Origin of the sequence: Promicromonospora sp. MEB111, from assembly GCF_030209445.1 — a bacterium.
Lineage (GTDB): Bacteria > Actinomycetota > Actinomycetes > Actinomycetales > Cellulomonadaceae > Promicromonospora.
Genome location: NZ_JARVSD010000007.1, coordinates 115344 through 346029, shown reverse-complemented (window position 1 = coordinate 346029; position 230686 = coordinate 115344). Strand labels below are relative to the sequence as shown.

196 protein-coding genes and 1 tRNA gene (1 of these 197 running past the window's edge) are annotated in these 230686 nt (G+C 73.2%); 124 read left to right on the top strand and 73 right to left on the bottom strand.

What is annotated here, in order from left to right:
- Window positions 1-155 precede the first annotated feature (155 nt).
- The 8 genes from trpC (at window position 156) to QRN56_RS08300 (ending at window position 13807) form a co-directional block, all read left to right on the top strand.
- The gene (gene trpC, locus QRN56_RS08335; RefSeq protein WP_285102350.1) at window positions 156-971 is read left to right on the top strand and encodes an indole-3-glycerol phosphate synthase TrpC; all 816 of its coding nucleotides are present in this window, start codon (window positions 156-158) and stop codon (window positions 969-971) included.
- Window positions 972-982: 11 nt separating this feature from the next.
- Window positions 983-2278 (top strand): tryptophan synthase subunit beta, encoded by a 1296-nt coding sequence (gene trpB / locus QRN56_RS08330; protein ID WP_285102349.1) that lies wholly within the window; start codon window positions 983-985, stop codon window positions 2276-2278.
- Window positions 2275-3204, top strand: coding sequence for a tryptophan synthase subunit alpha (gene trpA / locus QRN56_RS08325; protein ID WP_285102348.1), 930 nt, complete (start codon window positions 2275-2277; stop codon window positions 3202-3204). Before trpB ends, trpA begins: the two co-directional genes overlap by 4 nt.
- Entirely contained in the window at window positions 3201-4280 is a 1080-nt protein-coding gene (gene lgt, locus QRN56_RS08320) for a prolipoprotein diacylglyceryl transferase (RefSeq protein ID WP_502928769.1), read from the top strand. The genes trpA and lgt (QRN56_RS08320) overlap by 4 nt, the downstream gene beginning before the upstream one ends.
- Before the next feature lie 115 nt (window positions 4281-4395).
- Window positions 4396-8979, top strand: coding sequence for a glutamate synthase large subunit (gene gltB / locus QRN56_RS08315; RefSeq protein ID WP_285102347.1), 4584 nt, complete (start codon window positions 4396-4398; stop codon window positions 8977-8979).
- The gene (locus QRN56_RS08310) at window positions 8972-10462 is read left to right on the top strand and encodes a glutamate synthase subunit beta (protein WP_285102346.1); all 1491 of its coding nucleotides are present in this window, start codon (window positions 8972-8974) and stop codon (window positions 10460-10462) included. The genes gltB and QRN56_RS08310 overlap by 8 nt, the downstream gene beginning before the upstream one ends.
- A gap of 71 nt (window positions 10463-10533) precedes the next feature.
- Complete coding sequence (gene pyk, locus QRN56_RS08305; protein ID WP_285102345.1) at window positions 10534-11970, top strand: pyruvate kinase; 1437 nt, start codon at window positions 10534-10536, stop codon at window positions 11968-11970.
- 160 nt (window positions 11971-12130) lie between these two features.
- Window positions 12131-13807 (top strand): RyR domain-containing protein, encoded by a 1677-nt coding sequence (locus QRN56_RS08300; RefSeq protein ID WP_285102344.1) that lies wholly within the window; start codon window positions 12131-12133, stop codon window positions 13805-13807.
- A gap of 6 nt (window positions 13808-13813) precedes the next feature.
- Here the strand turns inward: QRN56_RS08300 and QRN56_RS08295 are convergent.
- A tRNA-Leu gene (locus QRN56_RS08295) sits at window positions 13814-13900 on the bottom strand.
- A gap of 81 nt (window positions 13901-13981) precedes the next feature.
- Here QRN56_RS08295 and QRN56_RS08290 point away from each other — a divergent pair.
- Window positions 13982-14644 carry an ANTAR domain-containing response regulator gene (locus QRN56_RS08290; RefSeq protein WP_285102343.1) on the top strand — a complete coding sequence of 221 codons (663 nt, stop codon included), beginning with the start codon at window positions 13982-13984 and terminating at the stop codon, window positions 14642-14644.
- A 147-nt stretch (window positions 14645-14791) separates the two neighbouring features.
- A complete protein-coding gene (locus QRN56_RS08285) occupies window positions 14792-15448 on the top strand; it encodes a GNAT family N-acetyltransferase (RefSeq protein ID WP_285102342.1) in 657 nt (218 codons plus the stop codon).
- Between the two features lie 21 nt (window positions 15449-15469).
- On the opposite strand, the gene QRN56_RS08280 is transcribed toward QRN56_RS08285, so the two are convergent.
- Window positions 15470-15853 carry a PaaI family thioesterase gene (locus QRN56_RS08280; protein ID WP_285102482.1) on the bottom strand — a complete coding sequence of 128 codons (384 nt, stop codon included), beginning with the start codon at window positions 15851-15853 and terminating at the stop codon, window positions 15470-15472.
- Between the two features lie 100 nt (window positions 15854-15953).
- On the opposite strand from QRN56_RS08280, the gene polA reads away from it, so the two are divergent.
- A complete protein-coding gene (gene polA / locus QRN56_RS08275; RefSeq protein WP_502928768.1) occupies window positions 15954-18683 on the top strand; it encodes a DNA polymerase I in 2730 nt (909 codons plus the stop codon).
- 6 nt (window positions 18684-18689) lie between these two features.
- On the opposite strand, the gene QRN56_RS08270 is transcribed toward polA, so the two are convergent.
- Window positions 18690-19490, bottom strand: a complete 801-nt coding sequence (locus QRN56_RS08270) for a class I SAM-dependent methyltransferase (RefSeq protein ID WP_285102340.1) — start codon at window positions 19488-19490, stop codon at window positions 18690-18692.
- A 216-nt stretch (window positions 19491-19706) separates the two neighbouring features.
- On the opposite strand from QRN56_RS08270, the gene QRN56_RS08265 reads away from it, so the two are divergent.
- The 6 genes from QRN56_RS08265 to QRN56_RS08240 all read left to right on the top strand — a co-directional run bounded on the left by QRN56_RS08265 (window position 19707) and on the right by QRN56_RS08240 (window position 29902).
- Complete coding sequence (locus QRN56_RS08265; protein ID WP_285102339.1) at window positions 19707-21353, top strand: ABC transporter substrate-binding protein; 1647 nt, start codon at window positions 19707-19709, stop codon at window positions 21351-21353.
- A gap of 123 nt (window positions 21354-21476) precedes the next feature.
- Window positions 21477-22484 carry an ABC transporter permease gene (locus QRN56_RS08260; RefSeq protein ID WP_285102338.1) on the top strand — a complete coding sequence of 336 codons (1008 nt, stop codon included), beginning with the start codon at window positions 21477-21479 and terminating at the stop codon, window positions 22482-22484.
- Window positions 22481-23443, top strand: coding sequence for an ABC transporter permease (locus tag QRN56_RS08255; protein ID WP_502928767.1), 963 nt, complete (start codon window positions 22481-22483; stop codon window positions 23441-23443). Before QRN56_RS08260 ends, QRN56_RS08255 begins: the two co-directional genes overlap by 4 nt.
- The gene (locus tag QRN56_RS08250) at window positions 23440-25206 is read left to right on the top strand and encodes a dipeptide ABC transporter ATP-binding protein (RefSeq protein WP_285102337.1); all 1767 of its coding nucleotides are present in this window, start codon (window positions 23440-23442) and stop codon (window positions 25204-25206) included. Before QRN56_RS08255 ends, QRN56_RS08250 begins: the two co-directional genes overlap by 4 nt.
- 193 nt (window positions 25207-25399) lie before the next feature.
- Window positions 25400-26875, top strand: a complete 1476-nt coding sequence (rpsA, locus tag QRN56_RS08245) for a 30S ribosomal protein S1 (RefSeq protein WP_285102336.1) — start codon at window positions 25400-25402, stop codon at window positions 26873-26875.
- A 237-nt stretch (window positions 26876-27112) separates the two neighbouring features.
- Window positions 27113-29902, top strand: coding sequence for a tetratricopeptide repeat protein (locus QRN56_RS08240; protein WP_285102335.1), 2790 nt, complete (start codon window positions 27113-27115; stop codon window positions 29900-29902).
- A gap of 46 nt (window positions 29903-29948) precedes the next feature.
- Here the strand turns inward: QRN56_RS08240 and QRN56_RS08235 are convergent, their stop codons facing one another.
- Window positions 29949-30872 carry a cation diffusion facilitator family transporter gene (locus QRN56_RS08235; protein WP_285102334.1) on the bottom strand — a complete coding sequence of 308 codons (924 nt, stop codon included), beginning with the start codon at window positions 30870-30872 and terminating at the stop codon, window positions 29949-29951.
- Window positions 30873-30921: 49 nt separating this feature from the next.
- On the bottom strand, window positions 30922-32811 hold the full coding sequence (locus QRN56_RS08230; protein WP_285102478.1) for an ABC transporter ATP-binding protein: 1890 nt from the start codon (window positions 32809-32811) through the stop codon (window positions 30922-30924).
- A 245-nt stretch (window positions 32812-33056) separates the two neighbouring features.
- On the opposite strand from QRN56_RS08230, the gene QRN56_RS08225 reads away from it, so the two are divergent.
- Entirely contained in the window at window positions 33057-34289 is a 1233-nt protein-coding gene (locus QRN56_RS08225; protein ID WP_285102333.1) for a cytochrome P450 family protein, read from the top strand.
- A gap of 67 nt (window positions 34290-34356) precedes the next feature.
- On the opposite strand, the gene QRN56_RS08220 is transcribed toward QRN56_RS08225, so the two are convergent.
- Window positions 34357-35289 (bottom strand): alpha/beta fold hydrolase, encoded by a 933-nt coding sequence (locus QRN56_RS08220; RefSeq protein WP_285102332.1) that lies wholly within the window; start codon window positions 35287-35289, stop codon window positions 34357-34359.
- 128 nt (window positions 35290-35417) lie between these two features.
- Window positions 35418-36410 carry an alpha/beta hydrolase gene (locus tag QRN56_RS08215; protein WP_285102331.1) on the bottom strand — a complete coding sequence of 331 codons (993 nt, stop codon included), beginning with the start codon at window positions 36408-36410 and terminating at the stop codon, window positions 35418-35420.
- 123 nt (window positions 36411-36533) lie between these two features.
- Between QRN56_RS08215 and coaE the strand changes: the two genes are divergently transcribed.
- From coaE to QRN56_RS08185, 6 genes are all read left to right on the top strand, one after another.
- The gene (gene coaE / locus QRN56_RS08210) at window positions 36534-37163 is read left to right on the top strand and encodes a dephospho-CoA kinase (RefSeq protein WP_285102330.1); all 630 of its coding nucleotides are present in this window, start codon (window positions 36534-36536) and stop codon (window positions 37161-37163) included.
- 30 nt (window positions 37164-37193) lie between these two features.
- Complete coding sequence (locus QRN56_RS08205) at window positions 37194-37880, top strand: pyroglutamyl-peptidase I (protein WP_285102329.1); 687 nt, start codon at window positions 37194-37196, stop codon at window positions 37878-37880.
- 91 nt (window positions 37881-37971) lie between these two features.
- A complete protein-coding gene (gene uvrB / locus QRN56_RS08200; protein ID WP_285102328.1) occupies window positions 37972-40083 on the top strand; it encodes an excinuclease ABC subunit UvrB in 2112 nt (703 codons plus the stop codon).
- Between the two features lie 134 nt (window positions 40084-40217).
- Entirely contained in the window at window positions 40218-40646 is a 429-nt protein-coding gene (locus tag QRN56_RS08195) for a VOC family protein (protein WP_285102327.1), read from the top strand.
- A 92-nt stretch (window positions 40647-40738) separates the two neighbouring features.
- Window positions 40739-41710: an NAD(P)-dependent alcohol dehydrogenase gene (locus QRN56_RS08190; protein ID WP_285102326.1), complete on the top strand. Its 972-nt coding sequence runs from the start codon at window positions 40739-40741 to the stop codon at window positions 41708-41710.
- Between the two features lie 257 nt (window positions 41711-41967).
- Window positions 41968-42996, top strand: a complete 1029-nt coding sequence (locus QRN56_RS08185; RefSeq protein ID WP_285102325.1) for a TerC family protein — start codon at window positions 41968-41970, stop codon at window positions 42994-42996.
- A gap of 90 nt (window positions 42997-43086) precedes the next feature.
- On the opposite strand, the gene QRN56_RS08180 is transcribed toward QRN56_RS08185, so the two are convergent.
- Window positions 43087-43953, bottom strand: coding sequence for a hypothetical protein (locus tag QRN56_RS08180; RefSeq protein WP_285102324.1), 867 nt, complete (start codon window positions 43951-43953; stop codon window positions 43087-43089).
- A 137-nt stretch (window positions 43954-44090) separates the two neighbouring features.
- Window positions 44091-44372: a YciI family protein gene (locus tag QRN56_RS08175; protein WP_285102323.1), complete on the bottom strand. Its 282-nt coding sequence runs from the start codon at window positions 44370-44372 to the stop codon at window positions 44091-44093.
- A gap of 89 nt (window positions 44373-44461) precedes the next feature.
- On the opposite strand from QRN56_RS08175, the gene sthA reads away from it, so the two are divergent.
- Window positions 44462-45880: a Si-specific NAD(P)(+) transhydrogenase gene (gene sthA, locus QRN56_RS08170; RefSeq protein ID WP_285102322.1), complete on the top strand. Its 1419-nt coding sequence runs from the start codon at window positions 44462-44464 to the stop codon at window positions 45878-45880.
- Window positions 45881-46002: 122 nt separating this feature from the next.
- Here sthA and QRN56_RS08165 read toward each other — a convergent pair whose 3' ends face one another.
- Window positions 46003-46239 carry a hypothetical protein gene (locus QRN56_RS08165; protein WP_020014780.1) on the bottom strand — a complete coding sequence of 79 codons (237 nt, stop codon included), beginning with the start codon at window positions 46237-46239 and terminating at the stop codon, window positions 46003-46005.
- A 219-nt stretch (window positions 46240-46458) separates the two neighbouring features.
- Here QRN56_RS08165 and QRN56_RS08160 point away from each other — a divergent pair, with 219 nt between their 5' ends.
- The 28 genes from QRN56_RS08160 to QRN56_RS08025 all read left to right on the top strand — a co-directional run bounded on the left by QRN56_RS08160 (window position 46459) and on the right by QRN56_RS08025 (window position 80008).
- Window positions 46459-49239, top strand: a complete 2781-nt coding sequence (locus tag QRN56_RS08160) for a tetratricopeptide repeat protein (RefSeq protein ID WP_285102321.1) — start codon at window positions 46459-46461, stop codon at window positions 49237-49239.
- An 81-nt stretch (window positions 49240-49320) separates the two neighbouring features.
- Entirely contained in the window at window positions 49321-52278 is a 2958-nt protein-coding gene (gene uvrA, locus QRN56_RS08155) for an excinuclease ABC subunit UvrA (protein ID WP_285102320.1), read from the top strand.
- 253 nt (window positions 52279-52531) lie between these two features.
- Window positions 52532-53572 (top strand): C2 family cysteine protease, encoded by a 1041-nt coding sequence (locus QRN56_RS08150; protein ID WP_285102319.1) that lies wholly within the window; start codon window positions 52532-52534, stop codon window positions 53570-53572.
- Between the two features lie 29 nt (window positions 53573-53601).
- A complete protein-coding gene (locus QRN56_RS08145; protein ID WP_285102318.1) occupies window positions 53602-53901 on the top strand; it encodes a hypothetical protein in 300 nt (99 codons plus the stop codon).
- 63 nt (window positions 53902-53964) lie between these two features.
- On the top strand, window positions 53965-54450 hold the full coding sequence (locus tag QRN56_RS08140; protein WP_285102317.1) for an OsmC family protein: 486 nt from the start codon (window positions 53965-53967) through the stop codon (window positions 54448-54450).
- A 96-nt stretch (window positions 54451-54546) separates the two neighbouring features.
- Window positions 54547-56538, top strand: coding sequence for an excinuclease ABC subunit UvrC (gene uvrC, locus QRN56_RS08135; protein WP_285102316.1), 1992 nt, complete (start codon window positions 54547-54549; stop codon window positions 56536-56538).
- A gap of 19 nt (window positions 56539-56557) precedes the next feature.
- Entirely contained in the window at window positions 56558-57496 is a 939-nt protein-coding gene (rapZ, locus tag QRN56_RS08130; protein WP_285102315.1) for an RNase adapter RapZ, read from the top strand.
- Window positions 57493-58503, top strand: coding sequence for a gluconeogenesis factor YvcK family protein (locus QRN56_RS08125; RefSeq protein WP_502928766.1), 1011 nt, complete (start codon window positions 57493-57495; stop codon window positions 58501-58503). The genes rapZ and QRN56_RS08125 overlap by 4 nt, the downstream gene beginning before the upstream one ends.
- Window positions 58504-59022: 519 nt before the next feature.
- Window positions 59023-60666: an ABC transporter substrate-binding protein gene (locus tag QRN56_RS08120; protein WP_285102313.1), complete on the top strand. Its 1644-nt coding sequence runs from the start codon at window positions 59023-59025 to the stop codon at window positions 60664-60666.
- The gene (locus QRN56_RS08115) at window positions 60666-61631 is read left to right on the top strand and encodes an ABC transporter permease (protein WP_285102312.1); all 966 of its coding nucleotides are present in this window, start codon (window positions 60666-60668) and stop codon (window positions 61629-61631) included. Before QRN56_RS08120 ends, QRN56_RS08115 begins: the two co-directional genes overlap by 1 nt.
- Window positions 61628-62452 carry an ABC transporter permease gene (locus QRN56_RS08110; RefSeq protein ID WP_285102311.1) on the top strand — a complete coding sequence of 275 codons (825 nt, stop codon included), beginning with the start codon at window positions 61628-61630 and terminating at the stop codon, window positions 62450-62452. The genes QRN56_RS08115 and QRN56_RS08110 overlap by 4 nt, the downstream gene beginning before the upstream one ends.
- A complete protein-coding gene (locus QRN56_RS08105; RefSeq protein ID WP_285102310.1) occupies window positions 62449-64230 on the top strand; it encodes a dipeptide ABC transporter ATP-binding protein in 1782 nt (593 codons plus the stop codon). Before QRN56_RS08110 ends, QRN56_RS08105 begins: the two co-directional genes overlap by 4 nt.
- Window positions 64227-65084, top strand: coding sequence for a DUF1684 domain-containing protein (locus QRN56_RS08100; RefSeq protein ID WP_285102309.1), 858 nt, complete (start codon window positions 64227-64229; stop codon window positions 65082-65084). The genes QRN56_RS08105 and QRN56_RS08100 overlap by 4 nt, the downstream gene beginning before the upstream one ends.
- On the top strand, window positions 65081-65710 hold the full coding sequence (locus QRN56_RS08095; RefSeq protein WP_285102308.1) for a GNAT family N-acetyltransferase: 630 nt from the start codon (window positions 65081-65083) through the stop codon (window positions 65708-65710). The genes QRN56_RS08100 and QRN56_RS08095 overlap by 4 nt, the downstream gene beginning before the upstream one ends.
- On the top strand, window positions 65707-66783 hold the full coding sequence (locus QRN56_RS08090) for an amino acid ABC transporter permease (protein WP_285102307.1): 1077 nt from the start codon (window positions 65707-65709) through the stop codon (window positions 66781-66783). The genes QRN56_RS08095 and QRN56_RS08090 overlap by 4 nt, the downstream gene beginning before the upstream one ends.
- A complete protein-coding gene (locus QRN56_RS08085) occupies window positions 66780-67544 on the top strand; it encodes an amino acid ABC transporter ATP-binding protein (RefSeq protein WP_285102306.1) in 765 nt (254 codons plus the stop codon). The genes QRN56_RS08090 and QRN56_RS08085 overlap by 4 nt, the downstream gene beginning before the upstream one ends.
- 98 nt (window positions 67545-67642) lie before the next feature.
- Window positions 67643-68656 carry an ABC transporter substrate-binding protein gene (locus QRN56_RS08080; RefSeq protein ID WP_285102305.1) on the top strand — a complete coding sequence of 338 codons (1014 nt, stop codon included), beginning with the start codon at window positions 67643-67645 and terminating at the stop codon, window positions 68654-68656.
- A 5-nt stretch (window positions 68657-68661) separates the two neighbouring features.
- The gene (locus QRN56_RS08075; protein ID WP_285102304.1) at window positions 68662-69936 is read left to right on the top strand and encodes an LLM class flavin-dependent oxidoreductase; all 1275 of its coding nucleotides are present in this window, start codon (window positions 68662-68664) and stop codon (window positions 69934-69936) included.
- A 32-nt stretch (window positions 69937-69968) separates the two neighbouring features.
- Complete coding sequence (locus QRN56_RS08070) at window positions 69969-71084, top strand: LLM class flavin-dependent oxidoreductase (protein WP_285102303.1); 1116 nt, start codon at window positions 69969-69971, stop codon at window positions 71082-71084.
- On the top strand, window positions 71084-72202 hold the full coding sequence (locus QRN56_RS08065; protein ID WP_285102302.1) for an LLM class flavin-dependent oxidoreductase: 1119 nt from the start codon (window positions 71084-71086) through the stop codon (window positions 72200-72202). Before QRN56_RS08070 ends, QRN56_RS08065 begins: the two co-directional genes overlap by 1 nt.
- A complete protein-coding gene (locus QRN56_RS08060; protein ID WP_285102301.1) occupies window positions 72199-73392 on the top strand; it encodes an LLM class flavin-dependent oxidoreductase in 1194 nt (397 codons plus the stop codon). Before QRN56_RS08065 ends, QRN56_RS08060 begins: the two co-directional genes overlap by 4 nt.
- A gap of 189 nt (window positions 73393-73581) precedes the next feature.
- A complete protein-coding gene (locus tag QRN56_RS08055; RefSeq protein WP_285102299.1) occupies window positions 73582-74481 on the top strand; it encodes a DUF1684 domain-containing protein in 900 nt (299 codons plus the stop codon).
- 112 nt (window positions 74482-74593) lie between these two features.
- Window positions 74594-75574 carry a DNA-binding protein WhiA gene (gene whiA / locus QRN56_RS08050; protein ID WP_285102297.1) on the top strand — a complete coding sequence of 327 codons (981 nt, stop codon included), beginning with the start codon at window positions 74594-74596 and terminating at the stop codon, window positions 75572-75574.
- A gap of 257 nt (window positions 75575-75831) precedes the next feature.
- Window positions 75832-76836, top strand: coding sequence for a type I glyceraldehyde-3-phosphate dehydrogenase (gene gap, locus QRN56_RS08045; protein ID WP_285102295.1), 1005 nt, complete (start codon window positions 75832-75834; stop codon window positions 76834-76836).
- Between the two features lie 126 nt (window positions 76837-76962).
- Window positions 76963-78162: a phosphoglycerate kinase gene (locus tag QRN56_RS08040; RefSeq protein ID WP_285102293.1), complete on the top strand. Its 1200-nt coding sequence runs from the start codon at window positions 76963-76965 to the stop codon at window positions 78160-78162.
- 57 nt (window positions 78163-78219) lie between these two features.
- Window positions 78220-78990: a triose-phosphate isomerase gene (tpiA, locus tag QRN56_RS08035; RefSeq protein ID WP_285102476.1), complete on the top strand. Its 771-nt coding sequence runs from the start codon at window positions 78220-78222 to the stop codon at window positions 78988-78990.
- Between the two features lie 358 nt (window positions 78991-79348).
- The gene (gene secG / locus QRN56_RS08030; RefSeq protein WP_020014806.1) at window positions 79349-79591 is read left to right on the top strand and encodes a preprotein translocase subunit SecG; all 243 of its coding nucleotides are present in this window, start codon (window positions 79349-79351) and stop codon (window positions 79589-79591) included.
- A gap of 54 nt (window positions 79592-79645) precedes the next feature.
- A complete protein-coding gene (locus QRN56_RS08025; RefSeq protein WP_285102292.1) occupies window positions 79646-80008 on the top strand; it encodes an RNA polymerase-binding protein RbpA in 363 nt (120 codons plus the stop codon).
- Window positions 80009-80100: 92 nt separating this feature from the next.
- Here QRN56_RS08025 and pgl read toward each other — a convergent pair whose 3' ends face one another.
- Genes pgl through tkt form a run of 5 tightly spaced genes read right to left on the bottom strand, consistent with a single transcriptional unit; the run spans window position 80101 to window position 86656 of the window.
- Complete coding sequence (gene pgl / locus QRN56_RS08020) at window positions 80101-80874, bottom strand: 6-phosphogluconolactonase (RefSeq protein WP_285102291.1); 774 nt, start codon at window positions 80872-80874, stop codon at window positions 80101-80103.
- A complete protein-coding gene (opcA, locus tag QRN56_RS08015; RefSeq protein WP_285102289.1) occupies window positions 80874-81803 on the bottom strand; it encodes a glucose-6-phosphate dehydrogenase assembly protein OpcA in 930 nt (309 codons plus the stop codon). The genes pgl and opcA overlap by 1 nt, the downstream gene beginning before the upstream one ends.
- Entirely contained in the window at window positions 81803-83365 is a 1563-nt protein-coding gene (gene zwf, locus QRN56_RS08010; RefSeq protein WP_285102288.1) for a glucose-6-phosphate dehydrogenase, read from the bottom strand. Before zwf ends, opcA begins: the two co-directional genes overlap by 1 nt.
- A complete protein-coding gene (gene tal / locus QRN56_RS08005) occupies window positions 83362-84510 on the bottom strand; it encodes a transaldolase (protein ID WP_285102286.1) in 1149 nt (382 codons plus the stop codon). Before tal ends, zwf begins: the two co-directional genes overlap by 4 nt.
- 40 nt (window positions 84511-84550) lie before the next feature.
- Window positions 84551-86656, bottom strand: a complete 2106-nt coding sequence (gene tkt / locus QRN56_RS08000) for a transketolase (protein WP_285102285.1) — start codon at window positions 86654-86656, stop codon at window positions 84551-84553.
- A gap of 333 nt (window positions 86657-86989) precedes the next feature.
- On the opposite strand from tkt, the gene QRN56_RS07995 reads away from it, so the two are divergent.
- The 11 genes from QRN56_RS07995 to QRN56_RS07945 all read left to right on the top strand — a co-directional run bounded on the left by QRN56_RS07995 (window position 86990) and on the right by QRN56_RS07945 (window position 98734).
- Window positions 86990-87967 carry a heme o synthase gene (locus QRN56_RS07995; RefSeq protein WP_502928765.1) on the top strand — a complete coding sequence of 326 codons (978 nt, stop codon included), beginning with the start codon at window positions 86990-86992 and terminating at the stop codon, window positions 87965-87967.
- A 187-nt stretch (window positions 87968-88154) separates the two neighbouring features.
- Window positions 88155-89006, top strand: coding sequence for an HpcH/HpaI aldolase/citrate lyase family protein (locus QRN56_RS07990; protein WP_285102475.1), 852 nt, complete (start codon window positions 88155-88157; stop codon window positions 89004-89006).
- Between the two features lie 131 nt (window positions 89007-89137).
- A complete protein-coding gene (xerD, locus tag QRN56_RS07985) occupies window positions 89138-90103 on the top strand; it encodes a site-specific tyrosine recombinase XerD (protein ID WP_502928771.1) in 966 nt (321 codons plus the stop codon).
- Between the two features lie 111 nt (window positions 90104-90214).
- Complete coding sequence (locus tag QRN56_RS07980; RefSeq protein ID WP_285102473.1) at window positions 90215-91114, top strand: ParA family protein; 900 nt, start codon at window positions 90215-90217, stop codon at window positions 91112-91114.
- Window positions 91098-92108, top strand: a complete 1011-nt coding sequence (locus QRN56_RS07975) for a segregation and condensation protein A (protein WP_502928764.1) — start codon at window positions 91098-91100, stop codon at window positions 92106-92108. The genes QRN56_RS07980 and QRN56_RS07975 overlap by 17 nt, the downstream gene beginning before the upstream one ends.
- Entirely contained in the window at window positions 92105-92764 is a 660-nt protein-coding gene (gene scpB, locus QRN56_RS07970; protein ID WP_285102283.1) for an SMC-Scp complex subunit ScpB, read from the top strand. The genes QRN56_RS07975 and scpB overlap by 4 nt, the downstream gene beginning before the upstream one ends.
- A 75-nt stretch (window positions 92765-92839) precedes the next feature.
- Window positions 92840-93802 carry a pseudouridine synthase gene (locus QRN56_RS07965; RefSeq protein ID WP_285102282.1) on the top strand — a complete coding sequence of 321 codons (963 nt, stop codon included), beginning with the start codon at window positions 92840-92842 and terminating at the stop codon, window positions 93800-93802.
- 73 nt (window positions 93803-93875) lie between these two features.
- On the top strand, window positions 93876-94613 hold the full coding sequence (gene cmk, locus QRN56_RS07960) for a (d)CMP kinase (protein WP_285102281.1): 738 nt from the start codon (window positions 93876-93878) through the stop codon (window positions 94611-94613).
- A gap of 64 nt (window positions 94614-94677) precedes the next feature.
- Window positions 94678-96222: a ribosome biogenesis GTPase Der gene (der, locus tag QRN56_RS07955; protein WP_285102280.1), complete on the top strand. Its 1545-nt coding sequence runs from the start codon at window positions 94678-94680 to the stop codon at window positions 96220-96222.
- Between the two features lie 93 nt (window positions 96223-96315).
- The gene (gene lgt / locus QRN56_RS07950) at window positions 96316-97308 is read left to right on the top strand and encodes a prolipoprotein diacylglyceryl transferase (protein ID WP_285102279.1); all 993 of its coding nucleotides are present in this window, start codon (window positions 96316-96318) and stop codon (window positions 97306-97308) included.
- A 169-nt stretch (window positions 97309-97477) separates the two neighbouring features.
- The gene (locus QRN56_RS07945) at window positions 97478-98734 is read left to right on the top strand and encodes an MFS transporter (RefSeq protein ID WP_285102278.1); all 1257 of its coding nucleotides are present in this window, start codon (window positions 97478-97480) and stop codon (window positions 98732-98734) included.
- Between the two features lie 30 nt (window positions 98735-98764).
- Here the strand turns inward: QRN56_RS07945 and QRN56_RS07940 are convergent, their stop codons facing one another.
- On the bottom strand, window positions 98765-99463 hold the full coding sequence (locus tag QRN56_RS07940; RefSeq protein WP_285102276.1) for a DUF4232 domain-containing protein: 699 nt from the start codon (window positions 99461-99463) through the stop codon (window positions 98765-98767).
- Between the two features lie 269 nt (window positions 99464-99732).
- Between QRN56_RS07940 and QRN56_RS07935 the strand changes: the two genes are divergently transcribed.
- Window positions 99733-100647 carry a glycoside hydrolase family 43 protein gene (locus tag QRN56_RS07935; RefSeq protein WP_285102275.1) on the top strand — a complete coding sequence of 305 codons (915 nt, stop codon included), beginning with the start codon at window positions 99733-99735 and terminating at the stop codon, window positions 100645-100647.
- Window positions 100648-100704: 57 nt separating this feature from the next.
- On the opposite strand, the gene QRN56_RS07930 is transcribed toward QRN56_RS07935, so the two are convergent.
- From QRN56_RS07930 to QRN56_RS07920, 3 genes are read right to left on the bottom strand one after another with little or no spacing between them, the layout of a single operon-like run.
- On the bottom strand, window positions 100705-104079 hold the full coding sequence (locus tag QRN56_RS07930; RefSeq protein WP_285102273.1) for an ATP-binding protein: 3375 nt from the start codon (window positions 104077-104079) through the stop codon (window positions 100705-100707).
- Window positions 104076-104738 (bottom strand): DUF4194 domain-containing protein, encoded by a 663-nt coding sequence (locus tag QRN56_RS07925; protein ID WP_285102272.1) that lies wholly within the window; start codon window positions 104736-104738, stop codon window positions 104076-104078. The genes QRN56_RS07930 and QRN56_RS07925 overlap by 4 nt, the downstream gene beginning before the upstream one ends.
- Window positions 104731-106221 (bottom strand): DUF3375 domain-containing protein, encoded by a 1491-nt coding sequence (locus QRN56_RS07920; RefSeq protein WP_285102270.1) that lies wholly within the window; start codon window positions 106219-106221, stop codon window positions 104731-104733. The genes QRN56_RS07925 and QRN56_RS07920 overlap by 8 nt, the downstream gene beginning before the upstream one ends.
- 115 nt (window positions 106222-106336) lie before the next feature.
- Between QRN56_RS07920 and QRN56_RS07915 the strand changes: the two genes are divergently transcribed.
- The 3 genes from QRN56_RS07915 (at window position 106337) to QRN56_RS07905 (ending at window position 110446) form a co-directional block, all read left to right on the top strand.
- The gene (locus QRN56_RS07915) at window positions 106337-107158 is read left to right on the top strand and encodes an ABC transporter ATP-binding protein (RefSeq protein ID WP_285102268.1); all 822 of its coding nucleotides are present in this window, start codon (window positions 106337-106339) and stop codon (window positions 107156-107158) included.
- 131 nt (window positions 107159-107289) lie between these two features.
- Window positions 107290-108315 carry an ABC transporter substrate-binding protein gene (locus QRN56_RS07910; RefSeq protein ID WP_285102267.1) on the top strand — a complete coding sequence of 342 codons (1026 nt, stop codon included), beginning with the start codon at window positions 107290-107292 and terminating at the stop codon, window positions 108313-108315.
- Window positions 108316-108319: 4 nt separating this feature from the next.
- Window positions 108320-110446: an iron ABC transporter permease gene (locus tag QRN56_RS07905; protein ID WP_285102266.1), complete on the top strand. Its 2127-nt coding sequence runs from the start codon at window positions 108320-108322 to the stop codon at window positions 110444-110446.
- A 10-nt stretch (window positions 110447-110456) separates the two neighbouring features.
- Here the strand turns inward: QRN56_RS07905 and QRN56_RS07900 are convergent, their stop codons facing one another.
- The gene (locus tag QRN56_RS07900) at window positions 110457-111290 is read right to left on the bottom strand and encodes a class I SAM-dependent methyltransferase (RefSeq protein WP_285102265.1); all 834 of its coding nucleotides are present in this window, start codon (window positions 111288-111290) and stop codon (window positions 110457-110459) included.
- Window positions 111291-111457: 167 nt separating this feature from the next.
- On the opposite strand from QRN56_RS07900, the gene QRN56_RS07895 reads away from it, so the two are divergent.
- Window positions 111458-112339, top strand: coding sequence for an LLM class F420-dependent oxidoreductase (locus QRN56_RS07895; RefSeq protein WP_285102263.1), 882 nt, complete (start codon window positions 111458-111460; stop codon window positions 112337-112339).
- A 35-nt stretch (window positions 112340-112374) separates the two neighbouring features.
- On the opposite strand, the gene QRN56_RS07890 is transcribed toward QRN56_RS07895, so the two are convergent.
- On the bottom strand, window positions 112375-113046 hold the full coding sequence (locus QRN56_RS07890; RefSeq protein WP_285102261.1) for a GAF and ANTAR domain-containing protein: 672 nt from the start codon (window positions 113044-113046) through the stop codon (window positions 112375-112377).
- 79 nt (window positions 113047-113125) lie between these two features.
- Window positions 113126-113983 carry a UbiA family prenyltransferase gene (locus tag QRN56_RS07885; protein ID WP_285102260.1) on the bottom strand — a complete coding sequence of 286 codons (858 nt, stop codon included), beginning with the start codon at window positions 113981-113983 and terminating at the stop codon, window positions 113126-113128.
- A gap of 67 nt (window positions 113984-114050) precedes the next feature.
- On the opposite strand from QRN56_RS07885, the gene QRN56_RS07880 reads away from it, so the two are divergent.
- From QRN56_RS07880 to QRN56_RS07840, 9 genes are all read left to right on the top strand, one after another.
- Complete coding sequence (locus QRN56_RS07880) at window positions 114051-115136, top strand: type III polyketide synthase (protein WP_285102259.1); 1086 nt, start codon at window positions 114051-114053, stop codon at window positions 115134-115136.
- 1 nt (window position 115137) lies between these two features.
- Window positions 115138-115665 (top strand): isoprenylcysteine carboxyl methyltransferase family protein, encoded by a 528-nt coding sequence (locus QRN56_RS07875; protein ID WP_285102258.1) that lies wholly within the window; start codon window positions 115138-115140, stop codon window positions 115663-115665.
- A 5-nt stretch (window positions 115666-115670) separates the two neighbouring features.
- Window positions 115671-116822, top strand: coding sequence for an NAD(P)/FAD-dependent oxidoreductase (locus tag QRN56_RS07870; RefSeq protein ID WP_285102257.1), 1152 nt, complete (start codon window positions 115671-115673; stop codon window positions 116820-116822).
- Between the two features lie 118 nt (window positions 116823-116940).
- Complete coding sequence (locus QRN56_RS07865) at window positions 116941-117966, top strand: fatty acid desaturase family protein (RefSeq protein ID WP_285102256.1); 1026 nt, start codon at window positions 116941-116943, stop codon at window positions 117964-117966.
- Window positions 117967-118069: 103 nt separating this feature from the next.
- Window positions 118070-118438, top strand: coding sequence for a LapA family protein (locus tag QRN56_RS07860; protein WP_285102255.1), 369 nt, complete (start codon window positions 118070-118072; stop codon window positions 118436-118438).
- A 130-nt stretch (window positions 118439-118568) separates the two neighbouring features.
- A complete protein-coding gene (locus tag QRN56_RS07855; RefSeq protein ID WP_285102254.1) occupies window positions 118569-119102 on the top strand; it encodes a toxin-antitoxin system HicB family antitoxin in 534 nt (177 codons plus the stop codon).
- 105 nt (window positions 119103-119207) lie between these two features.
- Window positions 119208-120047 (top strand): DUF4097 family beta strand repeat-containing protein, encoded by an 840-nt coding sequence (locus tag QRN56_RS07850; RefSeq protein WP_285102253.1) that lies wholly within the window; start codon window positions 119208-119210, stop codon window positions 120045-120047.
- A gap of 35 nt (window positions 120048-120082) precedes the next feature.
- Window positions 120083-120925 carry an ABC transporter ATP-binding protein gene (locus QRN56_RS07845; RefSeq protein WP_285102252.1) on the top strand — a complete coding sequence of 281 codons (843 nt, stop codon included), beginning with the start codon at window positions 120083-120085 and terminating at the stop codon, window positions 120923-120925.
- Window positions 120922-121686 (top strand): ABC transporter permease, encoded by a 765-nt coding sequence (locus QRN56_RS07840; protein ID WP_285102250.1) that lies wholly within the window; start codon window positions 120922-120924, stop codon window positions 121684-121686. The genes QRN56_RS07845 and QRN56_RS07840 overlap by 4 nt, the downstream gene beginning before the upstream one ends.
- A gap of 100 nt (window positions 121687-121786) precedes the next feature.
- On the opposite strand, the gene QRN56_RS07835 is transcribed toward QRN56_RS07840, so the two are convergent.
- Window positions 121787-122506, bottom strand: coding sequence for an ABC transporter permease (locus tag QRN56_RS07835; RefSeq protein ID WP_285102249.1), 720 nt, complete (start codon window positions 122504-122506; stop codon window positions 121787-121789).
- 35 nt (window positions 122507-122541) lie between these two features.
- The gene (locus QRN56_RS07830; RefSeq protein WP_285102247.1) at window positions 122542-123438 is read right to left on the bottom strand and encodes an ABC transporter ATP-binding protein; all 897 of its coding nucleotides are present in this window, start codon (window positions 123436-123438) and stop codon (window positions 122542-122544) included.
- Window positions 123439-123600: 162 nt separating this feature from the next.
- On the opposite strand from QRN56_RS07830, the gene QRN56_RS07825 reads away from it, so the two are divergent.
- A complete protein-coding gene (locus tag QRN56_RS07825) occupies window positions 123601-124779 on the top strand; it encodes a sensor histidine kinase (RefSeq protein ID WP_285102245.1) in 1179 nt (392 codons plus the stop codon).
- Here QRN56_RS07825 and QRN56_RS07820 read toward each other — a convergent pair.
- From QRN56_RS07820 to QRN56_RS07810, 3 genes are read right to left on the bottom strand one after another with little or no spacing between them, the layout of a single operon-like run.
- Entirely contained in the window at window positions 124763-125935 is a 1173-nt protein-coding gene (locus QRN56_RS07820) for an SGNH/GDSL hydrolase family protein (protein ID WP_285102243.1), read from the bottom strand. The genes QRN56_RS07825 and QRN56_RS07820 overlap by 17 nt on opposite strands.
- Window positions 125936-125949: 14 nt before the next feature.
- Entirely contained in the window at window positions 125950-126519 is a 570-nt protein-coding gene (locus tag QRN56_RS07815) for a TetR/AcrR family transcriptional regulator (protein ID WP_285102242.1), read from the bottom strand.
- A 30-nt stretch (window positions 126520-126549) separates the two neighbouring features.
- Window positions 126550-127593 (bottom strand): DUF418 domain-containing protein, encoded by a 1044-nt coding sequence (locus QRN56_RS07810; RefSeq protein ID WP_285102241.1) that lies wholly within the window; start codon window positions 127591-127593, stop codon window positions 126550-126552.
- A gap of 304 nt (window positions 127594-127897) precedes the next feature.
- Here QRN56_RS07810 and QRN56_RS07805 point away from each other — a divergent pair, with 304 nt between their 5' ends.
- The 3 genes from QRN56_RS07805 to QRN56_RS07795 all read left to right on the top strand — a co-directional run bounded on the left by QRN56_RS07805 (window position 127898) and on the right by QRN56_RS07795 (window position 132650).
- Window positions 127898-129085: a hypothetical protein gene (locus QRN56_RS07805; RefSeq protein ID WP_285102240.1), complete on the top strand. Its 1188-nt coding sequence runs from the start codon at window positions 127898-127900 to the stop codon at window positions 129083-129085.
- 645 nt (window positions 129086-129730) lie between these two features.
- Window positions 129731-131140, top strand: a complete 1410-nt coding sequence (locus QRN56_RS07800) for an RNA/DNA-binding domain-containing protein (protein ID WP_285102239.1) — start codon at window positions 129731-129733, stop codon at window positions 131138-131140.
- Window positions 131141-131441: 301 nt separating this feature from the next.
- Window positions 131442-132650 (top strand): TerC family protein, encoded by a 1209-nt coding sequence (locus tag QRN56_RS07795; RefSeq protein ID WP_285102238.1) that lies wholly within the window; start codon window positions 131442-131444, stop codon window positions 132648-132650.
- Here QRN56_RS07795 and QRN56_RS07790 read toward each other — a convergent pair.
- Genes QRN56_RS07790 through QRN56_RS07755 form a run of 8 tightly spaced genes read right to left on the bottom strand, consistent with a single transcriptional unit; the run spans window position 132647 to window position 144225 of the window.
- Window positions 132647-134692, bottom strand: a complete 2046-nt coding sequence (locus QRN56_RS07790; RefSeq protein ID WP_285102237.1) for an FAD/NAD(P)-binding protein — start codon at window positions 134690-134692, stop codon at window positions 132647-132649. The genes QRN56_RS07795 and QRN56_RS07790 overlap by 4 nt on opposite strands.
- Window positions 134689-136722, bottom strand: a complete 2034-nt coding sequence (locus tag QRN56_RS07785) for a hydantoinase B/oxoprolinase family protein (RefSeq protein ID WP_285102236.1) — start codon at window positions 136720-136722, stop codon at window positions 134689-134691. The genes QRN56_RS07790 and QRN56_RS07785 overlap by 4 nt, the downstream gene beginning before the upstream one ends.
- Window positions 136723-136725: 3 nt before the next feature.
- The gene (locus QRN56_RS07780; RefSeq protein WP_285102235.1) at window positions 136726-138924 is read right to left on the bottom strand and encodes a hydantoinase/oxoprolinase family protein; all 2199 of its coding nucleotides are present in this window, start codon (window positions 138922-138924) and stop codon (window positions 136726-136728) included.
- 3 nt (window positions 138925-138927) lie between these two features.
- Window positions 138928-139761, bottom strand: coding sequence for an ABC transporter permease (locus QRN56_RS07775; protein WP_285102234.1), 834 nt, complete (start codon window positions 139759-139761; stop codon window positions 138928-138930).
- Complete coding sequence (locus tag QRN56_RS07770) at window positions 139754-140623, bottom strand: ABC transporter permease (protein WP_285102233.1); 870 nt, start codon at window positions 140621-140623, stop codon at window positions 139754-139756. Before QRN56_RS07770 ends, QRN56_RS07775 begins: the two co-directional genes overlap by 8 nt.
- A 1-nt stretch (window position 140624) precedes the next feature.
- The gene (locus QRN56_RS07765) at window positions 140625-141692 is read right to left on the bottom strand and encodes an ABC transporter ATP-binding protein (protein ID WP_285102232.1); all 1068 of its coding nucleotides are present in this window, start codon (window positions 141690-141692) and stop codon (window positions 140625-140627) included.
- Entirely contained in the window at window positions 141692-142816 is a 1125-nt protein-coding gene (locus tag QRN56_RS07760; protein WP_285102231.1) for an ABC transporter substrate-binding protein, read from the bottom strand. Before QRN56_RS07760 ends, QRN56_RS07765 begins: the two co-directional genes overlap by 1 nt.
- Complete coding sequence (locus QRN56_RS07755; protein WP_285102230.1) at window positions 142813-144225, bottom strand: amidase; 1413 nt, start codon at window positions 144223-144225, stop codon at window positions 142813-142815. The genes QRN56_RS07760 and QRN56_RS07755 overlap by 4 nt, the downstream gene beginning before the upstream one ends.
- Before the next feature lie 211 nt (window positions 144226-144436).
- Between QRN56_RS07755 and QRN56_RS07750 the strand changes: the two genes are divergently transcribed.
- The 7 genes from QRN56_RS07750 to QRN56_RS07720 all read left to right on the top strand — a co-directional run bounded on the left by QRN56_RS07750 (window position 144437) and on the right by QRN56_RS07720 (window position 152431).
- Window positions 144437-145831, top strand: coding sequence for an aminotransferase class I/II-fold pyridoxal phosphate-dependent enzyme (locus QRN56_RS07750; RefSeq protein ID WP_285102229.1), 1395 nt, complete (start codon window positions 144437-144439; stop codon window positions 145829-145831).
- A gap of 78 nt (window positions 145832-145909) precedes the next feature.
- A complete protein-coding gene (locus tag QRN56_RS07745; RefSeq protein WP_285102228.1) occupies window positions 145910-146740 on the top strand; it encodes a DeoR/GlpR family DNA-binding transcription regulator in 831 nt (276 codons plus the stop codon).
- A gap of 368 nt (window positions 146741-147108) precedes the next feature.
- Complete coding sequence (locus tag QRN56_RS07740; protein ID WP_285102227.1) at window positions 147109-148485, top strand: ABC transporter substrate-binding protein; 1377 nt, start codon at window positions 147109-147111, stop codon at window positions 148483-148485.
- Between the two features lie 79 nt (window positions 148486-148564).
- Complete coding sequence (locus QRN56_RS07735; RefSeq protein WP_285102226.1) at window positions 148565-149509, top strand: carbohydrate ABC transporter permease; 945 nt, start codon at window positions 148565-148567, stop codon at window positions 149507-149509.
- Window positions 149506-150324: a carbohydrate ABC transporter permease gene (locus QRN56_RS07730; RefSeq protein WP_285102225.1), complete on the top strand. Its 819-nt coding sequence runs from the start codon at window positions 149506-149508 to the stop codon at window positions 150322-150324. The genes QRN56_RS07735 and QRN56_RS07730 overlap by 4 nt, the downstream gene beginning before the upstream one ends.
- A gap of 71 nt (window positions 150325-150395) precedes the next feature.
- Window positions 150396-151874 carry a mannitol dehydrogenase family protein gene (locus QRN56_RS07725; protein ID WP_285102470.1) on the top strand — a complete coding sequence of 493 codons (1479 nt, stop codon included), beginning with the start codon at window positions 150396-150398 and terminating at the stop codon, window positions 151872-151874.
- 125 nt (window positions 151875-151999) lie between these two features.
- Window positions 152000-152431, top strand: coding sequence for a DUF4383 domain-containing protein (locus tag QRN56_RS07720; protein WP_285102224.1), 432 nt, complete (start codon window positions 152000-152002; stop codon window positions 152429-152431).
- Between the two features lie 79 nt (window positions 152432-152510).
- Here QRN56_RS07720 and QRN56_RS07715 read toward each other — a convergent pair whose 3' ends face one another.
- Window positions 152511-153110 (bottom strand): TetR/AcrR family transcriptional regulator, encoded by a 600-nt coding sequence (locus QRN56_RS07715; protein ID WP_285102223.1) that lies wholly within the window; start codon window positions 153108-153110, stop codon window positions 152511-152513.
- 126 nt (window positions 153111-153236) lie between these two features.
- Between QRN56_RS07715 and QRN56_RS07710 the strand changes: the two genes are divergently transcribed.
- Complete coding sequence (locus QRN56_RS07710) at window positions 153237-155081, top strand: flavin-containing monooxygenase (RefSeq protein WP_285102222.1); 1845 nt, start codon at window positions 153237-153239, stop codon at window positions 155079-155081.
- Between the two features lie 180 nt (window positions 155082-155261).
- Entirely contained in the window at window positions 155262-158090 is a 2829-nt protein-coding gene (locus QRN56_RS07705; RefSeq protein ID WP_285102469.1) for a cation-translocating P-type ATPase, read from the top strand.
- 7 nt (window positions 158091-158097) lie between these two features.
- Here the strand turns inward: QRN56_RS07705 and QRN56_RS07700 are convergent, their stop codons facing one another.
- A complete protein-coding gene (locus tag QRN56_RS07700; protein WP_285102221.1) occupies window positions 158098-158424 on the bottom strand; it encodes a hypothetical protein in 327 nt (108 codons plus the stop codon).
- A gap of 469 nt (window positions 158425-158893) precedes the next feature.
- On the opposite strand from QRN56_RS07700, the gene QRN56_RS07695 reads away from it, so the two are divergent.
- Entirely contained in the window at window positions 158894-160846 is a 1953-nt protein-coding gene (locus tag QRN56_RS07695) for an HNH endonuclease signature motif containing protein (protein WP_502928762.1), read from the top strand.
- Window positions 160847-160967: 121 nt separating this feature from the next.
- Here QRN56_RS07695 and QRN56_RS07690 read toward each other — a convergent pair whose 3' ends face one another.
- Window positions 160968-161708 carry a MerR family transcriptional regulator gene (locus QRN56_RS07690; protein ID WP_285102220.1) on the bottom strand — a complete coding sequence of 247 codons (741 nt, stop codon included), beginning with the start codon at window positions 161706-161708 and terminating at the stop codon, window positions 160968-160970.
- 167 nt (window positions 161709-161875) lie between these two features.
- A complete protein-coding gene (locus QRN56_RS07685; RefSeq protein ID WP_285102219.1) occupies window positions 161876-164113 on the bottom strand; it encodes an ATP-binding protein in 2238 nt (745 codons plus the stop codon).
- Between the two features lie 115 nt (window positions 164114-164228).
- Here QRN56_RS07685 and QRN56_RS07680 point away from each other — a divergent pair, with 115 nt between their 5' ends.
- From QRN56_RS07680 to QRN56_RS07670, 3 genes are all read left to right on the top strand, one after another.
- Window positions 164229-164945, top strand: coding sequence for an alpha/beta fold hydrolase (locus QRN56_RS07680; protein WP_285102218.1), 717 nt, complete (start codon window positions 164229-164231; stop codon window positions 164943-164945).
- Between the two features lie 111 nt (window positions 164946-165056).
- Complete coding sequence (locus tag QRN56_RS07675; RefSeq protein ID WP_285102217.1) at window positions 165057-166019, top strand: alpha/beta hydrolase; 963 nt, start codon at window positions 165057-165059, stop codon at window positions 166017-166019.
- A gap of 137 nt (window positions 166020-166156) precedes the next feature.
- A complete protein-coding gene (locus tag QRN56_RS07670; protein WP_285102216.1) occupies window positions 166157-168184 on the top strand; it encodes an MDR family MFS transporter in 2028 nt (675 codons plus the stop codon).
- Window positions 168185-168194: 10 nt separating this feature from the next.
- Here the strand turns inward: QRN56_RS07670 and QRN56_RS07665 are convergent, their stop codons facing one another.
- Both QRN56_RS07665 and QRN56_RS07660 read right to left on the bottom strand, forming a co-directional pair.
- On the bottom strand, window positions 168195-169808 hold the full coding sequence (locus QRN56_RS07665) for a sensor histidine kinase (protein ID WP_285102215.1): 1614 nt from the start codon (window positions 169806-169808) through the stop codon (window positions 168195-168197).
- Entirely contained in the window at window positions 169801-170565 is a 765-nt protein-coding gene (locus QRN56_RS07660; RefSeq protein ID WP_285102214.1) for a response regulator transcription factor, read from the bottom strand. The genes QRN56_RS07665 and QRN56_RS07660 overlap by 8 nt, the downstream gene beginning before the upstream one ends.
- Between QRN56_RS07660 and QRN56_RS07655 the strand changes: the two genes are divergently transcribed.
- From QRN56_RS07655 to QRN56_RS07640, 4 genes are read left to right on the top strand one after another with little or no spacing between them, the layout of a single operon-like run.
- Window positions 170553-171773 (top strand): polyphosphate polymerase domain-containing protein, encoded by a 1221-nt coding sequence (locus QRN56_RS07655; RefSeq protein ID WP_350224559.1) that lies wholly within the window; start codon window positions 170553-170555, stop codon window positions 171771-171773. The two genes, QRN56_RS07660 and QRN56_RS07655, sit on opposite strands and share 13 nt — an antisense overlap.
- Window positions 171770-172441 carry a DUF4956 domain-containing protein gene (locus tag QRN56_RS07650; RefSeq protein WP_285102212.1) on the top strand — a complete coding sequence of 224 codons (672 nt, stop codon included), beginning with the start codon at window positions 171770-171772 and terminating at the stop codon, window positions 172439-172441. Before QRN56_RS07655 ends, QRN56_RS07650 begins: the two co-directional genes overlap by 4 nt.
- An 11-nt stretch (window positions 172442-172452) precedes the next feature.
- Complete coding sequence (locus QRN56_RS07645) at window positions 172453-174099, top strand: CotH kinase family protein (protein ID WP_285102211.1); 1647 nt, start codon at window positions 172453-172455, stop codon at window positions 174097-174099.
- Entirely contained in the window at window positions 174096-174758 is a 663-nt protein-coding gene (locus QRN56_RS07640) for a TetR/AcrR family transcriptional regulator (protein WP_285102210.1), read from the top strand. The genes QRN56_RS07645 and QRN56_RS07640 overlap by 4 nt, the downstream gene beginning before the upstream one ends.
- 9 nt (window positions 174759-174767) lie before the next feature.
- Here the strand turns inward: QRN56_RS07640 and QRN56_RS07635 are convergent, their stop codons facing one another.
- The 3 genes from QRN56_RS07635 to QRN56_RS07625 form a co-directional block, all read right to left on the bottom strand.
- A complete protein-coding gene (locus tag QRN56_RS07635; RefSeq protein WP_285102209.1) occupies window positions 174768-175073 on the bottom strand; it encodes a hypothetical protein in 306 nt (101 codons plus the stop codon).
- Window positions 175073-176353, bottom strand: coding sequence for an inorganic phosphate transporter (locus QRN56_RS07630; RefSeq protein WP_285102208.1), 1281 nt, complete (start codon window positions 176351-176353; stop codon window positions 175073-175075). The genes QRN56_RS07635 and QRN56_RS07630 overlap by 1 nt, the downstream gene beginning before the upstream one ends.
- Before the next feature lie 175 nt (window positions 176354-176528).
- On the bottom strand, window positions 176529-176993 hold the full coding sequence (locus QRN56_RS07625) for a VOC family protein (protein WP_285102207.1): 465 nt from the start codon (window positions 176991-176993) through the stop codon (window positions 176529-176531).
- Window positions 176994-177105: 112 nt separating this feature from the next.
- Between QRN56_RS07625 and QRN56_RS07620 the strand changes: the two genes are divergently transcribed.
- Complete coding sequence (locus QRN56_RS07620) at window positions 177106-178134, top strand: helix-turn-helix transcriptional regulator (protein WP_285102206.1); 1029 nt, start codon at window positions 177106-177108, stop codon at window positions 178132-178134.
- On the opposite strand, the gene QRN56_RS07615 is transcribed toward QRN56_RS07620, so the two are convergent.
- Window positions 178127-178348, bottom strand: coding sequence for a zf-HC2 domain-containing protein (locus QRN56_RS07615; RefSeq protein ID WP_285102205.1), 222 nt, complete (start codon window positions 178346-178348; stop codon window positions 178127-178129). The two genes, QRN56_RS07620 and QRN56_RS07615, sit on opposite strands and share 8 nt — an antisense overlap.
- Before the next feature lie 193 nt (window positions 178349-178541).
- Here QRN56_RS07615 and QRN56_RS07610 point away from each other — a divergent pair, with 193 nt between their 5' ends.
- Window positions 178542-179507 (top strand): endonuclease/exonuclease/phosphatase family protein, encoded by a 966-nt coding sequence (locus QRN56_RS07610; RefSeq protein ID WP_285102204.1) that lies wholly within the window; start codon window positions 178542-178544, stop codon window positions 179505-179507.
- On the opposite strand, the gene QRN56_RS07605 is transcribed toward QRN56_RS07610, so the two are convergent.
- From QRN56_RS07605 to QRN56_RS07555, 11 genes are all read right to left on the bottom strand, one after another.
- Complete coding sequence (locus tag QRN56_RS07605; RefSeq protein ID WP_285102203.1) at window positions 179477-180955, bottom strand: hypothetical protein; 1479 nt, start codon at window positions 180953-180955, stop codon at window positions 179477-179479. The genes QRN56_RS07610 and QRN56_RS07605 overlap by 31 nt on opposite strands.
- Window positions 180952-182355 carry a CHAT domain-containing protein gene (locus QRN56_RS07600; RefSeq protein ID WP_285102202.1) on the bottom strand — a complete coding sequence of 468 codons (1404 nt, stop codon included), beginning with the start codon at window positions 182353-182355 and terminating at the stop codon, window positions 180952-180954. Before QRN56_RS07600 ends, QRN56_RS07605 begins: the two co-directional genes overlap by 4 nt.
- Window positions 182352-183773 (bottom strand): hypothetical protein, encoded by a 1422-nt coding sequence (locus QRN56_RS07595; protein WP_285102201.1) that lies wholly within the window; start codon window positions 183771-183773, stop codon window positions 182352-182354. Before QRN56_RS07595 ends, QRN56_RS07600 begins: the two co-directional genes overlap by 4 nt.
- Window positions 183774-183784: 11 nt before the next feature.
- Complete coding sequence (locus tag QRN56_RS07590; RefSeq protein WP_285102200.1) at window positions 183785-185167, bottom strand: hypothetical protein; 1383 nt, start codon at window positions 185165-185167, stop codon at window positions 183785-183787.
- A 93-nt stretch (window positions 185168-185260) separates the two neighbouring features.
- On the bottom strand, window positions 185261-186724 hold the full coding sequence (locus QRN56_RS07585; RefSeq protein ID WP_285102199.1) for a copper resistance CopC/CopD family protein: 1464 nt from the start codon (window positions 186722-186724) through the stop codon (window positions 185261-185263).
- A gap of 59 nt (window positions 186725-186783) precedes the next feature.
- On the bottom strand, window positions 186784-187347 hold the full coding sequence (locus QRN56_RS07580; RefSeq protein WP_285102198.1) for a DUF305 domain-containing protein: 564 nt from the start codon (window positions 187345-187347) through the stop codon (window positions 186784-186786).
- 102 nt (window positions 187348-187449) lie between these two features.
- Window positions 187450-187938 carry a DUF6153 family protein gene (locus QRN56_RS07575; protein ID WP_285102197.1) on the bottom strand — a complete coding sequence of 163 codons (489 nt, stop codon included), beginning with the start codon at window positions 187936-187938 and terminating at the stop codon, window positions 187450-187452.
- Window positions 187939-187986: 48 nt separating this feature from the next.
- A complete protein-coding gene (locus tag QRN56_RS07570; protein ID WP_285102196.1) occupies window positions 187987-188919 on the bottom strand; it encodes a hypothetical protein in 933 nt (310 codons plus the stop codon).
- Between the two features lie 27 nt (window positions 188920-188946).
- On the bottom strand, window positions 188947-189507 hold the full coding sequence (locus QRN56_RS07565) for a hypothetical protein (RefSeq protein WP_285102195.1): 561 nt from the start codon (window positions 189505-189507) through the stop codon (window positions 188947-188949).
- Window positions 189508-189613: 106 nt separating this feature from the next.
- Window positions 189614-191332 (bottom strand): SulP family inorganic anion transporter, encoded by a 1719-nt coding sequence (locus tag QRN56_RS07560; protein WP_285102194.1) that lies wholly within the window; start codon window positions 191330-191332, stop codon window positions 189614-189616.
- Window positions 191329-191784, bottom strand: coding sequence for an ArsR/SmtB family transcription factor (locus QRN56_RS07555; protein ID WP_357478468.1), 456 nt, complete (start codon window positions 191782-191784; stop codon window positions 191329-191331). Before QRN56_RS07555 ends, QRN56_RS07560 begins: the two co-directional genes overlap by 4 nt.
- 111 nt (window positions 191785-191895) lie before the next feature.
- Between QRN56_RS07555 and QRN56_RS07550 the strand changes: the two genes are divergently transcribed.
- The gene (locus tag QRN56_RS07550) at window positions 191896-192282 is read left to right on the top strand and encodes a VOC family protein (protein WP_285102192.1); all 387 of its coding nucleotides are present in this window, start codon (window positions 191896-191898) and stop codon (window positions 192280-192282) included.
- Between the two features lie 175 nt (window positions 192283-192457).
- Entirely contained in the window at window positions 192458-193282 is an 825-nt protein-coding gene (locus QRN56_RS07545) for an alpha/beta fold hydrolase (RefSeq protein ID WP_285102191.1), read from the top strand.
- Here QRN56_RS07545 and QRN56_RS07540 read toward each other — a convergent pair.
- A complete protein-coding gene (locus QRN56_RS07540; protein WP_285102190.1) occupies window positions 193269-194243 on the bottom strand; it encodes an Acg family FMN-binding oxidoreductase in 975 nt (324 codons plus the stop codon). The two genes, QRN56_RS07545 and QRN56_RS07540, sit on opposite strands and share 14 nt — an antisense overlap.
- A gap of 130 nt (window positions 194244-194373) precedes the next feature.
- Here QRN56_RS07540 and QRN56_RS07535 point away from each other — a divergent pair, with 130 nt between their 5' ends.
- The 4 genes from QRN56_RS07535 to QRN56_RS07520 all read left to right on the top strand — a co-directional run bounded on the left by QRN56_RS07535 (window position 194374) and on the right by QRN56_RS07520 (window position 197213).
- Window positions 194374-194967, top strand: coding sequence for a flavodoxin family protein (locus QRN56_RS07535; RefSeq protein WP_285102189.1), 594 nt, complete (start codon window positions 194374-194376; stop codon window positions 194965-194967).
- 2 nt (window positions 194968-194969) lie between these two features.
- Window positions 194970-195905 carry a universal stress protein gene (locus QRN56_RS07530; protein ID WP_285102188.1) on the top strand — a complete coding sequence of 312 codons (936 nt, stop codon included), beginning with the start codon at window positions 194970-194972 and terminating at the stop codon, window positions 195903-195905.
- A 67-nt stretch (window positions 195906-195972) separates the two neighbouring features.
- Window positions 195973-196470 carry a hypothetical protein gene (locus QRN56_RS07525; RefSeq protein WP_285102187.1) on the top strand — a complete coding sequence of 166 codons (498 nt, stop codon included), beginning with the start codon at window positions 195973-195975 and terminating at the stop codon, window positions 196468-196470.
- Between the two features lie 143 nt (window positions 196471-196613).
- Entirely contained in the window at window positions 196614-197213 is a 600-nt protein-coding gene (locus tag QRN56_RS07520) for an NADPH-dependent FMN reductase (RefSeq protein ID WP_285102186.1), read from the top strand.
- Between the two features lie 51 nt (window positions 197214-197264).
- Here the strand turns inward: QRN56_RS07520 and QRN56_RS07515 are convergent, their stop codons facing one another.
- Both QRN56_RS07515 and QRN56_RS07510 read right to left on the bottom strand, forming a co-directional pair.
- Entirely contained in the window at window positions 197265-197666 is a 402-nt protein-coding gene (locus QRN56_RS07515; protein ID WP_285102185.1) for a (R)-mandelonitrile lyase, read from the bottom strand.
- Between the two features lie 83 nt (window positions 197667-197749).
- Entirely contained in the window at window positions 197750-198460 is a 711-nt protein-coding gene (locus tag QRN56_RS07510) for a FadR/GntR family transcriptional regulator (RefSeq protein WP_285102184.1), read from the bottom strand.
- Window positions 198461-198608: 148 nt separating this feature from the next.
- Between QRN56_RS07510 and QRN56_RS07505 the strand changes: the two genes are divergently transcribed.
- Genes QRN56_RS07505 through QRN56_RS07485 form a run of 5 tightly spaced genes read left to right on the top strand, consistent with a single transcriptional unit; the run spans window position 198609 to window position 204067 of the window.
- Window positions 198609-199838 (top strand): aminotransferase class V-fold PLP-dependent enzyme, encoded by a 1230-nt coding sequence (locus QRN56_RS07505; RefSeq protein WP_285102183.1) that lies wholly within the window; start codon window positions 198609-198611, stop codon window positions 199836-199838.
- A gap of 56 nt (window positions 199839-199894) precedes the next feature.
- Window positions 199895-201199: an ABC transporter substrate-binding protein gene (locus QRN56_RS07500; RefSeq protein WP_285102182.1), complete on the top strand. Its 1305-nt coding sequence runs from the start codon at window positions 199895-199897 to the stop codon at window positions 201197-201199.
- A 1-nt stretch (window position 201200) separates the two neighbouring features.
- Entirely contained in the window at window positions 201201-202142 is a 942-nt protein-coding gene (locus tag QRN56_RS07495; protein ID WP_285102181.1) for a carbohydrate ABC transporter permease, read from the top strand.
- A complete protein-coding gene (locus QRN56_RS07490) occupies window positions 202139-202990 on the top strand; it encodes a carbohydrate ABC transporter permease (RefSeq protein WP_285102180.1) in 852 nt (283 codons plus the stop codon). Before QRN56_RS07495 ends, QRN56_RS07490 begins: the two co-directional genes overlap by 4 nt.
- A 51-nt stretch (window positions 202991-203041) precedes the next feature.
- Window positions 203042-204067, top strand: coding sequence for an LLM class flavin-dependent oxidoreductase (locus QRN56_RS07485; RefSeq protein WP_285102179.1), 1026 nt, complete (start codon window positions 203042-203044; stop codon window positions 204065-204067).
- Between the two features lie 23 nt (window positions 204068-204090).
- Here QRN56_RS07485 and rraA read toward each other — a convergent pair whose 3' ends face one another.
- Together rraA and QRN56_RS07475 are read right to left on the bottom strand one after the other, a co-directional pair.
- A complete protein-coding gene (rraA, locus tag QRN56_RS07480; protein WP_400541456.1) occupies window positions 204091-204555 on the bottom strand; it encodes a ribonuclease E activity regulator RraA in 465 nt (154 codons plus the stop codon).
- A gap of 63 nt (window positions 204556-204618) precedes the next feature.
- The gene (locus QRN56_RS07475; RefSeq protein ID WP_285102177.1) at window positions 204619-205215 is read right to left on the bottom strand and encodes a TetR/AcrR family transcriptional regulator; all 597 of its coding nucleotides are present in this window, start codon (window positions 205213-205215) and stop codon (window positions 204619-204621) included.
- A gap of 74 nt (window positions 205216-205289) precedes the next feature.
- Here QRN56_RS07475 and QRN56_RS07470 point away from each other — a divergent pair, with 74 nt between their 5' ends.
- A complete protein-coding gene (locus QRN56_RS07470) occupies window positions 205290-206168 on the top strand; it encodes an SDR family oxidoreductase (RefSeq protein WP_285102176.1) in 879 nt (292 codons plus the stop codon).
- Between the two features lie 51 nt (window positions 206169-206219).
- Here QRN56_RS07470 and QRN56_RS07465 read toward each other — a convergent pair whose 3' ends face one another.
- Both QRN56_RS07465 and QRN56_RS07460 read right to left on the bottom strand, forming a co-directional pair.
- Window positions 206220-207059, bottom strand: coding sequence for an alpha/beta fold hydrolase (locus tag QRN56_RS07465; RefSeq protein WP_285102175.1), 840 nt, complete (start codon window positions 207057-207059; stop codon window positions 206220-206222).
- Window positions 207060-207189: 130 nt separating this feature from the next.
- Window positions 207190-207993 (bottom strand): MBL fold metallo-hydrolase, encoded by an 804-nt coding sequence (locus QRN56_RS07460; protein ID WP_285102174.1) that lies wholly within the window; start codon window positions 207991-207993, stop codon window positions 207190-207192.
- Between the two features lie 65 nt (window positions 207994-208058).
- Between QRN56_RS07460 and QRN56_RS07455 the strand changes: the two genes are divergently transcribed.
- Complete coding sequence (locus QRN56_RS07455) at window positions 208059-208718, top strand: TetR/AcrR family transcriptional regulator (protein WP_285102173.1); 660 nt, start codon at window positions 208059-208061, stop codon at window positions 208716-208718.
- A 51-nt stretch (window positions 208719-208769) separates the two neighbouring features.
- Here QRN56_RS07455 and QRN56_RS07450 read toward each other — a convergent pair whose 3' ends face one another.
- From QRN56_RS07450 to QRN56_RS07440, 3 genes are all read right to left on the bottom strand, one after another.
- Window positions 208770-209843 (bottom strand): S1C family serine protease, encoded by a 1074-nt coding sequence (locus tag QRN56_RS07450; RefSeq protein WP_285102172.1) that lies wholly within the window; start codon window positions 209841-209843, stop codon window positions 208770-208772.
- A 138-nt stretch (window positions 209844-209981) separates the two neighbouring features.
- The gene (gene cuyB / locus QRN56_RS07445) at window positions 209982-210743 is read right to left on the bottom strand and encodes a cysteate racemase (protein ID WP_285102171.1); all 762 of its coding nucleotides are present in this window, start codon (window positions 210741-210743) and stop codon (window positions 209982-209984) included.
- Window positions 210736-211974: a carboxylate--amine ligase gene (locus QRN56_RS07440; RefSeq protein WP_285102170.1), complete on the bottom strand. Its 1239-nt coding sequence runs from the start codon at window positions 211972-211974 to the stop codon at window positions 210736-210738. Before QRN56_RS07440 ends, cuyB begins: the two co-directional genes overlap by 8 nt.
- Window positions 211975-212238: 264 nt before the next feature.
- Here QRN56_RS07440 and QRN56_RS07435 point away from each other — a divergent pair, with 264 nt between their 5' ends.
- Together QRN56_RS07435 and QRN56_RS07430 are read left to right on the top strand one after the other, a co-directional pair.
- Entirely contained in the window at window positions 212239-212808 is a 570-nt protein-coding gene (locus QRN56_RS07435) for a SigE family RNA polymerase sigma factor (protein ID WP_285102169.1), read from the top strand.
- Complete coding sequence (locus tag QRN56_RS07430; protein ID WP_285102168.1) at window positions 212808-213698, top strand: hypothetical protein; 891 nt, start codon at window positions 212808-212810, stop codon at window positions 213696-213698. The genes QRN56_RS07435 and QRN56_RS07430 overlap by 1 nt, the downstream gene beginning before the upstream one ends.
- A 6-nt stretch (window positions 213699-213704) precedes the next feature.
- Here QRN56_RS07430 and QRN56_RS07425 read toward each other — a convergent pair whose 3' ends face one another.
- Together QRN56_RS07425 and QRN56_RS07420 are read right to left on the bottom strand one after the other, a co-directional pair.
- A complete protein-coding gene (locus QRN56_RS07425) occupies window positions 213705-214115 on the bottom strand; it encodes a barstar family protein (RefSeq protein WP_285102167.1) in 411 nt (136 codons plus the stop codon).
- Window positions 214116-214198: 83 nt separating this feature from the next.
- Window positions 214199-214615 (bottom strand): ribonuclease domain-containing protein, encoded by a 417-nt coding sequence (locus tag QRN56_RS07420; RefSeq protein ID WP_285102166.1) that lies wholly within the window; start codon window positions 214613-214615, stop codon window positions 214199-214201.
- 228 nt (window positions 214616-214843) lie between these two features.
- Here QRN56_RS07420 and ppdK point away from each other — a divergent pair, with 228 nt between their 5' ends.
- On the top strand, window positions 214844-217555 hold the full coding sequence (ppdK, locus tag QRN56_RS07415; RefSeq protein WP_285102165.1) for a pyruvate, phosphate dikinase: 2712 nt from the start codon (window positions 214844-214846) through the stop codon (window positions 217553-217555).
- Between the two features lie 73 nt (window positions 217556-217628).
- On the opposite strand, the gene QRN56_RS07410 is transcribed toward ppdK, so the two are convergent.
- A complete protein-coding gene (locus QRN56_RS07410) occupies window positions 217629-218294 on the bottom strand; it encodes a PIG-L deacetylase family protein (RefSeq protein ID WP_285102164.1) in 666 nt (221 codons plus the stop codon).
- 27 nt (window positions 218295-218321) lie between these two features.
- Window positions 218322-218603, bottom strand: a complete 282-nt coding sequence (locus QRN56_RS07405; protein WP_285102163.1) for a dsRBD fold-containing protein — start codon at window positions 218601-218603, stop codon at window positions 218322-218324.
- A 250-nt stretch (window positions 218604-218853) separates the two neighbouring features.
- On the opposite strand from QRN56_RS07405, the gene QRN56_RS07400 reads away from it, so the two are divergent.
- A complete protein-coding gene (locus QRN56_RS07400; RefSeq protein ID WP_285102162.1) occupies window positions 218854-219780 on the top strand; it encodes an ATP-binding protein in 927 nt (308 codons plus the stop codon).
- Window positions 219781-219817: 37 nt separating this feature from the next.
- On the opposite strand, the gene QRN56_RS07395 is transcribed toward QRN56_RS07400, so the two are convergent.
- Both QRN56_RS07395 and QRN56_RS07390 read right to left on the bottom strand, forming a co-directional pair.
- Complete coding sequence (locus QRN56_RS07395) at window positions 219818-221998, bottom strand: DEAD/DEAH box helicase (RefSeq protein WP_502928761.1); 2181 nt, start codon at window positions 221996-221998, stop codon at window positions 219818-219820.
- Between the two features lie 317 nt (window positions 221999-222315).
- A complete protein-coding gene (locus QRN56_RS07390) occupies window positions 222316-222717 on the bottom strand; it encodes a winged helix-turn-helix transcriptional regulator (protein WP_285102161.1) in 402 nt (133 codons plus the stop codon).
- A gap of 78 nt (window positions 222718-222795) precedes the next feature.
- On the opposite strand from QRN56_RS07390, the gene QRN56_RS07385 reads away from it, so the two are divergent.
- The 4 genes from QRN56_RS07385 (at window position 222796) to QRN56_RS07370 (ending at window position 227208) form a co-directional block, all read left to right on the top strand.
- Window positions 222796-223359, top strand: a complete 564-nt coding sequence (locus QRN56_RS07385; protein WP_285102160.1) for a hypothetical protein — start codon at window positions 222796-222798, stop codon at window positions 223357-223359.
- A 102-nt stretch (window positions 223360-223461) separates the two neighbouring features.
- On the top strand, window positions 223462-224226 hold the full coding sequence (locus tag QRN56_RS07380) for a DUF4118 domain-containing protein (protein ID WP_285102159.1): 765 nt from the start codon (window positions 223462-223464) through the stop codon (window positions 224224-224226).
- Between the two features lie 85 nt (window positions 224227-224311).
- Window positions 224312-225901, top strand: coding sequence for a GH39 family glycosyl hydrolase (locus QRN56_RS07375; protein ID WP_285102158.1), 1590 nt, complete (start codon window positions 224312-224314; stop codon window positions 225899-225901).
- Window positions 225902-226002: 101 nt separating this feature from the next.
- Window positions 226003-227208 (top strand): ROK family transcriptional regulator, encoded by a 1206-nt coding sequence (locus QRN56_RS07370; protein WP_350224558.1) that lies wholly within the window; start codon window positions 226003-226005, stop codon window positions 227206-227208.
- 38 nt (window positions 227209-227246) lie between these two features.
- Here QRN56_RS07370 and QRN56_RS07365 read toward each other — a convergent pair whose 3' ends face one another.
- Window positions 227247-228566, bottom strand: coding sequence for an enolase C-terminal domain-like protein (locus QRN56_RS07365; protein ID WP_285102157.1), 1320 nt, complete (start codon window positions 228564-228566; stop codon window positions 227247-227249).
- A gap of 160 nt (window positions 228567-228726) precedes the next feature.
- On the opposite strand from QRN56_RS07365, the gene QRN56_RS07360 reads away from it, so the two are divergent.
- Together QRN56_RS07360 and QRN56_RS07355 are read left to right on the top strand one after the other, a co-directional pair.
- Window positions 228727-230130, top strand: coding sequence for an ABC transporter substrate-binding protein (locus QRN56_RS07360; RefSeq protein ID WP_285102156.1), 1404 nt, complete (start codon window positions 228727-228729; stop codon window positions 230128-230130).
- On the top strand, window positions 230127-230686 hold the 5' portion of the coding sequence (locus tag QRN56_RS07355; protein WP_285102155.1) for a carbohydrate ABC transporter permease. 424 nt of this gene lie beyond the right edge of the window; only the first 560 of its 984 coding nucleotides appear in the window; its start codon is at window positions 230127-230129; the stop codon falls past the right edge of the window. Before QRN56_RS07360 ends, QRN56_RS07355 begins: the two co-directional genes overlap by 4 nt.

Here is a 230686-nt window from a genome sequence, read left to right as displayed (position 1 = left end):
CGGGCCGTCGTCTCACGGTCCGGGAGTGGTCAGGACCACACCCTGGATCCGCCTACCATGGCCATGGGGCACACGTCCCGGCAGTGGTAGGGGCGTGATCAGGCGCACGAGGCCGCATGCCAAGGGCAGAGCGAGGGCACGGGGAGGCTCATTACATGTCGGTCCTGGAGGACATCGTCGCGGGGGTACGTGAGGACCTCGCGGAGCGTGAGGCACGCGTGCCTCTCGACGCGCTCAAGGAGCGCGCCAACGCGGTGCCCGGGGCCCTCGAGTGCCTCGGCCGCCTCAAGCAGGCGGACGCCGTCTCGGTGATCGCCGAGGTGAAGCGCTCGAGCCCCAGCAAGGGCTCGCTGGCCCCGATCGCCGACCCGGCGGCGCTCGCGGTCGAGTACGAGACCGGCGGGGCCTCGGCGATCTCGGTGCTCACCGAGCAGCGCCGGTTCCACGGTTCGCTGGCGGACCTGGACGCGGTGCGCGGCCGGGTGGACGTCCCGGTGCTGCGCAAGGACTTCGTCGTCACGCCCTACCAGGTCTGGGAGGCCCGCGCGCACGGGGCGGACCTGGTCCTGATCATCGTGGCGGCCCTGGAGCAGACGGTGCTCGAGTCGCTCGTCGAGCGGGTGCACTCCCTGGGCATGACCGCCCTGGTGGAGACGCACAACCTCGAGGAGGTGCGCCGGGCGGTCGACGCCGGGGCGCGCGTCGTGGGCGTCAACGCCCGCAACCTGAAGACCCTCGAGCTGGACCGCGGCCTGTTCCGCAGCCTCGCCGAGTACATCCCGGACGACGTGGTCAAGATCGCGGAGTCCGGCATCCGTGGCCCGCACGACGTGATGGAGATGGCCCGGGCCGGGGCGGACGGCGTCCTGGTGGGCGAGGCGCTCGTGACCGACGGCGCCCCGCGTGCCTCGGTGGCCGACCTCGTCGCCGCGGGCTCGCACCCGTCGCTGCGCTCCGTCCGTCCGGCCTGAAGGGATCCGAGGTGACCGATGTGAAGCTTGCCGACGTCTCCGGCCCGTACTTCGGCCAGTACGGCGGGCGCTTCGTGCCCGAGGCGCTGATCGCCGCGCTCGAGGAGCTCGACACGGAGTTCCGCAAGGCGGCCGACGACCCCGCGTTCGCGGCCGAGCTGCAGCGCCTGCACCGGGAGTACACCGGCCGGCCCAGCCCGCTGACCGAGGTGCCGCGGTTCGCCGCGCACGCGGGCGGCGAGTCGGGTGGGGTGCGGGTGTTCCTGAAGCGCGAGGACCTCAACCACACCGGTTCGCACAAGATCAACAACGTGCTGGGCCAGGCCCTGCTCGTCAAGCGCATGGGCAAGAAGCGCCTCATCGCCGAGACGGGGGCGGGCCAGCACGGTGTCGCCACCGCCACCGCGGCGGCCCTGATGGACCTCGAGTGCGTGGTCTACATGGGCGAGGAGGACACCCGGCGGCAGGCGCTGAACGTGGCGCGGATGCGCCTGCTCGGCGCCGAGGTCGTGCCGGTGAAGATCGGTTCGCGCACGCTCAAGGACGCGATCAACGAGGCGCTGCGCGACTGGGTCGCCAACGTCGAGACCACGCACTACCTGCTGGGCACCGTCACGGGCCCGCACCCGTTCCCCGAGATGGTGCGCCAGTTCCACCGCATCATCGGCGAGGAGGCGCGCGAGCAGATCCTGGAGCGCACCGGCCGCCTGCCCGACGTCGTCGCGGCGTGCGTGGGCGGCGGGTCCAACGCGCTCGGCATCTTCAACGCGTTCCTCGACGACAAGGACGTGGAGCTGCGCGGCTTCGAGGCCGGCGGCGAGGGCATCGAGTCGGGCCGGCACGCGGCCCGCTTCAGCGGCGGCGCGCTGGGCGTGCTGCACGGCGCGCGCTCGTACCTGCTGCAGGACGACGACGGCCAGACCCTGCCCAGCCACTCGGTCTCCGCGGGTCTGGACTACCCGAGCGTCGGCCCGGCGCACGCGTGGCTGCACGACCTGGGCCGGGCCACCTACGAGCCCGTGACCGACGACGAGGCCATGGAGGCGTTCCGCCTGCTGTGCCGCACCGAGGGCATCATCCCGGCCATCGAGTCGGCGCACGCCCTCGCGGGCGCGCTGCGCGTGGGCCAGGCCGCGGCGGCCGAGGGCCGCACCGGCCCCGACGGCGAGCCGCTCGTGCTGCTGGTGAACCTGTCCGGTCGCGGTGACAAGGACGTGGCGACGGCGGCCCGCTGGTTCGGGCTGCTGGACGGCGCGGACAACAACGTCGCGGCGGAGGAGCTGGAACGACAGGAGGGCCGGGGATGAGCACGGTGACGCAGCAGGCCACGGGGCCGGACACGCACTCCGGCACCGCCGACCTGATCGCCCGCCTGCGCGAGCAGGAGAACCGGCCCGCCCTGGTGGGCTACCTGCCGGTGGGCTACCCGACGGTCGACCGGTCGATCGAGGCCCTGAAGACCCTCGTGGACCACGGCGTCGACATCATCGAGCTCGGCATCCCCTACACCGACCCCGTCCTCGACGGCCCGGTGATCCAGGCGGCCGCACAGGGCGCGCTCGACGCGGGCGCGCGGGTGCGGGACGTGTTCCGCGTGGTGCGGGAGCTGACCGAGTACGCGCCGCACGTGCCCGTGCTGGTCATGACCTACTGGAACCCGGTGCTCAAGTACGGCCCGGACGCGTTCGCGCGCGACCTGGCCGCCGCGGGCGGCGCCGGGCTCATCACCCCCGACCTCATCCCGGACGAGGGCGCCGACTGGATCGCGGCGAGCGAGGCGCACGGCCTGGACCGTGTGTTCCTCGTGGCCCCCAGCTCGACGCCGGAGCGGCTGCGGCTGACCGTGGGCCAGTCCCGCGGCTTCGTGTACGCCGCGTCGCTCATGGGTGTCACGGGGGAGCGGAACCAGGTGGGCTCGCGCGCCGAGCAGCTCGTGGCCGACACGCGCGCCGCCGGCGCGCCGAACGTCTGCGTGGGCCTGGGTGTCTCCACGGGGGCGCAGGCCGCCGAGGTCGGCCGCTTCGCCGACGGCGTCATCGTGGGCTCGGCGCTGGTCCGCCCGCTCCTGTCGGACGGCCCGCTGCCGGACGACGAGTGGGCGGTCCGTCTCACGAATCTGGCCGGGGTCACGGAGGACCTCGCCGCCGGGGTACGGTCGGCTCGCGCTCCCGCGCCCACCGACCCACCTGCCGCCACGCCTGGCGGTGCGACCACCTCCGGAGAGGCCCTGTGACGCTGCTGACCGCACTGCCGGCCGCTCTGACCGTCGAGCTGCCTGCCGCGTTGTCCGCCGCGCTCCCCGGAGCTCCCGCCGCCACCCAGATTCCCAGCCCGTCCCAGCACACCTGGTACCTCGGGATCTTCCCGCTGCGCGCCTACGCGCTGGCGATCCTCGCGGGCATCGTGCTCGCCGTCTGGCTGACCGCCCGGCGGTGGAAGGCACGCGGGGGCAGCCCGGACGACGTCCTGGAGATCACCTTCTGGGCGGTGCCGTTCGGCATCGTCGGGGGCCGGATCTACCACGTGCTCTCGTCGCCCGACCGGTACTTCGGCGAGAACTTCGCGGGCGGGGGCGACCCCGTCAAGGCGCTCTACGTCTGGGAGGGCGGCCTCGGCATCTGGGGCGCTGTGGCGCTCGGCGCCGTGGGTGCCTGGATCGGCTGCCGCAGGCAGGGTGTGCGGCTGTCGTCGTTCGCCGACGCCGTGGCGCCGGGCCTGCTGATCGCGCAGGCCGTCGGCCGCCTCGGCAACTGGTTCAACCAGGAGCTGTACGGACGGCCCACGGAGCTGCCCTGGGGCCTGCACATCGACGCCGAGTACCTGGTGTCCAACCCGGCCACGGGCGTGGCGTACCCCGAGGGCACGCTCTTCCACCCGACCTTCCTGTACGAACTCCTGTGGAATCTCCTGATGGCCGGAGTTCTGCTGTTTCTCGACCGTCGGTTCAGGTTGGGTCATGGGCGGGTATTCTGGGCGTACGTCCTGCTCTACACTCTCGGACGGGTCTGGATCGAGATGCTCCGCATCGACGATGCGGAGCAGGTGCTGGGGCTCCGCCTCAACGTCTGGACCTCGATCCTGCTGGGCCTTGCGGCCCTGGTGGTCTCGATCGTGCTGGCTCGAAGGTTCCCCACCAGGGAAGAGTCGGTGCGGCTGCGACCAGAGGACGACGAACCGCCGGCGGGCCCACGGGCCGAGCCGGAGCCTGACCCAGGAGTCGAAGGGACCGGCGAGGCCGCGGCCGAGCCGGAGGAAGTAAAGACAGCTGCACAGGAGGAGTCCGACGCGGACGCCTCCGTGCGCACCTGAGGGGCACGACCGCCGGGACCACCGGACGACGAGCCCCCTGACCGACCGGGCCGCCGTCGTCCCGGACCACCGCAAGGAACTGCGCCCGGCTACGGCCGGGTGCCTGTGAGGACCCATGACCAAGCCGTTGCCGACACAGAGGGTTGGGCTGCCCACGCAGACGTTTGAAGGCGGCCTGTACGACCCCGCAGCCGAGCATGACGCGTGCGGCGTCGCCTTCGTGGCGACCCTGCGTGGCACGCCCGGGCGCGACATCGTCGATGCCGGGCTGACCGCCCTGCTGAACCTCGACCACCGCGGCGCGGTGGGAGCGGAGGAGGACAGCGGCGACGGCGCCGGCATCCTCACCCAGATCCCCGACGCGTTCGTCCGTGACGTCGTGGGGGTCGACCTGCCGCCCGCCGGGATGTACGCGATCGGTACGGCGTTCCTGCCGACCGACGAGGCCGAGCGCGACGCCATGGTGCGCCGCGTCGAGTCCCTGGCCGCCGAGGAGAAGCTCGACGTGCTCGCGTGGCGCGACGTCCCGGTCGACGCCGGGATCGTGGGCCCGACGGCGCGCGCCTCGATGCCGGTGTTCCGTCAGATCGTGGTGGCCGACCCCTCGCGGAGCCTGTCCGGGATCGACCTGGACCGCCGCTGCTACCGCCTGCGCAAGCGGGCGGAGAACGAGGTCGGGCTGTACTTCGCCTCGCTCAGCGCCCGCACCCTGACGTACAAGGGCATGCTGACGACGGCGCAGCTCGAGCCGTTCTTCCCCGACCTGTCGGACCCGCGGTACGCCACCGAGCTCGCACTGGTCCACTCGCGGTTCTCCACCAACACGTTCCCGTCGTGGCCGCTGGCCCAGCCGTTCCGGCTGCTGGCCCACAACGGCGAGATCAACACCGTGCGCGGCAACCGCAACTGGGTCGCGGCGCGCGAGGGCACCATGGAGTCCGACCTGCTCGGCGACCTCGCGCCGCTCCAGCCCGTCTGCTCGCCCGGTGCGAGCGACTCGGCGAGCTTCGACGAGGTGCTCGAGCTGCTGCACCTGTCGGGGCGGTCCCTGCCGCACTCCGTGCTGATGATGGTGCCGGAGGCCTGGGAGAACAACGCGGGCATGGACCCCGCGCTGCGCTCCTTCTACCAGTACAACGCGAACCTCATCGAGCCGTGGGACGGCCCCGCCTCCCTCACGTTCACCGACGGCACCCTGATCGGCGCCGTGCTCGACCGCAACGGCCTGCGCCCCGGGCGCTGGTGGGTCACCGAGGACGGCCTGGTCGTGCTGGCCTCCGAGGCCGGCGTGCTCGACATCGACCCCGCCACCGTGGTCCGCAAGGGCCGCCTGGAGCCCGGCAAGATGTTCCTCGTGGACACCGGCTCCGGCCGGATCGTCGAGGACGAGGAGATCAAGTCCGGCCTCGCGTCGATGCACCCCTACGGGGACTGGATCCGCGAGCACTCGGTCTACCTCGACGAGCTGCCCGACCGCGAGCACGTGGCGCACAGCCCGGCCTCGGTGCGTCGTCGCCAGCGGGCCTTCGGGTATACCGAGGAAGAGCTCAAGATCATCCTGTCGCCGATGGCGACCACCGGCGGTGAGCCGCTCGGCGCCATGGGCTCCGACACGCCCGTCGCGGTGCTCTCGCAGCGGCCGCGGCTGCTGTTCGACTACTTCACGCAGATGTTCGCGCAGGTGACCAACCCGCCGCTGGACGCGATCCGCGAGGAGCTGGTCACGGCCATCGGCAGCGCCATCGGGCCGGAGCCCAACCTCCTGGAGGACCTGCCGGAGCACGCGCGCAAGCTCGTGCTGGGCTTCCCGGTGCTGGACAACGACCAGCTCGCCAAGGTCGTGCACGTCGAGCGCGACCGCGAGCTGGAGGGCCTGTTCCAGGCCGAGACGATCCAGGGCCTGTACGACGTCTCGGGCGGCGGCGGCGCGCTGCTGGCCCGGCTGGAGGCGATCTTCGCCGACGTCGACCGGTACGTGGAGGAGGGCGCGAGCTTCCTCGTGCTCTCGGACCGCGACGCCAACTCCGAGCTCGCCCCGATCCCGTCGCTGCTCCTGACCAGCGCCGTGCACCACCACCTGGTGCGCAAGCACACCCGCAACCGGGTCTCCCTCGTGGTCGAGGCCGGCGACGTGCGCGAGGTGCACCACGTCGCGCTGCTCATCGGCTACGGCGCGGCCGCCGTGAACCCCTACCTCGCGATGGAGACGGTCGAGGACCTCGCCCGCCGCGGGTACCTGGACGTCACGCCGGAGCAGGCGGTCGCCAACCTCATCAAGGCCCTCGGCAAGGGCGTGCTCAAGGTGATGTCCAAGATGGGCATCTCCACGATCATGTCCTATCGCGGCGCCCAGATCTTCGAGGCCGTGGGTCTGTCCCACGACCTGGTCGAGGACTACTTCACCGGCACCACCTCGCGGCTCGGCGGCATCGGCCTGGACGTCATCGCGGCCGAGGTCGCGGCGCGGCACGCCGAGGCCTACCCGCCGTCGGGCAACAAGAAGCCGGGCGAGCGCCTCACCACGGGCGGCGAGTACCAGTGGCGCCGCGACGGCGAGGACCACCTGTTCGACCCCGAGACGGTGTTCCGCCTGCAGCACGCCACGCGGTCCGGCCGGATGGACATCTTCCGGCAGTACACGCGGCGCGTCGACGAGCAGTCGAACCGCCTCATGACCCTGCGCGGCCTGCTGCGCTTCAGCCCCGACCGCGAGCCGGTGCCGATCGACGAGGTCCAGCCGGTCAGCGAGATCGTCAAGCTGTTCAACACGGGCGCCATGTCCTACGGCTCGATCTCGGCCGAGGCGCACGAGACCCTGGCGATCGCGATGAACCGCCTCGGCGGCCGCTCCAACACGGGCGAGGGCGGCGAGGACCCGGAGCGCCTGTACGACGACGAGCGCCGCTCGCGCGTCAAGCAGATCGCGTCGGGCCGGTTCGGCGTGACGTCGGAGTACCTCACGCAGGCCACCGACATCCAGCTCAAGCTCGCCCAGGGCGCCAAGCCCGGCGAGGGTGGCCAGCTGCCCGGGAACAAGGTGTACCCGTGGGTCGCCGCCACCCGGCACTCGACCCCCGGCGTCGGCCTCATCTCGCCGCCGCCGCACCACGACATCTACTCGATCGAGGACCTGGCCCAGCTCATCCACGACGCGAAGAACGCCAACCCGTCGGCGCGCGTGCACGTGAAGCTGGTCAGCGAGTTCGGCGTGGGCACCGTGGCCACGGGTGTGTCCAAGGCGCACGCGGACGTCGTCCTCATCTCGGGGCACGACGGCGGTACGGGCGCCTCGCCGCTCACGTCGCTCAAGCACGCCGGCACGCCCTGGGAGATCGGCCTGGCCGAGACCCAGCAGACGCTCGTGCTCAACGACCTGCGCGACCGCATCGTGGTGCAGGTCGACGGTCAGATGAAGACGGGTCGCGACGTCATCGTCGCGGCGCTGCTCGGTGCCGAGGAGTTCGGCTTCGCGACGGCGCCGATGGTGGTCTCGGGCTGCGTCATGATGCGCGTCTGTCACCTGGACACGTGTCCCGTCGGCGTCGCCACGCAGAACCCCGAGCTGCGCAGCCGGTTCACCGGCAAGCCGGAGTTCGTCGTGAACTTCTTCGAGTTCATCGCCCAGGAGGTGCGCGAGCACCTCGCGGCGCTCGGGTTCCGCAGCCTCGAGGAGGCCGTGGGCCAGGTGCAGGTGCTCGACACCCGCAAGGCGGTCGACCACTGGAAGGCGCAGGGCCTCGACCTGACGCCGGTGCTCGCCCGGCCGCAGCTCAAGGAGGGCTCGTCGCTGCGCCACACCCGGGTGCAGGACCACGGCCTCGCCCGGGCGCTGGACAACCAGCTCATCGCGGCCGCCGCCCCGGCGCTGGAGCGCGGGGACGCCGTCAAGATCGAGCTGCCGGTGCGCAACGTCAACCGCACGGTCGGCACCATGCTCGGCCACGAGGTGACCAAGCGGTACCGGGGCGCGGGCCTGCCCGACGACACGATCGAGGTGACGCTGACCGGGTCCGCCGGCCAGTCGCTCGGCGCCTTCCTGCCGCGCGGCATCACGCTGCGCCTGTTCGGCGACGCCAACGACTACGTCGGCAAGGGCCTGTCGGGCGGCCGCGTGGCGGTGCGGCCCGACCGCGCCTCGGTGCTCGACGGCGCCAACGTCATCGCGGGCAACGTCATCGGCTACGGCGCCACCTCCGGCGAGGTGTACCTGCGCGGACGCGTGGGGGAGCGGTTCGGGGTGCGCAACTCCGGCGCGACGCTGATCGCCGAGGGCGTGGGCGACCACGCCTGCGAGTACATGACCGGCGGCACCGTGCTGGTGCTCGGCCCCACGGGCCGCAACGTCGGCGCCGGCATGTCCGGCGGCACCGCGTTCTTCCTGGACCTGCGGGTCTCCCGCGTCAACCAGGCGGCGCTGGAGGCGGGCGAGCTCGCCGTCGGCGTCCTGGACGACGCCGACTGGGAGACTGTGCAGGGGCTCCTGGAGCGGCACCTGGCCGAGACCGGCTCGACCATCGCGGCCGAGCTGCTGGCGGACCCCGCCGCCGCGCGGGGCCGGTTCAGCCGGCTGCTGCCCCCGGGCTGGGCGCGCGTGCGCCTCGCCCTCGCCGAGGCCGAGGCCGACGGCACCGACATCTCGGGCAAGACCCAGTGGGACCCGTCCGTGTGGAACCAGATCATGGAGGTGGCACGTGGCTGACCCCCGAGGATTTCTGAAGGTCCGGGAGCGGGAGCTCCCGCCGAACCGGCCCGTCGAGGTGCGGCTGCGTGACTGGAAGGACACGCACGCGCACCGCGAGGAGGGGCAGGCGTTCCTGAAGGAGCAGGCCGGCCGCTGCATGGACTGCGGCGTGCCGTTCTGCCACCAGGGCTGCCCGCTGGGCAACCTGATCCCCGACTGGAACGACCTGGTCTGGCGCGGCCAGTGGGCCGACGCGATCGACCGCCTGCACGCCACGAACAACTTCCCGGAGTTCACCGGGCGGGTGTGCCCGGCGCCGTGCGAGTCGTCCTGCGTGCTGAGCATCAACCAGCCCGCGGTGACGATCAAGAACGTCGAGGTCTCGATCATCGACGAGGCGTTCGCGCGCGGCCTGGTCACGCCGCACGTCCCGGAGCGGCTCACCGGTTCCACGGTGGCCGTCGTCGGCTCGGGCCCCGCGGGCCTGGCCGCCGCGCAGCAGCTCACGCGCGCCGGCCACACCGTGGTCGTCTACGAGCGGGACGACGCCATCGGCGGCCTGCTGCGCTACGGCATCCCGGACTTCAAGCTCGAGAAGCTGCACATCGACCGCCGTCTGGCGCAGATGGAGGCCGAGGGCACCCGCTTCCGCGCCGGCGTGACGATCGGCGAGGACATCAGCTGGGACGCCCTGCGCCGCCGGTTCGACGCCGTCGTGGTCGCCACGGGCGCCACCGTGCCGCGCGAGCTGCCCCTGCCGGGGCGGGACCTGGCCGGCATCCACTACGCGATGGACTACCTGACGCCCGCCAACAAGGCGGTCGCGGCCGGTACGCCCGACGACCTGCCCGAGGGCGCGCCGACGGCGGCCGGCAAGCACGTCGTCATCATCGGCGGCGGCGACACCGGGTCGGACTGCCTCGGCACCGCGCTGCGCCAGGGCGCCGCCAGCGTCACCACGCTCGCCATCGGCAAGAAGCCGCCGGTCGAGCGCCCGGCGCACCAGCCGTGGCCCACCGACCCGATCCTGTTCGAGGTCTCGACCTCGCACGAGGAGGGCGGCGAGCGCACCTACCTGGCCTCCACGGTCGAGTTCGTGGCGCACGAGTCCGGGGCCGCCGCCGGGTCCGTCAGGGCCCTCAAGGTCGCGGAGACCCAGTACCTGCCCGACGGCCGCCGCGCGGCCACGCCGGGCACCGAGCGCGAGATCCCCGCGGACCTGGTGCTCGTCGCCATGGGCTTCACCGGCCCCGAGACCGGTGTGCTCGAGGAGCAGACCGGCATCGAGGTCACCGAGCGCGGCCTGGTGGCGCGTGGCGACGACTACGCCGCGAGCCTGCCGGGCGTGTTCGTCGCCGGCGACGCCGGCCGTGGACAGTCCCTCATCGTGTGGGCGATCGCCGAGGGCCGCGCCGCGGCCGCCGCGGCCGACACCTACCTCCAGGGCAGCACCGAGCTGCCCGCCCCGGTGCGCCCGCGCACGCTCGCTCTGCGATCGTGACCCGAGAACCCGTCCGGGAGTTGTACACCCCCACAGGGCGCCGAGGCGCCCACCATGCCTAGGCTGGAGACATGCGCAGAGCCAAGATCGTGTGCACCATCGGACCCGCCACGGAGAGCCCGGAAAAACTCCGGGAGCTCGTTGACGCCGGCATGAACGTGGCGCGGATCAACCGCAGCCACGGCGAGCAGGAGGCTCATGCGGCGGTTTACCGCAACGTGCGAGAGGCCGCGAAGGCGGCAGGAAAGTCGGTCGCCGTACTGGTCGACCTGCAGGGACCCAAGATCCGGCTCGGCCGGTTCGCGGGAGACGAAAAGCATTTCTTGAACAAGGGCGACACGTTCACCATCACGACCGAGGACATCCTCGGCAACCGTGAGATCGTCTCGACCACCCACAAGGGTCTGGCCCAGGACGCCCAGGTGGGCGACCCGCTGCTGATCGACGACGGCAAGGTGCGCGTGCGCGTCACCGCCGTCGACGGCCCGCGCGTCGTCACCGAGGTCGAGGTCCCCGGACCGGTCTCGAACAACAAGGGCATCAACCTGCCCGGCGTCGCCGTGTCCGTGCCGGCCCTGTCCGACAAGGACGAGTCGGACCTGCGCTGGGCGCTCCAGCTCGGTGCCGACTTCATCGCGCTGTCGTTCGTGCGGTCCGCCAAGGACTACGAGGACGTCCGCCGCGTGATGGAGGAGGAGGGCCGCACGGTCCCCGTCATCGCCAAGATCGAGAAGCCGCAGGCCGTGGAGAACCTCGCCGAGGTCATCGCGGCGTTCGACGGCGTCATGGTGGCGCGTGGTGACCTCGCGGTCGAGATGCCGCTGGAGCAGGTGCCGCTCGTGCAGAAGCGCATCGTCGAGATGGCGCGGCGCAACGCCAAGCCGGTCATCGTCGCCACGCAGGTGCTCGAGTCGATGACCACCTCGCCCACGCCGACCCGCGCCGAGGCGTCCGACTGCGCCAACGCGGTGCTCGACGGCGCCGACGCGGTCATGCTCTCGGGCGAGACCTCGGTGGGCGACTACCCGATCATCACGGTGCAGACCATGGCCCGGATCATCGAGGCCACGGAGGAGGCGGGCCGGGAGCGCATCGCGCCGCTCGGCTCCACGCCGCACACCCGCGGTGGCGCCATCACGCGCGCCGCCGCCGAGATCGGCGAGACGCTCGGGGTCAAGTACCTCGTCACGTTCACGCAGTCGGGCGACTCCGCGCGCCGGATGTCCCGCCTGCGCTCGTCCATCCCGCTGCTCGCGTTCACCCCGGAGCAGGACGTCGCGAACACCCTCGCCCTGACGTGGGGTACCTCCGAGTACCTCGTGCCCAAGGTCGACACGGTCGACGCCATGGTCGCCCAGGTGGACCTGACCCTGCAGGACCAGGGCCTGGCCGAGAAGGGCGACACGGTCGTGGTGGTCTCGGGTGCGCCGGTCGGCGTGCCGGGTACGACCAACTCGATCCTGGTGCACCGCATCGGCTCGCACACGGACGGCCGCAGCAAGGGCTGACGTCACACGTAGAACGACGAGAACCACGACGCCGAGTCAGCGTCCTGGTCCGACCGCTCCCGGGTGTCACCCGGCAAGAGGCGGACCAGGACGCTGACTCGGCGTCGTCGTTCTCACTCCCGCGGTTCAAGTTGGGGGAGATGTCGCTATTGTTCCGGGCGTGAACCGCGCCTCCTTCCCCTGGTCCCGCATCGGCTTCGCCGCCCTCGTCGTGGTCTCGCTCGGCCTCGGCTGCTGGGGCCTGATCCTCGACACCACGCACGTGCCGGGCCGCACCTGGTACGACGTCGTCTACCACGACCTGCAGCTCTTCGTGATGGGCGCCGACCCCGCGAGCGACGGCGGCCCGCTGTCCTGGCAGCTCCAGGTCGCGCGGTTCCTCGCCCCCGGCACCGCCGTCTACGCCCTGTTCGAGGCGGCGCGCGCCCTGTTCACCGGCGAGATCCGCCGGTTCAGGGAGCGGCGCGCCCGCGGCCACGCGATCGTCGTCGGGGAGACCGACGCCGCCGACACCGTCACCGCCGCGCTGGAGGCGGCCGGGCACCGGGTGCTGCGCACCCCGGACGCCGCGGGCCTGCCCGGCGTCGGCCTGACCGGCGCGACCGTCCTGTACGCCTGCGGCGACGACACCACCGACGCGACCGCGAACGTGCTCACCGTTGCCGAGGCGGAGGCAGCGGTCCGCCGCGCCGGCGGCGGCCCCGAGCGGCTGTATGCCCACGTCAGCGACCCCGACCTCGGTGTGGCGCTGCAGGCGCGGCACCTGAGCTGCGCCGAGCCCGGCGTGGACTTCTTCACGCTGGACGTGATCGCCGCGCAGGCCCTCGCCGTCCGCGAGGTGCGGCGCATCCTGGACGCCCCGGGCGGTCCGGCTCTCGTGACCCACCTGGTGGTGGTCGGCTCGGGCGAGTTCGCCAAGGCCCTCGTGGTGGGGCTGGCCCGGGAGTGGGAGCTCGCGGGGGACGGGCTGCGGCTGGTCGTGGACCTGACGGCGGACGACGCCGACCACGTGGCCGGCGAGCTGCGGGCGCGCTGGTCGCCCGTGGCCCAGCGGATCGAGCTGCGGGCGGTGCCGGTGCTCGGCACGGGCGGCGCCGCCCCGGACACCGTGTACGTGTGCCACGCGTCGGACGGGGTGTCCCTGCGGGTCGCGCTGACGGCGACCCGGCTGTGGCACGGCGGCCCCGGGTCGCTCGTGCTCCTGCTCGACGGCCTGGCGGGCCTGACGGGTGCGTTCGGCACCGAGGCGTCGCGCGTGCTCGACAACCTGGACGGCCGGCTGCGGACCGTGACCACGCGCGACCTGCTCGCCGACGTCGAGCGCGCCGAGGCCCGGGCGCACGCCGACATGTACGAGCGCATCGCGCGCTCCGTGCACCACGTGTACCTGCGCAACCAGCTCGAGCGCGGCGTCGGCTGGGGCGAGGTCCCCGCGATGGTGCGCTGGGAGGACCTGCCGGACGACCTGCGGGCGTCCAACCGCGGCTGGGTGGTCGGGCTGCCCGCGCGCCTGTCGCGGATGGGCGCGACGATCGCGCCGCGCGACGGCGCCCCGGACGTCGTGTTCGACGGCGCCGAGCTCGACCGGCTCGCCGAGGCCGAGCACGAGCTGTGGGAGTCCGTGCGGGTCGCCCAGGGCTGGCGCAGCGGCCCGGTGCGGGACGACGCCGCCCGGGTGCACCCGATGATCGGCGTGCCGTGGTCGGAGCTGCCCGAGTCGAACCGGGAGAAGGATCGCGACGTGGTGCGGCTGCTGCCCGAGATCCTGGCGGAGTTCGGGCTGGAGGTCGTGCGGTACGAGGTGGCCCGGACGCCGGAGCTCGTCCACGGGCACTGAGCCTGCTGGTGCCGGGTGTGGGACTCGAACCCACACGCCCTCGCGGGCAGCGCTTTTTGAGAGCGCCGCGTCTGCCTGTTCCGCCAACCCGGCCTGCCAGGACACGAACTATGTCCCGGCGCACATCGAACCACACCGCCGGGCTGGGTCCCAAGCCCAGGTGCGCAACGTAGGATGTCCTTCGTGACCGACGAGAACACCGAGAAGCTTTCCCTGGATCTGCCCCCGCTGGTCGACGCCGAGCCCGAGGCAGCTCCCGCCAACCCCTCCCGTCGCGCCGTCGTGGCGGAGGACGAGGCACTCATCCGCATGGACGTGGTGGAGACCCTGCGCGAGGCGGGTTTCGACGTCGTGGGTGAGGCGGGTGACGGCGAGACGGCCGTCAACCTGGCCATCGAGCTCAAGCCCGACGTCGTCGTGATGGACGTCAAGATGCCCGAGCTGGACGGCATCTCCGCCGCCGAGCGCATCGGCAAGGCCCACGCCGCACCCGTGGTGCTGCTCACGGCGTTCTCGCAGACGGAGCTCGTCGAGCGCGCGCGCGACGCCGGCGCCATGGCCTACGTGGTCAAGCCGTTCACCCCGGCCGACCTGTTGCCCGCCGTGGAGATCGCGATCTCGCGGTACTCGCAGATCGGCGCGCTGGAGGCCGAGGTCGCCGACCTGACCGAGCGCTTCGAGACCCGCAAGCGGGTGGACCGCGCCAAGGGCCTGCTCATGACCAAGATGGGCCTGTCGGAGCCGGAGTCGTTCCGCTGGATCCAGAAGACGTCGATGGACCGCCGCCTCACGATGCGCGAGGTCGCCGACGCCGTCATCGAGCAGGTCGGGGCCTGAGCGAGCGGTGGAACGCACGATCCGGACCCGTCGTCCCGGAGCGGGTGAAATTCAGGACTGCCTGTTTTCTGCCCGCCCGGTCGGGACTAGTGTCTGCGCGGAGCCGGACGTGACGTCCGGGCCTCGGACACCCGGGAGGAGATGAGCGTGCGCACCGTGCTGGACATCCACCTCGCGCGCGAGGCCGACCTGCCCGCCGTGGCGGCGCTGGCCGCCACCGCGCGCGACGACTCGCCCACCGGGGCCCAGCTCGGCGCCCAGGAGGCCGACCGGCTGCTGGAGCATCTCAGCGTGCTGCTGGCGGCGGGCGGCCACGTGCTGGTCGCGGAGCAGGACGGCCAGGTCGTCGGTGTCGTCCTCGGCCGGGTCGTGGCGGCGTACCTCTTCGCGGAGAGCGCCAGCCTCTACCTGGACATGCTGTTCGTCGCGCCGCAGGCCCGCCGCCACGGTGTGGGGCACGCGCTGCTGCGCGCCGCCGCCGACCTCGCGGCCGAGCACGAGTGCCACGACATCTACTCCGCGCCCGTGCCCGGCAACCGGGGCGTCCAGCGCTTCCTCGCCCGGCTCGGGTTCGCCCCGGCCGCGGGGCACCGCGTGGCGTCCGTCGCCGCGCTGCAGCGCCGTCTCGCCGCCGAGGCCACGGCTCGCGACGGCGCGCACGGCCGGCGGTTCGCCCGCGGCGGCATCGAGGACCTCATCGCCCGCCGCCGTCGTGCCCGCTCCGTCATGGAGTCCGGGCCGATCGACATGCGCGCGGTGGGTGGCGGCGCACCGTCGCGCCGCCACCCGGCGAAGGCCGGCTGAGCCAGCCCGGCCCGGGCGCACTCACCCGAGGATCATGCAGGTGAGGCGTGCCGTGCACACCCGCTTGCCGGCGTCGTCGGTGATCACGATCTCGTAGGACGCCGTCGACCGGCCCAGGTGGATCGCCGTCGCCGTCCCCGTGACGTAGCCCTCGCGCGCGCCCCGGTGGTGCGTGGCGCTCACCTCGATGCCCACCGTCTTCTTGCCCGGTCCGGCGTGCGCCTGCGCGGCGAGCGAGCCGAGGGTCTCGGCGAGCACCACGGAGGCACCCCCGTGCAGCAGGCCCGCGGGCTGGGTGTTGCCCTTCACCGGGATGCGCCCGACGGCGCGGTCCGGGGCGAGCTCCAGGAGCTCCATCTCCATGCGCTCGAACAGCGTGCCCGCGGTGTCCGCACCGGCGTACATGCCCTTCCAGTCGATCTCGGTGCCGGAGCCGGTGCCGGAACCGGCGTCGGAACCCGCGTCGGAGGGCGTCGCGGAAGCGCTCGTGTCAGTCATGCGAGCTATGTTGTCAGGCGTGACCTCCACCGCGCCAAGCCGTACTCCGGGTACGCCGTCCTCAGGCCGCCCCCGTCTCCTGCTGATCGACGGCCACTCCATGGCCTATCGGGCGTTCTACGCGCTGCCCGACACCCTCGCGACCAGCTCAGGACAGATCACCAACGCCGTCTACGGCTTCACGTCGATGCTGACGAACCTGCTCCGCGACGAGCAGCCCACCCACATGGCGGTGGCGTTCGACGCGGGCCGGGTCACGTTCCGCACGGAGCGCTTCCCCGACTACAAGGGCACACGCGACGCCACGCCGGACGCGTTCAAGGGACAGGTGCCCCTGATCAAGGAGGTGCTCGACACCCTCCGGATCAGCTCGATCGAGCTCGCCGGCATCGAGGCCGACGACATCCTGGCGACCCTGTCCACGCAGGCCAGGGCCGCGGGCATGGAGGTGCTGGTCTGCTCGGGCGACCGCGACACGCTGCAGCTCGTCAACGGCGACGTCACCGTCCTGTACCCCAAGAAGGGCGTGTCCGAGCTGGCCCGGATGGACCCCGAGGCGGTCGAGGCGAAGTACGGCGTGCCGCCCGAGCGCTACCCGGACCTCGCGGCGCTCGTGGGCGAGACCAGCGACAACCTGCCGGGCGTACCCGGCGTCGGGCCCAAGACCGCCGCCAAGTGGATCACCGCGCACGGCGGCCTCGCCGCGCTGCTGGACGCCGCCGACGAGGTCAAGGGCAAGGCGGGGGAGAACCTGCGCGCGCACCTCGACCAGGTGCGGGTCAACCGCGAGCTGAACGCCCTCCTGACCGACGTCGAGCTGCCGCTCGCCGTGACCGACCTCGCCCTGGAGGGCTTCGACCGCGAGGCCGTGCACCTCGTCTCCGACACGCTGCAGTTCGGCCAGCTCCGCGACCGCCTGCTCGCCGTCGACCCCGCGGGCGCGGCCGAGGAGGAGGCGCCCGCCGGCGCGTCCGTCGAGCTCGACCTGGCCGACGTCGACCCGGGCGCCCTCGGCGCCTGGCTCGCCGCCCGCACCGGGCGCGTGGGCGTCGAGGTGTCCGGCAAGACCACGCCCGGCGGCGGCGACGCCTGGGCCGTCGCCGTGGCGCAGCCCGGCGGCGAGGCCGCCTACCTCGACCTCACGCAGCTCGGGCCCGACGACGAGAAGGCGCTCGCGGCCTGGCTCGCCGACGCCGACGCGCCCAAGGTGCTGCACGGGGCGAAGGCCGCGGCGCACATGCTCGCGGCGCGCGGCATGGAGCTCGACGGCGTCGTGTTCGACACCGAGCTCGCGGCCTACCTCTGCTATCCCGACCAGCGTGGCTACGACCTGGGTGACCTCGCCGTACGGCACCTGGGCCGGGAGCTCAAGGTCGTCGAGCCCGAGGGCGCGCAGGGCGCGCTGGACCTGTCGCTGGAGGGCGACACCGAGGGCCAGGCGGAGGCGGTGCGCGCCCAGGGCGTCGCCGACCTCGCGACCGCCCTGGAGGGCGAGCTCGCCGACCGCGGGGCCACGCACCTGCTGGACGACGTCGAGCTGCCGCTGTCGGGGGTGCTCGCCCGGATGGAGCGCATCGGCATCGCGGCGGACACCGAGTACCTGACGGGCCTGGAGAAGCAGTTCGCCCAGGGGGTGGCCGACGCCGCGGCCGACGCCTACGCCGTGATCGACCGCGAGGTGAACCTCGGCAGCCCCAAGCAGCTGCAGGAGGTCCTGTTCGACCAGCTCGGCATGCCCAAGACCAAGAAGATCAAGACCGGCTACACCACCGACGCGGCGAGCCTGCAGGACCTGTTCGTCAAGACGGAGCACCCGTTCCTGGCGCACCTGCTGGCGCACCGCGATGTCTCCCGCCTCCGGGTCACGGTCGAGGGGCTGCTCAAGTCCGTGGCCCCGGACGGGCGGATCCACACGACGTTCCAGCAGACGATCGCCGCCACGGGCCGCCTGAGCTCGACGGACCCGAACCTGCAGAACATCCCGATCCGCACCGAGGCGGGCCGGCAGATCCGCCGGGCGTTCCGGGTGGGCGAGGGCTACGAGTCCCTGCTGACGGCCGACTACAGCCAGATCGAGATGCGGATCATGGCGCACCTGTCGGGCGACGAGGGCCTGATCGCGGCGTTCAACTCGGGGGAGGACCTGCACCGCTACGTGGGCTCGCGCGTGTTCGAGGTCGACCCCGGCGCCGTGACCCCCGAGATGCGCTCCAAGATCAAGGCCATGTCGTACGGCCTGGCCTACGGCCTGAGCGCGTTCGGCCTGTCGCAGCAGCTGAACATCGCCACGAGCGAGGCGCAGACGCTGATGGACGACTACTTCGAGCGGTTCGGCGGCGTGCGGGACTACCTGTCCGGCGTGGTCGAGGAGGCCCGCGCGACGGGCTACACCGCCACGATCCTCGGCCGGCGCCGCTACCTGCCCGACCTGACGAGCGACAACCGGCAGCGCCGGCAGATGGCGGAGCGCATGGCGCTCAACGCGCCCATCCAGGGCAGCGCGGCCGACATCATCAAGCTCGCGATGCTCCGCGTGCAGCGCGCGCTCGACGAGCGCGGTCTCGCCTCACGCCTGCTGCTGCAGGTGCACGACGAGCTCGTGCTCGAGGTGTCGCCCGGGGAGCGGGACGTGGCCGAGGAGGTGCTGCGTACCGAGATGGGCGCGGCGTTCGAGCTCAACGTGCCGCTGGACGTCTCGGTCGGCACGGGCGCCACCTGGCACGAGGCGGGCCACTAGCGGGCTCTACGGGCGGGTCGTCACGAAGACCGCCGTGCCCGGGAGGTAGCGGCCGCGCTCCGGGCCCCAGCCGCCCCAGACCTGGTCGTTCCAGTCCGGCCACTCCGGCTCGACCAGGTCGACCAGGCGCAGCCCGGCGGCGACCACGTCACGCACGTGGTCGCCGACGGTGCGGTGGTACTCCGCGTACACGACCCGCCCGGCGGCGTCGGCCTCCACGTAGGGGCGGCGGTCGAAGTACGACCGGTTCGCCGTGAGGCCGTGCAGGCTCGGGTCGTCCGGGAACGCCCAGCGCAGGGGGTGGGTCACCGAGAACACCCAGCGGCCACCGGGGCGCAGCACGCGGGCCGCCTCGCGGTGCACCCGGACGGGGTCGGGCACGAAGGGCAGAGCGCCGAACGACGTGAAGACGACGTCGAACGAGCCGTCCGCGAACGGCAGCGCCCGCGCGTCGGCCTGCACCCGCGGCACGACGACGCCGGTCGCGGCGTCAAGCCGCACCGCCCCCGCGAGCATCCCCGCCGAGAAGTCGGTGGCGACCGCCCGCGCGCCGCGGGACGCGAGCCAGCGCGAGCAGTGCGCGGCCCCGGCCCCGACCTCCAGCACGTCCCGCCCGGCGACGTCGCCCAGCAGGCCCGCCTCCGCCTCGGTCAGGCCCTCCGGGCCCCAGCGGAACCCGGCGTCGCCGAGGAAGTCGCGGTGCTCGTCGAGGTACTCACCCGCGTTGGCGTCCCACCAGCTCCGGGCGACGCCGCGGTCGTCGGGCAGGTCGCGGTAGCCGAAGGACACCGGCTCGTCAGAGGTCACGGTGCCATCATCCCCGTTCGGCGCGCGCCCGCACGCACCGGTGAAGCCCGGGCCAACTACCACATTCATAGCGGTAACAAAAGGGTCACGATTGGATTGCGAGTGCCGTAGCGAAATACGGAAGCAACGAAAGGGCTCCTAAGGTCAGGCGCAAACGTCTGCGCGTCGTCGTGCCCGAACCCGGGCCTGCCGATGCGCTCGAGGAAGGAGAGTGCCATGCGTCGACGCGCTACGCGCCTTGCGGGCGGCGTCACCCTGGTGACCGCGGCCGCAGTCGCGCTGAGTGGTTGTGTCGCGAGCGAGCGGGATGGCGAGGGCAGCGGCGAGGCCAGCGGCAAGGATACGTTCGTGTTCGCCGCCTCTGCCGACCCGGGCTCGCTCGACCCGGCCTTCGCCAGTGACGGCGAGTCGTTCCGGGTCGCGCGCCAGATCTTCGAGGGCCTCGTCGGGGTCGAGCCGGGTACGGCCGACCCCGCACCGCTGCTGGCCGAGAGCTGGGACATCAGCGAGGACGGCCTCGAGTACACCTTCCACCTGAAGGAAGGTGTCAAGTTCCACGACGACACGGACTTCGACGCCGAGGCCGTGTGCTTCAACTTCGACCGGTGGGCCAACTGGACCGGCCTGGCCGCGTCCGAGTCGCTGTCCTACTACTACACGCACGTGTTCGGCGGGCAGGGCGAGAACGGCAAGTACGACTCGTGCGAGGCGTCCGACGCCGCGACCGCTGTCGTGACGCTGAAGAGCCCGCTGCCCGAGCTGATCCCGGCACTGTCGCTGCCGTCGTTCTCCATGCAGTCGCCCACGGCGCTGGAGGAGTTCGGTGCCGACGAGGTCGGTGGCGCCGAGGACGCACCCGAGCTCTCCGAGTACGCGACCGGTCACCCGGTGGGCACCGGCCCGTACACGTTCGGTGAGTGGAAGGCCGGCGAGTCGATCACGCTCAGCGCGTTCGACGACTACTGGGGCGAGTTCGGTGACGTCAAGAACATCGTCTTCACCGTGATCGCCGAGGGCACCGCGCGCCGCCAGGCGCTCGAGGCCGGCGACATCGACGGCTACGACCTGGTCGCCCCGGCCGACGTCGACGCCCTCAAGGGTGCCGGTTACCAGGTCCTGAACCGTGACCCGTTCAACATCCTGTACCTGGGCATGAACCAGAAGCAGAAGCCGCTGGACGACCCGCTGGTGCGCCAGGCGATCGCCCACGCGATCGACAAGGAGGCGCTGGTCGCCGCCGCGCTCCCCGAGGGCACCGAGGTCGCCACGCAGTTCGTCCCCTCGATCGTCTCGGGCTACAGCGACGACGTCGCCACGTACGAGTTCGACCAGGAGAAGGCCAAGGAGCTCCTCAAGGAGGCCGGGCAGGAGAACCTCGAGATCGAGTTCAACTACCCGACCGACGTCTCGCGCCCGTACATGCCGGACGCCGCGGCGATCTACGAGGCCATCTCGGCCGACCTCGAGGAGGTCGGCATCACGGTGACGGCGACCCCGGAGCCGTGGAGCCCCACCTACCTCGACACCATCCAGGGCAGCGACAAGCACGGGCTGCACCTGCTGGGCTGGACGGGTGACTACAACGACACCTACAACTTCATCGGCACCTTCTTCGGCGCCGAGTCGGCGGAGTGGGGCTTCAACGACGAGGCGCTCTTCAAGAGCCTCGGCGACGCCCGCTACGCCCCGATCGACGAGCAGGAGGACCTCTACAAGGCCGCGAACGAGGCCGTGATGGAGTTCCTGCCCGGCGTGCCGCTGGCCAGCCCCGTGCCCTCGCTCGCGTTCACCGAGCAGGTCCAGGGCTACCCGGTCTCGCCGGTGCAGGACGAGGTCTACAACGTCATCACGTTCACGGAGTGACCAGAACCTGATGACATACCTAGGGCGCATCACGCCTTAGGGTGAATTGCTCAGGTCGGGGCGCGGCGCCTGCCGCGCCCCGACCGCTGTCCGTGCCATTCGAGGAACTTCACGAGGATAGGTATGCTCCGCCTCATCGTGCAGCGGCTGCTGCTCCTGATACCGCTGCTGCTAGGGCTGTCGGTGCTGTTGTTCGCGTGGGTCCGGGCGCTGCCCGGCGGCCCCGCCACCGCCCTGCTGGGAGAGCGGGCCACGCCCGAGGCCGTCGCTCGGATCAACACCCTGTACGGGTTCGACCAGCCGGTACACGTCCAGTACTTCAAGTACCTGTCCCGGCTGCTGCAGGGAGATTTCGGCGTCTCCACCCGGACCGGCCGTCCGGTGCTCGACGAGTTCCTGACGCGGTTCCCGGCGACGATCGAGCTGACGGTCGTGGCCCTGATCATCGCGATCGGCATCGGCATACCGCTGGGCTACGTCGCGGCCCGTCGCGCCGGCTCGTTCCTCGACCACTCGTCGGTGGTCGTGTCGCTGATCGGCGTCACGGTGCCGGTGTTCTTCCTCGCCTTCATCCTGAAGTACGTCTTCGCCGTGGAGCTGGGCTGGTTCCCCTCCACGGGCAGGCAGGACCCCACGATGATCGCGACGCACCCGACGAACTTCTACGTGCTGGACGGCCTGCTCACGGGTGAGTGGGACGCGGCGTGGGACGCGCTGGTGCACCTGATCCTGCCGGGCATCGCGCTCGGCACCATCCCGCTCGCGATCGTGGCCCGCATGACGCGCGCCGCCGTGTCCGAGGTGCAGAACGCCGACTACGTCCGCACCGCCCGCGCCAAGGGGATCAAGTCCGCCCGGCTGCGCGGGGACCACATCGTGCGCAACTCGATGCTGCCGGTCCTGACGACCATCGGCCTGCAGGTCGGCCTGCTGCTCTCGGGTGCGGTGCTGACCGAGACGGTGTTCGCGTTCAGCGGCATCGGCTCGTTCCTCGCCGAGGCCGTCTTCAACGCCGACTACCCGGTCATGCAGGGCTTCGTCCTGATGATCGCGATCGTGTACGCCCTCGTGAACCTGCTCGTCGACGTGTCGTACGGGCTGATCGACCCCCGGCTGAGGAGGCAGCAGTGAGCGCCAACGAGCTTCCTGTGACCGACGGCGCGGCCGCCGCGCCGCTCCACCAGAGCATCCACGGCGACGGCCCCGGCGGCGCCGACCACGCCGGCGAGGGCGTCTGGGCGCGTGCCTGGCGCACGCTGCGCAAGAACCCCGTCGCGATCGCGGGCTTCGTCATCGTCGCGATCTTCGTCCTGGTGGCGATCCTCGCGCCGGTGCTCGCCCCGTACGGACCCGACGAGCTGCCGGGCCGCGCCGAGGTGCGGCCCACCATGATTCCCGGGCCGTCGGCCGAGTACCCGCTCGGCCTGGACCGCTACGGCGGTGACGTGCTGAGCAAGCTGATCTGGGGCGCGCAGGCCTCGCTCCTGGTCGGCGTGCTGTCCACGCTGTTCGGCCTCGTCGGCGGCATGCTCCTGGGCCTGCTCGCCGGCTGGTTCGGCAAGTGGGTCGACTTCGGCGCGATGCGCCTGGTGGACCTCATGCTGTCGGTGCCCTCCCTGCTCCTGGCGGTGTCGATCGCGGCGATCGCCGGCCAGTCCTCGATGTCGGTGATCATCGCCATCGGTGTGGTGCAGATCCCGATCTTCGCCCGCCTGCTGCGCGGCTCGATGCTCGCGCAGCGTGGTCAGGACTATGTGCTGGCCGCCTCCGCGCTGGGCCTCAGCAGGCGTTCGGTGACCATGAGCCACGTGCTGCCCAACAGCGTCGGCCCGGTCATCGTGCAGGCGACGCTGACCCTGGCCACGGCAGTGATCGAGGCCGCGGCGCTCTCCTTCCTGGGGCTGGGCGGCGGCGAGCCGTCCACCGCGGAGTGGGGACGCATGCTGACGGCCGCGCAGCAGGAGCTCGCGGTCGCCCCGCGCCTGGCGATCCTGCCCGGTATCTGCATCGCCATCACGGCCCTCGGCTTCACCCTCGTGGGCGAGAGCCTGCGCGAGGCCCTCGACCCCCGGAACAGGACCCGACGATGACCGACATCGCTGACAACACGGCCGACGCCCCGGTGGACGCCCCGGCGGACGCTCCCGTGGACGCCCCCGCCGAGGACGTCGTGCTGCGGGTCGAGAACCTGAGCGTCGACTTCCGGACCGAGGGCGGCCCCGCCCGCGCCGTGGCGAACGCCAACCTGACCGTCCGGCGCGGCCAGACCGTCGCGATCGTGGGGGAGTCCGGCTCGGGCAAGACCACGCTCGCCATGGCGGTACTGGGCCTGCTGGCCAGCAACGGCTCCGTCGCCGAGGGCCACATCTGGTTCAAGGACGAGGACCTGGGCCACATCAGCGCGCAGCGCATGGCGCAGCTGCGGGGCACCGAGCTCGGCCTGGTGCCGCAGGACCCGATGACCAACCTCAACCCGATCCTGCGGATCGGGCAGCAGATCGACGAGGGCCTGATCGACAACGGCCTGCGGACGCGCCGCGACGCGCGCGCCCGCACCGTCGAGCTGCTCGACGAGGTGGGCCTGCCCGACGCCGCCCGCCGCGCGGGCCAGTACCCGCACGAGTTCTCCGGCGGCATGCGCCAGCGGGCGCTCATCGCCATGGGCCTGTCGGGCCGTCCGGCCCTGCTCGTCGCCGACGAGCCGACATCGGCCCTCGACGTGACCGTGCAGCGCGGCATCCTGGACCAGCTCTCCGGCCTGACCGAGGAGCTCGGCACCGCGGTGCTGCTCATCACGCACGACCTCGGCCTCGCGGCCGAGCGTGCCGACATCGTGGTGGTCATGTACCACGGCGAGATCGTGGAGCAGGGCCCGGCCCGCCAGGTCCTCACGTCGCCGCAGCACGACTACACCAAGCGCCTCATGGCGGCGGCCCCGTCGCTCGCCTCGCGCCGCATCGAGATCGCGCGGGAGCGCGGCCTGGAGGACGTGCTGGACGACGCGCTCCTCGCCCCCGGCGAGGAGGCGGTCGCCGACGGCGCGGCCGAGGCTGACGTGCTCGTCTCCGTCAAGGACGTGAGCAAGGTCTTCACGATCCGCGGCGGCGGCCTGCTGTCCCGCAGCAAGGACTTCACCGCCGTCGACGGCGTGAGCTTCGACATCCCGCGCGGCTCCACCGTGGCCGTGGTGGGGGAGTCCGGCTCGGGCAAGTCGACCCTGGCCCGGATGATCCTCGACATCGAGAAGCCCACCACGGGTTCCATCACGTTCGACGGCGGGCTCGTGGGCGCCGGGAAGCACAAGGAGCAGATCGCCTACCGGCGCCGGGTGCAGCCCGTGTTCCAGGACCCGTACTCCTCGCTGGACCCGCTCTACTCGGTGTTCCGGGCGATCGAGGAGCCGCTGCGCGCGCACGACTACGGCGACGCCGCGGCTCGTCGCGCCCGCGTGGAGGAGCTCGCCGAGCAGGTGGCGCTCAGCAAGGGCCAGCTGCGGCGGTTCCCCTCCGAGCTGTCCGGTGGCCAGCGGCAGCGAGTGGCGATCGCCCGCGCGCTGGCGCTGTCGCCCGAGCTCGTGGTGTGCGACGAGGCGGTCTCGGCGCTCGACGTCGTGGTCCAGGCCCAGATCCTGCAGCTGCTCGCCGGCCTGCAGGAGGAGCTGGGGCTGACCTACCTCTTCATCACGCACGACCTCGCCGTCGTGCGGCAGATCGCGGACCGCGTGCTTGTCATGCAGCAGGGTCGCGTGGTCGAGGAGGGCACCGTCGACGCGGTCTTCGACTCGCCGGCCACCGACTACACCCGGGCGCTGCTGGACGCCATCCCGGGCAAGGATCTGGAGCTCGCGCTCTGAGCGTCGGGGACCGGATCCGTGCGGCTCGCGCCACCCTGGCTCGCGTTGACCAGGGTGCTGCCGCGCCACTAGGATGACTGGCGGTGCCGTGCGCCTTCCGGCGACCTACCGGCACCTCACGAGCACCGCACAAGCAGAGCTCAAACAGACCCTGTCCGTACTACGCCATGTCCGCATCGGAGCATCGAACTCAATGACCATCTCCACCCCTGCGAAGTCCGCACCCCAGGTTGCCGTCAACGACATCGGCACCGAGGAGGACTTCCTTGCTGCCATCGACGCCACCATCAAGTACTTCAACGATGGTGACATCGTCGAAGGCACGATCGTCAAGGTGGACCGTGACGAGGTCCTTCTCGACATCGGCTACAAGACCGAGGGTGTCATCCCGTCCCGGGAGCTCTCGATCAAGCACGACGTCGACCCTGGCGAGGTTGTCGCCGTCGGCGACGCCGTCGAGGCCCTGGTCCTCCAGAAGGAGGACAAGGAAGGCCGTCTGATCCTGTCCAAGAAGCGCGCACAGTACGAGCGCGCCTGGGGCACGATCGAGAAGATCAAGGAGGAGGACGGCGTCGTCACCGGCACCGTCATCGAGGTCGTCAAGGGTGGCCTCATCCTCGACATCGGCCTGCGCGGCTTCCTCCCCGCCTCCCTCGTGGAGATGCGTCGTGTCCGCGACCTCCAGCCGTACGTCGGCAAGGAGATCGAGGCCAAGATCATCGAGCTCGACAAGAACCGCAACAACGTCGTGCTCTCGCGCCGTGCCTGGCTCGAGCAGACGCAGTCCGAGGTTCGCTCGACCTTCCTGCAGACCCTGCAGAAGGGCCAGGTGCGCCCGGGTGTCGTCTCCTCGATCGTCAACTTCGGTGCGTTCGTGGACCTCGGCGGCGTCGACGGTCTGGTGCACGTCTCCGAGCTGTCCTGGAAGCACATCGACCACCCGTCGGAGGTCGTCGAGGTGGGCCAGGAGGTCACCGTCGAGGTGCTCGACGTCGACTTCGACCGCGAGCGTGTCTCCCTGTCGCTGAAGGCGACGCAGGAGGACCCGTGGCAGACCTTCGCCCGTACGCACGCCATCGGTCAGGTCGTGCCGGGTAAGGTCACCAAGCTGGTTCCGTTCGGTGCGTTCGTGCGCGTCGAGGACGGCATCGAGGGCCTGGTCCACATCTCGGAGCTGGCCGTGCGCCACGTCGAGCTGCCGGAGCAGGTCGTCACCGTCGGTGCCGAGGTGTTCGTCAAGGTCATCGACATCGACCTGGAGCGTCGCCGCATCTCGCTGTCGCTCAAGCAGGCCAACGAGGGCGTGGACCCGGAGTCCGAGGACTTCGACCCCGCGCTGTACGGCATGGCCGCCGAGTACGACGAGGCCGGGAACTACAAGTACCCGGAGGGCTTCGACCCGGAGACCAACGAGTGGCTCGAGGGCTTCGAGACCCAGCGCGAGTCGTGGGAGGCGGAGTACGCCAAGGCGCACGAGCGCTGGACCGCGCACCGCAAGCAGGTCGCCGAGGCGCTCACCGCGGACACCGAGGCGTCGTCCGAGGCCCCGGCCGCTCCGGCCGGTGGCGGCAGCACCAGCTACTCCTCGGCTCCGGTCGAGGAGGCCGGTGGCACGCTGGCTTCGGACGAGGCGCTCGCCGCGCTTCGCGAGAAGCTCACGGGCAACTGACCTGAGCTGATCACCGACGGCCCGTCGCCCCTCCGGGGGCGGCGGGCCGTCGCTGTGTCCCGGGGGCACACGTTTCGGGGGCACAGGAGGGGCACGCTCTTTTCGGGATGCGGTGGACCGGACCGATGCGGACTCCTGCCCAACGCTGTGACCTGCGACGCCGCCGCCTGAGGCAGCGCCGCGGCGTATCACAGGTGCGCTGGTCAGGAACGCGGGAGTGCTGTTGGATGGCTGCTCATGAGCCGACCCGGACCCGACGAGGTGCGGAGCCCGGTGGTGCGCGAGACGAGCGCGGCGGCCCTCCTCGCTCCCGAGCGGGAGGTCGTGCCGTTCACGGGCCGCGGGCGGGAGCTCGCCGACCTGCGCGCCTGGGTGCGGTCCCGGGAACCCGTCGCGCTCCGCCTGATGTGCGGGCTCGGCGGCGTCGGCAAGACCCGCCTGGCGCTCGAGCTCGGCCGGCGGATGCGCCGCACGGGCTGGACCGTGGTCCACGTACCGCCCGGCGAGGAGGTGGCGGCGGTGGCCGCGGTCGCCGCGGCGCGCCGGGTCCTGCTGGTGGTGGACGACGCCGGGCACCGCCTCGACCTGCCCGCGATGCTCGACGCCGTCGCGGAGAATCGGACCCGCGGCCGGCTGCGCATCCTGTGCACTGCCCGCACCGGCGGCCAGTGGTGGCGGCGGCAGCGGTGGACCAGCACGCTGTGGGCGGGGCGCACGCCGTCGGTCACGCAGATGGCGCTGGCGCCGGCGCTCGACCGGACGGTGGAGGTGGGGCCGGATCCCGCGCTCGGCCTGGAGGTGGACCGCTCGGAGGACGACCGCGTGCTGCTGGGCACGGCGGTGACGCGCTTCGCGCGGGCGCTGGACCGGCCGGTGCCCGAGGTCTCGTTCGAGCTCACGCCGGACCACCGGCCGCGCGCCCTCGACCTGCAGGCGGCCGCGCTGGCGGCGGTGCTGGCGCCACAGGATCCGGACGCCGGCGAGCAACCGCCGGTGGTCGTCGACCCGGCCCGCGGGCTCGAGGCCGTGCTGGAGCACGAGCGGGCCGGATGGGCGGCGTCGGCCGCGGCGGCCGGGCTCGTCGCGGGACCGGGCGGGACGGCCGAGGCGGCCCTGGCCACCACCCTGCTGGTGGGGGACACCTCGGAAGCAGGCGTGCGCGCCGCCCTGCGGCGCGCGAACGTGGAGCCGGACGACGGGCGGACGGCGGAGGCCGTCGCCTGGGTCCGCGCGCACGTCCCCGCGGTCCCGCGCCTGGCGGAGCTGCTCGTCTCCCGCGTGCTGGCGGAGCAGGAGCGGCTGATCGAGGCGTGCACGCGCGACCTCGAGCGGCAGGAGGCCTTCGGCGTGCTGGCGTTCGCCACGGCGATGAGCCTGGACCGGCCGGCGACGGGCCGGGACGTCCCCGGGGAGCTGATCGCGGCGGCGGCGTCCGCCCTGCCGGACGAGGGGCCGGCGGACCTGGCCGGCCTCATGCGGGTGACGCGCCGGCTGCCGCGCTCGTCGGGCCCGCTGGCGGTGCCCGTGCTGGACCGCCTCACGCACCGCGTCGCCGAGCTCGCGCGGGTGGTGGGCGACGATGCCACGCAGGGCGAGGCTCTGACCGACCTCGGCGTGGTGCTCGTCGCCGAGGGCGAGCCGGCCGCCGCGGTGCCCGTGCTGCAGGAGGCGGTGGGGCTGTGGCGCGGCCTCGCCCGGACGGACGAGCAGCGCTACCGCCCGCCGCTGTGCACCGCGCTGAACAACCTCGGCATGGGCTATTGGGCGGTGGGCCGGCACGCCGACGCGCTCACCGCCCAGGAGGAGGTCATCACCCTGTGCGCCGGGCTCGGGCCGGGGGACGCCCCGTGGGCCGATGCGGAGCACGCGCGGGCCCTGCAGAACGCCGGCGTGTCCTACACGGAGCTGGGCCGGACCGGCGAGATCGAGGCCACGCAGCGCGCGTCGCTGGACATCTACCGTCGGCTCGCCGAGGGCGACCCCGTGCAGTACGAGCCCCGTGTCGCCGCCGTGCTGGGCAACTTCGAGGCCCTCACGGAGAGCGGCCGTCCCGAGGACGCCTTGCCCGCGAACGCGGAGGCCGTGGCGATCCGGCGGCGGCTGGCCGCGGCCCGGCCCGAGCACCTGGGGGAGCTGGCGTGGTCGCTCGGCCAGCTCGGCACCACCCTGGAGGCGCTCGGGCGATACGAGGAGGCGGGCTCCGTGCTGGTCGAGGCGCTCCAGATCCAGCGGCGCCTCGCCGAGGAGAACGCGCGGGGCACGCGCGCGGACCTGTCCGGCGCGCTGTCCGCGCTCGGCGCCCTGTACTCGACCACGGGCCGCGCCGACGAGTCGCTCCGGCTGGAGCGGGAGGCGCTGGAGATCCGGCGCGAGCTCGCCCGTGAGCACCCCGCGCGGTACCTGCACTACCTGGCGCACTCGCTGTCCAACCTGGGCGTCACCTACGCCCGGCGCGGCCGGTACGACGAGGCCGTGCTGCTCGAGGAGGAGGCCGTGGGCATCCGCCGGGGTCTCGCGCGCCGGAACGCCCGGTCGCTGAAGTACCTCGCGCAGTCGCTGTCCAACCTGGGTGTGCGGTACGCCGACCTGGGCCGGTTCGAGGAGGCGCTGCGGCCCACGCAGGAGGCGGTGGACATGCTGCGCCGGCTCGTGCTGGACGAGCCGGAGAAGTACCGCACCGGCCTCGCGGAGGCGCTGGCGAACCTGGGGGCCACGCTGCTCGACCTGGACAAGCCGACCGAGGCGCTGCGGCCCATGCGCGAGGCGGTCGCGATGCGGCGCCAGCTCGCCGTGGAGAACCCCGACAAGCACCGGCCGGACCTGGCGCTCACGCTCTCCAACCTCGCCAGTGCGCTGAGCGCCGCGGGGGACAACGTGGCGGCCCTCGGCCTCGCGCGGGAGGCGGTGGAGATGCGCCGTCGGCTCGCCGCCGACCTGCCGGAGCGCTACCGGGCCGAGCTGGACCGGTCCCGTGCCGTCCTCGCGCGGGTCGAGGCGGCGATCCGGAACCCGACGACGGTCCGGTAGGCGGGTCCGTCCCGTGCCGCCCGTCGGGTGCGGGCCCGGCGGCCGCTCAGGCGTGCTGCGGGTGCTCGTGGGCGACGTGCGTGTGCGGCTCGACCTGGAACGTGGAGTGCTCCACCGCGATGTCGAAGTGCTGCGCCACGCACTCCTGGAGCTGGTCCAGGATGCGGGCCGCGTGCCCGTCGGTGAAGCAGTCGGTGCGGACCACCACGTGGGCGCTGAGCACGGGCAGGCCGGTGGCGATCAGCGACGCGTGCATGTCGTGCACGTCCTCCACGTGGTCGAGCTCCAGCAGGTGGGCGCGCACCTCGTCGAGGTCCAGCCCGGGCGGGGAGGACTCCAGGAGCACCGAGACGGTCTCGCGCAGCAGCCGCAGGGCCCGCGGGAGGATCAGCGCGCCGATCAGCAGCCCCGCCACGACGTCGGCCCGCTGCCAGCCCGTGAACGTGATGACCAGGGCCGCGACGACGACCGCGAGCGAGCCCAGCGCGTCGTTCACGACCTCCAGGAACGCGGCGCGCAGGTTCAGGTTCGCCGTCCGGCGCCCGGCCAGGACGGCCATCGCCGCGACGTTCCCGGCCAGGCCGACCAGACCGAAGACGACGAGCTCGGGGCCGGGCACCTCGGGTGGCGACACGAGCCGCAGCACGCCCTCCACGAGGACGTACACGCCCACGACCAGCAGCACGCCCGCCTGGGCGAGCGCGGCGATCACCTCCGCCCGCCGGTAGCCCCAGGTACGGCGGGCCGACGGCGGACGCTGCGCCAGGCGGGCCGCGAACAGGGCCATCGCGAGACCGGCGGCGTCGGTCAGCAGGTGCACCGTGTCCACGAGCAGCGCGAGGCTGCCCGTCAGCAGCGCGCCGACGACCTGCGCGACCAGGACCGCGGCCGTGATGCCGAACGCGGCGGTCAGCCGGCCGCGGCCGCCGTCGGGCAGGTGCTGGTGGTCGTGCGTGTCCACACGGTCCATCCTCCCAGCCGCCGGTGCCGTCCGCCCGGCCCGGCAGTGGCCCGGAAGCTCAGGATGCCTCGGCGAACTGCGTCCGGTAGAGGTCGGCGTACAGGCCGCCCGTGGCGAGGAGCTCTGCGTGCGTCCCGGACTGGACCACCCGACCGTCGTCGAGCACCACGATGCGGTCGGCGGCGCGCACCGTGGACAGCCGGTGCGCGATGACCAGCGACGTCCGCCCGGCCAGGGCCTGGTCGAGCGCGACCTGCACGGCCGCCTCGGACTCGGAGTCGAGGTGCGCCGTGGCCTCGTCGAGCACCACGATGTCCGGCGCCCGCAGCAGCAGCCGCGCGATCGCCAGGCGCTGCCGCTCGCCGCCCGACAGCCGGTACCCGCGGTCGCCCACGACGGTCTCCAGGCCCTCCGGCAGCCGGTCGACCAGGTCCCAGATGCGCGCCTGGCGCAGCACCCGCTCCAGGTCGGCGTCGGTGGCCTCCGCGCGGACGAACCGCAGGTTCGCCGCGACGGTGTCGTGGAACAGGTGCGCGTCCTGCGAGACGACGCCGACCGTGGCCCGCAGCGACGCGAACGTCACGTCCCGCAGGTCGTGGCCGGCGATGCGGACGGTCCCGGCGGTCGGGTCGTACATGCGGCTGACGAGCTGCGAGACCGTCGTCTTGCCCGCGCCCGACGGGCCCACCAGCGCGACCATCGAGCCGGCGGGGACCTCGAAGGAGACGTCGCGCAGCGTGTCCGTCGTCGGGTCCTTGCGGGGCCCGGCCACCGACTCCAGGGACGCCAGCGACACGTCCTCGGCCCGCGGGTAGCGGAACGTCACGCCCGTCAGCGACAGCGAGGCGCCCCGGGCGGCGACGGCGGCCCGCAGGTCGGCGGCGTCCTCCCGCTCGGCGACCGAGGGCTCCAGGTCCAGCACCTCCAGCACACGCTCGAACGAGACGAGCGCCGTCATCACGTCCACCTGGACGTTCGCCATCGCCGTGAGCGGCCCGTACAGCCGTGTCAGGTACGTGGCCAGCGCCACGACGGTACCCACGGTGAGCTCGCCCGCGATCGCCTGCAGGCCGCCGAACCCGTAGACGCCCGCCACCGCCAGGGACGCGACGGTGGACAGGCCCACCCGGAACCACGTGCCGAACAGCGCGGTCCGCACACCGAGGTCGCGGCGCTCGCGGGCGGGCCCGGCGAACCGCTCGGACTCGGCGTCCGGGTCGCCGAACACCTTGACGAGGTGGGCGCCGGCCACGTTGAACCGCTCGTTCATGACCTGGCCCAGGTCGGCGTCGACCTCCATGCCGCGGCGGGTCAGGCCGGCGAGCCGGCGGCCGAACCAGCGGGCCGGGAACACGAACAGCGGGACCAGCACGAGCGCGCCGAGGGTGAGTTCCCAGGACATGGTGAACATCGCCGCGAGCGTGAACGTGATGGTCAGCGTGTTGGACACGACGGTCTGCAGGGTCGAGGTGAAGGCGCGCTGCGCGCCCAGCACGTCGCCGTTGAGGCGCTGGACGAGCGCCCCGGTGCGGGCCCGGGAGAAGAACGCGAGCGGCATGCGCTGGACGTGGTCGAACACCGCGACCCGCAGGTCGAGGATGAGACCCTCGCCCACCTGGGACGAGACGAGCCGGTCCGCGACGGACAGCCCGGCGGCCAGGATCGCGAGCAGGCCGGCGGCAGCCGCCAGCAGCACGACCAGGCGGGTGTCGCCGTCGACGATCCCGCGGTCGATGATCCGCTGGAACAGCAGCGGCGTGGCCGCCCCGGCCGCGGCCTCCAGGGCCAGGATCAGCACGAACGCGATGAGCCGGCCCCGGTACGGCCGCGCGAACGAGACGATGCGGCGCAGGGTGGCCCAGCCGAGGCGCTGCCGGGTGACGGAACCGTCCTGCGTGAAGGAGCGCAGGGTGCGGCCCCCGCCCATGCTCCCGCCGCCTCCGTGCATGCTCACCGTCGGATCGTCCTCACCGTCGAATCGTCCCACGGGGACGGGCCGGCGGCGGCCACGGAGCCTCGCGGACACCTCGCGCGGACACCTGATCCGGCCGTAGCGGGCACCCGGGGGTGATCCGGACCACACGGGTGTTACGCGTTCCTGGTCGGCCGTGATAGAAACCCTCGATCGGGCGTCTACGCAGGTCGCCCCATGAATCGATGGATGAGTCCATGAATAACGACGGGTGGAGTGCCATGCCTGACCTGGAGCCGCAACGCAGCGGGGGCCGGATGGCGCTGGTGGAGCTGACCGGCGCCGAGGACATGACGGCGGCGCTGCGCGAGCTGCAGGACCAGTGGGGCCCCGTGGCCCCCGTGGACCTGGAGCCGGGTGTCCCCGGCTGGCTCGTGCTCGGGCACGCCGAGGTCATGGAGGTGATGCGGACGGAGAGCGTCTTCGCCAGGGACCCGCGGCACTGGACCGAGCGGCTGCCGATGGACTCGTCGCTGCACGCGATCCTCTCCCCGGCCGGGCGGCGCGCCCTGTACTACGCCGACGGCGCGGAGCACCGGCGCCTGCGGCTGCCGGTGGACGAGGCGTTCGCCGCCATCGACGAGGCGCAGACGGCGGCCATGGTGCGCGGCGTCTGCGGCCGGCTCATCGACTCGTTCGCGGAGCGGGGCGACGCGGACCTGATCGGCGAGTACGCGGCCGCGGTGTCGTTCCTGGCCGTCTCGGGCATGTTCGGCTTCAGCGAGCCGCAGGGGATCGCCCTGCTGCGCTGCGCCCACGGCGTGTTCGGGCACGGCGGCGACGCGGTGGCGGCGCTGACCACGATGGACCAGATCGTGCTGGACCACGTGCAGGCCACCCGGCAGAACCCGGGGCCCAACCTGACCGCCAAGTTCGTCGCGCACCCCAACTTCGAGGACGACACGGAGATCGTGCACTCGATGGTGGTGGCGATCTGCGCCGCCAACGAGATGCTCGTGACCTGGATCGCGGCCACGCTGCGCCGCATGCTCACCGACCCGCGGTACACGGGTCGCGTCACGGGCGTGCGCCGCGGGCTGGACGACGCGATGGACGAGACGCTGTGGGGCGAGCCGCCCGTCGCCAACCTGCCGGCCCGGTACGCCGTCACGGACTGCACGCTGGGCCGGGCGCAGATCCGGGCCGGCGACGCGATCGTGATGGGCCTGGCCGCGGCGAACAACGACCCGCGGGTGCGCACCGAGGACGACCTGTTCGAGGCCGGCAACCGGTCGCACCTGTCGTTCGGCGTCGGGCCGCACGCGTGCCCCGCCCGCCGGCCGGGGCGGCTCGTGGTGAAGATCGCCGTGGAGAGCCTGATGGAGCGCCTGGACCTGCGGCTGACCGACCCGCAGGTCACGTGGGCGCCGTCGCCGTGGTCGCGCTACCCGGCCGTGCTGCCGGTGGCGTTCACGCCCGAGCGCAAGGTCGCGCGGACGCCGGCCCGGGTCTGAGCCCGGCGGCGCGCTCCGGCGGCTGCCCCCCACTCCGGCCACCTCCCGTCGACCGGCACGTCGCGCATCAGCGCGGCGATGCCGGTCGACGGGAGGTACGGCCGGCCGCCAGCCGGGTCACGTCGAGCACCGCCTGGACGAACGCGTCCGGTGCCTCCTGGGGGAGGTTGTGCCCGGCGTCCGGCACCCGACGGTGCAGGCGGGGGCCCGTGAAGCGGCTGGTGTCGGGGACCCCGTCGATCACGGGGAAGTTGCCGTCGGCGAGGCCGGCCAGGGTCACCGTCGGGACCCCGACCGGGGGCAACGGTGCGAGGGCGTGCTCGAAGGCGTCGTACTCCGGTGCGCCGGGTGCCGCGCCCAGCCTGTGCCGGTAGGAGTGCAGCACGACGTCGACGTAGTCGGGGTTGTCGAACGCGGCCGCCGCTCGGTCGAGCGTCGCCTGGTCGAAGTCCCACGCCGGCGAGTTACGGCGCCAGATCACCTCGGCGATCTCACGGCGGTTGGCCGTCAGGCCGGCCCGTCCGCGCTCGGTGAGGAAGTAGTAGAAGTACCAGAAGCCGGCCTCGAGGTCAGGACGGATGGGTCGCGCCGACGCGGCGACGTCCTGGATCAGGTAGCCGTTGACGCTGACGAGTCCCGTGACCCGCTCGGGCCGCAGTGCCGCCACCACGCACGCGGCGCGGCCGCCCCAGTCGTAGCCGGCGAGCACGGCCTCGGGGATCTCGAGGGCGTCGAGCAGGCCGAGGACGTCCGCGCCGAGCGCCGCCTGCTGGCCGGAGCGCGGCGTCCGGTCGTCGCGGAACCGGGTCGGACCGTGGCCGCGGAGGTAGGGCACGACGACCCGGTAGCCGAGCGCCGCCAGCCGGGGTGCGACGTCCACGTAGCTGTGGACGTCGTAGGGATATCCGTGGAGCAGGACCACTGCCGGACCGCCGACCGGCCCGTCCTCGACGTACGCGATGTCGAGGACGTCGGTGAGGGCATGCTGGATGGGGGTCATCGAGGTTCCTCTCGTCTCGCGCGCCGCGGCACGGCACGCTCACAACCGACCGACCGGGCAGGGGTCGGGTTCTGTGACACGACAGCCCGGTGACCCGGCCCGGGTCTGCGGACCCGGGACGCCCGGCCCTACCGGCCCAGCGAGTCGACGAACGTCCTGCTCACCTCGGAGATCCGGGACCGGGCCTCGTCGTGGGTGATCGTCGCGGTGCCGTCGCCGGGCTGCGGCCCGTAGTCGCCGAAGAAGGCGTGGACCGCGCCGCCCACCACGGTGTACGTGGTGGACGGCGGCAGGTTCGCCCGCGAGGCCTCGATCGTGGCGGGCGTGGCGAGGCCGTCCCGCGAGGCGGAGACGGACTCGACCGCCGGCGTCAGCGAGCTCAGGTCCTCGGCCGGGTAGGACGCGTACAGGAGCAGGCCGACGGCGGGCGCGTCGGCGTCGTCCGCCGCGCCGGCGGCGTCCGTGGACGCGACGACGCCGCCCAGCGAGTGCCCGCCCACGACCCAGCGCTCGGCTGCGGGCACCTCGGCCCGCGCGGCGTCGAACGCCCCGCCGGCGAGGAACGCGACGGCGAGCGGCTGCTTGGCGATCACCACCGTGTGCCCCGCCTCGGCCAGCGGGCGCAGGACCGCGGCGTACGCCCGTGCCTCGACCTTGGCCCCGGGGCGGAAGAAGACGGCGGTCCCGGCTGCGTCCCCGTCGGAGGCCGTGTCCTCCGCAGCGTCCCCGTCCGTCTCCCCGGCGGGCGCGAGCACGACGCGCGTCGCGGACTCGGTGACGGTCACGGACTCGTCCGAGTACATCGCGGTCAGCGCCGGCTCCACGGCCGTGAACAGGCGCAGCCAGGCCATGGCGGCGATCCAGACGAGCCCCGCGACGACCAGTGCCACGTCGAGGACCCGGCGTCCGGCCGGCCGGGCCGGACGCGGCCGGCGGCCCGGCCACAGCGCCCACCCGCAGCCCAGGACGGTCAGGCCCAGCAGCACCGCGTAGGCGGGATGCCCGTGCACCACCGCGCCCCACGCGGTCAGGCAGGCCCACAGCACGACGAGCAGCCCGGCGGCCGCGACCGCCCGGACGGTCCAGGTGAGCCATGCCGGCCGGCCCCTGTCGACGATCATCGTGCTCCTTCTGCCTGGCGTACTGTGGTCCCGTGCCCGTCCGGGTCGCGGGACGTGCGGTCACACCGTACGTGCGGACCGGGACCGCGGCAGAAATCCAACGATCCCGGCACTGAGGACCACATGTTCCGCATCGGACTGACCGGAGGGATCGCGGCCGGCAAGTCGGTCGCGACCGTGCGCCTGGCCGAGCTCGGCGCCGTCGTCGTCGACCACGACCTGCTGGCCCGGGAGGCCGTCGCGCCCGGCTCGGTCGGCCTGGCCGAGATCGTCGAGGCGTTCGGCCCGGGGGTCCTGACGCCGGACGGCGGCCTCGACCGGCCGGCCCTCGGGGCCCTCGTGTTCGCCGACGCCGCCGCGCGCAGCCGCCTGAACGAGATCGTCCACCCCGAGGTGCGTCGGCTCTCGGCGGAGCGCGAGGCCATGGCGGGCGCCGCCGACCCCGCCGCCGTCGTGGTGCACGACATCCCCCTGCTGGTCGAGACCGGGCAGGCCGAGCACTTCCACCTCGTCGTCGTGGTGCACACCCCCGCGGAGCTGCGCGTGCGCCGCCTCGTGGAGGGCCGGGGCCTGACCGAGGACGCCGCCCGCGCCCGCATCGCGGCACAGGCGGGCGACGACGAGCGGCTCGCCGCCGCGGACGTCACCCTCGACGGCTCGGGCAGCGAGGACGACCTGCGCTCCCAGGTCGATACGCTGTGGCAGCGCGTGGCCGGCGAGGTCGCGCAGGAGGCGGAGGCGGACACCGTGTGAACCGGGCCGCCCCGGGGAGGAGCAGCCACGATGAAGGTTCTGGTCACGGGGTTCGAGCCGTTCGGCGGTGACGCGGTCAACGCCTCCGCGGAGGCGGTCGCGGCGCTCGCGGAGCGCTGGGCGGGACCCGAGGAGCTGGTCACCGCCGTCCTCCCGGTCGAGTTCGACCAGGTCCGCGGCGCGGACGGCTCGCTGCTGAGCCTGCTGGACGAGCACGTGCCCGACGTCGTCGTGGCCGTGGGCCTGGCCGCCGGCGTCACCCAGGTGCGGGTCGAGCGGGTGGCGATCAACCTGATGGACGCGCGCATCCCCGACAACGGCGGCGCCCAGCCCGTCGACGCCCCGGTGGTCGAGGGCGGCCCCGCCGCCCGGTTCGCCACGCTCCCCGTCAAGGCGGCGGCCGACGCCGTCCGGGCGGCGGGCATCCCCGCCGGCGTCACGTACAGCGCCGGCACGTACGTCTGCAACGCCACCTTCTACGCCCTCCAGCACGCGCTGGCCGGGCGGCCCGGCGTGCTCTCGGGCTTCGTCCACGTGCCGCGCACCACGGAGGAGGTCGGCGCGGAGGCGTCGGCGTCCGCCCTCGTGGACGGCGGCGAGGCGCACCTCCCGGTCGGCGAGCTCGCCCGGGCCCTGGAGATCGTGGTGCGCACGGCGCTCGCGGCGGCCCGCGGCGAGGTCACGGAGCCGGCCGTGGCGGCGGGGACGCTGCACTGAGCGGGCGCTGAGCGGGCGCTGAGCGGGCCCGGACGGGGCCCGGACGGGCCCCGCGCACCGGAGTGTCAGTGGTCCGCCGTACGGTAGTGACATGCGACCCGTGACCGATCTGCAGCGCACGGTGGCCCCGTTCGAGGTCATCTCCGAGTACCAGCCCGCCGGCGACCAGCCGACGGCCATCGCCGAGCTGACCGAACGTGTCCAGGCGGGCGAGAAGGACGTGGTGCTGCTCGGCGCCACGGGTACGGGCAAGTCCGCGACCACGGCCTGGCTCGTCGAGAAGCTCCAGCGGCCCACCCTGGTCATGGCGCCCAACAAGACGCTCGCCGCGCAGCTCGCCACGGAGTTCCGCGAGCTGCTGCCCAACAACGCGGTCGAGTACTTCGTCTCGTACTACGACTACTACCAGCCCGAGGCGTACATCGCGCAGACGGACACCTATATCGAGAAGGACTCGTCGATCAACGACGAGGTGGAGCGCCTGCGGCACTCGGCCACCTCGTCGCTGCTGACCCGACGGGACGTCGTCGTGGTGGCCTCGGTGTCCTGCATCTACGGCCTGGGCACCCCGCAGGAGTACGTGGACCGCATGGTCCGGCTCGACGTCGGGGACGTCGTGGACCGCGACGACCTGCTGCGCCAGTTCGTCACCATGCAGTACACGCGCAACGACATGTCGTTCACGCGCGGCACGTTCCGGGTGCGCGGCGACACCGTGGAGATCATCCCGGTGTACGAGGAGCTCGCGATCCGGATCGAGATGTTCGGCGACGAGATCGAGTCGATCCAGACGCTGCACCCGCTCACGGGCGACGTGGTGCGCAGCGAGGAGTCGATCTACGTGTTCCCGGCCACGCACTACGTCGCGGGCCCGGAGCGCATGGAGCGCGCCATCGCCGGCATCGAGAAGGAGCTCGAGGAGCGGCTCGCCGAGCTGGAGAAGCAGGGCAAGCTGCTGGAGGCGCAGCGGCTGCGCATGCGCACCACCTACGACATCGAGATGATGCGCTCGATCGGCACCTGCGCCGGCATCGAGAACTACTCGATGCACATCGACGGCCGCGAGCCGGGCACCGCACCCAACACGCTGCTCGACTACTTCCCCGAGGACTTCCTGCTCGTCATCGACGAGTCGCACCAGACGGTGCCGCAGATCGGGGCGATGTTCGAGGGCGACGCGTCCCGCAAGCGCGCGCTCGTCGACCACGGCTTCCGCCTGCCGAGCGCGATGGACAACCGCCCCCTGAAGTGGGAGGAGTTCACCGAGCGCATCGGGCAGACCGTGTACCTCTCGGCCACGCCCGGCGACTACGAGCGCTCGCTGTCCGACGGTGTCGTCGAGCAGGTCATCCGCCCCACCGGGCTGATCGACCCCGAGGTGGTCGTCAAGCCGACGACCGGCCAGATCGACGACCTGCTGGGCGAGATCCGCGACCGGGTGGACCGCAACGAGCGCGTCCTGGTGACCACGCTGACGAAGAAGATGGCCGAGGACCTCACGGACTACTTCCTGGAGCGGAACGTCCGGGTGCGCTACCTGCACTCCGACGTGGACACGCTGCGCCGCGTCGAGCTGCTGCGCGAGCTGCGGCTCGGCGAGTACGACGTGCTCGTGGGCATCAACCTGCTGCGCGAGGGTCTCGACCTGCCCGAGGTGTCGCTGGTCGCGATCCTCGACGCCGACAAGGAGGGCTTCCTGCGGTCCGGGCGGTCGCTGATCCAGACGATCGGCCGCGCGGCACGTAACGTGTCGGGTCAGGTGCACATGTACGCGGACAAGATCACGCCGGCCATGCAGATGGCCCTCGACGAGACGAACCGGCGCCGCGAGAAGCAGATCGCCTACAACACCGAGCGCGGCCTGGACCCGCAGCCGCTGCGCAAGAAGATCGCCGACGTCACGGACATGCTCGCGCGCGAGGACCTCGACACCGCCGAGCTGCTGGCCGGCGGGTACCGCAACAGCCGCAGGTCGAAGGGCGAGGGCCGGGCCCCGGTGCCGGGCACGCCCAAGGAGGCCGCGACGTCGGGCAACCGGCTGGCGGGTGCCGCCGCGAGCGAGCTGGCCGAGCTCATCCAGGAGCTCGCCGACCAGATGCACGCCGCGGCCGCGGAGCTGCAGTTCGAGGTCGCCGCGCGCCTGCGCGACGAGATCTCGGGGCTCAAGAAGGAGCTGCGGCAGATGCAGGCGGCGACGGCCTGAGGCCGTCGCGGGCCGCGAGCGGGACAGGCAGACGGCACGGCAAGGACGGCAAGGCGGGCGGCACAGCAAGGACGACACGGACCCACGACACGGACCCACGACTCGGACCCACGACTCGGACGGAGTGCAGCGCCATGGCCCTGACGTTCCAGGTGACCTTCGACGCGGCCGACCCCCGCGCGCTCGGCGACTTCTGGTGCGAGGTGCTCGGCTACGTGCGCGACGCACCTCCCGCTGGCTTCGGCTCGTGGGAGGAGGCCCTGACCGCCTGGGGCCTGCCCGAGGAGCGGTGGAACGACAAGAACGCCGTCAGCGATCCGGACGGCGTGGGCCCGCGCATCTTCATCCAGAAGGTGCCCGAGCCCAGGACGGCCAAGAACCGTGTGCACCTCGACGTCGACGTGGCCGCCGGCCTGACCGGCGACGAACGGGTCGCGAAGATCCGCGCCGAGGCGGAGCGGGTCACGGCGCTCGGGGCCGGCGTCGTCAACGAGGCCACCGAGCTCGGTGAGTTCTGGATCGTGCTGCGCGACCCCGAGGGCAACGAGTTCTGCCTGCAGTGAGGCGCCGAGTTCATCCTTGACCCGCTCCCGGGGCCCGGTGGACCCTGATCGCGCAGGGTGGCAGCGCACGTCGGGAGAAGTGGCGGGGCCGGATGCGGGCACTCACGCAGGACAAGTACGGCTGGGACGCTCTCGCGGTGCGCGACGTCCCCGACCCGGTGCCCGGCGAGGGCCAGGTGCTGGTCCAGGTGCACGCGGCCGGCGTCAACCCCTACGACTGGCACTACGCCGCCGGGCAGCCGCTGATCGCCCGTCCGGCGCTCGGCGGTCTGGGCGGGCCGCGGCCCGCGGTGCGAGGCGCGGACCTCTCGGGCGTCGTGGTGGAGGCCGGACCTGGCGTCACGGCTTTCGCGCCGGGCGACGAGGTGTTCGGCTTCGGGACGGGCGGCACGTTCGCGGAGCTGGCGCTCGCGGACGTCGACAGCATCTCCCGCCGGCCGGTCGACCTCGCCCACGTCGAGGCGGCGGCGATGCCCATGGCCGCCGTCACGGCCCTGCAGTTCCTGCGCGCCGCCGAGCTCACGGCCGGGCAGCGCATCGCGATCACGGGCGCGGGCGGCGGGATCGGGCACTTCGCGGTGCAGATCGCGGCTGCCTGGGGCGCCCACGTGACCGGGGTGTGCGGCCCGCGCAACGCCGCGATGGTGCGCGAGCTGGGTGCGTCCGAGGTCGTCGACTACACGCAGGACGACGTCACGGCGGGCGAGCCCCGCTTCGACGTCGTCTTCACCAACGCCGGCCGGTACCCGCTGCGGGCGCTCGGCCGCGTGCTCGTGCCGGGCGGGCTGCTGCTCGCCAACGACGGGAGCCGGGAGGGGCTGCTCGGTCCGATGCCCGGGCTGGTGGTGGCGCCGCTGCTGTCGCGGCTGCGTCCGTACCGGATCGTGAACGTCACGGCGACCACGAGCGGCGAGGACCTGGCCGTGCTGGACGGCATGGTCGCCGACGGCGTGCTGCTGCCCATCGTGAGCGCCACCTACCCGCTCGAGCGCGCGGTGGACGCGATCCGGCAGGTGGCAGGGCACGGCCACGCGCGCGGCAAGCTCGTGGTCACGCTCGTCTGAACGTGCCGCAGATCACGTACGGGAACAAACCTGACGTCCCGTATGCTTTCCCTCCGTTGGAGGGGAGTACCTCGGAACGGCCCGGTCGTCATCACAGCTGCCGATGACGCCAGCTCGGCCTGGCCGGCTCGTGGTGCACCGGTGCGTGGTCTCGGCCAGGCTGGTGCACGGGCGGGCGAGGAAGACCTCCGGTGCCCTGCTGTGCTCACCGGAGGCTCGATGCGATCGCGCGTTCCTCCCTGTTCCGGAAGGAAACAATGGTCCACGAACTGCCCGTGACCTTCGAACTGATCTCGCTCGGCGCGATGGTCCTGCTGCTGGTCGCCGACCTCCTCATCGTCGGACGGCGACCGCACGTGCCGACCATGAAGGAGAGCGCCGTCTGGGTGAGCTTCTACGTGGGCCTCGCCCTGGTCTACGGCGTCATCGTCTGGGCCGTCGGCGGCGTGACCCCGGCGGCGGAGTTCTACGCAGGCTGGCTCATGGAGTACTCCCTGAGCGTCGACAACCTCTTCGTGTTCGTCATCATCATGGCCCGGTTCGCGGTGCCGCGTGACCAGCAGCAGAAGGTGCTCATGGTGGGCATCATCATGGCGCTGATCTTCCGTGCCGCGTTCATCCTCGCCGGTGCCGCCCTGATCGAGCAGTTCACCTGGCTGTTCTACCTCTTCGGCGCGTTCCTCATCTACACGGCGATCCAGCAGGCGATCCCGGAGAAGGAGGACGAGCACGACGACTACAAGGAGAACGCGCTCATCCGGGTGATGCGCAGGGTCCTGCCGCTGCACCACCAGTACAACGAGGGCAGGCTGACCACCACGGTCGACGGCCGTCGTCTGTTCACGCCGCTGATCATCGTCTTCCTGGCGATCGGCTCGACGGACGTGCTGTTCGCGGTCGACTCGATCCCGGCGATCTTCGGGATCACCAAGGACCCGTTCATCGTTTTCGCCACCAACCTGTTCGCGCTGATGGGCCTGCGCCAGCTCTACTTCCTGCTGGGCGGCCTGCTCGACCGGCTGGTGTACCTGCCCTACGCGCTCTCGGCCGTCCTCGGCTTCATCGGCGTCAAGCTGATCCTCGAGGCGCTGCACACCAACTCGCTGTCCTGGATCAACGGCGGCGAGGGTTTCCACTGGGCGCCCGAGATCCCGATCTGGCTCTCGCTCACGGTGATCGTGGTCTCCCTCGCGGTCGGCACGGTCGCGAGCCTGATCAAGTCCGCGCACGACGCGCGGATCGAGGCGGCCCAGCCGGCGCCCGAGCCGGAGGACGCGACGAAGTGACCGCCTGAGCGACTCCGGGCAGCAGCACGGCAGGCCGGCGGCCGCGTCCCTGAGGGGGCGCGGCCGCCGGCCGTTCGCTCTCGGTGCTGGTCAGACCACCGTGTAGTCGACCTCGATCGAGAAGATCTCCCGGTCCCCGGACCGGATGGTCCCGGTGAACGCCCGGCCGTGGACGGCGGGCTCGGCCGGGGCAGAGGGCTCGACGTCCACCGTGCAGAGCTCGCCGGCCGCGGCCAGGTTGTCCGCCCGCAGCCGGAAGAGCCCCGGCAGCCAGCGGGAGTCGGGGCCGGCGGCCGCCTCCAGCACGTGGTCGAAGAGCGCGAACGCGGCGTAGCCGGCCACGGACACGGGCAGCGCCGGATAGCTGTCGAAGTGTCCCCGGCACATCGACGCCTCGACCGCCAGCTTGGCCGTTGCGCTCCGGGTGTCGGTGGCGACGTCGACGAGCGGGGCGGGCAGGCCGTAGGGGTTGGCCGGCTCCGCCGCGTCGGGTGCCCGGGGCGGGCCCATCATGCGGCGGAAGACGGGCACGGACATGACGAGGTACTCGACGTCCATCTGTGCCACGAGGTTGCCGTGGGCGTCGCGCAGCTCGGTCCGGGCCTCGGCACGGTGCCGGCCCGTCATCTGCGCGCTCGCCGTCCCGGTGAGCGCGGTCAGGGGTCCGGTGGCCGGAAACATCCGGCCGACGCCGCGGTGCGCGAGGTAGTAGTGCCGCCTGGAGCTCGGGTTGGTCGTGGCCGCCGCGCACAGGCCGAGGATGGCGAGGTGCCGGCCGGCCTCCGCGATGTTGACCGGCGTGGCCTGCCGTCCCGTCGGCGACTGGACCGGGACCCGTGCGCTGGTGAGCCCGGGTTCCGGGCTGGTCAGCTCGCTGAGTGCGTAGTAGGGCGGCGTCACGCAGATGCGCGGGCCGATCTGGTCGTATCCCACCGATGTACCGTCGACAGAGGTCATGCAGTGCCTCCCCGAACCTAGTCAGCAGTGTTCGAACAGGCATCATGTGCACCATGGAGCGCGCCACGCCATGCTCGAAACGTGACTATTAAGTAAAAACCTCTGTATGGATGGGTATAGGGTGAATTTGGCGGGTGCTACTCGCCGAGGCCACCGATCACCACGTCCCACTGCCGCACGCCCCGCTCGGCGACCAGCCCGCGGAGCGCGAACGGGTCCTCGTCCAGGATCGCCAGCGCCGCGTCGGCCGACTCCGCCTCGAGGATCAGCAGGGCGCCGACCCCGCCGTCGACCGGGCCCGAGGCGCGCACGACGCCGTCCGTGTTGAGGGCGCGCAGGAAGGCGCGGTGGCTGGGGCGGACCTCGTCGCGGGTCGCGACGTCGTCGGAGTAGGTGTAGCTGACGGCGAAGATGCTCATGGGCGCAGCCTGCCATCCGCGCGGGGCAGCCGGTTAATTCTTGATGAAGACGCTCGTCACGGGCCGCCGTCGGCCGCCACACTCGGAGCATGGACGCACGTGAGAACCACTTCGACCTCGTCGTGATCGGCTCCGGCCCCGGCGGTCAGAAGGCCGCGATCGGCGCCGCCAAGCTCGGCAGGCGCGTGGCGGTGGTGGAACGGCGCGACCAGGTCGGCGGGGTGAGCCTGCACACCGGCACCATCCCGTCCAAGACCCTGCGCGAGGCGGTGCTGTACCTGACCGGCCTGCAGATGCGCGACGTCTACGGCTCCAGCTACCGGCTCAAGGAGCACATCACCGTCCCCGACCTGCTCGCCCGGCTGCAGCACGTCATCGGGCGGGAGATCGAGGTGGTGCGCAACCAGCTCGCCCGCAACCACGTCGAGACCGTCGTGGGCAGCGCCCGGTTCACCGGCCCGCACGACATCGAGGTGACCGACGCCGAGGGCGACGTCGTGCGCCGGCTGACCGCCGACAAGGTGGTCATCGCGGTCGGCACCGCGCCCGCCCGGCCCGCCAACATCGCGTTCGACGGCGTCCGCGTGGTCGACTCCGACGGCATCCTCGACGTCAGCCAGGTGCCCCGGACCATGGTCGTGGTCGGAGCCGGCGTGATCGGCATCGAGTACGCCTCCCTCTTCGCCGCGCTCGGCACGCGGGTCACCGTCGTCGAGGCGCGCGACCGGATCCTCGACTTCTGCGACTCCGAGGTGGTCGAGGCCCTCAAGTTCCAGCTCCGCGACCTGTCGGTGACGTTCCGGCTGGGGGAGACCGTCGCGTCGGTCACCGCCGGCGCGGAGGGCACCGTCACCGCCCTGGCCTCCGGCAAGCGGATCCCCGCCGACTGCGTCCTGTACTCCGCCGGCCGCCAGGGGTCCACCGACGGCCTCGACCTCGCGGCGGCCGGCCTGGAGGCGGACAAGCGCGGCCGCCTCCAGGTCGACAAGCAGTTCCGCACCGACGTCGAGCACATCTACGCCGTCGGCGACGTCATCGGCTTCCCGGCGCTCGCGGCGACCTCGCAGGAGCAGGGGCGCCTGGCGGCGTACCACGCGTTCGGCGAGCCCGTCTCGTCCGTGCTGGAGCTGCAGCCCATCGGGATCTACACGATCCCGGAGATCTCCTACTGCGGGGACACCGAGGACCAGCTCACCACCGCGGGCGTGCCCTACGAGGTGGGCGTCGCGCGCTACCGCGAGCTCGCGCGCGGGCAGATCGTGGGCGACTCCTACGGGATGCTCAAGCTGCTGGTCTCCACCGAGGACCGCAAGGTGCTGGGGGTGCACGTGTTCGGGACGGGCGCCACGGAGATAATCCACATCGGGCAGGCGATCATGACCACGGGCGGCACCGTGGACCACCTGGTCGACACCGTCTTCAACTACCCGACGCTCGCGGAGGCCTACAAGGTCGCGGCGCTGGACGCGACGAACAAGATGCGCGACGTGGAGCGGTTCGGGCTCTGATCCCGGGACCTGGCGCCCCGCGACCCGGCGCCCCGGGACCCGGCCGGGCGGACGGCGAGGGCGCCCGCCCACCATGTGGTGGACGGGCGCCCTCGGCGTGCTGAGCGGGCGGTGCGGCAGGTCTACTTGTCGCCGGCGATCGCGGGCACCTCGGCGTCCGCGAGGGTCACGAGCGCCTGGGCGTGCACGGCGTGCTGCCAGTTGCCCAGGTCCGCGACCGTCTTGATCTTGAGCTCGGCGAGCATCTCGTCGTGCTTCGGCGTGAGGCCGAGCAGCGCCGACGGCGGCGCCGCGAGGATCGCGGCAATGCTCTGGTCCTTGTAGGCCTTGTCGACGAGCTTGTTCAGGTTCAGGCTCACGTGCCTGCCTTTCGTCCGTGCGGTCGTGGATCGGCCGGATTCTCACCCGGCCGAGGGAAGGATGTCGCGATCGGGGGCGGTATGCAACTTTTGCCCGCATTGTCTGAGTGGCGCCGATCTGTCGGAACCCGCTTTGTTACCGGGGTGAATGAGTCGTCAGCTACCTCTTGAGTGTTGGACGTTCGTCCGGTTGACTTGGGCCTCGTGGTGGTCTCGGACGTGTCGACCAGGCTGGCTGCCGCGGTCCGGGCCGCCCGTACGGCGGTGGGCCGCGGCCCGCTCCCCGCTGCGATCTCGGACGTCCCGCACGACGACGTCCGGTGGCCGGCCGTCCTGCTCGACCCGGCCCGAGCCGTGGTCCCGTTCCTGGGCCGTGAGCGGGAGCTCGGTGAGCTCCGCTCCTGGGCGGAGACGGACGTGCCGATCAGCCTGCGCCTGGTCGTCGCCCCCGCGGGCTTTGGCAAGACCCGGCTCGCGAGCGAGCTCGGCGGCCGGCTGGGCGGGTCCGGCTGGACCGTCGTCCTGGTGCCGCGCGGCAAGGAGGCCGCCACGGTCCGCGCCCGCCCCGTCGGCGACGTGCTGTTCGTCGTCGACGACGCGGCGGCGCGGCGCGGCCTCGGCGCGATGCTCGACGCCCTGGCCCGCCCCGCCCGCGGCCGCACCCGGGTGCTCATGCTCGCCCGGGTCGCGGGGGAGTGGCTGCGCCGGCTGCGCTGGGGCTCGACGCTGTGGACGCAGCTCGGGCCGGGCGACGCCACGCAGACGGCGCTGGACGTCTCGCTCGCCCCCGACCTGACGGACGTCGCGGTGCTGGAGGCCGCGGTCGCCGCGTTCGCCGAGCACCTCGGCGTCACGGCGCCCGAGCTCGGGGACCTGTCGACCGACGAGCCCGACCATGGCACCCGCGTGGTCGACCTGCACGCGGCCGCGGCGCTCGCCGCCCTCACCGTGGCCGGCGCGCCGGTCCCGGCGGACGAGCCGAACCCGTTGCGCGGGCTCCTGGACGTGGCCACGGTCTCGTGGGCCGAGTCGGCGCGGGAGGCCGGGCTGGAGCTGAGCCTCGACGAGGTCCAGGACGTCGTCGCGGCGGCCTGCCTGCTCGGGGCGGACGACACGGCGGGCGCGCGCGACGTGCTGCGCCGCGTGGTGCCGGGCCTGCCGGCGCGCGCGGGCGCGCGCTGGCTGCTCGGGCTGCCGGCCGCCACCGCGGAGCTCGGGCCGAGTCCTGCCGGGCCCGACCGCCTCGGCGACCTGCTGGTCGTGGACCGGCTCGGCCGGTCGGTCTCGCTGGTCGGGTCGTGCACCTGGGGGCTGTCCCGCAAGGCGGCGCTGCGGGTGGTGCGGGTCGCCCGGCGGCTGGAGGTCGAGCTGTCCGAGGCGCCGGAGGCGACCGCGCTGGCGGGCGAGCTCCTGCGCCGGGCCGCCGACTCCTACGGCGACGACCCGCGCGCGCTGCGGACCGCGTTCCTGCTCAAGCAGCGGTCGGTCGTCGACGCCTCGGTCGACGACGTGTACCGGGGCGAGCGGGCCGTCGCGGTGGCGAAGGACGCCGTGGGCCGGGCGGAGGCGCTGGTCGACCTCGGGACGGCGCTGCGGGACGTGGCGCGGGTGACGGAGTCGCTGGAGGTGCTGGACTCGGCGGTCGAGGCCTGGCGCAAGATCGCCGCCGGAGACCCGGACCGCTACCGCACCGCGCTGGTCTCGGCGATCAACGCCCTGGGCAGCGCGCGCTGGCGGGCCGGGCACAGCCGGGAGTCGCTGGCCGCCCACCAGGAGGCGGTCGAGCTGTGCCGGGCGGCCCCGGAGCGCGACCGGGCCTGGGCCGAGGCCGAGCTGGCACGCGTCCTGATCAGCCTGAACGTGGTGCTCAACGACGCCGGCGCGCCCCAGGAGGAGGACGCGACCTTCGCCGAGCAGCTCCCGATCCTGCGGAACCTGGTGGCGCGCGACCCGCGGCAGTGGTCGGTGTTCCTGACCACGGCGCTGTCCAACCGGTCGGTGGTGCTCACCGAGAGCCGCCCGGAGGAGGCCGTGCCGTTCGCGCGGGAGGCGGTGGCGCTCAGCCGCGAGATGGTGCGGCAGGCACCGAAGCGGCACCGCAACGAGCTCGGGTTCGCGCTGACGAACCTGGCCAACGCGTACGCCGCGCTGGGCCGGGACCGCGAGGCGGTCGAACCGCTCGGCGAGGCGGTCGCCGTGCGGCGCGAGCTGGTCCGCGAGAACCCGGCCACGCACACCTGGACGCTCGCCTACAGCCTCGCGTCGCTCGGCGCGGTGCGCTCGCGGCTCGGCGACCTCGACGAGGCGATCTCGCTGGAGCGGGAGGCGGTGCTGCTGCGCCGCCGGCTCGCCCGGGAGCACCCGGCGCGGTACCGGCGCATGCTGGCGGCGTCCCTGTCCAACCTCGCGGTCACGCACTCCCGGGCGGGCGAGCCGGAGGAGGCCCTGCCGCTCGAGCGGGAGGCGGTCGCGATCCGGCGTGCCCTGGCCAAGGACGGCCAGCCCGGCGAGGACCACCTGGCGCACTCGCTCTCCAACCTGGGCGTGCTCTACGCCGAGCTCGGCCGGCCCGCCGACGCCGTGGCGCCCACCCAGGAGGCGGTGGGGCTGCTGCAGCAGCTCGCCGTGGAGGATCCCGGCCGGTTCGAGCCGCCGCTGGCCGACGCCCTGCTCAACCTCGGCGCCGCGCTCCTCGACGCGGGCCGCGCCGAGGAGGGCGTGGAGCCGACGACGGAGGCCGTGCGCCTGCGCCGGGAGCTCGCCGGGCGCAGCCCCGACGTGCACCTGCCGGGCCTGGCGTCCGCGCTGACCAACCTCGTCGCGGTGCACGTCGACCTCGGGAAGCCCGACACGGCGGCCGAGTACGCGCAGGAGGTCGTCACCGTGCGCCGCCGGCTCGTCGACGGCTCCTACGCCCACGAGCAGGACCTCCTGCGGGCGCTGGACCTGCAGGCCCGCGTGCGCCGGTCCGGCGCCGTCGACGGGCGCGCGATCCGCTGAACCCCGCGGGTGTGACGAGTCTCCCAGGTTGATTCGTAGAACACCCGTGCGAATGTCGGTGGTCCGCCCTAGGATGCCTCTGTGAGCAATCGTCTCGTCGTCTCCGGTGCCCGTGAGCACAACCTCAAGAACGTCGATCTGGACCTTCCCAGGGATCAGCTGATCGTGTTCACGGGGCTCTCCGGCTCGGGCAAGTCGTCGCTCGCGTTCGACACGATCTTCGCCGAGGGTCAGCGCCGGTACGTCGAGTCCCTGTCCGCCTACGCGCGGCAGTTCCTGGGTCAGATGGACAAGCCCGACGTCGACTTCATCGAGGGTCTGTCGCCCGCGGTGTCGATCGACCAGAAGTCCACCAACCGCAACCCGCGGTCCACCGTCGGCACCATCACCGAGGTCTACGACTACCTGCGCCTGCTCTACGCGCGGGCGGGCACGCAGTTCTGCCCGGTGTGCGGCGAGAAGGTGCAGTCGCAGACGCCGCAGCAGATCGTGGACCAGATCCTGGAGCTGCCGGAGAACACCCGGTACCAGGTGCTGGCGCCCGTCGTGCGCGGCCGCAAGGGCGAGTACGCGGACCTGTTCAAGGAGCTGCAGGCCAAGGGCTTCTCCCGCGCCCGGGTCGACGGCGAGGTGGTCCAGCTCACCGACCCGCCCACGCTCGAGAAGAAGCTGAAGCACGACATCGAGGTGGTCGTGGACCGGCTCGTGGCGCGCGAGGGCGTGCAGCGCCGGCTCACCGACTCGGTGGAGACCGCGCTCGCCCTGGCGAACGGCCTGGTGATGATCGAGCTGGTCGACGCCGACATCGACGACCTGGGCCGGACCCGCAAGTTCTCCGAGAAGCGGGCGTGCCCCAACGAGCACCCCCTGGCGCTCGACGAGATCGAGCCGAGGACCTTCTCCTTCAACGCGCCCTACGGCGCGTGCCCCGAGTGCACCGGCATCGGCTTCCGCCTGGAGGTCGACCCGGACCTCATCGTGCCGGACGACGAGCAGACGCTGCGCGGCGGCGCCGTCGCCCCCTGGGCGCAGACGTCGTCGGAGTACTTCGAGCGGGTGCTCTCCGCGCTGGCCGAGGAGATGAAGTTCTCCATGGACGTGCCGTGGCGCGCGCTGCCGGCCCGGGCGCGGGAGGCGATCCTGCACGGCCGCGACCACAAGGTGCACGTCAAGTACAAGAACCGGTGGGGCCGCGAGCGGCAGTACTCGACCGGCTTCGAGGGCGCGGTGACGTTCCTGGAGCGGCGCCACCGCGAGACCGACTCGGACTGGTCGAAGGAGAAGTACGAGGCCTACATGCGTGAGGTCCCGTGCCCGACCTGCGGTGGCGCGCGGCTCAAGCCGGAGGTGCTCGCGGTCAAGGTGGACGGCCTGTCCATCGCCGACGTCTGCCGCCTGCCCGTGGGGGAGGCCGCCGAGTTCCTCAAGGGCATCGAGCTCGGGGTCCGCGAGGCGCAGATCGCGACGGAGGTCCTCAAGGAGATCCACGCCCGCCTGGGCTTCCTGCTCGACGTCGGGCTGCACTACCTGACGCTGGAGCGGCCGGCCGGCACGCTGTCGGGCGGCGAGGCGCAGCGCATCCGGCTCGCGACCCAGATCGGCTCCGGTCTGGTCGGCGTGCTGTACGTGCTGGACGAGCCGTCGATCGGCCTGCACCAGCGCGACAACCGCCGGCTCATCGACACGCTCACCCGGCTGCGGGACCTGGGCAACACCCTGATCGTCGTCGAGCACGACGAGGACACGATCCGCGCGGCCGACTGGATCGTCGACATCGGCCCGGGCGCGGGCGAGCACGGCGGCGCCGTCATCCACTCGGGCGACTACGCCGGGCTGCTGGAGCAGCAGGAGTCGCTCACGGGCGCGTACCTCGCAGGCCGGCGCTCGATCCCCCTCCCGGCGCAGCGACGGCCCGTCGACGCCGGCCGGCAGGTCACGGTGGTGGGCGCGCACGAGAACAACCTGCGCGACGTCGACGTGTCCTTCCCGCTCGGCGTGCTGACCGTGGTGTCGGGCGTCTCGGGCTCGGGCAAGTCGACGCTCGTGAACTCGATCCTCTACACGGTCATGGCCAACCAGCTCAACGGCGCCCGCCGGGTGGCCGGCCGGCACAGGCGCGTGACGGGCCTGGACCAGCTCGACAAGGTGGTCCACGTGGACCAGGGGCCGATCGGCCGCACGCCGCGGTCCAACCCCGCCACCTACACGGGCGTGTGGGACCGGATCCGCAAGATCTTCGCGGAGACCGAGGAGGCCAAGGTGCGCGGCTACGGGCCGGGCCGCTTCTCGTTCAACGTCAAGGGCGGGCGCTGCGAGGCGTGCGCGGGCGACGGCACCATCAAGATCGAGATGAACTTCCTGCCCGACGTCTACGTGCCGTGCGAGGTCTGCCACGGCGCCCGGTACAACCGGGAGACGCTCGAGGTGCACTTCAAGGGCAAGACGGTGGCCGACGTGCTCGACATGCCGATCGAGGAGGCCGCGGAGTTCTTCAAGGCGTTCCCGGCCATCTCACGGCACCTGTCCACCCTGGTCGACGTCGGCCTCGGGTACGTGCGGCTCGGGCAGCCCGCCCCCACGCTGTCCGGCGGCGAGGCGCAGCGCGTCAAGCTGGCGGCGGAGCTGCAGAAGCGGTCGTCGGGCCGCTCGGCCTACGTGCTGGACGAGCCGACCACGGGCCTGCACTTCGAGGACGTGCGCCGGCTGCTCGGCGTGCTGCAGTCGCTGGCGGACAAGGGCAACACGGTCATCGTGATCGAGCACAACCTGGACGTCATCAAGAGCGCCGACTGGGTCATCGACATGGGTCCGGAGGGCGGCAGCGGCGGCGGCATGGTCGTCGCGCAGGGCACGCCCGAGGTCGTGGCCCAGGTCCCGGAGAGCCACACCGGCACGTACCTCGCCGAGATCCTCGACGGCCACGCGCCCGTGGACGCCGCGCCGACCAACGGGGCGCCGAAGGCCGCCAAGGGCAAGGGGGCCACGGCGAACGGGTCCGCGGCGAGCCGTACACGGCGCAAGGCCGCCGTCGCGGGCTGAGCGGACCGGCGCCCTCCTCTCGCCCGAGGGCCGGATCGAACCCTGACCTGGGTCCGGTCCGGCCCTCGTGCGTGCCGCGGACGTGCGTGCTTGCGGGCATTGCGTACGACGGGCGGGATGGGGAGAGGTACCCGGGCAGTATCGTGGCGGCGCCGCGTGGCGGTGCTCTACAGTGATCTCGACGACGAGGGGGCCTGGTATGTCGGAGATGTACGGCGCGGACATCAGCGCGCTTCGCACGCTCGGAAACACCATGGTTCAGCAGGGGGACGTGCTCGAGACCGCCGTCGGCCAGATCAACCAGGCCGTCTCCGCGACGGCGTGGTCCGGACCCGACCACGAGGGCTTCCTCGACGAGTGGCACACGACGCACTCCGGGGCCCTGCGCGCGGTCGCGCTGGGCCTGGCGGAGGTGGGCCGCCGGGTCATCGCGAACGCGGACGCCCAGGAGCGCACGAGCGAGACGTACGACGGCGCGGCCGGCGGTGTCACCGGCGGCGGCCGCGGCCCGGAGGGCACGGACCAGAGCTCGTCCGGCGGCCAGGGGGACAAGGACAAGGCGGCCGGCGACCTCGGCAAGCTGGAGGACGCCGGCAAGGTGCCGCTCGACGACAAGGCGATCGACGCGAGCCAGATCGAGCAGGGCAGCCTCGCGGACTGCTGGTTCCTCGCCTCGGCGGGCGCTATCGCCGAGCGGGACCCGGACTGGATCCGGGAGCACATCAAGCCCAACGACGACGGCACCTACACGGTGACGTTCTACGACGACGGCGAGCCGGTGCAGATCACCGTGGACTCGCAGGTGTACGAGAACGCGGCCGGGGACCCGAGCGGCGACCCGTCGTGGATCTCCATCTACGAGAAGGCCGCCGTCGAGTACCTGGGCGGCCAGTACGACGACATCGAGTACGACAGCGCGTCCAAGGCGCTGGAGATGATGACGGGCAAGGACACGTCCAGCGAGTCGCTCGACCCCGTCCTGCCGTGGGAGGACCCGCCCAGCCTGGAGTCGATCCGCGACCGGCTGGGCAACGGCGAGCCGGTCGTGGCCGCCAGCCCGGACGGCGGCGGCTGGTTCGGCGATCCCCCGCCGGACAAGGAGGTCGTCAACAACCACGTCTACGTCGTGGACAGCGTCTCGTCCGACGGCAAGACGATCACGCTGGTCAACCCGTGGGGCCCGAACGGCGGTACCGGTTCGGACGGCAACACCAAGCCGGGGACCATCACCATGTCGGCGGACGAGTTCTATGAGAACTTCGACTCCGTGACCTACGGCGAGTCGATGAAGTGACCGCCGTCGAGCGAGGGAGAGGGGCTGCCGTGGCCGACGACACGGGCCCGGGCGCGGGCGCGGGTCCCGTCGTGCGGGTGAAGCAGAGCGCGCAGGCGCGGTTCGGCGCCACGCGCGTGGGCGTCATGGTCGCCGGGCCGCGCGACGGCGTGCCGACGGCGCGCCTCCTGGTGCGGTCCGACGACGGGCGGCGGGCCACGGTCGACGCCGTCGTCGGCGACCGCGTGGACCTGTTCGGCGAGGGCGCGCTGGAGCTCGTCGGGGTGGAGGGCGGGCGCACGCCGAAGGAGCAGAGCGCGGTCACGGTCCGCCAGGTCCCGGCGGCCTGACCGGCCGGCGCGGCCGCCCGAGAGGCGTGGCCCTCGTCACCCCGCACGGCTAGGGTGAGCAGCATGAGCGGAGCCACGCATGACTACGCCGTGACGGTGCGGTGGACGGGCGCGGGGGACACGGGTACGTCGTCGTACACCGCGTACTCGCGCGACCACGAGATCGACCTGGCGCACAAGCCGCCCCTCCTGGGCTCGGCCGACCCGGCGTTCCGGGGCGACCCGGGCCGGTACAACCCCGAGGAGCTGTTCGTCGTCAGCCTGAGCCAGTGCCACATGCTGTGGTTCCTGCACCTGGCGGCCGAGTCGGGGCTGATCGTGCGGGAGTACTCGGACGCGGCGACGGGCACGATGCGCGTCGAGTCGCGGGGCGAGGGCGCGTTCACGGACGTGACGCTGCACCCGCGGGTCGTGGCGGACGCGGGCGAGCTCGCGACGGACGAGCACGTGGCCGCCCTGCACCACAAGGCGCACGCGATGTGCTTCATCGCGCGCTCGGTCAACTTCCCGATACACGTCGCGCCCGTGCCGCTCGCCGTCCCCGCCTGACCGGGGCGGCGCCGGCCGCGCCACGGGCGTCGTCGGCCCGGGTCGTCGTCCGCGTCATCGGTCCAGGTTGTCAGTGGCAGCGCATAGGTTGGTGCCATGGCGGATCCAGCAACCTATAGACCCAAGGCGGGAGAGATCCCGACGTCGCCCGGTGTCTACCGGTTCCGCGACGAGCACGGCCGGGTCATCTACGTGGGCAAGGCGAAGAACCTGCGCCAGCGCCTGGCGAACTACTTCCAGGACGTGGCGCACCTGCACGAGCGCACGCAGCGGATGGTGACCACCGCGGCGTCGGTCGAGTGGACGGTGGTGGGCACCGAGGTCGAGGCGCTCGCCCTGGAGTTCACCTGGATCCAGCAGTACGACCCGCGGTTCAACGTGAAGTACCGGGACGACAAGTCGTACCCGTACCTCGCGGTGACCCTCGGTGAGGAGGTGCCACGCGCCCAGGTGATGCGCGGGGCCAAGCGCAAGGGCACCCGGTACTTCGGGCCGTACGGGCACGCCTGGGCCATCCGGGAGACCCTCGACCTGCTGCTGCGGGTGTTCCCCATCCGCACCTGCTCCGCGGGGGTCTACAAGCGGGCGGGCCAGTCGGGACGTCCGTGCCTGCTCGGGTACATCGACAAGTGCTCGGCGCCGTGCGTGGGCCGCATCAGCGTGGACGACCACCGCGCGCTGGTCCTGGACTTCTGCGACTTCATGGCGGGCGACACCGCCAAGTTCGAGCGCCGGCTCACCAAGCGCATGCAGGAGGCCGCCGCCGAGATGGAGTACGAGCAGGCGGCCCGCCTGCGCGACGACATCGAGGCGCTGCGGCGCGCCACCGAGAAGAACGCGGTGGTGCTGGGCGACGCCACGGACGCCGACGTGTTCGCGCTGGTGGGCGACGAGCTGGAGGCCGCCGTCCAGGTCTTCCACGTGCGCGGCGGCCGCATCCGCGGCCAGCGCGGCTGGGTGGTCGAGAAGGTCGAGGACATCAGCGACGGCGAGCTCGTGGAGCACCTGCTGCAGCAGGTGTACGGGTCCGACCAGGACCTGAGCGGTCCCGAGGCCCGCGACGCCGTGCCCCGGGAGGTGCTCGTCCCGGTGCTGCCGCCCGACCTGGACCAGGTGGGCGCGTGGCTCACGGGCCTGCGCGGCTCGCGCGTGGACGTGCGCGTGCCGCAGCGTGGCGACAAGAAGGAGCTCGCGGAGACCGTCCGCAAGAACGCCGAGCACGCGCTGGTGCTGCACCGCACCCGCCGCGCGGGCGACCTCACGACCCGCAGCCAGGCGCTGCGCGAGATCCAGGAGGCGCTCGACCTGGAGTCGGCGCCCCTGCGTATCGAGTGCTACGACATCTCGCACACCCAGGGCACCTACCAGTCCGCGTCCATGGTGGTCTTCGAGGACGGGCTGCCCCGCAAGAGCGAGTACCGCTCGTTCAGCATCCGCGGGTCGGACGGCGACGGCGCCCGCGACGACACGCAGGCCATGCACGAGGTCATCACGCGCCGCTTCAAGCGGTACCTGACCGACCGGCTCAAGGCCAACGACGTCGAGATCTCGGCGGGGGAGGACCGCGCGGACGAGGATCCCGCCGGCGCCCTGCCCGGCGCGCTGCCGGGCGGCGAGGTCGCCGCCGACGCGCCGGAGGAGAAGGCCCGGTTCGCCTATCCGCCGAGCCTCGTGGTGGTCGACGGCGGGCCGCCCCAGGTCGCCGCCGCCAAGAAGGCGATGGACGAGCTCGGCATCACCGACGTCGCGCTCTGCGGCCTGGCCAAGCGCCTGGAGGAGGTGTGGCTGCCCGGCGAGGAGTACCCGGTCATCCTGCAGCGCTCCAGCGAGGGCCTGTACCTGCTGCAGCGCGTCCGCGACGAGGCCCACCGGTTCGCGATCACGCAGCACCGCCGCCGGCGCAGCAAGGGCATGACCGCCTCCGTGCTCGACGACGTCCCGGGGCTCGGGCCGGCCCGCAAGAAGGTGCTGCTCACCCACTTCGGGTCGCTCAAGCGGCTCAAGGCGGCGAGCGTCGAGGAGATCGCCAGCGTGCGGGGCATGGGGACCACGACGGCCGCGGCCGTCGTGGCCGCCCTCAAGGCCTGACGCTGGCATGCTAGGTGCCATGAGCAACACCGAGCCGTCCCCCACCACGGCCCCCGAGGGAATCGCCGCGGTCGAGGCCGCCACGCACACCCCCGAGCGCAGCGACCCGCAGGTCCTGGTGATCACCGGGATGTCCGGCGCCGGCCGGTCCCGGGCCGCCGCGGTGCTGGAGGACCTCGACTGGTACGTGGTCGACAACCTGCCGCCCATGATGCTGGTGCCCCTGGTCGACCTCATGGCCAAGGGGTCCAGCATCGAGCGCGTCGCCGTGGTCGTGGACGTGCGCGGCCGCCAGTTCTTCTCGGAGCTGGACAAGGTGCTCGTGCACATGACGGAGGCCGGGGTGGCCTACCGGATCCTGTTCCTGGACGCGAGCGACGAGGTGCTGGTGCGCCGCTTCGAGCAGGTGCGCCGCCCGCACCCGCTGCAGGGCGACGGCCGGATCCTGGACGGCATCGCCGAGGAGCGCTCCGTGGTCGCGACCCTCGCCGAGCGCGCCGACCTGCGGATCGACACCTCCGACCTGTCCGTGCACGACCTCGCCCGGGAGATCCGCGCCTGGCTCGCGCACGACGCGACCGAGCAGCTGCGCATCAACGTGATCTCGTTCGGGTTCAAGTACGGCATCCCTCTGGACGCGGACCACGTGGTGGACGTACGGTTCCTGGCCAACCCGTACTGGATCACCGAGCTGCGGCACCTGACGGGGCGTGACCAGCCGGTACGCGACTACGTCCTCGCCCGCCCGGGCGCCGTCGAGTTCGCGGACCGCTACGTCGAGGCCCTGGCACCGGTGCTCGCCGGCTACCTCAACGAGGAGAAGCGTTACGTGACCATCGCCGTGGGATGCACGGGCGGAAAGCACCGGTCCGTCGCCATGTCCGACGCCATCGCCGAGCGCCTGCGCGCCCGCGGGCAGCTCGTCTCCGTCTCGGCGCGTGACCTGGGCCGCGAATGATCCCGCACGCGCCGGGGGTGCCCGACGTCCCCGCCCCGGAGTGGAGCAAGAACCCGTCGGTCGTCGCCCTCGGCGGCGGCCACGGCCTGTCCGCCAGCCTGTCCGCGCTGCGGCTCATGTCGGACCGCCTCACGGCCGTCGTGACGGTGGCCGACGACGGCGGCTCGTCCGGCCGGCTGCGCGAGGAGCTGGACGTGCTGCCTCCCGGTGACCTGCGGATGGCGCTCGCAGCCCTGTGCGACGACTCCGAGTGGGGCCGGACCTGGAGCGCGATGCTGCAGCACCGGTTCTCGTCGTCGGGCGAGCTGGACAACCACGCCATGGGCAACCTGCTCATCGTGGCGCTGTGGGAGCTGCTCGGGGACCCGGTCGAGGGGCTGGACTGGGTGGGCCGCCTGCTCGGCGCGCGCGGGCGCGTGCTGCCGATGGCGTCGGTGCCGCTGGTGGTCGAGGCCGACGTGCGGCACACCGCGGTGCCCGGCGAGCCGGAGGCGCCGCTGGAGACCGTGATCGGGCAGAGCAAGGTCGCCGTGACCGAGGGCCGGATCGAGCAGCTGCGCCTCCTGCCCGCCGACCCGCCGGCGTCCCCGGAGGCCGTCCAGGCGGTGCTCGACGCCGACTGGGTGGTCCTCGGCCCCGGGTCCTGGTACTCGTCGGTGCTGGTCCACCTGCTGGTGCCCGCCCTCGCGGACGCCCTGCACGTCACCAAGGCGCGCCGCTGCGTCACGCTCAACCTCTCCGCCGAGAACGGCGAGACGGCGGGTCTGACCGCCGTCGACCACCTGGAGGCCCTGCACAAGCACGCGCCCGGCCTGCGGATCGACGCCGTGCTGGCCGACCCGTCCGCGGTCGAGGACGTCGCGGCGCTGGAGGCCGCGGCCGCGTCGATGGGCGCGCGCGTGATCATGCGCCAGGTGCGCCGCGGCGACGACACCGCCCGGCACGACGGGCTGCGCCTGGCCGCCGCGTACCGGGACGTGTTCGAGGGCGTCTACGGCGACGTCTGACCTGCGGTTCGACGCGGGGCCGGACGTCGGTGGGGCAGGACGGCGAGCCGGCTCCGTCCGCGATGCGAGACCCTTCGTGGACACCGTTGACATGCCCCGTGGGCGGCCGTAACTTCCCCGCATACCGAATCCCTATCAGTCCGATAGGGAATTCGAATCGGAGGGAGACCGACATGGCACGAGCGATGTACGGCACGGTGCAGTTCGCGCACGCCCGCCCCATGTGTCGTGCCCAGGAGTGTTGTCCCGCCGGCTGCTGACGGCCCCCGACACCTCGCAGCCCCCGGGGAACGCCTCGCGGCGCCCCCGCTGAACGGCCCCTCGCGGCTGTTCCTCGTCGTACGCGTTCCTCGTACCCCTTCCTCGTACCCCTTCCTCGTCGTACCCGCCCGGGCCGGCATGCCGCACCCCGGCGCCGCGACCCCGCCCTCACACCTCGCCCCCCGCGTCACCTCCGGTGACGGACCTTCGTGCACCCTCGCGCAGGTCCGCCTCGCCGTGCCCCGAGAGGACAACCCCATGGTCCCGAACCACCCCCGCCGCACGCCGTCCACAGCAGTCGCCGCCCCGGCCGTCGCCACGGTCCTGGCCGCCGCGCTCGCCCTGACCGGCTGCGCCGGACCCGACACCGCCTCGGGCAGCGCGTCCGCCGAGCCGACGCCGGGCGGCACGCTCCGGTTCGCGCTCGGGGCCGCGCCGCAGGGCGTGGACCCGCAGCAGGTCGGCTCGAACGTCAGCATCTACGTGGCGCGGCAGCTCGCGGACTCGCTGACCGACCAGGACCCGACCACCGGCGAGATCCAGCCGTGGCTCGCCGAGAGCTGGGACGTCAGCGACGACCTGACCCGGTTCACGTTCCACCTGCGCGACGGCGTGACCTTCTCCGACGGCAGCGCGCTGGACTCCGCCGACGTCAAGGCCAGCTTCGACGCCATCGCTGGCGACCTCGGGGCGAGCGCCCCGCTCGCGGCGAGCTACCTCGCGGGCTACGAGCAGACCGAGGTGCCCGACGAGAGCACCGCGACCGTCGTCTTCGACGAGCCGAACGCGCAGTTCCTGCAGGCCACCTCGACGGTGTCGCTCGCGATCCTGGCCGCGGAGACGGCGGACGTGGACCCGGCCGAGCGGCTGCAGGGCGACGTCGTCGGCTCGGGGCCGTTCGTCCTGGACAGCTACACGCAGGACCAGGGCGCCGTGATCACGCGCCGCGAGGGCTACGACTGGGCACCCGCGTCGGCCGAGCACGACGGCGACGCCTACCTGGAGCGCGTCGAGTTCTCCGTGGTCCCGGAGTCCGGGGTGCGGGCCGGCGGGCTCGCGTCCGACCAGTTCGACGCCGTCGGCGACGTGCTGCCGCAGGACGTGCCGCAGATCGAGGGCTCGGGCGGCGCGGTGCTGACCCGCGCCAACCCGGGCGTGCCGTTCGTGCTGCAACCCAACCTGACCCGCGCGCCCCTGGACGACGTCGAGGTGCGCCGCGCCCTCCTCCTGGCGATCGACCGCCAGGAGCTGGTCGACACCGTGCTGTCGGACGCGTTCGAGCCGGCCACGGGCATCCTCGCGTCCACCACACCCGGTTACGCCGACCTGTCCGACCGGCTCGCGTTCGACCCCGAGGAGGCCGGCCGCATCCTCGACGACGCCGGGTGGACCCTCGGCCCGGACGGCATCCGCGAGAAGGACGGTGAGCCGCTGGAGATCGAGGTGACCTACACCCCGGTGTTCACCGGCAGCGGGCCGGTGCTGGAGCTGGTGGCCCAGCAGCTGCGCGCCGTCGGAGTGGACCTCACGCTCCGCCAGCTCACCGCCCCCGAGCAGACCGTCGCCCAGGACTCCGGCGACTACGACTTCTACTACTACAACGTCACCCGGGCCGACGCCGACATCCTGCGCACCCAGTTCTCCACCGCGCAGCGCAACCTCAGCCTGCGCGAGCCCGACGACGTCGTGGACCCGCTGCTCGACGAGCAGCTCGGCGAGGCCGACCCGGCCGCCCGCGACGCGATCGCCGCCGAGGCGCAGGAGGCGATCCTCGACCAGGGCCTCGCCGTCCCGCTGTTCGAGCTGTCCCAGTCGATCGGGGTGCGTGGTGACGTGCACGGCGTCACCTTCGACGCCTCCTCCCGGCTGCTGTTCCACGACGCCTGGATCGAGCAGGAGTGATGCTCGCCTACGTGCTGCGCCGCCTCGCCGGCGCCGTCGCGGTCCTGTGGGCGGCGTTCACCGTCTCCTACCTGATCCTGTACCTGCTGCCCAGCGACCCGGTCGCGATCATGCTCGACCAGGGCGCCGGGGGCGAGCGCGTCGACCCGGAGCGCGTCGCCGAGCTGCGCGAGCGCTACGGGTTCGACCAGGGCCCGCTCCAGCAGTACGTCACGCTGCTCGGCCGGACGCTGACGGGCGACCTCGGCACGTCCATCAGCAGCGGCGCCCCCGTCTCCGGCCTCATCGCGGACGCGTTCCCCGAGACGGCGAAGCTCGCCGGCCTCGCGCTCGCGCTCGCCCTGGTCGCCGGGGTGGGGATCGCGCTGCTCGCGTCCTGGACCCGGGCCGCGTGGCTGCGCGACCTGCTGCTCGCCCTGCCGCCGCTCGGTGTCGCGGTGCCCGGGTTCTGGGTCGGGCTCGTGCTGCTCCACCTGTTCTCGTTCACCTGGTTCGTCTTCCCGGCGGTCGGCAACGAGGGGTTCGCCTCCCTGGTGCTGCCCACGGTCACGCTCGCGATCGGGCTCGCCGCCGTCGTCGCGCAGGTGCTCTCCCAGGGCCTGCGCGAGGCCTGGCGCGCGCCCTACGTCGAGACCGCGTTCGCCAAGGGCTCCGGCCGGGCCCGGGTGCTCGGCGCGCACGTGGTGCGCAACGGGTCCCTGCCGACCGTCACCGTGCTCGGCGTGCTCGTGGGCAACCTGCTCGGCGGCACGGTCGTGGTCGAGACGGTGTTCTCCCGCCAGGGCTTCGGCCGGCTCGTCGAGAACGCCGTGACCACGCAGGACATCCCCGTGGTCCAGGGGCTCGTGGTCGTCGCCGCAGCGGTGTTCGTGCTCACCAGCCTCCTGGTCGATCTCGTGCACCCCCTGCTCGACCCGCGGGTGCTCGCCGGCGCCCACGGCCGCACCGGGGGAGGCGCACGATGACCCGCGGGCTCGCCCTGCTGCGCACGAGGCCCGCCGCGCTGGTGGCGCTCGTGATCGTGGTGCTCGTCCTGGCCTGGGCGCTCGTCCCCGGTCTGTTCACGGGGCAGGACCCGATCACCGGCGTCCCGGCGGACAAGCTCCAGGCCCCCGGCGCCGCCCACTGGTTCGGCACCGACCACCTCGGCCGCGACCTGTTCTCGCGCACCGTGCACGGCACGAGCCTGTCGGTACGCGCCGCGCTGCTCGCGATCGGCGTCGCCCTCGTGGCCGGGTCCGGCGTCGGGCTGCTCGCCGGCTTCCTCGGCGGCCCCGTCGACGACGCGCTCATGCGCGCCACCGACGTGCTCCTCGCCATCCCCGGCCTGCTGCTGTCGCTCGCCGTCGTGACCGCGCTCGGCTTCGGCACCGTCAAGGTGGCCATCGCCGTGGGCGTCGCCTCCGTGGCCACGTTCGCCCGCGTCATGCGCAGCCAGGTGCTGCGGGTACGGCACGCCACCTACGTGGAGGCCGCCCGGCTCGCCGGGGCGGGCCGGGGCGCCGTCCTGCTGCGGCACGTGCTGCCCAACGCCGCCGGCCCCGTGCTGGCGCTCGCGGCCGTCGAGCTCGGCGCGGTGATCCTGGCGGTCTCCGCCCTGAGCTTCCTCGGGTACGGCGCCACGCCGCCCACGCCCGAGTGGGGCTCCCTGGTGGCCGAGGGGCGCGACTACCTGGCCGTCGCCTGGTGGTACTCGACGCTGCCGGGCCTGGTCATCGCCCTGTTCGTGCTCGCCGTCGGCGTGCTCGGCCGGGCGCTCACCCGCGAGACGAGGACGGACCGATGACGCTGACGACGCGGCCCGGCACGGGCGCGACCACCACGGGCCCGGTCGACCCCGCGCCGTCGGGCGGCCCGCTGCGCGTGCGGGGCCTGCGTGTCGCCTACGGCGACCGCGAGGTGGTGCACGGCGTGGACCTGGACGTGCGGCCCGGCGAGGTGGTCGCGCTGGTCGGCGAGTCCGGGAGCGGCAAGTCCACCACGGCGCACGCCCTGATCGGCCTGCTGCCCGACGGCGGCCGCGTCACCGCGGGCGAGGTGACGCTCGGCGAGGGGCCCACGCCGCTGACCGGCCTGCTCCCCGACGCGTGGCGGCGCGTGCGCGGCGTGCGCGTGGGGTTCGTGCCGCAGGACCCGGGCACCGCGCTCGACCCCGTGGTGCGGGTGGGGGAGCAGGTCGCCGAGGCGCTCGTGGTGCACGGCACGCCGCGGCGGGCCGCCCGGGAGCGGGCCGTCGAGATCCTGGCCGAGGTGGGGCTGGACCGGCCGCGGGAGCGGGCCCGGCAGTACCCGCACCAGCTCTCCGGCGGCATGCGGCAGCGGGTGCTCGTCGGCATCGCCATGGCGTGCGAGCCGGAGCTGGTCATCGCGGACGAGCCGACGTCGGCCCTGGACGTGACGGTGCAGCGGCGGGTGCTCGACCTGCTCGCGGACCTCACCGGCCGCGCTGGAACGGCGGTGCTGCTCATCACGCACGACCTCGCCGTGGCCGCCGACCGGGCCGACCGGGTGGTCGTGCTCAAGGACGGCGTGGTGGTCGAGGAGGGGCCGGCCGCCCGGGTGCTGGGCGCGCCCGAGCACCCGTACACGCGGGAGCTCGTCGCGGCGGTGCCCGGCAGAAATAATGTGCCAAGCGCGTCGGCGCCGGACGCCGGTCCGGAGCCCGGGGCGCCCGACGACACAGCCCCGAGCGGGGCGGGCGCCGTCGCAGGAACCGCCACCGGCACCGCCGTGGCCAGGACCGACCCAGGCACCGACCCGGGCCCTGGGGCCACACCCGCCCTCCTGGAGGTCCGCGGGCTCGTCAAGGAGTTCCGCCTGGACCGCCGCGAGCGGCTGCGCGCCGTCGACGACGTGTCGTTCGCCGTCCCGCGGGGCTCCGCGTTCGCCCTGGTGGGGGAGTCGGGGTCGGGCAAGTCGACCACGGCGCGCCTGGTGCTCGGCCTGGAGCGGCCCGACGCCGGCGCGGTCGAGCTGGACGGCGCGCCCGTCGGCGCCGACCGGGCGACCCGCCGTCGTACCCAGCTCGTGCACCAGGACCCGTACTCGTCCCTCGACCCGCGCTTCACGGTCGCCGCCGTGGTGGAGGAGCCGCTGCGCGCGCACCGCGTGGGCGACCGCGCCGAGCGGCGCGAGCGGGTGGCGCAGCTCCTGCAGCAGGTGCACCTCTCGCCGGACCTGGCCCGACGGCGGCCGGCCGAGCTGTCGGGCGGGCAGCGCCAGCGGGTGGCCATCGCGCGGGCGCTGGCGCTCGACCCGGAGCTGCTCGTGCTGGACGAGCCGACCTCCGCGCTCGACGTCTCCGTGCAGGCCCGGGTGCTGGAGCTGCTGGCCCGGCTGCGCGCGGAGCGTGGCCTCACCTACCTGTTCATCTCGCACGACCTGGGGGTGGTGCGGCAGGTCGCCGACCACGTCGGCGTCATGAGCGACGGCCGGCTCGTGGAGACCGGACCCGTCGGCCGCGTGTTCGACCACCCCGCCCACCCGTACACCGCGGAGCTGATCGCGGCGATCCCCGGTGCCCGCACCGCTGCGCAGCACCCCGACCGGAAGGACCTGACATGACCGAGGTACTGAGCCCGCCCGACGCCGACGCCGCCGCGCGCGAGCACGCCGCGTGGCGGGCCGCCCGCGAGCGCGAGCTGCGCAAGCCCCACGGCTGGCTGACTCCGGCGGCGCTGCTGTGGCCCACGGCCACGCCGTCGCGCCTGCCGGGGCTGCCCGGCGAGTGGTGGGTCGACGACCGGACGCTGTTCACCCGTCCGGCGTCCGGCGACACGGCCAGTCTGGTGGGGGAGCACGTCGAGCCCGACGGGCCGACGTCGATCGTCGTGGGCGAGGGCCGCAGCCAGATCCTGGGCACGTTCCTGCCCGAGGGCCGCGCGGCCGGCGCCGAGCACGAGGTGGCGGTCGAGGTGGTGCTGCGCACCGGCCGGTACGGGGTGCGGCCGCGAGACCCGGAGGCGGCCACCCGCGCGGAGTTCGACGGCGTTCCCGCGTTCGACCACGACCCGGCCTGGGTGCTGGACGTGCCCGTGCGCTGGTACGACGAGCCCGACGCGGTGACCGTGGGCGCGGCGCAGCCCCGCCTGGTGCACCACGTCGAGGTGTTCGGCGAGGTGGACGTCGCCCACGCCGGGACGGTCACCACCCTGGCGCTGACCGGCAGCAGCACCGAGCCGGCCCTCCTGTTCACCGACGAGTCCGACGAGGTCGCGCCGTGGCGGGTCCTGCGGGTCCCGGTCCCGGGGACGACGGCGGACGACGCCGACGGGCCAGCCTCCGGCACGCTGCGCCTGGACCTGAACCGGGCGGTGAACCTGCCGTACGCGTTCACGCGGTTCGGCACGTGCCCCGCCCCGCTGGCGGGCAACCACCTGCCGTTCGCCGTCACCGCGGGCGAGAAGGCACCACGATGACCGCCCTCTCCGCGGGGCCGCACCCGTCGTCCACCGCCCCGGACGCACCGAGCGGGTTGGAGGTCCGCGACGTGCGCCTGTCCGACCCGCTGGTCGAGCCGCTGCTGGCGGGCCTGTCGGTCGAGTACCGCACCCGGTACCACGACCTGCTGACCGAGGAGCAGCACCAGGCCGAGATGACGCACTACGCGGCCGACGAGTTCGCCCCGCCGGTGGGCGCCCTGGTGCTGCTCCTGGAGCACGGCGAGCCGGTGGCGGGCGGCGCGTTCCGCCGTCGGCTGGAGCCCGAGCTGGGGGAGACCGCGCGCCTGGCGCGCGCCGACGCCCGGGACGCGGACGGCGTCCCGGCCGTCCCCACGGCCGAGCTCAAGCGCATCTGGACCCACGACGCGCACCGGCGCCGCGGTCTGGCCCGGCGGGTGCTGTCCGAGCTCGAGACGCGGGCCCGCGACCTGGGCTACCCGCGGCTCTACCTGACCACGGGCCCGCGTCAGCCGGAGGCGGCCGGGCTCTACCGCGCCACGGGCTACACGCCGCTCACCGCGGCCGCCGCCGGCGAGCCCGCCGACCCCGCGGTCGAGCAGCCGTTCGGCCCGCTCCCCTTCGAGAAGTGGCTGACGACATGAGCGCCGACCTGGCCGAGGGCGAGTCCCGCCTCCTGTACCCGCCACCCGGCCTGCCGCCGGGCGGGGACGGTCCGGCGCAGGCAGGGCCCGCCGACGAGGACCTGCGCGTGGTCGCGGCCCGGCACCCGGGCCGCTGGATCGCGACCGCCGTGGTGGGCGTGCTGCTGGCCATGGTCGTCTCCTCCCTGGTCACCAACGACCGCTGGGAGTGGGACGTCGTGGCCCGCTACCTCACGTGGCCCTCGATCCTGGAGGGGGCGTGGGCCACGGTGCGGCTCACGGCGACGGCGTCCGTCGTGGGCTTCGCGCTCGGCACGGTGCTGGCCCTGATGCGGCTGTCGCGATCGCCGCTGCTGCAGGCCGTCTCGTGGGCCTACACGTGGGTGTTCCGGTCGGTGCCGCTGCTGCTGCAGCTCCTGCTCTGGTACAACCTCGCCTACCTCTACCCGGTGCTGAGCCTCGGCATCCCGTTCGGGCCGGAGTTCCTGTTCTTCGACACGCTCGACCTGATCGACAAGTTCTGGGCCGCGATCCTGGGCCTCGGGCTGTCGCAGGCGGCGTACAGCGCGGAGATCGTGCGGGCGGGCATCCTCGGCGTCGACCAGGGCCAGCACGAGGCCGCGGCGTCGCTGGGCATCCCGCGCCACCGCCAGGTGCGGCGGATCATCCTGCCGCAGGCGATGCGGTCCATCGTGCCCACCGCGGTGAACGAGGTGATCGGCCTGCTCAAGGGCACCTCGATCGTGTACGTGCTGGCGTACGGCGAGCTGTTCTACATCGTGAGCGTCATCTACGGCCGCAACGGCCGGGTGGTGCCGCTGCTCATCGTCGCCGCCATCTGGTACCTCGCGCTGACCACGCTCATCACGGTGGTCCAGTACTACGTGGAGCGGCACTACGCCAAGGGCGCCCTGCGCACCCTGCCGCCCACGCCCGTCCAGCGCGTGCGGTGGGAGATCCAGGTCGGCTGGTCGCGCCTCACCGGCGCCCCCGTGCCCGACGGCGTCCCGCCCGCCTTCGCTGCGCGCGTCCGGGTGGGGCGCTGGGTCGCTCCGCGAGGAGGTGCCGCATGACCGGCGGACTGCTGGAGATCCGGGGTGTGCACAAGTCGTTCGGCCTGCTGGAGGCCCTGCGCGGCGTGGACCTGACCGTCCGGCCGGGTGAGGTTGCCGCCGTCATCGGGCCGTCCGGGTCGGGCAAGTCGACCCTGCTGCGCGCCATCAACCACCTGGAGAAGGTGGACCGCGGTTTCGTCTCCCTGGACGGCGAGCTCATCGGGTACGCCCGGCACGGCAACACCCTCCGGGAGCTCACCGAGCGCGAGATCCTGCGCCGGCGCACCCGGATCGGGTTCGTGTTCCAGAACTTCAACCTGTTCCCGCACCTCACCGTGCTGGAGAACGTCGTCGAGGCGCCGATCTACGCGCAGGGCCGGCCGCGCGCCGAGGCAGAGGCGGAGGCGCGCGAGCTGCTGGCCCGGGTCGGGCTGGCCGACCGGGCCGACGCCCGGCCCCGGCAGCTCTCCGGTGGTCAGCAGCAGCGGGTGGCCATCGCCCGCGCCCTGGCCCTGCGGCCCGCGGTCGTGCTCTTCGACGAGCCCACCTCCGCGCTCGACCCCGAGCTCGTCGGCGAGGTGCTCGGCGTGATCAAGGAGCTCGCCGGCACCGGCACCACGCTCGTCGTCGTCACCCACGAGGTGGGCTTCGCCCGCGAGATCGCGGACACCGTCGTCTTCATGGACGAGGGCGTCGTGGTCGAGCAGGGACCGCCCGACGCCGTGCTCGACAACCCCGCCAGCGACCGGACCAGAGCCTTCCTGGAGAAGGTCCTGTGACCCGCAGGCACCCGACCCCCGTTCCGTCCCAGACCCCGTTCCCGACCCCCACCCCAGCCCGGGAGCCCGCCCCGGAAACTGCCCCGAGAGGAACTACCGTGACCGTCTCCCGACGAGCCGTCCGCACCCGTCTGCTCGCCCTGGCCGCCGTACCGCTGCTCGCCCTGACGGCCGCCTGCTCGGCCGCCAGCACCGAACGGCCCGAGGCGGACGACGCCGCCGGCCTCGCCGAGAACGCCCCCGAGTCGGCCGGCCTGCAGGTCAGCACCAGCCCCGACCAGGACCGCGTCCGCACCACCGAGTCCGCCGAGGCCGTCGCGCTGCTGCCGGACGAGTGGGCCGACAAGGACGAGATCACCGTCGCCGTGAGCGCCAGCGGCTCCCCGCCCCTGGTCTTCCTCGCCGACGACGACAAGACGCCGATCGGCCACGAGACCGACATCGCGCAGCTCGTCGCCGACGCCCTCGGCAAGGACGTGAAGCTCGAGGTGAAGGCCTGGGCCGACTGGCCGCTCGCCCTCCAGTCGGGCGACGTCGACGCCGTCATCTCCAACATCACCGTGACCGAGGAGCGCAAGGAGACCATCGACTTCTCCAGCTACCGCGTCGACGAGCTCGGCTGGCTCACGGCCGCCGACTCCGACCTGACGATCGAGAAGCGCGAGGACATCGCGGGCAAGGTCGTCGGCGTCGGCTCCGGGACCAACCAGGAGAAGATCCTGCTCGAGTGGGACCGCCTCAACCAGGCCGACGGCCTGGAGCCCATCCAGGGACCCGAGTACTACGAGCAGCTCTCCGACGTGCTGCTCGCCCTCCAGTCGGGCCGCGTCGAGGCCTACGTGGGGCCCAACGCCGTGCTCGCCTACCAGGCCGCGGTCTCCCCGGAGGACTTCAAGGTGGTCGGCACCCTGAACGGCGGCTGGCCCGACACGGCGCAGATCGCGGTCGCCACCAAGAAGGGCGCCGGCGCCGCCGAGGCGGTCACCGCTGCCCTCAACCACGCCATCGAGGACGGGTCCTACCAGCAGGTGCTGGAGCGCTGGGGCCTCGAGGTCGAGGCCGTGGACCGCTCCGAGACCAACCCGCCCGGCCTGCCCAAGACCGAGGAGTGAGCCGCATGACCGAACCGACCACCGACCGCACCACCCGGGTGCCCCTGTCCGTCCTCGACCTCGCCCTCGTCGCCGACGGTTCGACCGGCGTCGAGGCGATCCAGCGGGCCGTGGCGCTCGCGACCGACCTCGACGCCCTGGGCTACCACCGGGTCTGGTACGCCGAGCACCACCTCGCGCCCGGCGTCGCCTCGGCGTCGCCGGCGGTCCTCGCGGCCGCCGTCGCGGCACGCACCTCACGCATCCGCGTCGGCTCCGGGGCGGTGCTGCTGTCCACGACGTCGCCCCTGATCGCCGCCGAGCAGTTCGGCACCATCGCGGCCCTCCACCCCGGGCGGGTCGACCTGGGGCTGGGCCGTTCGTTCACGGTGCCGCCGTCGGCCGCCGCCGCGACCGGGGGCGACGAACGTAGGAACAGTCGCGCCAAGGCGGCCGAGAACCCGATCAGATCTACGTTCGACGGCGGACGGGCAGCGGCCGGAGCCGGGGACGTACCGCGGCTCGTGGACGGGCTCTACGTGCCGCCCGCGCCGCCGAACGGGTTCAACGACCCCGCGCTGCGCGAGCGGATCCTCGCCCAGCAGGAGGTGATCGGCGTGCAGCGCCAGCCCGCCGACTTCCGCGAGGAGGTCGAGCTCGTGCTCGACGTGCGGCGCGGCACCTACCGGGACCGGAACGGCGGCGCCTACACGAGCCCGCCCGTCGAGGGGGCGCAGTTCGACCTCTGGCTCCTCGCGTCCAGCGGGGGCGAGAGCGCCCGGGTGGCGGGCGAGCTCGGCCTGCCGCTGGCGGCCAACTTCCACGTCAGCCCCGCCACGGTGCTCGACACCGTCGCCGCCTACCGGGAGGCGTTCCGGCCCGGCGTGCTGGAGGAGCCGTACGTCATCGTCTCGGCCGACGTGCTCGTGGCGCAGACCCTGGAACGCGCCCGCGTGCTCGCCGAGCCGTTCGCCGACTGGGTGCTGTCCATCCGGCGCGGCGAGCGCGGCGCCATCGCCTACCCGTCGCCGTCGGCCGCCACCGCCTGGACCGACCGGCCCGACTCCGAGCGCGCGCTGGTGGCCGACCGGGTCGACACGCGGATCGTGGGCGACCCGGAGACCGTCGTCGAACGCCTCGAGACGCTCGTGCGCGTCACGGGCGCCGACGAGCTGCTCGTGACCACCGCGACCCACGACCCCGCCGAGACGCGCCGCTCCTTCGAGCTGCTGGCCCACGCCTGGGGCGGCGCCGACCGGGCCTCCGCCCCGGACACCGGACGGGTGGCCAGCGGGGTCTGACGACGTACCCGTACCGAACCAAGGAGAACCCCATGCCCGTCGAGTTCCTCGGCATCGCCGCGACCAGCGACGCCTCCGAGACCACCGCACGCACCACCAAGCCCTTTGACCCCGAGTACCTGGTCCGCATCGCGCGCGCCCACGCGGACAACGGGTGGACCCGCATCCTGTTCGCCTACGGCTCCTCCGGGCCCGAGCCGGCGGCGCTCGCCGCGCACGTCGCCGCGCACGTGCCGGGGATCGAGCTGCTGCTGGCGCACCGGCCCAACGTCTCCTACCCGACGTACGCGGCCAAGACGTTCGCGACCCTGGACCAGCTCTCGGGCGGGCGGCTGTCGGTGCACTTCATCTCGGGCGGCAACGACCACGAGCAGGGCCGGGAGGGCGACACCCTCACCAAGGACCAGCGGTACGCCCGCACCCGCGAGTACATCCAGATCGTGAGGCGGGCCTGGACCAGCGCGGAGCCGTTCGACCACCACGGCGAGTTCTACGACCTTGACGACTTCGTGCTGGACGCCAAGCCGGTCGACGGCCACGTGCCCACCATCTCGTTCGGCGGATCGTCCGAGGCGGCCTACCCGGTGGGTGCCGCCGAGGCCGACATCTACGCCGTCTGGGGCGAGCCGCTGGACCGCACCGCGGAGCAGATCGCCCGCGTGCACGCCGAGGCCGCCGCGGCGGGCCGGGCGACGCCGCCGCGCATCCACGCGGCGTTCCGGCCGATCATCGCGCCGACCGAGGAGCTGGCCTGGGAGAAGGCGCACGGCATCCTGGGCCGGATCGAGGCGCGCAAGGCGGCTCAGGGCGGCGTGCTGAGCCGCCGGCACCCGATCGACAAGCCGGAGAACGCGGGCTCCCAGCGCCTGCTGGAGATCGCCGCCCAGGGTGAGCGGTTCGACACCGCGCTGTGGACCGCCACCGCGAAGGCCACGGGCGGCGCCGGGAACTCCAACGCGCTGGTCGGCACGCCGGAGCAGGTCGCGCAGGCGCTGCTGGCGTACTACGACCTGGGCGTGCGGGTCATCTCGGCCCGCGGCTACGACCTGCTGGACGACGCGATCGACTTCGGCCGATACGTCATCCCGCTGGTCAAGGAGGGCGTGGCCGAGCGCGACCGGGCGGCGGCGCAGGAGGTGGCCGCCTGATGCGCTTCCAGGTCCTGGACATCGCGTTCAACCCGCCGCACCCCGTCACGGGCCGGGAGGTGCCGCCCGCCGACCGGCTGAACCGGATCGTGGACACGGCGGTGCTCGCCGAGGAGCTCGGCTTCGACTCCTTCGCCGTGGGGGAGCGACACGCGGGCCCGGTGCTGTCGTCGGCACCGACGGTGCTGCTCGGCGCCATCGCCGCCCGCACCTCCCGCATCCTGCTGTCCACCGGCGTCACGGTGCTGTCCCTGCACGACCCGATCCGGCTCGCCGAGGACCTCTCGACGGTCGACCAGCTCAGCCGCGGCCGGCTGGAGATCGTCATCGGCAAGGGCAACGAGGACCTCCAGTACCCGCTGCTCGGCCTGGACATCACCAAGCAGTACGAGTACCTGCGGGAGAACTACGAGCTGCTGCGGCTGCTGCTGTCCACCGAGGACGTCACGTGGGAGGGCCGGCACCGCCACCGGCTGGAGCACGCGACCACGCTGCCGCGCCCGTTCGCGGGGCCGTTCCGCATCTGGCACGGCTCGGCGACGTCGCAGTTCGCCGTCGACCTGGCGGCCGAGCACGGCGACCCGATCGTCAGCGCGAACGCGCTGCAGCCCCGCGAGAACTACGCGGTGCTCATCGACCGGTACCGCGAGCGGTATGCCGCCGCGGGGCACGACCCGGCGTACGGGTTCGTGGGTGCCGGCTCGGGCGGCCTGTTCCTGGCCGACACCACCGAGGAGGCCGTCGAGCAGTACCGGCCCATCTACGAGGGCCAGGTGCGCCAGCAGGACGCGCGCAAGCACGCGCCGGGCGCCGTCGGCAAGGTGACCAGCTTCCGCACGCTGGAGGACGCCGTGGAGCGCGGGCCGGCCCTCGTGGGCTCGCCCGAGCGGGTGGCCGAGAAGATCCTGGACTACCACGGCTCGTTCGGGCACGTGCTGCAGGCGGTGTCGGTGAACCACCTGCTCGAGCCGGCGCGCCAGGAGGACGTGCTGCGGCGGTTCGCGGCCGAGGTGGTGCCGCTGGTCCGGGCGGAGGTGACCACCGACCTGTGGGGCCCGCGCGACGAGCGGCGGGCGGCGGGCTTCACGGCCGGCGAGCCGGCGGAGGCCGTGGCGTGACGGCGGAGCGCCGCCCGGCCGGCGTGCACTGGTTCCTGCCCACCAACGGCGACGCCCGCGGCATCGTCGGCAGCGCGCACGCCAAGGAGTCGCACGGCGGCACGGGCGTCACCGGCCTGCGGTCGCCCACCGTGGAGTACCTCGGCGAGGTCGCGCGGGCCGCGGACCGCCTCGGGTACGACGCCGTGCTCACCCCGACCGGAACCTGGTGCGAGGACGCGTGGCTCACCACGGCCGCCCTGGCGCAGCAGACGGAGCGGCTGCGGTTCCTGGTCGCGCTGCGGCCCGGGCTCGTCTCGCCCACGCTCGCCGCGCAGATGGCGGCCACCCTGCAGCGCTTCGCGGGCGGGCGGGTGCTCCTCAACGTCGTCACGGGCGGCGACGAGGTCGAGATGCGGCGGTTCGGCGACTGGCTCGACCACGACGAGCGGTACGCCCGCACGGCCGAGTTCCTGAGCGTGCTGCGCGGCGTCTGGTCCGTGGGGTCGCCCGGCGGCCCGGCGTCGTTCGACCACACCGGGCGGCACTACCGCATCGAGGGCGCGCGGAGCCTCGCGCCGCCCGACCCGACGCCGGAGATCTGGTTCGGCGGCTCGTCCGACGCCGCGCTCCCGGTCGCCGCCGAGCACGCGGACGTCTACCTGACCTGGGGCGAGCCGCCGGACCAGGCGCGCCGCAAGATCGAGCGGGTCCGCGAGCTGGCCGCCGCGCGCGGACGCACCCTGCGGTTCGGCGTGCGGCTGCACGTGCTGACGCGGGACCGGTCGGCCGACGCGTGGGCGGTCGCGCAGCGCTGGCTCGACGAGCTGGCCCCGGAGCAGGTCGCCGACGCCCAGCGCGTCCTGACCACCTCGGGCTCCGTGGGGCAGCGGCGGATGGCCGCGCTGCACGACGGCGGCCGGCTCGCCGCCACGGGCGACGCCCGGGACCTGGAGATCCACCCGGGGCTGTGGGCCGGCGTCGGGCTGGTACGCGGCGGCGCGGGGACCGCGCTCGTGGGCAGCCACGAGGAGGTCGCCGACCTGGTGGCGGAGTACCACGACGCCGGCTTCGACGAGTTCGTGCTGTCCGGCTACCCGCACCTGGAGGAGGCGTACTGGTTCGCCGAGGGGGTGCGCCCGCTCCTGGACGCCCGGGGCATCACGGCGCCGGCCGCGCCGGCGGGTGCCGTGCGCGGTGTGCTTCGTTGACACTCCTGGAGGAGCGACGTAATTTCGTGCGCGGCGATCTCCGACCGATCGAATGTCGATTCGACCGGTTGGTTATCGCGTGCCGCGACTTCACCCGCGGTGCGGGACAACCAGTGCGGCCTCCAGTTCGTCATGTGCGGTGGGGGCCCTCGCCGGCGCACGCCGGCACCCCGACCGGGAGGACATGACATGACCGAGGCTCTGCAGGCCGCCACGTCCGGCACGAACGTCGCCGAGGAGGCCGTTCGTGAGCACGCCGCCTGGCGTGCGGACCGGGAGCGTGAGCTGCGCGAGCCGCACGGCTGGCTGAGCCCGACGGCGCTGCTGTGGCCCACCGCGACGCCGTCGCGCCTGCCCGGGGTGCCCGGCGAGTGGTGGGTCGCCGACGGTGTGCTGCGCACCCAGCCGGTCCCGGGGGACACGACGGTGCTGGTGGGCGAGGACATCGAGCCCGACGGTCCGACCGTGGTCGGCGTCGGCGAGGGCCGCGGCCGCGTCGTGGGCACCTTCCTGCCCGAGGGCCGGGACGGCTCCGCCGGGCCGGACGACGCGAAGGTCGCCGTCGAGGTGATCGTGCGCACGGGCCGCTACGGCGTGCGGCTGCGCGACCCGCAGGCCGCCACGCGCACTGCCTTCGCGGGCGTCCCCGCGTTCGACTACGACCCCGCCTGGGTGCTCGACGTGCCCGTGCGCTGGTACGACGAGCCCGAGCCTGTCACGGTCGGTGCGGCCCGGCCCGGCCTGGTGCACCACGTCGAGGTGCTCGGCGAGGTCGACGTCGTGCACGGCGGCCGGTCGGCCACGCTCGCGCTGACCGGCACCCTCACGTCGCCCACCGTGCTGTTCAGCGACGAGGCCGACGGCGTGGCGCCCTGGCGGGCGCTCCAGGTCTCGACGACCGACGTCACGACGACCGACGGGACGGCGCAGGACGAGCCGGCCCCGGCGCCGTCGGGCACGCTGCGCCTGGACCTGAACCGGGCGGTGAACCTGCCGCACGCCTTCACGGACTTCGGCACGGGTGCCGCGCCGCTCGCGGGCAACCACCTGCCGTTCGCGGTCACCGCCGGGGAGAAGGCGCCGCGATGAGGGCATCTCGTGGAAAGCGGATCTACCGATGAGGCGACACGCCGGGACAATTCGCCCGAGTTTCCGCGATTCCACCGGGTTACCGTGCACATGACCATGGCAGGATGACGCCATGGCGCTCACGGGACAGGTCAAGGAGGAGCTCGCGCGGGTGCGGGTGGCGAAGACGTCGTGCCGTAAGGCAGAGGTCTCCGCGACGCTGCGGTTCTCGGGCGGCCTCCACATCATCTCCGGTCGGGTCGTGATCGAGGCCGAGCTCGACACGGAGTCGGCGGCGACCCGGCTGCGGCATGCCATCCACGACCTGTACGGGCACACGAGCGAGCTCATCGTGGTGCAGGCCGGCGGCCTGCGGAAGAGCTCGCGGTTCGTGGTGCGCGTGGTGCGCGAGGGCGAGTCGCTCGCCCGCCAGACCGGCCTGCTCGATGCCCGCGGCCGCCCCGTGCGTGGCCTGGCACCCGAGGTCGTGTCCGCCGGTGTCCCGGAGGCCGAGGCCGTGTGGCGCGGCGCGTTCCTGGCGCACGGATCCCTGACCGAGCCCGGCCGGTCCATGGCGCTCGAGGTGACCAGTCCCGGGCCGGAGGCCGCGCTCGCGCTCGTCGGCGCGGCCCGCCGCCTGGGCGTGGCGGCCAAGTCCCGCGAGGTGCGCGGCATCGACCGCGTCGTGATCCGCGACGGCGACTCCATCGGCCGCATGCTGGAGCGGATCGGCGCGCCCGAGACGCTCAAGGTCTGGGAGGAGCGCCGCGAGCGCCGCGAGGTGCGCGGCACGGCGAACCGGCTGGCCAACTTCGACGACGCGAACCTGCGCCGGTCCGCGCGAGCGGCGGTGGCCGCGGGGGCGCGCGTGCAGCGGGCGTTCGAGATCCTGGGTGACGAGCTGCCGGAGCACCTGCGGCAGGCGGGTGAGCTGCGCCTGGCGCACAAGCAGGCGTCGCTGGAGGAGCTGGGCCGGCTGGCCGAGCCGCAGCTGTCCAAGGACGCGGTGGCGGGCCGGATCCGCCGGCTGCTGTCGACGGCGGACAAGCGCGCCCTGGAGCTGGGCATCCCGGACACCGAGGCGGGGCTGTCGGCGGACCTGCTCGATCTGTGATCCGTTTTTGTGGGAAAGGACAGAACCGGGAGTTCCAGGCTGTCCGGCTCGGGTCACGGTTCGGCACGGTTCGGGTATAGGCTCGAAATCGTCAGGTGACGACGCCGTGACCATCGCGTTTCCCCTTCGGGTCGTCGCGGGGTCGCGGCGCCCGGAAACACCCTGGCAACGCACTGACTGTCGGGCATCGACGGCAGTGGCGTCAGATCCAAGGAAACGTGTGCGCCGGGACGGCCGGCGCCCCTGAGGAGGGCATTGTGACCATCCGCGTCGGCATCAACGGCTTCGGCCGTATCGGCAGGAACTTCTACCGGGCTCTCGTGGAGTCGGGTGCGGACATCGAGGTCGTGGGCGTCAACGACCTCACCGACAACAAGACGCTCGCGCACCTGCTCAAGTACGACACGACGCTGGGCCGCTTCGGCAAGTCGGTCGACTTCGACGACGACAACATCATCGTGGACGGCAAGAAGATCCGTGCGCTCGCCGAGCGCGACCCCGCGGCCCTCCCCTGGGGCGAGCTGGGTGCGGACATCGTCATCGAGTCCACGGGCTTCTTCACGGACGCCACCAAGGCGAAGGCGCACATCGACGCCGGCGCCAAGAAGGTCATCATCTCGGCCCCGGCCAAGAACGAGGACGCGACGTTCGTCATGGGCGTCAACCACGAGCAGTACGACGCCGCGGCGCACCACATCATCTCGAACGCGTCGTGCACCACGAACTGCCTCGCCCCGCTGGCGAAGGCCCTGAACGACTCGATCGGCATCGAGCGTGGCCTCATGACCACGATCCACGCCTACACGGGTGACCAGAACCTGCAGGACGGCCCGCACAGCGACCTCCGTCGCGCCCGCGCCGCCGCGCAGAACATCGTGCCGACCACCACGGGTGCCGCCAAGGCCGTCGCCCTGGTGCTGCCGGAGCTCAAGGGCAAGCTGGACGGCTACGCCCTGCGCGTGCCGGTCATCACCGGCTCGGCCACGGACCTCACGTTCGAGGCGCCCCGCGACGTCACCGTCGAGGAGGTCAACGCCGCGGTCAAGGCCGCCGCCGAGGGCCCGCTCAAGGGCATCCTGGAGTACGTGGACGACGAGATCGTCTCCTCGGACATCGTGACCAACCCGCACCAGAGCATCTACGACTCGAAGCTCACCAAGGTGATCGGCAACCAGGTCAAGGTCGTCTCCTGGTACGACAACGAGTGGGGCTACTCGAACAGCCTCGTCTCGCTCACCGTGTTCGTCGGCGAGAAGCTCTGACCGCTTTCTCACCAGCGTGAACTCCGACGTCCGCGTGCGCATCGGCCAGCCGGCGCACGCGGACGTCGTCATGTGACGGAAACCCCGACCGGCCTCCTGGCGGCCGGTCCCCGACCTGGAGTGCTCATGAAGACCATCGACTCCCTCGGCGACCTGCGCGGCAAGCGCGTCCTGGTCCGCTCCGACTTCAACGTGCCGCTGGACGGTACGAAGATCACCGACGACGGCCGCATCCGCGCCGCCCTCCCCACCCTGACGCGGCTGACCGACGCCGGTGCGCGCGTCGTCGTCCTGGCCCACCTGGGGCGCCCCAAGGGCACGCCGGACCCGCAGTACTCCCTGGCGCCCGTCGCCGCCCGCCTGGGCGAGCTGCTCGGCCAGGACGTCGCCCTCGCGCAGGACCTCGTGGGTCCCTCGGCGAAGGCCACGGTCGAGGCCCTGGCCGACGGCCAGGTCGCCCTCCTGGAGAACGTGCGGTTCGACGCGCGCGAGACCTCCAAGGTCGACGCGGAGCGCGCCGAGCTCGCCGGTGAGCTCGCGCAGCTCGCGGACGCGTTCGTCTCCGACGGTTTCGGCGTGGTGCACCGCAAGCAGGCCTCCGTGTACGACATCGCGCAGGTGCTGCCCGCCGCGGCCGGCGACCTGGTGCTGAACGAGGTCGAGTCGCTGTCCAAGGCGACCGGCGACCCGGAGCGCCCCTACGCGGTGGTGCTCGGCGGCTCCAAGGTGTCGGACAAGCTGGGCGTCATCGCGAACCTGCTGACCAAGGCGGACCGCCTGCTCATCGGCGGCGGCATGGTCTTCACGTTCCTCGCGGCCAAGGGCCAGTCGGTGGGCAACAGCCTGCTGGAGGCCGACCAGATCGAGACCGTCAAGGGCTACCTGGCCACGGCCGAGGCCAACGGCGTCGAGATCGTGCTGCCGGTGGACATCGTCGCGGCGGACTCGTTCGCCGCGGACGCGCCGCACCAGGTGGTCGCGGCCGACGCGATCCCGGACGGCACCATGGGCCTGGACATCGGCCCCGAGTCCGGCAAGCTGTTCGCCGGCAAGCTGGCGGACGCGAAGACCATCGCCTGGAACGGCCCCATGGGCGTGTTCGAGTTCGAGGCGTTCGCCGACGGCACCAAGGCCGTGGCGCAGGGCATCGTCGACGCGACGGCGGCCGGCGGGTTCTCCATCGTGGGCGGCGGCGACTCCGCGGCCGCGGTGCGGGTGCTGGGCTTCGACGAGGCCGGGTTCAGCCACATCTCGACCGGTGGCGGCGCGAGCCTGGAGCTGCTGGAGGGCAAGGAGCTCCCCGGCCTGACCGTCCTCGCCGACTGACCTGACGTACCTCTGAAGAGAAAGAAGAAGCACGTGGCTACCACCCGCACGCCGCTGATGGCGGGCAACTGGAAGATGAACCTGGACCACCAGCAGGCGATCAGCACGGTCCAGAAGCTCTCCTGGACCCTGAAGGACGCCAAGCACGACTACGCGGCGGTGGAGGTGGCGGTCATCCCGCCGTTCACCGACCTGCGTTCGGTGCAGACGCTCGTCGACGCCGACAAGCTGGAGATCGTCTACGGTGCCCAGGACGTGTCCAAGCACGAGTCCGGCGCCTACACGGGCGAGATCTCCGGCACGATGCTGAAGAAGCTGGGCTGCACCTACGTGGTGATCGGCCACTCGGAGCGCCGCGAGTACCACGCGGAGTCCGACGACGTCGTGAACGACAAGGTGCGTGCCGCGTTCGCGCACGGCCTGACGCCGATCCTGTGCGTCGGCGAGGGCCTGGAGGTCCGCAAGGCGGGCAACCAGGTCTCGTACACCCTCGCGCAGGTCGAGGCCGCGCTGGCCGACGTGCCGGCCGAGCAGGTCGCCAAGATCGTCATCGCCTATGAGCCCGTCTGGGCCATCGGCACCGGCGAGGTCGCGACCCCCGACGACGCGCAGGAGGTCTGCGGCGCGATCCGCCGGGTGCTGGGCGAGCTGTGCGACCCGGGTGTCGCCGACGGCGTCCGCGTCCTGTACGGCGGCTCCGTGAAGTCGGGCAACGTCGCGCAGATCATGGCGCAGCCCGACGTCGACGGCGCGCTGGTGGGCGGCGCGAGCCTCGACCCCGAGGAGTTCGCGAAGATCGCCCGCTACCAGTCCCACGTCGTCGCCTGAGACCAGAGCGCAGCGCAGGGTGAGGGCCGAGGAACGAGGCACTCGCCCGGAGCGGAGCGGCGGTCTCAGGCGACAGAAAATACAGTCTGAGACCTGATCGCTGAGCACCCTCCCTGACATGTCAGACCCACAGCTCACCCCGGTGACCTGTGGGTCTGACACGTCGGGCAGGGCGCACGTTTCCCGCAACCTGCCTGAGGTACCCTCACACGGGCGTGACGTTCCAGGTGCCACTCCCTTTTCGGGGCTTTCCCAGGCCTGATCAGGGGGTTCGCAATGTGAGGTACGTCTCGCTTATTCTTGACCGAATCCGCCGCCGGGGATCGCCCTGGCACATCTACAACCGAGGACGTGAACCGTGGACGCGCTCCGCATCATCCTGGAAGTCCTGCTGGTCCTGACCAGTGGCTTTCTCACCATGCTCATCCTGCTCCACAAGGGCAAGGGTGGCGGTCTGTCCGACATGTTCGGTGGCGGTATCTCGATGGGCGCCGGTTCGTCCGGCGTGGCCGAGCGGAACCTCAATCGCATCACAATCGCCTTCGCCCTCGTGTGGGCCGTGGTGATCGTCCTGCTCGGACTCATCCAGAAGGTCAGCTGACCCGGTCGCCAAGCGCCTAGCAGCTGACGGCCACACACAGAGGGGACGACAGACGTGGCATCAGGCGGTCATGCGATTCGGGGGAGCCGGGTAGGCGCCGGCCCCCTCGGGGAGACGGAGCGGGGCGACACCGCCCCGCGCATCCGAGTTTCTTACTGGTGTGCAAACGGGCACGAGACGGCACCGAGCTTCTCGGTGGGCGAGGACGTCGAGGCGCCCACGCAGTGGGACTGCCCGCGGTGCGGCTTCCCCGCGGGGATGGACCCGGTGAACCCGCCGGCTCCCGTGCGGAACGAGCCGTACAAGACGCACCTCGCCTACGTGAAGGAACGCCGGTCCGACGAGGACGGCGCGGCCCTCCTGGAGGAGGCGCTGGAGGCACTGCGGGTCCGCCGTGGTGGCCGCGTAGCACGCTAAGAGTTTTTCGCGGCGAAGCAGTCGTACACAAAGAGGTAGCCACCCGGTTCGCACCGGGTGGCTACCTCTTTCTGCACGACCAGCTCGTGCGACTACGTCGCCGTCGTCGCGCCCGCGGCCTCCAGGTCCAGCAGCCACAGCGTCCGTGCCTGCCCGACGGCGCCCGCGGCGGGCACCTCCGTGACCGGGTCGCCGGCCAGGGCCGCCGCCACGCGCTCCGCCTTCTCGGCGCCCGCCGCCACGACCCACACCTCACGGGCGGACCGGATCGCGTCGAACGTCAGCGAGACCCGCTCCGGCGGCGGCTTGGGCGAGCCGTGCACGCCCGTCGTCGTGCCCTGCGCGTCCAGTCCCTCGTGGCCGGGGAACAGGGACGCGACGTGGCCGTCCGGGCCCATGCCGAGCAGCAGGACGTCGAACGCCGGGACACCGCCCGTCTCGCCCTGCGCGTGCTCGGCGAGCAGCGCCGCGTAGGCCGCCGCGCCCTCCTCGGGCGTGGCGACCGACGTCGGCCCGGGCATCGCGTGGACGTTGGCCTCGGGGAGCCCGTGCTCGGCGACCAGGCCGTCGAGCAGGGCCTCCCGGGCCTGCGTCTCGTTGCGGTCCGGGTCGCCGTCCGGCAGGAACCGCTCGTCGCCCCACCACAGGTGCACGCCCGACCAGTCGATCGCCGGCACGAGCGGGCTCGCGGCCACCGCCGCGAGCGTCGCGATGCCGACCGTGCCACCCGTGAGCACGACGTGCACGGGGGAGCGCACCGACTGCACGTCCAGGACGCGCGTCAGCAGGCGTGCGGCCGCGGCCTGCGCGAGCACCTCCTTGTCGGGGTGCACCACGACGAGCCGCGCCCCGGACGCCTCGGTCATCAGGCCGCCGTCCGGTTGGTGACCTGGCCCAGACCCCGCGTGAGGACCTCCTCGAAGACCTCGTCCGGGTCGAGCCGGCGCAGCTCCTCGATCAGGGCCTCGTTGAGCGCGCGGATCGGCAGGGCGATCCGGCGTGCGGGCTTGCCCGGCTGGGTGATCGTGACGGTGCGGCCGTCCGGCCGGTCGAGCACGATGGGGCCGCTCTTGCGCTCCAGCACCACCCGCGTGATCGCGTCGTCGCTGGCGGTGCGCACCACCTCGGCCGGGCAGTTCAGCCGGGCGCCGAGCCAGGCCGCGAGCAGGTCGAGCGACGTGTGCTCCTTCTGCCCCTCGACCGTCACGGAGAGCACGGGCTCGAAGGGCGGCTGCTCCACGGCCGCCGCGATGAGCGCCCGCCACAGGGTGACGCGCGCCCACGCGAGGTCGGTGTCGCCGGGGGCGTAGGTCCCGGCGAGGTTGCCGAGCATCTCCTCCGGGTTCTTCGCGGTGGTGCTGTCGATGATCCGGCGGGTCGCCATGGCGCCCACCGGGTCCTGCGACGGCACCGCCGGCGCCTCCCGCGGCCACCAGGCCACGATCGGTGCGTCAGGCAGCAGCAGCGGCATCACCAGCGTGTCCGTCCGCTCCAGGAGCGGGCCGAAGGCGCGCAGCACCACCACCTCGGAGGCGCCGGCGTCACCGCCCACGCGGATCTGCGCGTCGAGCCGGGAACTGGTACCGCGCGCCGCCGGTGCGACGACGATGACGCGGCACGGGTGCTCCCGGCTGGCGTCGTTCGCGGCCTCGACCGACTCCTCGACGTCACGCTCGTCGGCCAGCACCACGAGGGTGAGCACGCGGCCGAGGGCCACCGCACCGCCCTCGTCGCGCAGGCGCACCAGACGCTTGTTGACGTCGTTGGTCGTGGTGTCCGGCATGTCGATGATCATCAGGGCCTCCTCCAGGTCCTGCCGTCGCGCTCCATCATGGCGTCGGCCGACGGCGGACCCCAGGTGCCGGAGGCGTACGGCTCCGGCTGACCCTTGCGCGCCCAGTAGGACGTGATCGGGTCGAGGATCTTCCAGGACAGCTCGACCTCCTCGCGCGTCGGGAACAGCGGCGGGTCGCCGAGCAGCACGTCGAGGATGAGCCGCTCGTAGGCCTCGGGGGAGGACTCGGTGAACGAGTGCCCGTACCCGAAGTCCATCGTCACGTCGCGCACCTGCATCGCCGTGCCCGGCACCTTGGCGCCGAACCGCATGGTGACGCCCTCGTCGGGCTGCACGCGGATGACCAGGGCGTTGTTGCCGAGCTCGGACGTCAGCGACGTCTCGAACGGGAGGTGCGGCGCCTTCTTGAACACCACGGCCACCTCGGTGACGCGGCGGCCCAGGCGCTTGCCGTGCCGCAGGTAGAACGGGACGCCCGCCCAGCGGCGGTTGTCGACGTCGACCCGGATCGCGGCGAAGGTCTCCGTGGTGGAGTCCTTCGCGATGCCGTCCTCCTCGAGGAAGCCGGGCACCTCCTCGCCGCCCTGCCAGCCGGCCTCGTACTGGCCGCGGGCCGTGTGCTTGCCGAGGTCACGGGGCAGACGCACGGACGAGAGCGCCTTGATCTTCTCGGCACGCAGCTCGGCGGCGTCGAAGTTGACGGGCTCCTCCATGGCCACCAGCGCCAGGAGCTGGATCAGGTGGTTCTGGATGACGTCGCGTGCGGCGCCGATCCCGTCGTAGTAGCCGGCACGGCCACCGATGCCGATGTCCTCGGCCATGGTGATCTGCACGTGGTCCACGTAGTTCGAGTTCCAGATGGGCTCGAACATCGTGTTCGCGAAGCGCAGCGCCAGCAGGTTCTGGACGGTCTCCTTGCCCAGGTAGTGGTCGATGCGGAACACCGAGTCCGGGTCGAAGACCTTCGACACCACGGCGTCGAGCTCCTTGGCGCTGGCCAGGTCGTGCCCGAACGGCTTCTCGATGACGACGCGCCGCCAGGCGTGCACGCCGTCACCGTCCGCGTCGTCGTCGGGACGCGACAGCCCGTGCTTCGAGAGCTGCTCGCACACCACGGGGAACGCGGCCGGCGGGACGGACAGGTAGAACGCGTGGTTGCCGCCGGTGCCGCGCTCCTTGTCGAGCGTCTCGACGGTCTCCCGCAGCCGCTCGAACGCGGCGTCGTCGTCGAAGGACCCGTGCACGAACCGGATGCCCTCGGCGAGCTGACGCCACGTCGCCTCCCGGAAGGGAGTGCGGGCGTGCTCCTTGACGGCGTCGTGCACGACCTGGGCGAAGTCCTGGTCGTCCCAGTCCCGGCGGGCGAAGCCCGTCAGGGCGAAGCCCGGCGGGAGCAGACCGCGGTTGGCCAGGTCGTAGACGGCGGGCATGAGCTTCTTGCGCGACAGGTCACCCGTCACGCCGAAGATCACGAGCCCGCTGGGGCCCGCGATGCGGGGCAGTCGCAGATCGAGAGGGTCGCGCAGGGGGTTGACCCCCTGCGCGATCTTGGCCGGCCTCACCGCTCGCCGGCCTCTGCACCGGCCCCGTCGAGACCGGCCTTGGTGGTCGTCAGGAGCTCGTCCCAGCTGACCTCGAACTTCGTCACGCCCTCGTCCTCCAGCTGTGCGGTCACCTCGTCGATCGAGATGCCCTGCGCCTCGACGGCCGCGATGGTCGCGGCCGCCTGCTCGGCCGAGCCGGTCACGGTGTCGGCCAGCACGATGCCGTGGTCGGCGAAGGCGTCGAGCGTCTTCTCCGGCATCGTGTTGACGACGCCGGCGACGACCAGCTCGTCGACGTACATCGTGTCGCGGTAGGAGGGGTCCTTGACTCCGGTCGACGCCCACAGCGGGCGCTGCGGCTGGGCGCCGGCCGCCGCGAGGGCGGCCCAGCGCTCACCGGCGAAGACCTCCTCGTAGGCGGCGAACGCCAGCCGGGCGTTCGCGATGGCGGCCTGGCCGCGCAGCGCGAGCGCCTCGTCCGTGCCGACGGCGTTCAGCCGCTTGTCAACCTCGGCGTCCACGCGGGACACGAAGAACGACGCGACCGAGCCGATCACGGACAGGTCGTGGCCCGCCTCCTTGGCCTGCTCCAGGCCGGTCAGGAACGCGTCCATGACCGCCCGGTACCGCTCGATCGAGAAGATCAGCGTCACGTTGACGCTGATGCCCTTGGCCAGGGTCGACGTGATGGCCGGCAGGCCCTCGACCGTGGCGGGGATCTTGATCATCACGTTCGGCCGCGCGACGGTCTCCCACAGCCGGACGGCCGTGGTCTCCGTCGCCGCCGTGTCGCGGGCCAGCCGCGGGTCCACCTCGATGGACACGCGGCCGTCCACGGCGGCGGTGGCGTCGTAGACGGGGCGCAGCAGGTCCGCCGCGTCCCGCACGTCGTCCGTGGTGATGCGCTCCACGGCCGACTCCACGTCGGACCCGGCCAGCTCGGCCAGCGTCTCCGCGTAGGCGTCGCCGTGCGCGAGCGCCGCCGCGAAGATCGTCGGGTTGGTGGTCACGCCCACGACGTTCCTGCTGGTCATGAGCTCGGCGAGGTTGCCGGTGCGCAGGCGCTCACGGGACAGGTCGTCGAGCCAGATGGCGACACCCGCCTCGGACAGCCGCTCGGTGGGGCTGACGTTCTCGCCGCTGTCGCTGGTGCTGTCAGTCATCGTGCCCTTCCTCTCTCGTGTCCAGGTGTTCCGGCGCGGTTCAGGACGCCGCCTCGATCGACTCCTTGGCGGCCTGGGCGACCGCCTCGGAGGTGATGCCGTACTCGGCGTAGAGCGTCTTGTAGTCCGCCGACGCGCCGTAGTGCTCGAGCGAGACGATGCGGCCGGCGTCGCCGACCACCTCGCGCCAGCCCTGCGCCACGCCCGCCTCGACCGAGACACGGGCCTTCACACCGGACGGGATGACCGACTCGCGGTACGCCTCGTCCTGCTTGTCGAACCACTCGCGCGAGGGCATGGAGACCACGCGGGCCCGCACGCCGTCGGCCGCGAGGATCTCGCGCGCCTCGACGGCGAGCTGCACCTCGGAGCCGGTGCCCACCAGGACGACGTCGGGCGTGCCCTCGGTGTCCAGGAGCACGTAGCCGCCCTTGAGGGTGCCCTCGGCGCCGGCGAAGCCGTCGGTGCCGCGCGGGTAGGTGGGCACGTTCTGCCGGGTCAGCACGAGGCCGGCCGGGTTCTTCGTGTTCTCCAGGATGCCGCGCCAGGCCCAGGCGGTCTCGTTCGCGTCGGCCGGGCGGACGACGTCGAGGTTCGGGATGGCCCGCAGCGCCGCGAGGTGCTCCACCGGCTGGTGGGTCGGACCGTCCTCGCCGAGGCCGATCGAGTCGTGCGTCCACACGAACGTGGTCGGGATGCTCATGAGCGCGGCGAGGCGCACCGAGGCGCGCATGTAGTCGGCGAACTGCAGGAACGTGCCGCCGTAGGGGCGCGTCAGGCCGTGCAGCACGATGCCGTTCAGGATCGAGCCCATGGCGTGCTCACGGATGCCGAAGTGCAGGGTGCGGCCGTAGGGGTCGCCCGGGAACTTCTTGGTCGCGTGCTCGGTCGGCACGAACGACGGCACGCCGTCCATGGTCGTGTTGTTCGAGCCGGCGAGGTCGGCCGAGCCGCCCCACAGCTCGGGCAGCACGTCCTTGAGCGAGGTCAGGACCTTGCCTGACGCCGCACGGGTCGCGACGCCCTTCTCGCTCGCCTCGAACTCCGGCAGGGCGTCCGTCCAGCCCTCGGGCAGCTCGGACGAGCGCAGGCGCTCCAGGAGCGCGGCCTGCTGCGGGTTCGCCTCGGACCAGGCCGCGAAGGCCGTGTCCCAGGCCTCGCGCTCCGTGGCCTGACGCTCGCCGACGGAACGCGTGTACGCGAGCACCTCGTCGTCGATCGTGAAGGTGGCCTCGGGGTCCAGGCCGAGCGCGGACTTGAGGCCCTTGACCTCGTCGGCGCCCATGGCCGAGCCGTGGATGCCGCCCGTGTTCTGCTTGGTGGGCGACGGCCAGCCGATGATGGTGCGCAGCGCGATGATCGACGGCTTGCCGGTCTCGGCCTTGGCGGCGTCGATCGCCGCGGCCAGCGCGTCGGTGTCCTCCGCGTAGCCCTCGCCGCCCGAGGTCCAGTCCACGCGCTGGGTGTGCCAGCCGTAGGCCTCGTAGCGCTTCAGCACGTCCTCGGTGAACGCGATGTTGGTGTCGTCCTCGATCGAGATCTTGTTGTCGTCCCAGATCAGGATGAGGTTGCCGAGCTGCTGGTGGCCCGCGAGGGACGAGGCCTCGGAGGTCACGCCCTCCTGCAGGTCGCCGTCGGAGGCGATGACGTACACGTGGTGGTCGAAGGGCGACTCGCCGGGGGCGGCGGCCGGGTCGAGCAGGCCCCGCTCGCGGCGCGAGGCGAACGCCATGCCGACGGCGGAGGCGAGGCCCTGGCCCAGCGGGCCCGTCGTGATCTCGACGCCCGCGGTGTGGCCGAACTCCGGGTGGCCCGGGGTCTTGGAGCCCCAGGTGCGCAGAGCGGCGAGGTCTTCCATCTCGAGGCCGTAGCCGGCGAGGAAGAGCTGCAGGTAGATCGTCAGCGACGAGTGGCCGGCGCTCAGCACGAACCGGTCGCGACCCTGCCAGTGCGGGTCGGACGGGTCGTGGCGCATGGCCTTCTGGAAGAGGAGGTACGCGGCCGGCGCGAGCGAGATCGCGGTACCGGGGTGTCCGTTGCCCACCTTCTCGACGGCGTCCGCGGCCAGCGCCTTGATGGCCTTGACCGCTCGCTCGTCGAGCTCCGACCACTCCAGGGGCTTCAGCACGGGGTCGAAAGCGTTCACGAGTCCTCTTTCTCTCCGCCGTCGACCCTCGTCCTTGTCCGGAGAGCGGACGCGCTGGAGAGCCGCGCAGCGTGCGTGCGGCGGCGGCGGGATGCCGGCCGCCCTTCGTTCGATGGCGTCAACAACCCTATACGCGCGCGTAATCCGTTGCGCAGGGCTGTCCACGGACTGTTCGTCCCAGGATGCGGTGGACAAATCTCACACGCTCGTCCGGGAGCGCGGTGCGCGACCCGGTCACCCCGCGACGTACCATGGGCACGCACCCGACCGGCAACAGCGCCGACCAGGTGCGTCATCGACTTCCTGCCTCTCCCGAACGGAACTGCGACGCGCGTGAGAACGAGCCACCTGACGAACGGCCAGACCGCGCGTCCCCAGACGTCCGCCCCCGAGGCCGCGGCCGGCGTCGAGCAGCGTCCCGGGGGATGGTTCATGCGCCGCGCGGGCGCGTACGTCGCCCTGACCAAGCCGCGCGTCATCGAGCTGCTGCTCGTGACGACCGTGCCGACCATGATCCTGGCGGCCGACGGCCTGCCCAGCTTCTGGCTGATCGTCGCCACGCTGATCGGCGGCGCCGGCGCCGCGGGCAGCGCGAACGCGTTCAACATGTGGTGGGACCGGGACATCGACCAGGTCATGAACCGGACGAAGAAGCGTCCGCTGGCCACGGGGGAGATCACGCCGCGCGCCGGCCTGGTGTTCGCCTCGATCCTCGGCCTGCTGTCGCTCGCGTGGTTCGCGCTCGTCATCAACTGGGCCGCGATGTGGCTCACGCTGGGCGCCATCGCGATCTACGTCGTGGGCTACACGATGATCCTCAAGCGCCGCACCCCGCAGAACATCGTGTGGGGCGGCATCGCCGGCTGCATGCCGGTGTTCATCGGCTGGGCCTCGGTCACCGGCGGGCTGAGCTGGGCCGCGCTGGCGCTGTTCGGCATCATCTTCTTCTGGACGCCGCCGCACTACTGGCCGCTGTCGATCAAGTTCAAGAAGGACTACGCGAACGCCAACGTGCCGATGCTCCCCGTGGTCAGCGACGACAAGCGCGTCGCGGCCGAGATGGTGGGCTACACGATCGCGATGATCGCCTGCTCGCTGGCGCTGACCCCGCTCGCGGGCATGTCGTGGGTGTACACCGTGGTGGCCGCCGTGCTGGGTGGCTGGTTCCTCTGGTCCACGATCGCGATGCTGCGCCGGGCGCAGGGCAAGGCCAGCGGCAAGCTGGGCGCCATGAAGGTGTTCCACGGCTCCATCACCTACCTGTCGCTGCTCTTCGTGGCGGTCGCGGTGGACGTCTTCCTGCCCTTCTGAGCTCCGGACCAGACCTCTGCATAGCGGTGGTCATGATTCGGCCTGCACCCTGGTGGCCACCTAGGCTGAGCGCGTGACCGAGACCCCAGCCGACCGAACCACCGACCCTGCCGAACAGCCGGCCGCGCAGTCCGCGGGCTACTCCTCGGGCCTGCCGACGGCGTCCGCCGTCGTCCCCGAGGCCGACCTGGCGCCGCGCCGGGCGGCCCGCGAGAAGTCGCGCGTCGCCCCCGACTACGCGCGTGCCTGGCTCCTGCTCTCCGCGATGCGGACCGAGCTCTTCGACAAGGCGCAGCTCTCCCGGGCGGACCAGGTGATCCTCGACTGCGAGGACGCGATCGACGACTCCCTGAAGGACGAGGCGCGCGAGAACGTCATCCGCTGGATCAAGAGCGGCGGCAGCGCCTGGGTCCGGATCAACGACCGCAAGGCGCCGTCCTGGGCCGACGACGTGGCCTACCTGCGCGGCCTCGAGGGCCTCAACGGCGTGATGCTCGCCAAGACCGAGAGCGCGGACGACGTCATCGACACCGCGCAGCGGCTCGGCGGCGACGTGCCCGTCATCCCGCTCGTGGAGTCGGCCCTCGGCATCGAGGAGGCCGTGCACATCGCCCGGGCGCGCGGCGCGTTCCGGCTCGCGTTCGGCTCCGGCGACTACCGCCGCGACACCGGCGCCGCCAACGAGCCCATGGCCATGGCCTACCCGCGCACGCGCCTCGTGGTCGCCAGCCGCATCGGCGGCCTGCCGGGCCCGGTGGACGGCCCCACGGTCGGCTCGTCCCACGCGCTGCTGCGCGAGCAGTCGGCCGACGCCGTCAACCTCGGCATGACCGGCAAGCTCTGCCTGGACTTCGAGCAGTCGGGCGTCATCAACGAGTCCTTCGCGCCCACGTCGTCCGACGTGGCCTGGGCCGTCGACTTCTTCGCCGAGTTCGAGGCCGCGGGCTCCGTGATCCGCGACGGCAGCGACAAGCCCCGCCTGGCCCGCGCCCAGGTGATCCGCTCGCGCGCCGAGCTGTTCGGCATCAACCCGGCGTGACCTCCCGCGGGTGAGCGATCCCGCCTGAGCCGTCGGCGGGTTCGGCCTCGCGTCGCCGCCGCCCGGCGTGGCCCGCCCGTGGGGCGGGCCACGCTCGGCATGATGGGCCGGTGTCCACCGCACTGGCCCATCTGTCGTCCCGCGAGAACCAGCCTGCCACCCCGTCCGCCCCGGTCGAGGGCGGCCGGCTCGACCGCGCGCTGCGGGACTACCTCGCGCACCTGAGCGTGGAGCGGGGCCTCTCGGCCAACACCGTCGCGGCCTACCGGCGCGACCTCGTGCGGTACGCGGCGTTCCTCGACGCGGCGGGCCGGGGCGGCCTGGCGGGGATCACCGAGTCCGACGTGACGAGCTTCGTCGAGGCCGTGCGCGAGGGGTCCGACGGCGGCCGGCCGCTGTCTCCGTCGTCCACGGCCCGCGCCCTGGCCGCCGTGCGCGGCTGGCACAGGTTCGCGCAGGCGGAGGGCCTGGCGGTCGAGGACCCGTCCGCCGACGTGCGGGCGCCCACCCAGCTGCGGCGGCTGCCGCACGCGCTGTCCGTGGACGACGTCGCCGGGCTGCTCGACGCCGCCGGTGCGGGCGACGGGCCGCTGCCCCTGCGCGACCGGGCCCTGCTGGAGCTGCTGTACGCGACCGGGGCGCGGATCTCCGAGATCGTCGGGCTGGACGTCGACGGCGTGGGGGACTCCACCGCCGTCCGGCTCCTCGGCAAGGGCTCCAAGGAGCGGGTGGTGCCCGTGGGGTCGTTCGCGCGCGACGCCCTGGAGGCCTACCTCGTGCGGGCCCGCCCTGCGCTGGCCGCCGCGGGCCGCGGCACGCCCGCCCTGTTCCTCAACACGCGCGGCGCCCGCATGTCCCGGCAGACGGCGTGGGCCGCCCTGCAGGCCGCGGCCGGCCGGGCCGGCCTGACGGAGCACGTCTCGCCGCACACCCTGCGGCACTCGTTCGCGACCCACCTGCTGTCCGGCGGTGCCGACGTGCGCGTGGTCCAGGAGCTGCTCGGGCACGCGTCGGTCACGACCACGCAGATCTACACGATGGTCACGCCCGACGCCCTGCGCGAGGTCTACGCCGCTGCACACCCGCGGGCCCGCTGACCGCCCGGTACCGAACCACGCCACGCCGGGGCTCCGAGCCGGGCGGTGCCCACACTCTGGTATAGCGTGGCGGGCGTGAGCGAGGCACCCAGCCAGGAGGGAGCGAGCACGATGACCGACATTCTTCTCGGCAAGACGGTCGTCGGCGGTGCACCCACGGACTCGGAGATCGTGCGCGACGTCGTGGGGCGGGTCATGCCCGACCTGCCCGTGCCGGCGCCCCTGGCGAGTCACGGCCCGGCGCGCATCATCGCGATGTGCAACCAGAAGGGCGGGGTCGGCAAGACCACGACCACGATCAACCTCGGCGCGTGCCTGGCCGAGTACGGCCGCAAGGTGCTGCTGGTCGACTTCGACCCGCAGGGCGCCGCGTCGGTCGGCATCGGGGTCAACCCGCACGAGCTCGACCTGACGATCTACAACCTGCTCATGGAGCGGGGCGTGGACGTCCAGGACGTGCTGATCCCGTCCGGCATCGAGAACCTCGACGTGCTGCCGGCGAACATCGACCTGTCGGCCGCGGAGGTGCAGCTCGTGGGCGAGGTCGCCCGGGAGTCGGTGCTCGCGCGTGCGCTGCGTCCGGTGATCGACGACTACGACGTGATCCTCATCGACTGCCAGCCGAGCCTCGGCCTGCTCACCGTCAACGCCCTGACGGCGGCGCACGGCGTGCTGATCCCGCTGGAGTGCGAGTTCTTCGCGCTGCGCGGCGTCGCGCTGCTGGTGGAGACCATCGAGAAGGTGCGGGACCGGCTCAACCCCGCCCTGGAGATCGACGGTATCCTCCCCACCATGTACGACTCGCGCACCCTCCACTCCCGGGAGGTCGTGGCCCGGGTGCACGAGGCCTTCGGCGACACGCTGCTGCACTCGATCATCGGGCGCACGGTGAAGTTCCCCGATGCCACGGTCGCCGCCGAGCCCATCACCGCGTACGCCCCGGGTCACCCGGGTGCCGCCGCGTACCGTCAGCTCGCCCGGGAGCTCGTGGCCCGTGGCGACGCTGCCTGAGGTGCTGCCCGCCGTGGTGCCCGAGGTACTGGAGGCCGCTTCCGCCCCGGAGGCGGAGCCCGGGGCGCTGACGGCCGAGCAGGCACCGGCGCCCGAGGAGCAGCCCGCCGAGCGGTCGTCGTCCCGCATGTTCCAGGTGCGGCTGCACAACTTCGAGGGCCCGTTCGACCTGCTGCTGTCGCTCATCGCGAAGCACCAGATGGACGTCACCGAGGTGGCGCTCGCCGTGGTGACCGACGAGTTCGTCGCGCACATCCGCGAGGCGGAGCGGGCCTCCCGCGAGGCAGCCGAGCGCGGCGAGGTGCACGAGTCGTGGGACCTCGGCGTGGCCAGCGAGTTCCTGGTCATCGCCGCGACCCTGCTGGACCTCAAGGCCGCGCGCCTGCTGCCCGGCGTCGTCGACGAGGACGCGGAGGACCTGGAGCTGCTCGAGGCGCGCGACCTGCTGTTCGCGCGGCTGCTGCAGTACCGCGCCTACAAGGAGGTCTCGAAGGTCCTCGCGGAGCAGATGGCGTCGTCCGGACGCCGCGTGCCTCGCCTGGCGCCGCTCGAGCCGCACCTGGCCGCGATCCTGCCGGAGCTGGTCTGGGACACGACGGGGGAGCGGCTCGCGGAGCTGGCCGCGAAGGTGCTCGCGCCCAAGCCGCCGCCCGTGGTGGGCCTGGCCCACCTGCACGGCTCCGCGGTGAGCGTGCGCGAGGAGGCCGGCGTGATCGTCCGGCGCCTGCGGGAGGAGCACTCGGTCACGTTCCGGTCGCTCACCGCCGGTACGGAGCGCCTCGTGACCGTCGCCCGGTTCCTGGCGCTGCTGGAGCTGTTCCGCGACGCGCTGGTCGGGTTCGAGCAGGTCAGCCCGCTGGGCGAGCTGACGGTCCGGTGGACGGCCGGGCCCGACGACGGCGGGAAGTACCTCGACCCGGAGGCGGGCCCGAGCGAGTTCGACGAGGACGGCCAGATGGACACCGCACAGCCCGGAACGGAGGCGACAGCATGACGGTCGAGGAACAGGCCCCGCCGGCGGACGCCGCCCCTGAGGCCCCCGCGCCACCCGCGGCCGAGGAGCAGCCCGTCGTCGACGTGCACACGCTCCCGGGCGGCGCGCACGCGGCGGTCGAGGCCGTGCTCATGGTGGCCGACGCCCCGATCGGCGCGGACCGGATCGCGGCGGCGCTGAACCTGACGCAGGACGAGACCGACGACATCCTGCACGAGCTGGCCGACGAGTACGCGGGCCACCTCGGTTCCCGCCCGCGCGGGTTCGAGCTGCGCCGCACGGTGGACGGGTGGCGCATCTACTCGTCCACCGCCCACGCGGACCCCGTGGGGCGCTTCGTGCTGGACGGCCAGTCGGCCAAGCTGAGCCAGGCCGCGCTGGAGACGCTCGCCGTGATCGCGTACCGTCAGCCGGTGTCGCGCGGCCAGATGAGCGCGGTGCGCGGCGTGAGCGTCGACGGCGTCGTGCGCACCCTGCTGACCCGCGGGCTGATCGCCGAGATCGGTCAGGACCCGAGCTCGGGTGCGGTTCTGTTCGGAACCACGGGATACTTCTTGGAGCGGATGGACTTCTCGTCGCTCGACGAGCTGCCCCCGCTGGCGCCGCACCTGCCGGATCTCGACATGATCGACGGCCTCGACGGGCTGGACTCCTAGTCCTGCCCGAGGCCTGCACGACGGGTTTCGCGCGCGCCCCTTTCCGAGATCTTCCGACGTACCGAGAGACGAATCATGAGCAACGAACGCCGCGGCGGGAGCCGCCGCGAGTCCGGTGACGGGCAGCAGCCCCGCCGTCCCGCCCGATCGGGCGGCCAGTCCGGCAACCGATCCGGTGGCCAGTCCGGCAAGCAGGGTGGACGGCAGGGCCAGAACTTCCGTGGGGGCAGCTCCGCGAAGAGCCGCGCGCAGGCGAACCAGCCGCGCCGTCGGCCCGCGAAGCCCACGGAGCCGGCCCGGGACGTGCACGTCGAGGACGGTGTGCGCCTGCAGAAGGTGCTCGCGCAGGCGGGGCTGGGCTCGCGCCGCGCGTCCGAGGAGCTGATCGCGAACGGGCACGTCGAGGTGGACGGCCAGCTCGTCACCGAGCTGGGCGTGCGGGTGGACCCCGCCACCGCCGTCATCCACGTGGACGGGCTGCGCATCCAGCTCGACCAGGCCAAGGTGACGATCGCGCTGAACAAGCCCCTGGGCGTGGTGTCCACGATGGACGACCCCAAGGGCCGCCCGACGGTCGCGGACCTGATCAGGAACCGCGAGGAGCGCCTGTTCCACGTGGGCCGGCTCGACGCGGACAGCGAGGGCCTGCTGCTCCTGACGAACGACGGCGAGCTCGCCAACCGCCTGTCGCACCCGAAGTACGAGATCGCCAAGACGTACCTCGTGACGGTCGAGGGCGAGGTGTACCCGCGCATCGGCCGCGAGCTCCTGAAGGGTGTGGAGCTGGAGGACGGCACGGCCAAGATGGACGCCGTGCACGTGCTCCAGCAGATCGACGGCTTCGCGATGCTGGAGGTCGTCCTGCACGAGGGCCGCAACCGGATCGTGCGCCGGATGTTCGACGCCGTCGGGCACCCCGTGACGCGGCTGGTGCGCACCCGGATCGGCCCGATCCCGCTGGGCGACCTGAAGGCCGGCCGCACCCGCGTGCTCGGCCGCACGGAGCTCGGCACCCTGATGAACGCGGTCGACCTGTAACCTCTCCCGCTGAGTGCTGGCTGTTTGTGGCTGACGAGCACTCCGAAGCGCAGATACCCAGCACTCAACGGAAGTGAGCGAACCTGTGACCAGCCCTGTAGTGATCGCCATCGACGGACCGTCGGGCTCCGGCAAGTCGAGCGTGTCGAAGGCGGTCGCCGCGCGGCTCGGCCTGGCCTACCTCGACACGGGGGCCATGTACCGGGCGGCCACGGTGTGGAGCATGGAGACGGCGGACCTGGCGGACGCCGCGTCGGTCACCACCGCGGTCCGGGCGATGCCGCTGGTCATGGGGCTGGACCCGGCCGCGCCGGGCGTCGAGCTGGACGGCCGGGACGTCGCCGTGACGATCCGCAGCACCGAGGTCACGACCAATGTGTCGAAGGTGGCGTCCAACCTCGACGTGCGGGCCGAGCTCAAGCGGCTCCAGCGCGCGATCATCGACCAGGAGTCCGACGTGACCCGGGCCGTGCAGGCCGCCGGCCGGGGGATCGTGGCCGAGGGCCGCGACATCACCACGGTCGTGGCGCCCGACGCCGACGTCCGCGTGCTGCTCACCGCCTCGGAGGAGGCGCGCCTGCGCCGCCGCTCCCTGGAGGTGCACGGCGCCGCCGACGCCGGCGCCGTCGAGGCCACGAAGGACCAGGTGCTGCGCCGCGACCAGGACGACGCGAAGGTGACGCAGTTCCTCGTCGCCGCGGACGGCGTCGTGACCGTCGACTCCAGCGACCTCGACTTCGAGCAGACGGTCGACGCCGTGCTGGCGGTCGTCACCCAGGTGACGGGACGCGAGGTCGCGCCTTCCGCCTGAGGAGCGACGCAGGTCATATGCCCGCGGGTCGGCCTGAGCGCGCGGGGCCTGCGACAATGGGGGCATGACCCACGACTCCTCTGCATCTGAGGCTGCCCTGGACGCGGCGGCCCGAGACGATGCTGCCCTGGACGCTGCCGCCCCGGTCGCACCCGACCTCGACCTCACCGAGACCGAGGACGACGTCGCGCGCGAGCGCGCCCTGCGCGTCGGCCTCGAGGAGTTCGAGCTCGACGAGGAGGACCAGGCGCTCCTGGACTCCGAGTGGTCCGACGAGGAGTCCGAGGCCGAGCAGATCCTGCCGGTGCTCGCGATCATCGGGCGGCCGAACGTCGGCAAGTCGACCCTGGTGAACCGCATCCTCGGCCGCCGCGAGGCGGTCGTGGAGGACAAGCCGGGTGTGACGCGCGACCGCGTCTCCTACCCGGCCGAGTGGGCCGGCCGCCGGTTCATGCTCGTGGACACGGGCGGCTGGGAGGTCGACGTCGCCGGCATCGAGTCCAAGGTGGCGGAGCAGGCCGAGGTCGCGATCTCCCTCGCCGACGCCGTCGTCTTCGTCGTCGACGCCGCCGTGGGCGCCACCGCGACCGACGAGCGGGTCGTGGAGCTGCTGCGCCGCTCCGGCAAGCCCGTCGTGCTGTGCGCCAACAAGGTGGACGGCGCCTCGGGCGAGGCGGACGCGACCTACCTCTGGGCCCTGGGCCTGGGGGAGCCGTACCCGGTCTCGGCCCTGCACGGTCGCGGCACGGGCGACCTGCTCGACGCCGCGGTCAAGGCCCTGCCCACGAAGTCGGCGCACGGCACGCTGCGGCCCTCGGGTCCGCGCCGCGTGGCGCTCGTCGGCCGGCCGAACGTCGGCAAGTCGTCGCTGCTGAACAAGATCGCCGGCGCGGAGCGCGTCGTCGTCGACGAGGTCGCCGGCACCACGCGGGACCCGGTCGACGAGCTGATCGAGCTGCGCGGCATCCCGTACTGGTTCGTCGACACCGCCGGCATCCGCCGTCGTGTGCACCAGACCAAGGGCGCCGACTTCTACGCGTCGCTGCGCACGGCTGCCGCCATCGAGAAGGCCGAGGTCGGCGTCGTCCTGGTGGACGCGTCCGCCCCGCTGACCGAGCAGGACATCCGCGTGATCCAGCAGGTCGTGGACTCCGGTCGCGCGCTGGTGATCGCGTACAACAAGTGGGACCTCATGGACGAGGACCGCCGCCCCTACCTCGAGCGCGAGATCGAGAAGGAGCTGGTGCAGATCCAGTGGGCGCCGCGCGTCAACCTGTCGGCCCGCACGGGCTGGCACAGCGAGCGCCTGGTGCCGGCGATCGAGCGGTCGCTCGCGTCCTGGGACCGCCGGGTGCCCACGGGCAAGCTCAACTCGTTCCTCGGTGAGCTCGTGGCCGCGCACCCGCACCCGCTGCGTGGTGGCAAGCAGTCGCGCATCCTGTTCGCGACGCAGGCCTCGACGCGTCCGCCGCGGTTCGTCATCTTCGCCACGGGGTTCATCGAGGCCGGCTACCGCCGGTTCATCGAGCGCCGCCTGCGCGAGACGTTCGGTTTCGAGGGCACGCCCATCGAGATCTCGGTGCGGGTGCGCGAGAAGCGCAAGCGCTGAGCCGCCGGCCCGGCGTACGGCTCGGGGTGCGGCGCGAGGCGCGGCACGCCGGTCGATGCCCACGTCGGGGCCGGATCGCGGTACCTTCAGGTCGTGCTTCCGGCCAGTATCCCCAGCCCTGACCCGGTGTGGTCCCAGTTCAGCCTGGGCCCCCTCACCATCCACACCTACGCCCTGTGTCTCCTGGCGGGCATCGTCGCCGCCGCGTGGATCACGGACCGGCGGCTCCGCGCGCGCGGAGCCGCCCCCGGGCTCGCCGTCGACGTCGCGATGTGGGCGGTGCCGATCGGCATCGTCGGCGCGCGGATCTACCACGTGCTCACCCACCTGGACGACTTCACCGGTCCCGAGGTCGACGCCTGGGCCTGGGTGCGCATCTGGGAGGGCGGCAACGCGCTGTTCGGCTCGCTGCTCGGCGGCGCGGTCGGCGTCCTGATCGCGTGCCGCATCTCCGGCCTGCGCTTCTGGTCGTTCGCCGACGCCCTCGCGCCCGGCCTGCTGGTGGCCCAGGCGATCGGCCGCCTCGGCAACTACGTGAACCAGGAGCTGTTCGGCCTGCCGACCACGCTGCCCTGGGGCCTGGAGATCCGTTCCGACGCGCCGATGTTCCCCGACGGCACGCCCGCGGGGACGCTGTTCCACCCGTTGTTCCTGTACGAGATGATCTGGAACCTCATCGGGGTGGCGGTGCTCCTGTACGTCGAGCGGCGCGTGGTGCGCCGGAACGAGGCCCTCGCGGCCGACGGCGGCACCCCCGGGGCCGGCCTGCGCTGGGGCCGCATGTTCGGTCTCTACCTCATCTGGTACGGCCTGGGCCGGAGCTGGCTCGAGTCCATCCGGATCGACCCCACGAGCGACGCGCCCCTGGGGGTCCCGGCGAACATCTGGACGTCGGGTGTCGCGGTGCTGCTGGGCATCGTCATCATCGTGGTGCAGGGCCGCCGCCACCCGGAGCCCGAGCTGTCGGTCTACGCGCCGGGCCGCGAGCCCGCGGACGAGGACGCCGAGGCGGGCGACGTCGACAAGGCCGCTGAGGCCGACGCGGACGCGAACGCGAGCCCGGTGGACCCGGCCGGGAGCAAGTAGCCCGTCCGAGGCGGGGTGAAGCCCACTCAGCGGGGAGGGTTACGGAGAGCTAGCAGTGCTACCTCTCCGTAACCCTCCCCGCTGCGTCGTCGCCCCCCAGAGGCACCTGTGCGCACCCTCACAGCTCCTCAGGTTGTTCACCCGGGCATCCATTACGGAGGATGTGGTCATGCCACACTCGCTCCCCGGGGACACGCCTGCGTCCGAACACCTCCCCGTGGGACCGCGTACCTGGTGGCCCGTCGCCGCCGTGCTGCTGGCCATCGCCTGGGGCGGCAACGAGTTCACCCCGCTGCTGGTGATGTACCGCGAGCAGGGGCACCTCGGCGACGTGACGGTCGACGCGCTGCTGGCCGCCTACGTGTTCGGCATCGTCCCGGCGCTGCTGCTCGGCGGGCCGCTGTCCGACCGGCACGGCCGTCGTCCGCTCCTGCTGCCCGCCGCGCCCGTGGGAGCCCTGGGCTCCCTCGTGCTCGCCCTCGACCCGACCAGCCCGCTCCTGCTCGCCGCCGGCCGCGTGCTGTGCGGCGTCGCGCTCGGGCTGGTGATGGCAGTGGGCAGCACCTGGATCACCGAGCTCAGCGCCCGCACGGGCGACCGCGCCGCCGGCCCACGCCGAGGCTCCCTGTCGCTCACCGTCGGCTTCCTGCTCGGCGCGGGCGTGGCCGCCATGCTCGCCCAGTTCGGGCCCTGGCCCACGCACCTGGCCTACGTCGTGCACGCCGTCGGCGCCCTGGCCGCGGGCGGGTGGCTGCTGCGCGTGCCCGAGACGAACCCCGGGTTGCACCGCGACGACCGCGCGCCGCTGCGGGACGACCTGCGCATCACCGCCGTCGGGCACCGGCGCTTCCTGCGGGTCGTCGTGCCGCTCGCGCCCTGGGTCTTCGGCTGCGGCGGCAGCGCGTACGCGGTGCTGCCCGCCCTGCTCTCCGACCACGCGGGCGAGATCCCCATCGCGTTCGCCGGCGGGATGACGGTGCTCTCGCTCGGCTGCGGCATCGGCATGCAGGCCGTGGCCCGGCGGATCGACACCCCGGCGTCGGCCCGCGCGTCGGTCGTCGCGCTGAGCATCGTCGCCGTCGGGATGGCGCTCGCGGCGTGGGCGGCGATCTCGCCGTCGCTGCCGCTCGGCGTGCTCGCGGCCGTGGTGCTGGGCACCGGCTACGGGCTGGGCCTCGTCGCGGGGCTCAGCGAGGTCGCGCGCATCGCCGGGCCGGGTCAGCTCGCCGGCCTGACCGCCGTCTTCTACTCGCTGACCTACCTCGGGTTCTTCGCCCCGATGGTGCTCGCGTGGCTGCACACGACCTGGTCGTACGGCCAGATGTTCGGCTTCGGGGCGGCCGCCGCGGCGCTGTGCCTGCTGATCGTCGCGGTCAGCTCCCGCAAGAACCTCCCCCTGGCGGGCGGTGGGCGCGCGGGCCGGTAGCCCTCGCGGACCTGCCCCTGCTGGCCGGTCCTAGCTCGCCGGCTGGAGGGCCTGGACCTGGAGCAGCGACTCGTCCGAGTCGGCGCATGCCGTGAGGGTGAGCTGGTCGTTCCGGACGAACAGGGAGCGCTTCTCGCCCGGCGGGTAGATCCGCAGCCCGTCGGCGGGCGTCTGCCCGCACTCGTCCCCGTAGTTCTCGGCGTTCGAGACCCGGACGACGGCGTGCGCCGCGTCCCCGGGCGCGAGCGTCACCGTCTCGTGCGGGCTCGACCGGTCGAACGTCGCGGCCTCGCCGATCTGGGTGCCGTCGCCGTCACCCACGAAGGACACGCCCGGCCAGCCCTGCAGCCAGCACTCGTCCGGCGCCTCGTTCTTCAGCACGACCTCGATCTCGTAGTGCCCGGCTCCGGCGCCGCCCTCCACGGGGACGAGGCTGCCCGCGAGCTCCGGCGTCTGGCAGCGGCCCTCGGTGGCGCCGGCGTCGTCCGTCGATCCCGTTCCGTCCGTCGCGCTCTCCGTCGCGCCGGGCTCCGACGTCTCGTCCGGCGCCTCACCCGAGGGCGATCCCGCCGACGCGGACGGCGTCGAGCTCGTCGACGAGGCGGACGCGGACGCCGGGCCCGACGCCGCCTCGTCGTCGGCGGAGCTCGCCGAACATCCCGTGGTGACGAGCAGTGCGGCGACCCCCGCGGCGCCGAACATCGTCCTGACGATCCCGTGCTTGGTCATACGAACTTCCCCTCGGGCAGATCCAGCCAACCATCGGCCGCCTCCACACCCTGCGGCCGAGATCGATCGTTGCAGAGGTTCGATCATCTCGCCGAGTTGCCCTGAGCAACAATATCCACTCCGGCGCGGCGCGACACGGCGGCGCGACACGGCGGCGCGAGCGGGACGCCGTGGACACCCCGGCGCGGCCCGGACATCTTTCCTAGCCTGGTGCGCTGTCGACGGGTCCGCGTATGACCCGCGTGTCGAGCGAGAGGGCAGGACAGACGATGGCGACGAACCCTGTGTACGGCTCCAACTTTCCCGATCCCGCGGTCCTGGAGGTCGACGGGACCTACTGGGCGTACGCGACGAGGAACCGGGTCGAGACGCTGCCGGTGCTGCGGTCCACGGACCTGGTGCACTGGGAGCTGGTGGGGGACGGCATGCCTGAGCAGGCGTCGTGGATCGCGCCGGGACGGGACTGGGCGCCCGAGGTCGCGGTCGTGGGCGAGCGGTACGTCGCGTACTACACGGCGCACGACCGGCTCACCGACGTGCAGGCCGTCGGGGTGGCCGTGGCCGACGAGCCGTACGGCCCGTTCCGGGACGACGCCGACCGGCCGCTGCTCTGCCAGGACACCGAGGGCGGCTCGATCGACGCCTCGCCGTTCACCGATGCCGACGGCTCACGCTGGCTGCTGTGGAAGAACGACGGCAACCACGTGGGCGTCGACACGTGGATCTACGTGCAGCGGCTGTCCGACGACGGGCTGCGCCTGGAGGGCGAGCCCCGCAGGATCCTGAAGCAGGACCAGGAGTGGGAGGGCACGCTCGTGGAGGGCCCGTACGTCTGGCCGCACGGCGGCCGGTACTACCTGTTCTACTCGGGCAACGCGTTCGACTCGGACCGGTACGGCGTGGGCTACGCCGTCTCGGACCGGGCCACCGGACCGTACGTGAAGCCGCAGGACGGCCCGATCATGGTCTCGAACGAGGTGGCGGCAGGCCCGGGCCACGGCATGGTCGTCGAGCGCGACGGGCGCACCTGGTACGTCCACCACGCCTGGCCGCCCGGCGCGGTCGACGCACCCGAGCCGGGCCGGCAGATGTGGCTCACGGAGCTGGTCTTCGAGCCGGCGCCCGACGGCGGCCCGGACGTACCGACGTTCCTCGGCCCGCGCACGGAGCTGGACCTGGCCTGACCGGCCCCGGTCGGCCGGTCCGCTCCGAACGGCCGTCCGCCCGGACGAGGCGCCGGGCTACCCCGGCGCCTCGTCCGGCAGCCCTACCTCGTCCGGCAGCCCGACCGTGAGCTGGGTGAACGACTTGCCGCTGGTGTCCTTGAGCACCACGTAGCCCGCGTCGACGTGCGGCTCAATGCCGCTGTGCTTGTCGTTCGGCGCGCCGATGACGAGCTGGAACCCGAGCCCGCGCCAGGCGTTGATCGCCCGGCCGGTGAAGTGGGCGTCGGCCTTGATCAGCGCCTCGTCGAGGAAGACCGGCGCGTACCGCGGCCGTTCCGCGCCGGCGTCGCCGAGCTGGTAGCGCAGGGCCGCGCCCACGATGAACGCGACCAGCTCCTGGGACTCGCCGCCGGACTTCTCGCCGATGTGGTCGTAGACCGCGACGTGCGCGCCGTCCTTGGTGAGCTTCTCGGCGCTGATCCGCACGTGGTTGCGCACGTCGATCAGGTCGTGGAACTCGGGGGCGGTGCGGCGCACGCGGTCGACCACCTTGGCCATGCGGGTGTAGGCGCGCTGCCGGTCGGTGTCGCTCCGGGCGTTGGCAATGGCCTCGCGCACCGCGCGCAGGTCGGCGCGGAACCGGGAGCGCACCGGCGAGGCGGTGTCGCGCAGCTCGATGTGCAGCTTGTGGTGCTCGTCGGAGAAGTCGAGGCCGTCGAGGATCCGGTTGACCGGGTCGATGCGGTCGCGGATCTCGCGCACGGCGGTCGAGATGTCGCTGTCGAGCTTGGTCAGGTCCGCGCCGGACAGCCGGAGCAGGCTGTCGCGCCACTCCGACTCCAGCTCGTGCAGCCCGTTCTTCTCCAGGTCGGTCAGGAACCGTTCGTAGTCGTCGTAGGACGTGTCCGGGTCGACGCCGAGGTTCGGGTTGGGCCACCGTTCCTTGAACGTCTCGAAGATGTCGTGCAGGGCCGCGCGGCCCCGGCCGACGGCGGCCTGCGCCTCGCCCTGGTCGTCCCGGACCCGCGCCGCGGCGCGGTCCAGCGCGGCGTCGAAGCGTTCGACGGCCTGGGCGGGGGAGCCCTCGGCGCCCTGCTCGCCCGCGAACAGCTCCTGGAGGTACTCGCGGTGCGCGGCGGCGACCTGGGTCCCGTCGGCCTCGGCCGTGTCGAGCGTGCGCTGCGCGGTGTCGACGGCGTCCGCCGTCCGCTCCCACGCCGCCTCCAGCTCGCCGGCCCGGTTCTTGGCGACGCCGCTCTCCTCGGTCAGCCGGGTGACCCGGTCCTCCAGGACGCCGAGCTCCTTCCGCAGCCGCCCGATCTCCGGGTTGTCCGACGTGACCTCCTCGACGATCGCGGTCCAGCGGCCCAGCTCGGTCCGCAGGGCGTCGAGGTCGACCTGCTCCCACGTCAGGTCGGCGATCTTCTCGTAGGTGCCGCGCTGCTTCTCGAACGAGTCGAGCCCCGCCGTGGCGGCCTCCAGCGCGCCGACGGCGGCGGCGTGCGCCGCCTCCGCCTCGGCGACGGCGCCCTCCAGCTCCTTGAGGCGGCGGGCGTTGGAGAACCCGAGCACGTTCGTCACGCCCTGGCCGCCGTGGGCGCCGCGCCCGCCGTCGGACGTCTGGCCCGTGAGCGTCACCGCCTTGCGGTGCAGGGCGAACTGCGCCGGCGAGTCGATGCAGACGTACGCGAAGCGGTCGGCGAGCTCCTGCCGGAGCCAGCCGGTGAACGGCGTCGGCCGGTGGTCCAGGCGCGCGGGGAGGGTGCGGTCCTGAACGGCGGCCTCGTCGCGCCGCCCGGTGGGCACGCCTCGGAACCGGATCCGGCGCGCGGTGGGCACGGAGTTGATCGCGGCGCGGAACGCCTTGAGGTGGGCGACGTCGATCAGCATCTCGGTGGCGAAGCCGCCCAGCGCCAGGTTGAACGCCTGGCGCCAGGGCTCGAACTCCGTGCGCACCTCGATCAGCTCGCCCACGAACGGCAGCTCGTCCGGCGACAGGCCCGCCGCCTCGGCGAGGGCGGCCCGGGCGCGGTGCAGGTCGGAGGGGATGTTGTCCTTGCGGGCGCTGACGGTCCGCAGCTCCGCCCGCAGGCTCTCCAGCTCCTTCGCCGCGGCCTGCTCGGCGAGGGTCGCCTCGGTGAAGCGCCGCCGGGCGGCCGCGCGCGCGTCGGCGTCGTTCAGCGCCCGGTGCGCCTGCTCGACGACGGCGTCGAACCCGGCGGCGTCCGACACCTCGGCCCCGACGTCGGTCAGCAGCGCGTCGAACCGGGCACGCGCCACGGCGACCGGTTCGATGCGCGCCTCCAGGCGGTCCACCTCGTCCTGCGCCTTCTTCAGGCGGTCGCCGCCGGCCGCGCCCAGGAGGTCCCGGGCCGCGTCGCGCTCCAGCCGGGCCGCCGAGACCCGCACGGTGAGCTCGGTCGCCTCGTCCCGGGCGCGGGCGCGGCGCCGCTGGAGGTCCGCCTCCGACGCGCGCAGCAGGTCCAGCCGCCGGCCCGCGAGCCACAGCGCGGCGGGGGCCGCCGGGTCCGAGAACTGTCCGACGGCGTCGATCATGCGCAGCCGTTCGACGGCCTGGTCGATCGCGGCGCGGTGCTCGCGGACGGGGCCGAGCGCGCGGACCTGCTGCTGCGCGGTGACCATCCGGTCGCGGGTGGCGGACAGCTCGTCGAACTGCTGCACCGCGCCGTCGGCCGTGGCGAACGTCGAGGGCTCCTCCAGGACCATCGTCTTGTAGAGGGCGTCGACCGTGGTGATCTGCTGCCCGGCCTGGATGCGGCCGAGCAGGCCCACGGCCTTGTGCCCGTCGCCGCTCGCGCCGATGCCGAGCGCGGTGTGCAGCCGCGCCGTGTAGTCCCGGTCGGTCTCGAAGCAGGTCAGCCCCGTGCGTGTCACGGCCCGGCGGTCGAACCGGTGCCGGGCCGCGTCCTCCAGGCCGCTCAGGTCGAACGGCCCGTCGCAGGTGCCGCGCACCGCCGTGACGTTCTCCAGCGTCCGGGCCGACGACGGCACGTACCAGGCACGGACGGCGGTGAAGGTGGCCCCGCCCTGGTCGACCCACGTCATCGCGATCGCCGACCAGGTGTCCTCCTTCTCGCCGCGCAGCACCCGGACCCGGGTCTCGCCGTCGACCCGCTTCTCGTCGAGCTTGCCGCGCGCGTAGGACAGGATGTTGCGCTGCTCCTTGCCGCGCGGCTTGCCGGTCACGCCGCCGTTGGACGCGCCGTTGAACGGCGTGGTGTGCGGCATGATCAGCGCGATGTAGGAGTCCATGAGCGTGGACTTGCCCGACCCCGAGCCGCCGCTGAACAGCGTGGCCCCCGGGGAGAACCGCACGTGGTGGTGACCGTGGTAGCCGCCCCAGTTGACGAGCTGCAGCGTCTGGGCCACCCACTGCTGGCCCGTCGAACGCGCCGGGACCAGCCCCCACAGCGTCTCGATCATGCTCACGACCTGTCCTCCTTGTTCCCGGCGAGCCAGCGCGTGAGCTCCGCGAGCCGGTTGTTGTCGAGCACGACCTCCACCAGCGGCGTGATGCGGTACCGGCCCGTCGACTCCTCGTCGATCAGGCCCTCGGACGCCAGGCGGCCCACGGCGTCGCGGATCTCGCGCTGCGGGCGCACGAGGTTGTTGTCGTCCAGGTCGAAGAACGTGAGCACGCCCTGCTCGATGTCCTCCAGGTCGATCCGCGCGGAGGTCTCGCCCGAGCTCGCCTCGTGCTGGTAGACGGTGCGCAGGTGCACCAGCACCAGCGTCTCGACGCGGTTGTACGGGTCGTCGCGCAGCAGGATCGGCACGTCGACCTCGCCCGAGCGGACCTGCTGCTTGTAGGCGATCCCGCGGTCGTGGTCGACGACGAGGCGCACGAACAGGTCGTGCAGGCGCGACTCGATCACCGACTGGTGCTCCAGGAGCGTCCTCCACTGCGCGCGGTTCTTCTCCGCCGTCAGGAACCGCCGCTGCAGCAGCCGGACCAGCACGCGCCGGACCTCCGGGTCCAGCAGCCCGCGGTCGCCCGCGAACAGCTCGGTCTGGTCGTCCTCCATCGGGGCGGGCTCGATGAAGCCCGCGTCCTCGGTGCCCGCCTCGTCCGTCACCGTCTCACTCATCCGCCGTCCCGCCCTCGTGCTCGTCCCTCATCGCCACACCACCGAACGCGAACCGCCGCCGTGCCCCGTCCGGCCGGACCGCCTCGACGGTCACCACCTCGTCCGTCTCGACCATGCCGTGCCGGTGCGCGATCTCCAGCAGGCCCAGCAGGTCGACCGGCCGCCGCAGCCGCTCGGGCGCGGACCGGAACGCCGTCGCGACGTCCACGGCCCCGTCCTCGCGGGGCAGCGCGGCCAGGTGCTTCTCCAGGTCCGCGTAGTGCGGACCGCCCCAGGCCCGCGAGTCGTCGTCCGGCACCACGCCCATCTCCCACGCCTCCAGCGGCGTCGGGGGAGCGGGCGGGCGCAGGCCGTCCGCCTTCTGCCGCAGGTGCCCGACGTCGGCCACCGGCAGGCGCCGCATCGGCTCGACCGCCTGCTTGTGCCGCGAGGTGGGCATCCACTGCTGGAACCCCGACATCACGTCGCGCAGCAGCCCGTCCACCTCCCGGTCCCGGAGCGGGTCGTGGTTGCGGATCTGGGTGGTGATGACGTGCGAGGCCTGCTGCTGCGCGTGCAGCACCTCGCGCACGCCCTGCTCGATGCGCCGCGCGATCTCGTGCAGCTCGCGCCGCTGGGGCGCGGGGAGCTGCTCCGCGAACGGGTGGCCCAGGATCACGCGGAGGTTCCCGGCGAGCTGGTCGATGTGCTCGGCCCGGCCGATCAGGGCGAGCGCCCCGGCGAAGGCACGCCCCTCCCGCGTGGACTCCATGATGTCCTTGCCGCGCGCGAGGTACTCGCGGAGCACCTCGCCCGTGGGACGCACGTCCTGCCGCAGGTCGGTGACGACGTCGCGCTGGACCTGCTTGATCGACTCGACCACGCGGGCGAAGTCGGCCGGCAGCTCGCGCGCGAGGTGCAGCACGTTCTCCGCCTCCTCCAGCAGCTGGTCGTCGCCCACCGGCTCGACGGCGCCCGTGCGCTCCAGCCGCTCGACCTCGGCGGTTCGCTCCCGGATCTCGGCGTCGAGCCGGGCGATCCGGGACAGCACGTCCGGGTCGGCGTCCTGCGCGAGCTCCTCGACGGCGTCGAGCAGGGTGCGCACCCGGGACTCGGAGACGCGCGTGCGCGCGCCGCCGACCCGGCCCGCGACCTCGAGGGCGCCGACGCCGTGCGCGGAGACCTGGTAGACCTCGACGCCGTCCTGCACGTGCCGCTTGAGCCAGCCCGAGCGCACCCAGCCGCGGCACAGGTCGCGCGAGCTGCCGACGGGGAGCGGCGCGTTGCCCTCCTCGCCGTACCCGGCGGCCCGCAGGCGGTCCAGGGCGGCGTCGATCTCCGCGTGCGCGTCGGCCACCGGTACCTGGGGCCGCTGCGCCGTGAAGACCAGCGCCAGCATGGTCACGACGAACGGCGCGTACGTCCCGTGGAGCAGGTCCAGCATCGGGTTCTTGAACGCTCGGAGCGCACCTTCGTACGCTCCCTCCACGGTGGCTGTGCTCATCGCCGACCAGGGTACGTGGACAGTCCGACATCGACACGCGTCGGCGGGCGGGCAGCGGGTGAGGAATGAGACGGGCGTGGGGGGCACCCCGGACATAAGGTTAGGCTTACCTCCCGTGACCGCCCCTACCGCTCTCCGTGGTGACGACCTCGTGCTCGGCTACCAGCGCACCACCGTGGTGCACGGCGTCGCCGTCCACCTGCCGCCCGGTGTCGTGACTGCGCTCGTCGGCCCCAACGGGTCCGGCAAGTCCACCGTGCTGCGCTCGCTGGCGCGGTTGCACCCGGTGCAGCAGGGGACCGTCAGCCTCGGCGCCACGGCCGACGACGCCGTCGACGTCGCGCCGCTGTCGGCGCGGGACTTCGCCCGGCGCGTCACGCTGCTCGCCCAGTCCCGCCCGCACCCGGCCGGGCTGGAGGTGCGCGACGTCGTCGCGTTCGGCCGCCACCCGCACCGCCGGCGGTTCGCGCCGCTGACCGACGCCGACCACGCCGCGATCGACCGCGCGATGGACATCACCGGCGTGACCGGCATGGCCCGCCGCGGCGTCGACCAGCTCTCCGGCGGCGAGGTGCAGCGCGTCTGGCTGGCCACCTGCCTGGCGCAGGAGACCGGCGTGGTGCTGCTGGACGAGCCCACCAACCACCTCGACCTGCGCTACCAGGTCGAGACGCTCGACCTGGTGCGCGACCTCGCCGAGGAGCACGGCACGGCGGTCGGCATCGTGCTGCACGACCTGGACCATGCCGCGTCGGTCGCCGACGCCGTCGTCCTGCTGCACCAGGGCCGCGTCCTGGCGGCCGGACCGCCCGCGCAGGTGCTCACGGCCGAGCACCTCTCGCTCGCCTACGGCCTGCCGATCGACGTCACCACCGACCCCGGGACCGGCCGCGTCCGCGTGCACCCGCGCGGGCGGCACCACGGTCGCACCCGCTGAACCCCCGATCTCGCAGCACCACCCAGCACCACCCGTAGACCCCAGACCCGCAGGACGCCGTCGGCGCCCGCACCACCCGCCGCACCCGGCACTGCACCGACACGACGTGTCACGAAGCTCGAGGAGACCCCATGACCCTGCGCAAGAAGGCGACCCTGGTGGGCGCCGCCCTGATCCTGCCGCTCGCGCTGTCCGCCTGCGGCACCACCGACCCCGGGGCGGCCGCGTCGTCCGCGCCCACCGAGGCCGCCTCGGGCGACTGCGCCGACGTGACCACGTCGACCGACCCCGTCACGCTGACCGACTCGTTCGACCGCACGGTCGAGCTCGACAAGCCCGCCGAGCGCGTCGCCGTCCTGGAGTGGCAGCAGGTCGAGGACGTGCTCAGCCTGTGCGTCGACCCGGTCGCCGTGGCCGACGTCAAGGGCTACGCCACCTGGAACGACGCGGAGGAGCTGCCCGAGGGCGTGACCGACGTCGGCACGCGCGGCGAGCCCAACCTCGACGCCCTGTACGCCGCCGACCCCGACCTGGTCATCATCGAGGCCTACACGCCCGACGACGAGATCATCGCCAAGCTCGAGGCCTACGACGTGCCGGTGCTGGCCACGAAGGGCGCCGACGCCGCCGACCCGATCGGGACCATGCTCGACACCTTCGGCATCATCGCCGAGGCCACCGGGCGCACCGAGCGCGCCGCCGTCGTGACCGACGAGTTCCAGCAGCACCTGGCCGACGCCAAGGCGCAGGTCGCCGAGGCCGCCCCGGCCAGCACCGACTTCGTGTACTTCGACGGCTGGGTCGACGGCGGCAACGTCTCGATCCGCCCGTTCGGCCAGGGCTCGCTGGTCGGCGAGCTGGGCGAGGAGCTCGGCCTCACCAACGCGTGGACCGGCGAGGTCGACCCCGCCTACGGCCTGGGCCAGTCCGACATCGAGGGCATGACCGACGTCGGCGACGCGACCCTGCTCTACACCGGCACCAAGGAGGGCACGGACGACTGGACCGCCGAGCTGACCAAGAACGACGTCTGGGCCGGCCTGCCCGCCGTCAGCGAGGACCGCGCACACGCGTTCCCGGAGCACATCTGGACGTTCGGCGGCCCCCGCTCCGCGGAGAAGATCGTCGACGCGTACGTCGACGTCTTCACGAACTGACGCCATGACCGCCACGCAGTCGCCGTCCGCGACGGACACCCTGCCCCAGGCCCCCGCCTCCCGCCCCGTCACCTGGGCGACGGGTGGGGCCGCCCTGGTGGTGCTCGCGCTGGCCGTGCTCGTCGTCGGTGCCTGGCACCTGACGCAGGGCACGTCCGGCGTGGGCACGGGCGACCTGCTGCGCCTGCTCACCGGGCAGGACGCCGGCGACGCGTCGGCGGTCCGCGACATCCTCGTCGGGTCACGCCTGCCGCGCCTCGCGGCCGGCGTGGCCGTCGGGTTCGCCCTCGGCGTGGCCGGGGCGCTCTTCCAGTCGATCGCCCGCAACGCGCTCGCCTCGCCCGACACGCTCGCCGTGACGGCCGGCTCCTACCTCGCGGTCGTCGTCGTGGCCGCCTTCGGCCTCGCCGTGCCGCTGTGGGCCTCGGGCGCCGTCGCCTTCGCCGGCGGCATCGCCGCCGCGGCGCTCGTGCTCGGGCTGGCCGGTGGCGCCGGGTCGTCGTCCACCCGCCTGGTGCTCGCCGGCTCCGCCGTCGCGCTGGCCCTGCAGGCCGCGGCCTCCGCACTGCTCATCCTGTTCCAGACGGAGACCACCGGACTGTTCGCCTGGGGCAGCGGCTCCCTGAGCCAGCTCAACCTCACGGCGTTCTGGCGGGCGCTGCCCGTCGTCCTGCTGGCCACCCTCGGCGGCCTCCTCGTCTCCCGGCGCCTCGACGTGCTCGGCCTCGGCGACGACACCGCCGGGGCGCTCGGCGTCCCCGTCCGCTCGACCCGCGCCATCGGCGTGCTGCTCGCGGTGCTGCTCACCGCCGCGGCCGTGACCCTGGCGGGCCCCCTCGGGTTCGTCGGCCTCGCCGCCCCCGTCGTCGCCCGGCTCCTGGCTCGCGTGGTCCCCGCACTCCACCGGCACGCGATCCTGCTGCCCGCCGCCGGCCTGCTCGGCGCGTTCGTCGTGGTGCTCGCCGACGCCGTCGTCCGCGCCGTCCTCGGCGCCGAGGAGGCGCTCGCCGTCCCCACCGGCGTCGCGACCACGATCGCCGGCGCCCTGATCATGGTGGTCCTCGCGCGGCGCCTGCGCGACGCCGGGCCGTCCCGCCGGCCGCCGACCGCCGGGACCGGGCCGCGCAGCACCCGCCGCTTCGTCATCGTGCTCGCCGTGTGCGTCGCCCTCGCGATCGGCGTCACGCTGCTCGGCCTGCTCGCCGGCTCCACCTGGCTGCGCACCGGCGACATCGCCCTCTGGCTCGACGGGCAGGGCCCCGCCGTCGTCCGGTTCGCGCTCGACGAGCGCGCGCCCCGCGTCCTGGCCGCCGTCGTCGCCGGGGCCGCCCTCGCGCTGTCCGGCACGATGGTGCAGGCCACCGCCCGCAACCCGCTGGCCGAGCCCGGCATCCTCGGGATCACCGGCGGGGCAGGCCTCGGCGCCGTCGTGGTCGTCACCGCCGTCGCCGGCACCACCTGGGGCAACGGCGTCGCCGCCAGCAACGGCGCGATGCTCGTCGCCGCCGTCGTCGGCGGACTGCTCGCCTTCGCCGCCGTCTACCTGCTCGCCTGGCGCGGCGGGCTGCACGCCGACCGCCTCGTGCTCATCGGCATCGGCCTGGGCTACCTGACCACCGCGCTGACCACGTTCCTGCTGCTGCGCTCCGACCCCTGGAACACGCCGCGCATCTACACCTGGCTGTCCGGCACCACCTACGGGCGCAGCCTCGAACAGGTCCTGCCCGTGATCGTCACGCTGGCGCTCGCGGCGCCGCTCGCCGTGATCGTCCGGCGCGAGCTGGACCTCCTCGCGCTCGACGACGACACGCCGCGCCTCGTGGGCGTCCGGCTGGAGCGCAGCCGGCTGGTCGTGCTCGCCGTCGCCGCAGTGCTGGCGGCCACGAGCGTGACCGCCGTCGGCGTGGTGGGGTTCGTGGGTCTGGTCGCGCCGCATGCCGCGCGTGCCCTGGTGGGCGGCCGGCACGCGCGGGTGCTGCCGGTCGCGATGCTGCTGGGCGCCGTGCTGCTCGGCCTGGCCGACACCCTGGGCCGGACCGTCATCGCCCCGGCCCAGCTCCCCGCGGGGCTCGCGGTCGCGCTGCTCGGCGCGCCGTACTTCGTCTGGCTCCTGGCGCGCTCGCGGGCGTGACGGCGGGGGGTCACGCCCGCCGCGCGGTGAACAGCAGGTACTCCCAGCCCATCGCGCCGTCGAGACCCTGGAACCGGGCGGCCAGGTCCAGGAGCGTGCCGTCGAGCTCGGCGGTGCGCGCGGCGTCGTCGGCCACGTTGCGGTACACCGCGATGGTGGGGCCGTACACGGCCTTGAAGAACTCGCGGAACTCCGTGCCCGTGGCGAACCGCGTGACGGGCAGCGACCGCACCTCGGCGCGCACGTCGGTGACCCGGTCGCCCAGCAGCGAGCGCACGTGCTCCTCGTCGCCCCACAGCGGCGGCGGCTGCGCTCCGGGCGGAGGAGCGGGGGCGTACGGCTTCATCGCGGCGAACATCTGGCCGATGAACCCGGCCGGCGTCCAGGCGACGAGCCCGATCGTCCCGTCGGGCCGCACCACGCGGACCAGCTCGTCCGCGGCGGTCTGGTGGAACGGGGCGAACATGACGCCCACGCAGGACAGCACGGTGTCGAACGCGCCGTCGTCGTACGGGAGCGCGTGCGCGTCGGCCTCGGCCCACGTGAGCTCGGCGCCCCGGGCCGCGGCGGCGGCGCGCCCGGCGTCGAACAGCTCGGGCGTCAGGTCGGACGCGACGACCTGCGCACCGGCGAGCGCGGCGGGGATCGCGGCGTTGCCCGACCCGGCGCCGACGTCGAGCACCCGGTCGCCCGGCCGCACGCCGGCGGCCTCGACCAGGACGGGGCCCAGCGCGGGGATCACCTCGGTGGCGACCGCCGGGTAGTCGCCGAGCGCCCACAGCGCGCGGTGCTTGGCGCGTACGGCCGTGAGGACCTCGGGCGGGACGCGGTCGGTGTCGGTCATGGGGCTGCTCCTCGGCTCGTGCCGTCGCGTGGCCCCCGCGGTCTCCAGTCAACGCCGGGTCCGGGCGGCGCACCACCACAGGCCCGAAACTCACCCGGTCCGGGCGGGCGATGGCAGATCACGACATGAGCGTCAGAGCATGACAACCGGGTGCTAGGGTCGGAGGCATGGATCTTGGGCTGCACTACTTCACGTTCACCCACCCGGAGTGGGAGACCACTCTGGCCGACCGCCTCACCGAGACCGCGCAGATCGCCGACGAGGGCGGCGTGAACCTCTTCACGGTCATGGACCACTGGTTCCAGATGCTCCACGCGGGCGGGCCGTACGAGCCGATGCTGGAGGGTTACACCTCGCTGGGCTACCTCGCCGGCGTGACGAAGAACGTCCGGCTGAGCCTGCTGGTCACGGGCGTCACCTACCGGCGTCCGGGCCTCCTGGCCAAGACGGTCTCCACGCTGGACGTGCTCTCGCGCGGTCGCGCCATGCTGGGCATCGGCGCGGCCTGGTACGACCGGGAGCACGCGGGTCTCGGCGTGCCGTTCCCGCCGACGGCGGAGCGGTTCGAGCGGCTGGAGGAGACGATCCAGATCTGCCGCCAGATGTGGTCGGACAACGACGGCGCGTTCGAGGGCAAGCACTACCAGCTCGCCGAGACGATCAACCTGCCGCAGCCGCCGCGCGGCACCGTCCCGGTGATGATCGGCGGGGGCGGCGAGCAGAAGACGCTGCGGCTGGTGGCCCAGTACGGGCAGGCGTGCAACCTGTTCGGCGGGCCCGGCGACGAGGCGCTGGCGACGGTCGCGCACAAGCTGGACGTGCTGCGCGGGCACTGCGAGCGCCTCGGCACCGACTACGACGCGATCGAGAAGACGATGCTCTACCAGGGTGACGCGACCGGTGACACGGACGCGTTCCTGAAGGACATGGAGCGGTACCGGGCGCTGGGCGTCTCGCTCGTGGGCCTGATGCCGACGCCGTACGAGAACCCGGTCCCGTGGGCGACCGCGCTGGCCGAGAAGGTCGTGCCCCGGCTGAACGAGGTCTGACCGGTCCGGAGCGGCCCGGCGCCTGGGGGGTCCGCTCAGGCGCCGGGGTGCTCGTCGGGCGAGGGCTCGTCGGTGACCACCAGGGCGCGCAGGATGGTCTCGGCCACGTCCCGCTGCGTGACGTTGCGGTGCTTGGAGGCTGACTCGATGATCCGTCTCGCCTCGCTCTCGCTGGTGTCGTTCGAGTGCATGATCGCCCCGACGGCGCGCTCGACCGCGGCGGTGTCGGACAGCTCGCGGTACAGGCCCGCGGTGGCGTCCTCGAGCTCGGCCAGCTCCAGGTGCAGGGCGACCATGGCTGAGGCGAGCTGTGCGTAGCCGTCCGCCGCGGTGAGGAGCTCGTTGGTCCAGGGATCCGGTGCGCGGGAGTACAGGTTGAGCGCGACGGCGACGTCGTCGTTGACGAAGGCGGGGACCGCGAGCGCGGAGACGAAGCCCTCGCGCAGGGTCTGGGCGCGCCAGGCATCCCAGCCGGCCGTCTCGGCGACGACCGGTACGACCTGGATCGTTCCCAGGTTGATGGAGTCGATGCAGGGTCCGGTCTCGGCCCGGGCCTCTGCCTGGTCGCACCGGCCGGCAGCGGCGGAGCTGCTGCCCGCGGCGACCGACACGCCGTGCTCACGGAAGATGATGCTGGCCTCGAGGCCGGAGCCGAGCACGGTGGCGGCCCGGCGCGCGAGGTCGTGGGGGGACGTCGAGATTCTCATCGCACGAGACCTTCTCCCGAGTCAGGGCATTGATTCGCCGGGTTCTCCACCCTACGCGCCGAGGGCGGGCCGACCGGGTTCAGGGCACCACGGCGATGTCCGGGGCGGCCAGTGCCAGCAGCACCACGCACACGACGGCGACGCACAGGCTCAGCGCGAACGGTGCGCGGCTGCGGGGCCGGGTCACGGCCACGGCTCCTGCGGCCAGGGCCAGGACGACGGCGACCACGCCGCCGGCCCAGGCCGCGGGTGCCGGGGGCCCGGCCGGCCCGACGACCACGACGGCGACCGCCGCGGTCAGGAGGGCGGGGGCGAGCACGCCGGACGCCCGGCGGCCGAGCCGGTGGGGCAGGCCGCGCACGCCGGTGGCGGCGTCGTCCTCCAGGTCGGGCAGGGTGTTGGCGACGTGCGCGCCCACGCCGAGCAGCGCGGCGGCGAGCACCGCCCAGGCGGCGGGGACGCGCGGGCCGGGCGCGGCGAGCACGACGAAGACCGCCAGCAGGCCGAACGAGAGCGCGTAGGGCAGCCAGGACCAGGCGGTCGACTTGAGCCGGGCGTTGTAGGCCCACGCCCCGGCGACAGCCACCAGGTGCGCGGTCCCGGCGGCGAGGCCCGCCGCCAGCGACGTGACGACGCAGACGGCGAGCGCCGCGAACGCGGCGCCGCGCAGGGTGGCCGCGGTGACGAGCCCTTGCACGACGGGCTTGTCGGCGCGGTGCACGGCCAGGTCGCGGGATGCGTCGATCCAGTCGTTGGACCAGCCGACGGAGAGCTGGCCCGTACCGACGGCCACGGCGACCAGCGCGACGACGCCTGCTCCGGACCCGAGGGCAGCGGCGAGCCCGGCGGCCAGGGCGGTGACCACGGCGGCGGGCGCGGGGTGGCTCGCGAGCACGAGGCCACGGCCGAGGCGGCGGGCATCGGTGCCGGTCATCATGGGCGGCACGGTAGTCCTGGTGGGCGCTCCCCGCGCGGCTGGGCTGGTCCTGGGTCAGGATGCTTAGGTGTCGCGCGTCGTAGCGGTCGAAGCGGTCCTGCCTCGGTACGTCTACGCCCAGGAGGCGATCACCGAGGCCGTGGCGCCCCTGGTGACGCCGGACCCGACGCGGGCCGCGCTGCTGAGGCGTCTGCACGCGAGCGCCGGCGTGCGTAGCCGGCACCTGGTGCTGCCGCTGGAGGAGTACGCGGGCCTGGGGTCGATGGGCGCGACCAACGCGGTGTTCGTCCGGGAGGGCACGCTGCTCGCGGAGCAGGCCTGCCGCCGGGCGCTGGCCGCGGCGGGGGTCGAGCCGGGGGAGGTCGACCACGTGTTCGCCACCTCGGTCACGGGGGTGGCGGCGCCGTCGCTGGACGTGCTCCTGTCCGAGCGGCTCGGCTTGCGTGGGGACGTGCGGCGCACGCCGTCGTTCGGTCTGGGCTGCGCGGGCGGAGCGGGCGGGCTGGCGCGGGTGCACGACCACCTGCTGGGGCGGCCGCGTGACGTGTCGCTCCTGGTCGCGGTCGAGCTGTGCTCCCTGACCCTGCAGCACGGCGACGACTCCGCGGCCAACCTGGTGGCGTCCGGGCTGTTCGGCGACGGCGCGGCGGCGGCCGTCGTCGTGGGCGCGCAGCACCCGCTGGCACGGGCGACGCCGGGCCGACGGCCGACGGCCCGGGTGCTGGACACCCGCTCGCAGCTCTACCCCGGCACCACGGACGCCCTGGGCTGGGAGGTGCGGGACACCGGGTTCGCGATCGTCCTCTCGGCCGACCTGCCCGACCTGCTGGGCGCGCACCTGCTCGCCGACGTGAAGGGGCTGCTGGCCGACCACGGCCTCACACCCGCCCAGGTGCCCACCTGGGTGGTGCACGCGGGCGGGCCGCGCGTGATCGACGCGGTGCGGGACGCCCTCGGGCTGTCCGAGGACGCCGTCCGGGAGAGCCGCGCGAGCCTGGCGGCCGCCGGCAACCTCTCCTCGGTGTCCGTGCTGGACGTCCTGGCCAGGACCCTGGAGAACGCCGAGGCCCCGCCCGGCTCGCCCGCCGTGCTCATGGCGTTCGGCCCCGGGGTGTCGTGCGAGCTGGTGCTGCTGCGGCTGGAGGGGAGCTGAGGTGCTCGGGTTCTACGTCGCGCTCGTGGCGGCGACGGGCGTGGAGCGCCTCGCCGAGCTCGTCGTGTCGGCCCGCAACGCCCGGTGGTCGTTCGAGCGCGGCGGTGTCGAGTCGGGCCGGGGGCACTTCCCGGCGATGGTGGCGCTGCACACCGGGCTGCTGGTGGCGTGCGTGGCGGAGGCGGTGCTCGCCGACCGTCCGTTCCTGCCGTGGCTGGGCTGGCCCATGCTCGTGCTCGTGCTCGCGAGCCAGGCGCTGCGCTGGTGGTGCGTCGCCACGCTGGGGCACCGCTGGAACACCCGCATCATCGTGGTGCCCGGCCTGCCGCTCGTGTCCGGCGGGCCGTACCGGTGGCTGCGCCACCCCAACTACGTGGCCGTGGTGGTCGAGGGGATCGCGCTGCCGCTGGTGCACACCTGCTGGGTCACGGCCCTCACGTTCACCGTGCTGAACGCGGTGCTGCTCGCCCGGTTCCGCATCCCGGCCGAGGAGCGGGCGCTCCGGCAGGCCGTGCCCGGGCCGGGGTGAGCGGCATGGGCCGGGCCGCCGCGGACGTGGACGTCCTGGTGGTGGGTGCCGGGCCGGTGGGCCTGGCCGCGGCCGTGCACGCGCGCGCCGCCGGACTCGACGTGCTGGTCGTGGACCACCGGGCCGGTACCCTCGACAAGGCGTGCGGCGAGGGCCTGCTGCCCGGCGCGCTGCGGGCCGTGCAGGCGCTCGGCGCCGACCCGCCCGGACACGTGCTGACCGGGATCAGCTACCGGGCGCCCGGGCGGCACGCCGACCACGAGTTCACCGCCGGACCCGGGCGGGGCGTGCGGCGCACCACCCTGCACGAGGCCCTGCGGGCGCGCGCCGCTGACGTCGGCGCCCACCGCACGTGCGGGCGGGTCACCGTCCTGCGGCAGGACGCCGCGGGGGTAGAGATCGAGGTGACGCCCGGCCGAGCGGACGACGGCCACCCGGCCCGGGACGCGGCCGACGGCGACGCGGGCACGGCGGGCGCACCGATCACCGTGCGCGGCCGCTGGCTGCTGGGGTGCGACGGCCTGCACTCCGCGGTCCGCCGCCTGGCCGGGCTCGACGTCCGCCCGGGGCCCGGGGCCGGCCGGGGAGCCGGCCGGCCGGCCGGCAGCCGGTACGGCCTGCGCCGGCACTTCGCCGTCACGCCGTGGACCGACCTCGTCGAGGTGCACTGGTCGCCGCACGCCGAGGCCTACGTGACACCGGTCGCCCCCGACCTCGTCGGCGTCGCGCTGCTCGCACCCCGCACCGTGACCGGGGCGGGGTTCGACACGCTGCTGCGCTCGCAGTTCCCGGAGCTCGCCGCCCGGCTCTCCGGCGCGACGGCCACCGGGACCGTGCTCGGCGCGGGCCCGCTGCGGCGCCGGTCGCGGCGGCGCACCGCGGGACGGGTACGGCTGGTGGGGGACGCGTCGGGCTACGTCGACGCCCTGACCGGCGAGGGGGTCCGGGTGGGCCTCGCGCAGGCGGACGCCGCCGTCCGCCACCTGGAGGACGCCGAGGCGTACGAGCGGGCGTGGCGCACGGTGACGCGCGACTACCGCGTGCTCACCACGGGCCTGGTCGCGTGGGCGTCGGGACCCGCACGCGGCGCCGTCGTGCCCGCCGCGGCCCGGCTGCCGTGGCTCTACGGTGCCGTGGTCGACCGGCTGGCCCGCTGAACGAGGTGCGCAGGGGTACCGTGGGAAGGTGGGCGAACGAGGGATCGGCCCGCCCGATCCGAGTGAGCATCCGGTACCGGCCGTCACCGCGGCCCCCCGCCGGCCCGCCAGGCGCGTGGTGCGTGACTACTCGGTCCTGGCGAAGGTGGTGCGGGAGTCGGGCCTGAACCGGCGGCAGTACGGGTACTACTGGACGCGCCTGGTCGCCACCGTCGCCGCCTTCGGGCTGGTCTGGACCGCGATCGTGCTCGTGGGCGACTCGTGGTGGCAGCTCCTGCTCGCCGTGGCGCTCGCCGTCGTGCTGGCCCAGCTCGCGTTCCTCGGCCACGACAGCTCCCACCGCCAGATCTTCCGTTCCCGGGCGTGGAACGACTGGACCGGCCGCGTCCTGGCGAACGCGTTCGTCGGGCTGAGCCACGCGTGGTGGACCACGAAGCACGACGCCCACCACTCCGCCCCGAACCAGGAGGAGAGCGACCCGGACATCTCGCCCGGGGTCATCGCCTTCACGCCGGCGGTCGTGGCGAGCCGCGACGGCTGGCGCCGCTGGTTCGCCCGCCGGCAGGGCTGGTTCTTCTTCCCGCTGCTGACGCTCGAGGGGCTCAACCTGCACGTGGCCAGCGTGCGCACCGTGCTCGGCAAGGCGCCCGTGCTGCACCGCGCGGTAGAGGCTCCCGTGCTGCTGACCCGCCTGGCCCTGAACGTCGCCGTGCTCCTGATCCTGCTGCCGCCCGCGATCGCGGCCGCGTTCCTCGCGGTGCAGCTCGGCCTGTTCGGCGTGCTGCTGGGCGGCGCGTTCGCCCCCAACCACAAGGGGATGCCGATCGTCCCGCCCGGTACCGAGATCGACTTCCTGCGCCGGCAGGTGCTCATGTCACGCAACATCCGGGGCAACGTCGCGGTCGACTTCTTCATGGGCGGCCTCAACCGGCAGATCGAGCACCACCTCTTCCCGAGCATGCCCCGGCCCGCGCTCCGGCGCGTCCAACCCCTGGTGCGCGAGTTCTGCTCGACCCTCGGCGTGACCTACACCGAGGTGGGGTTCTTCCGTTCCTACGGGATCGTCGTCCGCTACCTCAACGACGTCGAGCACCGCGCCCGCGACCCGTTCTCCTGCCCGCTGGCGACCCGGCTCGGGCGCTGAGGCGGCCGCGTCCCGCCCCGGTACGAGGGGCGTAGAGTCGAACGTATCCGGGCGAACGTGCCCCGCTTGAGGTGCGCGGGCCCGGAACCGCAGGGAGGCCGTCATGGCCACCGTCCCCACCCCCACCCCGCCGCTGCCCTCCGCCACGAACGGCAACCCCAACCGATCGGGCCACGACACGCTCGGGTCGAGCCACATCCGACGGACCAGCACCCACTCCGTCAAGGCGTCCCGCAGCCGAGCCGGGTGGCTCTGGGCCGGCAGCTGCCTCGCGGCGCTCGTGCTGGTCGCCCTGATCATCTTCATGCTGCAGAACACCCAGCTCGTGCTGGTCTCGTTCCTGGGCATGCAGGGCACGGTCCCGCTCGCCGTCGCACTGCTCATCACGGGGGTCGGCGTCGGCATCATCGCCCTCGTCATCGGCACCATCCGCAGCGCTCGGCTCCGGCGCCGCATCCAGCGCGGCAACTGAGCGATCCCGGCGCTGCCCCTCGCCTCCGAGGGGGTGCGCGACGGGACGCACACGGCCTGGACACCAGCGTGGTGTCACGAATGACGTCAGAGGCCTTGCGATGGCACCATGATGGTGTCATAGTGGTGCCATGGACCTGAACCGATACGCCGACGAACTGCAGCGCCAGCTCGCGACGGCCGCCGCCGCCGGTGGTGACGACGCCCGCGAGCTCGCCGCCCGCCTGACCGCACCGCTGGACGCCGCCGCGCGCCTCGTCCTGCTCAGCGCGCTCTCGGACGCCGCCGGGGAGATCTCGGCCGAGCTCGCCCCGGGCTCGGTCGACGTGCGGCTGCGCGGCGGCTCCCCGGAGTTCGTGGTCACCGCCCCCGCCACCGCTCCGGCGCCCGCGCCGGATGCGGCCGCGCCGGCATCCACCCAGGCCCCCGCTGCGGCGTCGGTCGCGGTGGAGGGCGAGGCGGGCGCCACCACGCGCACCACCCTGCGTCTGCCCGACCACCTCAAGGCGCAGGCGGAGCTCGCCGCGGCACGCGACGGCGTCTCGGTCAACACCTGGCTCGTGCGGGCCGTGGCCGCCGCCGTCGAGCGGCCGCCCGGTCGCCCGGCCACGCCGACCAGTCCCGAGCAGCGCGCCAACAGCCGCGTCACCGGGTGGGTGCGCTGACCGCACGCGCGACCGCGCGCCGCGGCACCATCCGCCCGCACACGTGACACCACAGCGACACCACAGACATCACCACCACCGTTCACACCGCCTTGGAGCCTTGCCATGCCTACCTTCCCCGCCCCCCACCCGGTCCCCGTCGTCGTGGACGTGCCGTTCGGCAACCTGCACGTCGTCGCCGGCGAGCGGGACGACGTCGTCGTCACGGTGCTGCCCACCGACAAGAAGTCCGGCAGCGTGCGTGCCGCCGAGGAGATCCGCGTCGAGCGGGACGGCGACGCCGTCACGATCACCTACCCGAACTCCTGGAAGCAGTACGTGCTGCCGTTCGCGGCCGGCACCGCCGACATCACCGTCGAGCTGCCCGCGGGCTCCGAGCTGCGCGGCAAGACCGGCTCGCTCTACGCCGAGGGCAGCCTTGCGACCGTCGACCTGACGCTCTCGTCCGGCAACGCCACCCTGGACGACGTCGACCGCCTCACCCTCAAGGTCTCGGCCGGGTCGATGTCGGCCCGCCGGGTCGCCGGACCCGCCGACGTCAAGGTGAGCGCCGGCTCGGTGCGCGTCGACGAGATCGCGGGGGACGCCACGATCCGCGCGAGCAACGGCACCACGACCGTCGGCGCCGTCACCGGCACCCTCCAGGTGCACGGTGCGCACGCCGACATCATGGTCAGCCAGGTGCGCGGCACCCTCACCGTGAAGTCCGCGCACGCGGGCATCCGGGTCAACAACCTGGAGTCCGGCAGCGCCACGCTCACCACGTCCTACGGCACCATCGAGGTCGGCGTGCCCGAGGGTGTGGCCGCCTACCTCGACGTCGCCTCCGAGCACGGCAGCGTCCGTAACCACCTGACCCCCACCGAGGGCCCGGTCGAGAACGAGTCGACCGCCGAGATCCACGCCAGCACCGGCTACGGCGACATCGTCGTCCGCCGCCCCTGACCCCAGAGATTTCCCCCAGCGAAGGAGAACTGGACATGACCACCGACCAGGCCACGGCGCCCGCCATCCGGGTGCACGGCATCGAGAAGGCCTTCAAGGACCTGCACGTGCTGCGCGGCGTCGACTTCGACGTCGCGGCCGGCAGCATCTTCGCCCTGCTCGGCTCCAACGGCGCCGGCAAGACGACGCTCGTGCGGATCCTGTCGACGCTGCTCAAGGCCGACGCGGGCACCGCCACCGTGCACGGCTTCGACGTCGGCACCCAGGCGGGCGACGTGCGTGAGTCGATCAGCCTGACCGGGCAGTTCGCCGCGGTCGACGAGATCCTCTCGGGCCGGGAGAACCTGGTGCTCGTGGCGAAGCTGCGCCACCTGCCCGACCCGGGCGCCGTGGCCGACGGCCTGCTGGCCCGCTTCTCGCTGACCGAGGCGGGCGGCCGCAGGGCCGGCACGTACTCGGGCGGCATGCGTCGCCGGCTCGACATCGCGATGAGCCTGATCGGCAACCCGCCGATCATCTTCCTCGACGAGCCGACCACCGGGCTGGACCCGCAGGCCCGGATCGAGGTGTGGCAGACCGTCAAGGAGCTCGCGAACAACGGCACCACCGTGCTGCTGACCACGCAGTACCTCGACGAGGCCGAGCAGCTCGCCGACCGTATCGCGATCCTGCACAAGGGCACGATCATCCAGAACGGCACCCTGGCCGAGCTCAAGGCGCTCCTGCCGCCGGCCAAGGTCGAGTACGTGGAGAAGCAGCCCTCCCTCGAGGACGTGTTCCTCACCCTCGTCGGCGAGCCCGACCCGGCCGAGCCCGGCACCACCACCTCTGACGACACGACCAGCGGCACCGCCGCGGCAGGAAAGGAAACCCGATGACCTCCCACGTCCTGGGCGACACCGGTGTGCTCACCGGCCGCTCCCTGCGCCACATCCTGCGCAGCCCCGACACCATCATCACCACGGCCGTCACGCCGATCGCGCTGATGCTGCTGTTCGTCTACGTGCTCGGCGGCGCCATCAACACCGGCACCGGTGAGTCGTACGTCAACTACATGCTCCCCGGCATCCTGCTCATCACCATCGCCTCCGGCATCGCGTACACCGCCTACCGGCTGTTCCTCGACATGCAGGGCGGCATCTTCGAACGCTTCCAGTCCATGCCGATCGCGCGCTCCAGCGTGCTGTGGGCGCACGTGCTCACGTCCGTGGTCTCCAACCTGATCTCGGTGGCGATCGTCATCGGCGTCGCGCTGCTCATGGGGTTCCGCACCGGGGCCTCGCTGCTCGACTGGCTCGCCGTGGCCGGCATCCTGGTCCTGTTCACCCTGGCCCTGACCTGGCTCGCGGTGATCGCCGGGCTCTCGGCCAAGACCGTGGACGGCGCGAGCGCGTTCAGCTACCCGCTGATCTTCCTGCCGTTCATCAGCTCGGCGTTCGTGCCCACCGAGACGATGCCCGGCCCGGTCGCCTGGTTCGCGGAGAACCAGCCGGTGACCTCGATCGTGGACACCATCCGGGCCCTGTTCGCCCAGCAGCCCGTCGGCAACGACATCTGGATCGCGCTCGCCTGGCTCGTCGGCATCCTCGTGGTCGCCTACGGCTTCGCGATCGCCGGGTACAAGCGCAAGATCAGCTGACGGCGTCGGCCGGCGAGAAGAGCGCCGCGCCGTCCGCCCCACCCCAGGGAGCGGACGGCGCGGCGCCGTCGTGCCCGTGCGACCGATCCAGCGCCGCGGCTCAGCGCCGCGGCTCCCAGCGGAACATCCGCAGGGCGAGCGTGACCGCCACGACCACCCAGGCGAGCGTGGGCGCGAGCAGCGGCAGCGAGTCGGTGAGCGGCACGCCGCCGTTCCAGGCGTTGACGATCAGCTCGGTGGCCGCCCCGCCGGGCAGCAGCCGCTTGAGCAGCGTGAGGTCCTCCGTGCCGGTGATCCCCACCCAGCTCGTGACGGCCACGACCCCCAGGCTCAGGGGCAGCGAGGTGACCTGGGCGTGCTCGGGGGAGTTCGTGATCCCCGCGGTGGCCAGCCCCAGGGCGAGCATCATGACGAACGTCGCGACGACGGCCACCACCAGGAGCGCCACGTCGGCGGGCCCGTCGCTCAGCCCGGCGAACACCGCGAGGATCAGCCCCACCTGGACCGCGGACAGGACGCTGATCGGCAGCACCAGGCCGGTCAGGATCGACGCGTCGCCGGCGGCGGTGGAGCGCAGGCGCTTGAGGAAGAGGTCCTGGCGGCGGGCGGCCAGGGTGGTCACCGTGGTGGCGTAGAGGCTGAACGCGGCGATGGTGAAGACGATGACGGCGCCGATGTAGCCGAGGCTGCCGATCTGCTCGAACGTCTCCCGGAACCGGATGAAGAAGACGCTGGCGGCCACGGGCATGATGAGGCTGGTGATCAGCACCGCCCGGTTGCGGAGGATCTGGATCAGCTCGCTGCGTGCGATGGAGAGCATGGTGGTGTTTCCGTTTCTCGGGGCTCGGGTCGGGGTCAGGCGAGGACGGGTTCGGCGTCGATGGCGCGGAACACGTCGTCGAGCCGGGTCGGCGCGGCGGACAGGCCGACCAGCTCGACCGAGTGCGCGTGGGCCCAGTCGAGGAGCAGCTTGAGGTCCTTCTGCAGGTCGAACGTCTCGATCTGGTAGGACCCGTCGGCCTGCGGCGCGGCCTGCAGCAGCGGCGCGGGCGCACCCGGCGGGAGCGAGAACTGGATGGCAGCGGGCAGGGTGCGGGTCAGCTCGGCGACGGTGCCCTCGTGGCGGAACGTGCCGTTGTGCATCAGGCCGATGCGGTCGGCGCGCTGCTGCGCCTCCTCCAGGTAGTGGGTCGTGAGGACCACGGTGGACCCGTCCTCGCGGAGCTGCTCGACGGCGTCCCACAGCGCGTCGCGCGACTGGATGTCCAGCCCGGTCGTCGGCTCGTCGAGGAAGACCAGCTCGGGCCGTCCGTACACGGCGGTGGCGAAGTCGAGCCGCCGCTTCTCGCCGCCGGAGAGCTGCGACACCCGGGTGTCGGCCTTGCGGGTGAGGTCGACGACGCGCAGCACGCGCTCCGCCGAGTCGGCGCGGCCGCTGAGCTTCCCGATCAGGCGGACGGACTCGGCGACGGTGAGGTCGGGGGAGAACCCGCTCTCCTGGAGCATGATCCCCATGCGGGGGCGCACCGCGCGCCGGTCGGCGGGGTCCTTGCCGAGCACGCGCACCGTGCCCGACGTCGCCTTGCGGTGGCCCTCGACGACCTCCAGGGTCGAGGTCTTGCCCGCGCCGTTGGTGCCCAGCAGCGCGTACAGCTCGCCCTGCTCCACCTGGAACGAGAGGTCCTTGACCGCGTGGAAGTCACCGTAGGTGACGTTCAGCCGGTCGATGTCGATGGCGGGGGTTGTCGTCATGCCTCCAGCACACCCGCCGCGGCCGTTCCGGACCAGTGTGCTGACGTCAGGTCCGCGGCATGACATCCCGGGGCGGAACGTATGACGCAGCGTCACTGCTGCGCCCGCGCGCGGCGACCATACTGGGAGGGGTCCCCTGCCGATCGACGAGACGACCCACCCATGAACGCTGGATCTGCTCGCCCGGGGCGCGGCCCGTTCCCGGCGGCCCCCTGGTCGCCCGCCGCCACCAGGGTCTCGCGGCGCCGGTTCCGCACGCTCAACCTGTCGATGATGCTGCCGCTGCTCGTCGCCGTCGGCGTGTTCATGCTGGTGCGCCAGGCACAGACGGCGCTCGACGCCGTCGTCCTGGGGCTCGGGATCGTCGCGGTGGTGGTGGCCTTCGAGCGCTGGACGGTCGGCGAGATCAACCGGGTCGCGCTGCCGTGCCTCCTGGTGGCCGCCGCGGTCTGGCCCTACGGGGTGCTGGCGATGGACGGCGACCCGCAGGCGGCGTACTACTCGCTCGCCGTCATCGGCGGCATGAGCGTCGCCCAGCTCCCTCGTCACCGTGCCGCGGCGGCGGTCGGGATCGCCGCCTACGTGGCGGCGGTCGGTGCGCTGGGCCTGGCCCGCACCGCCGACCCCGGGGTGGACGGCCTGCTCGCGAACGTCGTCATCCCGACCGGGGTCACCGTGGTGCTGATCGGCCTGATGTTCCCCAACAAGGGGTTCTACGACGTCATGGCGGAGCTGGAGGAGGCGCGCGAGCGCGACGCGGAGCTCGCGGTGGTACGCGAGCGGATGCGGTTCGCGAGCGACCTGCACGACATCCAGGGCCACACCCTGCACGTGGTCAAGCTGAAGATCGCGCTGGCGAGCAAGCTGCTGCACAGCGACACCGCACGCGTGGAGCAGGAGCTGCGCGAGATGTACACCCTGGTGGGCGACACGATCGCGCAGACCAAGGAGCTGGCCTACGGGCAGCGCAAGCTGAACCTGTCCGCGGAGCTGGAGAACGCGCGCAACCTCATGGAGGCGGCCGGGATGCGCGTGCGCGTGGACCGCCGGGCCGACGCCCACGCGACCGACCTCCTGGCGCAGGTGCTCCGGGAGACGACGACGAACATCCTGCGGCACTCGCGGGCCACGCTGGTCCGTATCGAGCTCACGGAGCACGGCCTCACCGTGGTCAACGACGGCGTCGCGGACGACACCCTCCCGGAGCTGCGCGGGCTCGCCACCCTCCGGCGCCGGGTGGCGGACGACGGCGGCGAGCTCACTGTGCGGATCGAGGACGGCCGGTTCGTGACGGCCGCCGTCTTCCCCGCCCCGGCGCGGGCCGCTACGCCCGCGCCGTGACGCCGGCGGACCGCCCGAACGGCCCCGTCTCCGCGAACGCGTGGTCGGCGAACCGCTCGCCGATCAGCCCGTGGGTCGCGGTGTCGGGGTGCAGGGCGTCCGGCAGCGGGTGCGCGACGGCGTCGTCCGCCCCGTACAGGGTGGTGCCGTCGAGATAGTGCAGGTTCGGGTCGTCCGCGCGGCGCTCGACCACCGAGGCCAGCGCGTCGCGGATGACCCGCAGGGTGAGCTTGCCCTGCTGCTGCTCCTCGCTGCGGCCCGTGGCGACGAAGCGCACGTGGTCGGTGCCGAGGGTGTCCGGGTCGACGGCTCCCGGGCCGGGGGTGTCCTCGTGGATGCCGCAGAAGATGGGCGAGACCAGCAGGAGCGGCGTGGTCGGGTGCCCGTCCCGGATCGTGTCCAGGAACCCGTGCACGGCCGGGACGAAGGTCCGCAGCCGCATCCCGTCGAGGTTGACGACGTTGATGCCGAGCTTGACGCTGATCAGGTCCGCGGGTGCGTCCCGGATCGTGCGCGCGACGAACGGGTCCACGAGTGCGTTGCCGCCGAACCCGAGGTTGCGCAGCTCGACGTCCCCGCGGCGCGCGGCAACGGCGGGCCAGACCTGGGTCGGCGTGCTCGCGTTGGAGCCGTGGCTGATCGAGCTGCCGTGGTGCAGCCACACGCGGCGGTCCGGCTCCACCGGGGCGACCGGCTCGTCGGTGCGCAGCCCGATCAGCTCGACCGACTCGTTGTGCGGCAGCCAGATCTCGACGAGCTTGTCGCCGGCGGGCAGGTCGTCGAACGTCGTGGTGTGCGAGGGGCCGGGCCGGAACTCGGTGGCGCCGGTCTGCAGGTCGGCGAGGATCACGTCGCCGTCGTCGAGCGGGCTGCTCGCGACGGGCGCGCCGTCGACCACCAGGTCGACGCTGCCGCGCGGGCGGTCCGCGCCGCGGTAGGCGAGCCGCGAGGGGTGGGTCTCGAGCGCGACGGTGCGCGCCGTCGTCGTGAAGACCACGCGGACGCCGGAGGGCTGGGCCTCCATCATCAGCAGGTGCGGGTCGGGGAACTGCGTGCGCGCCCACTGCGGGAGACGGTGCGGGCGCAGGCCCCGGGCCGTGGTCTCGACCTCGGCCGCGCCGTGCACGAGGGACGGGGTGAGGGGTGTGCTGAACATGGGGTGCTCCTCGTTCATTCGGTGGGCCAGGCCCGTAGGAGGGTGTCGAGCGCGACGACCGACCGGCGCCACGACACGTCGGGGTCGGGCTCGCTGTGGTCGAAGCTGCCGATGCGCTCAAGCGCCAGGTAGCCGTTGATCGTGCTGCCGAGCAGCCGGGTCACGTGCACGCGCTCGCCCGGCGGGATGTCGTAGCCGCGCAGCACGGCGTCGGTGAGGGCGACGATCGACCGGGCGGCGTCGGAGGCGACCACCGTGGGACCCGCCCGGCGCTGCAGTGCCTGCCACCGGCCCGGCGACTGCCGGGCGAACGCGCGGTGCGCCTCGGCCAGGCCCTCGAGCGCGGGCAGCCCGGAACGGCCCGCGACCGCCTCGGCGACCCGGGCGGTCAGGTCCGCCAGGGCGACGGCGCTGACGCCGTCCAGGAGGGCCGCATGGTCCCGGACGTGCGAGTACAGGCTGGGCGTGCGGACGCCGAGGCGGCGGGCGACCGCCGAGAGCGTGACTGCCTCCAGCCCGCTCTCGTCGGCCAGCGCCGCCGCCTCGGCGATCACCGAGGCGGACGTCAGGGGTGCGCGGGTCATGGACCCAGCCTACACCCTATAGGTTGTGGCCTACTGGCTTTCGGTCGCGGCGATCCGGCGCCGCATGCTCGCCGGGCGGAGCCAGGTCGCGGTGCGCCACAGCCACTCCACGGGGCCGTAGACGAAGTGCCGGAGCCAGAGCCAGCTGAGCACGGCCTGCACCACGGTCAGCACCAGGGCCAGGACCACCACGGGCGCCGCGCTGGTCATGTGGCCGAAGTCCACGACCAGCGCGATCAGCGCCACCACGATCGCCGCGCCCACGTAGTTGGTCAGCGCCATGTGGCCCAGCGGCTCGAAGAAGGCGGTGATCGCGCGGCGCGCCCGGGTGCGCCACAGCAGCGCCAGACCCGTGGTGTAGAGCACGGCCATGACCAGGCCGGCGACGGACCCCGCCGTCGAGAACCGCGGGTCGCCACCGGACGTCGTCAGCTGCCAGAACAGGGCCGGACCGGTCAGCACGGCGGCGCTAGCGAACACGATCGCGACCGCCCGGCCCGAGGACTCCAGCGCGCGCGGCAGGCCGTAGGCCGCCGCCCCCGCGCCGAGCAGGATGAGCCCCGGCACGGACGCCAGGCCGCCGCCGAACACCGCGTAGGCCACGATCGTGAGGGCGGCTCCACCGGCCAGCGTCACCCAGCGCGGGGTGAGCGCGACGACGGGCAGCATCAGCAGGCCCACGATGCCGTACTCCACCAGGACGTTGCCGGGGTAGACGAACATCAGCAGCCCGCCGATGATCGCGAGCCCCACGAGCCGGCGCACCGTCACCAGCCACGGGCGCGGTGCGCGGGCGCGGGCGCCGTCGAGCACGATCCAGAGGCTGATGCCGAACAGGAAGACGAAGATGGGCACGAACCGGGTCTGCACCGTGAGGTAGAGCGCGTCGAGCACCGGGTCCTGGACCGGGGCGCCGCCCTCCATCACGCGGGCCATGCCGAGCCAGGTGATGTCCACCGCGTTGACCAGCAGGATCCCGAGCACGGCGAAGCCGCGTAGCGAGTCGATGAACCGCCAGCGCTGGCGGGTGCCGGTCGTGGGACGGGTCGCGAGGGCGGTGCCGGGAGCGTTCATGACGGCCATCCAAACAAGCGGGGAAGGGCGGCGTCGTCCGCCCCGGAGACGATGTTCGACGCCGAGCACTCGGGGTGAACCCTGGTTGCGGGCACGGTCCTGACTGGGAGTGCCCGGGGCGGCACGGTTGGCCGGCTTCGTTCGCCTCGAGATCATCTGGCCCGTTTAGACCCTCGCAGCTGGTTACCTGACAGGAGCCGGTGGCCGGCCCGTAGCTTCCCTGAGCATCCCAATGGGGCGATTTGACCCCTCTCACGGCGTGGCGATCGGGGCCTGTGAGTGCTGCGCATGCATGCTCGGGACCATGGCGAACAGCGACGCCGAGAACGAGATCGAACCGCGGGCTTGGATTTCCGACACTGTGACCGGCGAGGTGCGGCCCGTTCTTAAGTCAGACCTTACGGGTCTGGACGAGTGGGTCGAGAACTGGCCAGTTGCACCAGACCTGCCTTCGTCGATCACATTCACCGGCTGGCAGGAGAGCGATGAGCAGCATCCCGTTGACGGCGGAAAGGCGGGGTATAGGATTGTATTCAAGACAATTCGAACTATCACTGTGCCAACGCTCGAGCTAGACGCGCTGAATCTGCGATTGTCACTTCAGAATGGCTCGGTTAATTGGGGAGAACCGCGATTCACTAACGCACTCCCTGGGAGACGGGAAGGCCACTGGCTGGTGCCAGAATGGGGCACACTGCGACTCGACCATGAGCCGCGCGGTTACGAGATCCAGGTGAACCCCGTGGTCGAGATGGCGGCGCACACCGAAAATACGCCGATGACGAACTACGTTGAGATACTGTACATGTTCAATGAGGATGTGACGGGCTCGCACGCCGAAAAACTCGCATTTGGTCGCAGTGCGACCGGCCCCCTGACCGCCGCGCTGGACCTAATCTACGGTGAGCGTCTGCTGGGTGCCGTAATCACCGAGGAAATAGGAGAAATATTTCCGGATTGGCACTGGAACCGACTCCTCGGTGGGCGCCACGTCGCCATGGAGGCACAAGCTCGACTTGACCAGCTGGACGCCAACGGTATCGTCGCGGCCCTAAACTCATTTCTAGAAATTCACGCGAGCCGTGACGACGAAGAGCGGGCGCGGGTCCGTATAGCTGCGCAATGGTATTGGCGGGCAGACCGCGACGCGGACCCGACATTGCGATTCCTGGGGTACTGGCTCTGTGTCGAAGCGCTAGAACTCGGAAATGCCGCCAATATCGCACCGGTGAAGGCGGCCGTAGCAGCAGCTGCCGACGCCACCGTCGCGGAAATAACGGAAGGCGTCGGGCGCATGTATGGCCTACGCGGAAATGTCGCTCACGGCAAAGTGCGCGACGTCAAGCCCGAAGATATCGATCGTGTTCGAGCCATTGCGGAAGCACTCCTCGAGTCCAACCTCTTGGGGACGGTGACGAACCCCAAGCGCGCTGCCCTCAGGAAAGCCGTCATTAAATCGGCAACGCAGACCAGCGCCAGCGTTCCGAGTTAGATCGCGGACGATGCGCTACCCGACATGGGCGCTCGCTCGTGATGGACACAACACGGAACCTGGACGCGTCGTGGCAGAGCAGCGGAAGCCGTCCAGCCGCAGTTCCTCCGAACATGATCGCAACGGGGCCACTGCCGCAACGAACACGCGAGTCATCGCCCGGGCGGCAGGCCGGTTGGCTGGAGTGGGGTCGGCGGCGGCTAAGGCGATGGTCGGAGTCGTGTCTGAGGCTGGCAGATTCAGCGATCGAGCCGTCACGATCTAGGAGGTTGAGGGCGTCGCGAGGACAGATGGCCCCGTCCCCAATTGTGCCGCGCCTCAACCTTGGGAAGCCAAGGGCGAGGGCGTGCTGGCCCTCTGGAAGACAGGCCACCTTCGACTTGCCTATATTTCGCTGCGGAGTCGTCGCTGCAACCGTGCACTCAGCCGTCTCGACCAAGCGCACTGGCTAGCGCCCGACTGGCCTAAGGTTCGCCGTTGGAGTGGAGAGCCGTGTTTGCACGACGGAACCGGGCGAGCCGGCGCCCCGGGAACCGTCTCGCACGCACCCGGCAGCTCCTTGGGATCGCCAGAGGCTACGACACGTCTCGGGTGAAGTGGGGAGTAACGCTAGTTGTGGCGGACGTGACCTGCGAAGATGTCCTCATGCCTATCGACACCATCGAGATCGACGACGCCCAGGTGGCTGCTGTCCTTGCCTTGCGTGAGGGGCACTTTTCCGATATGAAGTCGAAGGCTGTAGGTCCCGCAAAGTTGACGAAGGCTTTGAGCGCATTTGCGAATGCGGACGGCGGGGAATTGTACATTGGGATCGACGAACACGATGGAGTGTTCAGTTGGCGCGGATTCCCTGACGAGGAGGCGGCGAACGGTCACATTCAGATATTTGATCAACTCTTTCCGCTCGGAGATGGGTTTAAGTACGAATTTCTGTCCAGCAGTTCACAGCCGGGCGTCGTGCTCCACGTCATCGTGCTTCGGTCTGGTTCCATCCGAAAAGCTAGTGACGGGCGTATCTACGTGCGGCGAGGCGCGGCATCTCAACGTCTGGAAACGACTGCACAAATTGACCAGCTGGAACGCGATAAAGGAATTACCACCTTCGAATCGGAGACGGTAAATTCTCCACTGGACACGATTACGAACTCGGAAACAACGATCGAGTTCATGCTTGAAGCATTCCCGCTTTCTGAGCCCGATCGGTGGATGCAGATGCAGCGTGTGATTGTTTCGGGCAAGCCAACGGTGGCAGGGCTCCTTCTGTATTCGGATTTGCCTCAGGCCGAGCTTCCAAAGCGATCGTCGGTTAAACTCTACCGCTACAAGACCTCCGATGCGGAGGGTCGGCGAGAGACGCTTGACGGTCAACCGGCAACGATTGAGGGGCCTCTGTATAACCAAATCCGCGACGCTGTGCAATTGACGGCGAAACTCGTCGAGTCTATCGGAAAGCTTGGCGATGAGGGGCTTACTTCTGTCACGTATCCCCAGGAGACGCTCCACGAGATTATAACCAATGCGCTCATTCATCGGGATTACGGAATCGCGGACGATGTGCACATTCGAGTGTTTGACAATCGGATAGAGGTTGAAAGTCCTGGCAGGCTGGCAGGCCATGTCTCTCCAGAGAATATTTTGGACGAGCGCTTTGCTCGTAACGGAAGCATTGTGCGCCTAATTAACAAGTTTCCCGACCCGCCGAACAAGGATGTCGGCGAAGGGCTCAATACTGCCTTTGATGCGATGAAGAAACTCCAACTCAAGGAGCCGATTATTGTCGAGCTTAACCACTCTGTCATGGTTAATATTAGGCACGAGAAGCTCGCTTCGCCGGAGCAGATGATCATGGACTATCTCCGGCTCAATCTTGAAATAACTAATCGCATAGTCCGAGGTCTATCGGGAATTGGTTCTGAGAATAAGGTGAAGACCATATTTCAGGGGCTGATGAGGCGCGGCCAGATCGAGCGCGTGCCCGAAAAGAAGGGGAACCTGGCGGCGTACCGCCTGACCGAGGCGGGGCGGCGGTCCTTGGAGGAGTACGGCGGCAACTAGGCCGATCGCACTGTTGGAGATGCCGATAGTGCAGCCGGAAGGTCATCCTGCTGTCGCCACTGCCTGGTTGCTCAACGCTGCGAAGGCTCCCTCGTGGCCCACGTGGACAAGATCGATGGGCCGTATCACCCATGTCTGAGACAGATGCTGGCCTCACTGCCAATCCATGCGTTCGACGAGAACCGAGCGGCGTCCGCGGGGTAACCTCGGAGGCCTCGCCTCGTCCGGACACCAGCCACCTCGTTGCCCGAAGCCGTCGCGGGCACCGAGCGGCTCTGTCCCTCGACCGAAAGCAGGCCGCATGGATGTCTCGCCGCTCACCTGGACGCTCACGGTCGCAGGGATCGTGCTGCTGCTCCTCTTCGACTACTTCTTCCACGTGCGCAAGGCGCACGTCCCCGGGCTGAGAGAGGCCGCGATCTGGTCCTCGATCTACGTGGGGATCGCCCTGCTCTTCGGGGTGGGCGTGCTCGTGCTGGGTGGGGTCGACGCGGGGTCGGAGTACTTCTCCGGCTACATCACGGAGAAGGCGCTGTCGGTCGACAACCTCTTCGTCTTCCTCATCATCATGACGAGCTTCCGCGTGCCGCGGGAGGACCAGCAGAAGGTGCTGCTGTTCGGCATCACGTTCTCGCTGGCGGCGCGCACCGGGTTCATCTTTCTCGGCGCAGCCCTGATCAACTCGTTCGCCTGGGTGTTCTACCTCTTCGGGCTGATCCTGCTGGTCACGGCCGGCAACATGCTCAAGCCGGAGAGCTCGGAGTCGCGGCACGACGAGAACATCGCGGTGCGGGTAGCCCGCAGGCTGTTCCACACCAGCCCGGACTACGACGGCGACAAGCTGTTCACGATCCACGACGGCAAGCGGGCGCTGACCCCGATGCTGCTGGTCATGGTGGCGATCGGCGGCACCGACCTGCTGTTCGCGCTCGACTCGATCCCCGCGATCTTCGGCCTGACGCAGAACGTGTACATCGTGTTCACCGCCACCGCGTTCTCGCTCCTGGGCCTGCGCCAGCTCTACTTCCTGCTGGACGGCCTGCTCGACCGGCTGATCTACCTCTCGTACGGGCTCGCCATCATCCTCGCGTTCATCGGGGTCAAGCTGGTGCTCCACGCGCTGCACGAGAACAACGTGCCGTTCATCAACGGCGGCGAGCCGGTACCGGTCTTCGAGATCAGCACGGGCCTGTCGCTGACCGTCATCATCGGCGTGATCATCGTGACCGTGGTCGCCTCGCTGTGGAGCAAGGCGGGGCGTGCGCAGACCGCGATCGCCAACGCGCGCCGGCACGCGACGGAGTACCTGGACCTCGGCTACACGGCCGACCACGCCGAGCGCATCCGGGTCTACGCGGCGCTGTGCGAGGAGGAGACGACGATCAAGAACCTCGGCGAGAAGTACCGCCAGAAGGCCCGCGACGAGAGCGAGCTCATGGACCTCCTGCACCGCGCGCACGCCGAGCACGACGAGTCGGTGCGCCGGGCGGTCCGGGACGGTACGGCCTAGCCCGCCGCGGGGGCCGGACGGCGGCGGGCCCCGAGGATCCGTTCCGCCGCGACGTCCGCGCCCGCGAGCAGCGGGGACGGCACACCCGGGCTGGCCCCGATCGCCGATCCCCGCTGCACGGCCTCGGCGGGGATACCCAGCACGATGATGCGCTCGTCGACGCCGCCCGTGGCGTCCACGAGCGCGCAGCCGTCCCGGGTCACGTCGAGGCTCTCGGACGGGACCGTGCCGCCCGCCGCCGTGGGCAGCGGGTGGCGGCGGGCCCGGCCGGAGTCGAGCAGGGTCCGCAGCAGCGGGTCGTCGGTCGGGCTCACGGCGCCCCGGTGCATCCGCGTCTCGATTAACGCCCGCGTGCGGACGACGTCGCGCACCCGGCTGCGCGCGACGAACGCGCCGTCCTCGACCTCGATCCGCGTGTCCTCGCCGAGCAGCTCCACGATGCCGGCCCGGACGAGCGCCAGGAGCTGGGCCGTCCGCCGCGGGGGAGGGCCCGAGGCGAGCGCCAGGCCGAGCGGGATGAGCACACCCTCGCCCTTCGACTCCAGGGACGTGCCGTCGACGACGCCGGCCCGCGTGAGCCGGGCGACCTCACCGCGCAGCGTCTCCATGGCCTGGTTGACCCGGGCGCGCGGTGAGGTGAGCGGGGTCGCGACCGACTCCTGCTCGTCACGGACCCAGCGCTCGACCCACGCGGGCCAGTCGGCCGGGGCGACCAGCGGCGGCCGGTCGGCACGCGCGGGGTCGACGGCGTCCGCCGGATCGACGACGAGGGCGGCCACCACGCGCACCGGGTCGTCGGAGCGCTCCACGAGTTCCGCGAGGCCGTCCGGCGTCAGGCCCGGGCGCAGGGCGGACGGTCGGTGCTCGGCGAGGGCCGTCAGGTGGGCGAGCACGAGCTCGGCGGCCATCAGGGGCCAGACGTCGCGCGCCAGGTCGAGCACGTGCCGCCCGCCCGCGCGACCGGCCAGGGCGGCGAAGCGCTCGCGCGTCGCGATCCGCGCCGGGTAGGGCTCGGGCAGCCCGTCGGCGAGTGCGCCCTTTCCCCGGTACGGCAGCCCGCGCCGCGACCCGGCGAGCAGGTGCGGCTCGTTGCCGCTCGGCACGTAGCGCAGGGCGTCGCCCGCGTGCGGCCCGTCGGCGCCGCCGTCGTCGCAGGGGCGGCCCGACGCGTCGGTGGGCGCGCCGGTGGCAGCGTCGACGAAGTGCCCGCCGCGCCCCACGGTCAGCAGCGCGAGCACGTCGAAGAAGTTGGCGCCCAGGCCCGCGACCAGCACGTCCTCGCCCGCGGGCACGGCGGCCCAGTCCCGCTCGGCGGGCATGCCCGGCTCGACGTAGACCAGGCCGTGGGTGCGGGCGGCGTCGGCGAACCGCTCGGTCCGGGCGGAGCGGCGGGCCTGGATCATGCCCTGTGCGAGCACGACGACGGGGGTCGTCAGGAGCGTCGGGGTGCTCGGGACAGCCGGGTGAGCGGAGGCGCTCGCGGCGGCGGGTCCGGCGGGCGCGGCGTCAGGGCTCGGGGCGAGCACGACCTCCCGTAGACCGGACCCGGCAGCGCGCACGTCCACGACCGTGCCGTGCACCGGCACCACCTCGATGCTCCCGCGACGGGCGGCCTCGTCGAGCTGGTCCAGGTAGTAGACGCCCTGGAGCCGCCGGGTCGGGTACGAGCCGGGGCCGAGCCCGCGCGCCTCGTCCCGGGCCCAGGCGGTGTCCGACGTCGCAGTGCGCGCCCAGTCGACGAGGTCCGGCCCGGCCACGACCGGGCCGCTCATGGGGGTCGAGGCGTCGGCGTGGACGGTGGTGCGCGCCGCCCACGTGTTGTTCAGCAGCAGCGCGGACTGGTCGGTGCGCCACGTCGCCCCGGCGCCCACCTCCACGCGGTCGACGACGGCGACGCGCAGCACGGGCAGCGTCTCGTCCGGCGCGGCGCCCCAGGGAGCATCCGGCCGACGTCGTGCGGCGAGCCGGGCGACGACGGCGACGGCCCGCGGGCCCCCGCCCACGATCACGGCGTCGAACGGCGCCGCGGATGCGTCGCTCACGCGGTGCCGGGCGTCGGACCGGCCACGGCCGTCACCGCCTCCGCGAACGCCCGCTCGGCCGCGACCGATGCCGCCTCGGAGGCGGGCACCCCGGGGAACCGCTCGGGCAGCCCGGCCAGCACACCCCCGAGGATCTCCCGGCGCCGTGCCGCGCGCGTGGTCGTCGGCAGCGTGCGTAGGTAGACGTCGAGCCGGTCGGCGAGCACGGAGGGGAAGACCCGCTCCCAGCGCTCCCGCTCGGGTCCGAGCGAGTGCGCGCGGCCACCATCCGCTGAAACGGAACGCCCCGTCCGTTCTCCCGAAACGGAACGCCCTGCCCGTTCCGCCGCGGTCGCGGCCGTGTCCACCACGCCGTCGCGCACCACGACCCCGTAGGCCTCCAGCGCGGCTTTGACGGTAACGAGCCCCGCGGCGACATCGGCCAGCACGGCTTGCTCCGCGCGCTCGAGCGGGTCGCCGTAGCCACCGGCGCCGGAGGTGCGCAGCACCACGCGGTCGCCCGCGCGCAGCGGGTGGACGTCCACGACGGACAGCCGCCGCTCGTCGGTGCGTCCCTCATTGACCACGAGCTCGGTCAGCGCGCCGGGCCGGCCGCCCGCGAAGCCCCAGGGGCGGAAGCGCAGCCGCTCCAGCCCGCGGGCCAGCAGCCCGCCGTCGGTCAGCGCCTCGAACTCCAGCTCCAGGCCGGAGCCGCCCCGCCAGCGTCCGGCGCCGCCGGAGTCGGCGCGCAGCGCGTAGCGCAGCACGCGCACGCTCACGTTCGCCTCGACGGTCTCGACCGGGTTGTTGGACAGGTTGGAGATGCCGGAGTCGCGGCCGTCCGCGCCGTCGGCGCCGTGCCGCGCCCCGGTACCGCCGACCATCGGTTCGACGACGTCCACGCGGGACCCGTCGGCGGCGGCGAACACGACGGGCACGACCAGCCCGCTGGAGGCCGCGGGCAGCACCTCGGGCGCGGCCTGGACCAGCGCCCCGGACACCACGTCGTTCACGCGCGAGGTCGTGGCGTGCCGCACGCCCGTGGCGGCGGTTCCGGTCGCGTTGAGCAGCGTGCCCTCGGGCGCGGTGAAGCCGATGACGTCCATCAGCCCGCCGTTGAGCGGCACGGCCGGGTCGAGCGTGCCGACGATCGCGAACAGCCGCGTGACCACCCACGAGTGCGCGCGCCCGAACGTCACCATGTTCAGCGCGGCCTCGACCTGCGGGTCGGTGCCCGTGAGGTCCAGGTGCACGGCGCCGTCGTCGACCGTGGCGGTGACCACAACGCGCAGAGGCACGCCGCTCACGCCGTCGTTGTCGAGGAAGTCCTCGAAGCGGTAGGTGCCGTCGGCGAGGGTGCGCAGGGCGCTGCGGGCGCGGGCCGCGCTCTGCTCGCGCGCGAAGGCGCCGACGTCGGCGAACCCGGCCGGGCCGAGGTCGGCGGTGAGCTCGCCGACCCGCCGCCGTCCGGTGTCCAGCGCCGCGAGCATCGCGTGCAGGTCGCCCCGGTTGGCCTCGGGCGTGCGGGAGTTGGCCGCCAGGATCGCCTCGACCTCGGGGACCACGGTCCCGGCGCGCACGTACCGCACCGGCGGCACGCGCAGCCCCTCGGCGAACACGGAGTCGTTGAGCACGCTCACGGAGGAGGGCACGCGCCCGCCGACGTCGGACACGTGCACGAACGCCCAGCCGTAGCCGACCAGCTCGTCGCCGTCGAAGAACGGCGCGATCGCGTGGACGTCCGGCAGGTGCGTCGAGAGGCCGCCGGAGAGGTAGGGGTCGTTGGTCAGCACCACGTCGCCGGGCGCCAGCGGCCCGTTCGCGGTCGCGGCCTCGATCGCGGGGGTCAGGTCGAGCCCCACGAAGCCGGAGACGCCGACGTCCTGCGGGTAGGCGACGAACCGGCCCGACAGGTCGGCCACGGCGCACGCGAAGTCGGCGGCGTCGCGCACGTACAGGCTGCGGCTCGCGCGCCGCAGGGTCAGGCACATCTCCTCGACCGCGGCCTGCAGCCGCGTGTGGGCGACGTCCTTCTCGACCGTCGTCAGCACGGCTCAGCCCTCCTCGTTCTTGGTGGCGGCCTCGGCGCCGGACCCGGCAGGGCCCCGCACCAGGTGCAGGTTCCCGCCGTCGTCGGTCGTCGCGGTCCACCCGGCCGGCACGAGCACCGTCGTGTCGGGCTTCTCGATCACCGCGGGTCCGGTCACGGACGCCTCGCCGTCCTGCGCGAGCGTGTGCACGCTCGCCGGGCGCGGCGTGCCGTCGTACCGGACGTCGCGCGCGCCGGTCTTCACGAACGCCGCTCCGCCGTGCCCCGGCCGCACCTCGCCGAGGCGCACGCTGACGCTCGCGCGGAGAGTCTCGGCGCGCACGGTGGCGGTGGGATCCACGAACCCGTGGACCCGCTCGTGCTGCTCGGCGAAGCGGCGCAGCACGGGCTCGATCTCCAGGCGCAGCGGCTCCGCCCCGGCCCCGTCGGTCGGGCGCTCGGCGAGCACCACCTCCAGCGTGGTCGGCTGGCCCGCGTAGCGCAGGTCGGCGCTCAGCGTGACGGTTCCCGCCGCGGCGACGTCCTGCGTGCGCAGCCAGTCCAGCACCTCGCGCTCCAGCCCGGCCGACGCCGCCGTGAGCGCCTCGGCGTTCTGCTCGCCGACGACGGTACGCACCGTGCGCGCGACGTCACGTCGGATCGGGGCGATCGCTGCGCCGAGCGCGCAGAACGTCCCGGCCGCGGCGGGCACGAGCACGCGGCGGACGCCGACCTCGTCGGCCAGCAGCGCGGCATGCGTACCGCCCGCCCCGCCGAACGCGACGAACGTGTACCGCTCGGGCACCTCGCCGCGCACGGCCAGCACGGTCCGCAGGCGCGCGGCCATGCCGACCGACGCGACGCGCAGGGCGGCGTCGGTGACGCCGTCGGCACGCGCGGGCCCGGCCTCCGACGGCGCGGGCCCGGCCCCCGACACCTCGCCGTCCCGCAGCTCGTCCGCCACCCGCGCCAGCGCCGCCGTCGCGAGGTCCGCGCGCAGCGGGAACGTGCCGCCCAGGAACGTGGCCGGGTCGATGACCCCGGCGTGCACGTAGGCGTCGGTCAGCGCGGGCTGCGTGCCGCCCGCGCCGTACGCGGCCGGGCCGGGCACGGCACCGACGCTCGCGGGGCCCACGCGCAGCACCGGCCGGGCGCCCGACCGGTCGGCGCTGACCACGGAGCCGCCGCCCGCGCCGATCGCGGACACCTCGACCACGGGCGTCATCAGGGGGTGCGGCCCCACGGTGGCGGTCGTGGTGAGCACGGGGCGGCCGCCGCGCAGCACGCCGATGTCGCTGCTCGTGCCGCCCATGTCCACGGTGACCATGTCCGTGCCGGGCCACGCGGTCGCGGCGGCGGACACCCCGCCGGCCGGCCCCGAGAGCACCGTCTGCACGGGGCGCCGGATCGCGTCCTCGATGGACACCGAGCCGCCGTTCGACGTGGTGATGTAGACGCGGGCGTCGATCCTCAGGCGGGACAGGCGTTCGCGGAGCGCGGTGAAGTAGCCGGTCATCAGCGGCGTGATCTGGGCGTCCAGCAGGGCCAGCGTGGTGCGCTCGTACTCGCCGGCCTCGGGCCACACCGCGGCGGCCGACGTCACCGGGACGTCCAGGGCGGCGGCCAGCCGGTCGGCCAGCAGCTGCTCGGCCTCGCGGGCGGCGTAGCCGCCCACCAGGCTCACGGCCACGACCTCGGGCGCGACGGCGGCCAGCCGCTCCACGAGCCGGCCCAGCTCGGCGTCGTCCACCCCGTCGGCACCGGCCCCGTCGCCGACGGCGGCGCCGTCCGCGGCGAACCGCTGCGCCACCTCCAGCACGTGCTCGCGCGGCACGATGGGCCGCGCGGGGGTGGCGTGCAGGTCGAACGACCGCGGCATCCGCGCGCGGGCGATCTGCAGCACGTCCCGGTGCCCGGCGCTGGTCACGAGCGCGGCCCGGGCCACGCGGCCCTGGAGGATCGCGTTGAGGCCGATGGTCGTGCCGTGCGCGACGGCGGCGACGTCCTCCACCGCGATCCCGCGCGCCAGGAGCTGGGCCAGCCCGGTCTCGACCCCCTCGGAGGGGTCGTGCGGGGTGCTCGGCACCTTGTGCGTGATCGCGTCGGCCGGCGACCACGAGGCGCCGTCGCCGGGGACGGCGACCAGGTCGGTGAACGTGCCGCCGACGTCGATGCCGATGCGCCAGCGACGGCGGCCTGCGGGGACAGCCACGGGGGATGACATGGGCTACAGGAACCTCGAGACGTGGACGGTGCGGTCGAGCACGGCGATGGTCGCCACGCTGACGAGCAGCAGGAGCGTGGAGACGGCCGCGACGGTGGGTTCGAGCTGGACCTGCACCGCGGAGTAGATGCGCACGGGCACGGTGGCCTCGCCGGCGCCGGCCACCAGGACCGACACGGCCACCTCGCCGAGGGAGATCACGGCGCCGAGGAACGCCCCGGCGACGATCCCCGGCCGCATGAGCGGCACGGTCACGGTGAGGAAGGTGCGCAGCGGCGACGCCCCGAGCGACCGCGCGGCGCGGGGCAACGCGGGGTCGAGCGCCGCGGCGCTCACCGCGACGACCCGCACGCAGAACGGGAAGGTCACCACCAGGTGCGCGAGCCACAGGCCCTGCGCCGAGCCGACCATGCCGGTGCGCTGGAGCTGGTAGAGCAGCGCCAGGCCGACCATCACGCCGGGCACCGCCATGGGGGACAGGAACAGCAGGCCGAGCGCGCGCCGGCCGGGGAAGCTCCCCGCGCCGACGGCGTACCCGCCGAGGGTGCCCAGCACCACGACGACCGGCACGACGAGCAGCACGAGCAGCAGCGAGTAGCCGAGCGAGTCGAGCCACTGCGCGGAGCCGAACACCTCGGCGTACCAGCGCAGGCTCAGGCCGGACGGCGGGAACCGGAAGTTGTTCCCGGCGTTGAACGAGCTCAGCGCGACCACGGCGAGCGGGAGCAGCAGGAAGGCGCAGACGAGCACCACGGGCACGAGCGTCAGCGCGCGGCGGGCGCGGGCCCGGCCGGCGGCGCGCAGCACGGGACGTTCGGGGGCACGACGGTCAGGCACGACGCCCCCTCTCGGCGAACCGGCCCAGCAGGCCGATCAGGCCGCAGACCGCGAGCGTGACGGCCAGCAGCACGAAGCTCAGGGCGGCGGCGCGCGGCTGGTCGAAGGCGACCATGGCCTCGGTCTGGATCCGCAGCCCGGCGAGCGACTGGTTGGCCCCGCCCACGAGCAGCGGCGTCACGTACACGCCCATGCTCAGGGAGAAGACGATCACCGTCGCGGCCACGACGCCCGGGGTGGCCAGCGGCAGCACCACGGAGCGGAACGTGCGCAGCGCGCCCGCGCCCAGGTCGGCCGACGCCTGCAGCAGGCGGTCGTCGATCGCGCCGAGCGAGGCGGACAGGGCCAGCACCGCGAACGGCAGCAGCACGTGCACGACGGCGAGGAACACCGTCCACGGCGAGCGCAGCAGCGGCAGGGACTCGTCGATCAGGCCGAGGGCCTGGAGCGTGACGTTGACCGGGCCCTCGCCGGACATGACCACGCGCCAGCCGAACGACCGCACGACCTCGCTGGTCAGCAGCGGGGACAGCGTGATGACGAAGACCAGGGACTTGCCCACGCCCGACGTCGAGCGGGCGAGGTACCAGGCGAGCGGGAACGCCAGGACGAGGCACGTGACGCTGACCCGGACGGCGAGCCAGAGGCTCTCGACGACCGAGCCCCACAGGTAGGGCGTGCCGAAGACCTCGGCGTACTGCGCGCCGGTGAACCCGGGCAGCACGTTGTTCATCTGGTCGGTGGGGCGCAGGCTCAGCAGGAGCAGTCCGACGAGCGGCAGCAGGAACGCGACCACGACGAACGCCGTGGGCACGATCGCGGCGACGTGGCCGCGCAGGTCGCGGGTGCGGGTGGCCGGCACGTCAGGCCGCCCCGAGCGGCAGGAGGGCGTCGTCGGACCACGTGAGCCCCACGCTCTCGTCCTCGGCGAAGCGCCGCCCGCCGTCCGCGGGGCTCGCGAGCAGCTCGGTGCCGTCCGTGGTGCGCAGGCGGTACTCGTACCGCTCGCCGGCGAAGCCGACCGACAGCACGGTCGCGGCGGCGGCGTCCCCGCCCGGCTCGACGACCCGGACGTGCTCGGGCCGCAGGGCGACGGTCCCGGCATCGGCGGCGAGCCGGACCGGCCGGCCGAGCACCGAGCGGCCGCCGTCGGCGTCGTCGCGCACCGGCAGGAGGTTCGCAGCGCCGACGAAGTCCGCGGCGAACCGGGTGCGCGGGGTGCGGTACAGCTCCTCCGGGGTGCCGAGCTGCTCCAGGTCGCCGTGCGCGAGCAGCGCGACCCGGTCGGACAGCGCGAGCGCCTCCGCCTGGTCGTGCGTGACGAACACCGTGGTGGTGCCCACCTCGCGCTGCAGCTCGCGCAGCTCGTGCCGCATCTGGCGGCGCAGCTTGGCGTCCAGGTTGGACAGCGGCTCGTCGAGCAGCAGCACCCGCGGGCGGGTGACCAGCGCGCGGGCGATGGCGACGCGCTGCTGCTGGCCGCCGGAGAGCTGCTGCGGGTAGCGGTCCGCGTAGTCCGCCAGGTCGACCAGCCGCAGGGCGTCGCGCACGCGCTCGGCCCGCTCGTCGCGCGGCACGCGCCGGGTGCGCAGCCCGTACTCCAGGTTGCGCCGCACCGTCATGTGCGGGAACAGAGCGTAGCTCTGGAACACCAGCCCCGTCTCGCGACGGTTCGGCGCCACGTGCGTGACGTCCTGCCCGTCGATGGCGACGGTCCCGCTGGTGGGCGTGACGAACCCGGCGAGCACGGACAGGAGCGTCGACTTGCCACAGCCCGACGGCCCGAGGACCGAGAGGAACTCGCCCGCCTCGATCGTCAGCTCGTCGAGCTCCAGCACGGGCGCGCCGCCGTACCCGACGCTGAGCCCGCGGATCTCCACGCGGCCCTGCGTCGTCGTGCCCGCCGAAGGGGCCGTCGTCGGCGTCGTCATCAGCCGAAGATCTCCTGCCAGCGCGCCTGCAGGTCCGGGAGCTGCGGGGTGATGGCCTCGTAGTCGACCCACACGAAGTCGTCGTACGCGCCCTTGCCGCTGGTGATCTGCTCGTCGAACTGCGCCGGGTACTCGTTCTGGTCGTTGGAGGCGGCGTACCAGGTGCCCTCGGAGAAGACGGGCTGGTACTCGCTGGAGGCCACGTAGTCGAGGAACGTGTACGCGAGCTCCTCCTCCTGCGTGCCCTCGGTGACGAACAGGGAGGTCAGGGCGCCCACGGAGCCCGACGCCGGGTAGGCGAAGCCGATGGGCTCGCCCGCGTTCTGCTGGACGAACGCGCGGCCGTCCCAGTGCGCCGCGACCCAGGCGTCGCCGTTCGAGAGCGCAGTCTCGACGCTCGTACCGTCGGCGGGGAACGTCGAGGCGCAGTCCTTGAGGGTCTCGAGCTGCTTGAACGCGGCGTCCACGTCGTCCGGGTTGGTGATGGTGCCGCCGGCCTCGTTGATCAGGCCCGCGAGGAACTCGACGCCGGTGTTGAACGTCAGCGGCGAGACGGCCACGTGCCCGCAGTAGGCCGGGTCGAGCAGGTCGGACCAGTCCGTCGGCGGCTCGTCCACCTTGTCGGTGCGGTAGGCGATGCCGGTGGAGCCGACGGTCAGGGGCACGCCGTACTGGGTGCCGCCCACGTTGCTCTGCTCGGCGAGCACGGTGTTGAGCTGGTCGAACTGCTCGATCCGGGCGGTGTCGAGCTCGGCGACCACGCCAGCGGAGACCGCGCTCGGGATGACGTTGGGCGTGAACGCCACGACGTCGTAGGCGGGCGTGCCGTCCTTGGTGGAGCGCAGCGCGGTGAGCCAGTCGGCGGGGCCACCGGGGACGAGCTCGACGGTCGCGCCGGTCTCCTCCTCGAACGGCTCGACGAACGCCTTGTTGAACGACTCGCCCCACGACCCGGCGTAGACCGCGACCTTGAGGGTCCGGCCCGACAGGTCGCCGGCGGCGGCCTCACCGCCCCCGTCGTCGGCGGAGCAGGCGGCCAGCGAGCCGGTCAGGGCGAGCGCCGTGGTCACGGCGAGGGTGCGCGTCAGGGGCCGGGCGGCCCGGCGCGGGGAGCGGGAGGTCATCGTTGTCTCGTTCCTTCGGGGTGGTGGGGCGGCAGGCGGCGGTCCCAGGCGTAGTGCCGTTCCAGGACGGCGCCGAGCCGGAGCAGGAGCCCCTCGCCGCCCTGCGGCGCGACGAGCTGGGTGCCGAGCGGCAGGCCGTCGTCGTCCAGGTGGGTGGGCAGGGTGAGGGCGGGGGTACCGAGCACGCTCGGGACGGTGGTGAACGCGAGCGTGCGCTCGTAGACGACCGAGTCGCGCGAGGGCGCCTGCCGGGTCAGCTCGTCCAGGACGACGCCGGTCTCGGGCACGCGGGTCGCCGTCGTGGGGGTGAGGACGACGTCGGCCCCGCCGAACAGGGCCCCGGTGACCGTGCGGGCCAGGGTGCGCATCCGGACGGCCCCGCGCACGTAGTCGGCCGCGCCGAGGGCGTCGGCCCGGTCCATCACGCGGTGGATGTACGGCTGCAGCCGCTCGGGGTGGTCCAGCGGCGTCTGCCGCAGCCACGCCGGGATGACGACGCCCGGGTACAGGTCCATGATCTCGGCGCCCCCGTCCGGGGCGTCGAGCGCGACGACCGTGTGCCCCAGGGCGCGCAGCACGGCGGCGACGTCCTCCACCGCGGCGACGCACGCGGCGTCGACCGCGATGCGGGGGTCGAACGAGCGGGTGAGCAGGCCGACCCGCAGCGGGCCGGGAGCGTGGTCCAGCAGGGCGAGGTGGTCCGGGGCGGCGGGGCCGCGCGACCACGCGAGCGGGTCGGGTGCGGCCAGGTGCGTCACGACGGCGGCCGTGTCGGCCACGGTGCGCGTGACGACGCCCTCGGTGGCGCCACCCTCCCAGCCCTGGACGCGCTGGGGGAGCAGGCCACGGCCGGGCTTGAGGCCGACCAGGCCGCAGAACGACGCGGGGACGCGCAGCGAGCCGCCGCCGTCGCTCGCCAGCGCGACGGGCACGATGCCGGCGGCGACGGCCGCGGCGGACCCGCCGCTGGACCCGCCCGGCGAGCGGGTCAGGTCCCACGGGTTGTGCGTGACGCCGGAGCGCGGGCTCTCGCAGGAGGTGGTCATGGCGAGCTCCGGCGTGGCCGCACGCCCGAGCTGGACGAAGCCGGCCGCGAACGCCGCGGCGGGCAGCAGGTCGGTCGACGGCGCGGGCGTCTCGTCGATCGCGAGGGAGCCGCGGGTCCACGGCTGGCCCTCCACCGCGAACGTGTCCTTGACCGTGATCGGCACCCCGGCGAAGGGCGGCAGGTCCGCGCCGGCGGCCCGGGCGCGGTCGACGGCGTCGGCGGCCGCGAGCGTCGCGGCGTCGTCGCGCCACACGAGGGACCGCACGGCCGGGTCCACGGCGTCCGCCCGGGCGAGGGCGCGCTCCGCGACGGAGCGCGCGCTCTCGCGACCGGAGAGGATCCGGTCGGCCGTGTCCACCACACCCATATGTGATGGAAGATTCATGATCACGGGTAGACGTTAACCACGGCGAGCCGATCACTCCAAGCCGATCCCCGTGCCGTCCGCCTGATGAGACAACGGCTCCGCCGGGATGGAAGGTGGTCGCGCGACGGTGCGCTCGCCTGATATACATCTGGATGATAAGTGCCCGACCGTTCTCGGTCATGCCGTAACAGACCAACGAGGAGCGATGACGACCACAGGACCCGACGCCGCGAGTGCCGCCCCGGGCACGCCGTCCGACCTGATCGCCTCGGTGCGCGGGCTGTCCGGCCCCGCGCTCGCCGAGCAGCTCACCGCGTGGATCGAGCAGGGCGTGCTGGCGCCGGGCACCCGGCTGCCCACGATCGAGGAGGTCGCCACGGTGTCCGGCCTCGGCCGCTCGACCATCGCGGGCACGTGGTCGCTCCTGGTCGACCGCGGTCTGGTCACCACGCGGCGCCGTGGCGGCACCATCGTGGCCGGCCCCGCCAGCGCGCCCCTGTGGCCGCGCGCGGGGGAGCCGCCCGTGTTCGAGGGCTGGTCCTCGGTGGACCTCTCGTCCGCGCACCCCACCACCGACCGGCTGCCCGACCTGCTGGAGGCCTTCGCGCACAGCCTGCGCGAGCCCCAGACCAACTCGCTGCGCCGCGAGGCGATCACGCCCGCGCTGCTCGACGCCGTGCGCCAGGACTGGCCGTTCGACGCCGCCGAGTGGGTGACCGTCAGCGGCGCCGGCGAGGCCACCCTGCTCACGGCCGAGGCGGCCACCGCGCCGGGCGGGCTGATCGCCGTCCAGGAGCCCGCGGTCTCCGGGACCATCGGCAACCTGCGGTCCGTCGGGTTCGACGTCGTGGGCGTCGCCTCCGACGCCTCGGGCCCGCTCCCGGACGCCCTGGAGCGCGCCCTGGCCGCGGGTGCGCGCACCTTCGTCTACCAGCCGGGCGGGGAGTTCTCCCTGGAGGGTGCCGTCACCGCGCCGCGGCTCGCCGAGCTCGCCGACGTGCTCACGAGGCACGCCCCGGACGCCTGGGTGCTGGAGGAGGACGTGCTCGGCCCCCTGGCCCCGGTGCGGCCGCTCAGCCTGGGCGAGCTCCTGCCGGGCCGGGTCGTGCGGATCACGTCCTTCTGCCGTGCCTTCGGGCTCGACCTGCGCACCACGGTCGTCGGCGGGGCCCGCGACGTGGTGCTCGGCGTGCGCCGCCTGCGCAGCCACGGCATCCTCGCGCAGAGCCGCATCCTGCAGAACGCGCTCGCCTACCTGCTCGCCACGCCCGCCGTCGGCAGCCTCGTGCAGGACTCCGGCCGCTGGTACGCGGACCGGGGCCGGGACCTGACCCGGGCGCTCGCGGCGCGCGACGTGCGCACCGCGACACCCCCGGGCGGCCTGGTCGTGTGGCTGCGCGCCGAGAACGAGGACGAGGCCCTGGTCGAGCTCGGGGCGCGCGGCATGGTGCTCACGCCGTCGTCGCGCACGTTCGCCACGCCGCCCCGCCCTGCGTGGCTCCGCGTCGCCACACCCCAGATCCCGGCCGACCCGCAGCGGGTCGACGAGCTGGCCGAGGCGCTCGCGGGCGCCGCGCGGGGTGCGCTGCTGGCGGGCTGATCCCCGGACGGGGGTTCCGAGATGTGCCGGTAGGCGGCAGACTCGGGGGCCAGGAGCCCGACGACGGGAGGCGTGGCGATGGTGCTCGACGCGAGCGCCGGGACGGTGCCGGCAGCGCCGGAGCCCGGTGCGCCCCCGGCGAGCGCCTTGCGGCAGGCCGAACGGTCCGCGGAGCTGCTCGCCCTGGTGCGGCGGCGCGGCCGGATCGAGGTGAGCGAGTCGGCCCGGATGCTGTCCGTCTCCCAGGAGACGGTGCGCCGTGAGCTGCGCAAGCTGGAGGCGCAGGGCCTGGTGCGGCGCAGCTACGGGCTCGCCTTCCCGGTGGAGACCAGCTCGTTCGAGACGGCGCTGTCCCAGCGCCGGGAGAGCTTCCCGGAGGAGAAGGCGCGGATCGCCGCCGAGGTGGCGCGGCGCCTGGGCGAGGCGCGGACGATCTTCGTCGACGAGGGGTTCCAGCCGCTGCTCGCGGCGCGCGCCCTGCCGACCGACCGCGAGCTCACGCTGGTCACGTCGTCCCTGCCGGTCGCGACGGAGCTGTCGGCCCGGCCCAACGTGCAGGTGATCATCATCGGCGGGCGCGTGCGGGGCAAGACCCTGGGCGTGGTCGACGGCGCGGCCGTGGACATGCTGCGCACCTTCCGCCTCGACCTCGGGCTGATCGGCGCGAACGGGGTGACCGTCGAGGACGGCCTGACCACGCCCGACCCGACGGTCGCGAGCGTGAAGGCCGCCGCGATCGAGGTGAGCAGGCGCCGCATCTTCATCGGCGCGCACCACAAGTTCGGCGTGACCAGCTTCGTGCGGTTCGCCGGCCTGGACGACTTCGAGGCGATGATCACCGGCACGCAGCTCGGCTCGGCCCGGGCACGCGCGTTCCACGCGGCCGGGGCGGAGATCGTCCAGGTCTGAGCGGGCGCCGTCCGGGGGCCTCCGGGGCGTGACCGGTCGGCCCGTCGGGACCAGCAGTTCGTGCCCGGTCCGGGATGCGTTTTCCCAGGTGGCGGCCCGGTGTAGAACCGGGCAGAACGGACCCTGACGCCGGCCGTGCGGGCGTCCGGCAGCCGTGCCCGCACGCGCCGTCGGGCCCCCGGCCGCCCCCGGCTGTGCGATACCACAGTCTCGCTGACCGTTTGGGTTTCACCCTCGTTGACCCGGTTTGCGGCCAGGCCCACGATGTGCGGACCCGTGCCCCACCGGACGCCGAACGGCAGCACGCCGAGGCACGACGACGAGGCACCACGACACCTCACGACGACGTGACCAGAAGGGTCGAAGCAATGATGCTCACGAGAACTGCGCGCCGCCAGGCAGCGCCCGCCGGCCTCGCAGCCGCGGCGCTCGCGCTGGCGCTGACCGCCTGCGCCGGGGCGGGAGGCGGCGGGGACGGCGGCTCCGCCGGACAGGGCGGCGGGCCGGTCGAGCTCACGCTCGCGACCGTCAACAACCCGCAGATGAAGGACATGGAGGAGCTGAAGTCCGCCTTCGAGGAGGAGCACCCGGACATCACGGTGAACTTCATCCAGATGGAGGAGAACGACCTGCGCGACGCCGTCACCAAGGACGTGGCGACCGACGGCGGCCAGTACGACATCGTCACGGTGGGCTCCTACGAGGTGCCCATCTGGGCGCAGAACGGCTGGCTCACCGACCTGACGGGCGACCTCGGGTCCGACGCGGACTACGACGTCGACGACCTGTTCGAGCCCGTCAAGGACGCCCTGACGGTCGACGACTCCCTGTACGCCGTCCCGTTCTACGGCGAGTCCTCGATGCTCATGTACAACAAGGAGCTCCTCGACGCGGCGGGCGTGACCATGCCAGAGCACCCGACGTGGCAGGAGGTCGCCGACATCGCCCGCGAGGTCGACTCGGACGACGTGGACGGCATCTGCCTGCGCGGCAAGCCCGGCTGGGGCGAGGTCTTCGCGCCGCTGACGACGGTGGTGAACACGTTCGGCGGGAGCTGGTACGACGCCGAGTGGAACGCCCAGGTGGACCAGCCGGAGTTCGCCGAGGCCGTCCAGTTCTACGTGGACCTGGTCGAGGACGCGGGTGAGGCCGACCCCGTCTCCACCGGGTTCACCGAGTGCCTGAACAACGTGAGCCAGGGCCGGTCCGCGATGTGGGTGGACGCGACGGTCGCCGCCGGCCTGCTGGAAGACCCGGAGTCGTCGCAGGTCGCGGGCAAGATGGGCTACGCCCACGCGCCGGTGGTCGAGACCGAGGAGTCCGGCTGGCTGTGGTCCTGGAACCTCGCGATCCCCGAGACCACGCAGAACCGCGACGCGGCGGTCGAGTTCGTGAAGTGGGCGACGAGCAAGGAGTACCACCAGCTCGTCGGCACGGAGCTCGGCTGGAGCCGGGTGCCCCCGGGCGCGCGGAACTCGACGTACGAGATCCCGGAGTACGAGGAGGCCGCGGCGTCGTTCGCGCCCATCACGCGCGACATCATGCTCGCCGTGAACCCGGAGCAGCCGGGCGTCGCGCCGCAGTCGTGGACCGGCATCCAGTACGTGACCATCCCGGAGTTCCAGGACCTCGGGAACCAGGTCTCGCAGGACCTGGCCGACGTCTTCGCGGGCCGCAGCGAGCTCGCCCCCGTGCTGGAACGCGCCCAGGACCTCGCCCAGGAGGCGGGCGACGCCCAGAAGTAGCCGGACCCCGGGTGCGGGGAGCCGTACTCCCCGCACCCGGGTTCCTTGTGCCCAGGTTCCTCGTGCCCAGGAGGGCCACATGACCGTTCTCATGACCACCCCGACGCGGAGACGGCCCGCGCGGGCGGTGCCCACCGGGCAGCAGAGCCGCCGACGCCGTGTGGCCGTCTCGCGCGCCCTGCTCTGGCCCGCGCTGGCCACCTCGATCGTCCTGACCCAGATCCCGTTCGTGCTGACGATCTACTACTCGCTGCAGCGCTGGAACATGCTGCGCCCGGGCGACCGCGGCTTCACGGGTCTCGACAACTACGTGAGCGTGCTGCGCGACGGCTCGTTCCTGTCGTCGCTCGGCGCGACCGTCGCCGTCACCGGCACGTCGGTGGTGGCCTCGACCCTGCTCGGCATGCTGTTCGCGGTGCTGCTGGACCGCAGCTTCGTGGGGCGTGGCGTGGCCCGCACCCTGATGATCACGCCGTTCCTCGTCATGCCCGCCGCCGCGGCCCTGGTGTGGAAGTGGTCCATCCTGGACGCCGCCACCGGCATGGCCAACTGGGGCCTCGGGCTGGTCGGCCTGCCGCCCGTGGCCTGGAACACCGAGCTGCCGATGCTCACGATCATCCTGGTGCTGACCTGGCAGTACACGCCGTTCGCCATGCTGATCCTGCTGGCCGGGCTGCAGGCGCAGGACAGGGACGTCCTGGAGGCCGCCGCCGTCGACGGCGCCGGGGCGCTGCGCACCTTCGGCTCGATCACGCTGCCGCACCTGCGCCAGTACGTCGAGATCGCGGTACTGCTGGCCTCGATCATGCTGCTCCAGGTCTTCGACCCCATCGCGATCATGACCCGCGGCACGGGCGGTACCAAGACGCTCTCCTACCTGCTCTACGAGCGGGCGTTCGTGGGCCTGGAGGTCGGCGAGGCCGCCGCGTACGGCGTGATGACCGTGCTCGTCACGATCGTCGTCGCCTCGGTCGCGCTGCGCACCCTCTTCAAGGTCTTCTCCACGGAAGGGATCGACCGATGACCTCCTCGCGCCTGCGCGCGGCCCTGATCACCGCGGTCACCTGGGTGCTCGTGCTGATGTTCTTCTTCCCCGTGGCCTGGATGGTGTTCACGGCCTTCAAGCCGGAGCACCAGGCCGCCACGATGCCGCCCACGTTCGCCCCCGACCTCACGCTCGACCAGTTCGACGCCGTCTTCGCGCGCGACATGCTGCCGTACCTGATCAACTCGCTCAGCGCGAGCCTCGGGTCCACGCTGCTGGTCCTCGTCCTGGCAGTCCCCGCCGCCTACGCGCTGAGCATCCGGCCGGTCGCCAACGTGCGCGACGCCCTGTTCTTCTTCATCTCCACCCGCTTCATGCCGGTGGCCGCCTCGATCATCCCGGTCTACCTGCTGCTGCAGTCCGTGGGCGGGCTCGACAACATCACCTGGCTCACCATCCTCTATGTGGGCGTCAACCTGCCCATCGCCGTGTGGATGATGCGGTCGTTCCTCGCCGAGGTGCCGCGCGAGGTCATCGAGGCCGCGCAGCTCGACGGCGCCCGCCTGGGCACCGAGATCTTCCGCGTGGTGCTGCCCATCGTGCTGCCCGGCGTCGCCGCCGCGGGCCTGATCTGCTTCATCTTCGCGTGGAACGAGTTCTTCCTCGCCAACCTCCTCACGGCCCAGGTGGCGCGCCCCACCCCGCCGTTCCTCACGAGCTTCGTGGACGGCCGCGGCCAGTTCCTCGCCGTCCTGTCCGCGGCCGCGACCGTCGCCATCGTCCCCGTGGTGCTGGCCGGGTGGATCGCGCAGAAGCAGCTCGTCCGCGGCCTCGCGATGGGAGCGATCAAGTGACCCTGGACCTCGCCGTCCCGCTGCCGGGAGCGCTGCCCGACGGCGGACCCGGCACCGGACCCGATGACAAGGTGCCCGCCGTCAGCCTGCCGCCCTACGACCGCACCGGCCTCCGCGTGGGGATCGTGCACCTCGGCGTCGGCGGCTTCCACCGCGCGCACCAGGCGCTCGCGGTCGACGAGCTGCTGCGGCGCGGCGAGGCCCGCGAGTGGGGCATCTGCGGCGTCGGCCTGCTGCCCGGGGACGCCGCGATGCGCGACGCGCTGCGGGCGCAGGACGGCCTGTACACGCTCGTGACCAAGCACCCGGACGGGGGGCTCGACGCGCGGGTGGTCGGCAGCATCGTGGAGTACCTGTTCGCGCCGGACGACCCGGAGGCCGTGCTGGAGCGCATGGCCCACCCGGACACCCGCATCGTGTCGCTGACCATCACCGAGGGCGGCTACGGGTTCGACCAGGTCACCGGCGAGTTCGACGCGACGGCGCCGGCCGTCGTCGCCGACGCCCGGCCGGGGGCCGTGCCGGCCACCGTGTTCGGCTACGTGGTGGAGGCCCTGGCCCGACGGCGGGCGCGCGGCCTGCCGCCGTTCACCGTGATGTCCTGCGACAACGTGCAGGGCAACGGCGAGAAGGCCCGGACCGTGTTCGCCGCCTTCGCGGCCCTGCGCGACCCGGACCTGGGCCGGTGGGTGCACGACGAGGTCGCGTTCCCGAGCTCGATGGTGGACCGCATCACGCCCGTGACGACCGACGCGGACCGGGCCCTGGTCGCCGAGCGGCTCGGCGTCGCGGACCGCTGGCCGGTCGTCGCGGAACCGTTCTTCCAGTGGGTGCTGGAGGACGACTTCCCGCTCGGCCGGCCGCCGCTGGAGCACGCGGGCGTGCAGCTCGTCGCGGACGTCGAGCCGTACGAGCTGATGAAGCTGCGGCTGCTCAACGCGAGCCACCAGGCCATCGCCTACTTCGGGTGGCTGAGCGGCTACCGGTACGCGCACGAGGCGATGGCCGACCCGGTCGTGGCGCGGTTCGTGCGCGACTTCATGGACCGCGAGGCGACGCCGACCCTGCGCCCGGTCCCGGGCGTCGACCTCGACGAGTACAAGAGCTCGCTGGTGGAGCGCTTCGGCAACCCGGAGGTGCGGGACACGCTCGCGCGGCTGTGCGCGGAGACGTCGGACCGCATCCCGAAGTGGCTGGTGCCGATCGTGCGCGAGCAGCTGCTCGCCGGCGGCGAGATCCTCCGGTCGGCGGCGATCGTCGCGAGCTGGGCCCGGTACGCCGAGGGGACCGACGAGCAGGGCGAGCCCATCGAGGTGGTCGACCGGCTCGCCGACCGGCTCGTGCCGCTCGCCCGCTCGCAGCGGGGCGACGCCGTGGCGTTCCTGCGCAGCCCGGACCTGTTCGGGTCGCTCGCGTCCGAGCCGCGTTTTGTCGCGGCCTACCTCGACGCGCTCGGCTCGCTGCACCAGGTGGGGGCCCGCGCGACGCTGGAGACCCTGGTGGCGGAGGCGCCGCGGCCGGACCACCCCTGGGCCGGCCACGCCCCTTGAGGAAGGCGGCGATCCTCGCGTACGAGGCGGGGCTCGTCGAGCAGAAGTCGCCGTGAACCCGCCCATCCGGACCTGTCTCGGCTCCGAACCACCTGCGAGAACGCCGAACAGAACGGAGTAACGCCATGACGCAATCCATGTCCTCGACGCGCACTCGCGGGGTGTCCCAGTGGCTCGCCCTGACGATCGGCGCGGTCTACCTGCTGGTGGGAGCCGCGGGGTTCCTCGTGACCGGGTTCAGCGGGTTCGCCGAGCACGACCACGAGCAGACGCTGCTCGGGTTCGCCGTCAACCCGCTGCACAACGTCGTGCACCTCCTGATCGGGGTGCTCGGGATCAGCCTGTGGTCCACGATCGGCCGGGCGCGGACGTTCGGCTGGCTGCTCGTGGCCGGGTACGGGGCGGCGTTCGTGTACGGCCTGATCGCGGTGGGCAACCCCGAGATCAACTTCCTCAACATCAACGCCGCCGACAACGTGCTGCACGCCCTGAGCGTCCTGGCCGGGCTGGCCATCGCGCTCTGGCCGCAGCGCAAGGCCGAGGCCGCCGCCTACTAGGCGACCCTCGACCGCAGGGGGCCCCGGACGGGCCGGCGGGGCAACGCTCTGGACACGCTCGGTTCCGGCCGCGTGACCGTCACCCCGCCGTCGGCGGCTCCGTCGTGAACAGCCCCCGGTGCAGGATCGCCCGGGTCGTGCCCAGACGCGGCGGTGCCCCGGCGGCGGCGTCCACGGCGGCCGACTCCACGGCCGCGGAGGCCGCGGCCTGGACGGCCATCACCATGGGCAGCGTGAGCAGCACGTCCCCGGTGCCGACGCCGGGGTGCACCCGGCCGAGGGACCGGGCCCGGTCGAGCAGCGGGTCCAGCGCGGCCGCCGTCCGCGCGGCCAGGTCGGCGGTGCCGGGCATCCGGCCGTCCGCGACGACGCGCGCGAGCCACGGGGACTCGAACTGCACGTCGAGCAGGAAGTGGAACAGCCGCTCGGCGCCGTCGTCGGCGTCGGCCAGGGCGGCGGCCCTGGCCTCGATGTCCGTGACGTTGTGCTCCAGCACGGCCGAGGCGAGCGCCTCCCGGTTCTCGAAGTGGCGGTGCAGGGTGGTGCGGCTGACGCCGGCCTCGCTCGCGATCTCCTCCAGCGGCACGTCCGGGCCGCGCTCGGCGAACACCCGGCGGGCCGCCGCCACGAGCAGGTCGCGGTTGCGCGCGGCGTCGCGTCGCGTGCGTTCTACCACCATGGGCCGAGGGTAACGGCCCGGTCCGTGCGGGACGCCACAGGAGCAGGGGTTGAAAACGTACATGGATGTACGTTTTCATGTGGTCGGCGGGGGACACCCGCCGAACCGCTGACGAGAGGCCCTGCCTTGTCCCATCTGACCAGCACCGATACCAGCACCGACACCGATGCCGCCACCACCGGCCTGGGGTTCGACCCGGACGCCCTGCGGGAGAGGTACCGCCACGAGCGGGACCGGCGCGTCCGGCCGGACGGCACGGCGCAGTACCGGCGCGCCGCGGGGGAGTTCGGCTACTACGCGAAGGACCCGTACACCGAGCGGGTCGAGCGGGAGCCGCTGACCGACCGGGTCGAGGTGCTGGTGGTGGGCGGCGGGTTCGGCGGCCTGCTCACCGGGGCCCGGCTGCGGGAGGCCGGCGTCGAGTCGCTGCGGATGATGGACGAGGCGGGCGACTTCGGCGGCACCTGGTACTGGAACCGGTACCCGGGCATCCACTGCGACATCGAGTCGTACGTGTACATGCCGCTGCTGGAGGAGACGGGCTACGTGCCGAAGTGGCGGTACGCGCCCGGCGAGGAGATCCGGCAGCACGCTGTGCGGATCGCCGAGCACTACGGGCTGTACCGGGACGCCGTCTTTCACACGCGCGTCACGGAGCTGCGCTGGGACGACGCCGCCGACGAGTGGCTGGTGCGGACCGACCGCGGCGACACGATGCGGGCCCGGCACGTCGTGGTCTCCTCCGGCACGCTCTCGCAGGCCAAGCTGCCCGGCATCCCGGGCATCGAGGACTTCCGCGGCCACACCTTCCACACCAGCCGCTGGGACTACGGGTACACCGGCGGCACGGCGGACGGCGGCCTGACCGGCCTCGCCGACAAGCGTGTCGCCGTGATCGGCACCGGGGCCACGGGCCTGCAGGCGATCCCGCACGTCGCCCGGGACGCGGCGCACCTGTACGTGCTGCAGCGGACGCCGTCGTCGGTGGACGTGCGTGACAACCGGCCCACCGACCCGGCGTGGGCGGCCGGCCTCAGGCCAGGCTGGCAGCGCGAGCGGATGGAGAACTTCCTGGCGATCCTGGCGGGGGAGGACGTCGCGGAGGACCTGACGGGGGACGGCTGGACCGGCACCGCGCGGCTGCAGCGCCAGATGATCACCGGCGCGGTGGACACGACCCTCGACCCGGCCGAGCGCGAGCGGCTCGACGAGCTGGCGGACTTCGTCAAGATGAACCAGATCCGGGCCCGGGTCGACGAGGTGGTCACCGACCCCGCCACCGCCGCGGCGCTCAAGCCCTGGTACCGGTACATGTGCAAGCGCCCGGGGTTCAGCGACCAGTACCTGCAGTCGTTCAACCGGCCGAACGTGACGCTCGTGGACACCGCCGACCACGGCGGCGTGACCCGGATGACCCAGAACGCGGTGGTGGTGGGCGAGGACGAGTACGAGGTGGACTGCGTCATCTTCGCCACCGGCTTCGAGGTCGGGGTCTCGGGCGTGGTGTCCGGCACGCTTCCGGTCCTCGGGCGCGGCGGCGCCCCGCTGCTGGGCGCCTGGGCGCGCGGCCCGCGCACGCTGCACGGCTTCTACACCCACGGGTTCCCCAACCTGTTCCACCTGGGCGCGGCACAGAACGCCAACTCGGTGAACTTCGTGCACATCCTGCAGGAGCAGGCCGGGCACATCGCCGCCGTCGTCGCCCGCGCCGCCAAGACCGGGGCGCGGTACGTGGAGCCGACCGTGGAGGCGCAGGACGCCTGGGCCGCCACCATCGCGCAGGCGGGCGAGGGACAGGACAACTCGGCGTTCCTGGGCGAGTGCACGCCCGGGTACTACAACGGCGAGGGCACGCGGAAGGGCGGCGCGCCGACGTCGTACAGCCCCGGGCCGGTCGCCTTCCACCGGGTGCTGGCGCAGTGGCGCGAGGGGGACATGGGCGACGTGCTGGTCCCCGCCGGCCCGCGGTGAGTCGCCGCGCGGCTGATTCACCGAGGAGCCGCAGTGGGTCGACCTGGCGACCTGCTGGGCGTGGACGTGCCCCAGCACCGGAGGACCATCCGTCCTGCTGAGCCGCGCGCACGCGGCGCCCCCGATGCATGATCGACTGTGGCCACCTCGCAGCAGCGCGTCCCGCCGCCGTCCGTCCCGATGCCCGCACCGGACCCGTCGGTCCGGGAGGCCGACGACGTCGCCGCCGACCTCGGCGTCGACCCCACCACCGGGCTGACCGGAGCCGAGGCGGCCCGCCGCCTGGCCGCCGACGGCCCCAACGAGCTGCGCTCGCGGCCACCCGTGCCGCTGTGGCGCAAGGTGCTGGACCAGTTCCAGGACCCGCTCGTGGCGCTGCTGCTCGTGGCGGTGGCCATCTCGCTCGCCGTCTGGTGGGTCGAGGACGCGCACGGCGTGCCCGTGGACGCCGTCGTGATCGCCGCCATCGTGGTGCTCAACGCCGTGCTCGGCCTGGTCCAGGAGAGCAAGGCCGAGAGTGCCGTCGCGGCGCTGCGGTCCATGACCGAGGCGATGTCCACGGTGCTGCGCGACGGGCGCCGGGTCACGGTGCGGTCGGCCGAGCTCGTGCGTGGCGACGTCCTGGTCCTGGCCGAGGGGGACGCCGTCGGCGCGGACGCCCGCCTGCTCAGCGCGACCGCCCTGCGCGTCCAGGAGTCCTCGCTGACGGGCGAGAGCGAGGCGGTGCTCAAGGACGCCGCGGCGCTCGTGGCCCCGGCGCCGCTGGGCGACCGGTTCGACATGGTCTACAAGGGCACCGCCGTGGCCCAGGGCGTCGGGCGCGCCGTCGTCGTGGCCACCGGCATGAGCACCCAGATGGGCGACATCGCCCGGCTGCTCGACTCGACCGAGGAGGAGGTCACCCCGCTGCAGCGCGAGATCGCGCACGTCAGCCGGGTGCTCGGTCTCACGGTGATCGGCATCGCCGTGGTCGTGATGGTGCTGGCGGCCGTGGTCAACGAGGTCCGCACCCCGGCCGACCTCGTCACCGTGCTGCTGCTCGGCGTCTCGCTCGCCGTGGCCGCCGTGCCCGAGGGGCTGCCCGCCATCCTGTCCGTGGTCCTCGCCGTCGGCGTGCAGGCCATGGCGCGCCGCAACGCCGTCGTCAAGAAGCTGCACTCCGCCGAGACGCTCGGCTCGGCGTCCGTCATCGCGTCGGACAAGACCGGCACCCTGACCAAGAACGAGATGACCATCCAGCGGGTGGTCACCGCGTCGGGCGAGGTCACGCTCACCGGCGTCGGCTACCGCCCGGACGGGGAGGCGCTGACGCGCGGGGACGGCTCCGGCGCCGGGGCCGGCGACGACGACGGTGCCGTGCCCCTGACGGACGAGCGGCTCACCCGGGAGGCGGTCATGGTGCTCGGCGGCGGCTCCCTCGCCAACGACGCCCAGCTCGTCGAGACCGACGGCGAATGGACCGTCCAGGGCGACCCCACCGAGGCCGCCTTCCTCGTGGCCGCGCACAAGCTCGCCGGCACCGTGGACCGCGTCGCCGGCTTCGAACGGCGCGGCGAGGTGCCGTTCACGTCCGAGCGCAAGCTCATGTCCGCGCTCGTGGACCCGCCCGGCGACGGCGCCTGGGCGCTCGTCACCAAGGGCGCGCCCGACGTGCTCCTGCCGCGCTGCACCGACGTGCAGGTCGGCGACGAGACGGTCCTGCTCGACGACGACCGGCGGGCCCAGGCGCTCGCCGACGTCGAGCGCCTCTCCCGGCAGGCGTACCGCACGCTCGGCGTGGCCTACCGGCGGGTCCCCGAGGACACCGGGCCCGAGGGGCTCGAGGAGCACGAGTCCGACCTGGTCTACCTGGGCGTGGTCGGCATCATCGACCCGCCCCGCCCCGAGGTCGCGCCCGCGGTGGCCGAGGCCCGCCGGGCCGGCATCCGCGTCATGATGATCACCGGCGACCACCCGGTCACGGCCACCCGGATCGCGGGCGACCTGGGCATCGTCGAGCCGGGCGCTCGCGCGGTCACCGGCACCGAGCTGGACCGCCTGGACGCCGCCGGGCTGCGCGAGACCACCCGCGGCGTCTCGGTCTACGCACGCGTGGCCCCGCAGAACAAGCTGCAGATCGTCGACGCGCTCCAGGCCGACGGGCACGTGGTGGCGATGACCGGCGACGGCGTGAACGACGCCCCGGCGCTGAAGACCGCCGACATCGGCGTGGCCATGGGCATCACCGGGACCGAGGTGACCAAGGAGTCGGCCAAGATGATCCTCGGCGACGACAACTTCGCCACGATCGTCGCGGCCGTGCGCCAGGGCCGGATCATCTTCGACAACATCAAGAAGTTCTTGCGCTACCTGCTCTCCTCGAACATGGGCGAGGTGTGCACGGTGCTGCTCGGCGTGGTGCTGGCCGGAGTGGTCGGCCTGGAGGGGGCCGCCGGGGGCGAGGCCGTCGTCGTGCCGCTGCTGGCCACCCAGATCCTGTGGATCAACCTCGTCACCGACTCCGGGCCGGCGCTCGCGATGGGCGTGGACCCGGAGACCGACGACGTGATGGCGCGGCCGCCGCGCGGCTCGCACGAGCGGATCATCGACGCCCGCATGTGGACCGGCGTGCTGAGCATCGGGCTCGTCATGGGCGTCGCCACCCTGCTGACCATCGACATCTTCCTGCCCGGCGGCCTGGTCGAGGGGAGCGACGACCTCACCGTGGCCCGCACCGCCGGGTTCACCACCCTCGTCCTGGCCCAGCTCTTCAACGTGCTCAACTCCCGCTCCGAGACCACGAGCGCGTTCCATCGCATGTTCGTGAACCGGTGGCTCTGGGGCGCGATCGGGCTGGGGGTGCTGCTCCAGGTGGCCGTCGTGGAGGTGCCGTTCCTCCAGGTGGCCTTCGGCACCGCCGGTCTCGACCTGGCGCACTGGGCGGTGGCGGTCGGCATGGCGTCGTCGGTGCTGTGGTTCGACGAGCTGCGGAAGCTGGTGTGGCGGTGGCGGCAGCGACCGGTCGGGTGAGCCCTGGTCAGGGGGCGACGGCGGAGTCGGGTGCGTGGGTGTACTCCACCGGCTTCCCGGTCTGGTGTGCATAGCGGATCTCGCGTCGCGTGGACTCTCCGACGTACCCGCCCGGGTTGACCACCAGGACGCGGTCGGCGAGGTCGATCTTCGCGAGGTGCAGTGCGTCCAGCGCAGCCTTCTGCTCGTCGGTGATCCGGTCGCCGGCGTGCTCGAACACACCGGGCGCGACGACGATCGTCCCGGCGAGCGTGAGGTCACGGTTCACCGCGCGGAACTCCTGAGCGAACCGGGTCGAGCCGCACAGGCACACGATCTGCGGGCGGGTTTCCAACGAGGCCTCCTGGGGGCTGCGCCGGTGAGGGCCGGTGAGCGTGTTCGCCGGCTGGCTGACTGGCTAGCTTCGTGATGGTGATGGAGATGGAACCACAAAGGGCTTCGCCGTGTCGGACCCTGCCGGCGGTACGGCATCGTGCCGCTGCGCGCCTTCTGCCGCAGCCGTGACGCCCGCCGGGGCCTGGACGGCCTTCCGTCGCTGTGAGGGCATGGTCGTGACGACGTCGCACTTGTCGACCGGCCTCGTTTACGCGGCGGGCAGAACAACGAGCGGGTGTCAGTGGCTGGGCCTATGGTCGTACAAGTGTTGGGTCGAATGCTCGCGATGGTTGGACGTTATGGTGGGAGGGGGTGGCGGCATGGACAAGGTGTCGGTCGCCGGTGGGGCACGTGCGACGTGGGTCGCTCGCAGGCCCGGTGGGAGGGCCGTGCGGAGCCGCCCTGCGGCGTGGCAGGTCGATGACGCCGTGACCACGGCGCCCGTCGTGCGTGCGGACGATCTCGCGGACGGCAGCATGCCTGACGACGCGTGGCTCGCAGCATTGTTCGCCGAGGGTGACGCGCTGTTCGGCGAGTGTGAACCTAAGCGCGCCCCGGACGTCCCTGCGGGGCCGGACTGGTTCGACAGGGCGCCCGACGTGGCGTTGTCTCACGGCCCCGTGGCGGTGTGGCCGGTCGAGGTGTTGCGGGAGGCTCTGGCCGGACCGCCGGGCGCCGAGCTGGCGCACGTGGTCGCCGAGTACACCGGGCTGGGTGCCACACCATGCGGTGGCACAGGCGCCGAACTCGCCGGTGGACCGCCCGCCGAGTCCGCTGCCGGTTCCGCTGCCGCAGAGGCCGGTTCGGCCCGGCTCGGCGCGCTGTCCGACGACGCCCTCGCGGACCTGGTGGCCGCGTGCGTGCGGCTGCAGTCGTGGGCGGCCGGTGTGCAGGCGCGTGTCGTGGGGGAGCGGGCCGCGCGGGAGACGAGTCCGTTGGCTCATGAATCGCTGGTCGGGCAGGTGACGGCTGAGCTGGTGGTGACACAGGCCGAGGGGTCCGAGGTGGTGGTGCGGGCGGAGTCGGGTGCGGAGCATCCGACGGTGATTGCGGCGTTGGTTCAGGGTCGGATCGATGTGCGTAAGGCGCACACCCTGTTGCGGTCCGCTACGCGGCTCACGGTGGCTGAGCGTGCCGAGGCGATCGCCCGGTACCTGCCGCAGGCCCCGTACCGGACGTGGCGGTGGCTGCGGAACAAGCTTCTGGCGTTCGCGAAGGCCCGGCACGGCGCCGAGGAGACGGCCAGGGCCGCGGCCCTGGACCGCAACGTGCAGCTGGACCGGGCGGAGAACGACATGGGGTGGCTGTCGGCGTACCTGCCTGCGGTGGACGCGGCGGCTGTCTGGGGTGTCGTGGACGACATGGCGCACCAGCTCCGGTACACCGCTGGTGAGGAGCGCACCCTGGGTCAGCTCCGTGCGGACTGCCTGACCGGCATCGTGACGGGTCGGCTGTTGCCGGGAGACCGGTTCGCGCCCGGCATCCAGGCCGAGGGGAGCACGGGGATCGTAGAACCGGTGAGCACGACGACCTCAGGGAGCCCGTCTGGCGACGAGGCGGCAACCGACGGCAGCACCACGACCGCTATGAGGACGGGCAAGCCGACCGGCACGGCCAACACGAGCACGAATACGAGTACAAGTGCCGCCGACGGTTTCGTCTGCCCGTGTGGTGGACGGGCGCCCGTCGTGCAGGAGACGGTCGTGCGGGTGACGCCGACCCGGCCGGTCGTCCGGGTCACCGTCCCGGCGAGCACCCTCCTGGGCCTGGACGACGCCCCGGGTGAGCTCGACGGGTTCGGACCGATCCCGGCCGAGACGGCGCGACTTCTCGCGGAGGACGCCACCTGGCGGCGCCTGGTGACGGACCCGGTGACGGGAGTGCTGGTCGACTACTCGTCCCAGGCGTACACGCCAGGCAAGGTGCTCCGGGCGGCGGTGGAGGCTAGGGACGGGACCTGCACGTTCATCGGGTGCGACACCCCGGCGACAACGTGCGACCTGGACCACATCGACCCCTTCGACCACGAGTGGAGAGAGCGGGCCGGGGCTGCGGGGAAGAACCAGCCCGGACAGACGAACGCGTGGAACCTGCACGCACTCTGCCGCCGACACCACCTGCTCAAGACCCATGCCGGCTGGGGCGTCGAACGTGACCCGGTCACCGGGATCACCACCTGGACCACGCCCGCGGGCAGCACGCACGCCCGGCCGCCGACGGTCCTGGACACCCGGGTCGACCTGGACCAGGTCGACCCGGGCACCAGCAGCGACCTGACGGTGCGTGCCCTCACCGGACGCCGGTTGCCCCGTGCCTACATCACGGCCGAGCCGGCGGCAGCTGCCACCGACCCGCCCCGGTCGGGGGTGCCTCCGTTCTGAGCGGCGGGTTGATCCGGAGTCGGGCCCAGGTGTCGGCACTGAGTCCGCCTCGGCACCGGCACCGCCTCCGACGTCCGGTATCCACTCCGCCGCCTGGCGCGGTACCCGGTCCGGCCCCACCTCAGGCCGCGTCGCGGAACGCCTCCGCGGCGTGCAGCAGGTAGTAGGCCAGTCCGGTCTGCTGCTGTTCGAGCATCTGCCGGTGGAAGTCGTCCGTGACGAAGAAGCGCGCCTGGCCGGCGAATCCGGCAGGGTCCGTCGGGTGCGTGGCGTTCAGCGCCGCGAGGTGCCGCTCGATCGCGCTCACTACCGTCGGGTCGTCGGCGCGCAGCCCGGCGCGCAGCGCGTCGGCCATGGTCGTCATGAACGCGGTGGCCTCGGCGGCGGCCGCGTTCATCCGGTCGGCGTCGAGGCCGGCCGTGTCGAGCTCGACGCCGTAGGCGTCCCGCAGGTGGGCGTTCTGCTCGTCGAGGGCGTCCTGCCAGCCGGCCTGGTCCAGGCCGGTGAACATGCTGTCGGCAGCCATGGGTTCTCCCTTTCTCTCGTGTGCGATGGCCTGCTCGAGCGTCGCCAGCACCTGGGCGAGCCGTGCTCCACGTGACCGGAGCATGGCGCGCTGGCCCAGCAGGCACTCGAGCCGGGAGACGCGACCCGACAGAGCCTCCGCGATCGCGTCCAGCGGCATGTCCAGCTCCCGGAAGAACAGGATCTGCTGGAGTCGCTCGAGGTCGTCGTCCGAGTAGGACCGGTAGTCGTTGCGCTCGTCCCGTGCGGGGACGAGCAGCCCGATCCGGTCGTAGTGGTACAGCGTCTTGAGCGTCACTCCCGACAGCCGGGAGACGCGGGTGATCGTGTAGGTCATGGGGTCTCACCTCCTGCGCAACACCGTCGACCCTCCCCTGAGGGTAGGGTCAAGCGCCGCCCGCGCGGCCGGGCTCGACCAGCGGGAGCTGGGCGGACGTGCACCTGCTCCCGGTGGCGGACGCCGCCCTCGACGCCATGTCCCGGATGGAGGAGCGGCGGTGCGGATCAGCTGAGCCCGGCGAGCTGCTCCCGGGCCGCGTCGGCCCGCCGACGGTCGCCCAGTGCCTCGCGGATCTCCACGACCCGTCCCAGCGCGGCTGCCGCCTCGGCCCTCCGCCCCGTCGCGGCGAGCGCCAGGGCCCGCACGCGCAGGTACATGGCGCGGTGGGCGGGCACGTCGAGCTCGTCGACGGCGGGCGCGGCGGCGTCCGCGGTCGCGAGCGCGCCCGCGCCGTCGCCGAGCTCGACGAGGTTCTTGACGATCGCGGACGCCGCGGCGACCCGGGTGGTCAGCGCGATGTCCCGGGGGAACCGGTCCGGCTGCCGCTCCAGCAGGTCGATCGCGGCCCGGTCGGCGCCGATGGCGTCGGCGCGCCGCCCGAGCAGCGTGAACGCCTCGGCGAGCATGCGGTGCGTCTGGAGCAGGCCGGCCGCGTCGTCGGCGTCGGCGAAGCACCGGCGGGCGTCCTCGGCGTCGCGCACGACGTCGCCGGGGAAGCCGAGCAGCAGCTCGCACCAGCCCGTGTAGTACAGGGCCCAGCCCTCCTGGGCGCGGTTGCCCGCGCGCCGCGCGACGTCCCGGGCGCGGTGCGCGCGCTCCAGGCCGCGGGCCGGGTCGTCCCGCGTGTAGAGCTCGGCCCAGCTCAGGTACCCGAGCTGGGTGGCCAGCAGGTCGTCGTCGGCGAGGCGTTCCGCCCCCTGGACGGCCAGGGCATAGACCTCGTGCCACTGGCCCCACTGCGCCCACAGGTCGGAGAACCAGTGCAGCGACTCTGCCACGCGCACCACCAGGGCGTCGTCCTTGTCGGCCGCCGCGGCGCGCAGCGCGTGGAACCAGTGGTCCGCCTCGTCGTGCAGCCAGGCGCCGGCGGCCTCGCGGGTGGACAGGTCGGCCAGCCCGGGCTGGTCCGGGCCGCGCCCGTGGGCGGGCTCGAACCAGAGACCGGCGTCGACGGTGGTCGCCAGGATCCAGTGCCGCAGACGTTCCGCGTGCCCAGCCTGCGCGTGCGGGCCCTCGTCCTGGCGGAGCCGGTCGCGCGCGAAGATCCGCAGCAGGTCGTGCAGGTGGTAGCGGTCGTGGGTGGCGGCCTCCAGCAGGCCGAGGTCCACGAGCTCGTCGAGCAGGTCCACGGCCGCGTGCCGGCCGGAGCCGACCAGGACGGCGCCGAGCTCGGCGGTGAACGTGGGCCCGGTCAGGACGCCGAGGCGCCGGAACAGCGTCCGCGCGGCGTCGGAGAGCTGGTCGTAGGACATCGCGAACGCCTTGCGCAGCTCGAGGTCGCCCGCGCGGAACCCGTCGAGGCGGTGGTCCTCGGACGCCAGCCGGTCCGCGAGCCGGCCCGCGGTCCAGGCGCGGTGGCTCGCCACACGGTTGCCGGCGATGCGCAGGGCCAGCGGGCATCCGTCGCAGAGGTCGGCGAGCCGGTGCAGGTCGGCCTCGGGCGCCTGCGCGGCGGGGATGATGCGGCGCAGGAGCGTCACGGCGTCGTCGTGCGCGAGCCGGTCGAGCTCGACGCGCAGGGACGCGTCCAGCCCGGCCAGCGGACGGCGGGCCGTGACGATCACCGCGGAGGGCCCGGTGGCGGGCAGGACCGGGCGCACCTGCTCCTCCCCGGCGGCGTCGTCGAGGACCACCAGGACCCGGCGGTCGCCGAGGAGGGAGCGCCAGAGCGCGGCGGCGTCGTCCAGGCCGGGCGGCACGGAGCGCACGGCGGGCTCGCAGGCCTGGATCAGGCGGCGCAGCACCACGAGCGGGTCGAGCGGGCGCCCGCCGAACCCGCCCAGGTCGATGAACCGCACGGCGTCGAACCGGTCGCGGACGTCGCCCGCGGCGCGCACCGCGAGCGACGTCTTGCCGAGCACCGCGGGCCCGGAGAGCACCACGAGCGGCGACGGCGCGCCGTCGGCGCCCGACGCCACGTGCGCCCCGATCGCGGACAGCTCGGCGTCCCGGCCGACGAGGTCGGCGACGGCGCGGGGGAGCGGCAGCGGGGCGACGACGCCGGACGGGGGCCGGTGCCGGCCCGCCCGGGCCGCTGCGAGGAGCGCCGCGCGGTCGGCAGGCGCTAGGCCCAGGCCGTCCGCCACGAGGTCCACCGTGCGCCGCTGCGGACCCTGGCTGGCGCCGCGCTCGATGTCGCTGATCGTGCGGTCGCTCACCCCGGAGAGCTCCGCGAGCCGTTCGAGCGTCAGGTCGGCCTCGTGCCGGAACCGGCGGAGCAGCGGACCCAGCGCCTCGGTCATCTCTCCCCATTCCTGCGTGCTTCCTTCGTGGACGCAGTCACCGGTGACGGCCTTGGATCGAAGTGTCTCATCGTGACGGCCGTGCTCCCGCGGTCGTCCCGCGGAAAGGAACCCCATGTCATCCACTCCCACCATCGTGCTGGTGCACGGCGCGTTCGCCGACGCCGGAAGCTGGACCCCGGTCACGCGCGCGCTGCTCGACCAGGGCTTCCGGGTCGTCGTCCCGCCCGTGCTGAACCGCTCGCTGACGGGCGACGCCGCGTACGTGCGGTCCGTCGTCGAGGCGATCGACGGCCCCGTGCTGCTCGCGGGCCACTCCTACGGCGGCGCGGTGATCACGGTCGCGGGCGCGGCCGAGAACGTCGTCGGCCTGGTCTTCGTGGCCGGCTACGCGCTCGCCGAGGGCGAGAGCCTGGGCGAGCTGCAGGGCGGCTTCCCCGACTCCGACCTGGCGGCCCACCTGGTCTACACGCCGTACCCGGTCGACGGCGCCGAGCCGGGCACCGACGTGTCCGTGGCCGTCGACGCGTTCCCCGCGGTCTTCGCCGCCGGCGTGCCGGACGACGTCGCGACGGTGCTCGCCGTCTCGCAGCGCCCGCTGTCCGCCGTGGCCTTCGGGGAGCCGGCGCCGGTCGCCGCCTGGCGGACCAAGCCGTCCTGGGGGATCGTCGCGGCCGCGGACCACACCATCAACCCCGACGTCGAGCGCTTCGGCTACGAGCGCGCCGGGGTGCGGGAGAGCGTCGAGCTCGACGCGCCGCACCTGGTGATGCTCACCCACCCCGCCGAGGTGGCCGGGCTCATCGCCCGGGCCGCGGGGCAGACGGCCTGACCGGCGCCGCGCGGCCCGCCGCGCACGCCGGCCCGCCGCGCACGCCGGCCCGCCGCGCACCCCGGCACGCCCCAGCACACCCAGCACCCCCCCCGGAACGAAGGAACCGTCATGACCGCAAACCCCCACGGCCTGGCCCTGGAACCCGCCGCCCAGGCGTTCGCCGAGGCCACCGACAACCCGCCGTACCTGTACCAGCTCGCGCCCGCGGACGGCCGCAAGGCCGTCGACGACGTGCAGTCGAGCGAGATCTTCAAGCCCGAGGTCGACGACGTCTGGGTCACCGTCGAGGGCGGGCCCACCGGCACGGTGCCGGTCCGGATCGTCAGGCCCGCCGGCGCCCGGGGCCCCCTACCCGTGGTGCTCTACGTGCACGGCGCCGGATGGGTGTTCGGCGACGCGCACACGCACGACCGCCTCGTGCGCGACCTCGCGATCGGCGCGCAGGCCGCCGTCGTCTTCCCCGAGTACGACCGGTCGCCCGAGGTGCGGTACCCCGTCGCCGTCGAGCAGGCCTACGCCGTCGCGCGGTGGGTCACCAAGGAGGGCGCGGACCAGGGACTGGACGGCGGTCGCCTGGCCGTGGCCGGCGACTCCGTGGGCGGCAACATGTCCGCCGCCCTCACCCTGCTCGCCAAGGAGCGCGGCGACGTCACCTTCCGGCAGCAGGTGCTGTTCTACCCGGTGACCGACGCCGCGTTCGACACCGCCTCCTACCACGAGTTCGCCACCGGCTACTTCCTCACGCTGGAGGGCATGCGCTGGTTCTGGGACCAGTACACGACCGACCCGCAGGAGCGGGACCTGATCACCGTCTCCCCGCTGCGGGCCACCGAGGAGCAGCTCGCCGGGCTGCCGCCCGCGCTGGTCATCACCGCGGAGGCCGACGTGCTGCGTGACGAGGGCGAGGCCTACGCGGCCAAGCTCCGCCGGGCCGGCGTGGACGTGACCAGCGTCCGGTACGGCGGGGTCATCCACGACTTCGTCATGCTCAACGCCCTGCACGACACGCACGCCGCGAAGGCCGCCGTCGCCCAGGCGTCCGCCACGCTCCGGTCCGCCCTCCAGGACTGACCGGTCCCGGCGCGGGGAGGGACGCCGCACCGCCGACGCCCTCCCCGCGCCGACCCGCGCGGGCCGTGACAGTCTGCCTCCGGGGCACACGCACGGGCGCGCAGGCCTCGCCGTCCACCGGACCCGGGAGGCACCGCATGACCGCACCGAGCGCAGAGGCGGAGCCGCAGGCACTGCTGCCGCAGGCCAGGGTCTGGGCCATCTTCGCGGGGCTCATGCTCGCGCTGCTGCTCGCCGCCCTGGACCAGACCATCGTCGCCACCGCGCTGCCCACGATCGTCTCCGACCTCGGCGGCGCCGAGCACCTGTCCTGGGTCGTGACGTCCTACATGCTGGCCAGCACCGCGACCACCGTGCTCTGGGGCAAGCTCGGCGACCTGTTCGGGCGCAAGACCCTGTTCATCGCCTGCATCCTGATCTTCCTGGTCGGGTCGATCCTGTCCGGCACGTCGCAGACGATGGGCCAGCTCATCGCCTGGCGCGCCGTGCAGGGCGTGGGCGGCGGCGGGCTCATGGTGCTCTCCCAGGCGATCATCGGCGACGTCGTGCCGCCCCGGGACCGCGGCCGGTACCAGGGGCTGTTCGGCGCGGTCTTCGGCGTCTCCTCCGTCGCCGGCCCGCTGCTCGGCGGGTTCTTCGTCGACAACCTCGACTGGCGCTGGGTCTTCTACGTCAACATCCCGGTCGGGATCATCGCGCTGGTCGTCGTCGCCTCCGTGCTGCCCCGCATCACCACCGACACCAGGCCCCGCATCGACTACGCCGGCATCATCCTGCTCGCCACGATCTCGACGGCGGTCGTGCTGGTCACCAGCCTGGGCGGCACCACCTGGGGCTGGAGCTCCGCGCCCGTCTGGGCCATGATCGCGCTCGCGGTCCTCGGGCTGGTCGCGTTCGTCGCGGTCGAGCGGCGCGCCCCCGAGCCGGTGCTGCCGCTGCACCTCTTCCGCAACCGGGTCTTCTCCGTCTCCGCGGTCATCGGCTTCGCCGTCGGCTTCGCGATGTTCGGCGCCATCACCTTCATTCCGCTCTACCTGCAGACGGTCAAGGGCTCCACGCCCACCGAGTCCGGCCTGGAGATGACGCCGATGATGCTCGGCCTGCTCATCACGTCCATCGGCTCGGGACAGCTCATCTCCCGCACCGGGCGCTACAAGGTCTACCCGATCGTCGGCACCGCGGTCACCGCCGTGGGGCTCTACCTGCTCTCCCTCATGGACCAGGGCACCACCACGCTCCAGGCGGGCCTGAGCATGTTCGTGTTCGGCGCCGGGCTCGGGATGGTCACCCAGGTGCTCGTCATCGCGGTGCAGAACGCCGTGAGCTACCGCGACCTGGGCACCGCGACGTCGGGCACCACGTACTTCCGCACCATCGGCTCGTCGGTGGGCGTCGCGGTGTTCGGCACCATCTTCGCGAACCGGCTCGCGGCCGAGGCGGCGACGTCCGTGCCGGACGCCGCCCAGGGCACCTGCGGGCCCGAGGCGCTGACGGCGTCCACGCAGGCGCTCGCGCAGTGCCCGCCCGACGTGCAGACCTGGTTCCTCGACGCCTACACGGGCGCGCTGCACGTCGTCTTCCTGGGGGCGGTGCCGGTCGCCGTGCTCGCGTTCCTCCTGACGTGGCTCCTGCCCGAGGTCGAGCTGCGCACCGCCACGCGGGGCGGCGACGACGAGGTGGGTCACGCGACCGGCGCCACCTTCGCGCTCCCGTCGTCGCGCACGTCGCTCGAGGAGCTGCGCATGATCCTGTGGCGCCGCGTGGGCAAACGGGACCCCCTGCGGGTCTACGACCTCGTGGCGCAGGACGTCGGCCTGACGCCCGGCCAGGCGTGGATGCTCACCCGCGCCTCGCTCAAGCGCACCCGGTCGGTGCGCCTCATGGCCGAGCACACGGGCCGCCCCGAGGACGTGGTGCGCGGCGTCGCGGACACCCTCGCGACCCGCGGGCTGGTGGCCGTGGACGGCGACACGGTCCGGGCGCTGCCCGCGGGCGACGTCGTCGCGGAGGCGATCCGGGAGGCGGAGCGGGTCCGGTTGCAGCGGTACGTCGAGCAGTGGCCCGGCGGCGACGAGCCGGAGGTCACGCAGCTCGTGGACCAGCTCACGCGCCAGATCCTGACCGACCGGACGGACCAGGCCGGCAGCTCCGCCGCACGCCCGTAGGGTCTGCCCGCTAGCGCATCCGGTGCGGCAGCCGCACGGTGAACGTGGTCCCGGTCGCGGGGCCCTCGTCCGCCGTGCGGGAGCGGACGGCGATGCTCCCGCCGTGCTCGGTCACGATGGCGTCCGCGATCGAGAGGCCGAGGCCGGTCGACCCGCCGTTGCGGTTGCGCGCCACGTCGCCGCGCGTGAACCGGTGGAAGAGCGAGGGACGCAGCCCGGCGGGGATGCCGGGTCCGTCGTCGGTGACGTGCAGGACGACGGCGTCGCCCTCGCGCAGGAGCCGCACACGCACCTGCGTGCCCGCCGGCGTGTGGGTGCGCGCGTTGGCGAGCAGGTTCGCCACGACCTGGCGCAGGCTGGCCTCGTCCCCGGTGACGACCAGCTCGTCCGCCCGGTCACCGCCGGCGTGCGCGTCGTCGTCCGCCCCGCTCGGCAGCTCCAGCTTCCAGGCGTGGCCGGGGCTGGCCGCGTGGGCGTCCATGACGCCGTCGACGGCGAGCGCGACCAGGTCGACGGGCGCGCGGTCGAGCCCGCGTCCGGCGTCGAGCCGGGCCAGGAGCAGCAGGTCCTCGACCAGACCCGTCATGCGCACGGCCTCGGACTCGATGCGGTCCAGGGACCGCGCCGCGGTGGGCGGGAGCTCCTCGGGGGCGCGGTGCACGAGCTCGGCGTACCCGCGGATCGACGCCAGAGGCGTGCGCAGCTCGTGGCTCGCGTCCGCCACGAAGCTGCGCACCTGGGTCTCCGAGTCGTGCCGGGCCTGGAGCGACACCTCGACGTTCTCGAGCATGCGGTTCAGGGCGGCGCCCACCTGCCCGACCTCGGTCCGCTCGTCCGTGAGGGTCGCGGGCACGCGGGGGATGGCGTCGATCGCGCCGCGGGAGAGCTCGAGCTCGGAGACGCGGCTCGCGGCGTCCGCCACGCCGTCGAGCGGCCGCAGGGAGCGGCGCACCAGCCAGGCGCCGACGCCGACGGCGGCCAGCAGCGCCGCCACACCGAGCGCCACCTCGACGAGCACGTAGCCGTGCACGGTCGCGTCCACGGTCGCGGTGCTGGTCGCCACGACCAGTGGCTCGTCGTCGTCCGTGGTGACGTGCACCGCACGGAAGGCGCCGAGGCCGTCCAGCCGGACGTCGTGCGGGCGCCCGTCGGCCGGGACGTCCAGGAGCTCGGCGACCTGGTCGTCGTCGAGGGCCTCGCGCTCCAGCGAGGTCGTCACGTGGTCGGCGAGCACCGGCTCGCCGTCCACGTAGCGCACGACGGCGCTGCCGGGGCCCAGGCCCGGCGGGAACGCGGGCCGGGTGGTGTCGGAGGCCTCGCCCGGCGCCGGCATCGGCAGGGCGGGGATCTCCTGGCCCGGCTGGGTGCCGGAGGCGTCGTCGCCGGGAGCGGCGTCGCGGAACCGGATCTGCACGGGACCCTGTGTGAGCCGCTGGCTCGCCTGCTCCAGCTCGCTGTCCACCTGGTTCAGGAGCTGGGAGCGCAGCACCGCCGTCGACGCCACGGCCAGGCCCGCCGTGACCACGAGGACGACGGCGGCGAGCACGAGCACGAGCCGCCGCCGCAGCGCGGTGGGCCGGCGGGTCGAGGGGGCGCGGTCGGTGGGCGCGACGACGTCAGGCACGGGCCTCGTCCCTGACCTTGCCGGGCCGCAGCACGTACCCGACGCCGCGCAGCGTGTGGATCATGGGCTCGCGCCCCTTGTCGATCTTGCGGCGCAGGTAGGACACGTACAGCTCGACGATGTTCGCCTGCCCGCCGAAGTCGTAGTTCCAGACCCGGTCGAGGATCTGCGCCTTGGACAGCACGCGCCGCGCGTTGCGCATGAGGTAGCGCAGCAGCTCGAACTCCGTGGCCGTCAGGTGGATCTCCTCGCCCGCCCGCCACACCTCGTGCGCGTCCTCGTCGAGCGCCAGGTCGCCCACGGCCAGCACGCCGTTCCCGTTCTGCGCCGTCGCGCCCTGCCGCCGCAGCAGCCCGCGCAGCCGGGCGACCACCTCCTCCAGGCTGAACGGCTTGGTCACGTAGTCGTCGCCGCCCGCGGTCAGGCCCTTGACCCGGTCCTCGACAGCGTCGCGCGCCGTGAGGAACAGGACCGGGACGCGCTCGCCGTGCTCGCGCAGCCGGCTCAGCACCGTGAGCCCGTCCATGTCCGGGAGCATGATGTCGAGCACCACGATGTCCGGGACGGACTCGCGGACCGCGCGGAGCGCCGAGGCGCCGTCCAGGGCGGCGGTGACGTCCATCCCCTCCAGGCGCAGGGCGGACGTGAGGAGCTCGGCGAGGTTGGGCTCGTCGTCGACCACGAGGACCCGGACGGGCGACCCGTCCGCGCGGGTCGGACGGGGCTGGTCGGGGGAACCGGCGGGTGCGGAGCTCATCGCACCAGGGTGCGCCCCGATCCCGGGGTGTTCCTGGGCCGAACCTGTGCGTTGGCTATGTGCCGGGCCGGACCGCCCGCGAACGTGGAGTCGATCCACGTTCGCCTCCACGTTTCCAGCAGACACAAAGATTCACCCGGCAGGGTCGGTTTCTCGGTGTTCATCTGCTGGCCAGGTGCCGTTCATCTCGGCGCCGGGCTGCCGACAAGAGGAGCTGGCCCGTGCGACCCCTGTCCCGACGCGCAGTCGACCCACGTCCGAGACCGACGCCAGGCGATCGGTCAACAGGCGAGGAGCCGAACGCGCACGCCGCGAGCTCCGCACGCACGGCCACCGCGAGCCGGCTGCACGCCTTCAACCGGTTCGAGATCAAGTATCTCGTGCCGCAGGACCAGGCGGACGAGCTCCGCGCCGAGCTGGTGCGGCACATGGACGCGGACGCCTACTCGGGCGACGCGGGCTACCCGATCACGAGCGTCTACTACGACACGGCGCACCTGAAGTTCTACTGGGAGAAGATCGAGGGTCTGAAGTTCCGGCGCAAGCTGCGCGTGCGGCACTACGGCACGGCCGACGACCTGACGCCCGAGTCGGACGTGTTCGTGGAGATCAAGCAGCGCGTCAACCGGGTCACCCAGAAGCGGCGGGTGTCGCTGCCGTACCGCGACGCCCTGGCGCTGTGCTCGCCCGAGGGCTACGAGCCCACCGGCGAGATCAGCAACCGCGAGCGGGCCTTCCTGGACGAGGTGTCCACCCTCGTGGGCGAGCTCGACCTGCGCCCCACCGTGACGACCGGCTACCACCGCGAGGCATGGGTGGGGCGAGAGGCGGACCTGGGCCTGCGCGTCACGCTCGACCACCGGCTGCGCGGCCGGGACCGCGACTTCCACCTCTCCTCCGAGAGCGTCAACCGGCTGACGCTGCCGCCGCGCCTCTCGGTGCTGGAGGTCAAGGCGAACGAGCGGGTGCCCGGATGGGTCACCGACCTGACGGCCCGGATGAGCCTCGACGTCGTCCGGATCTCCAAGTACTGCCAGAGCGTGCAGGCGTTCGGACTCGCGCCCCGCTCGACGATGCACGCCCCCGACGAGGTCGACGCGATCCTGCGCGACGAGTCGGCCGGCGCACCCGGCACCGCGACCGCGGGACCGATCCACCCCGACGGCGTCGACGCCGCCGCTACCCGAAAGAGTGTTCTCGCCCGATGAATCTCCAAGACCTCAGCGGAACCTTCTCCGTCTTCGACGTGACGATGACGCTGGTGCTGTCGTTCGTCCTGTCCGCCGCCATCGGCTGGGTGTACAAGCGGACGCACCGCAACATCTCCTACAGCCAGTCCTACGTCCAGACGCTCGTCATCATCGGCATGGTCGTCGCCGTCATCATGCTCGTGGTCGGCTCGAACATCGCCCGGGCCTTTGCCCTCGTCGGCGCGTTGTCGGTGATCCGGTTCCGCAACGCGATCAAGGAGACCCGCGACGTCGGGTTCATCTTCCTGGTGATGGCGATCGGCATGGCGGTCGGCACCCGGTTCTACCTGCTGGCGGCCGCTGCGACCGTGGTCATCCTGCTGGTCGTCTTCCTCATGCAGCGGTTCGACTGGTTCAGGCTCGACATCCAGCGTCAGGTGGTCAAGGTCCAGGTGCCGCCGGAGTCCCGGTACCAGCAGGACGTCGCAGACGTGCTGGTCCGCATGACGCGTGAGTTCGAGCTCGTCAGCGTGGAGACCGTGCGCGGCGGGGCGCTGACCGAGCTGTTCTACTCGGTGCGCCTCAAGCCGGGGGTCACCACGGCCGAGATCATCGGGGCGCTCGGCGAGATCAACTCCGGGCAGAAGGTCACGGTCCTGACCGGCTACGACCAGTCCGACATGTGAGGAGGGCGACCATGAGCCTTGCAGACCTGCGCAAACGCCTTCCGGTGCGGCTGCGCCAGCACTGGATCCCACTGACCGCCGGCTTGGCAGGGATCGTGGTCGCCCTGACCGTCTTCGGCGACGTGACGGTCCGGCCGTACTCGACGAGCTCGGCCGCCGTCACCGACGAGGAGCGCATCACCCAGGACATCGAGGGCACGGTCGACCTGTTCGACGACTCCGTCGATCACGAGATCTCGCTGTCCTACTCCCAGGACGACTACGACCGGATGCTCGACACGTACTTCGCCGAGGGGGAGAAGGAGTGGATGACGGCCGACCTGACGGTCGACGGCACCACGATCGACTCTGTGGCCGTGCGGCTCAAGGGCAACTCCACGCTGTCGTCGCTGGTCGACGACCGCGAGAGGTCCGAGACCCAGGGCGAGCGCGCTCCGGGCGGGATCGGCGGGGGTGGTGGCGAGATGCCGGAGATGCCTGGTGGCGGGCAGATGCCGGAGGGCGGCCCGATGCCGGGCGGCGCGGGGGAGGCCGTCGGCTTCGCCGGCATGGGCGCGTCGCTGACCACGGAGGAGCCGGAGAACCTGCCCCTGCTCGTCAGCTTCGACGAGAACCAGCCCGGCCGGGCCTACCAGGGCATGACCGAGCTCTCGATCCGCCCGGCGAGCGCGGCGAGCACGCCGTCGCTCAACGAGGCCGTCGCGCTGGAGCTCACGGAGCAGTCGGGCCAGCCCACGCAGGACTACTCGTTCGCGACCTACGCCGTGAACGACCGTCCGACGACGACCCGCCTCGTCGTCGAGAACCCGGACCCGCAGTACGCCGCTGAGCTCGACGGCGACGGGGTGCTCTACAAGCTGCTGTCCACGAGCTCGTTCACCTATCAGGGTGGCGACCAGACCGAGTACACGGACGACTTCAAGCAGGTCAACCTCAACGGCAGCCAGGACCTGCAGCCGCTCGTCTCGTTCCTCGAGTGGCTCGACGACGCCTCCGACGAGGAGTTCGCCCGCGACCTGGACCAGTGGCTGGACGTCGAGTCGTTCGCGACGTACCTGGGCACCCAGGACGTGCTCGGCAACTTCGACACGATGTCCGGCCCCGGCCGGAACGCCTACCTCTACTACGACCTCGACACGAAGCTGATCAGCGTCGTGTCGTGGGACCTCAACCTCGCGCTGGGCGGCATGTCGATGCCCGGTGGCGGTGCCGCAGGCCCCGGCAGCGAGGCCGCCGAGGGGGCCGGTGGAGGCGGGATGCCCGAGCCGTCCGAGGACATGGAGCCCCCGGAGGGCATGGAGCTGCCGGAGGGCTTCGAGCCGCCCGAGGGTTTCGAGCCCGGGGGCGAAAGCGGGGGCCGGGGCGGCGGCGGTATGGGCGGGGGCATGATGGGCGAGAACGCCCTGGTGACCCGGTTCGAGGAGAACACCACCTTCGTCGCCATGATCGACCGGGCCGTCAGCGACCTGACGGCCGAGTGGATCGACAGCGGCAGGGCCGCTCAGCTCGTCGACGAGGTCGCCGCCCGCGTCCCGGCCACGGACGCCGTCGACCAGGCGACGATCGACGCCGACGCCGAGACCGTGCGGGCCGAGCTCGTGGCCACGGACGACGCCGGTGCCGCTGCGGTCGACGGCCCGGCCGCCGGGAACGGATGACCGAGCACAGGGTGCCCGGGCTACGGGAACGCAAGCGCGCCGCGGCCCGGGCACGGGTCGAGGAGATCGCCATCGACCTGTGCCTGCGGAACGGCTACGACTCCGTGACCGTCGCGCAGATCTGCGCCGCCGCGGGCGTCGCGCAGAGCACGTTCTTCAACTACTTCGGCAGCAAGGACGCCGCCATCCTGGGGCGCTCGCCCCGCCCCACGCCCCAGGCGATCCAGGCGTTCGTCGACGCCGACGGGCCGCTGCTCGGCGACCTGCTCACCCTCCTGGTGACCGGTGCGCTGGACGCCGTGGGCAACCTGGAGCTCTTCCGGCGCAGGTTCGAGCTGATCGACGGCAACCCGGAGCTCCGGGCACGGGAGCTGGACCGGTCCGAGGCGCCCGGCTCGTGGCAGCTCGACACCGTCGAGCGCCGCCTGCGCCGGGACCCGCGCCTGACCACGACCGAGATCGCCGAACGCGCCCACATGACCTCGGCGCTCGCCGGGAGCATCATGCGGCACGCCCTCTGGTCGGCCCGGCGAGCCCCCGCGGCGGAGTGGACCGACCACCTCCGGCGCAGCCTCGGGCTCGCGCACGGCATCTTGGTCCGGGAGTTCCCGCCGCGAACGCCGGCCCGGCCGCCGTCGCACATCCGCCGCGCACCGTAGCGGGGGTCGCTAGTGCCCGCCGGAGACCACGACGAACAGGCCCGTGGCGACCGCCGCGACGACGAGGCCCAGGCACAGGGCCGCTCCGGCCAGGCGCGCGGGGCCGGGGCGCGGGATCGCGACGGCGACGGCGCCGTCGTCCGAGGTGCGGCGTCCCGCCGCCTCACCGGCCCCCGGCACCGCGTCCCCGCGGTCCCGGGCCGGGCCCGCCAGCAGGCGGAGCCCCAGCGCGAACAGCGCGGGGATGCCCGCGCCGACGAGCACGCCGGCCACGAGGACCTGGCTCAGCGCGCCCCACTCGATGAAGTCGCTCATCAGTTGTCTCCCTTCGACGGGGCGTCGGCACCCGGGGCGCCCACCGTCCCCACGGACTCGATGGCCGGGCCGACGGACGACGCCGTCGCGAGGGCGGGCACGGGGCCGACGCGCTCGCCGCCCGCCTGGCCCGTCGTGGCGGCGACGGGCTCGATGCCGGCGCCCTTGTCCTCGTCCCACTCCTCGTTCACGTTGGTGTGGTCCACCGGCTTGCGGCGCGACACGAGCCAGATGGCCGCGGACGAGATCACCAGCACGGCGAAGACGGCGACGACGCCGAACGTGCCGCCGATGGCGGACTCCAGCCACTGGCACAGCGCGCCGACCAGGCCGGCCGCCGGAAGGGTGAGGCCCCAGGCGACGAACATCCGCCCCGCCACGCTCCAGCGCACCTTCGCGCCCGGCATGCCGACGCCGGAGCCGAGCACCGAGCCGGTGGCGACGTGCGTCGTGGACAGCGAGAAGCCGAAGTGGCTGGAGAGCAGGATGACGGCGGCCGACGACGTCTCGGCGGCCATGCCCTGCCGGGTGTCGATCTCGACGAGCCCCTTGCCGAGCGTGCGGATGACCCGCCAGCCACCCAGGTAGGTGCCGAGCGCCATGGCGACCGCGCAGCTCAGGATCACCCAGAGCGGCACGTTCGAGTCGGCGGGCACGGCGCCGCCCGCGATGAGGGCGAGCAGGATGATGCCCATCGACTTCTGTGCGTCGTTGGTGCCGTGCGCCAGGGAGACGAGCGAGGCGGAGCCGATCTGGCCCCAGCGGAAGCCCCGGTTGGTCAGGTCCTGCGGCACTCCGCGGGTCAGCTTGGCGACGCACCAGGTGCCGAGGCCGGCCACGGCGATCGCGATGAGCGGGGCGAGCAGGGCCGGCACCAGCACCTTGGACACCACTCCGGTCCACAGCACGCCCGAGGTGCCGACGGCGGCCAGCACGGCGCCGACCATGCCGCCGACGAGCGCGTGCGAGGAGCTGGACGGGATGCCGAGCAACCAGGTGAGCAGGTTCCAGACGATGCCGCCGACCAGGCCGGCGAGCACGACGGGCAGGGTGATGACACCGGCGTCGACGATGCCCTTCGCGATGGTCGCGGCGACGGCGAGCGAGAGAAACGCGCCGACGAGGTTGAGGACGGCGGACAGCGCGACGGCTGTCTTGGGCTTGAGGGCACGGGTGGCGATGGAGGTGGCCATCGCGTTGCCCGTGTCGTGGAATCCGTTCGTGAAGTCGAAGGCGAGCGCGGTCACGACGACGAGCGCGAGCAGGAGCGTTTCGGTCACGGCCTCGATTTTGCGAGGCGAACCTTGGGGTGATCCGTGTTTTTGGCTGATATCAAGGCACTGTTCCTTCATCGTTCATCTGATGTTCACCTGGAAGCCCCCTCGATGGAGTCGCGAGGACCGGCGCCTCGGGTTGTGCCCGGGCGCCGGCCCGGAGCGGGGGTGCGCGACGGCGTCAGGCCGGGGCGTGCTCGGCCGCGACGTCGAGCACCCAGGTGACGCCGAAGCGGTCGGTGAGCATGCCGAAGGCGGGCGCCCACTGCGCCGGGGCGTAGGGCTCGACGATCGTCGCGCCGACCGCGAGCCCCGCCCACAGGGCGGCCACCTCCTCGACGCTCTCGCCGCGCACGGAGAGGAAGAAGGGTTCCGACGTGATGGTCGTGCCGTTCTCCCGGCGGGTGGTGGGCGCCGCCGCCGAGGCCGGTGCGTCGCCGGGGACGTCGTAGGCCATGACCCGGAAGCCGTTGTCGGACACGACCTGGCCGAACACGACCTTGCCGGCGTCGGGCAGCCCGGCGGGCATCCCGAGGTCGCCGTAGGTGGTGACGAGGATCTGCCCGCCGAACACGGAGTGGTAGAGCTCCAGGGCCGCGCGGGCCTGGCCGTGGAAGTTCAGGTGGGCAACGGTGCTGATCGACATGGTGCTGTGTCCTCACGCGACGGGTTCGTGGCCGGAGGTCCCCGGCGACGAACCCCAACCTGCCAGCCGTACCGGACAGGGATCGTCCGGTACTCGTGTCATCGTGGCGGACATGCCCACCGCCGCCTCGACCATGACCTCCGCCCGCCTCCTGTCCCTGTTGTCGCTGCTCCAGGTGCGCCGCGACTGGCCGGCCGGGCAGCTCGCGCGCCGGCTCGGCGTCAGCGACCGCACCGTGCGACGCGACGTCGACCGCCTGCGGGAGCTCGGCTACCCGGTGCGGACGGCCCGGGGGCCCGACGGCGGCTACCGCCTGGAGGCGGGCAGCGAGCTGCCGCCCCTGCTGTTCGACGACGAGCAGGCGGTGGCGCTCGCCGTGGCGCTGCGGCTCGCGGTGGTGACGGGCGCGGGCATCGAGGAGGCCGCCGCGCGGGCGCTGACGACGGTGCGCCAGGTGCTGCCCGCCCGTCTGCGGCAGCGGGTGGACGCCCTGGAGCTGACCGCGGCCGAGCCCGCCGGTCCGGGGGACGGCGACCAGGTCGACACCGACGTCCTGCTCGCCCTGGGCGCCGCCCTCCGGGCGCACGAGGAGGTGCGGTTCGACTACGCGTCCCCGGGCCGGCCCGACGCGGGGACGCCCCCGCGGCGGGTGCAGCCGCACCACCTCGTGGTCCGCGCGCGGCGCTGGTACCTGGTCGGCTGGGCCCCGGAGCCGGGGGAGTGGCGCACCTACCGGGTGGACCGGATGACGCCCCGGGTGCCGAACGGCCCGCGGTTCACCCCGCGCCAGGTACCGGGCGGCGACGTCGGCGCGTTCCTGGCCGCCCGCTTCAGGGGCTCGACGGACCTCGAGGGATCCACGGGCGCCGGCGCGTGGCCCTGCATCGGCGACGTGGTGCTCGCGCTGCCGGTCGCGCGCGTGGCGCCGTTCGCCGGGGACGGGCTCGTCGAGGAGCTCGGCCCGGACCGGACCAGGCTGCGCACCGGGTCGTGGTCCTGGGCGGCGCTGGCCGCCGCGCTGGCGCGGTTCGGCGCGGAGATCGAGGTGGTCGGCCCGCCGGCCCTGCGGGACGCGTTCGCCGACCTCGCCGGGCGCGCGGGACGCGCCGCTGACCTCCCGTCGGCGGACCCCGTCAGCTGACCCGGCCGAGCCGCCGGGCGTCCGCGTTACGCCGTGCCCAGGCCACCTGGCGCACGTCGATGAACGCGCGGATGCACCCGGGGCACTGATCGATGTGGGTCTCGAAGCGGCGCAGGCTGCGCGGTTCGAGGCGTCGGTCGAGGTAACCAGGGATCGCGGCGCGGGTGGACCGGCACTCCTGCCGGTCGACCCGCACAGCACTGATGGACGTCACGTGAACCTGCCCCCTGCGCACACGTTGCCCGGTCTCTACCGGCTGGCAGCAGTCTCGCCCTGGATGCGGAAGCATCGAAATTTAGCTGTGATATCACCTGTTTCATCCGGGTCCGGCGGTATCAGCCCTCGGCCGGCCGCCCTCCTGTCAGGTATCGGTACCTCCCGATCTCTCCGTCTGCAGGTGATGTGCCATGACCACGACCATCGCCCCGCCGCCCGGGCCGGTGCCCGGCGGGGTCACCGGCGACGTCGACCGGGTGCGCGCCGCGCTCGCGGCCCAGATCCCGGCCAAGACGACCAAGAACCTGCTGGTCGGCACATGGAACCTGCGTGCCTTCGGCGACCTCACGCACAAGTGGCAGTCCGCCCAGGACGACCGCCCCAAGCGCGACTGGCACGCGCTGGCCTGCATCGCCGAGGTGGTCGAACGGTTCGACGTGACGGCGGTCCAGGAGACCCGGCGCGACACCACGGCCCTGTTCGCGCTCCTGAGCCTGCTGGGCCCGCGCTACCAGGTCATCGCCTCCGACGTCACCGAGGGCGGTCCCGGCAACGGCGAGCGCCTCGCCTACGTCTACGACTCCGAGCGGGTCCAGGCCTCCGGCCTGGTCGGGGAGCTCGTCCTGCCGAAGGACGCGCGGAACGACGTCGACCAGTTCGCCCGCACCCCGTACGCCGCGGGCTTCGTGCGCGGCGCGACCGAGTTCATCCTGACGACGGTGCACGTGCTGTGGGGCAAGGCGCCCGCCGACCGGATCGGCGAGCTGACTGCGTTCGCCACGTGGATGCGGGGCTGGGCCGACCGGCCCGACGACTGGAACCACAACCTGCTCGTCCTGGGCGACTTCAACCTCGACCGGCTGGACGACCCGCTCTTCGCGGCGTTCGCCTCGACCGGGCTCTGGCCGCCCGCGGAGCTGAACACGGTGCCGCGCACGATCTTCGACGACGACCGGACCAACCACCAGTACGACCAGATCGCCTGGTTCAGCGACCCCGCGCGGCCCGGTGCCCCGTCGCTCCTGGAGGGCCTCACCTACACGGGGCACGGCGGCAGCTTCGACTTTCTCCCGCACGCGCTGCGGGACCTCACCCGGAACCAGGTCTCGTGGCGCCTGAGCGACCACTACCCCCTCTGGCTGGAGTTCCTGGCCTGAGCGTGCTCTGCCGGACCGTGCTCTGCCCGGCCGGCCGACGGCAGGGGGATCGCGACCGTGGGATCGCCCAGGATGACCGTGCTGGCGCGGTCGTGGGCCGTCACGCGGCTGTACACCATCATGTCGAGGCTGGGTCTCGCCCTGGCCCCGAAGGCGGTCTGGAACTCCTTCTCGGCGAGCTGGTAGCCCTGGAGCAGGGCTCCGATGGGCCGGTAGTACGGCTCCATCGCGTACCCCACCGGCCGGCCCAGGAACAGCCGCGCGTAGAGCGCCTCGCGCAGCTGCGCGGTCAGCGGCTGCGCGTTCGGCGGAAAGCTGAGCGTCCAGTTGAAGGTGGGCTCGACGTGCCCGATGAAGGCGCGCAGCGGTTTCCGGGCGCCGAGCAGGGCCCGGGGGAGCGGCGAGGTGAGGGCGCCCAGCGCGGCGACGCCGTCGAACGTCCGGCCCAGGTCGCCGTCGAACAGCCCGGCGTAGGCCGACGGGCTGTCCGCCCCGGCGGAGCAGCAGGCCTGGGCGAACCAGATCGCGCCGTCGGGCTGCCAGGAGGCCAGCAGGGCCTCGGGGTCGAGCGGCGCGTGGTCGTGGTCGACCGGCTTGCCGAGGTCCGCGCGCAGGCGCGCGGGGTCGGCGAGCGGCCCGGTCTGGCCGTGGCTGGTGGTGACGACGACGGCGGGCCGGCTGCTCGTCAGCGCCGCGGTCAGCGCGGCGACCGTGGCGGGCGTGGTCCGCCCGTCCACGAACGTGGGCGTCAGCTCGGCGTCCGCGCTCAGGTCGCCGCTGAGCGGCTCCGCGACGACGTCGCGCATGAGGGTGGTGATCTCGCCCATCCGGTGGTCCACCGCCCAGACGACGGGCCTGGACCACTGGGCCGCCGAGTCGCGCCACTCGCCGAGCAGGGCGTCGACGTAGCGCGTCAGGGCGCTGCCCGTCAGGTCGAGCCGGCCCACGTGGCGCACCGGGTTGAGGATGTACTGCACCCGCCACGGGACCTGCTCGGGGCTGCCGTAGATGAGCAGGAAGGCCGGCAGCTCCCCGGCGTCGGCCCCCGCCGGGGCGGCCGGGACGAACGGCTGGGCGTCGCCCGCGTGGTCGACGAGGGTCCACTGCGCGTAGCCGCCCGCGGGGCGGTAGCGGAAGACCCGGCCGTCGCGCGCCGCGACCAGGCGCCGGATGTCCGCGGGCAGGTCGGCCATGGCCAGGAGCTCGTCCCGGGTGGCGCCCTCGGGCTCGCGAGCCACGAGCCCCCAGCCGACGTCCGGGTGCCGCCAGTCCCACGGGTCGGCCGGGGCGGGCCGCGCCGTGCGCTCGGCGACCGTGAACTCCTGGGTGAGCCAGGGCCGCACGTCCGCGGCGAACCGCCCCGCGACCGGGGCCGTGCCCGACCACGCGTCGCTGGTGATCTCGTAGCCGGGGTCGACGGCGGGGGCGGCACCGGGCGTGACGGTCACGACGACTCCTCCAGGGCCTCCGGCGTGACGCCGAGCAGCCCGGCGAGCTCGGCGATCCGTTCCACGGCGCCGGCGCGGAACGCGGCGCCCTGGCCGGGCGGCAGCGCGGCGAGCAGGCTCTGCAGCGCGGCGACCTCCAGGCGCCAGGTCCGGGCCTGCTCCGGGTCGACCCGCGGCGGTCCGCCGTTCCGCGCGGGCGTGAGCTGGAGCTGGAACTCCTCCCAGCGCAGGTAGAGCGCCGGCAGGGTCCACTCGCGGCTCTGGTTCCGCGCCTGCGTCGGCGACAGCCCCGCGCCGAGCTCCGTGACCAGCCGGTTGCGGGCCGCCACGGTCAGGGCCGCCCAGTCCAGGGGCGCCGACAGCGTCGCGCCCGCCTTGGTCCGGGTGGTCAGCTCGCCCAGCAGGGCGCCGTACAGGCCCTGCGTCAGCGTGCTGGCCACTGCGCTCCGGATCGGCTCGCGCATGCCGACGGCGGCGGGCGCGACGCCCTTGGTGACGAGGTCGCGAGCGAGGGACGTCGCCCCGTCCCCCGACGAGGCGGCGCCCTCGCAGCAGTTAAGGACGACGAGCCAGGGCCCGCCGTCCGTGTCCCAGACGAACTTCGCGAACTGCTCCTTCTCCAGGGCCAGGCCGATGCCGGGGTCCGCCGCCGACCAGTCCTGCTTGAGGGCGAGCCGCACGTGCGGCACGGGCTCGGCGGAGCCGTGGCAGAACAGGTGCAGCACGTGGGGCTTGAACTCGTTGACCAGCCGGACCAGGTCGTGGTGGTCGGGCGGCACCAGGTGCACGCCCGCGATCTCGGGGGCGGTGCCGGCGTCGACCTCGGCCTGCAGGCCGCTGGCCAGCTCCTCCTCGCTGACGACGACCAGGAGGCGGGCCATGCCCGGCCCGGCCTCCAGGGCGGCGGCCCGCAGCTCGCGCAGCTCGGCCGCGGCGCCCAGGCCCAGGCACGACAGCAGGGCCATGATCCGCAGCGGCGGTTCGAGCTGGTACAGGGGCACCGGCGGCGCCGTCGTGCGCACCACGCGGGCCAGCGCGTACTTGTCCTCCAGCGCCAGGTAGGGCCCGTCGCCGGGGAACCGGAGGGCCTCCCACGGCAGGCCGTCCGCCCCGCTGCGCGGCAGGATCTCCGCGTAGACGGGGAACCTGTGGTCGGCGCTGTGCAGCGCCACGGCGAGCTGGTCGCCGAGCTGCTCGTGCGCGGCGAGCGCCTGGAACAGCCGGTCGCCCTCGCGGGCGTTGACGTCGGCGTCGAGGGCCTGGGCGCGGGCCGGGCTGCCCGTGGGGCAGTCGAAGGTCCGGTCGAGGGCCTGGTCGTCGACGGGCTCGACCAGCCGCACCAGCGGCGTGGTCGCGCCCTCCTCGCCGAAGGCGGAGAGCTGGAAGACGACGCGGCTCATCGGGAACTACCCTCCGGGGGCTCGGGCTCCTCGGGGTACGCCAGGTGGACGTGCCGCTCCAGCAGGGCCGAGACGCGGTTCAGCGCGTCCACGGCGGCTTGGTCGACCGGGAGGTCGGCCGTGTAGGGGAGCCAGCTCATCTGCAGGTGCTCGATGCTGCGCGACGCCGAGGCGACCCACGAGTCGCCGTCGACCTCGACGGCGGCCTTGCGCGTGGCCTCGTGCAGGAACGCGGACCGCCCGTCCTTGCGGAGCATGAGCCCGTCGGTGAGCTCGCGCAGGTCCGTGGTCAGCGGCTCGCCGGCCGGCTCCGGGTCGCGGACGACCTCGACGAAGAGCGGGTGCACCCAGGCGGTCATCGCCGGGAACGGCGCCGTGAGTGGGCCGGACGGCGTCAGCGCCGTGCGCAGGCTCCTGGCGAGCTGCTCGCCGCCCGGGTCCGCCGCGACGTCGTGCACGGCCGTGACCCCCGGCCTGGACTGGGCCACGTAGTCGGCGAGGTCGCGCAGCCCCGCCGCGCTGTCGCTGCCGGGCGGGTCGGAGAGCGCCAGGCCCACGGCCCCGACCCGCGTGAGGAGCTCGATCACCTCGACGGCCTCGACGAACGTCGCGGGCCCGTCGTTCGACGCAGGCGAGCCGGCCAGCACCAGCGCCCCGCGGCCGTCGGACAGGTGCCCGTGCGCCACGAAGTGCACGATGTCGAGCCGCCCGCCCTCGACGGCGTCCAGGATCCAGGTCAGCCACGGGTTGGCGATCGCGTGCGGGCCCCCGGGGCGGGCGATCGTGCGCCGCGCCGCGGCGTCCCGCTCCGCCGGCACGTGCACGACGACGTCGCCGCGGCCCAGCAGCGGGTGGACGGCGTCGCACGTCGCTGCGTACCGGTCGGCGTCGGTGAACAGGTGCACCGTGACGTGCCGGCCCGGGATGTCGAGGTACTGGTGGGCGAGCTCGGCGACCACGCGCGCCGGGTCGAACCGGACCGTCGGGAAGGGGGAGCTGGAGCAGATCGCGACGTCGAGCTGCACCCCGGGCTTCTGCGGGCGCACGGGGTGGAACGGCAGCCGGAACAGGGGCCGGCCCAGCCCTGCGAGCAGCCGCTCCCAGGGCAGCACGTGCACCAGGCCGCGCGGGACGGGGAACTCCAGCCACAGGGCGTTGTGCGGGGGCAGCGGCGACGTACCGAGGTTCTCGGCGGCCGCCGAGAGCCGGGTCACGACCGTCACGGGGACGGTCAGGTCGGCGTCCCGCACGTGCTCGACGGCGCTCGGCGGCAGGCCGAGGTCCGCGAGGGGGCAGCGCGCGACCTCGGTGGGCCGGCGCCGTCCGCGGACCGCCGCGAACACGGCCTCCGAGGTGGCCAGGTCGACGCTGATGCGCAGGGTCGGCAGGTCGATCTCCGAGCGCAGGGTCTTCGCCATCGACGCCTCCCTCACCCGTCCGTGTGCGCCGCGGCCCGCATCTGGCTCAGCAGCGCCCAGGCGGTCTGGTCGGACTGGACGGCGCCGTGGCCCGGGATGCACCAGGTACCGTCCACGCCGATCACCTCGTACCGGCTGTCGACGGCGTGCTCGCCGATCGGGTAGTGCTGGCCGACGTCGGGCATCCGGTCGATCTGGAGCGCCTCGGCGCCCACGCCCTGCGGGCCGTAGCCGCCGAGCGCGGCGAACCGCGACGGCGGCAGTCCCGCGATCTCGGCCTCGCCGAGGTCGGCCCGGCGCCGCAGCGCCAGGTGGAACACGCGCGTGAGCGGCAGGTCGTGCGCCGACCGGGTGGTGATGATCGGGTTGCGCACCCGGTCGAACGCCGGCCGGTACCCGCCGGGCCGGCCGTCGACGTCGCCCGCGAAGGCCCAGGCGGACAGCGCCGGCTGCAGCAGCAGCACCGAGTCGACGGGCCGGCCGGGCCAGGGGCCGTTGCACACGGCGGAGAGCACGACCCGCCCGCCGTACGAGTGGCCCACCAGGTGGATCCGCGCGGGCGTCTCGTCGGCCAGCCGGCGCAGGGCGGCGGCCACGCCGGTGCCGCCCACGCGACCGGCCCGGTCCTTCATCTGGCGCACCGTGGCCAGGCGGATCCCGGAGCGGATCAGCTCCAGCGGGTTGAAGCCCGCGACCTGCGGGGCGGCCGCGCCGCCCTCCCCGGGGCCGCCGACCTCGGGGACGTCGTCGGGGATGATGCCGCCGGGGCGGACGGGTGTCGGCTCGATCCGCGCGAGCGTGTCCTCCCAGACGGCCCGCAGCGCGGGCCCGTCCACCCGGGTGCCCGTCGCGCCGGTCTCGTCCTGGTCGGCGACGGGCAGGTGCGCGAGGATCTCGGCGGCCAGGTCGGCCCGGTCCCCGCCCGTCCCGGGGTCGGCCAGCGCCGGGTCGGCCAGCAGCGCGTGCAGCTCGGCGCTCAGCTCCGGTCCGAGGTCCCCGCTCAGCACCGCGAGCTCGTCGGCCAGCTCGCCGACCAGGCCGTCGCCGCCGCCCGCGATGTCGGGGCCCCGCTCCCAGGGCATGACCAGCGCGGCGCTGGGCCAGAAGACGCCCACGTACACGGGGCGGAACGGGCGGTCCGGGGCGGGCGGGTGCGACCGCAGCACCGCGTCGAGGTGGTCGAAGAACTCGTCGTAGCGCGAGGTGGCCGCCAGCCAGTCGTTGTTCCAGCCGTGCGAGACGACGACGAGGTCGGTGGCGTCCCGCGCGTCCTCGACCAGGGCCGCCAGGGACCGCGGCGAGGTCAGGGCGCCCCGCGCGTCGAACTGGAGCACGTACACGGGGACGGGCCCGCGCGGACCCTGCCGGACGGTCCAGGGGATGTTCGTGGACATGGCACCATCGCCTCTTCTGCCGCTGCCCCCTGCGTACTGCTCTCACAGATGCGGAGCCGACGGCGTTCGCGTTGATACCGCGGCGGAGCGACATCACCCGGATCCCTGGACGGACGCCGCGACCAGCCAGGCCGTGAGCAGCACGACCGCGACCATGAGCGCCGTCTCCCGGCGCGCGCTGCGCCGCAGCGCGTCGCCCGCGCTGCGCGACCGTCCCGCGTGCCGCACCACCGCCCGGCGGCGCGCCGTGAGCCGCGGGACGACGCGGAGGTGGTTGTGCGTGCCGATCGCCGCGACCAGCACGACCACCCCGACCTTCGCCAGCAGGAACAGGCCCCAGGTGCTCTCCCAGAGCTGTGCAGGGCGGTCGAGGATCCCCACCGCGAGCAGCACCCCGGCCACGCCGACCACCGCGAGGGAGAGGCCCGCGACCACCGAGAAGCGGGCGCCCAGCAGCGCGGCGTCCAGGTCGCGCCCGTCCCGGCGCCGGGCCCGGAGCAGGAGCGTCAGCGTGACGACGCCGCCCACCCAGGTGGCGGCGGCCGCCAGGTGCGCCACGTCCGCCGTGACCACGAGCCACCGGGGCTCGACGGTGTTGCTGTGGCCGCCGAGGACCTGTCCGGCGCCGGCCAGCGCGGCGCCGAGCGCCGCGGGCCACGACGCGGGCAGCGTGCGCCGGGCGCCCAGCACGAGGGCGACCGCGCCGGCGGCCTGGAGGCCCACGTCCCAGCGCGTCGTGCCCGTGAGCGAGTCACCGATGGCGGCCGCTGAGATCGCGGCCGCGAGGTCGCCGTGTGCCACGAGCACCGCGTTCGCCAGGACGCGGACGAGGAGCCCGCCGAGCAGCAGCACTCCCGACCGGCGGACCAGCCGCAGCACGGCCGGCACGTCCGCCTCGTCCCGCCCGCGCAGCACGAGGCCGGCGAACACCAGGGCCCCCGCGGCGACCAGGCCGCCCCACAGCGCGGCGGCGCCGCCCAGCCGGGTGACGATCCCCGCGGCGTCGGTCGCGGGGCTGCCCATCGCGGCCGGGTCGTGGCCCATGTCGTGCCCCGTGCCGTGGTCCGAGCCACTCATCCCGCTCATGTCGTGGCCGGTCCCGGTGGACGCGCCGGCCGAGGGCTCGTCGGCTGCGTCGTCAGGCGCCCCGCCCGCCACCGTGAAGCCGAAGGTCCCCTCCAGCGGGTGGCCGTCCTGGGCCGCGGCGGTCCAGGTCACCGTGTACGGGCCGGCGGCCAGGGCCGCCGCCGGGGTCGCGACCAGCACCAGGCCGTCCTCGGCGGCGGCGACGTCGGCCGTGACGACGCCGTCCGGGCCGTCGATCACCACGCCGTCGCCGAGCAGGCTCACGGGCAGGGTGAACCGCAGCGTGACCGCGGTGACCGGGGCGGACGCCGTCGTCCCGGCGGCGGGTACCGACGACTCGAGCCGGGTGTGTGCGGCGGCGGGCGGCGCGCAGCAGAGCGTCAGGACGAGCGAGGCGAGCAGGGCGAGCAGGGCGGACGCCGCCCCGGTGCGGACCGCGCGAGGGCGCGCTCCGGCGAGAGAACTGCGCATGGGCAGGCTCCTTCGGGAGGGGGTGGTGCGCCGGACCGCGCCGGCGCACCACCCGTCGGTCACATCGAGGCGAGGAGCTCTTCCATCGTCTCGATCTCGGCCGCCTGCGTCTCCACGATGGTCTGCGCCATCTCGACCGCGCCCGCCTCCTGGCCCGACTCGACCTGGGCCTGCGCCATCTCGACGGCGCCCTCGTGGTGCACGACCATCTGCTCCAGGAACAGGCGGTCCGCGGCGGGGCCGGTGGCGCCGGCGAGCGCCTGGAGGTCCTCGTCGGACATCATGCCGTCCATCCCCGCGTGGCCCCCGTGCTCGCCGGCGGGCTCGGCGCCCCAGGTGTCGAGCCAGCCGGTGAGCGTCTCGATCTCGGGGGCCTGGGCGGCCTTGACCTGGGTGGCCAGCTCGGCGACCCGCGGGTCGGCGTCGGGCCGGGCCAGGACGGCGTCCGCCATCTCGATCGCCTGCTCGTGGTGCGGGATCATCATCTGCGCGAACATGACGTCCGCGTCGTTGTGCCCGGCGTGCTCCGCCGCGGTCTGCTGGCCGGGTTCCTCGGAACCCGCACAGCCCGTGAGGGCGAGTGCGGCGGACAGGGCGATCGCGGACAGAAGGGTGCGCTTCATGGTGTCTTCCTCTGGTTCGTCTCGGGGTAGCACTCACTGGCGCGACCGCGCTGGGGCACGGTCACGCTCGTCGGTCGGCGCGGGTACGCGCCGGACCCGGGTCTACGTCCGGGAGATGCAGAGCTCGTGCAAGGAGGGGGCCGCGAGGTCGCGGAGGCCGGCGAACGCCGGGGCCAGGGACGCCGCGAGCCGGAGCGGGGCCCGCCACAGCAGCCGTCGCGCGGGGGCGACCAGGGCGAGGAGCGCGACGAGGATCATGAGGCACATCGCCATCGCGGCGTCGTGCCCGCCGCACCCGTCGCAGCAGGAGCCCTCGTCACCGGCCGCGTGGTCGTCCGTCGCGGGGGCCTGGACCAGGACGGGTCCGGTGACGGCCTGCGTCGTGCCGGTGAGCGCCGACGCGACCTGTTCCGACATGACCTGCTCCGACACGACCGCGGCGGCCTCGTGGGGCACCGCGTGCCCGTGGGAGGCCGGCGAACCGCTCATCGAGTGCATCGTGACCACGCCGACGATCACGGTGAGGATCGCCAGCGCTCCGACCAGGCCCTGCCGAGGGCCGGTGAGGGCCGAGCGGAGGAGCGAGAGCACGCGCACGGCAGGGAGGCTACCCGATCGCCGGCCGCTCACGAAGCGCGGTCAGCAGGGTGAGCCGGGCTCGGTCGTCGGGCCCTGACGTGCCTGGCCGTCGGGCGACGGGCTCAGGTGGTCGAGCCGGACGTCGTCGGACACCGGCACCGACACCACGCCGGCGGTGTCCGGCGACCAGGCGCGCGGGATCAGCACGTACCGGCCGCCCGAGGCGGCCATGAGGACCAGGCCGTCGTACCGGTAGCGGAACCCGTCCGCGCCCGACGGGCACGCCGTCGCCGTGACACCCGGCCCGACGATCTGCAGGTCCACGGTGCTGCGCACCACGACGGACGAGTCCTCCGGCAGGCCGTCCGCGAACCGTGCGGCCCGTTCGTGGCCCACCGCCGCGGAGTAGTCCGCCACCGCCCAGAACAGCGCCACCGCCACGAGCGCGAACATCGCACCCCACTCGGCGAGCCGTGCCGCCTGCGACGGCGGGACCCAGGGCTCGTCGTCGCGACGTCGCATCGTGCGCCGACGGCGCACGGCCAGGCCGAGCAGCAGCACCCCGCCGGCCAGGCAGAGGGGGGCTACCCACGACGGCACCCAGTCGGCCAGGCCCGCGCCCGGCCAGAACGCCTGGATGAGCCCGAACAGGGCCAGGACCGCCCCGACCGGGCCCGCCACGCGCACGATCCAGCGGTCGACGTCGGGCCGGGAGCCCCCGGCGCGGGACCCGCCCCTGACCCACAGGGCCACGAGCACCCCCGCGGCCACCACGGCGAGCGGGATCAGGAGCCCGTCCTGCGCGAGGTAGAGGTAGTCGGTGGTGGTCAGCCCCAGCGTCGAGACGTCCACGCCGAAGTACTCGAAGAAGAACGTGATCTGCTTGCGCCCGAAGAAGTACAGCAGCGCGGTGACCAGGGTGACGGGCGCGATGACCTCCGTGGCGACGCGCACGATCCGGCCGATGTCGGCCGGCGTGTCCTCGTCGGGCACGGTCCTCTCCCGACCGCTCATCCCGGGTTACCCCTGGCTGCCCTCGGAGGGGCTCTCGTCCGTGCCGTCGTCGGTGGTCTCCTCTGTCGGATCGACTTCCTCGCCGTTCTCGCCGCCGTCCGCACAGCCCTCAGGGTTCTCGGGGTCCCCGAACAACGTCAGCGTTGCACCGACCTCGATCAGGTCACCCTCCGCCGGGTCGGATCCGGAGTAGATGCAGTCGCGCACGGCGGGCTCGAAGGTGATCTCGACACACAGGTCCCCACCGGGGCACTGGCCCGCTATCGCATCCGCTGCCAGGTCGGCGATCTCGGACACGGTCTGGTCGCCACCGGCCCGGTCCAGGGGGCTGCCGAGGCGGATCGGCGAGGGTTGTGCTCCGCCGCCGCCTCCGCCGCCTCCGCCGCCGTTGTCATTGCCGCCTCCGCCGCCGCCGTCATCGGTGCTGTCGGTCTGCGTGGTGTCGTCGCCCGTGGTGTCGTCGCCGCCCCAGGAGCAGGCCGCTCCTGCCGAGAGCACCAGCGCCACGAGCAGGGCCAGCGGCGCGTGCCGCCGTCGCGCCGAGCGAATACTTGTCTGGTGTCGCATCAGGCGCACCTCCTTGTCCGCCTACCCGGAGGGAGTCGCGGGGGAGGCGACGTGATACGGCTCGCGGGGGCGTCCCGCGGGTTCGGCGGGTGAACTCGCGCGTGGCTCAGCGCCGCCCGTCGAGCTGCGGCACGTCGACGCCCCGCGCGGCGCGCCGGACGTGGGAGCGGGCGTGGTCCACGGCGTCGTCCAGGGAGGCGAACACGTGGTTCTCGTGCCGGAGCCCGTCCAGCACGCCGACGGCGGCCATGAGCCTGCGGTGCCGTGGCTGAACTCCCTTGACCAGCACCGTGACCCCGCGCTGCTCCAGGGCGGTGACCAGGTCGGCCAGGGCGCGCGCGCCGGTGGCGTCGACCATGTCGATCTGGGACAGGCGAAGGACGACCACCAGCACGTCGTCCCGGACCGAGGCGTCGGTGACCTCGCCGAGGATCCGGTCGGCGGCCCCGAAGAACATGGCGCCGTCCAGGCGGAACAGCGCGATGCGCTCGTCGCCCTCGTGCGCGGCCCCGGGCAGCGGCTCCCGGTGCACGGCTGAGGCGCGTGCCAGCCGGCGCAGGGCGAAGAACGCGGCCACCACCAGCCCGATCTGGACGGCCTCGATCAGGTCGAACGCGACGGTGATCACCGCCGTGACCACGAAGGTGACGGCGTCGGACCGGGTGGAGCCCAGCACCGCCCGGACGGTGCCCGCGCCGATCATCCGGAAGGCGGTGACCATGAGCACGCCGGCGAGCGCGGCCAGGGGGATGTGGCTCACGGGTCCGGTGGCGAGGTAGATGACGGCGAGGATCACGAGGGCGTGGACGACGGCGGCCAGGCGGGTGCGTGCCCCGGAGCGCACGTTGACCGCGGTCCGTGCGATGGCGCCGGTCGCGGGCATCCCGCCGAACAGTCCCGATGCCAGCGAGGCCAGGCCCTGTCCCACGAGCTCGCGGTCCGGGTGGTACACCGAGCCGGGGGCCATGGTGGCCGCCACGCGGGCGGACAGCAGCGACTCGATCGCGGCCAGTGCCGCGACCGCGACCGCCGCGCCCGCCAGGTCGCCGACCGCCGCGGCGCCGGTCCCGGGCAGCGCCGGGGCGGGGAGCGCGTGGGGCAGGGCGCCGATGCGGGCCACCGGTGCGCCGGCCACCTCGGCCAGCACGGTGGCGAGAGCGACCGCCACGAGCGAGGCCGGGATCGCGGTGTGCAGACGCGGCAGGAGCACCAGGACGGCCGCGACCAGCAGCACCACCGCCAGCGCCCACAGCGTGGTCGCGTCCAGGGCGAGCCTCCCGAGCGCCTCGGCCGTGGCACCGATCGCCCCGATCGCGGCGGCCAGCGGGTTCCTCCCGGCTGCGGCCTCCTGCCCGAGGGCAGCGGGGACCTGCTGGAGGAAGATGATCGCCGCGATCCCGAGCGTGAACCCCTCGACCACCGGCCAGGGGATGAAGGTGACGAGCCGGCCCAGCCGCAGCACGCCGGCGAGCAGGACGATCGCTCCGCCGAGCACGGTGACCAGGGCGACCGAGGCGAGCCCGTGCTCGGCGACGATCGGCGCCAGCACCACGGCCATCGCCCCTGTGGGGCCCGAGACCTGGAAGCGGGAGCCGCCGAGCACGGCCGCGACGACGCCCGCCACCACGGCGGTCACCAGACCCGCCGCGGGCCCCGTGCCCGAGCTGACGCCGAACGCGAGCGCCAGCGGCAGCGCGACGACCCCCACCGTGAGCCCCGCCAGGAGGTCGGCGCCGAGCGACCGGGGTCGCAGGTCGTAGTCGTCACGCCGGGGGAGCAGGTCGCGCACGTCGAGGGTGGCCAGGGCGTCGCGGACGGTCGTCACCGCGCCGCCCCGACCGCCGCCGTGCCGTCGGGTCCGGGCCCGCCCGGCCCGGTCCGCGCCAGGGCTGCCTCCAGCACGGCGCGGGCGCTCGCGCCGGGCAGGGCCGGCAGGCTCCGGGCGGCGGCGAGCCGGTCCGCGTCGGTGTCCCGGCCGGCCAGCCGGTGCAGCAGGAAGGCGCGCGCGACCACCAGGAGCTCGGCCACCAGCGGCTCGGTGAGCCGGTACCACACGGCGTTGCCCGAGCGGGCCGCCTCGACGACCCCCGCGCGCTTGAGCACGGCCAGGTGCTGGGAGAGCGCGGACGGCTCGGACCGCGTGACGGTCAGCAGGCGGGAGACGGGCGCGGTCAGGTCGGGGTCTGCCGCGAGCACCTCCAGCACCTGGATGCGCACCGGATGGGCGAGGCTCTTGAAGAGCTCCGCCTTGATCGCGTAGAGGGGCTGGGTGTCCACCGGCATGAATTTAGCAGTTGCTGAAACCGTGGCGTCGGACCCGCTGTCGCCGATGAGTTCCGCGGCGCCCCGGCGTCTGCCGTAGGACCGAACCGAGGAAAGGAACTCACCATGGTCACCACGCTCCGCAGCTTCAGCGGCTTCTCGGTGGACGACGTCGACGCCGCCCTCCGCTTCTACCGCGACACCCTCGGCCTGCCCGCCCGGACCAGCGACATGGGCGGCCTCCAGATCGACCTGACCGAGGGGTCGTCGGTGTTCGTCTACCCCAAGGGCAAGGACCACGCACCGGCGTCGTACACCGTGCTGAACCTCGTGGTGCCGGACATCGACAAGGCGGTCACGGAGCTGGAGGCCGCCGGGGTGAGCCTGCTGCGATACCCCGGGTTCGACCAGGACGAACGGGGCGTGGCCCGCAGCACCGACCCCGCCCAGGGTCCGACGATCGGCTGGATCACCGACCCGGCGGGCAACGTCATCGCGCTCATCCAGGACTGACGGCCGGGACCAGGGACGACGCGTTTATCACCCGGGTAAGTCACCCGCGGGGCCGATCCTGGACTGCGGCTGCGGCCCGGGCGGCGGATGCTGGCTGGGGGCGGGGCCGCGGCGGCCCCCGCGGAGCCCGCCTCGCCGAGGCTGGCTCCCCCGGACGGCGAACGGAGACGGAAACGTGCCGAAAATTGTCACTGATGACGGCGTCGAGATCTTCTACAAGGACTGGGGGACCGGGCAGCCCATCGTCTTCAGCCACGGCTGGCCCCTGTCCGCGGACGACTGGGACACGCAGCTGCTGTTCTTCCTGCACCAGGGCTATCGCGTGATCGCCCACGACCGCCGCGGGCACGGCCGGTCCACACAGGTGGCCGACGGCCACGACATGGACCACTACGCCGACGACCTGGCCGCGCTGACCGCCCACCTCGACCTGCACGACGCCGTGCACGTGGGGCACTCGACGGGCGGCGGCGAGGTGGTCCACTACATCGCCCGGCACGGCGAGTCGCGCGTGGCCAAGGCCGCGATCATCGCCGCGGTGCCGCCGCTGATGGTGCAGACCGACGCCAACCCGGGCGGCCTGCCGAAGAGCGTGTTCGACGACCTGCGGGCCCAGCTCGCGGCCAGCCGCTCCGAGTTCTACACGGCGCTGCCCGCCGGCCCGTTCTACGGGTTCAACCGGCCCGGCGTCGAGACGCGCGAGCCGCTGGTGCGCAACTGGTGGCGGCAGGGCATGCAGGGCGGCGCCAAGGCGCACTACGACGGCATCGCGGCGTTCTCGGAGACCGACTTCACCGAGGACCTGCGCAAGATCACCGTCCCGGTGCTGGTCATGCACGGCGACGACGACCAGATCGTCCCGTACGCCAACGCGGGCCCGATGTCGGCCGAGCTGCTGCCGAACGGCACGCTGAAGACCTACCCGGGCTTCCCGCACGGCATGCCGACCACGCACGCCGAGGTGATCAACGCCGACCTGCTGGAGTTCATCCGCTCCTGAGCCCGTGCGCGGCTCCCCGCGTGATCTCCTCCTCCGCCCGGCGCGGCGTGTGCCGGGACAGCGAGCTGTAGCCGAGCCGCATCAGTATCTGCGGCGCCTCGTCGAGCGACAGCACCCGGCGCAGGTCGTGCCGCGTCGTCGGGTTCTCCAGCACGGTGGTCGCGAACGACGCGTGGACGAAGTAGGTGATCGCGACCAGCAGCACGCGCTCCAGCGCCTGCCCCGCGGCGACCCAGTCGCGGGGCGAGTCGCCGGGCGTGGAGAGCAGGGCCATCGTCGAGTGCTGCTCGAACTGGGCGCTGCCCCTGCTGGCGAGGAACCGCCGGACCGGCGCGCCGTCGTCGACGGCCGCCGGTCCCAGGAGCTCCGCCGGGATGCCGTCGGCGCGGTCCGCGTCCGTGGCCGTCCACGCCAGCTCCTCGCCCCTCGCGGCGGGGTCCTCGGCGGCGAGGGCCTCGGCCCGGCGGACCAGGCCCATCACCTCCGCACGCACCGGCTCCGAGGGCTGGATCGGGCGCAGGTCCGCACCCTCGTCCCGGGCGGACTGCCGGATGTCCATCAGCACGTCCGTGAACAGCGGCTGGTCGTCGAACGGGACCCGCGACGTCCTGCGCCGCGCGATCGCCACGGCCAGCTCCAGCTCGTCCGTGTTCGGGGCCGGTCCCGGGTCGAGCCGCATCGTGGCCACCAGCAGCGGGTCGTCCCGCTCGGGCAGCACGCGGACGGCGGGGCTCAGCGACTCCCGCCGCGCCGCCGCCCGGGCGTTGAACAGGAACGCCCCGCAGCTGATCAGCATCTCCCGGCCGTCCGGGTCGCAGTGGTGCAGCTGCCGGGCTGGGTCCGCCCGGAGAACCACGGTGCGGCCCGTGACCTCCACCTGCCACGGCTGGGTGTTGTAGACGCTCGGGGCGCTCGCGGCGGCCCGCAGGATCCGCTCCACCCGCGAGTCGACGACGTCCATCGCCTCAGTCTTCGCGGCGGGGCGGGCGCGGGGCACGGGCCAAAGGTCCCGCGGACGTGGGCCGGACGGCCCTGACGCCCTGCCTGCCCGGGGACGAGCGTGGAGGCAGAACCGGAGAGAGGTGGCCACGATGCGCGCACTGGTGGTCTATGAGTCCATGTTCGGCAACACCGCGGCGATCGCGCGGGCGATCGCGGACGGGATCGAGGCGTCCATGCATGCCGACGTCGTCGAGGTGAGTGCGGCACCCGCCACCGTGCCGGCCGACGTCACGATGCTGATCGTGGGCGGGCCCACCCACGCCTTCAGCATGTCCTGGCCCTCGACCCGGCGGGACGCGGCCGGGCGGTCGGCGTCCGTCATCTCGCGCGACCGTGGCATCCGCGAGTGGCTCGGGGCGCTGCCGGGGGTGACCACGCCGACGGTTGCGACGACGTTCGACACCCGGGCGACCTCGCGGCTGACCGGCTCCGCCGCACGCGCGGCGAGCCGCCGGCTGGACCGGCTGGGCTTCCCCCTCGTCGCCTCGCCCATGAGCTTCCGGGTCACCGACTTCACCGGCCCCCTCGTGGACGGCGAGCTCGACCGAGCGCACGCGTGGGGCGAGGCCCTGGCCGCCGAGATCGCCGTCCGGCGGCCCACCAGGCCGGTGGCCCGGTCCACGTACCAGCGACCGTTCCAGCGCCCTTACCCTCACCCGCAGAGCCGACTGGGCGAGGCGTGACCATGACCGCCGGCCAGCGGCCCGCTCCGGTCGTCGTCGCCGTGGACGGGAGCCGCCGCAGCACCGGTGCCGTCCGGTACGCGATCAACGAGGCCCGGATCCGGCGCAGCGGGGTGCGGATGGTCCACGTGGTCCCGGCACCGCTGCCCGAGAGCGGACTCTGGCCGGCCGAGGCGGGCGACATCACCTACCTCGAACGGGCGGGCCGCGGGACGGTCACCCGGGAGGCGGAGGCGGCGCGTTCCCTCGCACCGGACCTGGAGATCGAGCCGGTGCTCGCCCTCGGGCCGCGCGTGGCGCAGCTCGTCGCCGCGGCCGCCGCCGGCGGCCTCCTGGTGCTGGGCCGCGAGACGCGGCACGGGGGCGAACGCCTGGTCGCCCGGGCGACGACCGCCGAGGTCACCGCGCGGGCACCGGTCCCCGTGGCGGTCGTGCCCGCGGGCTGGCGGGACGGCGGGCACAACCGCCTCGTCGTGGGGATCAAGACGTTCACCAGCGCCGGCGAGCTGCTGACCCGGGCGCTCTCCGTGGCGTCCTGCCGGCACGCCACCGTGCGGGTGGTGCACGCCGTCGAGGTGCCCGACCTGGCCACCGACCTCGGTCTCGCGAACTCCTACGCCGGTGAGTCGGTGACGGCCGCCACCCGGCTGCTGGAGACGGTCGTGCGGGACTGGGCAGTCGTCTACCCGGGCGTCGCCGTGGAGACGTCGGTGGTGCCGGGCCGCCCGGACGAGGTGCTCGTGGAGGCCGCGGCGGACGCCGACGTCCTGATGGTCGCGCGGCACCACCGCGGGCTGGGACGCGTCGCCCGGCTGGGGCGCACCCCGCGGGCGATCCTGAACGTGTGCGACACCCCGGTCGAGGTGGTCCCGCTGCGCTGGAAGACCTCCGGCGTGCCGATCGTCCTGGAGAGCGACGGGGAGATCCTGAAGACCTGACGCGCCGCCGCGCGGCGAACCTGCGAAGGTGGGGGTGCCCAGGACTCGGCGCGGAGGACGGTCAGCGATGGACGACTACCTGTGGGTGCTCAAGGACGACGAGCTCGACCTTGTCCGTGAGCTCGAACCCAAGCGGTTGAAGGCGCTCGACGAGGACGACCTGCTGGACCTGCACCGCCGCGTGCGGCGGGCACGCAACAAGCACGTCAAGAACTACCGCCGCAAGGCGGCCCGGAACGTCGAGGAGCTCGGCGCACGCGGCAAGGCCGCGCCCAAGGGCGGCAAGTCGCGCTGGCGGGCCGCCGCGTTCGAGGAGGCGCTGTCGGTCGTCAGCGGGCGGCTGGCGCACGTCGCGCACGTGCAGGCCGAGGCCCTGAAGGACGAACGGCTCGCCCAGGCCCGGGCGGGCAAGTCGTCCGGACCGGGGTCGTCGGACCGGCCGGGCGGCACGAAGGTCGGGCCCGGGCGGGCCCGGAGCCATCAGAAGACGACGGGCGGCAAGAAACGGGACGCCTCGACCCGGGCGCAGGGCGCGCGCCGCCAGGGCAAGCGCGACAGCAGGTAGCCGCGCCCGCCGCGCGCGACGGCTGGGCGCGCGGGTGAACTCGCGGGGCCGGGCGCGCGAGCGCACAGTGGACAGTGGCGGCACCGGAGGGTGCCGGCACGCCGGCGGCGAGCGTCGACGACCGACTGACGCAGGGAGGCGTCATGACCTACCAGATCGGCTACCTCGTCGGCAGCCTCGCCAAGGGATCGATCAACCGCACGCTGTCGAGGGCGCTGATCGCCTCGGCGCCCGACGACCTCGCGTTCACCGAGATCCCCATCGGTGACCTACCGCTGTACAGCTGGGACTTCGACGCCGACTTCCCGCCGGAGGGCCGGGCGTTCAAGGCCGCGATCGAGGCCTCGGACGGCCTGCTGTTCGTCTCCCCGGAGTACAACCGCTCGATCCCCGGCGCGCTGAAGAACGCCATCGACTGGGGCTCGCGGCCCTGGGGCCAGAACTCCTTCGCCCGCAAGCCCAGCGGCATCATCGGCGCCTCGCCGGGCGGCATCGGCACGGCCGTCATGCAGTCGTCGATGCGCAGCGTGCTGAGCTTCCTCGACGCGCCGCAGCTCAACGCGCCCGAGGCGTACATCACCTTCGACGCCGCCGACTTCGGCCCGGACGGCGCCGTGGTCAACGAGACCACGGCGACCTTCCTGCGGCACTACATGGGGGAGTACTGCGCGTTCGTCCAGCGGGTCCTGGCCGCCAACGCCCCGGGACACATCGGCGACGAGGACCCCGCCTCGACCAAGTAGCGGCTCCGGGGGCGGGTTCCGCCTGGCACGACGGCGTCGGCGACCCGCCGCTCAGCGCGACCCGTACTGCGCGTCCGTGACGTGCTCGCGCCAGATCGTGCTCGGCGCGGGGTCGTCCGCCCCCTCGGAGATCGCGAGGTGCTCCATGAAGCTGTCGGGCGCGGCACCGTGCCAGTGGTCCTCGCCGGGCGGGCAGTAGAGGGTCTGCCCGGGACGGGCCTCGATGACGGTGCCGTCCCGGGCGCCCATGAGCGCCACGCCGTCCAGGACGTGCAGGAACTGGCCGCGGGCGTGGGCATGCCACGCGGTGCGGGCGCCGGGCGCGAACCGGACCCGGCCCACGATCGTGCGCTGGTCGCCGTCCTGCGGTGTGACCAGCAGGTCGAGCCACACGTCGCCCGTGAACTGCTCGGGCGGGTTCTTGGTGGTCACCGGCTGGGGGAGGGCGTGCATGGGATGTCTCTTCTCTCGCTGCGCGGGGCTGACCTGGTCGACGGTACGTCCGTCCGCGCGCACTAGGGAGGTACTGGCAGTACTCAGCTCACGGCCTCCGGCGCCTGGCTCACGGCCTCCGGCGCCGGCCGGACCTCGCGGAGCCACACCTCGCTCTGCGTCACGTGGGCGGCGGCCGCCACCGACGCGGCCACGGGGTCGCGCGCCGTCAGCGCCCGCAGGATCGCGCGGTGCCCCGCGTCGGAGACCCGCTTGGTCTCCGGGGTGAGCACCGGGTAGGCGCGCGAGCGGGACCGCAGCACCGACACCAGCGCGCCGAGCGAATCGTTGCCGCACAGCCGCACGATGCCCATGTGGAACTCGTGGTCGAGCGCCGACTGCTCGTCCACGTCCTCGCTGGCCTCCAGCCGGTCGAGCAGGCCGCCCAGACGGGCGAGCGTCGCGTCGTCGCAGCGGGCGGCCGACAGGGCGACCGCGTGCGCCTCCAGCACCCGGCGCAGCTCGTACAGCTCCAGGATCGACTCCAGCGGGAGCAGGCCGACCGTGAGCGAGAGCGTCTGGATCATGTCGGCGGCGCGCAGCTCGCCCACGTAGGTGCCCGCACCCCGGCGCGTCTCGACGACGCCCAGGGCCGAGAGGGTGCGGATCGCCTCGCGGATCGACCCGCGCGAGACGCCGAGCCGCTCGCTCAGCTCGCCCTCGCTCGGCATCCGGTCGCCGGGCTGGAGCGAGCCGTCGGCGATCAGGGTCCGCAGCCCGTGCAGGGCCGTCTCGACTGCGCTCACCTCGTGCATCCCTCCAGGATCGCAGGTTCCCGGCGGCGGGGCGGACATTTCGCGCCCGTAAAACCTGTCCTACAGATCTGTGTCATCTGCCGGGAAACTCTGGTGCTGCCGGGTCCCGCCTGCCATGGTTGTCCGACAAATCCCGAGAGAGGTGTTGATGGACCAGACACACACGGCGCCGGCCACGGCGCCCGTCCGGCTCGCGTCCGGCCGTCCGGCGCGCGAGGCATGGCCGCTGGACGACGCGGTGGTGCACCTCAACCACGGCTCGTTCGGCGCGGTGCCCACCGAGGTGCTGCGCCGCCAGGACGAGCTGCGCCGCCAGGCGGACCTGAGCCCCGTGGGCTGGTTCCCGCGGGTCGCGGAGCTCGTCGCCGCGGCCCGCCACGAGGTCGCGCCCTTCGTCGGCGCCCGCGCCGAGGACACGGCGTTCGTGCCCAACGCCTCGGCGGCCGCGACGGTGGTGCTCAACTCCCTGCGGCTGGAGCCCGGCGACGAGATCCTCGTGACCGACCACGGGTACGGCGCCGTCACCATGGGCGCCCTGCGACTCGCCCGCCGGTTCGGCGCCCGGGTCCGCACGGTCACGATCCCGCTCGCGGCGAGCGCGGACGAGGTCGTCGAACGCTTCCGGACGGAGCTCACCGACGCGGTGCGCCTCGTCGTCGTCGACCAGATCACCTCGCCCACCGCCCGCCTGCTCCCGACCGCCCGGATCACCGGGCTCGCCCACGAGCGCGGCGCCCGCGTGCTGGTCGACGGCGCGCACGCCCCGGGCCTCGTCGCCGACGCCGCGGCCGTCGCCGGCGGCGACTGGTGGTTCGGCAACCTGCACAAGTGGCCCTGCGCACCTCGGGGCTCGGCCCTGCTCGTGACCCGGGCCGCCGACCGCGACGACCTGTGGCCGCTCATCGACTCGTGGGGCGCCGAGGAGCCCTACCCGGGGCGGTTCGACTCGCAGGGCACCCTCGACGCGACCAGCTACCTCGCCTCCGGCCGCGCCATCGAGTTCGTCGAGCGCGAGCACGGCTGGGCGCGGGCGCGCGAGACCATGACGGCGCTCGCCGACCACGGCGCCGCCGTCATCGGCGCGGCCCTGCAGCCCCACGTGGACGCCCCGGTGGCCACCGACGTGGGCATGCCCGTGGTCTCCATGCGCCTGCTCCGGCTGCCCGACGGGCTCGGCCGGGACCGTACGGACGCCGACGAGCTGCGTCTGCGCCTGCTCGACCTGGCCGGCGTCGAGTCTGCCTTCACGAGCATCGGCGGCGTGGGCTACCTGCGCCTCTCGGTGCACCTGTACACGGAGCAGCGCGACTTCGACGCGTTCGTCGAGCGCGCGGTGCCCCAGATCCTGGCGTTCGCCGACGAACGCCGCCGCGACTGACGCGTGCCCCTCGGCACGCGAACCACATCCCGAACAGAAGAAGGAGAGGTGCGCACGTGAACCGCACCCGAACTGCCCTCACCGCGAGCCTGGCCGCCACCGGCCTCCTCGCCCTCACCGCGTGCACCGGAGGAGGGTCCGCGGGCGACGGCACCGTCCGCCTGCAGATGGTCGAGAGCCTGACCAACCCGGCCCGCACGACGCTGATCCGCGAGCTGCTGGACGAGTTCGAGGCGGAGAACCCCGGGGTCACCGTCGACCTCGTGTCCCCGCCCACCGACCAGGCCGACCAGAAGCTGCAGCAGATGCTGCAGTCCGGCAAGGGGGTCGACGTCCTGGAGGTGCGGGACAGCACCGTGGGCGCGTTCAGCAACAACGGCTGGCTCCACGACCTGTCGGACGACGCCACGGCGTGGGCGGGCTGGGACGACCTCACCGACAACGCGCAGGCCGTCACGGCGGAGGACGGCGCCCGCTACTACGTGCCGTACGGCTTCTACGGGCTGTCGCTCTTCTACCGCACCGACCTCGTCGAGGACGCGGGCTTCGACGGCCCGCCGGCGTCGTGGGCGGAGCTGCTGGAGCAGGCTTCCGCGATCCAGGACCCGGGGCAGAACACCTACGGCTACGCGTTCCGCGGCGGCCAGAACGGGTTCAGCAACGTGGTGGCCGCCGTGGAGGCGTACACGATCGACGACCTCGACGTGGAGAACGCCTACCTGCTCGCGGACGGGTCGACCATCTTCTCGGCGTCCGAGGCGCAGGACGCCGTCGACACCTACTTCTCCCTGTTCGAGGAGGCGGCGCCGCCGTCGGCCGTCTCGTGGGGCTACCCCGAGATGGTGGAGGGCTTCACCAACGGTTCGACGGCGTTCCTGCTGCAGGACCCGGAGGTCATCGCGACCGTGTCGCAGTCGACGACGATCACGCAGGACCAGTGGTCCACGGCCCCGCTGCTGACCGGCCCCACGGGCAAGGCGGCGCAGCCGCTCGCCACGGCGGGCTGGGGCGTGGCCGAGGCCAGCGAGCACCAGGCGGAGGCGACCGACCTCGTCGAGTTCCTCTCGGGGGCGGAGCCCGCGACCCGGTTCGCCCAGGAGAACAGCCTGGTGCCGATCATCGACGGCGCGGGGGAGGACCCGTTCTACGCCGAGGGGCCGTGGGCGAGCTACGTCGCCATGACCGAGGACCCGGACACGTACGTCAACGTGGTGCAGCCGCGCGGCGTGAGCTGGTGGACCGAGTGGGAGCAGAAGGCGGACCAGGACGTGCAGGCGGTCCTGCTCGGCAGCATGACGACGAGCGAGCTGCTCGACGAGTGGGACGCCTTCTGGACCGAGAAGTACGCCGCGGAGCAGTGACGTGACAGCGACCGCCCTCCGCCCGGCGCGGGCCGGGGCTCCGCGCGAGCCCCGGCACCGCCGGACCTTCCGGGGCCGGAACGCGCTGACGATCCTCGGGTTCCTCGCGCCCGCCATCGTCTTCGTCTGCTGGTTCACGTACTTCCCGATGCTCCAGGGCGCCCACATGGCGTTCCGCGACTGGGACCTGTGGGACCTCACCTCGACGCCCTGGGTGGGGCTGGCGAACTTCGCCACGATCCTTGCCGACCCGGTCTTCCCCGTGGTCGCCGGCAACACGGTCGTCTGGGTCGTGGGCTCGATCGTGCCGCAGCTCGTGATCGGGTTCCTCGTGGCCCTGGGGCTGTGGCGGCGGTTCCGCTTCCGTGGGCTCTACCAGGCGCTGATCTTCTACCCGTGGGCGGTGTCCGGCTTCCTGGTCGGCATGCTGTTCCGCTGGATGTTCAACGCCGAGTTCGGCGTGGTGAACGACCTGCTGATGAAGGCGGGCGCCATCGACGCGCCCCTGCCGTGGCTCGCCGACCCGAAGCTCGCCATGGTCGCCGTCATCATCGCCAACGTCTGGTACGGGGTGACGTTCTTCGCGATCATGATCCTCGCGGCCCTCCAGTCGGTGCCCGACGAGGTGCTGGAGGCCGCCGCCATCGACGGGGCGGGCACCGTGCGCCGGCTCTTCTCCATCGTGATCCCGTACATCTGGACGACGCTCGCGCTGACCGTGCTGCTGCGCGCGATCTGGACGTTCAACTCTCCCGAGATCATCTACGCGATGACGGGCGGCGGGCCCGCGGGCCGCACCCACATCGTCACCACCTGGATGATCGAGTACACGCAGCAGGGCAGCTACGGCCTGGCCAGCGCGATCGGGCTGGCCGTCATGGTCGTCCTGTTCGTGTTCTGCGCCTTCTACCTGACGGCGATGCGGCGGGTGAACCAGCGATGACGATGCTCCGAGAAGGTTCCTCGCGGGTGACCACGGGCGGCGTCGTCCGTGTCACCGGGCTCACGCTGTGGCTGGTCATCACGCTCTTCCCGCTCTACTGGGTGGTCGTGACGTCGTTCAAGTCGCCCGGCTCGATCAACCGGTGGCCGCTGGAGTACTGGCCGTCGGAGCCGTCGACCGCCAACTACACCGACCTGTTCGCCACGTCGGCCTTCGGCACGTTCCTCGGCAACTCGCTGGTGGTCGCGCTCGTGGCCGGGGCCACCGCGACGCTCATCGCCCTGCTGAGCGCCTACGTGCTGGCCCGGTTCGAGTTCCGGGGCAAGGGCGCCGTGCTCGGCGCGTTCCTGCTCACGCAGATGATCCCGGCGTTCATCGCGCTCGGACCGTTGTACGCGATGCTCGCCGACCTGGGCCTGGTCGACACCAAGCCCGGGCTCGGCCTCGTCTACGTGGCCATGTGCATCCCGTTCTCCACCGTGATGCTGCGCGGGTTCTTCGAGAACATGCCCGACGCGCTGGAGGAGGCGGCCATGATCGACGGGTGCTCGCGCCTGGGCGCGCTGTTCCGCGTGCTCGTGCCCGTCATGGCCCCCGGGATCGCCGCCGCGTTCATCTTCAACTTCGTGAACTGCTGGAACGAGCTGTTCCTGTCCGTCGTGCTGATGAACTCCGACGCCAACAAGACCGTCCCGGCCGCGCTCAACGGGTTCATCTCGACGTTCAACATCGCCTGGGGCCCGATGTCGGCCGCCGCGGTGCTCACCGTGCTGCCGACCATGCTGCTGTTCGCCCTGGCGAGCCGCTGGATCGTCGAGGGCCTGACGGCGGGGTCGGTCAAGGAGTGACGGAGCGAGGAGTGACCGGATCCGCTGACGTGCGCGTGGTTCACTGACCCCGTGACGCGACCCCTGCGCAAGCTCGGCTTCCTGACCATCGGCCTGTTCGACCCGGACCACCCGCGCGCCGGGCACGAGGCCACCCTGCGGCTGATCGAGCTCGGCGAGCAGCTCGGCCTCGACAGCGCGTGGCTGCGCCACCGGCACCTGCAGCACGGCATCTCGTCCCCGGTGGCGGTGCTGGCCGCCGCCACGCAGCGCACCGGCCGGATCGAGCTGGGCACCGCCGTGACCCCGCTGGGCCTGGAGAACCCGTTCCGGCTGGCGGAGGACCTCGCCACGGTGGACGTGCTGTCCGGCGGCCGGCTCAACCCCGGGGTGAGCGTGGGCCCGCCGATCCACTGGGACCACCTGCGCGACCACCTCTACCCGACCACGTGGCAGCACGAGGACTTCTCCAAGGCGCGCGTGGAGCGGCTGCTGCACAACCTGGCGGGCGGCGCGGTCTCCACCTTCGAGGGGACCGAGGGCATCGAGACGTACTCCACGCGGATCCAGCCCTTCTCGCCGGGCCTGCGGGAGCGCGTCTGGTACGGCGCCGCCTCGGCGTCGTCGGCGGCGTGGGCCGGGTCGGCGGGCATGAACCTCCTGACCTCCTCGGTGCTGGACGCCGGGGACGCGGAGCACCCGGACTTCGCGGCGCTCCAGCGCGAGCAGATCGAGCTGTTCCGGGCCGCCCACCCGGCCGGGCAGGCGGCCCGGGTCTCCCAGGGCCTGGTGGTGATCCCCACGGACGGCGCCACCCCGGAGCAGGTCGCCCGGTACGAGGCGTACGCGGCGGCACGCCTGCCGCGCACCGCGGCGCCCGTGCCGGCGGGGCCGCGGCGCATGCTCTTCGCGCCCGACCTCGTGGGGCCGGCCGAGCAGCTCGCCGAGCGGCTGAGCGCGCACGCCGGGTTCCGGGCCGTGGACGAGGTGGCGTTCGCGCTGCCGTTCACCTTCGACGAGCCGGACTACGTGCAGATCCTCACCGACCTGGCGACGCGCCTCGGGCCCCTGCTCGGCTGGAGGCCGGCGGGGGCCTGACGCGCGTCGCCCGGGCTGGCCGCTCAGCGCTCGACGAGGATGCCGTCCTCGTCGCTCCAGAGCCGGGCGCCGGGCCGGAACGTGACCCCGCCGAAGGCGACCTCGACGTCCGCCTCGCCCGCGCCGGTCTTGGTGCTCTTGCGCGGGTTGGTGCCCAGGGCCTTGATGCCGATCGGGATCTCGGCCAGGGCCACGCGGTCGCGGACCGCACCGTGGATGACCACGCCCGCCCAGCCGTTGTCGGCGGCGATCTGCGCGATCATGTCGCCCATCAGGGCACGCTCCAGCGATCCGCCGCCGTCCACGACCAGGACGGCGCCGTCGCCCGGCGTCGAGACGACCGACTTCAGCAGCGCGTTGTCCTCGAAGCACCGCACGGTGCGCACGGGCCCCTCGAACCGGGCGACGCCGCCGTGGAGCTGGAACTGGACGGGCACGGACTGGACCGTCTCGCCGAGTTCGTCGTAGAGGTCGGCAGTTGCGGGCATGGGCATCCTTTCGTCACCGGGAGCTCGTCGCCTGGAGCGTAACGTCCCCCGTGGCCGGTGCGGTCAGGCCACGAAACCCGCGCTCGCGCGGTCCACGGCCTCGCGGATGGCGGCGGCCCGGTCCTCGGGCCGCTCGACGGCGACCGCCGCCGCCGTCGCGCCGCCCATGCAGGCGCCGAGGTGCGCCGACATCAGCGGCCACCCGGCACGGTCCGGGAACCTCTCGCGCAGGGCGCCGACCAGGTCGGTCTGCGCCCGCTGCAGGCGCACCACGAGGGACGCCGGCAGGCCGCGCGAGGCGGTGACGAGCTCGGCACGCAGGTCCGCGAGCGCGTCGGTTCCGACACGCGGGTCCTCGAAGAGGTCGACGAACGCCGTCATCACCGCGCGGACACCCTGCGCCGTGTCCGCGCCGGCCGGCAGGTCGTCCAGCGTCAGGACGGCCCGCCGGACGTGGGCCTCCAGGTAGTGGAACAGCACGTCCTCCTTCGAGGGGAAGTGGAGGAAGAACGTGCGGCGTGCGACGCCGGCGCCGGCCGCGATGTCCTCGATCGACGTCGCGGCGATGCCTCGGTCGAGGAACAGCGCCGTGGCCGCGGCGACGATCGCGCGCCGTGTCTCGGCCCGCTTGCGCTCCCGGATCCCGGTCTCCTTGCTCATGCGCCCAGCCTAGCGGGGAATGAGTGCACTAGTGTAGGAATGCACTAGTGCATCAAAGTGTCGAGGAGGCGCCCATGCCGCAGCACACCAGCCGGACCTACGTGGTGACCGGCGCCGACTCCGGGATCGGCGCCGCCGTCGCCGACCGGCTCGAACGGGAGGGCGCGCGGGTCCTGCGGTGCGGCGTCACCGAGGCCGCCGACGTCCGTGCGGACCTGACCACCGCGGACGGGCGCGGCGCCGCCGTCGCACGGGTCCGGGAGCTGGCCCCGTCCGGGATCGACGGCGTCGCGCTCGTCGCGGGGAGCGCCGACGAGCGCATCGCGGTCGGCCTCAACTACTTCGGCACCGTCGGTCTGCTCGCCGCCCTGCGCGGCGACCTGGCGTGCCGGAGCGCACCCCGTGCCGTCGTCGTCAGCTCGGCCTCGTCGCTCTCCGCCGGCGAGGACGACCTGGTGGACGCCTGTCTCGCCGGTGACGAGGCCCGCGCGCTGGCCGTCGCGGACCGGATGGTCGCGCGCGGTCGTGGGGGCGTGATCTACCGGTCCACCAAGATCGCCCTGAACCGGTGGCTGCGCCGTACCGCCGTCACCGAGGAGTGGGCGGGCGCGCGCATCCCCCTCAACGCCGTCGCCCCGGGCATCGTCGAGACCGGGACGGCGCGCCGCACCCTGCTCGCCGACGCCGCGAGCGTGCGGGTGCTCCAGGACGCCCTGCCGCAGCCCCTCGGGATGCCCGGTCCGGTCGAGCCGGTCGCCGCGGCGATCGCCTGGCTCCTGACGCCGGACGCCGCGTTCGTCACCGGGCAGGTCCTCTTCGTCGACGGCGGGGCGGAGGCCACGCTCCGCGGTGAGGCGCCGTTCGCGTCCGGCGTCCGCTACGGGCCGCTGCGGATGGCGCGCATGATCGCGTGGACGGTCGTGGGCCGGCTGCGCTCCCGCCGGGCGGGGTGATCAGCGTGCCGGGCGCCCAGGTCGGTGACCTGAGCGCCCGGCGCGGAGGGGTCAGCGGGTCGCGCGAGCCGCGCTCTCGATGACCTTCGCCGTCTCGGCCGGGTGCGAGACGTACCCGGCGTGCGAGGCGTCGATCGTGGTGGTGTGCGCGTTCATGCGCTCGGCGAAGAAGCGCTGTGCCACGGGGGACAGGGCGTGGTCCTGGGCCGAGACCTGGTACCAGGTGGGGATCGTCTTCCACGCCGGCTCCGTGGTGGACTCCTCCTCCAGGACGGCGACATCGGCCGGGCGCTGGGTCGCGGCCATGAGGCGGGTCTGCTGCGGGGGCAGGTCCTGGGCGAAGATCTCGCGGAAGTCCGCGGGGTCGATGGTGGCGTCGACGCCGCCCGGGAACGGGCGCAGCACCAGCGACTCGGGCTCGAGCTCGCTGCCGGGGTACTGGGTGGGGTCGTTGAACTGGCCGACGGTCTCGCCCTTGTCGGGGGCGAAGGCCGCGATGTAGACCAGGGCGTCGACGTTGTCGGCGCCGCTGGCGGCGTTGGTGATGACGCCGCCGCCGTAGGAGTGGCCGACCAGGACGACGTCGCCGTCGATGGAGTCGACGACGCTGCGCACGTAGGCGGCGTCCGACGCGAGCCCGCGCAGCGGGTTGCCGACGGCGATCACGGGGTAGCCGTCGCGCTGCAGCCTGTCGATCACGCCCCCGAAGCCGCTCGCGTCGGCGAAGGCGCCGTGCACGAGGACGACGGTGGGCTTGCTGATCGTCTCGCGGTCGGGGCGGTGGCCGCTGTCGGCCTGGGCCGCGCCGGCGCCGACGCCGAGGGCGAGCGCCGCGCTGACGGCGACACCGACGACTGCGCCGAGGCGGCGCGTGGAGGTCCTGAACTTCATGGGATTGCCTCTCGTACTCATCTAGGTAGACTGACTAGTAACTCCACCGTACGTCCGATCGGTCCGAGATGCAAAAAGCCCGGGGTCCGGGCGTAGCTTTGCTGGCCCGCGGTCGGCCCGGGCGTCGCCCTCATGCGCCCAGCAGCGGGATGCCCTCGTACCCCCGCGCGTCGTGGGCGGGCACGATCCGCACGTCGGGCGGGAGCGCGGACACCCGGGCCAGGTCCTGCCGGACCCGCGCCGGGTCGCTGTCGGCGAGCAGGCGCATCAGGAGGGGGCGCTGCGCGCCGTGCGTGATCCCGTCGAGCTGCCAGGTGAGGTCGCCGACGAAGGCGAACCGCCGGTCCGGTCGCTCGGTGACGAGAACGACGACCGAGCCCGTGGTGTGGCCGGGCGCCGGCACGATCACGACGGAGCCGTCCCCGTGCAGGTCGTGGCTGGCCGGGAAGCCCAGGTGGGGCGGGCCGTCGAAGGCGTACGGCCGCACGTCGTGGCCCGCGACGACGCGACCGAACACCCGGTCGCCGTGGCCGCCGGCCGCGTACCGCAGCTCCTCCGGGGTCACGAGGACCGGCACGTCGAGGGAGTCCAGCCCGCTGACGTGGTCCCAGTGCGAGTGGGTCAGGATCACGCCGAGCAGTCGGCTGCGGTCGTAGCCGGCGGCGTCGAGCTGCTCGCTCGCCGTCGCGCCGAGGTGGTGCGGCGAGCGCCGGAACGCGGGCAGCATCCGGATGTGCTCCTCGGCGTGCGCGCCGAACCCGGCGTCGACGAGGACGTCGCCCTGCGGGTGCCGGACCAGGACGGCGGTGGCGGCGAACTGCCGGCGGTCCCGGAACCGGCCGCCCTGGAAGGCCAGGGCGGCCGGGGTCTCGTAGGAGCCCGTGGGGAGCTGGAAGACCTTGATCTCCGCGGGCGAGGCGTCTTTGTTGGTCATGTGTGTCAGTATTGAACGATGTGTTCAACAGTGTCAACGCGGTCCAGTACTCGTAGGATCGCGCCATGACGAGCGAGACCGCAGCACTGGACCCGCGCATCGCCCGCACGCGGCGCGACGTGGTCGCCGCGACCAGTGCGCTGCTGCTCGACGAGGGCTGGGACGCCGTCACGCACGCCGCGGTGGCCCGGCGCGCCGGCTACTCCAAGGCGACCGTCTACACGCACTGGCCCACCCGGCTCGACCTGATCAGCGCGTCGATCGAGCAGATCTGCGACGAGGCGGAGCATCCCGCGGCCACCGGCGACCTGCGGGCCGACCTCCGTGCCGGCCTGGCGGACTTCGCCGACGACCTCACGCACGGTCACCTCGACCGTCTGCTGGCGGGCGTCGTCGAGCGGGCGAACGACAGCGAGGTCGTCGGCCGGCTGCGCACCCGGCTGTACGAGACGGGGACCAGCGCCCTGCGCGCCGTCCTCGAGTCCCACGTCGCGCAGCGCGACGTCGAACCCGCGCTCGCGCTCCTGACCGGAGCGGTGCTCGTGCTCGTCACGTTCGAGGGCAGGCCGGTGGGTACCGCGGCGCTCGACGACCTCATCGACCGGGTGCTGGCCGCCACCACGCCGCGGGCGAGCCAGGACCCTTCGGCACGGGAGGTCCCGGGGCCGCCGGCTGACGCCGGGCCGCCACCGAAGCCGATCTCGTTGCCCTCCGGGTCGCGGTAGACCACCTTGCGGACGTCGCCGCAGACCTCGGTGTCGCGACGGTGAACCGACTCAGCGCAGGGTCACCGTCACCTGGCGGGACCGCCCGTCCCGAAGGACGTCCACCTCCACCTCGTCGCCGTCGGCGGCGTGGACGACGACGTGCGCGAGCGTCGAGTCGGTCGGCGCGGCCTGGCCGTCCAGGCTCGTGATCAGGTCGCCCACCCGGAGACCGGCGGCCTGCGCGGAGCCGCCGTCCGTCAGACCGGTGACGACGAGCCCCGGCGGCACACCGAGACGCGCGGCGGCGGACGGCGGGAGCGCGGAGACGGTCATCCCGAAGGACGGGTGCTCGACCCGGCCGTGCTCGAGCAGCTCGTCCGTGATCGCCCGGACCGTGCCCACGGGAACCGCGAACCCGATCCCGACGCTGCCGCCCACCGGCTGCCCCGCGCTGTCGGGCACCGTCGAGATCGCCGTGTTCACCCCGACCAGGCGCCCGTCGCAGTCGACCAGCGCACCGCCGGAGTTGCCGGGGTTGATCGAGGCGTCCGTCTGGATGGCCCCGGTCAGGACCGTGGTGCCGCCCTCGCCGGTCGGGACCGTCACCGAGCGGCCGGTCGCGCTGACGATGCCCGCCGTCACCGTGCTGGACAGCCCCAGCGGTGCACCGAGCGCGACCACGGGCTCCCCGATGGCCACGTCGTCCGACCCGGCCAGCTCGATGGTGGGCAGCGCGCGCCCGGGCTCGACGTTCAGCACGGCGAGGTCGGTCTGCGGGTCCCGTCCCACGAGCTCGGCCGGCAGGCGCTCGCCGTCGGCCAGGATCACCTCGATCCGGCCGTCGGGGACGGCCGGGGTGATGACGTGGTCGTTGGTGACGACGGCGCCGTCCTCGGTGAGGATCGCGCCGCTGCCGGTTCCCGACCCGGCGCCCGTCGCGCTGATCGTGACGATCGTCGGGAGCACGCGCGGCGCCACCTCGGCCACGTCGCACGCGCCCGTGGGGTCGGGGGCCGCCGCGAGCCGCGCGCCGAGCACACCCCCGGCCAGGCCGAGGGCGAGGGCCGCGAGCGCGGCCCCGGCCGCCAGGGCAGGTCCGCGCCACCCGCGGCGTCCGGCTTCCGGTGACCGCTGCGCACACATCGTTCCTCCCCGGAGGTGTCGCGCACGTGCGTCGTGCTGGGCGCAGGAAGTCTTCAGGCTCGCACGGGAACGGCCCGGCAGCGACGGCACGGCGCCCCGGACCTCCCACCGGCCGTCGTCCTGCGTCGGTCCGGGCGGCTAGCCGGCCGGACGTAGTCGGCGCCCCGCGCGCAGCACCGTCGCGCGGGCGAGCTCGTCGAGGGCGTCCACGAGCACGACGCCGGGCAGGAGGTCCGGCGGGGTCGCCTCCGCCGCGACCGACAGCTCGGTGCACCCGAGCACGACCGCGCCGGCGCCGCGCGACCGCAGGTCGGCGACCACGCCCGCCAGCGCGGTCAGGTCGCCGCCGCGGCCCGCCTTGACGCCGTCGTAGATCAGGGCGGTCACGCTCGCCTGGCCGGCGACGTCCGGCACCAGGGTCTTGACGCCGTGGGCGCTGAAGGCGTCCAGGTAGACGCCCGACTCGATCGTCCCCTCGGTCGCCAGCAGGCCCACGGCCTCCGGCCGCGACCCGCTGAAACGACCGGTCCAGGTGTCGCACACCGCGGACACCGCCGCGTCCACCGCGGTCAGCAGCGGGGCCGACGTCGCCGCGGCGACCGCACCGGCGAAGACGTGCGCCGTGTTGCACGGCAGCACGAGGAACTCGGCTCCGGCCGCGGCGAGCCGCCGCGCGTCGGCGGCGAGCACGGGACCGGGATCCTCGGCGGAGCGCCCCAGCACGAACGCCGTCCGGTCCGGGACGGTCGCGTGCTGCAGCACCACCATGTCGACGTGGTCCTGGTCGCGCGCCGCGTCGGTCAGCCGGACGACGCGCTCCATGAACAGGACCGTCGCGAGCGGCCCGACCCCGCCCAGCACGCCGACCAGCGTTCCGGCGGGACCGGCGCCGTCAGGCAACGTCCCGCTTCCCGGACGGGACGGGCTCCCCGGGGCTCCCGTTCGCCTCGCCCGCCTCCGGCGCCGGGTGGTACTGCGAGAACTTGCGTACCTGGTTCAGCTCGGCGAGGCGGACCCACGCGTCGCGTCGCGGCGACCGGTCCCGGCCGTACTTGAGCGGGTGCACGGCGCGGGCGCGGCGCACGGCGGCGCGCATCTGCTTGTCCTGCACGTACCGGTCCAGCAGGAAGCCCGGGACGATCCGGTACAGCACCTCCAGCGGCTCGGCGGCCGGCGGCCAGAACCCGGTCAGGTGGTCGCCCATCCAGTAGGCGGCGGGGTTCAGGCCGCTCGCGGTCAGGTAGTAGTTGGACCGTCCCGTGCGCGGGTTCAGCTCGAAGAAGTGCCCGACGCCGGTCCGCGGGTCCACCTTCACGTCGAAGTTCGCGAACCCCGTCCAGCCCAGGTGCTCCACGAGCCGGCGGGCGTCCGCCTCGACCTGGGGGAGCGGCCCGGTGAGGATCGCGGCGGGGTTGCCCAGCGTCCCGGGCGTGTGCTCCTCGAGCAGCACCCGGCCGCCCCACGCCATGCGCACCTCGCCCGTGAGATCGGAGTAGGTGGTCATGATCCGCATCTGCGAGTCGTCGCCGGGCACGTACTCCTGGATGATCACGGGCCGTCGGTAGCCCGCGTCCCCGGCCGCCGTCAGCAGCGCGGCCAGCTCGTCGCGGTCCCGTACGAGGTGCACCTTCGCCTTGCCGCGGAACGACACCCGGTGCCACGCCGTGTTGTCGCCGGGCTTGGCGATCAGCGGGTAGCGCAGGTCGAGGTCGCCGACCGGCTCCCCGCCGTCGCGCACCTCCGTGCGGGGGTGCGGGACCCCGATCTCCTGGCACAGCTCGGAGAACCGCAGCTTGTCCATCACCCGGTCGAGCAGGTCGACCGACGGGTAGGGGACGATCGCCACGTCCTCCAGCCGGTCGCGGTGCTCCGCGAGCGCCCGCACGTACCAGTCCACGCAGGTCAGCGCGATGACCGGACCCGGTCCGGCGGCGGCGATCCGGCGGATCAGCTCGACCAGGACGTCGGGGTCGTCGAGGCGCGGTTCGACGACGTTGCGGATGATGCCGGAGTGCGCGACGTTCGGCGTCGGGCGGATGGACACGACGGTCGACCTGACCCCGTAGCCCTCGTGGAAGGCGCGCGCGAGGCTGTAGGCGCCGGCGTCGCCACCGAGGATGACTGGGTGCACCGCTTTGTTCCTCATGTCACCTCACACGTCCGAGGCGGGCGAAACGTTGTGTCACAGAGGGGGTGAAGTGGAGAAGTCGGGCACCTGGAGAGGCGGGACGGCCCGGCCGGACGCCAGGCCGTCCGCGGTCTCTCGAACTGCACAGAACCCCACCTGACCTGGCCTGCGTCTATGGTGCATGACGCCAACCATGCGGGGTCCACGACGCCGCGACGCAGTACCGACACCGGTCCCTGACCGCTCCTGCCGGGGACGGTGGAGCGGATGAGCGGGTCCGCCGTGGGCACGGTCCCCGGGACGGTCGCCACGGACGTCCGGGTCGTCCGGAGCGGTGCGGACCCGGTCGCGCAGTTCACGGTCTTCGCCCACGCCAAGACCCCGGCGCTGTACCGGATCGCCTACATGCTGTGCGGTGACGAGCACCGCGCGAAGGACCTGGTGCAGATCGCCCTCGAACGCACCTTCAAGGCCTGGAAGAAGGTGGGCGACGGCGACCCGTTCGCCTACGCGCGCCGCGTGCTGGCGACGGCCCGCATCGACACCTGGCGCCGTACCCGCCGCGAGGTGCTCACCGACGATCCGGCGAGCACCGTGCGCAGCCCTGACGTGCTGGTGTTCGAGGGGGAGGTGGTGGACCGCGACCGCCTGGTCCGGGCACTGATGCAGCTCACCGTGAAGCAGCGCCGCGTGGTGGTGCTCCGGTTCATGCTGGACCGCTCGGTGGCGGAGACGGCCGCCGAGCTCGGCATCTCCGGGGGCACCGTCAAGTCCACCGCCGCACACGCCCTACGACGCCTGCGCACCGTGCTGGTGCCCAACGGGGGAGAACGATGATGACCGTGCACGACACCCACCCCGCCCAGGACACGGCGCTCGCGGCCGGCATCCGCGCGGCGGGCTCGATGATCGAGGCCCCGGACGACCTCGACCCGACGCTGATGGTCGCGACCGCCGTGCGGAACGTGCGGCGCCGCCGGGTGGCCAGGACGGTGGGAGCCTGCGTCGCGGCGCTCGCGCTCGCCGGCGCGGGTCTCGGTGTGCTCGGTGCGGCCGGCGTCAGCCGGGGGGACCTGCTGCCGGGCAGCGACCGGGCGTCGGCCGGCCCGACCTCGTCGACGGGACCGACGGACGGTGCCCAGGCCGACCCGGACCCGAGCGGCGTGCCGGTCGGTGGTTCCGAGCACCCCACGCTCGAACCGCTCGACCACGTGGTCCCGGCGGGCTGGAAGCAGGTGGAGCACAACGGCCTGTCGTTCGCCGTGCCGGAGTCGTGGACCTCCGAGGCGACGGAGGGGCAGTTCTCGCCCGGGGTGGAGTGGACGGGCCAGACGGTGACGTACGTGTACGGAGGCGCGGATCCCGAGGACCTCCACCAGTGGCCGGGGGCGCCCGACCTCACCCCGGAGGAGATCGAGGAGGCGACGAAGGAGGACCCGTCCTACGAGCGCGTGTACGTGCAGGGCGGCAGGGCGGGCGGGAACTGGTGGACGCAGACGGACGTGGCACCGATGTCCCAGATGATCTCCGTGCCGGGCGCGGACTACGCCGAGGTCCAGCCGTCGGTCGCGACCATGGGCGGTGAGCCCCAGTTCTACAGCGCCCACATCTACCTCCACCAGAGCGGCCGGGGCGAGAACCTGTTCCTCGTGGTCGAGTTCGACGGCACCGGGCAGGGCTGGGCGGACCTGCACACCTTCCTCGGCAGCCTGGACTTCCGGCGCTGACCCGGCTCAGGCCAGCTCGAGCAGGATCCCGTCCGCCGACTCCCGGCCACCGGGTCCGTGCTCACGGATGATGGCGACGATCTCGTCGAACAGCGTGGGGCCCTCGCCGCGGCGCGCCTCGTCGAGCCGCGCGGTGACGGCCGCGCGGTTCGACGGGTCGACGCCGGGCAGGATCCGCTCCAGCCGCCGGGCCGTCTCCGGGTGGCCGAGGGCCACGCGGGACGTCTCCGAGCCGACCCACCGCAATGTCCAGCCGTGCTCCGGGGTGCCGTACCCGCCGCGGAGCACGTCGTTGAGGGCGTCGAGGTTTCCCCGCCAGGTGTACCCGCTCAGCAGCCGGGAGAACTCGCGGGCGAATCCGTCGAGGTCGCCGAACCGCGTTCCGTCGACGACGAGCACGGGGAGGTCACGGGTCATGGTCCGAGGCTATCCGTCCCGTTCGGGCCGGACCCGTGCGCGCCGTCCGGCCGAGCAGGCCGGACGCCGCGCACGGGACCGGGTCACATCCGGTAGAAGTCGCCGTAGTGGTTGGGCGAGAAGTAGACCACCCCGGTGGTGCGGTCCAGGACGAGCCGGTAGGACTGTCGTGCGGCGCCGCAGGCCCGCGGCGTGACGTCGAACTCGAGGTAGGAGTGGCCCGCCGGGAGCTCACCCTCGTAGTTGTTGTACGTGCCGCCCGCGAAGTTGCACTGGCCGTTGGGCCAGCTCACCCAGCCGCGGGTGCTCGGGTAGCCCTTGGAGCTCCAGATCGACTTCGAGGAGTACGCCTCCGTGCAGCCGCTGTGCGTGCAGGAGCTGTAGACGGTCGCGTCCGCCGCAGGGGCGACGGAGACGCCGCCGGCGACGAGGCTGACCATGGCGGACAGGACGACGAGCATTCTGACCAGGCTGGACACGGTGCTGTTCTTCTCGGACACGCTGACCTCCCTCTCGGTTGGAATGACCGGGTGAATCCTCGCCCATCCGGTCGACGCTGACCCGACGACGCACCGACCTGCGGGTGAATTTTTCCTTTCTGTCCCGTCCGGCGAAGATTCCGGGCCGTTCGTCCCTGGTGCGGCGGACGGCGGACGAGGGACGCTGGCCGGGTAGACGCGCCCGCCCACGGAGCGCGGGTGCACCGAGCGCCTGCCCACGGAGCCGTCATGACCACCCACACCAACAGCCGGGCCGGAGCAACCGCGCACCCGTCCGTGCGGGCGCCGGGCGCGCGGTACGTGTACGACCTGTCCGAGGGGAACGCCGGGATGCGGGCGCTGCTCGGCGGCAAGGGCGCCGGCGTCGCGGAGATGCAGCGCATCGGCCTGCCCGTCCCGGACGGCTTCACCGTGACCACGGCGGCGTGCGTCGCCGCGATGGAGGACGACGGCGCGTGGCCCGGGGGACTGTGGGACGAGATCCTGACGCACCTGGCGACCCTGGAGCGTCGCACGGGGCGCACGCTCGGGGCGGCCGAACGGCCGTTGCTCGTGTCGGTGCGGTCGGGTGCGGTGGTCTCGATGCCGGGGATGATGGACACGGTCCTCAACCTGGGCATGTCGGACCGGGCGGCGCAGGGTCTGGCCGCCGAGTCGGACGACCCGCGCTTCGCCTGGGACACCTACCGCCGGTTCGTGCAGATGTACGGCGAGGTGGTCGAGGGCGTGCCGGGGCAGGCCTTCGAGGACGAGCTGACGGCCCTGAAGGACCGCCGGGGGGTGCGGCGGGACGCCGAGCTGACGGCGGACGACCTGCGGGAGCTGGTGAAGACGTTCCGCGGCGTCGTGCGCCGGAGCACGGGCCACGACCTGCCGACCGACCCGCACGACCAGCTCCGCCGGGCGGTGGACGCCGTGTTCGGGTCCTGGAACAGCCCGCGGGCGCGCGTGTACCGCGAGCTGAACGAGATCCCGGACGACCTCGGCACCGCCGTGAACGTGATGCAGATGGTGTTCGGCAACAAGGGCGACACCTCCGCGACCGGGGTGTGCTTCACGCGCAACCCGGCCACGGGCGCCCGGGAGCGGTACGGGGAGTTCCTCCTGGACGCGCAGGGGGAGGACGTGGTCGCGGGCACCCGCACACCGCGGCGCCTCCCGGAGCTGGAGTCGGTGCTGCCCGGCGTGTACACGCAGCTCCTGGACACGTTGGACCGCCTGGAGCAGCACTACCAGGACATGCAGGACGTCGAGTTCACGATCGACGACGGCACGCTGTACCTGCTCCAGGTGCGCACCGGCAAGCGCACCGCGGCGGCGGCCCTCAGGGTGGCGCGCGACCTGGTCGCCGAGGGCGTGATCGACAGACCGACCGCGCTGCGGCGGATCGACCCCGCCCAGCTCGACCAGCTCCTGCACCCGACGCTGGACCCCGCCCAGGCCACGACCCCGCTCACGCACGGCCTCAACGCCTCCCCGGGCGCGGCGGTGGGCACCCTCGTGTTCGACGCCGACACCGCGGCCGAACGGGGCGGGGCCGGCGAGGACGTGGTGCTCGTGCGATGGGAGACGACGCCTGACGACATCCACGGCGTCGCCGCCGCCCAGGGCGTGCTCACCGCGCACGGCGGCATGACCTCCCACGCCGCCGTCGTCGCGCGCGGCATGGGCAAGCCCTGCGTGGCCGGCGCGGGCGAGCTGCGCATCGACGTCGCGGCCCGCACCCTCGCCGTCGGCGACACCGTGCTCACCGAGGCGGACACCATCACCGTGGACGGCACCACCGGGTACGTCTACCCGGGCGCGCTCCCGCTCGTGCCCCCGCAGGTCACCGACGACTTCGCCACCGTGCTCGGCTGGGCCGACGACGTACGCCGCCTGGGCGTGCGGGCCAACGCCGACACCGGCGAGGACGCCGTCAGGGCCCGCGAGCTGGGCGCCGAGGGCGTGGGCCTGTGCCGCACCGAGCACATGTTCATGGCCACCGACCGCCTGCCCGTGGTCCAGCGCATGATCCTGGCCGACACCACCGAGGACCGGCAGGCCGCCCTCGACGAGCTGCTGCCCGTGCAGCAGGCGGACTTCGAGGAGATCTTCACGGCGATGACCGGCCTGCCCGTCGCGGTCCGGCTCATCGACCCGCCGCTGCACGAGTTCCTGCCCGACCTGGTCGAGCAGTCCCTCCTGGTGCAGCGCCTGGAGGCGGACGGCACACCCGGGGAGCTGGAGCGCGCCCGCACCCTCCTGGCCCACGTCCGGCGCCTGTCCGAGGCCAACCCGATGCTGGGCACCCGCGGCGTGCGCCTGTCGCTGCTGCACCCGGAGATCGGCGTCATGCAGACCCGCGCGATCGTCCGCGCGGCGCTCGCGGTGCGGGGCCGGGGCCTGGACCCGCGGGTGGAGATCATGGTGCCCCTGGTCGGGTACGCCGAGGAGCTGCGGCGGATGCGCGAGATCGTCGTGGCCACCGCGGACGGGGAGCTCGACGCCGCCGGGGTGACGGACCTGGACTACCGCGTCGGCACGATGATCGAGCTGCCGCGCGCGGCCCTGACCGCGGGCGAGATCGCCGAGCACGCCGACTTCTTCTCGTTCGGCACCAACGACCTGACGCAGACGACCGTGGGCATCTCGCGCGACGACGCCGAGGGCTCGTTCCTCGCCGCGTACCTGGAGGCGGGCGTCGTGCGGACCAACCCGTTCGCCTCCCTGGACGCCGACGGCGTGGGCGAGCTCGTCCGGATCGGCGTCGAGCGCGGGCTGCGGACCCGGCCCGGGCTGGAGACGGGGGTGTGCGGCGAGCACGGCGGCGACCCCGCGTCGATCGCCCTGCTCGACGAGCTCGGCGTCGACTACGTGTCCTGCTCGCCCTACCGGGTCCCGGTCGCCCGGCTGGCCGCCGCGCAGGCCCGGCTCGACGGCGCACCGGGCGAGGCGTGACGCCGGGCGTGTGCGCTCCGGGCGTGCTCCTGACGGCGAGCGCCGGGCCTCGCCCGGGCCTCTCGCGACCGGGTCAGAACACGGTGAGGTAGTCGCGCGGCTCGTCGGCCCCTGCCGGCGCCGTGCACGGGTCGTCCGGCCCGGGAGCGTCGTGGCAGGCGATCGCGGCACGCTGCCGGGCACGGTCGCAGTCCACGGCGAGCACACCGTGCGGCAGCTCGTCCGTACCCCAGGTGCGGGGCACCCAGCCGTAGAGCGGGCAGCGCAGCCGGGCCGCCACGCGGCGGGCCGCCCGCATCGCGCGCACCAGGTCCGGGTGGCTGCCCGGGGCGCTCGCGTCGATCGTCAGCACCCCGTCGACGGGGCCGGAGACCGACCGCAGCTCGGCGGCGAGCACCTCCGGCGGGTTCCACTGGAGCTGCGCGGCGCGGTGCTCCAGCAGCGTCGCCTCCCGGGCGCCGAGCAGACCGGCGGCCCGCAGGAGCTCGGCCGCCCGGACGGGACGGCGCCCTTCGCCGGCGACGGCGCACTGTTCGTGGGTCAGGCAGACGACCTGCACGGCCGTACCGGTGTCGGCGAAGGCCGCGATGACGCCGCCGAGCGTCACCGTCGCGTCGAACGGGTGCGCGCACACCACCAGCAGGCGCCGGGTCTTCGGCAGCGGTGAGCGCTGCCGGGTGGGTCCGGCGGCGGTCTGCCCGGCGTCCGGCTCGATGTCGACGACGACCTCGGGTCTCATGGCTGCTCTCCTCGGTTCGGCCCGGGTCTAGCGCTGCAGGTGCACCGGGCGGTGCTCGATCTGGGCGATGTCGTCCGACGTGGCGCGCAGGAGCCGGTCGGCCAGCTCCCGCAGCGCCCGGGCGGCGGCGAGCTCCTCGCCGATCTCGGGGACGGCGGCGTCCTCCGGGTTGCGCCGGGCGCTTCCGTAGCCCTCGAGGGAGGTCCCGCTCGACGTGGTCAGGACGGCGTGCGCCCCGGTCATGCGGCCGTCGCGCACGAGGTCGTCCGCGTCGAAGAGGTGGATGGCGACGTTCCAGGTGTGGGTCATGGCTCTGCTCCCGTCGGTCCGCGACGCCGGCCCGCGCCCTGCCGCCCGCGTCCATCTCAGCCTCTCGCCGCGCCGGGCCGTCCGGCCAGGGACCAACGGCCCGGGTGCGTCAGGACGGAGGGCACACGACGTCGCCGGGCCGGCCGCCACCCGATCGCCCTCCACCGGTAGGGTCCGTCCATGCCCTGGTCCCGCCGCCGTCCGACCGCCTGGTTGATCCTCGTACCGGCGCGGCGGAGCAGGTGATCGCGTGAACCCGGTACCGCTGCACGCGACGGCCGAGGCGGCCTGGCGCCGGCTGGCCCACGCCGACCCGACCCTGCGCGACGTGATGAGCGCCGTGGCCGGTGAGCCCGGATGGGTGGTGGGCGACCTCCTGACCACGCTCACCGCCGACGACGACGGTGCCGACCGTGTCCGGCTCGGGCGGGCGGAGCTGCTCGCGGCCGCCGGGCGCGAGGCGGAGATCCTCGGCGACGGTTACCTGCGCTGCGAGTACCTGCTGCTGGGCGCGCTCGGTGTGCTGGGCGACGACGACCGGCTGGCGCGTGCCCGCGCGGACTTCCACGTGCTGATGGGGGACCGGGCGTTCGCCGCGTACCTGGACCTGGCGCCCCGGCCCCGGCCCGCCGGGGCCGCGCGTCCGCCCCTGGTGCTCCTGGCCGGGCTGCCCGGAACCGGCAAGTCCACGCTGGCCGAGGCGCTGGCGTCCGCACTGCCGGCGCCGGTCTTCTCGATGGACTGGCAGCTCGGTGCGCTGGTGCCGTTCGGCGTGCTCCGCCCGGACAACACCGGGCCGCTGTCGGAGCTGACGCTCGTCGGGGCGGCGGCTCGTCAGCTCCAGCTCGGGCTCGGCGCGGTCATCGACGCCACGGGTCACACCCAGGAGCTCCGCACGCGGCTGGAGTCGCTCGCGCACAGCCTCGACGCCACGTTCGTCGGCGTGGAGTGCGTGTGCTCGGACGAGTTGGTCCACCGGACCCGCGTGGCGGGACGCGACCGGGGCATCCCCGGGTGGCCGGCGACCGTCACCTGGGCGCACGTGCGGCGGATGAAGGACCGCTGGGAGGACTGGCACCAGCCGCACCTGATCCTCGACACGGCCACGACCACGCCCGAGGACGCACTGCGACGGGTCCTCGACCTGGCGGCCCGGCCCGGCCCGGCGGGGGCCTGACCGGCGGGGCGACGCCAGTCGCGACGCCGGCGCCGGCTCAGGCGACGCCCTCCGCGTCGAGCGCCTCGGTGAGCAGCGCCACGAGCGCTTCGAGCTGGACGTCCGTGGACGACGCGGCATCCTCGTCACCCGCGCCGTCCAGGGCCCTGGCGGCGAGGTCGGACTTGCTGTCGATCAGCGCGGCGATCGTCGAGTCGATGGTCTGGGCGGCGATGATCCGCCAGGCGGTGACGGGCTCGGACTGGCCGATCCGGTGGATCCGGTCGATGGCCTGGGTCTGCTCGGCGTAGGTCCAGGACAGCTCGGCCAGCACCAGGTTGGAGGCCACCTGGAGGTTCAGCCCCACCCCGGCGGCCGTCAGCGAGCACACCACGATCGACACGTCGGGGTCGTCCGTGAACGCGGCGATGTTCTTCTCGCGCACCCGGGGCGTCTGGTCCCCGCGGATCGAGGCGTAGCCGATGCCGCGGTCGGCGAAGGTCTGCTCGGCCTGGTCCATCACGTCGACGTGCTTGGCGAAGAACACCACCTTGCCGACGTTGCGGGCCAGCTGCGCGGCGTAGTCCGCGGCCAGCCCGGCCTTGGCCTGGCCGATCCGGCGCACCATGGTGAACACGTTGTCGCCCTTGGCCTTCGAGCTCGAGTCCTTCAGCTCGGCCGCCGCCACCCGGCGGGCGAGGTCGAGGTCGACGCCGTCCACGACGACGTCGTCCACGACGGTGCTCTCGGCGCGCGCCGCCACGGCGGACCGGTAGCGATCGACCAGACGGCTGGCGAGCGCCTCCTCGGCGGCCCGGATCGAGCGGCCCGCCGCGCCGTCGAGCTCGACCGGCATGTCCGCCACGCGGCGGGCGGGGATGTCGGCGACCACGTCGGCCTTGCGGCGGCGCACGATGCCCATGTCGATCACGCTCGTCCTGGCGGCCGCGTAGAACCCCGGGTCGGCCGGGGTGAGCCCGGCGTCCTCGAGGGCGGTCATCAGGGGCCCGAGCGGCTTGGCGTCGTCGATCCAGCCGAGGTACTGCCAGATCGCCCGGAAGTCCTCGATGTCGTTGATCAGCGGGGTGCCGGTCAGGGCCATCAGGAGGGGCCGGCCGGCCCGGGCGCGGATGCGCTCGGAGAGGGCGAGCACGTGCTGGGAGCGCTGGCTGCCCTTGTTCTTGATGAAGTGCGCCTCGTCCACGACCATGCCGCGGAAGCCGAGGTCGCCGAGCCAGCCGACGTGCCGGTCCAGCAGCTCGTAGTTCACGATCACGACGTCCGCGAACCCGTCGACCCGCTCGCCGTCGCCGTGGACCACGGTGGACCGGCGCCGCGGCGTCCACAGCTCGACCTCGTGCGCCCAGTTCGTCTTGACCACGTTCGGCGCCACGACCAGCAGCGGGTAGGCGTCGGCCGCCTGGGCGGCGAGCAGCGCCTGCGCGGACTTGCCCAGGCCGGGCTCGTCGGCGAGCAGGAAGGTGCGGTGCCCGCGGGCCGTGGCCTCGACGACCTGGGCCTGGTGCCGCATCAGCTTCCCGCCGTGGGCGGCGGACAACGAGCGGGGCTCGGGCAGGGGCATGCAGGCGGGTGCGCCGGGGCCGGCGTGCTCGAAGGACCGGAAGAGCGGTTCGAGCAGCTCCCAGCCGGCGAGCAGGCGGGCCCGCGGCGCCTGCCGCTCGGCCGCGGCCGAGAAGTCCGGGGCGAGGAACGGGTTCGCGAGCTGGCGCGAGATCACAGAGCGGGGCACCACCTGCTTCTCGGCGCCGGGCGACGGCGGGGCAGGCGGGGCCGGCGGGGGCTCCTCGGGCGGCTCCAGACCGCCCGCGCGCATCATGGTCGCCTTGAGCTCGCGGGCCGCGTCGGAGACCCGGGCGTCCTCGGCGAGCAGCTCGAGCAGCGAGGTGTCGCGGGCGGCGATCTTCGCCAGCAGCGTCCCGACCGCGTCGAGCTGCTTGAGCTGCTTGGCCCGCTGGGGCTCGGTCAGGGTGCCGTCCTCCCTGACCCGGGTCCGCTCCTCCCGCATGAGCAGGGCGACGACCTGGAACTTCGTCCGCGTCGCCGGGCGGGTCGGCGGCCTCCGGACGGCGCCGTCGACCTCACGGGCGGCCTCCGCCAGGACCGGGATCATCCCCTGCTCGGCGGGACGCGGGGCACGGCGGCGCTGTGCGCCGGACCCGGTCCGTGTGCCGGACCCGCTCCGTGCGCGGCCGGACCGGCGTTGGCCTGCTCGTGCCACTTCTTCTCCTTCGCTGCATGCGTACTGCGACCGCGGTGCCGCCCCTGCGCCTGCACGCCCGGGACCGGCCCGACGCGCGGACGTCGGCCTGTGGGGCGAGCGCCCACGCCGGACTGCTCCGGCCGGCCGTGGGGTCACCGCGCGGCGTCCCCGCCCGCACCGCCTGTGGACCCGTGCTCACGCCGATGGTGACACGCCCCCGGGCGTCTCCGCGAACCACCGCGGGCGGTGGTCATGGCACTGCCTGATCACCGGAGAACACGCAGTCTACCGCCGCGCACGCCTCCGCCCGGACCGGTGCCGCCCCGCGGGGTCGCCTACGCGATCGTGGTGGCGCAGCTCATCGCGGTGTCCGTCGCGGCCACGCCGTCGGTGCGCCGCAGGTGCGCCTCGCCCCACACCCGGACCCCCTCGACGACGGGCAGGACCGTGGCCCCGTACGGGGTCAGCCGGTAGATCACGGGCGCCGGTACCGGTCCGGTCACGTCCCGCTCGACGAGCCCGTCGGCCTCGAGCTCGCGCAGCTGCTCGGCCAGCACCTTGGGCGTGATGGGCGCAGCCCTGCGGCGCAGGCCGGCGAAGTGGGACTCGCCGTGGGCGAGCCAGTAGAGGAGGGTCAGCTTCCACTTGCCGCCGATCGCGGTGAACGCCGCGGCCATGGGGCAGCCCGGCAGCGGGTTGGGACGAGAGGGGTTACCCGCAGGTGCCTTCTTGTTCATGGCCGCGCTCCGCTCGATAGTCGAATTATGACCATTTCACACCGAAGAATCCTGACCGCTAGCCTTTCCGCCGCCCTCATGCTGCTCGCGACGGCGGCCTCCGGCGCCGCCGCACCGTCTCCCGCCTCGTCCTCTCCCGTCTCGCTCTCTCCCGCACGGACCACCGCGACCGACGGCCAACGGGACTTCAACTGGGAGATCGGCACCTGGCGCTCCGCCGTGCGGGTCCTCGCCGACCCGCTCTCGGAGTCCCCGGACGAGTGGCTCGAGTTCAGCGGCACCAGCACCGTGCGTCCGCTGATGGACCGACGGGCCAACGTCGTCGAGCTCGCGGTGTCGGGTCCGGCCGGCAGCATCGACGCGATCAACCTGAGGCTGTACGAGCCGCAGGCGCAGCGGTGGAGCCTGACCTTCGTCAACATGCGCGACGGTCTGCTCACGCCGGCCGTGTACGGCGGGTTCCGCGACGGCGTCGGTGAGTTCTACGGCGACGACCGGCTCGGCGACCGGCCGATCAAGGTGCGGTTCCTCGTCACCCGCGTGGGTCGGGACGAGGCGAGGTTCGAGCAGGCGTTCTCGGCCGACGGCGGAGAGACCTGGGAGACGAACTGGATCGCGGTCGACCACCGGGTACGGCGCTGAGGCACGGGGACTCCGCCGAGCTCTCCGTGGTCCAGCTCTCCGGCGCCCAGCGCTCGCGCGCCGTCGCGGCCCGCGCCACGATGATGTGGGGACAGGAGCACCATGACCAGAAGTGTCTCGGCATGGCCTTCGGCGACGTGGTGGCGTCCGGCGGTGCGGGTGGCGGCCGTGCTGACGCCACTGGTCGTCTGCGCGATCCTGTTCACGGTCCGTGACCAGGTCACCGCGGCGACCGACGTGCTGGTCCTCGTCCTCCTCGTGGTGGCCGCCGCGGCCACGGGCGACCGGCTGGCGGCACTTCTCGCCGCCTTCTCCGCCGGGGTGTGGTTCGACTTCTTCCTCACCGAGCCGTACCTGCGCTTCGTCATCGCCGACGCCGAGGACATCGAGGCGACCACCCTGCTCGTCGTGATCAGCCTCGCGGTGACCGAGATCGCCCTGTGGGGCTACCGGCAGCAAGGGCGGGAGGCCCGGCGCTCGGGCTACCTCGAGGGCGTGCTCGGCGCCGCCCGCGCGGTCGCCGAGGGCACGACGCCCGCCAAGACGGTGGTCGACGTCGTGGCGCGCCAGATCACCGACGTGCTGGAGGCCGACGACTGCCGGTACGTCGCGGGGCCGGTGGGGGACGTGCGGTTCGCCGTGCTGGACCATGACGGCGTGCTCACCCGGAACGGCCGGCCGGTCGACGTCGACCGGATCGGCCTGCCGGTCGACGAGTACGTCGCGATCCCGGTCCGCCGGGGCGCGGAGGTCGTCGGCTACTTCCTGGTCACCGCGGTGTCGCACGCGGTCTTCCCGACGCGCGAGCAACGCCGGTTCGCCGTCCTCATGGCACACCAGGTCGCCGCGCTCGGCTCGTCCGCGTGATAGTCCATCAGTTTGATTTACACTGGTGACGCGCTGTACGCGCTGTGTCTCGTGATCCGGCGAGGCGTGGACGACTGGAGGACGTGTGGCCGAGCCGATCAACCTGCGGGCGACCGCGACCGGGCCGGGGCGCCCGCTGCGCCACTTCTGGAGCACCGTGGTCGGTGCGGGGCGCGCGAACGAGGGCCTCCGGGCCGACTGGCAGCGCCACCTCGCCACGGTGCGCGAGGAGTGCGGGTTCGACTACGTCCGGTTCCACGGCCTGCTGCACGACGACATGTTCGTGTACACCGAGCGGGAGGACGGCACACCCGTCCTGAACTTCCAGTACGTCGACGCGCTGTTCGACGCTCTGCTCGACGCCGGTGTGCGCCCGTTCGTCGAGCTCGGCTTCAGCCCCCGGGCGCTCGCCCGCGAGACCGGGACCGTGTTCTGGTGGGGAGCGCACGGCGCCCCGCCGACCGACCTCGACCGCTGGTCCTGGCTCGTGCGGTCGCTCGTCCAGCACTGGGTCGACCGGTACGGCCCGGCCGAGGTGCGCGAGTGGTACTTCGAGGTCTGGAACGAGGCGAACCTGCGCGGCTTCTTCCGCGGCACGCGCAGCGAGTACCTCGCGCTCTACGCCGCCTCGGCGCGCGCCGTGAAGGCGGTCGACGCCGCCCTGCGGGTCGGTGGCCCCGCCACGTCGAACTTCGTGCCGGACGCCCGTTTCGACGGCGAGACCGAGGACTTCCAGGTGCACGAGGCGACGCTGGGCGCGGACCTGGACGCGCTCGAGTGGAAGCCCGTGTGGCTGGAGGCCTTCCTCGAGTTCTGCGCCGGGGAGGGTCTGCCCGTCGACTTCGTCTCGACGCACCCGTACCCCACCGACTGGGCGCTCGACGAGCACGGGCAGGGCCAGCGGCTCACGCGTGAGGCCGACGCGACGCCGAAGGACCTCGCGCTGCTGCGCCGCCTGGTCGACGCGAGCCCGTTCCCCGGCGCGGAGATCCACCTGACCGAGTGGAACTCGTCGTCGTCGCCCCGCGACTTCACGCACGACACCGTCCCGGCGGCGGTCTACGTCGTCCGGTCGGTGCTGCGCTCGATCGGCACGGTCGACTCCCTGGCCTACTGGACGTTCACGGACGTCTTCGAGGAGGGCGGCGCCGGCGACGAGATGTTCCACGGCGGGTTCGGGATGCTCACCCTCCAGGGCGTGCCCAAGCCGACGTTCCACGCCTACCGCATGCTGAACGCGCTGGGCAGGACGCTGCTCGCGGCCGGTGCCGACGGCGTGGTGACGCGTGACGAGGCGACCGGCCGGATCGCCGCGCTCGTGCACCACTACCCGCACGAGGTGACGCGTTCGGTGCCGGCCTCGTTCGACGACCGAACCGTCGCCGACGCGACCGAGGCGGTCGGCTCGGTCCGCGACACCGAGATCACCGTCGACGGGCTGACGCCGGGCGCGGTCGTCGAGCTGGAGACGCTCGACCCGTCGAACGCCAACCCCGTGGCCGCGTGGCGCGCGATGGGGGCGCCGTCGTCGCCCACACGTGAGCAGACCGCGGCGCTGCACGCCGCCGCCCGCGCGACGCGCCGCGAGTCGCTCGTCGTCCCCGCGGACGGCGTGCTGCGGGTCGAGCGCTCGCTCGCCCCCTGGTCGCTCCTGCTCGTGCGTCAGGTCGCCTGAGTGAGCCCGACAGTGCGCCCGACCAGGATCCGGGGTGCGAAGATGTGCGGGAGCGGGCATCCGGGCCGCCCGCCGGCCGGTCATCGAGCAGGAGGTATGGCGTGACGATCGACCAGTCGGCCGCGCCGGCGACCGCCCGGCGGGGCACCAACCTCCCGCGGATGGGCGACTTCAACGAGTCGGTCATCCTCGACGCGGTGCGGCGCGCGCCCGACGGGCTGAGCCGCGTCGAGCTCGCCGGCGCGACGGGCCTGTCGGCGCAGACGGTCTCCAACATCTGCCGGCGCCTGCTCGACGCGGGGCTCCTGGCCGAGACCGGCAAGAAGGGCGGGCGCGCGGGCAAGCCCCGCACCGTCCTGCAGGTCGTGCCCGGCGGCCGGTACGCCCTCGGCGTGCACCTCGACCCGGCGGTCATCACGTACGTCGTCCTCGACCTCGCGGGCCGGGTGGTGCACAGCATGCACCGGCCCACGCCCGCGGTCGTCGACCAGGAATCGACGATCGCCGAGATGAGCGACACCATCGAGACCGTGATCGAGGAGTCGGGGGCGGCCCGCGACAGGATCCTCGGTCTCGGCCTCGCCGTGCCCGGCCCCGTCGACTTCGCGACCGGTTCCGTCGTCGACCCGCCGCAGCTCAAGGGCTGGGGCCGGGTGCCGTTGCGGGACCGGCTCGTCGAGGCCACGGGGCTGCCCGTGCTCATGGACAAGGACGTCATCGCGGCCGCGGTGGCCGAGCGCTGGGCGGGCGCGGCGACGCACTCGGGCAACTTCCTCTTCTTCTACCTGGGCACCGGCTCCGGCATGGGCGTGGTCGCGGACGACGTCGTGCTGCGCGGCGCGTCCGGGAACGCCGGCGAGGTGGGCGGGCTCGACGCCAACTGCACCACGCGTGCGCTCGTCGACGAGGCCGTGGCGGCGGGCGTCCTGGAGGTCGCACCGGCGCCCGGCCCGCAGGCCGTGGCCGAGCAGCTCGGCCGGCTCGCCGACCTCGCGGCCGAGGGGGAGCGGGGCGCCCAGGTGATCATCGACCGCTGGGCGCGCCGCGTGGGCACCGGGGTCGCGGCGGCGGCGACGCTGCTCGACTCGGAGCTCGTGGTGTTCGGCGGGCCCATCTGGCCCATGCTGTCGGAGCGCTTCCTGGCGGTCGTCGAACCGGTGATCACGAGCTGGCCGTTCGTCGAGAAGATGCACGAGATCCAGGTGGTCAACACGCGGCTCGGCGAGGACGTCGGCGCCGTCGGCGCGGCCTGCCTCGTGCTCGACCAGACCCTCTCCCCGCAGCCGCACGCGCTCCTGATCGGCTGAGCCCGTCCGGGCACCCCGCGGGGCGCCCGGACCGGGGCTCATGCGCGGTGCGCGCTCCCGTCCGTGGCCCGCAGCAGCGCCCAGCGGTCGTGCTCCAGCGGGGCGCCCACCGGGTAGCGGCGCGCGGCCCGCTCGTCGAAGTCGACGCCGAGCCCCGGCGCCTCGGAGGCGAGCAGGTGCCCGCCGGCCGGGACGGGGGCGCCCGGGAACACCTCGAGCGTCGCGTCGCGGAACGTCGCCGCCTCCTGGACGCCGAACGCGGGGGAGGAGATGTTCAGCGCCATGTTGGCCGCCATGCCCACCGGCGTCACGTCGCCCGGCCCGTGGGGCGCGGTGCGGACGCCGAACATCTCGCACACGGCCACGAGCTTGCGCGCCGGGGTGAGGCCGCCGAGCGTGGGGATGCGGATGCGCGCGAAGTCGATCGACCGCCCGGCCAGCAGGGGCAGGTACGCGCGCGGGTCGTGGTAGAGCTCGCCGACGGCCAGCGGCGTCGTGCCGGCGGCCCGGAGCTCCGGGAAGTGGGCGGCGTCCTCGGGGGCGAGCGCGTCCTCCAGGAAGTACAGCCCGGCGTCCTCGACAGCGCGCACGAGCTGCCGGGCCTCGGCCGGGGTCATGCGCTCGTGGGCGTCGTGGAGCAGCTCGACGTCGGGGCCCACCCGGTCGCGGACGTCCGCGAGGATCCCGGGCACGTGCCGCAGGTAGGCCAGCGTGTCCCAGCGGTCGGTGCGGGCCCGGCGGCGGGCGGCCTCCGCGGCGTCGCGCGGGGCGGTGCCGTAGGTGTCCCGGCCTGGCACGGCGACCTGGACGCGCACGTGCCGGTAGCCGCGGCCGGCCGCCTCGAGCACCTTCTCGGCCACCTCGGCCGCGTCGGCGCCGTCGACGTGCGTGTACGCGTCGGCGTGCTCCCGTGCCCGGCCCCCGAGGAGCTGGTGGACCGGCAGCCCCGCGACCTTGCCCTTGAGGTCCCACAGCGCGAGGTCGAGGGACGCGAGCGCGTTGTGCTCGATCGACCCGCCGCGCCAGTACCCGCTGTTGAGCAGCAGGCGGTGCAGGTCCTCGATGTCGGCGGGGTCCCGGCCGACGAGCAGCGGCCCGAGGTACTCGTCGATCAGCGTGCGGGTCGCCAGCGGGCGCTGCGGGTCGCTCGCGTCGCCGAGGCCGTAGAGCCCGGGCTGGTTGGTCTCGACGCGGGTGACCACGTAGGGGCAACCCTGCGGGCCGGTGAGGAAGGTGCGCACGGCGGTGACCCGCACACCGTCGGCGTCGGCGCCGACAGCGGTCCAGGGCGCGGGGGCGAGCACGTCGGGACGGGGGGTGTCGCGGGCGTCGGCGTCGGCTGCCTGCAGGGGTGTCATCGGTGACCTCGATCCGGGACGAGCGGTTCGCGCGGGGGCGTTCCCGCGCACTGGACGGGCACCGGCGGCGGCGCCCGTTGACACTGTACATCGAATTGATTTATCTTCCGATGGTCCGCGACACCGCCCGGTGCCGCCTGATGACCGAGAGGCACAGCCCGTGATACGACACCGACGTCGTCCGTCCTCTGCACGCCTGACCACCGCCGCCACCTCCGTCCTGCTCGTCGGCGCGCTCGCCGCGTGCAGCGGGCCGGTCGGCGGTGCTGCCGGGGGCTCGCAGGAGAGCGACCCCGACACCCTGACCATGTGGACCTTCAAGCAGTCGCACGTCGAGCCGCTGCAGAACGCAGCGAAGTCCTTCGAGGAGAAGACGGGCATCGCAGTCGACGTCCAGGCCTACACGCCGGACGACGCCTTCATCACCAAGGTGCAGGCCGCGGCGCAGACCGGTGACCTGCCCGACGTGCTGGAGGTGCACACCCACGGCGACGACTTCACGTTCGGCGGCGCCGGCCTGCTCGAGGACCTCTCCGACGACGTGGACGACGAGTGGACCTCGCGGTTCCTGCCCGCCGTGGCGAACGACGGCACCGTCACCGACGCGTACTACGAGCAGTCGCTCGCGGAGGGGTCCAAGACCGCCGGGATCGAGAAGGGGCAGCGGTTCTCCGTGCCGCTGACCATCGGCACGTTCGGCATCGTCTACGCGAACAAGGAGCGGCTGGAGGAGGCCGGGATCACCGAGGCCCCGACCACCTGGGAGGAGTTCGTCGCCGCGCTCGACGCCGTCCAGACCGCCCGGCCTGACGACGGCGGCGTGAGCATCGGCTTCCAGTCCTCCACGACGGGGCTGGAGTGGCTCATGCAGCCCATGGCCTACGGTCAGCTCGGCAAGGAGGACTTCGGCGCACTGTTCGGGCAGGACCCCGCGAAGAACTTCGCGTCGGACAACGGCACCCAGGTGCTGGAGGCCTACAGCCAGGTCCAGCCCTACTGGATGCCGGGCACGCAGTCCCTCACGATCGACGACGCCGACATCGCCTTCGCCCAGGGCAAGTCGTCCTTCGACATCGGCGGCACGTTCACCCTCGCGTTCCTCGACCAGAACGGGATGGACCCCGAGAACATCGTGACCTTCCCCGTGCCGGCGCCCGAGGACGGTGCGATCGACGACCTCGAGCTCGCGCCCTTCGGCCTGACCGGGCTCTCGGTCTCGGCCTCGACGGACAACAAGGACGGCGCCCTGCAGTGGATCGAGTACCTCTCGGAGACCGACGTGGCCGCCACCTTCGCGCAGGACGCGCTCGACGTGCCGCCGGTCGACCTGGGCGACGACCCGTCCTCGACCGTCGGCCCGGTGCTCGGCGCCATGATCGGCGCCTTCGGTGAGGGCGAGAACGCGTACAACCCCGGCGACACCTCGTACCGCCCCGCGGCGTACGACGCGGCGCAGATCGGCGACGCCGTGATGGAGCTGACCCCGCTCGAGACGAAGGACGTCGCGACCGTGGGCAAGGACGTCGCGACGCTCGTCGACACCTTCTGGTCCCAGTCGAAGTGACGACGTCGACCGCGCTCGCCGCCGTCGTCCCCACCGGGGACGGCGGCGGCGGCCGGCGGGGCCGCCGCCGGCACCCGGTGCACCACCGCGGCCAGGAGGTGGCGTGGGGCTACGTCTTCATCGCCCCCGCGCTCCTGCTCTTCCTCGTCATGGGCGTCTACACGCTCTTCTTCAGCGCCCAGCTCTCGTTCGTCCGCTGGAACGGGCTCACCCCCACCTGGGAGTGGGTCGGCCTGAAGAACTACGCCGACCTGCTGTGGGCGAGCCCGGTGTACGCGCCGGTCGTCCACCGGGCCGCCCTGAACACGCTCGGCGTGATGGTCGCCGTGCCCCTGCTGACCGTCCTGGTGTCCTTCCCGCTCGCGGTGGTGCTCAACCAGGCGCGGCGGTTCGCGGGCGTGCTGCGCTCCGTGTACTTCGTGCCCTACGTGACCGCGGGCATCGCGGTGTACATGGCCTGGCAGTACGTGCTGGAGCCGAACGGCGCCGTCAACCTGCTGCTGCGCACGGTCGGGCTGGGCAGCCTCGAACAGCCGCAGGGCTGGCTCGGCAACCC

Coding starts and splice junctions, on each gene's coding strand:
- trpC (WP_285102350.1), top strand. CDS start 156: ATGTCGGTCCTGGAGGACATCGTCGCGGGGGTACGTGAGGACCTCGCG.
- trpA (WP_285102348.1), top strand. CDS start 2,275: ATGAGCACGGTGACGCAGCAGGCCACGGGGCCGGACACGCACTCCGGC.
- gltB (WP_285102347.1), top strand. CDS start 4,396: ATGACCAAGCCGTTGCCGACACAGAGGGTTGGGCTGCCCACGCAGACG.
- pyk (WP_285102345.1), top strand. CDS start 10,534: ATGCGCAGAGCCAAGATCGTGTGCACCATCGGACCCGCCACGGAGAGC.
- QRN56_RS08290 (WP_285102343.1), top strand. CDS start 13,982: ATGTCCTTCGTGACCGACGAGAACACCGAGAAGCTTTCCCTGGATCTG.
- QRN56_RS08280 (WP_285102482.1), bottom strand. CDS start 15,853: ATGTACGCCGGTGCGGACACCGCGGGCACGCTGTTCGAGCGCATGGAG.
- polA (WP_502928768.1), top strand. CDS start 15,954: ATGTTGTCAGGCGTGACCTCCACCGCGCCAAGCCGTACTCCGGGTACG.
- QRN56_RS08265 (WP_285102339.1), top strand. CDS start 19,707: ATGCGTCGACGCGCTACGCGCCTTGCGGGCGGCGTCACCCTGGTGACC.
- QRN56_RS08260 (WP_285102338.1), top strand. CDS start 21,477: ATGCTCCGCCTCATCGTGCAGCGGCTGCTGCTCCTGATACCGCTGCTG.
- QRN56_RS08250 (WP_285102337.1), top strand. CDS start 23,440: ATGACCGACATCGCTGACAACACGGCCGACGCCCCGGTGGACGCCCCG.
- rpsA (WP_285102336.1), top strand. CDS start 25,400: ATGACCATCTCCACCCCTGCGAAGTCCGCACCCCAGGTTGCCGTCAAC.
- QRN56_RS08240 (WP_285102335.1), top strand. CDS start 27,113: ATGAGCCGACCCGGACCCGACGAGGTGCGGAGCCCGGTGGTGCGCGAG.
- QRN56_RS08235 (WP_285102334.1), bottom strand. CDS start 30,872: ATGGACCGTGTGGACACGCACGACCACCAGCACCTGCCCGACGGCGGC.
- QRN56_RS08230 (WP_285102478.1), bottom strand. CDS start 32,811: ATGCACGGAGGCGGCGGGAGCATGGGCGGGGGCCGCACCCTGCGCTCC.
- QRN56_RS08225 (WP_285102333.1), top strand. CDS start 33,057: ATGCCTGACCTGGAGCCGCAACGCAGCGGGGGCCGGATGGCGCTGGTG.
- QRN56_RS08220 (WP_285102332.1), bottom strand. CDS start 35,289: ATGACCCCCATCCAGCATGCCCTCACCGACGTCCTCGACATCGCGTAC.
- QRN56_RS08215 (WP_285102331.1), bottom strand. CDS start 36,410: ATGATCGTCGACAGGGGCCGGCCGGCATGGCTCACCTGGACCGTCCGG.
- coaE (WP_285102330.1), top strand. CDS start 36,534: ATGTTCCGCATCGGACTGACCGGAGGGATCGCGGCCGGCAAGTCGGTC.
- QRN56_RS08205 (WP_285102329.1), top strand. CDS start 37,194: ATGAAGGTTCTGGTCACGGGGTTCGAGCCGTTCGGCGGTGACGCGGTC.
- uvrB (WP_285102328.1), top strand. CDS start 37,972: ATGCGACCCGTGACCGATCTGCAGCGCACGGTGGCCCCGTTCGAGGTC.
- QRN56_RS08195 (WP_285102327.1), top strand. CDS start 40,218: ATGGCCCTGACGTTCCAGGTGACCTTCGACGCGGCCGACCCCCGCGCG.
- QRN56_RS08190 (WP_285102326.1), top strand. CDS start 40,739: ATGCGGGCACTCACGCAGGACAAGTACGGCTGGGACGCTCTCGCGGTG.
- QRN56_RS08185 (WP_285102325.1), top strand. CDS start 41,968: ATGGTCCACGAACTGCCCGTGACCTTCGAACTGATCTCGCTCGGCGCG.
- QRN56_RS08180 (WP_285102324.1), bottom strand. CDS start 43,953: ATGACCTCTGTCGACGGTACATCGGTGGGATACGACCAGATCGGCCCG.
- QRN56_RS08175 (WP_285102323.1), bottom strand. CDS start 44,372: ATGAGCATCTTCGCCGTCAGCTACACCTACTCCGACGACGTCGCGACC.
- sthA (WP_285102322.1), top strand. CDS start 44,462: ATGGACGCACGTGAGAACCACTTCGACCTCGTCGTGATCGGCTCCGGC.
- QRN56_RS08150 (WP_285102319.1), top strand. CDS start 52,532: ATGGTTCAGCAGGGGGACGTGCTCGAGACCGCCGTCGGCCAGATCAAC.
- QRN56_RS08140 (WP_285102317.1), top strand. CDS start 53,965: ATGAGCGGAGCCACGCATGACTACGCCGTGACGGTGCGGTGGACGGGC.
- uvrC (WP_285102316.1), top strand. CDS start 54,547: ATGGCGGATCCAGCAACCTATAGACCCAAGGCGGGAGAGATCCCGACG.
- rapZ (WP_285102315.1), top strand. CDS start 56,558: ATGAGCAACACCGAGCCGTCCCCCACCACGGCCCCCGAGGGAATCGCC.
- QRN56_RS08125 (WP_502928766.1), top strand. CDS start 57,493: ATGATCCCGCACGCGCCGGGGGTGCCCGACGTCCCCGCCCCGGAGTGG.
- QRN56_RS08120 (WP_285102313.1), top strand. CDS start 59,023: ATGGTCCCGAACCACCCCCGCCGCACGCCGTCCACAGCAGTCGCCGCC.
- QRN56_RS08115 (WP_285102312.1), top strand. CDS start 60,666: ATGCTCGCCTACGTGCTGCGCCGCCTCGCCGGCGCCGTCGCGGTCCTG.
- QRN56_RS08110 (WP_285102311.1), top strand. CDS start 61,628: ATGACCCGCGGGCTCGCCCTGCTGCGCACGAGGCCCGCCGCGCTGGTG.
- QRN56_RS08105 (WP_285102310.1), top strand. CDS start 62,449: ATGACGCTGACGACGCGGCCCGGCACGGGCGCGACCACCACGGGCCCG.
- QRN56_RS08100 (WP_285102309.1), top strand. CDS start 64,227: ATGACCGAGGTACTGAGCCCGCCCGACGCCGACGCCGCCGCGCGCGAG.
- QRN56_RS08095 (WP_285102308.1), top strand. CDS start 65,081: ATGACCGCCCTCTCCGCGGGGCCGCACCCGTCGTCCACCGCCCCGGAC.
- QRN56_RS08090 (WP_285102307.1), top strand. CDS start 65,707: ATGAGCGCCGACCTGGCCGAGGGCGAGTCCCGCCTCCTGTACCCGCCA.
- QRN56_RS08085 (WP_285102306.1), top strand. CDS start 66,780: ATGACCGGCGGACTGCTGGAGATCCGGGGTGTGCACAAGTCGTTCGGC.
- QRN56_RS08075 (WP_285102304.1), top strand. CDS start 68,662: ATGACCGAACCGACCACCGACCGCACCACCCGGGTGCCCCTGTCCGTC.
- QRN56_RS08070 (WP_285102303.1), top strand. CDS start 69,969: ATGCCCGTCGAGTTCCTCGGCATCGCCGCGACCAGCGACGCCTCCGAG.
- QRN56_RS08065 (WP_285102302.1), top strand. CDS start 71,084: ATGCGCTTCCAGGTCCTGGACATCGCGTTCAACCCGCCGCACCCCGTC.
- QRN56_RS08055 (WP_285102299.1), top strand. CDS start 73,582: ATGACCGAGGCTCTGCAGGCCGCCACGTCCGGCACGAACGTCGCCGAG.
- whiA (WP_285102297.1), top strand. CDS start 74,594: ATGGCGCTCACGGGACAGGTCAAGGAGGAGCTCGCGCGGGTGCGGGTG.
- QRN56_RS08040 (WP_285102293.1), top strand. CDS start 76,963: ATGAAGACCATCGACTCCCTCGGCGACCTGCGCGGCAAGCGCGTCCTG.
- tpiA (WP_285102476.1), top strand. CDS start 78,220: ATGGCGGGCAACTGGAAGATGAACCTGGACCACCAGCAGGCGATCAGC.
- pgl (WP_285102291.1), bottom strand. CDS start 80,874: ATGACCGAGGCGTCCGGGGCGCGGCTCGTCGTGGTGCACCCCGACAAG.
- opcA (WP_285102289.1), bottom strand. CDS start 81,803: ATGATCATCGACATGCCGGACACCACGACCAACGACGTCAACAAGCGT.
- tal (WP_285102286.1), bottom strand. CDS start 84,510: ATGACTGACAGCACCAGCGACAGCGGCGAGAACGTCAGCCCCACCGAG.
- QRN56_RS07980 (WP_285102473.1), top strand. CDS start 90,215: ATGACCGACATTCTTCTCGGCAAGACGGTCGTCGGCGGTGCACCCACG.
- scpB (WP_285102283.1), top strand. CDS start 92,105: ATGACGGTCGAGGAACAGGCCCCGCCGGCGGACGCCGCCCCTGAGGCC.
- QRN56_RS07965 (WP_285102282.1), top strand. CDS start 92,840: ATGAGCAACGAACGCCGCGGCGGGAGCCGCCGCGAGTCCGGTGACGGG.
- der (WP_285102280.1), top strand. CDS start 94,678: ATGACCCACGACTCCTCTGCATCTGAGGCTGCCCTGGACGCGGCGGCC.
- QRN56_RS07945 (WP_285102278.1), top strand. CDS start 97,478: ATGCCACACTCGCTCCCCGGGGACACGCCTGCGTCCGAACACCTCCCC.
- QRN56_RS07940 (WP_285102276.1), bottom strand. CDS start 99,463: ATGACCAAGCACGGGATCGTCAGGACGATGTTCGGCGCCGCGGGGGTC.
- QRN56_RS07935 (WP_285102275.1), top strand. CDS start 99,733: ATGGCGACGAACCCTGTGTACGGCTCCAACTTTCCCGATCCCGCGGTC.
- QRN56_RS07925 (WP_285102272.1), bottom strand. CDS start 104,738: ATGAGTGAGACGGTGACGGACGAGGCGGGCACCGAGGACGCGGGCTTC.
- QRN56_RS07920 (WP_285102270.1), bottom strand. CDS start 106,221: ATGAGCACAGCCACCGTGGAGGGAGCGTACGAAGGTGCGCTCCGAGCG.
- QRN56_RS07910 (WP_285102267.1), top strand. CDS start 107,290: ATGACCCTGCGCAAGAAGGCGACCCTGGTGGGCGCCGCCCTGATCCTG.
- QRN56_RS07905 (WP_285102266.1), top strand. CDS start 108,320: ATGACCGCCACGCAGTCGCCGTCCGCGACGGACACCCTGCCCCAGGCC.
- QRN56_RS07900 (WP_285102265.1), bottom strand. CDS start 111,290: ATGACCGACACCGACCGCGTCCCGCCCGAGGTCCTCACGGCCGTACGC.
- QRN56_RS07895 (WP_285102263.1), top strand. CDS start 111,458: ATGGATCTTGGGCTGCACTACTTCACGTTCACCCACCCGGAGTGGGAG.
- QRN56_RS07890 (WP_285102261.1), bottom strand. CDS start 113,046: ATGAGAATCTCGACGTCCCCCCACGACCTCGCGCGCCGGGCCGCCACC.
- QRN56_RS07885 (WP_285102260.1), bottom strand. CDS start 113,983: ATGATGACCGGCACCGATGCCCGCCGCCTCGGCCGTGGCCTCGTGCTC.
- QRN56_RS07870 (WP_285102257.1), top strand. CDS start 115,671: ATGGGCCGGGCCGCCGCGGACGTGGACGTCCTGGTGGTGGGTGCCGGG.
- QRN56_RS07860 (WP_285102255.1), top strand. CDS start 118,070: ATGGCCACCGTCCCCACCCCCACCCCGCCGCTGCCCTCCGCCACGAAC.
- QRN56_RS07855 (WP_285102254.1), top strand. CDS start 118,569: ATGGACCTGAACCGATACGCCGACGAACTGCAGCGCCAGCTCGCGACG.
- QRN56_RS07850 (WP_285102253.1), top strand. CDS start 119,208: ATGCCTACCTTCCCCGCCCCCCACCCGGTCCCCGTCGTCGTGGACGTG.
- QRN56_RS07845 (WP_285102252.1), top strand. CDS start 120,083: ATGACCACCGACCAGGCCACGGCGCCCGCCATCCGGGTGCACGGCATC.
- QRN56_RS07840 (WP_285102250.1), top strand. CDS start 120,922: ATGACCTCCCACGTCCTGGGCGACACCGGTGTGCTCACCGGCCGCTCC.
- QRN56_RS07835 (WP_285102249.1), bottom strand. CDS start 122,506: ATGCTCTCCATCGCACGCAGCGAGCTGATCCAGATCCTCCGCAACCGG.
- QRN56_RS07830 (WP_285102247.1), bottom strand. CDS start 123,438: ATGACGACAACCCCCGCCATCGACATCGACCGGCTGAACGTCACCTAC.
- QRN56_RS07825 (WP_285102245.1), top strand. CDS start 123,601: ATGAACGCTGGATCTGCTCGCCCGGGGCGCGGCCCGTTCCCGGCGGCC.
- QRN56_RS07820 (WP_285102243.1), bottom strand. CDS start 125,935: ATGTTCAGCACACCCCTCACCCCGTCCCTCGTGCACGGCGCGGCCGAG.
- QRN56_RS07815 (WP_285102242.1), bottom strand. CDS start 126,519: ATGACCCGCGCACCCCTGACGTCCGCCTCGGTGATCGCCGAGGCGGCG.
- QRN56_RS07810 (WP_285102241.1), bottom strand. CDS start 127,593: ATGAACGCTCCCGGCACCGCCCTCGCGACCCGTCCCACGACCGGCACC.
- QRN56_RS07805 (WP_285102240.1), top strand. CDS start 127,898: ATGGCGAACAGCGACGCCGAGAACGAGATCGAACCGCGGGCTTGGATT.
- QRN56_RS07800 (WP_285102239.1), top strand. CDS start 129,731: ATGCCTATCGACACCATCGAGATCGACGACGCCCAGGTGGCTGCTGTC.
- QRN56_RS07795 (WP_285102238.1), top strand. CDS start 131,442: ATGGATGTCTCGCCGCTCACCTGGACGCTCACGGTCGCAGGGATCGTG.
- QRN56_RS07780 (WP_285102235.1), bottom strand. CDS start 138,924: ATGTCATCCCCCGTGGCTGTCCCCGCAGGCCGCCGTCGCTGGCGCATC.
- QRN56_RS07765 (WP_285102232.1), bottom strand. CDS start 141,692: ATGACGACGCCGACGACGGCCCCTTCGGCGGGCACGACGACGCAGGGC.
- QRN56_RS07760 (WP_285102231.1), bottom strand. CDS start 142,816: ATGACCTCCCGCTCCCCGCGCCGGGCCGCCCGGCCCCTGACGCGCACC.
- QRN56_RS07750 (WP_285102229.1), top strand. CDS start 144,437: ATGACGACCACAGGACCCGACGCCGCGAGTGCCGCCCCGGGCACGCCG.
- QRN56_RS07745 (WP_285102228.1), top strand. CDS start 145,910: ATGGTGCTCGACGCGAGCGCCGGGACGGTGCCGGCAGCGCCGGAGCCC.
- QRN56_RS07740 (WP_285102227.1), top strand. CDS start 147,109: ATGATGCTCACGAGAACTGCGCGCCGCCAGGCAGCGCCCGCCGGCCTC.
- QRN56_RS07735 (WP_285102226.1), top strand. CDS start 148,565: ATGACCGTTCTCATGACCACCCCGACGCGGAGACGGCCCGCGCGGGCG.
- QRN56_RS07730 (WP_285102225.1), top strand. CDS start 149,506: ATGACCTCCTCGCGCCTGCGCGCGGCCCTGATCACCGCGGTCACCTGG.
- QRN56_RS07720 (WP_285102224.1), top strand. CDS start 152,000: ATGACGCAATCCATGTCCTCGACGCGCACTCGCGGGGTGTCCCAGTGG.
- QRN56_RS07715 (WP_285102223.1), bottom strand. CDS start 153,110: ATGGTGGTAGAACGCACGCGACGCGACGCCGCGCGCAACCGCGACCTG.
- QRN56_RS07705 (WP_285102469.1), top strand. CDS start 155,262: ATGCCCGCACCGGACCCGTCGGTCCGGGAGGCCGACGACGTCGCCGCC.
- QRN56_RS07690 (WP_285102220.1), bottom strand. CDS start 161,708: ATGACCTACACGATCACCCGCGTCTCCCGGCTGTCGGGAGTGACGCTC.
- QRN56_RS07685 (WP_285102219.1), bottom strand. CDS start 164,113: ATGACCGAGGCGCTGGGTCCGCTGCTCCGCCGGTTCCGGCACGAGGCC.
- QRN56_RS07680 (WP_285102218.1), top strand. CDS start 164,229: ATGTCATCCACTCCCACCATCGTGCTGGTGCACGGCGCGTTCGCCGAC.
- QRN56_RS07675 (WP_285102217.1), top strand. CDS start 165,057: ATGACCGCAAACCCCCACGGCCTGGCCCTGGAACCCGCCGCCCAGGCG.
- QRN56_RS07670 (WP_285102216.1), top strand. CDS start 166,157: ATGACCGCACCGAGCGCAGAGGCGGAGCCGCAGGCACTGCTGCCGCAG.
- QRN56_RS07660 (WP_285102214.1), bottom strand. CDS start 170,565: ATGAGCTCCGCACCCGCCGGTTCCCCCGACCAGCCCCGTCCGACCCGC.
- QRN56_RS07650 (WP_285102212.1), top strand. CDS start 171,770: ATGAATCTCCAAGACCTCAGCGGAACCTTCTCCGTCTTCGACGTGACG.
- QRN56_RS07645 (WP_285102211.1), top strand. CDS start 172,453: ATGAGCCTTGCAGACCTGCGCAAACGCCTTCCGGTGCGGCTGCGCCAG.
- QRN56_RS07640 (WP_285102210.1), top strand. CDS start 174,096: ATGACCGAGCACAGGGTGCCCGGGCTACGGGAACGCAAGCGCGCCGCG.
- QRN56_RS07635 (WP_285102209.1), bottom strand. CDS start 175,073: ATGAGCGACTTCATCGAGTGGGGCGCGCTGAGCCAGGTCCTCGTGGCC.
- QRN56_RS07625 (WP_285102207.1), bottom strand. CDS start 176,993: ATGTCGATCAGCACCGTTGCCCACCTGAACTTCCACGGCCAGGCCCGC.
- QRN56_RS07620 (WP_285102206.1), top strand. CDS start 177,106: ATGCCCACCGCCGCCTCGACCATGACCTCCGCCCGCCTCCTGTCCCTG.
- QRN56_RS07610 (WP_285102204.1), top strand. CDS start 178,542: ATGACCACGACCATCGCCCCGCCGCCCGGGCCGGTGCCCGGCGGGGTC.
- QRN56_RS07600 (WP_285102202.1), bottom strand. CDS start 182,355: ATGAGCCGCGTCGTCTTCCAGCTCTCCGCCTTCGGCGAGGAGGGCGCG.
- QRN56_RS07595 (WP_285102201.1), bottom strand. CDS start 183,773: ATGGCGAAGACCCTGCGCTCGGAGATCGACCTGCCGACCCTGCGCATC.
- QRN56_RS07590 (WP_285102200.1), bottom strand. CDS start 185,167: ATGTCCACGAACATCCCCTGGACCGTCCGGCAGGGTCCGCGCGGGCCC.
- QRN56_RS07585 (WP_285102199.1), bottom strand. CDS start 186,724: ATGCGCAGTTCTCTCGCCGGAGCGCGCCCTCGCGCGGTCCGCACCGGG.
- QRN56_RS07580 (WP_285102198.1), bottom strand. CDS start 187,347: ATGAAGCGCACCCTTCTGTCCGCGATCGCCCTGTCCGCCGCACTCGCC.
- QRN56_RS07565 (WP_285102195.1), bottom strand. CDS start 189,507: ATGCGACACCAGACAAGTATTCGCTCGGCGCGACGGCGGCACGCGCCG.
- QRN56_RS07550 (WP_285102192.1), top strand. CDS start 191,896: ATGGTCACCACGCTCCGCAGCTTCAGCGGCTTCTCGGTGGACGACGTC.
- QRN56_RS07540 (WP_285102190.1), bottom strand. CDS start 194,243: ATGGACGTCGTCGACTCGCGGGTGGAGCGGATCCTGCGGGCCGCCGCG.
- QRN56_RS07535 (WP_285102189.1), top strand. CDS start 194,374: ATGCGCGCACTGGTGGTCTATGAGTCCATGTTCGGCAACACCGCGGCG.
- QRN56_RS07530 (WP_285102188.1), top strand. CDS start 194,970: ATGACCGCCGGCCAGCGGCCCGCTCCGGTCGTCGTCGCCGTGGACGGG.
- QRN56_RS07525 (WP_285102187.1), top strand. CDS start 195,973: ATGGACGACTACCTGTGGGTGCTCAAGGACGACGAGCTCGACCTTGTC.
- QRN56_RS07520 (WP_285102186.1), top strand. CDS start 196,614: ATGACCTACCAGATCGGCTACCTCGTCGGCAGCCTCGCCAAGGGATCG.
- QRN56_RS07515 (WP_285102185.1), bottom strand. CDS start 197,666: ATGCACGCCCTCCCCCAGCCGGTGACCACCAAGAACCCGCCCGAGCAG.
- QRN56_RS07510 (WP_285102184.1), bottom strand. CDS start 198,460: ATGCACGAGGTGAGCGCAGTCGAGACGGCCCTGCACGGGCTGCGGACC.
- QRN56_RS07505 (WP_285102183.1), top strand. CDS start 198,609: ATGGACCAGACACACACGGCGCCGGCCACGGCGCCCGTCCGGCTCGCG.
- QRN56_RS07490 (WP_285102180.1), top strand. CDS start 202,139: ATGACGATGCTCCGAGAAGGTTCCTCGCGGGTGACCACGGGCGGCGTC.
- rraA (WP_400541456.1), bottom strand. CDS start 204,555: ATGCCCGCAACTGCCGACCTCTACGACGAACTCGGCGAGACGGTCCAG.
- QRN56_RS07475 (WP_285102177.1), bottom strand. CDS start 205,215: ATGAGCAAGGAGACCGGGATCCGGGAGCGCAAGCGGGCCGAGACACGG.
- QRN56_RS07470 (WP_285102176.1), top strand. CDS start 205,290: ATGCCGCAGCACACCAGCCGGACCTACGTGGTGACCGGCGCCGACTCC.
- QRN56_RS07465 (WP_285102175.1), bottom strand. CDS start 207,059: ATGAAGTTCAGGACCTCCACGCGCCGCCTCGGCGCAGTCGTCGGTGTC.
- QRN56_RS07460 (WP_285102174.1), bottom strand. CDS start 207,993: ATGACCAACAAAGACGCCTCGCCCGCGGAGATCAAGGTCTTCCAGCTC.
- QRN56_RS07455 (WP_285102173.1), top strand. CDS start 208,059: ATGACGAGCGAGACCGCAGCACTGGACCCGCGCATCGCCCGCACGCGG.
- QRN56_RS07450 (WP_285102172.1), bottom strand. CDS start 209,843: ATGTGTGCGCAGCGGTCACCGGAAGCCGGACGCCGCGGGTGGCGCGGA.
- QRN56_RS07435 (WP_285102169.1), top strand. CDS start 212,239: ATGAGCGGGTCCGCCGTGGGCACGGTCCCCGGGACGGTCGCCACGGAC.
- QRN56_RS07430 (WP_285102168.1), top strand. CDS start 212,808: ATGACCGTGCACGACACCCACCCCGCCCAGGACACGGCGCTCGCGGCC.
- QRN56_RS07425 (WP_285102167.1), bottom strand. CDS start 214,115: ATGACCCGTGACCTCCCCGTGCTCGTCGTCGACGGAACGCGGTTCGGC.
- ppdK (WP_285102165.1), top strand. CDS start 214,844: ATGACCACCCACACCAACAGCCGGGCCGGAGCAACCGCGCACCCGTCC.
- QRN56_RS07410 (WP_285102164.1), bottom strand. CDS start 218,294: ATGAGACCCGAGGTCGTCGTCGACATCGAGCCGGACGCCGGGCAGACC.
- QRN56_RS07405 (WP_285102163.1), bottom strand. CDS start 218,603: ATGACCCACACCTGGAACGTCGCCATCCACCTCTTCGACGCGGACGAC.
- QRN56_RS07390 (WP_285102161.1), bottom strand. CDS start 222,717: ATGAACAAGAAGGCACCTGCGGGTAACCCCTCTCGTCCCAACCCGCTG.
- QRN56_RS07385 (WP_285102160.1), top strand. CDS start 222,796: ATGCTGCTCGCGACGGCGGCCTCCGGCGCCGCCGCACCGTCTCCCGCC.
- QRN56_RS07380 (WP_285102159.1), top strand. CDS start 223,462: ATGACCAGAAGTGTCTCGGCATGGCCTTCGGCGACGTGGTGGCGTCCG.
- QRN56_RS07365 (WP_285102157.1), bottom strand. CDS start 228,566: ATGACACCCCTGCAGGCAGCCGACGCCGACGCCCGCGACACCCCCCGT.